Annotated in this window: 168 protein-coding genes (1 of these 168 only partly in view); 77 read left to right on the forward strand and 91 right to left on the reverse strand. The window is 59.2% G+C overall.

Features of this window, described 5'->3' with window-relative positions; genetic code table 11:
• From CKW19_RS05595 to yaaA, 18 genes are all read right to left on the reverse strand, one after another.
• Positions 1-206: the start of a hypothetical protein gene (locus CKW19_RS05595; RefSeq protein WP_095056983.1), read on the reverse strand. It extends 538 nt beyond the left edge of the window; only the first 206 of its 744 coding nucleotides appear in the window; it begins with the start codon at positions 204-206; its stop codon lies off the left edge, out of view.
• Positions 207-253: 47 nt separating this feature from the next.
• On the reverse strand, positions 254-1,537 hold the full coding sequence (locus CKW19_RS05600; protein WP_095056984.1) for a hypothetical protein: 1,284 nt from the start codon (positions 1,535-1,537) through the stop codon (positions 254-256).
• Positions 1,538-1,725: 188 nt separating this feature from the next.
• Positions 1,726-2,133, reverse strand: coding sequence for a DUF4440 domain-containing protein (locus CKW19_RS05605; RefSeq protein WP_095056985.1), 408 nt, complete (start codon positions 2,131-2,133; stop codon positions 1,726-1,728).
• 121 nt (positions 2,134-2,254) lie between these two features.
• The gene (locus CKW19_RS05610) at positions 2,255-3,079 is read right to left on the reverse strand and encodes an SDR family oxidoreductase (protein WP_095056986.1); all 825 of its coding nucleotides are present in this window, start codon (positions 3,077-3,079) and stop codon (positions 2,255-2,257) included.
• Positions 3,080-3,110: 31 nt separating this feature from the next.
• Positions 3,111-3,575, reverse strand: a complete 465-nt coding sequence (locus tag CKW19_RS05615) for a multidrug transporter (protein WP_095056987.1) — start codon at positions 3,573-3,575, stop codon at positions 3,111-3,113.
• A 290-nt stretch (positions 3,576-3,865) separates the two neighbouring features.
• Positions 3,866-5,317, reverse strand: coding sequence for a mannose-1-phosphate guanylyltransferase/mannose-6-phosphate isomerase (locus CKW19_RS05620; protein ID WP_095056988.1), 1,452 nt, complete (start codon positions 5,315-5,317; stop codon positions 3,866-3,868).
• A gap of 149 nt (positions 5,318-5,466) precedes the next feature.
• Positions 5,467-6,123, reverse strand: a complete 657-nt coding sequence (locus CKW19_RS05625; protein WP_095056989.1) for an alginate O-acetyltransferase AlgF — start codon at positions 6,121-6,123, stop codon at positions 5,467-5,469.
• Between the two features lie 17 nt (positions 6,124-6,140).
• Positions 6,141-7,316: an alginate O-acetyltransferase gene (locus CKW19_RS05630; protein ID WP_095056990.1), complete on the reverse strand. Its 1,176-nt coding sequence runs from the start codon at positions 7,314-7,316 to the stop codon at positions 6,141-6,143.
• 11 nt (positions 7,317-7,327) lie between these two features.
• A complete protein-coding gene (locus CKW19_RS05635; RefSeq protein ID WP_095056991.1) occupies positions 7,328-8,893 on the reverse strand; it encodes an MBOAT family protein in 1,566 nt (521 codons plus the stop codon).
• Positions 8,894-9,098: 205 nt separating this feature from the next.
• Entirely contained in the window at positions 9,099-10,220 is a 1,122-nt protein-coding gene (locus CKW19_RS05640) for a mannuronate-specific alginate lyase (protein ID WP_095056992.1), read from the reverse strand.
• 8 nt (positions 10,221-10,228) lie between these two features.
• Complete coding sequence (locus tag CKW19_RS05645; protein WP_095056993.1) at positions 10,229-11,680, reverse strand: alginate O-acetyltransferase; 1,452 nt, start codon at positions 11,678-11,680, stop codon at positions 10,229-10,231.
• 10 nt (positions 11,681-11,690) lie between these two features.
• On the reverse strand, positions 11,691-13,265 hold the full coding sequence (algG, locus tag CKW19_RS05650; RefSeq protein ID WP_095056994.1) for a mannuronan 5-epimerase AlgG: 1,575 nt from the start codon (positions 13,263-13,265) through the stop codon (positions 11,691-11,693).
• Between the two features lie 26 nt (positions 13,266-13,291).
• Entirely contained in the window at positions 13,292-14,776 is a 1,485-nt protein-coding gene (locus tag CKW19_RS05655; RefSeq protein ID WP_095056995.1) for an alginate export family protein, read from the reverse strand.
• The gene (gene algK / locus CKW19_RS05660; RefSeq protein ID WP_305883121.1) at positions 14,773-16,278 is read right to left on the reverse strand and encodes an alginate biosynthesis TPR repeat lipoprotein AlgK; all 1,506 of its coding nucleotides are present in this window, start codon (positions 16,276-16,278) and stop codon (positions 14,773-14,775) included. Before algK ends, CKW19_RS05655 begins: the two co-directional genes overlap by 4 nt.
• 15 nt (positions 16,279-16,293) lie before the next feature.
• Positions 16,294-17,463 carry an alginate biosynthesis protein Alg44 gene (locus CKW19_RS05665; protein ID WP_095056997.1) on the reverse strand — a complete coding sequence of 390 codons (1,170 nt, stop codon included), beginning with the start codon at positions 17,461-17,463 and terminating at the stop codon, positions 16,294-16,296.
• A gap of 37 nt (positions 17,464-17,500) precedes the next feature.
• Positions 17,501-18,982 (reverse strand): mannuronan synthase, encoded by a 1,482-nt coding sequence (gene alg8, locus CKW19_RS05670; RefSeq protein ID WP_095056998.1) that lies wholly within the window; start codon positions 18,980-18,982, stop codon positions 17,501-17,503.
• A gap of 95 nt (positions 18,983-19,077) precedes the next feature.
• Positions 19,078-20,394 carry a nucleotide sugar dehydrogenase gene (locus CKW19_RS05675; RefSeq protein WP_095056999.1) on the reverse strand — a complete coding sequence of 439 codons (1,317 nt, stop codon included), beginning with the start codon at positions 20,392-20,394 and terminating at the stop codon, positions 19,078-19,080.
• A gap of 820 nt (positions 20,395-21,214) precedes the next feature.
• Positions 21,215-21,994: a peroxide stress protein YaaA gene (gene yaaA / locus CKW19_RS05680; protein ID WP_095057000.1), complete on the reverse strand. Its 780-nt coding sequence runs from the start codon at positions 21,992-21,994 to the stop codon at positions 21,215-21,217.
• 203 nt (positions 21,995-22,197) lie between these two features.
• On the opposite strand from yaaA, the gene CKW19_RS05685 reads away from it, so the two are divergent.
• The 6 genes from CKW19_RS05685 to CKW19_RS05710 all read left to right on the forward strand — a co-directional run bounded on the left by CKW19_RS05685 (position 22,198) and on the right by CKW19_RS05710 (position 27,514).
• Entirely contained in the window at positions 22,198-23,322 is a 1,125-nt protein-coding gene (locus tag CKW19_RS05685) for a polysaccharide deacetylase family protein (protein ID WP_095057001.1), read from the forward strand.
• A 336-nt stretch (positions 23,323-23,658) separates the two neighbouring features.
• Positions 23,659-25,053 (forward strand): PhoH family protein, encoded by a 1,395-nt coding sequence (locus CKW19_RS05690; protein WP_095057002.1) that lies wholly within the window; start codon positions 23,659-23,661, stop codon positions 25,051-25,053.
• Positions 25,054-25,281: 228 nt separating this feature from the next.
• Positions 25,282-25,755: a cyclic pyranopterin monophosphate synthase MoaC gene (moaC, locus tag CKW19_RS05695; RefSeq protein WP_095057003.1), complete on the forward strand. Its 474-nt coding sequence runs from the start codon at positions 25,282-25,284 to the stop codon at positions 25,753-25,755.
• Positions 25,752-25,994: a MoaD/ThiS family protein gene (locus CKW19_RS05700; protein WP_095057004.1), complete on the forward strand. Its 243-nt coding sequence runs from the start codon at positions 25,752-25,754 to the stop codon at positions 25,992-25,994. Before moaC ends, CKW19_RS05700 begins: the two co-directional genes overlap by 4 nt.
• A 2-nt stretch (positions 25,995-25,996) precedes the next feature.
• Positions 25,997-26,449: a molybdopterin synthase catalytic subunit MoaE gene (moaE, locus tag CKW19_RS05705; protein ID WP_095057005.1), complete on the forward strand. Its 453-nt coding sequence runs from the start codon at positions 25,997-25,999 to the stop codon at positions 26,447-26,449.
• Positions 26,450-26,737: 288 nt separating this feature from the next.
• On the forward strand, positions 26,738-27,514 hold the full coding sequence (locus CKW19_RS05710) for an ABC transporter substrate-binding protein (RefSeq protein ID WP_095057006.1): 777 nt from the start codon (positions 26,738-26,740) through the stop codon (positions 27,512-27,514).
• Between the two features lie 107 nt (positions 27,515-27,621).
• Here the strand turns inward: CKW19_RS05710 and CKW19_RS05715 are convergent, their stop codons facing one another.
• The 5 genes from CKW19_RS05715 to CKW19_RS05735 form a co-directional block, all read right to left on the reverse strand.
• On the reverse strand, positions 27,622-28,263 hold the full coding sequence (locus CKW19_RS05715; protein ID WP_095057007.1) for a transcriptional regulator: 642 nt from the start codon (positions 28,261-28,263) through the stop codon (positions 27,622-27,624).
• Positions 28,264-28,353: 90 nt separating this feature from the next.
• Positions 28,354-29,481: an FAD-binding oxidoreductase gene (locus CKW19_RS05720; protein WP_095057008.1), complete on the reverse strand. Its 1,128-nt coding sequence runs from the start codon at positions 29,479-29,481 to the stop codon at positions 28,354-28,356.
• A gap of 125 nt (positions 29,482-29,606) precedes the next feature.
• Positions 29,607-30,551, reverse strand: coding sequence for an ornithine cyclodeaminase family protein (locus CKW19_RS05725; RefSeq protein ID WP_095057009.1), 945 nt, complete (start codon positions 30,549-30,551; stop codon positions 29,607-29,609).
• A gap of 140 nt (positions 30,552-30,691) precedes the next feature.
• Complete coding sequence (gene rhlB, locus CKW19_RS05730; protein ID WP_095057010.1) at positions 30,692-32,179, reverse strand: ATP-dependent RNA helicase RhlB; 1,488 nt, start codon at positions 32,177-32,179, stop codon at positions 30,692-30,694.
• A gap of 98 nt (positions 32,180-32,277) precedes the next feature.
• On the reverse strand, positions 32,278-32,934 hold the full coding sequence (locus CKW19_RS05735) for an alpha/beta hydrolase (RefSeq protein ID WP_095057011.1): 657 nt from the start codon (positions 32,932-32,934) through the stop codon (positions 32,278-32,280).
• Positions 32,935-33,402: 468 nt separating this feature from the next.
• Between CKW19_RS05735 and CKW19_RS05740 the strand changes: the two genes are divergently transcribed.
• The 9 genes from CKW19_RS05740 (at position 33,403) to CKW19_RS05785 (ending at position 41,754) form a co-directional block, all read left to right on the forward strand.
• Positions 33,403-34,434, forward strand: coding sequence for an amino acid ABC transporter substrate-binding protein (locus CKW19_RS05740; protein ID WP_046041975.1), 1,032 nt, complete (start codon positions 33,403-33,405; stop codon positions 34,432-34,434).
• A gap of 65 nt (positions 34,435-34,499) precedes the next feature.
• Entirely contained in the window at positions 34,500-35,681 is a 1,182-nt protein-coding gene (locus CKW19_RS05745; protein ID WP_095057012.1) for an amino acid ABC transporter permease, read from the forward strand.
• Between the two features lie 10 nt (positions 35,682-35,691).
• A complete protein-coding gene (locus tag CKW19_RS05750; protein ID WP_095057013.1) occupies positions 35,692-36,789 on the forward strand; it encodes an amino acid ABC transporter permease in 1,098 nt (365 codons plus the stop codon).
• A gap of 10 nt (positions 36,790-36,799) precedes the next feature.
• Positions 36,800-37,564 (forward strand): amino acid ABC transporter ATP-binding protein, encoded by a 765-nt coding sequence (locus CKW19_RS05755; RefSeq protein ID WP_003178331.1) that lies wholly within the window; start codon positions 36,800-36,802, stop codon positions 37,562-37,564.
• A gap of 280 nt (positions 37,565-37,844) precedes the next feature.
• A complete protein-coding gene (locus CKW19_RS05765) occupies positions 37,845-38,504 on the forward strand; it encodes a FadR/GntR family transcriptional regulator (protein ID WP_095057014.1) in 660 nt (219 codons plus the stop codon).
• Positions 38,494-39,798, forward strand: coding sequence for a CynX/NimT family MFS transporter (locus tag CKW19_RS05770; protein ID WP_095057015.1), 1,305 nt, complete (start codon positions 38,494-38,496; stop codon positions 39,796-39,798). The genes CKW19_RS05765 and CKW19_RS05770 overlap by 11 nt, the downstream gene beginning before the upstream one ends.
• A 112-nt stretch (positions 39,799-39,910) precedes the next feature.
• The gene (locus tag CKW19_RS05775; protein WP_095057016.1) at positions 39,911-40,381 is read left to right on the forward strand and encodes a nuclear transport factor 2 family protein; all 471 of its coding nucleotides are present in this window, start codon (positions 39,911-39,913) and stop codon (positions 40,379-40,381) included.
• Between the two features lie 39 nt (positions 40,382-40,420).
• Positions 40,421-40,735: a GIY-YIG nuclease family protein gene (locus CKW19_RS05780; protein ID WP_095057132.1), complete on the forward strand. Its 315-nt coding sequence runs from the start codon at positions 40,421-40,423 to the stop codon at positions 40,733-40,735.
• Positions 40,736-40,818: 83 nt separating this feature from the next.
• Entirely contained in the window at positions 40,819-41,754 is a 936-nt protein-coding gene (locus tag CKW19_RS05785; RefSeq protein ID WP_095057017.1) for a glutathione S-transferase family protein, read from the forward strand.
• An 84-nt stretch (positions 41,755-41,838) separates the two neighbouring features.
• Here CKW19_RS05785 and CKW19_RS05790 read toward each other — a convergent pair whose 3' ends face one another.
• Complete coding sequence (locus CKW19_RS05790; protein WP_095057018.1) at positions 41,839-42,189, reverse strand: glutaredoxin domain-containing protein; 351 nt, start codon at positions 42,187-42,189, stop codon at positions 41,839-41,841.
• Positions 42,189-43,193, reverse strand: a complete 1,005-nt coding sequence (gene yejK, locus CKW19_RS05795) for a nucleoid-associated protein YejK (RefSeq protein WP_095057019.1) — start codon at positions 43,191-43,193, stop codon at positions 42,189-42,191. The genes CKW19_RS05790 and yejK overlap by 1 nt, the downstream gene beginning before the upstream one ends.
• A 396-nt stretch (positions 43,194-43,589) precedes the next feature.
• Between yejK and CKW19_RS05800 the strand changes: the two genes are divergently transcribed.
• On the forward strand, positions 43,590-43,871 hold the full coding sequence (locus CKW19_RS05800; RefSeq protein WP_007905514.1) for an HU family DNA-binding protein: 282 nt from the start codon (positions 43,590-43,592) through the stop codon (positions 43,869-43,871).
• A gap of 169 nt (positions 43,872-44,040) precedes the next feature.
• Here CKW19_RS05800 and rlmF read toward each other — a convergent pair whose 3' ends face one another.
• The 6 genes from rlmF to CKW19_RS05830 all read right to left on the reverse strand — a co-directional run bounded on the left by rlmF (position 44,041) and on the right by CKW19_RS05830 (position 52,581).
• Complete coding sequence (gene rlmF, locus CKW19_RS05805; protein WP_095057020.1) at positions 44,041-45,054, reverse strand: 23S rRNA (adenine(1618)-N(6))-methyltransferase RlmF; 1,014 nt, start codon at positions 45,052-45,054, stop codon at positions 44,041-44,043.
• A gap of 164 nt (positions 45,055-45,218) precedes the next feature.
• Positions 45,219-45,695, reverse strand: coding sequence for a hypothetical protein (locus tag CKW19_RS05810; RefSeq protein WP_095057021.1), 477 nt, complete (start codon positions 45,693-45,695; stop codon positions 45,219-45,221).
• 166 nt (positions 45,696-45,861) lie between these two features.
• Positions 45,862-48,708, reverse strand: a complete 2,847-nt coding sequence (locus CKW19_RS05815; RefSeq protein WP_095057022.1) for a valine--tRNA ligase — start codon at positions 48,706-48,708, stop codon at positions 45,862-45,864.
• A 229-nt stretch (positions 48,709-48,937) separates the two neighbouring features.
• Entirely contained in the window at positions 48,938-50,254 is a 1,317-nt protein-coding gene (locus CKW19_RS05820; RefSeq protein WP_095057023.1) for an MFS transporter, read from the reverse strand.
• A 266-nt stretch (positions 50,255-50,520) separates the two neighbouring features.
• Complete coding sequence (locus CKW19_RS05825) at positions 50,521-51,756, reverse strand: transporter associated domain-containing protein (protein ID WP_095057024.1); 1,236 nt, start codon at positions 51,754-51,756, stop codon at positions 50,521-50,523.
• Positions 51,757-51,768: 12 nt separating this feature from the next.
• Positions 51,769-52,581 carry an inner membrane protein YpjD gene (locus tag CKW19_RS05830; RefSeq protein WP_095057025.1) on the reverse strand — a complete coding sequence of 271 codons (813 nt, stop codon included), beginning with the start codon at positions 52,579-52,581 and terminating at the stop codon, positions 51,769-51,771.
• Positions 52,582-52,791: 210 nt separating this feature from the next.
• Here CKW19_RS05830 and ffh point away from each other — a divergent pair, with 210 nt between their 5' ends.
• From ffh to rplS, 5 genes are all read left to right on the forward strand, one after another.
• Positions 52,792-54,168, forward strand: coding sequence for a signal recognition particle protein (ffh, locus tag CKW19_RS05835; protein ID WP_095057026.1), 1,377 nt, complete (start codon positions 52,792-52,794; stop codon positions 54,166-54,168).
• 250 nt (positions 54,169-54,418) lie between these two features.
• Positions 54,419-54,670: a 30S ribosomal protein S16 gene (rpsP, locus tag CKW19_RS05840; protein WP_003198088.1), complete on the forward strand. Its 252-nt coding sequence runs from the start codon at positions 54,419-54,421 to the stop codon at positions 54,668-54,670.
• A gap of 5 nt (positions 54,671-54,675) precedes the next feature.
• A complete protein-coding gene (gene rimM, locus CKW19_RS05845; RefSeq protein WP_053155094.1) occupies positions 54,676-55,212 on the forward strand; it encodes a ribosome maturation factor RimM in 537 nt (178 codons plus the stop codon).
• 2 nt (positions 55,213-55,214) lie between these two features.
• Positions 55,215-55,967, forward strand: a complete 753-nt coding sequence (trmD, locus tag CKW19_RS05850; RefSeq protein ID WP_095057027.1) for a tRNA (guanosine(37)-N1)-methyltransferase TrmD — start codon at positions 55,215-55,217, stop codon at positions 55,965-55,967.
• A 45-nt stretch (positions 55,968-56,012) separates the two neighbouring features.
• Complete coding sequence (rplS, locus tag CKW19_RS05855) at positions 56,013-56,363, forward strand: 50S ribosomal protein L19 (protein ID WP_003175895.1); 351 nt, start codon at positions 56,013-56,015, stop codon at positions 56,361-56,363.
• A gap of 142 nt (positions 56,364-56,505) precedes the next feature.
• Here the strand turns inward: rplS and CKW19_RS05860 are convergent, their stop codons facing one another.
• Positions 56,506-58,308: a sodium:proton antiporter gene (locus CKW19_RS05860; protein ID WP_095057028.1), complete on the reverse strand. Its 1,803-nt coding sequence runs from the start codon at positions 58,306-58,308 to the stop codon at positions 56,506-56,508.
• 106 nt (positions 58,309-58,414) lie between these two features.
• On the opposite strand from CKW19_RS05860, the gene xerD reads away from it, so the two are divergent.
• From xerD to CKW19_RS05890, 6 genes are all read left to right on the forward strand, one after another.
• Positions 58,415-59,311 (forward strand): site-specific tyrosine recombinase XerD, encoded by an 897-nt coding sequence (xerD, locus tag CKW19_RS05865; RefSeq protein WP_095057029.1) that lies wholly within the window; start codon positions 58,415-58,417, stop codon positions 59,309-59,311.
• Between the two features lie 185 nt (positions 59,312-59,496).
• Positions 59,497-60,228 carry a bifunctional protein-disulfide isomerase/oxidoreductase DsbC gene (dsbC, locus tag CKW19_RS05870; RefSeq protein WP_095057030.1) on the forward strand — a complete coding sequence of 244 codons (732 nt, stop codon included), beginning with the start codon at positions 59,497-59,499 and terminating at the stop codon, positions 60,226-60,228.
• Between the two features lie 132 nt (positions 60,229-60,360).
• Positions 60,361-61,665: a homoserine dehydrogenase gene (locus CKW19_RS05875; protein ID WP_095057031.1), complete on the forward strand. Its 1,305-nt coding sequence runs from the start codon at positions 60,361-60,363 to the stop codon at positions 61,663-61,665.
• 111 nt (positions 61,666-61,776) lie between these two features.
• Positions 61,777-63,186: a threonine synthase gene (gene thrC, locus CKW19_RS05880; protein WP_095057032.1), complete on the forward strand. Its 1,410-nt coding sequence runs from the start codon at positions 61,777-61,779 to the stop codon at positions 63,184-63,186.
• 118 nt (positions 63,187-63,304) lie between these two features.
• Positions 63,305-64,645 (forward strand): transporter substrate-binding domain-containing protein, encoded by a 1,341-nt coding sequence (locus tag CKW19_RS05885; RefSeq protein ID WP_095057033.1) that lies wholly within the window; start codon positions 63,305-63,307, stop codon positions 64,643-64,645.
• Between the two features lie 162 nt (positions 64,646-64,807).
• The gene (locus tag CKW19_RS05890; RefSeq protein WP_095057034.1) at positions 64,808-65,095 is read left to right on the forward strand and encodes a DUF3509 domain-containing protein; all 288 of its coding nucleotides are present in this window, start codon (positions 64,808-64,810) and stop codon (positions 65,093-65,095) included.
• Between the two features lie 179 nt (positions 65,096-65,274).
• Here the strand turns inward: CKW19_RS05890 and CKW19_RS05895 are convergent, their stop codons facing one another.
• Positions 65,275-66,243 carry a TIGR02285 family protein gene (locus tag CKW19_RS05895; protein WP_095057035.1) on the reverse strand — a complete coding sequence of 323 codons (969 nt, stop codon included), beginning with the start codon at positions 66,241-66,243 and terminating at the stop codon, positions 65,275-65,277.
• Positions 66,197-67,396 (reverse strand): CaiB/BaiF CoA-transferase family protein, encoded by a 1,200-nt coding sequence (locus CKW19_RS05900; protein ID WP_095057036.1) that lies wholly within the window; start codon positions 67,394-67,396, stop codon positions 66,197-66,199. The genes CKW19_RS05895 and CKW19_RS05900 overlap by 47 nt, the downstream gene beginning before the upstream one ends.
• 147 nt (positions 67,397-67,543) lie before the next feature.
• Here CKW19_RS05900 and CKW19_RS05905 point away from each other — a divergent pair, with 147 nt between their 5' ends.
• From CKW19_RS05905 to CKW19_RS05915, 3 genes are all read left to right on the forward strand, one after another.
• Positions 67,544-68,086 (forward strand): YaeQ family protein, encoded by a 543-nt coding sequence (locus CKW19_RS05905; RefSeq protein ID WP_095057037.1) that lies wholly within the window; start codon positions 67,544-67,546, stop codon positions 68,084-68,086.
• Between the two features lie 57 nt (positions 68,087-68,143).
• Positions 68,144-69,853 (forward strand): single-stranded-DNA-specific exonuclease RecJ, encoded by a 1,710-nt coding sequence (recJ, locus tag CKW19_RS05910; RefSeq protein ID WP_095057038.1) that lies wholly within the window; start codon positions 68,144-68,146, stop codon positions 69,851-69,853.
• A gap of 321 nt (positions 69,854-70,174) precedes the next feature.
• On the forward strand, positions 70,175-71,281 hold the full coding sequence (locus tag CKW19_RS05915; RefSeq protein WP_095057039.1) for an NADH:flavin oxidoreductase/NADH oxidase: 1,107 nt from the start codon (positions 70,175-70,177) through the stop codon (positions 71,279-71,281).
• Positions 71,282-71,347: 66 nt separating this feature from the next.
• Here the strand turns inward: CKW19_RS05915 and glpD are convergent, their stop codons facing one another.
• The 4 genes from glpD to CKW19_RS05935 all read right to left on the reverse strand — a co-directional run bounded on the left by glpD (position 71,348) and on the right by CKW19_RS05935 (position 76,430).
• Entirely contained in the window at positions 71,348-72,886 is a 1,539-nt protein-coding gene (gene glpD / locus CKW19_RS05920) for a glycerol-3-phosphate dehydrogenase (protein WP_095057040.1), read from the reverse strand.
• 260 nt (positions 72,887-73,146) lie between these two features.
• The gene (locus CKW19_RS05925) at positions 73,147-73,902 is read right to left on the reverse strand and encodes a DeoR/GlpR family transcriptional regulator (RefSeq protein ID WP_095057041.1); all 756 of its coding nucleotides are present in this window, start codon (positions 73,900-73,902) and stop codon (positions 73,147-73,149) included.
• 94 nt (positions 73,903-73,996) lie between these two features.
• The gene (gene glpK, locus CKW19_RS05930) at positions 73,997-75,502 is read right to left on the reverse strand and encodes a glycerol kinase GlpK (RefSeq protein WP_095057042.1); all 1,506 of its coding nucleotides are present in this window, start codon (positions 75,500-75,502) and stop codon (positions 73,997-73,999) included.
• 76 nt (positions 75,503-75,578) lie between these two features.
• On the reverse strand, positions 75,579-76,430 hold the full coding sequence (locus tag CKW19_RS05935) for an MIP/aquaporin family protein (RefSeq protein WP_095057133.1): 852 nt from the start codon (positions 76,428-76,430) through the stop codon (positions 75,579-75,581).
• 352 nt (positions 76,431-76,782) lie between these two features.
• Here CKW19_RS05935 and ybaK point away from each other — a divergent pair, with 352 nt between their 5' ends.
• Positions 76,783-77,253, forward strand: a complete 471-nt coding sequence (gene ybaK / locus CKW19_RS05940; RefSeq protein WP_095057043.1) for a Cys-tRNA(Pro) deacylase — start codon at positions 76,783-76,785, stop codon at positions 77,251-77,253.
• 101 nt (positions 77,254-77,354) lie between these two features.
• Positions 77,355-78,137, forward strand: a complete 783-nt coding sequence (locus CKW19_RS05945) for a PhzF family phenazine biosynthesis protein (RefSeq protein ID WP_095057044.1) — start codon at positions 77,355-77,357, stop codon at positions 78,135-78,137.
• A 115-nt stretch (positions 78,138-78,252) separates the two neighbouring features.
• Here the strand turns inward: CKW19_RS05945 and CKW19_RS05950 are convergent, their stop codons facing one another.
• Both CKW19_RS05950 and argF read right to left on the reverse strand, forming a co-directional pair.
• The gene (locus CKW19_RS05950) at positions 78,253-79,362 is read right to left on the reverse strand and encodes an ABC transporter ATP-binding protein (protein ID WP_095057045.1); all 1,110 of its coding nucleotides are present in this window, start codon (positions 79,360-79,362) and stop codon (positions 78,253-78,255) included.
• The gene (gene argF / locus CKW19_RS05955) at positions 79,359-80,279 is read right to left on the reverse strand and encodes an ornithine carbamoyltransferase (RefSeq protein WP_095057046.1); all 921 of its coding nucleotides are present in this window, start codon (positions 80,277-80,279) and stop codon (positions 79,359-79,361) included. The genes CKW19_RS05950 and argF overlap by 4 nt, the downstream gene beginning before the upstream one ends.
• 451 nt (positions 80,280-80,730) lie before the next feature.
• Here argF and CKW19_RS05960 point away from each other — a divergent pair, with 451 nt between their 5' ends.
• Both CKW19_RS05960 and grxD read left to right on the forward strand, forming a co-directional pair.
• The gene (locus tag CKW19_RS05960) at positions 80,731-82,839 is read left to right on the forward strand and encodes a molybdopterin oxidoreductase family protein (RefSeq protein WP_095057047.1); all 2,109 of its coding nucleotides are present in this window, start codon (positions 80,731-80,733) and stop codon (positions 82,837-82,839) included.
• A gap of 97 nt (positions 82,840-82,936) precedes the next feature.
• Positions 82,937-83,278 carry a Grx4 family monothiol glutaredoxin gene (grxD, locus tag CKW19_RS05965; RefSeq protein WP_034149018.1) on the forward strand — a complete coding sequence of 114 codons (342 nt, stop codon included), beginning with the start codon at positions 82,937-82,939 and terminating at the stop codon, positions 83,276-83,278.
• Between the two features lie 192 nt (positions 83,279-83,470).
• Here the strand turns inward: grxD and bfr are convergent, their stop codons facing one another.
• Complete coding sequence (gene bfr, locus CKW19_RS05970) at positions 83,471-83,947, reverse strand: bacterioferritin (RefSeq protein ID WP_008053519.1); 477 nt, start codon at positions 83,945-83,947, stop codon at positions 83,471-83,473.
• A gap of 198 nt (positions 83,948-84,145) precedes the next feature.
• Positions 84,146-84,364, reverse strand: a complete 219-nt coding sequence (locus CKW19_RS05975; protein ID WP_008053520.1) for a bacterioferritin-associated ferredoxin — start codon at positions 84,362-84,364, stop codon at positions 84,146-84,148.
• Positions 84,365-84,676: 312 nt separating this feature from the next.
• Between CKW19_RS05975 and CKW19_RS05980 the strand changes: the two genes are divergently transcribed.
• Positions 84,677-85,279, forward strand: a complete 603-nt coding sequence (locus tag CKW19_RS05980; RefSeq protein ID WP_095057048.1) for a peroxiredoxin — start codon at positions 84,677-84,679, stop codon at positions 85,277-85,279.
• A 179-nt stretch (positions 85,280-85,458) separates the two neighbouring features.
• Here CKW19_RS05980 and rnt read toward each other — a convergent pair whose 3' ends face one another.
• The gene (rnt, locus tag CKW19_RS05985; RefSeq protein ID WP_053155142.1) at positions 85,459-86,136 is read right to left on the reverse strand and encodes a ribonuclease T; all 678 of its coding nucleotides are present in this window, start codon (positions 86,134-86,136) and stop codon (positions 85,459-85,461) included.
• The gene (gene pyrC / locus CKW19_RS05990; RefSeq protein ID WP_095057049.1) at positions 86,133-87,179 is read right to left on the reverse strand and encodes a dihydroorotase; all 1,047 of its coding nucleotides are present in this window, start codon (positions 87,177-87,179) and stop codon (positions 86,133-86,135) included. The genes rnt and pyrC overlap by 4 nt, the downstream gene beginning before the upstream one ends.
• A gap of 159 nt (positions 87,180-87,338) precedes the next feature.
• Between pyrC and CKW19_RS05995 the strand changes: the two genes are divergently transcribed.
• Positions 87,339-88,244, forward strand: a complete 906-nt coding sequence (locus tag CKW19_RS05995; protein ID WP_095057050.1) for an OmpA family protein — start codon at positions 87,339-87,341, stop codon at positions 88,242-88,244.
• A 129-nt stretch (positions 88,245-88,373) separates the two neighbouring features.
• A complete protein-coding gene (locus CKW19_RS06000) occupies positions 88,374-89,591 on the forward strand; it encodes an argininosuccinate synthase (protein ID WP_095057051.1) in 1,218 nt (405 codons plus the stop codon).
• 145 nt (positions 89,592-89,736) lie between these two features.
• Here the strand turns inward: CKW19_RS06000 and CKW19_RS06005 are convergent, their stop codons facing one another.
• Positions 89,737-90,441, reverse strand: a complete 705-nt coding sequence (locus CKW19_RS06005) for a hypothetical protein (protein WP_095057052.1) — start codon at positions 90,439-90,441, stop codon at positions 89,737-89,739.
• A 527-nt stretch (positions 90,442-90,968) separates the two neighbouring features.
• On the opposite strand from CKW19_RS06005, the gene CKW19_RS06010 reads away from it, so the two are divergent.
• Positions 90,969-91,595: a response regulator transcription factor gene (locus tag CKW19_RS06010; protein WP_095057053.1), complete on the forward strand. Its 627-nt coding sequence runs from the start codon at positions 90,969-90,971 to the stop codon at positions 91,593-91,595.
• An 87-nt stretch (positions 91,596-91,682) separates the two neighbouring features.
• On the opposite strand, the gene CKW19_RS06015 is transcribed toward CKW19_RS06010, so the two are convergent.
• From CKW19_RS06015 to metG, 8 genes are all read right to left on the reverse strand, one after another.
• Positions 91,683-91,862: a PA3496 family putative envelope integrity protein gene (locus tag CKW19_RS06015; protein ID WP_095057054.1), complete on the reverse strand. Its 180-nt coding sequence runs from the start codon at positions 91,860-91,862 to the stop codon at positions 91,683-91,685.
• 106 nt (positions 91,863-91,968) lie between these two features.
• The gene (gene nth / locus CKW19_RS06020; RefSeq protein ID WP_095057055.1) at positions 91,969-92,607 is read right to left on the reverse strand and encodes an endonuclease III; all 639 of its coding nucleotides are present in this window, start codon (positions 92,605-92,607) and stop codon (positions 91,969-91,971) included.
• A 25-nt stretch (positions 92,608-92,632) separates the two neighbouring features.
• Positions 92,633-93,220, reverse strand: coding sequence for an Rnf-Nqr domain containing protein (locus tag CKW19_RS06025; RefSeq protein ID WP_095057056.1), 588 nt, complete (start codon positions 93,218-93,220; stop codon positions 92,633-92,635).
• The gene (locus CKW19_RS06030) at positions 93,213-93,824 is read right to left on the reverse strand and encodes an RnfABCDGE type electron transport complex subunit G (RefSeq protein WP_095057057.1); all 612 of its coding nucleotides are present in this window, start codon (positions 93,822-93,824) and stop codon (positions 93,213-93,215) included. The genes CKW19_RS06025 and CKW19_RS06030 overlap by 8 nt, the downstream gene beginning before the upstream one ends.
• Complete coding sequence (locus CKW19_RS06035; RefSeq protein ID WP_095057058.1) at positions 93,821-94,807, reverse strand: RnfABCDGE type electron transport complex subunit D; 987 nt, start codon at positions 94,805-94,807, stop codon at positions 93,821-93,823. The genes CKW19_RS06030 and CKW19_RS06035 overlap by 4 nt, the downstream gene beginning before the upstream one ends.
• Positions 94,794-95,801: an electron transport complex subunit RsxB gene (gene rsxB, locus CKW19_RS06040; RefSeq protein WP_095057059.1), complete on the reverse strand. Its 1,008-nt coding sequence runs from the start codon at positions 95,799-95,801 to the stop codon at positions 94,794-94,796. Before rsxB ends, CKW19_RS06035 begins: the two co-directional genes overlap by 14 nt.
• Entirely contained in the window at positions 95,798-96,367 is a 570-nt protein-coding gene (locus CKW19_RS06045; RefSeq protein WP_095057060.1) for an electron transport complex protein RnfA, read from the reverse strand. The genes rsxB and CKW19_RS06045 overlap by 4 nt, the downstream gene beginning before the upstream one ends.
• A gap of 181 nt (positions 96,368-96,548) precedes the next feature.
• Complete coding sequence (gene metG / locus CKW19_RS06050; RefSeq protein WP_053155166.1) at positions 96,549-98,600, reverse strand: methionine--tRNA ligase; 2,052 nt, start codon at positions 98,598-98,600, stop codon at positions 96,549-96,551.
• 249 nt (positions 98,601-98,849) lie between these two features.
• Between metG and apbC the strand changes: the two genes are divergently transcribed.
• Positions 98,850-99,944: an iron-sulfur cluster carrier protein ApbC gene (gene apbC / locus CKW19_RS06055; RefSeq protein ID WP_095057061.1), complete on the forward strand. Its 1,095-nt coding sequence runs from the start codon at positions 98,850-98,852 to the stop codon at positions 99,942-99,944.
• 117 nt (positions 99,945-100,061) lie between these two features.
• Here the strand turns inward: apbC and CKW19_RS06060 are convergent, their stop codons facing one another.
• Positions 100,062-100,820 carry an SDR family oxidoreductase gene (locus CKW19_RS06060; protein ID WP_095057134.1) on the reverse strand — a complete coding sequence of 253 codons (759 nt, stop codon included), beginning with the start codon at positions 100,818-100,820 and terminating at the stop codon, positions 100,062-100,064.
• 152 nt (positions 100,821-100,972) lie between these two features.
• Between CKW19_RS06060 and CKW19_RS06065 the strand changes: the two genes are divergently transcribed.
• The 4 genes from CKW19_RS06065 to groL all read left to right on the forward strand — a co-directional run bounded on the left by CKW19_RS06065 (position 100,973) and on the right by groL (position 104,484).
• Complete coding sequence (locus CKW19_RS06065; RefSeq protein ID WP_095057062.1) at positions 100,973-101,704, forward strand: HugZ family protein; 732 nt, start codon at positions 100,973-100,975, stop codon at positions 101,702-101,704.
• 66 nt (positions 101,705-101,770) lie between these two features.
• Entirely contained in the window at positions 101,771-102,247 is a 477-nt protein-coding gene (locus tag CKW19_RS06070) for an FxsA family protein (RefSeq protein WP_095057063.1), read from the forward strand.
• Between the two features lie 247 nt (positions 102,248-102,494).
• On the forward strand, positions 102,495-102,788 hold the full coding sequence (locus CKW19_RS06075) for a co-chaperone GroES (RefSeq protein WP_095057064.1): 294 nt from the start codon (positions 102,495-102,497) through the stop codon (positions 102,786-102,788).
• Between the two features lie 49 nt (positions 102,789-102,837).
• On the forward strand, positions 102,838-104,484 hold the full coding sequence (groL, locus tag CKW19_RS06080) for a chaperonin GroEL (protein ID WP_008053540.1): 1,647 nt from the start codon (positions 102,838-102,840) through the stop codon (positions 104,482-104,484).
• An 86-nt stretch (positions 104,485-104,570) separates the two neighbouring features.
• On the opposite strand, the gene CKW19_RS06085 is transcribed toward groL, so the two are convergent.
• Entirely contained in the window at positions 104,571-105,305 is a 735-nt protein-coding gene (locus CKW19_RS06085; RefSeq protein ID WP_095057065.1) for a phosphatase PAP2 family protein, read from the reverse strand.
• 218 nt (positions 105,306-105,523) lie between these two features.
• Between CKW19_RS06085 and colR the strand changes: the two genes are divergently transcribed.
• The 5 genes from colR (at position 105,524) to CKW19_RS06110 (ending at position 109,243) form a co-directional block, all read left to right on the forward strand.
• Positions 105,524-106,207 carry a two-component system response regulator ColR gene (gene colR, locus CKW19_RS06090; protein WP_095057066.1) on the forward strand — a complete coding sequence of 228 codons (684 nt, stop codon included), beginning with the start codon at positions 105,524-105,526 and terminating at the stop codon, positions 106,205-106,207.
• Positions 106,197-107,477 (forward strand): HAMP domain-containing sensor histidine kinase, encoded by a 1,281-nt coding sequence (locus CKW19_RS06095; RefSeq protein ID WP_095057067.1) that lies wholly within the window; start codon positions 106,197-106,199, stop codon positions 107,475-107,477. The genes colR and CKW19_RS06095 overlap by 11 nt, the downstream gene beginning before the upstream one ends.
• A 152-nt stretch (positions 107,478-107,629) precedes the next feature.
• Positions 107,630-108,298, forward strand: a complete 669-nt coding sequence (locus CKW19_RS06100) for a class I SAM-dependent methyltransferase (protein ID WP_095057068.1) — start codon at positions 107,630-107,632, stop codon at positions 108,296-108,298.
• Between the two features lie 4 nt (positions 108,299-108,302).
• Positions 108,303-109,016 (forward strand): lipopolysaccharide kinase InaA family protein, encoded by a 714-nt coding sequence (locus CKW19_RS06105; protein ID WP_095057069.1) that lies wholly within the window; start codon positions 108,303-108,305, stop codon positions 109,014-109,016.
• A gap of 2 nt (positions 109,017-109,018) precedes the next feature.
• Positions 109,019-109,243 carry a hypothetical protein gene (locus CKW19_RS06110; protein WP_095057070.1) on the forward strand — a complete coding sequence of 75 codons (225 nt, stop codon included), beginning with the start codon at positions 109,019-109,021 and terminating at the stop codon, positions 109,241-109,243.
• 173 nt (positions 109,244-109,416) lie between these two features.
• On the opposite strand, the gene CKW19_RS06115 is transcribed toward CKW19_RS06110, so the two are convergent.
• From CKW19_RS06115 to CKW19_RS06160, 10 genes are all read right to left on the reverse strand, one after another.
• A complete protein-coding gene (locus CKW19_RS06115) occupies positions 109,417-112,455 on the reverse strand; it encodes a multidrug efflux RND transporter permease subunit (protein WP_095057071.1) in 3,039 nt (1,012 codons plus the stop codon).
• 13 nt (positions 112,456-112,468) lie between these two features.
• A complete protein-coding gene (locus tag CKW19_RS06120; RefSeq protein WP_095057072.1) occupies positions 112,469-113,617 on the reverse strand; it encodes an efflux RND transporter periplasmic adaptor subunit in 1,149 nt (382 codons plus the stop codon).
• A 213-nt stretch (positions 113,618-113,830) separates the two neighbouring features.
• Entirely contained in the window at positions 113,831-114,931 is a 1,101-nt protein-coding gene (locus tag CKW19_RS06125) for a DUF1513 domain-containing protein (protein WP_095057073.1), read from the reverse strand.
• Positions 114,932-114,945: 14 nt separating this feature from the next.
• Positions 114,946-116,010 (reverse strand): imelysin family protein, encoded by a 1,065-nt coding sequence (locus CKW19_RS06130; protein WP_095057074.1) that lies wholly within the window; start codon positions 116,008-116,010, stop codon positions 114,946-114,948.
• A gap of 27 nt (positions 116,011-116,037) precedes the next feature.
• Positions 116,038-117,465: a di-heme oxidoredictase family protein gene (locus CKW19_RS06135; RefSeq protein WP_095057075.1), complete on the reverse strand. Its 1,428-nt coding sequence runs from the start codon at positions 117,463-117,465 to the stop codon at positions 116,038-116,040.
• A 237-nt stretch (positions 117,466-117,702) separates the two neighbouring features.
• Positions 117,703-119,043: an imelysin family protein gene (locus CKW19_RS06140; protein ID WP_095057135.1), complete on the reverse strand. Its 1,341-nt coding sequence runs from the start codon at positions 119,041-119,043 to the stop codon at positions 117,703-117,705.
• Positions 119,044-119,285: 242 nt separating this feature from the next.
• Positions 119,286-121,337, reverse strand: a complete 2,052-nt coding sequence (locus CKW19_RS06145) for a bifunctional diguanylate cyclase/phosphodiesterase (RefSeq protein WP_095057076.1) — start codon at positions 121,335-121,337, stop codon at positions 119,286-119,288.
• 331 nt (positions 121,338-121,668) lie between these two features.
• Positions 121,669-122,265 (reverse strand): superoxide dismutase, encoded by a 597-nt coding sequence (locus tag CKW19_RS06150; protein ID WP_095057077.1) that lies wholly within the window; start codon positions 122,263-122,265, stop codon positions 121,669-121,671.
• Between the two features lie 176 nt (positions 122,266-122,441).
• Positions 122,442-123,044: a LysE/ArgO family amino acid transporter gene (locus tag CKW19_RS06155; RefSeq protein WP_095057078.1), complete on the reverse strand. Its 603-nt coding sequence runs from the start codon at positions 123,042-123,044 to the stop codon at positions 122,442-122,444.
• A gap of 6 nt (positions 123,045-123,050) precedes the next feature.
• On the reverse strand, positions 123,051-123,452 hold the full coding sequence (locus CKW19_RS06160; protein ID WP_095057079.1) for an ACT domain-containing protein: 402 nt from the start codon (positions 123,450-123,452) through the stop codon (positions 123,051-123,053).
• A 95-nt stretch (positions 123,453-123,547) separates the two neighbouring features.
• Here CKW19_RS06160 and CKW19_RS06165 point away from each other — a divergent pair, with 95 nt between their 5' ends.
• From CKW19_RS06165 to CKW19_RS06180, 4 genes are all read left to right on the forward strand, one after another.
• Positions 123,548-124,441, forward strand: coding sequence for a LysR family transcriptional regulator ArgP (locus tag CKW19_RS06165; RefSeq protein WP_095057080.1), 894 nt, complete (start codon positions 123,548-123,550; stop codon positions 124,439-124,441).
• A 54-nt stretch (positions 124,442-124,495) separates the two neighbouring features.
• Positions 124,496-125,488: an NAD(P)-dependent oxidoreductase gene (locus CKW19_RS06170; protein ID WP_095057081.1), complete on the forward strand. Its 993-nt coding sequence runs from the start codon at positions 124,496-124,498 to the stop codon at positions 125,486-125,488.
• A gap of 117 nt (positions 125,489-125,605) precedes the next feature.
• Positions 125,606-126,484: an ATPase gene (locus tag CKW19_RS06175; RefSeq protein WP_095057082.1), complete on the forward strand. Its 879-nt coding sequence runs from the start codon at positions 125,606-125,608 to the stop codon at positions 126,482-126,484.
• Positions 126,485-126,621: 137 nt separating this feature from the next.
• Complete coding sequence (locus tag CKW19_RS06180) at positions 126,622-127,470, forward strand: cache domain-containing protein (RefSeq protein WP_095057083.1); 849 nt, start codon at positions 126,622-126,624, stop codon at positions 127,468-127,470.
• 113 nt (positions 127,471-127,583) lie between these two features.
• Here CKW19_RS06180 and CKW19_RS06185 read toward each other — a convergent pair whose 3' ends face one another.
• Together CKW19_RS06185 and pobA are read right to left on the reverse strand one after the other, a co-directional pair.
• The gene (locus CKW19_RS06185; protein WP_095057084.1) at positions 127,584-129,101 is read right to left on the reverse strand and encodes an MDR family MFS transporter; all 1,518 of its coding nucleotides are present in this window, start codon (positions 129,099-129,101) and stop codon (positions 127,584-127,586) included.
• A gap of 78 nt (positions 129,102-129,179) precedes the next feature.
• Positions 129,180-130,364 carry a 4-hydroxybenzoate 3-monooxygenase gene (gene pobA / locus CKW19_RS06190; protein ID WP_177408782.1) on the reverse strand — a complete coding sequence of 395 codons (1,185 nt, stop codon included), beginning with the start codon at positions 130,362-130,364 and terminating at the stop codon, positions 129,180-129,182.
• A 190-nt stretch (positions 130,365-130,554) separates the two neighbouring features.
• On the opposite strand from pobA, the gene CKW19_RS06195 reads away from it, so the two are divergent.
• Positions 130,555-131,451 (forward strand): helix-turn-helix domain-containing protein, encoded by an 897-nt coding sequence (locus CKW19_RS06195; RefSeq protein WP_095057086.1) that lies wholly within the window; start codon positions 130,555-130,557, stop codon positions 131,449-131,451.
• Between the two features lie 9 nt (positions 131,452-131,460).
• Here CKW19_RS06195 and CKW19_RS28820 read toward each other — a convergent pair whose 3' ends face one another.
• Both CKW19_RS28820 and CKW19_RS06205 read right to left on the reverse strand, forming a co-directional pair.
• The gene (locus tag CKW19_RS28820) at positions 131,461-131,637 is read right to left on the reverse strand and encodes a hypothetical protein (protein ID WP_177408776.1); all 177 of its coding nucleotides are present in this window, start codon (positions 131,635-131,637) and stop codon (positions 131,461-131,463) included.
• A gap of 202 nt (positions 131,638-131,839) precedes the next feature.
• Positions 131,840-132,745: a LysR family transcriptional regulator gene (locus CKW19_RS06205; protein ID WP_218232050.1), complete on the reverse strand. Its 906-nt coding sequence runs from the start codon at positions 132,743-132,745 to the stop codon at positions 131,840-131,842.
• A gap of 211 nt (positions 132,746-132,956) precedes the next feature.
• On the opposite strand from CKW19_RS06205, the gene CKW19_RS06210 reads away from it, so the two are divergent.
• Positions 132,957-133,841, forward strand: a complete 885-nt coding sequence (locus CKW19_RS06210) for an MBL fold metallo-hydrolase (RefSeq protein WP_095057089.1) — start codon at positions 132,957-132,959, stop codon at positions 133,839-133,841.
• 200 nt (positions 133,842-134,041) lie between these two features.
• Here CKW19_RS06210 and CKW19_RS06215 read toward each other — a convergent pair whose 3' ends face one another.
• A complete protein-coding gene (locus CKW19_RS06215) occupies positions 134,042-134,923 on the reverse strand; it encodes a LysR substrate-binding domain-containing protein (RefSeq protein WP_095057090.1) in 882 nt (293 codons plus the stop codon).
• A 161-nt stretch (positions 134,924-135,084) separates the two neighbouring features.
• On the opposite strand from CKW19_RS06215, the gene CKW19_RS06220 reads away from it, so the two are divergent.
• The 6 genes from CKW19_RS06220 (at position 135,085) to CKW19_RS06245 (ending at position 142,541) form a co-directional block, all read left to right on the forward strand.
• Positions 135,085-136,722: a 5-guanidino-2-oxopentanoate decarboxylase gene (locus tag CKW19_RS06220; protein WP_095057091.1), complete on the forward strand. Its 1,638-nt coding sequence runs from the start codon at positions 135,085-135,087 to the stop codon at positions 136,720-136,722.
• Positions 136,719-138,167, forward strand: a complete 1,449-nt coding sequence (locus CKW19_RS06225) for an aldehyde dehydrogenase family protein (protein ID WP_095057136.1) — start codon at positions 136,719-136,721, stop codon at positions 138,165-138,167. Before CKW19_RS06220 ends, CKW19_RS06225 begins: the two co-directional genes overlap by 4 nt.
• Before the next feature lie 297 nt (positions 138,168-138,464).
• A complete protein-coding gene (locus CKW19_RS06230; protein WP_095057092.1) occupies positions 138,465-139,568 on the forward strand; it encodes an extracellular solute-binding protein in 1,104 nt (367 codons plus the stop codon).
• A gap of 147 nt (positions 139,569-139,715) precedes the next feature.
• Entirely contained in the window at positions 139,716-140,624 is a 909-nt protein-coding gene (locus CKW19_RS06235; RefSeq protein WP_095057093.1) for an ABC transporter permease, read from the forward strand.
• On the forward strand, positions 140,621-141,469 hold the full coding sequence (locus tag CKW19_RS06240) for an ABC transporter permease (protein WP_095057094.1): 849 nt from the start codon (positions 140,621-140,623) through the stop codon (positions 141,467-141,469). The genes CKW19_RS06235 and CKW19_RS06240 overlap by 4 nt, the downstream gene beginning before the upstream one ends.
• A 16-nt stretch (positions 141,470-141,485) precedes the next feature.
• A complete protein-coding gene (locus CKW19_RS06245) occupies positions 141,486-142,541 on the forward strand; it encodes an ABC transporter ATP-binding protein (protein ID WP_095057095.1) in 1,056 nt (351 codons plus the stop codon).
• Positions 142,542-142,874: 333 nt separating this feature from the next.
• On the opposite strand, the gene CKW19_RS06250 is transcribed toward CKW19_RS06245, so the two are convergent.
• Positions 142,875-143,804 (reverse strand): AraC family transcriptional regulator, encoded by a 930-nt coding sequence (locus CKW19_RS06250; RefSeq protein ID WP_095057096.1) that lies wholly within the window; start codon positions 143,802-143,804, stop codon positions 142,875-142,877.
• Between the two features lie 418 nt (positions 143,805-144,222).
• Here CKW19_RS06250 and CKW19_RS06255 point away from each other — a divergent pair, with 418 nt between their 5' ends.
• Positions 144,223-144,576: an antibiotic biosynthesis monooxygenase family protein gene (locus CKW19_RS06255; protein WP_095057097.1), complete on the forward strand. Its 354-nt coding sequence runs from the start codon at positions 144,223-144,225 to the stop codon at positions 144,574-144,576.
• Between the two features lie 39 nt (positions 144,577-144,615).
• A complete protein-coding gene (locus tag CKW19_RS06260; protein ID WP_095057098.1) occupies positions 144,616-144,846 on the forward strand; it encodes a hypothetical protein in 231 nt (76 codons plus the stop codon).
• Here CKW19_RS06260 and CKW19_RS06265 read toward each other — a convergent pair whose 3' ends face one another.
• From CKW19_RS06265 to CKW19_RS06285, 5 genes are all read right to left on the reverse strand, one after another.
• Positions 144,847-145,476 (reverse strand): flavin reductase family protein, encoded by a 630-nt coding sequence (locus CKW19_RS06265; protein WP_095057099.1) that lies wholly within the window; start codon positions 145,474-145,476, stop codon positions 144,847-144,849.
• A 230-nt stretch (positions 145,477-145,706) separates the two neighbouring features.
• Positions 145,707-147,026, reverse strand: coding sequence for an MFS transporter (locus CKW19_RS06270; RefSeq protein WP_095057100.1), 1,320 nt, complete (start codon positions 147,024-147,026; stop codon positions 145,707-145,709).
• 286 nt (positions 147,027-147,312) lie between these two features.
• Complete coding sequence (locus CKW19_RS06275) at positions 147,313-148,638, reverse strand: sigma-54 dependent transcriptional regulator (protein WP_095057101.1); 1,326 nt, start codon at positions 148,636-148,638, stop codon at positions 147,313-147,315.
• Positions 148,632-150,398, reverse strand: a complete 1,767-nt coding sequence (locus CKW19_RS06280; protein ID WP_095057102.1) for an ATP-binding protein — start codon at positions 150,396-150,398, stop codon at positions 148,632-148,634. Before CKW19_RS06280 ends, CKW19_RS06275 begins: the two co-directional genes overlap by 7 nt.
• A gap of 144 nt (positions 150,399-150,542) precedes the next feature.
• Positions 150,543-152,066 carry a fumarate hydratase gene (locus tag CKW19_RS06285; protein WP_095057103.1) on the reverse strand — a complete coding sequence of 508 codons (1,524 nt, stop codon included), beginning with the start codon at positions 152,064-152,066 and terminating at the stop codon, positions 150,543-150,545.
• Positions 152,067-152,473: 407 nt separating this feature from the next.
• Between CKW19_RS06285 and CKW19_RS06290 the strand changes: the two genes are divergently transcribed.
• The 3 genes from CKW19_RS06290 to CKW19_RS06300 are packed head-to-tail and all read left to right on the forward strand — an operon-like array spanning position 152,474 to position 155,287.
• Positions 152,474-153,580, forward strand: a complete 1,107-nt coding sequence (locus CKW19_RS06290; protein WP_095057104.1) for a GGDEF domain-containing protein — start codon at positions 152,474-152,476, stop codon at positions 153,578-153,580.
• Entirely contained in the window at positions 153,573-154,508 is a 936-nt protein-coding gene (locus CKW19_RS06295) for an iron-sulfur-binding ferredoxin reductase (RefSeq protein WP_095057105.1), read from the forward strand. Before CKW19_RS06290 ends, CKW19_RS06295 begins: the two co-directional genes overlap by 8 nt.
• A 29-nt stretch (positions 154,509-154,537) precedes the next feature.
• Positions 154,538-155,287: an enoyl-CoA hydratase-related protein gene (locus tag CKW19_RS06300; RefSeq protein ID WP_095057106.1), complete on the forward strand. Its 750-nt coding sequence runs from the start codon at positions 154,538-154,540 to the stop codon at positions 155,285-155,287.
• 180 nt (positions 155,288-155,467) lie between these two features.
• Here the strand turns inward: CKW19_RS06300 and pyk are convergent, their stop codons facing one another.
• Positions 155,468-156,919, reverse strand: a complete 1,452-nt coding sequence (gene pyk, locus CKW19_RS06305) for a pyruvate kinase (protein ID WP_095057107.1) — start codon at positions 156,917-156,919, stop codon at positions 155,468-155,470.
• Between the two features lie 299 nt (positions 156,920-157,218).
• Between pyk and CKW19_RS06310 the strand changes: the two genes are divergently transcribed.
• Positions 157,219-157,605: a tol-pal system YbgF family protein gene (locus tag CKW19_RS06310; RefSeq protein ID WP_095057108.1), complete on the forward strand. Its 387-nt coding sequence runs from the start codon at positions 157,219-157,221 to the stop codon at positions 157,603-157,605.
• A 232-nt stretch (positions 157,606-157,837) separates the two neighbouring features.
• A complete protein-coding gene (locus tag CKW19_RS06315; protein WP_095057109.1) occupies positions 157,838-158,197 on the forward strand; it encodes a PilZ domain-containing protein in 360 nt (119 codons plus the stop codon).
• A gap of 29 nt (positions 158,198-158,226) precedes the next feature.
• On the opposite strand, the gene CKW19_RS06320 is transcribed toward CKW19_RS06315, so the two are convergent.
• The 6 genes from CKW19_RS06320 to CKW19_RS06345 are packed head-to-tail and all read right to left on the reverse strand — an operon-like array spanning position 158,227 to position 164,940.
• Positions 158,227-159,555, reverse strand: a complete 1,329-nt coding sequence (locus CKW19_RS06320; protein ID WP_095057110.1) for a DUF58 domain-containing protein — start codon at positions 159,553-159,555, stop codon at positions 158,227-158,229.
• A complete protein-coding gene (locus CKW19_RS06325; RefSeq protein WP_095057111.1) occupies positions 159,552-160,553 on the reverse strand; it encodes a MoxR family ATPase in 1,002 nt (333 codons plus the stop codon). Before CKW19_RS06325 ends, CKW19_RS06320 begins: the two co-directional genes overlap by 4 nt.
• Positions 160,550-161,713, reverse strand: coding sequence for a DUF4350 domain-containing protein (locus tag CKW19_RS06330; protein WP_095057112.1), 1,164 nt, complete (start codon positions 161,711-161,713; stop codon positions 160,550-160,552). Before CKW19_RS06330 ends, CKW19_RS06325 begins: the two co-directional genes overlap by 4 nt.
• Positions 161,710-163,254 (reverse strand): DUF4129 domain-containing protein, encoded by a 1,545-nt coding sequence (locus tag CKW19_RS06335; protein ID WP_095057113.1) that lies wholly within the window; start codon positions 163,252-163,254, stop codon positions 161,710-161,712. Before CKW19_RS06335 ends, CKW19_RS06330 begins: the two co-directional genes overlap by 4 nt.
• Positions 163,241-164,218 carry a stage II sporulation protein M gene (locus CKW19_RS06340; RefSeq protein ID WP_095057114.1) on the reverse strand — a complete coding sequence of 326 codons (978 nt, stop codon included), beginning with the start codon at positions 164,216-164,218 and terminating at the stop codon, positions 163,241-163,243. Before CKW19_RS06340 ends, CKW19_RS06335 begins: the two co-directional genes overlap by 14 nt.
• Complete coding sequence (locus CKW19_RS06345; protein ID WP_095057115.1) at positions 164,215-164,940, reverse strand: RDD family protein; 726 nt, start codon at positions 164,938-164,940, stop codon at positions 164,215-164,217. The genes CKW19_RS06340 and CKW19_RS06345 overlap by 4 nt, the downstream gene beginning before the upstream one ends.
• 186 nt (positions 164,941-165,126) lie before the next feature.
• On the opposite strand from CKW19_RS06345, the gene sbcB reads away from it, so the two are divergent.
• A complete protein-coding gene (gene sbcB / locus CKW19_RS06350) occupies positions 165,127-166,557 on the forward strand; it encodes an exodeoxyribonuclease I (protein WP_095057116.1) in 1,431 nt (476 codons plus the stop codon).
• Between the two features lie 99 nt (positions 166,558-166,656).
• On the opposite strand, the gene mvaT is transcribed toward sbcB, so the two are convergent.
• Complete coding sequence (gene mvaT, locus CKW19_RS06355; protein ID WP_007986150.1) at positions 166,657-167,034, reverse strand: histone-like nucleoid-structuring protein MvaT; 378 nt, start codon at positions 167,032-167,034, stop codon at positions 166,657-166,659.
• Between the two features lie 336 nt (positions 167,035-167,370).
• On the opposite strand from mvaT, the gene purU reads away from it, so the two are divergent.
• Together purU and CKW19_RS28825 are read left to right on the forward strand one after the other, a co-directional pair.
• Entirely contained in the window at positions 167,371-168,219 is an 849-nt protein-coding gene (gene purU / locus CKW19_RS06360; RefSeq protein WP_095057117.1) for a formyltetrahydrofolate deformylase, read from the forward strand.
• 86 nt (positions 168,220-168,305) lie between these two features.
• Positions 168,306-168,482 (forward strand): hypothetical protein, encoded by a 177-nt coding sequence (locus CKW19_RS28825; protein WP_177408777.1) that lies wholly within the window; start codon positions 168,306-168,308, stop codon positions 168,480-168,482.
• 15 nt (positions 168,483-168,497) lie between these two features.
• Here CKW19_RS28825 and CKW19_RS06365 read toward each other — a convergent pair whose 3' ends face one another.
• From CKW19_RS06365 to CKW19_RS06375, 3 genes are all read right to left on the reverse strand, one after another.
• Positions 168,498-169,265 (reverse strand): DUF2334 domain-containing protein, encoded by a 768-nt coding sequence (locus tag CKW19_RS06365; RefSeq protein ID WP_095057118.1) that lies wholly within the window; start codon positions 169,263-169,265, stop codon positions 168,498-168,500.
• A complete protein-coding gene (locus CKW19_RS06370) occupies positions 169,258-170,379 on the reverse strand; it encodes a glycosyltransferase family 1 protein (RefSeq protein ID WP_095057119.1) in 1,122 nt (373 codons plus the stop codon). The genes CKW19_RS06365 and CKW19_RS06370 overlap by 8 nt, the downstream gene beginning before the upstream one ends.
• Before the next feature lie 151 nt (positions 170,380-170,530).
• Entirely contained in the window at positions 170,531-172,420 is a 1,890-nt protein-coding gene (locus CKW19_RS06375) for a methyl-accepting chemotaxis protein (protein ID WP_095057120.1), read from the reverse strand.
• Between the two features lie 188 nt (positions 172,421-172,608).
• On the opposite strand from CKW19_RS06375, the gene CKW19_RS06380 reads away from it, so the two are divergent.
• Positions 172,609-174,087, forward strand: coding sequence for a helicase HerA-like domain-containing protein (locus CKW19_RS06380; RefSeq protein WP_095057137.1), 1,479 nt, complete (start codon positions 172,609-172,611; stop codon positions 174,085-174,087).
• Positions 174,088-174,167: 80 nt separating this feature from the next.
• Here the strand turns inward: CKW19_RS06380 and CKW19_RS06385 are convergent, their stop codons facing one another.
• Positions 174,168-174,623, reverse strand: coding sequence for a DUF721 domain-containing protein (locus CKW19_RS06385; protein ID WP_095057121.1), 456 nt, complete (start codon positions 174,621-174,623; stop codon positions 174,168-174,170).
• Between the two features lie 307 nt (positions 174,624-174,930).
• Here CKW19_RS06385 and secA point away from each other — a divergent pair, with 307 nt between their 5' ends.
• The 4 genes from secA (at position 174,931) to CKW19_RS06405 (ending at position 180,724) form a co-directional block, all read left to right on the forward strand.
• The gene (gene secA, locus CKW19_RS06390) at positions 174,931-177,666 is read left to right on the forward strand and encodes a preprotein translocase subunit SecA (RefSeq protein ID WP_095057122.1); all 2,736 of its coding nucleotides are present in this window, start codon (positions 174,931-174,933) and stop codon (positions 177,664-177,666) included.
• A 121-nt stretch (positions 177,667-177,787) separates the two neighbouring features.
• The gene (argJ, locus tag CKW19_RS06395) at positions 177,788-179,005 is read left to right on the forward strand and encodes a bifunctional glutamate N-acetyltransferase/amino-acid acetyltransferase ArgJ (protein WP_095057123.1); all 1,218 of its coding nucleotides are present in this window, start codon (positions 177,788-177,790) and stop codon (positions 179,003-179,005) included.
• Positions 179,006-179,150: 145 nt separating this feature from the next.
• Positions 179,151-179,783, forward strand: coding sequence for a glutathione S-transferase family protein (locus CKW19_RS06400; protein WP_095057124.1), 633 nt, complete (start codon positions 179,151-179,153; stop codon positions 179,781-179,783).
• The gene (locus CKW19_RS06405) at positions 179,780-180,724 is read left to right on the forward strand and encodes a Nudix family hydrolase (protein ID WP_095057125.1); all 945 of its coding nucleotides are present in this window, start codon (positions 179,780-179,782) and stop codon (positions 180,722-180,724) included. Before CKW19_RS06400 ends, CKW19_RS06405 begins: the two co-directional genes overlap by 4 nt.
• Positions 180,725-180,842: 118 nt before the next feature.
• Here the strand turns inward: CKW19_RS06405 and CKW19_RS06410 are convergent, their stop codons facing one another.
• Genes CKW19_RS06410 through CKW19_RS06420 form a run of 3 tightly spaced genes read right to left on the reverse strand, consistent with a single transcriptional unit; the run spans position 180,843 to position 184,426 of the window.
• Complete coding sequence (locus CKW19_RS06410; protein WP_095057126.1) at positions 180,843-181,424, reverse strand: cob(I)yrinic acid a,c-diamide adenosyltransferase; 582 nt, start codon at positions 181,422-181,424, stop codon at positions 180,843-180,845.
• A gap of 2 nt (positions 181,425-181,426) precedes the next feature.
• On the reverse strand, positions 181,427-183,463 hold the full coding sequence (locus CKW19_RS06415) for an ATP-binding protein (protein WP_095057138.1): 2,037 nt from the start codon (positions 183,461-183,463) through the stop codon (positions 181,427-181,429).
• Positions 183,464-183,508: 45 nt separating this feature from the next.
• Positions 183,509-184,426, reverse strand: coding sequence for a putative 2-dehydropantoate 2-reductase (locus tag CKW19_RS06420; RefSeq protein ID WP_095057127.1), 918 nt, complete (start codon positions 184,424-184,426; stop codon positions 183,509-183,511).
• 135 nt (positions 184,427-184,561) lie between these two features.
• Here CKW19_RS06420 and CKW19_RS06425 point away from each other — a divergent pair, with 135 nt between their 5' ends.
• Positions 184,562-185,047 carry a YajQ family cyclic di-GMP-binding protein gene (locus CKW19_RS06425; protein ID WP_095057128.1) on the forward strand — a complete coding sequence of 162 codons (486 nt, stop codon included), beginning with the start codon at positions 184,562-184,564 and terminating at the stop codon, positions 185,045-185,047.
• A 135-nt stretch (positions 185,048-185,182) separates the two neighbouring features.
• Positions 185,183-186,025 (forward strand): mechanosensitive ion channel family protein, encoded by an 843-nt coding sequence (locus CKW19_RS06430; protein WP_095057129.1) that lies wholly within the window; start codon positions 185,183-185,185, stop codon positions 186,023-186,025.
• Positions 186,026-186,260 lie beyond the last annotated feature (235 nt).

Genomic DNA, 186,260 nt, shown 5'->3' on the forward strand with positions numbered 1-186,260 from the left:
AAGTGTTCGTTTACAACTAATTGCGCGCCATTAATCGGCATGGAGGTGTGCAGCAGTGTCACATCCTCTGAAACCCTGAACTGCAAACGCGAACCCACAGGCGGCGGAGCACCATCGGTTTCAAGGGTGAAGCCGAATGTCACCGGCACCCCTTTTTTGATCTCGTTTACAAAATTATCCATTTTGATATTCAGCAGTTTGGTCATCTCAAAATCCTTTTGAAAAGCATGACATTGTGCGGGGAGTGGGCCGGTCAGTCGCTAGCCTGTTCAGGGCGCAGATAACCGTAAACATGACCCAGAGCGCCACCCAGTCCAAGTGTGTTGCCGGCCAACAGAATCCGGCCATTGGCCTGGATTTGCAGTTGAGCCGGCGTGGTGACTAATGCCGTATCTTCCTGGATGCAGCCATGTTCACCAAAACTTCGGTCAATCAAACCGTTGGCCTGATAACGCGCCGTGTATAGGCGTCGGGCTCCGCCGGCAGTGACGATCTTTCCATCCGACTGCTGATGGCCGCAGACCCATTCGTTACCATGCTCGGCATCGAATTGCGTCAGGACCGGTCGACCACCATTGAATGACGGGTGTGGGTTGCCGGTGGAGTCCAGACCTGCCAGCAGACCCCAGTTTCGGACGGCGGTGCTGGCCTGGCCAATACCAACAACCTTGCCCCCGCCTGTAGCGACCAGATCATGAATAGCCACGCTGCCATTGGGAATGTTCAGTGTGGAAAAACCGGGCATTTCCTCACCGCCAAAGTCGAGATCGAGTTCGCCGTTTTGCAAGTAACGCGCTACATATCCGAGCGTCTCTGGGACGGCATTGACAGCGCTGCCCGCGACCAGAACTTTGCCGTCGATTTGCGCGAGTAGTGCATGAACTGAAGTGGCGCTGAAGGCCGTGTGTCTTATTTCGAGCTTGCCGGTTTTATTGAAGGTTTTGTCCAGGTTGCCATGGGTGTCAATGCGAACTACCAGCCCCGTGGAAGTGTCGCCGTTTCGGTAAGTTGCGCCGATGATGATCTTTCCGCATTCGTGTAGTTGCAGCGTGCTGCTGTCATTGACAAGTTCGCCGAGGGTGCTGTTGTCAATAATGACGCAGCCTTGTCGGCCAAAACTTTCATCAACCGCACCTTCTTTTTCGAAGCGGCAGATCACGAGCCGTTTCGGGCTGTTGCTGTCTGCTTTTCGCGACCAGCCCAGCATCAGAATGCGCCCGTCCGGCTGTACGGCAAGCCTGCCGCCCGCCGAGTCGTAGCCACCAGCGAAGTTGCCATGAACCAGGCCGTTGTCGGCGAATGCAGTGTCGACACTGCCATCCGGATTGAAGCGTGCCAGACCGTACAGTCCTTTAAGATCACGGGCGAGCCAGGCACCCACAAGTAGTTTGTCGTTGGCCAGTACCTGTATACCTTTCACATGCCTGTCGAGATCAAGTGCGTGCTTCAGATTGAATAACGTAATGACACCGTCTTCACCAAAGCTTGGATCGCGTGCATCAGGGGTGGAAAAAGAGTGTTGATCAATAATGTCCATATTATTGCCTTTAGTTTGTTTTTCAGTGGATTGAAGTTTAGTTTTTTATTTGAAGTCTCAAGCCCGTTAATTGACGGGCTGTTAACAAGTTATAAGTCAGGGGGGCGTTTGGCGAGAGGGGCGGCGGCAATGTGTGTTTGAGTTTGTTTCTGCTGTGCTGTAGCGACGTCACGTACAAAAGTAACGGGTCAAGCTTTGTAAAACGTCTCCTGCAAATGCAGCCAGATCACCCGGCCATCGGCGTGCTTCTCGAACACAACCGTGGAGCGACGATCCGAGTGCTGCCCGGTCGCATCGGTCTGTTGCTCGCGATAACTCACGGTTGCGCCACCGTCGTGCAGCGCAATGCCACGCAGTTCGCTGAGTTCGATGCGGAACCCGAGTTTCTTGCCGCCCGCGAGCGAGAACAGTTCGCTCAGCGCATCAAAGTCGAGTACCCGGCCCAAGGGCGAGACCATGGAGAACCGAGGCGAAAAGCGCGACAGCAGATTGTCGAGTTCGGACGGGTCGCGTTCTTCGGCCAGCCATTGTTCGATGGCGACGTGGGCCTGGATGACTTCGTCGAAGTAGTTGGTGTAGTCGGTGTAGTCGGTCATTGTGCTGTTTCCTGAATTTTTGGCGGCGTTTGTTCTGACGACATCGCGAGCAGGCTCGCTCCTACAGGGAAACGCATTTCAATGTAGGAGCGAGCCTGCTCGCGATGGGGTCGACACGGTTTCAGAGTTGCCCACGCAACCCGAACCGCTTCATCAACCCGGATTCCAGCAAACCTTTGGGCACCAACCCCGCCAGCAACGGCAACGCCCGGCTGCCATTACCCAGGCGAATCAGTCGCGGTGGCTTGTCCTGCTGCACTGCCTTGAGCAAGCCGGCAGCAAACTCGCTGGCCGGGGTCGGGTTGTCCTGCGAGGCTTTGGCTCGGGCGCGAATGCCTTCACGCAGCGGAAACCACGGCGATTGTTCGCTGATCAGTTGTTCGGCTTCATGGCCGGCGTTCTTGGCGAAACTGGAGGCGATGGCGCCCGGCTGGACTTCCATGACCCGTATACCAAACGGCGCCAATTCCATGCGCAAGGCATCGCTCAAGGCATGCACGGCGGCTTTCGACGCGCAGTAGGCACCGGCGAAAGGTGTGACCAGAATGCCCGACACGCTGCCGATGTTGACCACGATCCCTTTGGTCCGGCGCAGCACAGGAAACATCGCGCGAGTCACGCCGACGACAGAGAACACGTTGGTTTCAAACTGACGCTGCATCGCCGGTACGCCGCCATCGAGCAACGGCCCCATCGCGCCATACCCGGCGTTGTTGATCAGCACATCGAGCCCACCGCGCTCGTGGTTGATACGTTTGCTCAGCGCTTCGAGTGCCACGCCATCGTTAACGTCCAATCGCACGGCCGTGAATCCGGCAGCGTTCAGCGCGGCAACATCTTCAGTCCTGCGCGCACTGGCCCAGACCTCGTAGCCGGCAGCCTTGAACACATCCGCGAGGGCACGGCCGATGCCGCTGGAACAACCGGTAATCAACGCAACGGGCATGGCGCATTCCTTGTGCAAAAAAAGGGGGGAATCAGTCGGAAAAACTACCCTGCAAACGCTCGGCGCGAAACTCCAGGGTTTCCGGACGGTAGCCGGGGCGCAGCGGTGGCATGGGCAGGCAGTCTTCCCAACGGCCACCGGCCTGTAATTCGCCGGGACCGCGATAGCGTGGGGCAGTGTATTGATTGTCGGCCAGATTGACCGTGTCACCGGGTGCATAAGCCGCGACTCGCCAGCGCAATTCGGTCAACGGCACGTCGTTGCCATTGTTCATGGTCAATTGCAGCGGACGGTCGGGAGGGCAGTGCTGCGGCGCATAACTGATGCGCAGCTCCAGGCGTTGCAGTTGCTTGAGCTCGCGGTGGTCCATCCAGATGACCCAAGTGGCGACGATGCCGAGCCCCACAGCAGCGGCAACCGAGACGGGCAAGGCTTTGGCTGGGTAGCGCAGTAGCAGGATCAGCCAGGTAATGACCAGCAGGATGCCGATAAACATGACGCGCCAACCTCGGGAGTAGAGGAGACCATCCTACCTAAGCGCAGGTGGGGTTGGCGATGGGCTGATTGTTATGGTGTCTGTGCCGGCCTAATCGCTGGCAAGCCAGCTCCCAGAGTGTTTGCGGGTGTTCACAAGATAGGTGTTCACCGCTGAAACCTGTGGGAGCTGGCTTGCCAGCGATGGGGTCGGTGGAGGCAATACAAAAATCTGAAAAAAAAGCCCCCACCCAAACTACTGCGGATAGGGGACGCAGTGGCCTGGATGGGGGCTTCTTTTTAACTGCAGGTTTACTGCGCGATGGTTTTCACCGACACGCCACGCTCGATTGGCGTCGAGCGACCATAGATATCCTCAAACCGCTCGATATCGTCTTCGCCCAGGTAGCTGCCCGACTGCACTTCAATAATCTCCAGCGGGATTTTGCCCGGGTTACGCAGGCGGTGCACCGAAGCGATCGGAATGTAGGTCGACTGGTTCTCGGTGAGCAGGAACACGTTCTCATCGCAGGTCACTTCAGCCGTGCCGCTGACCACGATCCAGTGTTCGGCGCGGTGGTGGTGCATCTGCAGCGACAGGCACGCGCCCGGTTTGACCGAGATGTGCTTGACCTGGAAACGGCCGCCCATGTCCACCGAGTCGTAGGAGCCCCACGGACGATAGACCTCACAATGGTTCTGGGTTTCAGTGCGGCCCAGTTCGTTGAGGGTGTTGACCATCTGTTTCACGCCTTGGACCTTGTCCTTGTGGGCGATCATCATGGCGTCCTTGGTTTCGACCACGACGATGTTTTCCAGGCCGATCACCGACACCAGTTTGCCGTTGCCGTGGATCATGCAGTTTTTGCTGTCCTGGATCACCACGTCGCCTTTGGTGACGTTGCCGTTGGCGTCTTTGGCATTCACTTCCCACAGCGACGACCAGCAACCGACATCGCTCCAGCCAGCGGTCAATGGAACGACGCAGGCGCGTTGGGTTTTTTCCATCACCGAGTAGTCGATGGAGTTGTCCGGGCAGCAGGCGAAGGTGGCTTCGTCGAAGGTGATGGTGTCGGCATCCTGATGGCTGCGCTCGAGGGTCAGCAGGCAGGTGTCGTAGATGTCCGGATCGTGTTTTTTCAGCTCTTCGAGGAAGCGGCTGGCGCGGAACAGGAACATGCCGCTGTTCCAGAAGTAACCGCCGGATTGCACGTACTCGGTGGCACGTTTCACGTCGGGTTTTTCGACGAAGTGCGAAACACGGCTGATGCCTTCAGGCAGCAGCGAATCGTTGGTCGACTTGATGTAGCCGTAACCGGTTTCCGGTTTGGTGGCCGGTACGCCGAACAGCACCATTTCGCCGTTTTCGGCTGCGACGGTGGCCAGGGCCAGGGCGCGTTGCAGGGCTTTCTGGTCTTCGAGCACGTGGTCGGCCGGCAGCACCAGCATCAGCTCGTCGCGACCTTCATTGACCAGCATCATCGCAGTCAGGGCCACGGCCGGCGCGGTGTTGCGGCCGAACGGTTCCATCAGGATGCGCTGGGTTTCGAGTTTGCGCGCGGCCAACTGCTCGTTGACGATGAAACGGTGGTCCTTGTTGCAGACCACGATTGGCGTGTCCATGCCGTCGAACACCAGGCGTTCCAGGGTTTGCTGGAACAAAGTGTGCTCGCCGGTCAGGGCCAGGAATTGTTTAGGGAACTGCTTACGCGAAAGCGGCCAAAGACGCGAACCGCTACCACCTGACAAGATCACCGGAATCATGTTGTTACTCCTTGCAAATCGTTTGGTTAGGCCTTTGTGGGAGCTAGCCTGCTAGCGATGGCGCCACCTCGGTACATCGGAAAAACCGAGTGGCCTGCATCGCCGGCAGGCCGGCTCCCACAGAGAGCCGGGTCAATTCTGAAAATGTGTTAGCGCGTCGAGACCGGGCGTTTTACCCAGACTGGCGACAGGCTGCTGCCGTTACCGGTGACGTACAGCACTGCCGCTTCACCGCGTTCCAGGGCGACGGGTTTCACGTCGCCGACTTTCGTTGCGCCATCGTATAGCGCCAGGCTGACTTTGACCGGGTTGATTTCACGCTCGCCACGGCCCTTGGGCGCAACGTTCGGTACCACGTCGGTCTTGCCGTCGGCGGTTTTCAGGGTCAGCGCCTTGTCGCTGAGGTTTTGCACGCGCACCAGGGATTTCTGCTTGTTCTTGAACGGCGGCTCTTCAATCAGTTGCGGCGCGCCGCTGGCGTTGTTGACCAGGGTGTAATAGTGATCGCCGGCCAGTTTCACCGGCAGGGTCTGGCTGCCGACCTTGGCGCTGTAGTCGCCGCCCGGCATGAAGCTGAAGTCACTGCTGGCCAACGGCGCGACATCGCTCAGGTTGGTGCTGCCGACGGTGGCGCTGACTTCGGCGTTGCTGGCGTTGAAGATACGCACGAAGGACGAGCCTTTCGGTGCGGTCGGGCCGTAGAGCGCGGAGTCGCCAGCGGCGAAGGCCTGCATCGAAAGCACACTCATACCAGCAACCAGTGCAAAGGTCTTGGCGAGACGACGAGGAGTAGTCTTGAAAGTCATGGTAGTACCTCTCTCTTTCAGTTTTGCGCCCGGTCGGGCGTCTCGGATTTAGTGTTGATGGCTACGTTTTGTTGGCGAGCGCCGGCTTGTTTAAGCTCTGCGACCCACTGCGGGTCGGCGTCGCCGATTTCGTTGTTCACAGGCAGATATCGTTCAGGGAACTCCCAGATCAGCACTTGTGGCGGGCTGTTCTTGAAAGCGTCGCTTTTGAGGTAGCTGAGCATCGGCAGAATCGGGCCGTGGCCGTCTTCGGCGTAATTGACCACGTCGCTGTTCAGCGCTTGTTTGAGCGCACCGACGAAGTTCCAGTTGGGGTTGGCGCTGTAGCTGGTGCCGATCAGGGCCACCGGCACTTCGGTGTTGGCGAACAGCGCGTCGTCGCCGGCGGGCTGATCTTCAGCCGCGACCGTATTGCGCTTCTGCAAGGGCTCTTGCTTGGGCATCAGGTTTTCGAACAGCGGGTCCAGTGGCAGGAACAGACGCAGGTCGCCCTTGTGCGTGATGGTTTCGGCAGGCTCGGTGACGAAGCGCTGCGGTTCGCCGCTCAACGGGTACGTGTCGGCAATGGTCTTGGCCAAACGGTTGGCGGCGATCTCGGCGCCTTGCGGCGTCCAGTGCGTGTCGGTGCGCAGGAACACTTGCTGGCCGTTCTGCTTGGCTTGTTGCAGCGGGCCGAGCAAGTCCGGTGCCGGAATCCGGTCAGCGGCCAGGCGCTGGTGGAAATCCGTGTAGAGGTTGGCGTGGATGCTGGCCGGTTTCACTTCACCCAGGTGTTCCGGGTACAGGCGCACCTTGGCCGGCACCACCGCCATCACCAGTTGCACGCCTTTGGCTTTCAGCGTTTGGCGCACGCCTTCGACCAGCGCGTAGTTGCCTTGCAGGTTCAGCTCTTCGTTGACCACCGGGTGGAATTCTTCATCGCTGTACAACCACTGATCGCGACCGAGCACGACGCCCGGACGACCTTCGTTGAACAGTTTGAAATCCAGCGCGGCCCAGAGGTTGGTGCCCAGGCGTTTGATCGGGAATTCGTCGTCGTAGTGGGTTTCCACAGCCTTGGTCCAGCGGCCGTTGAGCACCGTCGCATCGGCGTTGGTGCTGAAACCCATGAAGCTGCGAACCGACCACACGCCCAGGGCGAGCAGCGTCACCATGAACAGGGCGATGTAGAAGATGCGTAATGAGCGGGTCATGGTCAGATCCCTCAGAACTGGAAGTAAAGGAACGGCGAGAAACTTTGCGCCGAGAGTTTGAGAATCGAGGCGATGAACAGCAGCAACACCAGCGCACGCATGACGTAGCGCGACCAGTCAGCGGTCCAGTAGGCCGGTTGCACCTGGGCGTCAATGCCGACGGTGTAGCCAGGCTGATGGATGCTCGCCGGGTTATCCCCAGGCGCGGCTTTGATCAGACCCGGTTCGGTGGCGGCCGGGCCGTCGCTGTCGACATTCACCGCAGGCTTGGTCTTGGCAGGCGGCTGATTGCTGTAGAAGTCACGGATGCCGAAGAACGCCAGGGTCACGTAGGCCACGATCAGCGTTGCCACTTGCAGGCCGGTGAGGCTGGCCTGGTTGAGTTCCGACAGCGACCAGTCGCCGAAGCTGAACATCGCGCCGTACATGCGACCGGCAACGTGCAGGTTCTCTGCGCGGAAGATCACCCAGCCCATCACCACCAGCAGGAAGGTCAGCGCCCAGCGGATCGGGTTGATGCTGCGTGGCGAAGTGTTCAGGCCCAGCGCTTTTTCAATCGCCAGCCACATGCCGTGCCACGCACCCCAGACGATGTAGGTGATGTTCGCGCCGTGCCACAGACCACCGAGCAGCATGGTCAGGAACAGGTTGCGATAGGTCATCAGCGTGCCTTTGCGATTGCCGCCCAGCGTGATGTACAGATAGTCACGCAGCCAGGTCGACAGGCTGATGTGCCAGCGGCGCCAGAACTCGGTGATCGACTGGCTGATGTACGGCTGTTTGAAGTTTTCCATGAAACGGAAACCCATCATCAAGCCCAGGCCGATGGCCATGTCGCTATAACCGGAGAAGTCGAAATACAACTGCGCGGTGTAGGCCAGCGCGCCGAGCCAGGCATCGCCCGTGGTCGGGTTTTGCAGGGCGAAGCAATGGTCGGCCACCACCGCGAGGGTGTCGGCGATGAAGACCTTCTTGATGAAACCCTGCATGAACCGCGTGCAGCCCTCGGAGAATTTGTCGAGGGTGTGGGTGCGGTTGTTGAACTGATCGGCCAGGTCGCGGAAACGCAGCACGGGGCCGGCGATCAGGTGCGGGAAGATCGCCACGAACGCCGCGAAGTCGATCAGGTTACGGGTCGCCGGGGTGTCACCACGGTAGACGTCGATGATGTAGCTGATGGACTCGAAAATGTAGAACGAGATCCCGATCGGCAACAGCACGTGGGTCAGGATGAACGGCTCCAGGCCGACCGACGTCATCATGGCGTTGATGCTGTCGACGCCGAAGTTGGCGTACTTGAAGTAGCCAAGGATGCACAGGTCGACGACCACGCCGAGCAGCAGCCAGCGCTGCGCCGGTTTGGTCCGTACTCCAGCGGCACCGACTTTCAGGCCGATCCAGTAGTTCCACAGCGTGACGGCCGCGAACAGCGCCAAAAAGTCCACACGCCACCAGGCGTAGAACATGTAGCTGGCAATCAGCAGCAGCAAATTGCGATAGCGTTGCCCGCTCAGGTAGTACAAGCCGAGGAAGATCGGCAAGAACAGAAACAGGAACACGTTGGATGAAAATACCATCCCGATCTCTCCATGTTTGAACCAACAGTCAAGGGCCAACGGCCCCCCCAAACCCCCCACGAAAAACCGGGGGGATGTATTGCATTCAAGCCACCGCGATCCCTTGTAGGAGCCGGCTTGCTGGCGAAGGCGGCAGATCAGTCGACATCGATGGTGAATGTCATACCGCCATCGCCAGCAAGCCGACTCCTACAAAGGATTTGCGTTAAGAACCCTTGCCCTTTTCATTGGCCGGGTCGTAGACCTTGGTCAGGTCGCCGCCGAGGCGGAAGGTCTTGAACGGTTGCATGTCATGCTTCTTCTCCAGCACATCCGGCGAGCAGGTGTAGAGCGAGCAGAACGGTTCGAGCCAGGCGAATTTCGAGTCGACCTTCAGGTCGGTCATGTCCTGTTCCTTGCCGTTCTTTTCCTCGAACTCATCCGGGTCTTTCACCCCGGCGAGCACACGATCACCGAGGCGTTTCAGTGCGCCGTTGTTTTCCTGACGCAAATCCACACCGTTGACTTGGGCGAAACTGGCGATCATCGCCAGCGGCGGCAGGGCGTAGTTGTGATAGGCCAGCGCCCGTTGCTGACGCTTGAGCTCGTTGGGCAGATAACCGTCGGCGTCGACCTGGTTGGCGCCGACCTTGAATTCCTTCACCGCCCAGTCGAACAGGTCGCGGCGGTTGGTGGCGACGGACGTGGCCATCACCGACCACGCGGCCCAGTACGAGTGGTTGTTGGTCTTGTCCAGCGGCAGGTTGTCCCAATCGCTGACCACCTGATCGGCCATCTTGCTGAACCAGGCTTCGATCAACTGCGACTCTTGCTGATGATTGGCCAGCGGACGTGAGTCGGAAAATTTCAGGCGAATGTACGAAGACGCCATGCTGCCCAGCGCCCATTTGCGCATCGACTTGCCGGTGTGGTTGAAGTCCTTGGACATCAACGCATCGGCCTTGGCCCAGGCGGTGAGCCAGTTCAACGTGCACTCCAATTGTTCCGGACGACCGTCACGCATGAACTGCATCACGCGCTTGCTGGTGCCGCGTTCCATTTTGGTGATGTCGGCGGTGCTGTCGCGGAAGGCTTTTTCAGACTGCACGTTCAGAGTCGAACGGGCCTTGTCCGAGCCTTCGTACTTGCTGCGGAACTGCAACGAGCCAGTGTAGGGCGTCGGCATGGCATCGCAGCCTTCGCTCTTGTCGCCGGTTTTGACTTTCTCGATCGGTGCGAAGTAACCCTGTGGCGGGCGCAATGGCGCCGCCGCTTGGGTGGCGCCCGCAAACATCGCCAGGCTCAACAGCGTCGGTGCCAACAGATGTTTCAGTTTCGGATTTCGCATAGCAGACCTCATTGCCCGGCCGAAGCGGTACGTTGCTCAGCGCTCGGGAATACGTTGCGTTTGCAGATTTTCGCTTCGACTTTCTGTGGCGCGGTCCCGGCTTTTTCGGGGCCCTGGATTTCAACGGCCAGCAGGTTCTGCGAGGCCCAGTCTTCGTCCGTGCGCAACTCGAAGGCGAAACGCCCGTCGGTGTCGGAGGTTTCCGGTTTGTCGATCTTGATGTCCTCGTGGCGACCGTTCATGTACCAGAGGGTGGCTTGCAGGGTTTTCACCGAGGTGTCGGCGAAGCGGATGTCGACCTGGTGACTGCTGTTACGCAGGTCGAGGTTTTTGCTGTTGACCATCAGTTCGTTTTTTCCCGGCTTCAGGGTGGTGCTGCCGGCCATTTGTGCATCTTTGCCTTCGCAACCGTTGTCCAGCAGCGCCATCATCTGGCGGTAGATGGTTTCCTGGTCGAGGCGATAGAGCGGCGAGAATTCCCAGATGAGAATCTTCGGCGGGTTCTTCTGGAATTCGTCGCTGCCCAGGTACTGCAGCATCGAACCTTCCAGGCCACCGCCGGGGAACGCCACGTTGAGAATGTCGGCGCCGATGGCCTCTTCGAGGAAACCGGCGAAGTTGTAGTTCTTGCCGCTGTGGGAGGTACCGACCAGGGTGATTTGCGGATTACCGGAATCGCCGAACAGGTCGCCGTCGCCCGCTTCGCCCTTGGGCTCGGTGGTGAACTGATCCATGTACTGGATCGCGTAGCTGGTGCCACAGAGTTGACCAGCCATGTTGTGCAACGTTCCGGTCTTGCCCATGCGCCCCGACTTTTTGGTCTCGAATTCGCGCTTGGGAATGGCGGCGAACTCAGGCAATTGCTTGACCTTCTCGGCGACGACTTTCGCCGTGCGCTGAGCACCGTACGGCGTCCAGTGCTGGTCGCCACGGAAGTAGAAATCGTGGGCGGGCAGGGTGTCGGGCAACGACTCGTTGGTCAGCGGCGACAGGTCCGGCACGACGTAACCCATGGCTGCGAAACGACCGAGCATCGACTTGTAGTTCTTCAAGGCCTTGTCGAAATCGAAGCTGGCCTTTTCGGCCGGGTTGAGCTTGTTGCGGTTCACCAGGCCACGGGTCGGCTGGTACACAATCACCAGCTCCACGCCTTTGCTCTTGAACGCATCGTGCAGTTGCTTCATGCGTTTGTAGCCGGCCGGGGTGGTGTCGAATTCGGTGCGCAAGTCTTCCTGGGTACGGAACAACCAGTCACCCTGAGCCTGCACCAGCGTGGTGAAATTCTGCTGATAACGCGTGGTGTAGTTCTTCGCATCGTGGGCGGCCGGGCACAGGCTGCAGCACGGTTCTGCGCTGAACTTTGGCGCTTGAACTTCGTCGGCACGCGCGCCGGCGCTGGCCGCGAGAATGCCGGCGGTCAGGGCCGACAGGCTGAGTAATTTGATCAAGTGTGGGTGCATAAAATTATCCTCAGTCCTGCATTTCGGTCTGGCGTTCGACAGGGTCGATCAGCACGGCTTTCTGCTGGCGCACCAGCAAATCGAGAATTTCATCCTGGCGCTCGCCGAGAATCCCCGAAAAGCTGATGCCGCTGGATTTGGTCGGGGCGAGCATGGACACGCGATACAACTCGACGCTCAACGGCGAGTCGATGGACAGCGGGCCGCTGCCGTTGGCCGCCAGTTCACCGCCCACCACGATCAACGACACCTGCGCGTCGAACGGGTCGAGCTTGATGTCACGGTCGGTGTTGCTCAGGTCTTTGATGTGGCCGTAGACACCGGTCAGGCCGTTGGCCATGGCGATGTTTTCGTACAGGCGAATGTTCACGCTGTTACGAATGCGGATGCCGTGGCGACGGTTGCTCACGACTTTGTTGCCCCACAGCAAGTTGTCGGCACTCTCGTAGAGGGTGATGCCGTCGGTGTGGTTCTGGTAGATCTCGTTGTGGGCGATCAGGTTGTTGACGCTGTTACGGTCGATCACCAGGCCCGACAATTTGTTGTCGTAGCTGCGGTTGTTGAAGATGAAGCTGTCGTTGACCTCACGGGAAATAATGATCCCGTGCTTCTTCTTGGTTCCGTACACCGTGTTGTCGGCAATGATCAGACCGTGGGAACGGTCGTGCGGGTCAATGCCGTAGACGATGTTGTCTTTGTAGGTGTTGCCCTTGACCACGAAGTTGCTGGTTTCATAGCAGTAGAAGCCGTACCACATGTCCGAGAATTCGGAGCCGACGATCCAGCCGGTCGGTTCAGGACGCTTGAGCACCTTGGCCATGTTCGGCGTGTATTGGGAAATACTCACGCCGTACGACTTACTGTTGGCGTAACCGAAACTGGCCATCTTGCTGTTGGCGATGTAGGTCTCGGTGCCGCCCCAGGCCAGCAGGAACGGACGGAATTCCTTGGGCGATTTGAATGTCGCCGGGCCGTTGTCCTTCTCGCGCCAGCCAGTGATTTTGGTGTCACGCACGAACAGCTGGCCGTCGTTGACCAAGAACGAACCGGCCTCTTGCGACAGGCGCAGTTCCTGGGTCTGCTTGTCGATTTCGAGGATGCCGTGACGGCCGACCACGATCGGCAATTTGGCCAGGTACACGCCCGGCGAAGTTTCGCTGAAGTACTGCTTGGGCACCTTTTGCGCCAGGTCCTTGAGGTTCATGTAACCGTCGTCGACGAAGATCGCCTGCGGGATCCCGTGCTGACGCACCACCCACTCGGCCATCTTGTTGTCACCGCCGATGAAGTCCTTGAGCGCGTCTTCCTGCATCATCCGGCGCACGCTGATCTTGCCCGGTTTGCTGCGCACGATTTTTGCCGCGACGGCCTCGGCGGTGTAGCCGGACACGTCCGGCAGTTTCGGCGTGGCCAGTTCCAGTGGCGCGGTCGGTGCGCTGCTGACGGTGTAGGTCTTGGCCTGTTGCAGTTCCTTGGCCACGGTTGCGGGCTTCGCTGGCTCCGCATTGGCGAAGGCAGTCGCGCTGGCCAGCAGCATCGCGCCGGCCAACAGGCTGATCGAGCCTTTTCGGGCAGGATGATTCATCTGGGAGACTCCCTTCGCGATGTGCATCAGAAGCGCCAGATCACGTCGATGAATGCGCGGTGCATGTACGAATCGACTTCCTTGCCGTACGCATCGCCCGGCTTGAACACGCCGCCACGAAAACGCACCAACGCCGAAGGCTCGTCGATCGCCTGGCTCATCGATGCCGGCAACAGGCCTTGCTTGAAGTACTTGGTGACCACCAGGTCCATTTCCTGACCGAGGTCTTTCTCGCCATCGTTCAGCGGCAGGGAGGTGCTGGAGAGGATCGCGCCGGTCACGTCGTCGGTGTTGTTCTGCACCGCGTCGATGCCGTTGCTGCCAACCGGCTTGTTGCCGTCGACGCGCCAGAATTTGTGGTAGATCAGGCTGGCGTCGTATTCGTCGTTGAGCATCCACGAACCGAACAGCGTGGCCGATTGCAGGTTGTTCATTTCACCACGGAACGCTTCACCGAAACGGTGCACGCGCGAGCGGGTACCGGTGTAGTTCGAGCGGTTACTTTCCAGGCCGTTCTGCTCATAGTCTTCGCTGGCGCGGGCGTAGGCCGCACCCACTTGCCAATGCGGATCGAGGCGCAGGCGCACACCCAGGTCGGTGGCCCAGCCATCAACATCGTCGCTGCGCTTGGCTTGTGCGGGAGCTGTGCCATCGGCGTTCAGCGGGTTGACCGTGTCGCGGTCGCCGCTCATGCCGGTGATGCTGCCCCAGTAGTTGACGGTGTTGGTGTTGCGCCAGTTGTAGGCGTCGCTGTCGGCGGTGAGGCCCAGCCAGCTGATGTCGCCGTTCTGCTTCTTGTCCAGCGAATCGCTGGCTTCGCCTGGCGTCGGGTAGTCGAGCTTGCCGTCATCGTGGGTGTGATGACCGCGAATGCCGACCCAGTTGCCCGGAGTCCACTGGTACGCCGCATCGGCGTAGGCGTGCAGGCGATCCTTGTCTTCCGGTGCCAGTTCTTTCAGGTCGGTGCGGTACTCGCTGAAGCGTTCGGCGATACCGACGTTGGCGCGCAGCAGGGTAGTGTCGAAGGTCCAGTTCAGGGCTTCGATGTTGGTGTCGCGCCATTGGCCGTCGTCATTGCGCAGGCGCTGGCGACCAAACTTCAGGACCTCACCCGGGTAGGGCGTGAAACCGCTGTAGCCGACCCAGAACTCACGCATGGCCAGGTAGTTTTTCTTGGTCTCGCGATCACCGTTGTCGGTGTTCTCGGCGCCGTCGGATTGTTGCAGGGTGTCGGTCTCGATGATGTCGGTGGACGTCACCGCCTGACCCATGGCGTAGGCACTCCACGCGCCGCTTTCGCCGTAGACCCACGGACGCAGGTCGAGGCCGACGCCGTTGACGTCGCCGCCGTCGGCGGTGCCCAGGTCACGGTCGTCTTCGGACTGGCCGGTGATTTTCACGTCCAGGCCGAAGTTCTTGGTTTCTTCAGTCATCGCAGCAAGCGTCGGGCAGGACCAGATCAGCGCGAATGTCAGACCGATACCGGCCTTCATGAATGGATTAAGTTTCATAGGGATTCCTCACCGTCTTCTTCTTGCAGGGCGTGCAGTGGCAGCGTGTTCTGGCTCAAGTTGCCGCGAACGGCCTGTTCCTGTTTCAACAGGCGTTGGGCCTCGGCCAGCTGCGCAGGCGGCAGTTGGGTTTCGAGTGTTTGCGCAAGCTCGGTGGCTTGCGGGGTGTTCTGTGCCTTGGCCAATTGGCTGAAGACATAAGCGTTGAGCGGGTCAGGCTTGGTGCCTTTGCCTTGGGAGAACAGTTGGGCGATGGCGAAGTCGGCGCTGTTCTGGCCGTTGCGCGCAGCGGTCAGCAGATGGTCGAGGGCCTTCTGCGGATAGACCTTGCCCAGGTAGCCACGGCGGTAGATCTGGCCGAGGTAGTAATCGGCGGCGACTTCACGGCCGACGGCTTTCTGGAAATGTTCCTCGGCGACCTTGGCGTCGGCCGGGACCATTTTGCCTTCGTAGTAGAGTTTGCCCAGCAATAGCTCAGCGCGCGGTTGATCGGCGGCGCGGCCGTTGTCGAGGTACTGCATCATCTGGTCGACATCGCCCAGTTCGGGGAAGTCGTAGAGCAGTTGCGCGAGGGTGACCCACGACGCCGGGTAGCCCGGGGCGATCGGTTCGAGCAGCGACTGCGCGGTCTTTTCGTCGGGCGTGCCCAGGGTCGAATCCGCGAGTACGCGGGCGACGCTGTCCACACGTTGAGCGGACACAGTGCCGCGAGCATGACCGGCCTGCATCTGCTTGATCAGCTCGGCCTGTTGTTCAGGCTGGGCTTTTTTCTGATAGACCGTGGCCAGTTCGACGTAGCAGATGTCGGTGGTGTTGATCGCAGCTTTGCAGACCTTTTCCACGTCATCCAGATGCTGGTCGTAGGTGCCCTGAGTGCGATACAGCAGCACTTGTGCCAGACCCGCTTCCGGCTTGCCTTCGGCGCGCCATTGGCTGATCTGCTGCTGGGCATTCACGTTGGGGAAGCTGTGCGGGTATTGCAGGTACAGCATCGCCAGCGGAATCAGCGTGTTGCCTTCGCCCGCGGCGGCGGCTTTTTTCAGCAGGGTTTCGGCTTCGTGCTGCTCAGCTTCGGTGGAACCGGGCTTGGCCACCAGCAGGCGACCCAGACGCGCCTGGGCACGCGACGAAACGCTGGCGGCGGCGCGGTAAGTCGCCTCGGCCTGTTTCATCTGTGCCGGGTCGCGGCTGTCGACCTGAATGTCGGCCATGCCGACCTGGGCTTCGCTGTAACCCAGGCTTGCCAATTGCTGGTAATTCGCCGCAGCGGTGGCGGTGTCGCCGCGCTTGAGCGCTTCGTTGGCCAAGCGTTGGTCGGGCAGACCGGCGCAACCGGCGAGGCTGACAGCCAATGCCAGCGAGCACACCACCAATCCCCTGTGGGAGCCAGCCTGCTGGCGATTCGCTTGACGCGGTTTTTCAGTTACACCGCAGTGATCCAATCGCTGGCAAGCCAGCTCCCACAGGGAATTCGGTGTTTTCAGGAGGCTGATGATAGTCACAGGCATGTCCTCGACTTAAAGACCGGCAGCCATGGCTTTGTCGATCAGCCAGTTCAGGTTCGGGCCACGGTCGCTGCTCACTTCCACCGGACGACCGGCGAGGTTGCTGTCCAGGGCTTCGTCAGGCTGGATCAGCACGCGGATATCGGAAGAAAGATCGGCGCTTTTCAGGCTGGTGCTGCTGACGATCTTGCCGGTGCGGGTTTTGTCTTCACCGGCGATCTGGAAGCGCACTGCAGTGCCTGGCAATACGTCGCCGAACTGGCGATAGGAGAAGCGCGCTTCAACGTTGGCTTCGGTGTTGCGTGGCACCAGTTGGAAGATCACGTCGCCCTTGCTGGCGTATTGACCGTTGGCGACCATTTGCTGGGCCACGGTGCAATCGCACGGCGAAGTCAGGGTGCCGGTCATTTGCTTGCCGAACAGTTCTTCAACCTTGGCCGGGGCCAGTTGATCGTCTTGCAGATGGCCCTTGAGCACGTCGAGCATGCTGGTGCTGAACGTCGCCAGCGGGGCACCTTTGGCGGCTACGCCATCGGCTTTCACCAGACTTTGTACGGTGCCGTCACGGGGCATGGTGATGTTCACGCCCTGCACGCTGACCAGGCCGGCCTGGGCATGGCTGACGAAGTACATGCCGTACACCGACTTGAAGATGAAACCGAATGCCGCAAGACCCACGATGAAAATGCCGAGACTGAAGGTCACGGCTTTCATGCGACCGAATGCGCTCATGCCATGGCCGCCATCCTTGCTCTTGCGTGCCTTGGTGAAGTTGTCGCGCTGCAGGGTCGCCAACACTTCGCCGATGCTGACGATGTCGCCGGCCAGGTGCGAAGTGATCAAGTGACGCAGGGTCGAAATGTCCCGTTGTTCCAGGTTCTGGAACTGGCAACCGGTGCGGCCGGTCTGGCTATCGAAGGAGCGGATCTGCAATTCGACATCCATGGCCAGGCCGAGGTTGTCGATCACGAATTGCATGCGAGCCTTGTACACCTCGCCCACCTTCAGGGGCAGTTGACCGGCGTTGAATGCCAGGCCACCGGCGGACAGATCGATAAGGCGGACTTCGACCGGTGTACGGTCAGGACCGAAGAAACGCAGCTTGGCCGGAATTTTCACGCGGGCGTGTTGGCGCTGGGCTTCAGATTCATGCACTACGTTGGCGTTGACGGCGGTATTCATAGGGGCGTTTTCCTGGTTAATTCAAAAAATGGGGCGGTCAGACCATCAACAGCAGCACGGCGACAAAAATGCTGCCGGCGGAGAAGGTCATGGTCCGAGACGACCAGGTGTTGAACCAACGTTGAAAGCTGGCGAGATCACGGGTCAGAGAAGTGGGTTGGCGAGTCCAGGACTGTTGGTCGAGGCGGAAGAACACGTAGATCTTCACCAGTGCACCGACGATCTGGTTGTAATAGAGAATCGCCGGGTAGGCCGGACCGATCCGGTGGCCGGAGCAGGACAGCAACAGGGTCAGGATCAGGCGAGTGATGCCGATCCACAGCAGGTACACCAGGATGAACGCGGTGCCGTACTTGAAGCTGGCGATCAGCGCCACAGTCAGGCCCAGCAGGGAGGTCCACATCGACACGCGCTGATCGAACAGCACCACCGAGGTGAACGCACCGAGGCGTTTAACCCCAAGACCGAGGGCGCGGGAGTTCTGCCGCAGGTTGTTGCCGTACCAGCGGAACATCAGTTTGCGGCTGGCCTTGATAAAGCTCTTTTCCGGCGGATGTTCGACGGTGTTGATCGCGGCGTCGGGCACGTAGAAGGTGTCGTAGCCCAGGCGCATCAGGCTGAACCAGCTCGACTTGTCGTCGCCGGTCAGGAACTTGAAACGACCCAGGCGCCAGTGTTGCAGCGAGTCGCTTTCCACGTCGGCGATGAATTCCGGGTTGGTGACCACAGTGGCACGGAACACCGACATCCGACCGGTCATGGTCAGCACGCGCTTGGACAGGGCCATCGAGCACATGTTGATGTGACGCTGGGCGAAACGTAGCTTGTGCCATTCGCTCATGATGTAGCCGCCGCGCACTTCGCAGAACTCGTTGGTGGTCAGGCCGCCGACATTGCCGAACAGCTGGAACCACGGCACGGTCTTGCGCACGACGCCTTCGCCGAGCACGGTATCGCCGTCAATCACGGCCACCACGGCGCGGTCATCCGGCAGGTGACGGGAGATAGCGCGGAAACCGAAGGCCAGGCCATCGCGTTTGCCGGTGCCGGGAATGCGCACGAAGTCGAGCTTCACGTTGGCCGGCGGATTCATGCGTTTCCACAGGCTTTTCACCAGCAGCTCATCGGACATTTCCACGATGGAGCAGACAATAGTGGTCGGCAGCCCGCAATCGATCGCTTCGCGGATCACCGAGCTGTAGACCTGCGCGGTGGTCAGGGCGTCAATACGGAAACTGGTGACCATCAGGAATACATGGGACGGGTCCGCCGCTTTACCCAGCTTGCGCACTTTGCGCCGCAGGTGCGGGTAGACCACGTACAGAAACAGCATGCCGCGCAGGAAGTGCGTGGCACCCATCGAGTAGCGCCAGATACCGACGATACCGATCAGGAAAATGAAGTCCTTCGACTCGGAGTCGAACGTGGACACAGGCAACGCCATGGCGATGCCCATCAGTAAACTTAGATAAAACAGCCAACCGGCGGCCTGAAGTAGGCCGTGCTTTAGCCTGTGCATAATCGGAATCCTAAAGTCAGTTGCAAGCCCCAAGCTTCAAGCCCCAAGCGAGGAGCTTTGAACTTGCGGCTTGGAGCTTGAAGCTTGCGGCTGCTTTACCAGCAGATACCTTCAGTCCGGCCAGTCACGCTGGTGGCCTTGGACATGAAGCCGACCAGGTCGATCACTTGCTTGCCGTGAGGAACGTCCAGCACCAGGGCGCGGAATTTCTCGTCACGGTTGCCGAGGATGATCACGTCGGAGTTGTTGATCACCGCGTCGAAATCGGAATTGAGCAAGGACGAGACGTGCGGGATCTTCGACTCGATGTAGTCCTTGTTCGCGCCATGAACGCGGGCGTATTCGACGTTGCTGTCGTAGATGCTCAGGTCGTAGCCCTTGCCGATCAGCATTTCCGCCAGGTCCACCAGCGGGCTTTCGCGCAGGTCGTCGGTGCCGGCCTTGAAGCTCAAGCCCAACAGGGCAACTTTGCGTTTGTCGTGGCTTTCAACGATGTCGAAGGCGTTCTGCACCTGGGATTCGTTGCTAGGCATCAGCGAGTTGAGCAGCGGCGCTGCCACGTCCAGGGAACCGGCACGGTAGGTCAGGGCGCGCACATCTTTCGGCAGGCACGAACCGCCGAACGCAAAGCCTGGGCGCATGTAGTACTGGGACAGGTTGAGGGTCTTGTCCTGGCAGACCACGTCCATCACTTCGCGACCGTCGACGCCGACAGCCTTGGCGATGTTGCCGATCTCGTTGGCGAAGGTCACCTTGGTGGCGTGCCAGACGTTGCAGGTGTACTTGATCATCTCGGCGACGGCGATGTCCTTGCGGATGATCGGAGCGTCGAGTTCTTCGTACAGCGATTGCAGAACATCGCCCGAGGCCTTGTCGAACTCGCCGATGACGGTCATTGGCGGTTGGTCGTAGTCGGCGATGGCGGTGCTTTCGCGCAGGAACTCAGGGTTTACGGCGACGCCGAAATCGACGCCGGCTTTTTTGCCGGAGCAGTCTTCGAGAATCGGGATGACCACATTGGCCACGGTGCCCGGCAACACGGTGCTGCGCACCACGATGGTGTGGCGGGTGGATTTGTCACGCAGGACAAAACCGATCTCGCGGCACACGGCTTCGATGTAGTTCAGTTCCAGGTCGCCGTTCTTCTTGCTCGGCGTGCCGACGCAGATCATCGACAGGTCGGTGTCACGAATCGCCTCGGCGAAGTTGGTGGTGCCACGCAGGCGACCGGTCTGGATACCTTGCGCCAGAAGTTCACCCAGGCCTGGTTCAACGATCGGCGATTTACCGGCATTGATCATATCGATCTTGTCTTTGGCAACATCGACGCCAACGACGTCATGGCCCCGTGCAGACAGGCAACCGGCGCAGACTGCGCCAACGTAACCCAAACCAAATATGCTGATGCGCATCGCAATTACCTCTCTGTTATCAAGACTGTATTCAACGAGCCATTAGATGGCCGGAATTAATGGTATTCAGCGTTCAAAGTGCACTCACAAGTGCGGCTAACAGGCACAACAATGCCCGGTGTTGGCATATAAGTTCCGAGTGTCTAAATAAGTGCACTCAAAGTGTGCGCAACCAGGTCTTATTGTTATGGCTTGCCCTGTTATGCAGCCGTTGGTCCTTTGGAAAAGGTGCCGGCGTACAAATCTTGCGCGCTCGATGTCAGGCCGAAAGCCCGTGGATCAAGCGGTTGGGTGCTCTGGCGAGCACGTCTATAGGGGCGCTGCCTTGGCGGTGCAGGGGATAGTCATATTGCGTATCTCCTCTCCATCATGTGTTGTTCACGTCAGGTAATGATCCGCGAAAGTTGGTGTTGTAACTTCGCTATATCAATCACTTCTCTGGGTAAGTTATCTCGTACATGTTCGGCGAGAATCGTTACCGGTGGTATGAGCGGCGCATTTGGACATAGTTCCAGTCCGTCCATCGCGAAATCTGAAATTTCTTGAAATATTGAGAAAGATGGCACTGCTCTCATATTGATAGCACGTGCCGTTTCGCCCTTTATATATAGGCGGATAATGGAAGTGGATAGTTTTTTGCCACTACCGTTAGAAAATGTCAGTGCCACTACAGAAAAAAATGCTTGAAGTCGAGTGAAACTAAAGTCAGAAATCCGATCGATAGTTTATTGGCGTCAATGGGTTGGCGATCAGGAGGGGGTTGTCGGAGGGGCAATGGGTGTCGCACGAGGGGTTTGCCCCCGTGCGTCAGGTCGCTAAATCACTCCGGCGCGTGATCGCGCAGGAACACCAGATTGTCGGGTTTAGACTGTTCGGCGCTGTAGCGATAGCCTTGTACATCGAACTGCTTGAGGGCGGCCGGGTCGTTGATGCGCTCCTCGATAACGAAGCGGCTCATCAGGCCCCGGGCCTTTTTCGCGTAGAAACTGATGATCTTGTACTGGCCGTTCTTCAGGTCCTTGAATTCGGTGTTGATGATCCGCGCATTGAGAGCGCTGCGTTTGACCGCCGAGAAGTACTCGTTGGAGGCCAGGTTAAGCAGCACGTCGTCACCCTGGTCCGCCAGGGCTTCATTCAACCATTCGCTGATACGCGTGCCCCAGAACGCATACAGATCCTTGCCCCGGGCGTTGGCCAGTTTGGTGCCCATTTCCAGGCGATACGGCATCATCAGGTCCAGTGGACGCAGCAAGCCGTACAGGCCCGAGAGCATGCGCAAATGTTGCTGGGCGTAATCGAAATCGGCTTCGCTGAGGGTTTGCGCATTCATGCCGGTGTACACATCGCCCTTGAATGCCAGCAGCGCCTGCTTGGCGTTTTCCGGGGTGAACGCGGGCGTCCAGCTGCCGAAACGCGCGGCGTTGAGGCCGCCGATCTTGTCGGAGACGTGCATCAACTCGCTGATCTGCGCCGGGGTCAGCTCGCGCAATAGCAGGATCAGTTCCTGGGAATGGTCGAGGTACTGCGGCTGGGTGAAGCGCTGGGTCGCCGGCGGTGTTTCATAGTCGAGGGTCTTGGCGGGTGAAATCACCATCAGCATGAAGTCGTCTCCTTTAATCGTGGCGGCGATTCTAGGGGGTTGTTCGTGTTGACTCCAGCTATGAGCGTGATAGGTGATCGGTGGTGTCATGGGACGAGAGAAGTACGCCGATCCCCGTAGGAGCTGTCGAGCGCAGCGAGGCTGCGATCTTTTGAGCTTCCCGCGATATAGTGCCGCGCGGGTTTTGTTATGGAGACATCCCTTTGCGTATCGTTTTATTCCTCTCGGCCTGGCTGTTGAGTTTCGGCGCCCTGGCGGCACCGGGCGATGTGGCGACGCTTGATCGCAGCACCTGGCCAGAACAGCTCAACAACCCGACGCTGTTCGACGTGGCCTCGCGCGCTGAAATCCTCATGTTCGCCCGTGTGCTGCTGGCCAGCGAGTCAGTGGATGAACGGGCACTGGCCCAGCGTCTGGGCTTGCGCACGCTCAACATGGAATCGGTCAACCGTGTCCGCCAACGCCTGTGGCAACGCCTGCTCTCCAGCTACAACTTCGCCCAGCAAAGCTGCGATCAGGACGCCTCGTTCTGTTTTCTGGTCGAAGACATGCCCACCCTGCGCGAGCAGGCCGCCAAGTTTCAGCTCGGCGATGACAGCTACTACATCAAATGGGCAGAGCCGAGCCGGCTGTTCCATACCCAATACCTGGACGAGCAGTTGCGCAAGGCTGCGCTGTTTCCGCAGACCAGCAGCGAAGTCGATCGTTTTGGCGACTTTGAGCGCAACGGCGACGCGATGCATGACCGGCTGTTTTTGCTGACCTTCGACAGTGCCGCCAATGCCGTACCGGACAATACCGGTTGGGTCACCGAGTACCTGCGCAAGTCGAACATCAATGGGACATTCTTCGTCCTCGGCAAAGATGTTCAGGCCCGTTTGGCTGAGGGCTCAGTGGCCGGCCTGCAATCCACGTACTCAACGCAATGCGTGGGCGTGCAGGGCTGGGAGTTTCGCTCCCACAGCCATTGGCAGGACTGGCAGGACTCGGTACGGCGCAGCGCTGACCTTGTGAAAAGCAAATTGCCGGAGAACTTCGTACCGCTGTTTCGTCCGCCCGATGCTCAGCGTCGTGCCGATGCCGAGGTTTTTTTCAGGACTCAGGGCTTGCAGGTGGCGCTGTGGGACATCGACGCCCAGGACGGCGCCGGCAAGCTCAAGGGCAACCAGAGTGCGCAGCGGGTGCTGACCCTGATGCTGCTGTGGCGTCACGGCGTGATCAATTTCAATGTGAAGCAGGAGGGGGTGAAGACGGCCTTGCCCTGGTTGGTCGCGCAAACGGCGCCCGTCGGGATCGGTTGGGAGGATTGTCAGGACGCGTTTCGCTGAAAACGACGAAAGCCCGTAAACATTGGGTAATTGGCGATTTTGGTGGGGATTTTGTTGCAGGTTGATCTCCGACTGTAAACGGGTGATGGCAGCTCGCCAAGTGCTATTGGTCAATCTGCAAAATAAACTTCAAAAAAACGTCAAAGTACTTTTTTCTGTCACACGTTTTGGAGTATTACGAAGACAGACCGCCGAAACCTGCAACACAGGTGGCGTCTTCCAAGACCCTACTTGTGTGCAGTTCACTTGAGTCCTCGCAGGTGAATTCGGCAGTCACTTCGAGGCGCAGCACCGTCAAGGTATTGCGTCGAATGGCTCCCACAAAGGTGACCGAGTATGGATGATCACGGACGTAGCTCTTCTTCCAACCAGCCAATCCTTTATGTACTCGATACCAACGTATTGATTCACGATCCAAACGCGCTGCTTAACTTCGAAGAACACCACGTCGCCATCCCGATGACCGTGCTGGAAGAGCTGGACAAGCTCAAGAGCGGGCATCACAGCGTTGCCGCCGAATGCCGCCAGGCCATCCGCCTGATCGACAAGACTTTGGGCGATGCCTCTCCCGAGGACGTCGAGCAGGGTGTGCCGATCCAGCGTGGCAAGAGCGGACCCAAGGGTTTGCTGTCAATTCTGATGAGCAAGCACGCTGAGCCGAACCTGATACTGCCCGAGCACCTGAACGACAACAAAATCATCAACCAGCTGATCGACCTGCACGCGCGCGACCCTAAGAAGCCCGTGGTGCTGGTCACCAAAGATATCAACATGCGCCTCAAAGCGCGGGCCTGCGGGATTGCGGCCGAGGACTACAGCACCGACCAGTTGGTCGACGACGTGTCGTTGCTGCCTAACGGTTACCACAACATGACCGGCTCCTTCTGGGACCGTGTGAGCAAGGTCGAAACCCGTCAGGACCACGGCCGCACCTGGCATCAGGTGCAGTTGATCGACAACCTGCCGGCCGTGCACATCAACGAGTTCATCATCGATGAGCAGGGGTTTGTCGGCTGGATCAAGGAGATCGCGGAAGACAAGCTGCTGATTCTGGACCTGCACCAGGAGCCATTACTGCACCAGGAAGCCTGGGGCCTGAAACCGCGCGACATCTATCAAAGCCTGGCGCTGTATGCCTTGCTCGATCCGGACATTCACTTGGTCAACCTGTCCGGCGCCGCCGGTTCCGGTAAAACCATCCTGGCGTTGGCGGCTGCGATCGAGCAGACCATGGTCAGCAAACGCTATCGCAGGATTATCGCCACCCGCAGCGTGCAGGGTCTGGACCAGGAGATCGGTTTCCTGCCCGGCACCGAAGCAGAAAAAATGGAGCCTTGGCTCGGCGCCATCACCGACAACCTCGAAGCCTTGCACATGGACGACGAAAGCACCCATGGCAGCGTCGACTACATCCTCAGCAAAGTGCCGTTGCAGTTCAAATCCCTCAACTACATCCGGGGTCGCAGCTTCCAGCAAAGCCTGATTTTGATCGATGAATGCCAGAACCTCACGCCGCACCAGATGAAAACCATCATCACCCGTGCCGGCGCCGGTTCCAAAGTGGTGTGCCTGGGTAACCTCGCACAGATCGATACCCCTTACCTGTCCGCGACCAGCTCCGGGCTGACCTACCTCACTGAACGCTTCAAGGACTTCCCGAACGGGGTGCACATCACCCTGCAAGGGGTACCACGCTCGATTTTGGCCGAATACGCCGAAACGCATCTGTAATCGCTTCATCGAAACCGGGCGGCCCTCGCGGGCCGCCCGTTTTTTTTTCAGTACGCAAAACCCTGTAGGAGCTGGCTTGCCAGCGATGGGGCCATGAGCCTTGCGGTAAACTCGAGTCCGCCACCGCCGGCAAGCCAGCTCCTACAGGTTGTGGTGCGGGCGATATTCGTGCGTGCGAAAAATTGACCCGCAGGTTTACAATCGACGCTCCTGATCAGGAGTAATCCCGTGCTGACTCATCTCGATTCCCAAGGTCGCGCCAATATGGTCGACGTCACTGAAAAAGCCGTGACGTTCCGTGAGGCGACCGCCCAAGCGCTGGTGCGCATGCTGCCCGAAACCCTGCAGATGATCGTCAGCGGCGGTCACCCCAAGGGCGACGTGTTTGCCGTGGCGCGCATTGCCGGCATTCAGGCGGCGAAGAAAACCAGCGACCTGATTCCCCTGTGCCATCCGTTGATGCTGACCGGCGTGAAAGTCGAACTCAGTGCCGAAGGCGACGACCGCGTGCGCATCGTGGCGCGCTGCAAGTTGTCCGGGCAGACCGGTGTCGAGATGGAAGCCCTGACCGCGGCCAGCGTCGCGGCGCTGACCATCTATGACATGTGCAAGGCCGTGGACCGCGGCATGACCATCGAAAGCGTGCGCTTGTTGGAGAAGGTCGGCGGTAAGAGCGGGCATTTCCAGGCGGACCCGTCATGAACATCACCGTGAAGTTTTTTGCCCGTTATCGCGAAGCGCTGGGCGTGGACTCGGTGAGGGTCGATGGTGATTTCGCCACGGTTGACGACGTGCGGGTGTTGTTGGCCCAGCGTGACGGTGCCGAGGTGTTGAGCGAACAGAATTTGATGTGTGCGCGCAACGAAGACCTCTGCCAACTTGACGAGCCAGTCAGCGATGGCGATGAAGTGGCGTTTTTCCCGACCGTGACCGGGGGTTGATCATGGCGATTCGCGTGCAGTCCACGGCGTTCGACCCGGGCGCCGAAGTCAACGCGATGCACGACGCCAATGTCGGCGTGGGGGCCGTGGTGAGTTTTGTCGGATACGTGCGCGATTTCAACGACGGACTCGACGTCGCCGGGATGTTCCTTGAGCATTATCCGGGCATGACCGAAAAAGCCCTCGGCAAAATCGCTATCGAAGCCGAGCAGCGCTGGCCATTGCTGAAGCTGGAAGTGCTGCACCGCATCGGTGCCCTGGAACCGGGCGAGCCGATTGTTTTCGTCGGCGCCGCCAGTGCCCATCGCCAGGCCGCGTTCGATGCCTGCGCCTTTGTCATGGACTACCTGAAAACCCGTGCACCGTTCTGGAAGAAGGAAAACACCAGTGACGGGCCGCGTTGGGTGGAAGGGCGTGACAGTGATCATGCGGCGGCGGATCGCTGGAACAAATAACCTCTGCAGTGCACTTCAATCAGCCATCGCTAGCAGGCTAGCTCCCACAGGTTTTGTGTGCACCGCAAATCCATGTGGGAGCCAGCCTGCTGGCGATGGCGTCATCTGCACCACTAAAAAACTTGATGTGCCCACCTCCCGACCATCGGCCGGCACGGGCCGCTTTTGCCCGATTGACGATCAATACATTAAAGTCCAGTATGGAATTACAAGTACAAAAAAGGCTTTCATCCGCTCCAATTCTTTCTTCTATCTTGCCAAACCAACAACAACCGCGAGAAAACGAACATGAAGAAACTCCCCCTCATCACCGGTCTGGCCCTGAGCCTGTTGGCGTGCAGCACTGTGTTCGCCGCCGAGAAAACCCTGCGCATCGGTATCGAAGCCGCTTATCCGCCGTTCGCCTCCAAATCGGACAAAGGTGAGATCGTCGGTTTTGACTACGAGATCGGCAACGCGCTGTGCGCACAGATGAAGGTCAAGTGCGTGTGGGTCGAAGGTGAGTTCGATGGTCTGATTCCTTCCTTGAAAGTGAAGAAAATCGACATGGCCCTGTCGTCCATGACCATCAACGAAGACCGCAAGAAGTCGGTGGATTTCACCCACAAGTACTATTTCACTTCGTCGCGCCTGGTGATGAAGGACGGCGCCGTCGTTGACGACCAGTACGCGAGCCTTAAAGGCAAGAACATCGGTGTGCAGCGTGCAACCACCACTGACCGTTTTGCCACCGAGGTGTTTGAACCCAAGGGCATCAACGTCAAGCGCTACAGCAACAACGAAGAAATCTACATGGACCTGGCAGCCGGTCGCCTTGATGCGATTTTTGCCGACACCATTCCACTGAACGACTTCCTGCAGATGCCGCGTGGCAAGGGTTACGCCTTTGTCGGGCCTGAGCTGAAAGACCCGAAATACGTGGGGGAGGGCGCCGGGATCGCTGTGCGCAAAGGCAATGGTGAGTTGGTCAGTGAGCTGAACACGGCCATTGATGGTATTCGTGCCAATGGCGAGTATCAGAAAATTTCGGACAAGTATTTCAAGTCCGACATCTACGGCGACTGATCAAACGCCATCGCTAGCAGGCTAGCTCCCACAGGTTTTGTGTACACCGAAAATCCATGTGGGAGCCAGCCTGCTGGCGATGGGGCCGGAACAATCCCTGCAAATGATCAGCCCTTCAATTCCTTCAAATGCTTGTACACCGTCGCCCGGCCCATGTTCAGCACATTGGCCACGTAGTTGGAGGCGCTTTTGCCCTTGAACGCGCCTTCGGCGTGCAGCGCCAGCACCAGTTCACGTTTGTGGTCGCGGGTCAGGACGTTCAGGCTCAGCTGGCGTTCGCGCAGCCAGGCGTGGAGGAAGGTGTTGATCCGCTCCTGCCAGTCATCGCGAAACAGTGAATCCGGTTGCGGGATCAGCTTGGTCGGCGACAGGAACAGGTCCAGTGCGGCCTTGGCATTTTCGAACAGCGAAATATTCAGGTTGATGCACAGCATCGCCAGCGGATGACCTGCGCTGTCGCGTAACACAGTGCTGAGGCTACGAATCTTCTGACCATCCCAATTGAGCTTTTCGTACGGCCCGATGTTTCGGTCGCTGACGTCGTCGCTGAGCATGTCTTCCAGTGCCGAGTCGTCGCCGATTTCCCGCTTGGACAGGTTGTTGGCGATGTAGTCGACCTTTTGCGTGCGCAGGTCGTGCAGCACCACTTCGGCGTGGGGAAAGAACAGCGTGGCGATGGCATCGGCAATCGCCCGGAAGTTATCCAGCGAGGTGTGATTCAGGGCCGTGTCGGTTTCGGGGGCGTTCATACAGTGGAGCTCCAGGCAGCGTCAGCGCCCCATGGGAGGGGCGCTGAAAGTGTGCCGTAATCGTGTGGGCACGTCACCTGCGGGCAACGATCAGCCCAGGCGAGCAGGGGACAGCATTTCAGTGCTCAGGCCGAAGCGAGTAAGCGGCTCTGGCAAGGGCTCACCGCGTACCAGCGCGGCGCTGGCCTGCCCCATGGCGGGCGAGGTCTGGATGCCGTAACCGCCTTGCGCCGCGACCCAGAACAGCCCCGGTACCTGCGGATCGAACCCGGACAGCAAATCGCCGTCACTGACGAAACTGCGCAGGCCGGCCCAGGTGCGGGTTGGACGGCGGATGGTCAGGGTCGTGGCTTCTTCGATCTGGTAGATGCCCATGGCGATGTCCAGCTCTTCAGGCTGCACGTCGTGAGGTTCCACCGGGTCGGCGTTGGCCGGCGAGCCGAGGAACATGCCGGCGTCGGGTTTCATGTAGAAGGATTCGTCAAGGCTGACCAGCATCGGCCAATGATGAATGTCTACGCCTTCGGGGCCAGCAAAGATGAATGCGGCGCGGCGCTTGGGTTGCAGGCCCAGCGGCTTGGCTCCGGCAAGTTCACCGATCTTGTCGGCCCAGGCGCCGGCGGCGTTGATGATGATCGGCGCGCTGAAGGTGTGGGTGTTGGTCTGAACCTGCCAGATGCCTTCGGCATCGCGGCTCAGGCTCTGCACTTCGCAGTCGGTATGGACTTCACCTTTGTTGCGGCGGATGCCACGCAGATAACCCTGGTGCAGGGCATCGGTGTCGATGTCGCTGGCGGTCGGGTCGTAGATCGCCCCGTGGACTTTCTCGCGACGCAGGATTGGCACCCGCGCGCAGGCTTCTTCGGCGCTGAGCAACTGCATCTCAGGCACCGTGGATTTTGCGCTCTGGTATTGCTTGTTCAACTCAATCGGGTCACCGGTGAAGTCCACGGTCATTTCGCCGCGCGGGGTCAGCAGCGGGTGTTCGCAGAAGCCACTGGGCGGTGCATCGAAAAAGTCGCGGCTGGCTTGGGTCAGTGCGCGAACCTGCGGAGTGCCGTATGCGGCGGTGTACAGCGCAGCGGAGCGTCCGGTGGAGTGATAAGCCGGGTGGGATTCGCGTTCGAGCACGACCACGCGGCCGTGTTGCGACAGCCAGAAACCGGTGGAAGCGCCGGCAATCCCGCCGCCGATGATGATGAAGTCTGCCTGGCTCATGAGAATCTCCTGTTATCGGTTATCCCGGTAGGAGCCGGCTTGCTGGCGATGGCATCGCTGCGGTTTATCTGATGGACCGCGGCGTCTGGATCGCTGGCAAGCCAGCTCCTACAGGTTTCGTATTGTTAGGGCAGCAGGTGATAGATCGCATTGGCCAGTGCAATGTCTTCCAGGCCCAGGCCGATGGAGCGGAAGAGCACATGCCGCTCGTAGTCGGGACGCTGGATTTTTTCGCTGAGCAGGTCCGCCAGGTCACCGACTATCGTGCGCTTGTCCCAACCATGCTGCTCGCCGGCGATCAGCATTTCGCCTGCCGAACCCGGAGTGGTCAGGCGATAATCGCAGAACACCTGCATGTCATTGAGGCTCTGCGGTGGCACTTCATGGGCGCGTGGGGCGTTGGTGCTGATGGAGGTGATCAGCGCGGGTTTGCTCAAGCAGGCAGGATCAATGACCGGTCCGGCGGACGAGGTGCAGAGCATGATCACGTCGGCGTCTTGAACGGCAGCTTCGCGACTGTCGGCGATGCTCAGGCGCGGCTCGATGTCTTTTAGCAGGTTCATGGTTTCAGCATCTTCATGCAGGCTTGGCGAGTACAGGCTGATACTTTCCCAGTCTCGCAAGCCCTTCACATAATGCAGGTGCGCCTGGGCAACTTTGCCGCTGCCGATGATTGCCAGGCGGGTCGCGCTCAGCGGGGCGAGGGCATCGACCGCCACGGCAGTCGTCGCGGCGGTACGTGCGGTGGTCAGTTCCGCGGCATCGCAAAGCAGCAGCGGTTGGCCGGTCTGCATCGACATCAGCAGCGTCCACGCTGTCACCAGCGGACCTTGCTCGCGCACGATGTAAGGCGAGGTCTTGACCCCATAAACACCGTCTTCAGCCAGCACACCCAAGTAATTGATGAAGTCGCCCGCACCCGCTGGAAATTCAACCAGTTGCTGTGCCGGTTGCACGGCTTGCCCCGACGCCAGGTCACGAAACAGTTTGCGCAGGATCTGCGGAACGTCGACTTGCGCCAGCAACTCGCGAGCCTGGGATTGGTTGATCACGTGGGGCGTACTGGACATGGTCGGCTCCGAACACTCGAACTAAACTAATTTGTCTATTATGGACTTTTAGTTGTCGTGAGCAAGCGCCTGTTGAAAAAATCGAGACGAAAAAAAAGCGCAGACCGTTTGCGGCTGCGCCTCTTTCTGCAAGGCGCCCGTTACGGACGCTTGCGCTCAACCGCCCGCAGCAGGTGCGTCGGAGGGGTTTCACAGCTGATTTTCTTGCCCAGCAGCGCCTCGATGGACGGTAACTGGTAGGAGTCGTCTTCACCGGCAAAACTGATGGATACGCCATCGGCGCCCGCGCGACCGGTGCGGCCGATACGGTGCACGTAGTCGTCCGGGACTTCCGGCAGGGTGAAGTTGATCACGTGGCTGATGCCGTCGATGTGGATGCCGCGACCGGCCACGTCAGTGGCGACCAGCACGCGGATCTTGCCTTCGCGGAAACCTTCCAGTGTCTTGATGCGCTTGTGCTGCGGCACGTCGCCGGACAGCTGCGCGGCGTTGATGCCGTCGCGCACCAGGCGTTCTTCGATGCGCCGCACTTCATCCTTGCGGTTGGCAAACACAATCACCCGCTCCCAACCGTTGTCGTTGACCAGGTTGTAGAGCAGTTTGTATTTGTCGGCACCGGCCACCGCGTAGATGTGCTGCTCGACGTTTTCGTTGGCCACGTTCTGCGACTCGATCTCGACAATCGACGGGTCGGTGGTCCATTGCTTGGCCAGGTTCATCACGTCTTCGGTGAAGGTCGCGGAGAACAGCAGCGTCTGACGCTCGCTCTTCGGCGGGGTCTGGCGAATGATCTGGCGCACTTGCGGGATGAAGCCCATGTCGAGCATGCGATCAGCTTCGTCCAGCACCATGACTTCGACCATGTCCAGGTGCACGTCGCCGCGCTGGTTGAAGTCCAGCAAGCGACCCGGCGTAGCGACGAGGATGTCGCAGTGACGGGCTTCGAGGTGCTTGAGCTGCTTGTCGAAGTCCATGCCGCCGACGAACGTCATGACGTTGAGCCCGGTGTACTTGGTCAGGTCAGCCGCGTCTTTGGCGATCTGCACCACCAACTCACGGGTCGGGGCGATGATCAGCGCCCGTGGCTCGCCCATATAGCGCTCTTTCGGCGGCGGGGTTTGCAGCAGCTGGGTGATGATCGACACCAGGAACGCGGCGGTTTTGCCGGTACCGGTCTGGGCGCGGCCGATGGCGTCTTTGCCGGCGAGGGTAAAGCCCAGCACCTGGGCCTGGATCGGCGTGCAATACGGGAAGCCCAGGTCCTGGATGGCGTGCATCAGTTCCGGGGCGAGTTTGAAATCGTGGAAGCGGGTTTTGCCTTCCTGGGGTTCGACGACGAAGTCTTCGAGTTTCCACGGGATGACCGGCGCTTTTGGCTTTGGTTCGCGGCGTGGCTTGGCGGTTTTCGGCGCTTCGTTGTGCGGTTGCTCCGAGACGGTTGGCGCAGCAGGCTCGACGGCCGGAGCGCTCATCGGCTCATGTTTCGGTGCCGCTACAGGGGCGGTCTGGCCAGGCTGATTACCGTCGGTGCGGGGGCTGGAGTGGTGAGACGGAGCGCTGGTGACTGGCGCGAGTTGCTCAGTCTCGCTTTTACCGAACATTTTCTTGAGTGCTTTGAGCACGGTCATCTCATCAATTGGTTAAGGAATGTACGCCGGCCAGTGTAATGCAAGAATCGGGCGCGGCGTAGTGGGATGGATCAAAGGGCGCTTTTAAACATCATTGATCAACGCAAGCGCTCGGCGAGCCAGACGCCGATGTCGCGAATCTCCTCGGGTAACACTTCGTGGCCCATTGGGTATTCCTGCCATGTCACGGTGACACCACGCTCTTTCAAATGCTCATAGGCGCTGCGGCCCATCGAGTTTTGCACCACATCATCGTACTGACCGTGCAAGGACAGCACCGGAATACGCTGCTGGCTGGCGGACAATTCCAGCGCTTCATTAAAGGTGGGGGCATAAGTGGAGAGGGCAAGTACGCCACCCAAGGGGCCCTGCCATTTCAGGAAGGCGGTGTGGAATACGACCGCGCCACCCTGGGAAAAACCGGCCAGAAAAATACGCGAGGCGTCTATTCCGCTGGTCTTCTGCGTTTCGATCAGTTCGATGATCCAGTCGGCCGACGCTTCCAGTTGTTCGCGGTTGATCGCGCGCGCGGGGCTCATGGCCAATATGTCGTACCAGCTCGGCATCTCGTAACCGCCGTTGATGGTGACGGCGCGGCTCGGTGCCTGGGGCAAAACGAAGCGTGTACTCAACAGGCTTTCCTGCAGGGCTTCGGCCACCGGCAGGAAGTCGTAGCGATCGGCACCCAGGCCATGAAGCCAGACCACGCAGGCATCTGCGGTCTTGACGGGTTCAAGAATCAAGGGGTTGGTCATGGCTGCTCCAAAAATGTGCGTGCGCTCTCATTGAGGGCAAGGTGTGAGTGCGCGTCTGGTGGATCCGTTAAGAAGATGTCGCAAGGCTACAACTTTTGCTATTGACCTGTCCCTTATTGGCTTCGGCGGCCGGTGTGGTACGGGCTTTGCTATGGGGAAACGGTGCAACCCATCTCGCGTGCGGCGGTAACACTATCAGTCTACTGCCGAGCGTGGGATAGCAAAGAATCCGGTGATGGATGTTCGCCAATGGCCGATACGGGCTTCGCGAACGTGAAAGGGCTACAGCCCGTTCGGCCGATTGGTGAGAAGTGAGTAATCCATGATGTGGATTTTCTCCTACTAGACTCATAGCTAACGTCTTACGTCGGTTGACCCCAAAAACAAGCCAACACGGGTCGACTACGCCTCAAAAGGGTGCGACAGGACTCACGCTCCGACACAACAAGAGCAAAACTGGAGGTTTGAATGAAGATGTTGAAATCCACCCTGGCGATCGTGACTGCAGCCGCAGTCCTTGGTGTCAGCGGGTTTGCCCAGGCGGGCGCAACCCTGGATGCAGTGATGAAGAAAGGTTTCGTGCAGTGTGGCGTCAGCGATGGTCTGCCAGGCTTCTCGGTTCCGGATTCCACCGGCAAGATCGTCGGTATCGATGCTGACTATTGCCGCGCTGTGGCCGCTGCCGTTTTCGGTGACGCGACCAAGGTCAAATTCAGTCAGTTGAACGCCAAGGAGCGCTTCACCGCGCTGCAGTCCGGCGAAATCGACATCCTGTCGCGCAACACCACCATGACCAGCTCCCGTGACGCGGGCATGGGCCTGAAATTCCCGGGCTTCATCACCTACTACGATGGCATCGGCTTCCTGGTAAACAACAAGCTCGGCGTGAAAAGCGCCAAAGAGCTGGATGGCGCGACCATCTGCATCCAGGCCGGTACCACCACCGAGCTGAACGTTTCCGACTACTTCCGCGGCAACGGTCTGAAATACACCCCGATCACTTTCGACACCTCCGATGAAAGCGCCAAGTCGCTGGAATCCGGTCGTTGCGACGTGCTGACCTCCGACAAATCCCAGCTGTTCGCCCAGCGCAGCAAGCTGGCTTCGCCGAAGGACTACGTGGTTCTGCCGGAAACCATTTCCAAGGAACCTCTGGGCCCGGTCGTGCGTAATGGCGACGACGAGTGGCTAGCCATCGTGCGCTGGACTGGCTACGCCATGCTCAACGCTGAAGAAGCCGGTATCACTTCGAAGAACGTCGAAGCTGAAGCCAAGGGCACCAAAAACCCAGACGTTGCCCGTCTGCTGGGTACCGACGGTGAATACGGCAAAGACCTGAAAGTGAAGAAAGACTGGGTCGTGCAGATCATCAAGCAAGTCGGCAACTACGGCGAAGTGTTCGAGAAAAACCTCGGCAAGGGCACTCCGCTGGAAATCGACCGCGGGCTGAACGCTCTGTGGAACGCTGGCGGCATTCAATACGCACCACCAGTGCGCTGATGGTTCTATCACCCGGTGGGCCAACCACCGGGTGATGTTCTGTTCCATTATTTGCGGGGCACTTCATGCAAAATTCAATCGGCGCACCTAAGCAGAGGCTCAGCCTCAGCGATCCGCGAGTGCGTGCGTGGGTATTTCAGATCATCACGATTTTCGGGGTGGTTTCGCTGGGCTGGTTTCTGTTCGATAACACCCAGACCAATCTGCAACACCGGGGCATTACCTCCGGTTTCGACTTTCTGGAGCGCAGTGCCGGGTTCGGCATCGCTCAACACCTGATCGACTACACCGAAGCGGACAGCTATGCCCGGGTGTTTGTCATCGGTCTGCTCAACACCCTGCTCGTGACCTTCATCGGCGTGATCCTGGCGACGATCCTGGGCTTTATCGTCGGTGTGGCACGGCTGTCGAAGAACTGGATCATCGCCAAAGTGGCGACGGTGTATGTGGAAGTCTTCCGCAACATTCCGCCGCTGCTGCAGATCCTGTTCTGGTACTTCGCGGTATTCCTGACCATGCCGGGGCCGCGCAACAGCCATAATTTCGGCGATACCTTCTTTGTCAGCAGCCGTGGTCTGAACATGCCGGCGGCGTTGATGGCAGATGGTTTCTGGCCGTTCGTGGCGAGCATCGTGGTGGCCATCGTCGCCATCGTGCTGATGACCCGTTGGGCCAACAAGCGCTTCGAAGCGACGGGCGTGCCTTTCCACAAGTTCTGGACCGGCCTGGCATTGTTGTTGGTGATCCCGGCACTGTGCACGCTGGTTTTCGGCGCACCCGTGCAGTGGGAAATGCCTGAGCTCAAGGGTTTCAACTTTGTCGGTGGCTGGGTGCTGATCCCGGAACTGCTGGCGTTGACCCTGGCCCTGACTGTCTACACCGCAGCGTTCATCGCCGAGATCGTGCGTTCGGGCATCAAGTCGGTCAGCCACGGCCAGACCGAAGCGGCGCATTCCCTCGGCCTGCGCAACGGTCCGACCCTGCGCAAGGTCATCATCCCGCAAGCCCTGCGCGTGATCATTCCTCCGCTGACCAGCCAATACCTGAACCTGGCGAAAAACTCCTCGCTGGCGGCCGGTATCGGTTATCCGGAAATGGTTTCGCTGTTTGCCGGGACCGTGCTCAACCAGACCGGCCAGGCGATCGAGGTGATTGCCATCACCATGAGCGTGTATCTGGCGATCAGTATCAGCATTTCCCTGCTGATGAACTGGTACAACAAGCGCATTGCGCTGATCGAGCGGTAAGGAAAAGCGCATGAGCACTCATACTTTCAAACCTGACATGCCTCCACCGAGCAGCAGCATCGGTGTGGTGGCATGGATGCGCGCGAACATGTTCTCCAGCTGGCTCAACACCCTGCTGACCTTGTTTGCGTTCTACCTGATCTACCTCGTGGTCCCGCCGATCCTGCAGTGGGCAATCCTTGATGCCAACTGGGTCGGCACCAGCCAGGCCGACTGCACGAAGGAGGGCGCCTGCTGGGTGTTCATCCAACAGCGTTTCGGCCAGTTCATGTACGGCTACTATCCGCCGCTACTGCGCTGGCGCGTGGACCTGACGGTGTGGCTGGCGATTGTCGGCGTGGCACCATTGTTCATCTCGCGCTTTCACCATAAAGCGGTGTACGGCCTGAGCTTCCTGGTGCTCTACCCGATCATTGCCTGGTGCCTGTTGCATGGCGGCGTATTCGGCCTCGACACCGTGGCGACCAGCCAATGGGGCGGCCTGATGCTGACCCTGGTGATCGCCACTGTCGGTATCGCCGGCGCGCTGCCGCTGGGTATCGTCCTGGCGCTGGGGCGCCGTTCGAACATGCCGGCGATTCGTGTGGTCTGCGTGACCTTCATCGAATTCTGGCGCGGCGTGCCGTTGATCACGGTGCTGTTCATGTCCTCGGTGATGCTGCCGTTGTTCCTGCCCGAAGGGATGAACTTCGACAAGCTGCTGCGGGCACTGATCGGCGTGATCCTGTTCCAGTCGGCCTACGTGGCCGAAGTGGTGCGCGGTGGCTTGCAAGCGATCCCCAAGGGTCAGTACGAAGCCGCCGCCGCAATGGGCCTGGGTTACTGGCGCAGCATGGGCCTGGTGATTCTGCCGCAAGCCCTGAAGCTGGTGATCCCCGGCATCGTCAACACCTTCATCGCGCTGTTCAAGGACACGAGCCTGGTGATCATCATCGGCCTGTTCGACTTGCTCAACAGCGTCAAGCAAGCCGCCGCCGACCCGAAATGGCTGGGCATGGCCACTGAAGGCTATGTGTTCGCGGCCCTGGTGTTCTGGATTTTCTGTTTTGGTATGTCGCGCTACTCCATGCACTTGGAACGTAAGCTCGACACTGGCCACAAGCGTTAGGAGTTCTTTTATGAGCGAAGCAATCAAACAGCCTGTGAGCCCTGAAGGCATTATTCAGATGCAGGGCGTGAACAAGTGGTACGGCCAGTTTCACGTACTCAAAGACATCAACCTCAACGTAAAACAGGGCGAGCGTATCGTGTTGTGCGGCCCGTCCGGTTCGGGCAAGTCGACCACCATCCGCTGCCTCAACCGTCTGGAAGAGCACCAGCAGGGCCGGATCGTGGTCGATGGTGTTGAGCTGACCAACGACCTCAAGCAGATCGAAGCGATCCGCCGTGAAGTCGGCATGGTGTTCCAGCACTTCAACCTGTTTCCGCACCTGACCATCTTGCAGAACTGCACCCTGGCGCCGATGTGGGTACGCAAGATGCCCAAGCGCAAGGCCGAGGAAATCGCCATGCACTACCTGGAACGCGTACGCATTCCGGAGCAGGCGCACAAGTATCCGGGGCAACTGTCCGGTGGTCAGCAACAGCGTGTGGCGATCGCCCGTGCACTGTGCATGAAACCGAAAATCATGTTGTTCGACGAACCGACTTCGGCACTCGACCCGGAGATGGTGAAAGAGGTTCTCGACACCATGATCGGCCTGGCTGAAGACGGCATGACCATGCTCTGCGTGACCCACGAAATGGGCTTCGCCCGCACCGTGGCCAACCGCGTGATCTTCATGGACAAGGGTGAAATCGTCGAACAGGCTGCGCCAAACGACTTCTTCGACAACCCGCAGAACGACCGCACCAAGCTGTTCCTGAGCCAGATCCTGCATTGATAAAAGCCAGGCAGTGAAATAAACCCGGACCGAGTTCCGGGTTTATTTTTGCTTGGAGCTCAAGCTTTTCTGTAGCGAGGGAGCTTGCTCCCGTTTGGCTGCGTAGTGGCCCCAAGGTCTTCAAGATCATGGACGATTGTGAGTGCTGCGCACTCAAGCGGGAGCAAGCTCCCTCGCCACAGGTTGATTTATCTATTGCACCTTTGTGGTTGCCCTGCGGAAAGATGCTGACTAACATGTCAGAAAATTCATCCTATGATTGGATGAAAGGGCGAATCCTATGTCTGAAATTTCTCCACTCGTAAAGCGATCTTTGGTCGATCAGGCCCTGGAACAGTTGCGCCTGCGCATCAACCAGGGTGTGTGGGCCATCGGCCAACGCTTGCCGACCGAGCCGGAGTTGTCCGCCGAATTGGGCATCAGCCGTAACACCGTGCGTGAAGCGATGCGGGTATTGGCGTTTTCCGGCTTGATTGAAATCCGCCAGGGTGACGGCAGTTATCTGCGCGCAGTGGTCGATCCGCTCGACACCGTAAAGGCATTGTCCTGTTGCTCCCTTGAGCAGGCCCGCGAAACGCGGCACATCCTCGAAGTCGAGGCCATCGGCCTGGCGGCACTGCGCCGTACCGATGAGGATCTGCGGGCATTGCGCGAAGCACTGAGCGTCAGCGGCAACCACTATCACGGCGACCTCGACACTTACATCGCCTGCGATCTGGTCTTTCACCGCCGCTTGGTGGACGCCGCACACAACCCGACCCTCAGCGAGCTGTATCGCTACTTCTCCAGCATCATCGGCGCGCAATTGCGCCAGACCCTGAACATCGTTCCGCGACGCCAGGAAGTGTTCGACTTGCACATCGAGCTGCTCGATGCCGTCGAACAACGCGACCCGGAGCGGGCCAAAGCCCTGTCGAGGCAGTTGATCAATGAACCTTGAAACCGAGACGTCCATGCGCCGCAGTGATTTATCCACAGCCCCCAAGCGTTCGGCAGAGCTGGAAGAGTTACTGATCGATGCCGAGGCCGATGATGAGCAGGTCCAGCAAGCCCACCCGGTTTTACGCCGGCCATGGCTGTTGCTGCTGGGCCTGATCCTCGTGGCATTGAACCTGCGCCCGGCGTTGTCGAGCATGGCGCCGATGCTCAGCGAGGTGTCGAAATCCCTGGGTCTGACGGCCTCCCAGGCCGGTTTGCTGACGACGTTACCGGTGCTTTGCCTTGGTCTTTTCGCACCGCTGGCACCCGTGCTGGCGCGACGTTTTGGCGCCGAGCGGGTGGTGTTGGGCATTCTCCTGACGCTGGCCGGCGGCATCATTCTGCGCAGTTCGTTTGGCGAGATCGGGTTGTTTGCCGGCAGCGTGCTGGCCGGCGCCAGCATCGGCGTGATCGGCGTGTTGCTGCCGGGCATCGTCAAGCGTGATTTCCCGAAACAGGCCGGAACCATGACCGGCGTCTACACCATGGCGCTGTGCCTCGGTGCGGCGATGGCGGCAGGGGCAACCGTGCCGTTGAGTGAACATTTCGACCAGAGTTGGGCAATGGGCCTGGGCTTCTGGGTGATTCCGGCACTGGCCGCAGCGATGTTCTGGTTGCCGCAAGTCAGCCAGAAACACGGCGCACACAACGTGGCCTATCGCGTTCGGGGCTTACTGCGTGATCCGCTGGCCTGGCAGGTGACCTTGTACATGGGCCTGCAATCGTCCCTGGCCTACATCGTATTCGGCTGGTTGCCGTCGATTTTGATTGCTCGCGGGTTGACCCCGACCCAGGCCGGTCTGGTGTTGTCCGGTTCGGTGATTGTGCAACTGATCAGCTCCCTGGCCGCGCCATGGCTGGCCACGCGGGGCAAGGATCAGCGCCTGGCCATCGTGATCGTGATGGTGCTGACCCTCGGCGGTTTGTTCGGTTGCCTGTATGCGCCGATCGAAGGCTTGTGGGGCTGGGCGATTGTGCTCGGGCTGGGGCAGGGCGCCACGTTCAGCCTGGCGTTGACCCTGATCGTGCTGCGCTCGCGCGATTCCCACGTGGCAGCGAACCTGTCCAGCATGGCCCAGGGCTTCGGTTACACCCTGGCGTCGATGGGGCCGTTCGCGGTGGGTATCGTGCATGACTGGACTGGCGGCTGGACAGCGGTAGGCTGGATCTTCGGCGTTATCGGCCTGGGCGCGATCATCGCCGGTCTGGGCGCCGGGCGTTCGCTGTATGTGCAGGTCGAAAGCGAGAAAATCTGACACTCGCACACTGTCGGTATTCGGTTCACGAATGCCGATAGTGTTCCGCGCATTTGCAGACTATCGTGCAGGCAAACGCTCGACGCCAATTTGCACAACAGGGAGTCTGCTCATGAGTGACGCCAACAACGTCTTGATCACCCGCCTCTACGAGGCTTTTCAGCGCCTCGATGCCGAGGCCATGAGCGCCTGCTACACCGACGACGTCGTGTTCAGCGATCCGGCCTTCGGCGAACTGCGCGGGCGCGATGCCGCAGATATGTGGCGCATGCTCACCACCCGCGCCAAGGATTTCTCTCTCACGTTCGATAACGTGCGCGCTGATGAGCGTACCGGTGGCGCCCATTGGGTGGCGACGTACCTGTTCAGCCAGACGGGCAACACCGTGATCAACGACATTCAGGCGCGATTCGTTTTTCGCGATGGCAAGATTTGCGAACATCACGACAGCTTCGATCTGTGGGCCTGGTCGCGTCAGGCGTTGGGTTTCAAAGGCCTGTTGCTGGGCTGGACGCCGTTGGTGCGCAACGCTGTTCGCGCGCAGGCATTGAAGGGGCTGAAGGCATTCCAGGCCAGTCGCTGATAAGATCGCGGCTTGTTTCCTTTCAAGCCTGATCGTTACGTGACCACCCTCAGCGAAAGCCCTGTCGACGCCGACACACCCGCGAGCAAAACCTGGTTCGTCTATCTCGTACGCGCCGCCAATGGCTCGCTGTATTGCGGGATCAGCGATGATCCCGTGCGCCGGTTTGCCAAGCATCAAAGCGGCAAGGGCGCTCGGTTTTTTCTCTCCAGCCCCGCCATGGCCCTGGTCTACACCGAACGCTGCCGCGACAAAGGCGACGCGTTGCGTCAGGAGCGGTTGATCAAGAAACTGAAGAAAAGCGCCAAGGAATGCCTGGTGGCGAGTGCCGCTGTGGTTTATCAATCTGACTGATAAGTTCCCATCAGGCAGAACTGTGGGCTGCTAACCGATTGCGCGCTAAGCTGCGGATTCCTATCTTTGCGGCGGAGCCGAGCATGTCCGAGTTGATTCTTCATCATTACCCGACGTCCCCCTTCGCCGAAAAGGCCCGCCTGCTGCTGGGCTTCAAAGGGCTGTCCTGGCGTTCGGTGAAAATCTCGCCGGTGATGCCAAAACCCGATCTCACGGCCCTGACCGGTGGCTATCGCAAGACGCCGGTGTTGCAGATTGGCGCGGACATCTATTGCGACACTGCGTTGATTGCCCGTCGACTGGAGCAGGAAAAGGCCTTGCCGGCGTTCTTCCCTGAAGGTCAGGAAATGATCGCGGCGTCGTTCGCCGCCTGGGCAGATTCGGTGGTGTTTCAGCATGCGGTCAGCCTGGTGTTCCAGCCGGAATCGATCGCGGTGCGTTTCGGTACCTTGCCGCCGGAGGCGATCAAGGCGTTCATCGCCGACCGTACCGAATTGTTCAGCGGTGGCAGCTCGACCAAGTTGTCCACCGAACAGGCCAAACATCAGTGGCCGACGATCATGTCGCGGCTGGAGTTGCAGTTACAGCGCGAGCAGGGCGACTTCCTGTTCGGCGAACCGTCGATTGCCGACTTCGCCCTGGCTCACTGCTTGTGGTTCCTGAAGGCAACTCCGGTTACCGCACCGTTGGTGGATGCGTACCCGGCCGTTGCTGCATGGCATGCGCGGGTGCTTGGCTTCGGTCATGGCGCATTCAGCGAGATGACGTCCGAAGAAGCATTGGAGGTTGCGCGCACGTCCCAGCCTGCGGCATTGCCGGATGAACAGTTTGTAGATCCAAACGGGCTCAAGGCAGGTCAGCAGGTGGTGATCGCGGCGACTGATTACGGCGTTGATCCGGTCGCCGGGGAATTGCTGTTTGCCGGTAGCGAGGAGTTGATTGTGCGTCGCGAAGATGAGCGTGGCGGTGTGGTGCATGTGCACTTCCCGCGGTTTGGTTTCCGTATCGAAGCTCAGTAATCGTCACAAACGATATTGGAACTGACCCGAACCTGTGGCGAGGGGGCTTGCCCCCTCGCCACAAGGGTGTGTGAACCTGATGGGTTACTTCAACGCCGCCAGAATCGCATCCGGGTCATACCCGCGAATCAGTGTCCCGTTCACATCAATGATCGGAATCCCGCCGCCGCCCAAGGCCTCATAGTCCTTGCGCGCCACGGCATCTTTCTCGATATCGAATTCCTTGTATGGAATGCCTTTCTGATCGAGAAAGCGTCGCGTCAGCTTGCAGTAGCCACACCACTCGGTGGCGTAGAGCGCGACGTTGGCCTTGGCCTGGGTCTGCTCCGAAACCACTTGTGAGGGATTGAACACCCGCTCGATCTTGCCCCAGTTCTGGTAAGCCACGACCACCAGCAGGATCAGCAGGCATTTCTTCAGTACGCCGCCGAGCATCAGTTGCGTCGCTTGAGCTGGTCGGTGAGCGAGGTCGGCAAGCCCTTGATGATCAACGTGCCGGCTTCTTCGTCGTACTCGATCTTCGAGCCCAGCAAGTGCGCTTCAAAGCTGATCGACAGGCCTTCGGCGCGACCGGTGAAACGGCGGAACTGGTTCAGGGTGCGTTTGTCGGCCGGAATCTCGGGCGACAGGCCATAGTCCTTGTTGCGAATGTGATCGTAGAAGGCTTTCGGGCGTTCTTCATCGATCAGTCCTGAAAGTTCTTCCAGGCCCATCGGCTCGCCGAGTTTGGCCTGGCTGCTGGCGTAGTCCACCAGGGTCTTGGTCTTCTCACGGGCGTCGTCTTCGGGCAAATCTTCACTTTCGACGAAGTCACTGAAGGCCTTGAGCAGGGTGCGGGTTTCACCCGGACCGTCGACGCCTTCCTGGCAGCCGATGAAGTCGCGGAAGTATTCCGAAACTTTTTTGCCGTTCTTGCCTTTGATGAAGGAGATGTACTGCTTGGACTGCTTGTTGTTCTGCCATTCGGACACGTTGATCCGCGCCGCCAGGTGCAATTGGCCAAGGTCCAGGTGACGGGACGGCGTGACGTCCAGTTCGTCTGTCACGGCCACGCCTTCACTGTGGTGCAGCAGGGCGATGGCCAGGTAATCGGTCATGCCTTGCTGGTAGTGCGCGAACAGCACGTGGCCGCCGACCGACAGGTTCGACTCTTCCATCAGCTTTTGCAGATGTTCAACTGCCACGCGGCTGAATGCCGTGAAGTCCTTGCCGCCCTCGAAGTACTCTTTCAACCAGCCGCTGAACGGATGCGCGCCCGACTCGGCATGAAAGAATCCCCAGGCCTTGCCTTGTTTGGCGTTGTAGCTCTCGTTGAGGTCGGCAAGCATGTTCTCGATGGCGCCCGACTCGGCCAGTTCAGAGTCGCGGGCGTGAAGAACTGCAGGCGTGCCGTCGGGTTTTTTGTCGATCAGGTGGACGATGCAATGACGGATCGGCATGGGCTTCTCGGCTGAATGAAGAGAGGAGGGCGTGCTCCCCCGAAAAAGCGCCCAGTGTACCGCAACCATTGGTTTTGGCGCGGCGTGAAGGGCAATTCGGGGGCGACCGGCGGCGCTTATGCTGTTTTTTGCTGTTTTAGCACAATAAAGCTGACCAAATGGGTAGCTAAAGGCGGATATTTCCACGCCTGTGTGCTAGCTTTGCCCGGTCTTGCGCAAAGTCACTGCGTTAAGCCTGCAGTCAGCATTTGTCAGGTCGAACCAAACCCTGATTTCGGTATCTATAACCCCGAACCCGAGGTTATTTGGCCGAGGGTGCCGGATCCAAAAGATCGGGCTCGATAGCTGACATTGCACTCTGCAATCCATATGAATTTGATAGGGAAGGAACACTAAATGGCTCTTACTAAAGACCAACTGATCGCCGACATCGCTGAAGCTATCGACGCGCCGAAAACCACCGCGCGTAACGCTCTGGACCAACTGGGTCAAATCGTTGCCGATCAGCTGGAAAACGGCGGCGAAATCACTCTGCCAGGTATCGGCAAGCTGAAAGTGACTGAGCGTCCTGCCCGTACTGGCCGCAACCCTTCGACTGGCGCTGCCATCGAAATCGCTGCCAAGAAAGTGATCAAGCTGGTTGTGGCCAAAGGCCTGACCGACGCTGTTAACAAGTAAGACTTGTTAAAAAAAACCGTGCGCCGGAGCAATCCGGGCACGGTTTTTTTATGCCTGCGATTTAGCTCGCCAGACAGTGTAGGAGCGAGCCTGCTCGCGAGACCGGCGTTTCAGCGCCATCGAATTCGACTGACACACCGCTTTCGCGAGCAGGCTCGCTCCTACAGGGTTACGGGCGCGCCCAACGCTCGCGCCAGGCCTGTTGCTGCGCCTTGGTCTGGAACGTCCAGGCGACAAACCGGCTTTGTTTCTGGCCTTGAGACATTTCCACCACCTGGCTTTCCAGCGCCCCGGCCTTTTTCAGGGCGGTCTGGATGGCCGGCAGGTTCGACGCTTTAGATACCAGCGTGCTGAACCATAGAACCTGCTGCGCCACCTGAACGCTTTCGCCGATCAGTTGGTTCACAAAGCGTATCTCACCGCCCTCGCACCACAACTCGGACGCTTGACCGCCGAAGTTCAGCACCGGCAGTTTGCGTTTTGGATCGGCCTTGCCCAAGGCACGCCACTTGCGAGTGCTGCCGCGCGTGGCTTCGTCCAGCGATGCATGGAAGGGTGGATTGCACATGGTCAGGTCAAACCGTTCGGCGCTCTCCAGCAGGCCCGTGAGGATCTGCTTGGGATTCGTCTGCTGGCGCAGCTGGATCGATTTATTCAGACCGTTGGACTGCACAATGGCCTTGGCCGCGGCCAACGCTGTGGAGTCGATTTCCGATCCGAGGAACTGCCAGCGGTAATCGCTATAGCCGATCAGCGGATAGACGCAGTTGGCGCCCATGCCGATGTCCAGCACCTTCACCGCCGCGCCTCGTGGGATCACGCCCTCGTTGCCACTGGCCAGCAGGTCTGCGAGAAAGTGCACATAATCCGCACGCCCTGGAACAGGTGGGCACAGATAGTCAGCCGGAATGTCCCAATGGGCGATGCCGTAGAACGATTTGAGCAGCGCCCGGTTGAATACGCGCACGGCGTCCGGGCTGGCGAAGTCGATGCTTTCCTTGCCGTACGGATTGAGGATGACGAACTTGGCCAACTCCGGTGTGCTTTTGATCAGCGCCGGAAAGTCGTAGCGACCTTGATGGCGGTTGCGTGGGTGCAGGCTGGCTTTTTCACGCGGCGCCACAGCAGGCGTTGGAGGTTTTGGCTGCTTGCGTGGTGCTTTGGGTTTGCTGGGGGCGGTCATGGGGGCGTCGATTCAGGAGGTGGCTCAATATGGCGCCTATTCTCCCACAAAGGACAAACCACGTGGCTGATTCATCTTCACAGCACTCAACTCATGACTCTGTATTAGTAAAGTGTCAGCCGCCGTTTATTAGGGGCTGACTAATAGATTAAGTAACAGTGTTCTTAAATTTCATCGGGGTCATTCAGAAAAGGTGCGTTTCGTTCGATGATGTTAAGGTCGAGCGTTATATTAATTTGCCCATTGGCTTGGAGTCTTACGGGGGACTCGTTTGTGAATACAAATTCGGCATTAACTCGCTTGCCGCTTCGAGTGAGTAGATACACATTTTCTTTGTTGGTCTTGAGGTCATCCAGTGTGAGCGTTTTCCAATCTTTGTTGATTATTTTGAAGGTGGTAGGGTCAGATGATGTGCTGCATGAAAAATAGTTTCCGTTAAGGTCTATTGTCTTGCCGAAATGCTCTCCTTCGGCGCGTATGTAAATCGTGTACCACTCATCTGTGCATCGAAAATAAAAAACGTCTGCTACAGGTTTTTCGGCCAGAACCGGAACAGTATTGCCACGGTGTGAAATTATTCCGAAACTTTTTGTGGACCAGTTCAATGTTGCAAGAAACGATTTTTGACGATTAGTGCTCATACTGAAAATCCTTGTTCAGTGTTGTTGAAAAGTAGGCTGTTACTGTGTTTGGAGTAGGGATGTTAACGAAATAAAAAATGATAAGAAACTACTTACACGTTTGGTAATTATCAAAAAAATGCCCCGAAGATCGGGGCATTTTTATGTGCAAGCGGCGAATTAAAACTTACAGACTGGCAATCCGCGCATGCTGCTCAGCCAACTTGCCGAGAGCCTGTTCCGCTTCGGCCAATTTGGCGCGCTCTTTCTCGATGACTTCGGCCGGGGCCTTGTCAACGAAACCGGCGTTGGAAAGCTTGCCGCCAACACGCTGCACTTCGCCTTGCAGACGCTGGATTTCCTTGTCCAGACGCGCCAGCTCAGCCCCTTTGTCGATCAAACCGGCCATTGGTACCAGCACTTCCAGCTCGCCGACCAGTGCGGTGGCGGACAGCGGTGCTTCTTCGCCAGCAGCGAGTACGGTGATCGATTCGAGGCGTGCCAGTTTTTTCAGCAGGGCTTCGTTCTCGGTCAGGCGACGCTGATCCTCGGCGCTGACGTTCTTCAGGAACAGCGGCAGCGGTTTACCCGGGCCGATGTTCATTTCGCCACGGATGTTGCGCGTGCCGAGCATCAGGCCCTTGAGCCATTCGATGTCGTCTTCGGCGGCTTGATCAATGCGGGTTTCATTGGCCACTGGCCAAGGTTGCAGCATGATCGTCTTGCCTTCGATACCGGCCAGCGGCGCGATGCGCTGCCAGATTTCTTCGGTGATGAACGGCATGAACGGGTGCGCCAGGCGCAAAGCCACTTCCAGTACGCGAACCAGAGTACGGCGTGTGCCGCGCTGACGCTCGACCGGTGCGTTTTCGTCCCACAGCACAGGCTTGGACAGTTCCAGGTACCAGTCGCAATACTGGTTCCAGATGAACTCGTACAAGGCTTGTGCGGCCAGGTCGAAACGGAACTGGTCGAGTTGGCGGGTCACTTCGGCTTCGGTGCGTTGCAGCTGCGAGATGATCCAGCGGTCAGCCAGGGACAGCTCGTAGGCTTCGCCGTTCTGGCCGCAGTCTTCACCTTTGTCCAGCACGTAGCGTGCGGCGTTCCAGATCTTGTTGCAGAAGTTGCGATAGCCTTCGACGCGGCCCATGTCGAACTTGATGTCACGACCGGTGGATGCCAGCGAGCAGAAGGTGAAGCGCAGGGCGTCGGTGCCGTAGCTGGCGATGCCTTCGGCGAACTCGTCGCGAGTCTGCTTCTCGATCTTCTTCGCCAGTTTCGGCTGCATGAGGCCGGAGGTGCGTTTCTGCACCAGCTCTTCCAGCTCGATGCCGTCGATGATGTCCAGCGGGTCCAGGACGTTGCCCTTGGACTTGGACATCTTCTGGCCCTGACCGTCACGCACCAGACCGTGAACGTACACGGTCTTGAACGGAACCTGCGGTGTGCCGTCTTCGTTCTTCACCAAATGCATGGTGAGCATGATCATCCGGGCAACCCAGAAGAAAATGATGTCGAAGCCCGTCACCAGGACGTCGGTGGAGTGGAATTTCTTCAGGAATTCGGTTTGTTCCGGCCAGCCCAGCGTGGAGAACGTCCACAGGCCCGAGCTGAACCAGGTGTCGAGAACGTCGTTGTCCTGTTGCAGCGCAACGTCCGGGCCGAGGTTGTGTTTGGTACGCACTTCGGCTTCGTCGCGACCGACGTAGACCTTGCCCGACTCGTCGTACCAGGCCGGAATGCGGTGGCCCCACCACAGCTGACGGCTGATGCACCAATCCTGGATGTCACGCATCCACGAGAAGTACATGTTTTCGTACTGTTTAGGCACGAACTGGATGCGGCCGTCTTCAACGGCGGCAATCGCAGGCTCGGCCAACGGTTTGGTGGACACGTACCACTGGTCGGTCAGCCACGGCTCGATGATGGTGCCGGAACGGTCGCCTTTCGGCACTTTCAGGGCGTGATCGTCGACGCTGACCAACAGGCCTGCGGCTTCGAACGCGGCCACGATCTGCTTGCGCGCTTCGAAACGGTCGAGACCGGCGTATTCGGTCGGGATCTTGCCGTCGATGGTTTCGTTCAGCGTGCCATCGAGGTTGAACACCTGGCAGGCTGGCAGAACGGCAGCGTTTTTGTCGAAGATGTTCAGCAGCGGCAGGTTATGGCGCTTGCCGACTTCGTAGTCGTTGAAATCGTGGGCCGGGGTGATTTTCACGCAGCCGGTGCCGAATTCAGGGTCGCAGTAATCGTCGGCGATGATCGGGATGCGGCGGCCAACCAGTGGCAGCTCGACAAATTTGCCGATCAGGGCTTTGTAGCGTTCATCGTTCGGGTTAACGGCCACGGCGGAGTCGCCGAGCATGGTTTCCGGGCGAGTGGTCGCGACGATCAGGAAATCGTTGCCTTCAGCGGTCTTGGCGCCGTCGGCCAGCGGGTATTTCAGGTTCCACAGGAAACCTTTTTCGTCGTGGTTCTCCACTTCGAGGTCGGAAATCGCCGTGTGCAGCTTGGTGTCCCAGTTGACCAGACGCTTGCCGCGGTAGATCAGGCCGTCTTCATGCAGGCGGACGAAAGCTTCTTTAACGGCTTCCGAGAGACCGTCGTCCATGGTGAAGCGCTCGCGGCTCCAATCGACGGACGAACCGAGGCGACGGATCTGACGGCTGATGTTGCCACCGGATTCATCTTTCCATTCCCAGACTTTCTCGAGGAATTTCTCACGGCCCAGGTCGTGGCGGCTCTGGCCTTTGGCTTCGAGCTGACGCTCTACCAGCATCTGCGTAGCGATACCGGCGTGGTCGGTGCCTGGCTGCCAGAGGGTGGTGCGACCCTGCATGCGGCGGAAACGGATCAGGGCGTCCATGATCGCGTTGTTGAAGCCGTGACCCATGTGCAGGCTGCCGGTGACGTTCGGCGGCGGGATCATGATGGTGTAGGACTCGCCCGCGCCTTGCGGGGCGAAGTAGTTCTCTGACTCCCAGGTGTTGTACCAGGAAGTTTCAATGGCGTGCGGCTGGTAGGTCTTATCCATGCGCGGCGGGACCCTATTGGCATTTATTCAGGAAAAGCCGGGAAGTATAGCGGGGATGAGCCGATGCGCGTAGAGCGAGGTGACAGTGGGCGGGGAAAAGTTGAGGTCTGTGTTTTGTCAGTGGGACTAAATCGCTGGCAAGCCAGCTCCTACAGGTTATGTGTCGAACAGCTATTTTGTGATCGACACCAAACCCTGTGGGAGCAGGCCTGCCAGCGATGGCGGTCTGTCAGGCGACGCTATTCAAATCGTTATGCCGCGTTTCTTTCAGGCACAGCACTGCAATCAAACTCAGCACTGCCGCCACGGACACATACCCGCCGACATAACTCAATCCGCCCATCGCCACCAGTTTCTGCGCGAAGAACGGTGCAGCGGAAGCGCCGACAATGCCGCCCAGGTTGTAGGCCGCCGAAGCGCCGGTGTATCGAACATGGGTCGGAAACAGCTCTGGCAGCAGTGCGCCCATCGGCGCAAACGTCACGCCCATCAGAAACAGTTCAATGCACAGGAACAGCGCCACGCCCCAGGTCGAACCGTGGGTCAGCAGCGGTTCCATCAGGAACCCGGACAGAATTGCCAGCACGCCACCGATGATCAGCACCGGCTTACGCCCGTATCGGTCGCTGGCCCAGGCCGATAGCGGTGTGGCGGCCGCCATGAACAGCACGGCAAAGCACAGCAGCGCGAGGAACGTTTCGCGGCTATAGCCGAGCGTCGACACGCCGTAACTCAGCGAGAACACGGTGGAGATGTAAAAGAGCGCATAGCACACCACCATCGCGCCGGCCCCCAGCAAAACAGGCATCCAGTATTGGCCGAACAGCTCGAACAGCGGGATCTTCACGCGTTCCTGACGTGCCACGGCGTTGGCGAACACCGGCGTTTCATGCAGTTTGAGGCGCACGTACAGGCCAACCATCACCAGCACAGCGCTGAGCAGAAAGGGAATGCGCCAGCCCCACGAGCGGAACTGTTCGTCGTCGAGCAGCATCGCCAGTGTCAGGAACAGGCCGTTCGCCGCCAGGAAACCGATGGAGGGGCCGAGCTGCGGGAACATGCCGAACCACGCTCGCTTGCCTTTGGGGGCATTCTCGGTGGCCAGGAGTGCCGCGCCACCCCATTCACCGCCGAGCCCCAAGCCTTGGCCGAAACGCAGCACGCAAAGCAGGATCGGCGCCCAGGCGCCAATACTGTCGTAACCCGGCAGCACGCCGATCAGCGTGGTGCACACGCCCATCAGCAGGAGAGAGGCAACGAGGGTCGATTTGCGCCCGATGCGATCGCCAAAGTGGCCGAACAGGGCAGAGCCCAGGGGGCGCGCGAGGAAGGCGATGCCAAATGTAAGAAACGCCGAGAGCATCTGGGCGGTGCCGGACGTCTGCGGAAAGAACACCGGCCCGATGACCAGCGCAGCAGCGGTGGCATAAACGTAGAAATCGTAGAACTCGATGGCGGTGCCGATGAAACTCGCCGTGGCCACGCGGGTGGCGGAGTTAGTCGGTTGTGCGGGAACGGAGTCGCTGTAAGTCGTGCTGGTCGTCATGCGGTTATCCCTGACAGTCATGTGCCCCAGTGGAGCGAATTATTATGGTCGAGAACCCAGGGATGTGGGTGAGGGCGCGGTCGCTGTTTCAGGTAGGAACAGTCGTCGGCTTGCTGCGGATGTGGCTGATGGTCAGGCCGGAAGTTGCGCGGTGCAGGGGTAAGCACGGGCCCGGCGAGGCTTGGGTAAGCGTATCGATTATAGGAAGGTGGCTAACGATCGAACAAGAGGCTTGCGAGGGTATTCCACAGAGTTTGTCTCAGATCTCAGATAACTACTGGCATCGAACTGGTCTGCCAGATCAGTACTTGCGTAACGCGATTGTCCTCGGTCTCCAGGATTTCCAGGCGATAGCGGCCGATCTTCAGGCAGACGGTGCTTTCGGGAATGGTTTCCAGGGCTTCGGTCACCAGGCCGTTCAGGGTTTTCGGACCGTCGCTCGGCAGGTGCCAGCCAAGGCTCTTGTTCAACTCGCGGATTGAAGCGGCGCCATCAACCACCAGGCGTCCATCGGCTTGCGGGTGGATGTGCGGGTTGTCGAGTTGGTGCTGGCTTTCGAACTCGCCGACGATTTCCTCAAGAATGTCTTCCAGCGTGACGATGCCCAGCACTTCCCCATATTCATCGACCACCATGCCCAGGCGTCGCTGCTGTTTATGGAAATTGAGCAGTTGCAGTTGAAGCGGGGTGCTTTCCGGTACGAAATACGGTTCGCGACTGGCGGCCAGCAGGGCTTCACGGGTCAGGCTCGCATCGGGCAGCAAGTGGAGGATGTGCCGGGTGTTGAGCACGGCTTCGACCTGATTGATGTCGCTGTGGAACACCGGCAGGCGAGTGCGTCTGTTGTGTCGCAGTTGCTCGATGATTTCGTCGATGGGGTCGTCCAGGTTGATCCCGTCGACATCGCTGCGTGGGACCAGGATGTCATTGACCGTGATGTTGTCCAGGGCGTGGATGCCTGACAACGGGTGAGGGCGGCAGATGACGTTTTCGGTCGTGTCGCGCCGCTCGGTCAGGGGCTCGTCTTCACTCTGTTGCACAACTTTGGCTTTGCGGGCGAAGGGTCGCACCAGCAACTGGCTGATATTTTTAAGCAGCCAGGCGGCGGGGTAGACGATTTTCAGTGGCACGCGAAGCAGGTTGTTGCCCTGGGCCAGGATCGCCTCGGGATAGCGGGTGGCGAGGGCGCGGGGCAGGTAGTCGGCAAACATCAGCACCACTGCGCCCGCTCCCAGGCAGGCAATCCATGGACCGTTTTCGGCCCAGGTGAAAATCGCCAGGAGGGTGCTGATGACCACCACGAGTGCGCGGCAGAGAGTATTGCAGAGGATCAGGCTGTCGAGGGGGAAGCTCAGTTTCGCCAGCGGTTTATCGCTGGAACGCGTTGCCGTGCGCTGGGCCAGCAGATGCTGGTGCGCCGTCTCGATAGCCGTAAACAGCCCCGACCATAAAATCAGCAGGGCCACTACTGCGAGCATCGGCCCTATGGGCAAGTCGTCCATTAATGCCGCCCGTCAGATATGCAGGATGTATTCACGAACCAGCTTGCTGCCGAAATACGCCAGCATCAGCAGGCAAAACCCGGCCAGGGTCCAGCGAATGGCTTTGTGACCCCGCCAACCGAGACGGTTGCGGCCCCACAGCAGGACGCTGAAGACAATCCAGGCCAGGCACGCCAGCAAAGTTTTATGCACAAGGTGCTGGGCGAACAGGTTCTCGACGAACAGCCAGCCGGAAATCAGTGACAGCGACAACAGTGTCCAGCCGGCCCAGAGGAAACCGAACAGCAGGCTCTCCATGGTTTGCAGTGGCGGGAAATTCTTGATCAGCCCGGACGGGTGCTTGTGCTTGAGTTGGTGGTCTTGAATCAGCAGCAGCAAGGACTGGAACACCGCGATGGTAAACATGCCGTAGGCAAGAATCGACAGCAGGATGTGGGCGAGGATGCCCGGCTCCTCATCGATGATCTGTACCGTGCCGGCGGGTGCGAACTGCGCCAGCAGCACGGTCAGGGCACCGAGCGGGAACAGCAATACCAGCAGGTTCTCCACCGGAATCCGCGAGCAGGCCAGCAGGCTCAAGGCGATGACCGCTGCGGCAATCAGGCTGGCGGCGCTGAAGAAATCCAGGCCGAGACCGATCGGGGTCAGCAGATGGGTGAGCAGGCTGGCGCCATGGGCCAGCACGGCAAGCACGCCGAGCGAGACCAGCAGGCGCTTGTTGGCCTTGGCGCCGGTGGCCAGGCGAGTGCTCTGGTAAATGGTCGCAGCGGCATACAAGCAGGCGGCGGCGAGGGAAGTAAGCAAGCTGGGTGACAAGGGGAGCATAAATCCTGTTAGGCAAGCCCGAAAGTCGCTGAGTTTGGCATAGAACCCCCGCCACACGAAAGACCGCGCAAGCTGACAGCGAGGTGTCCGTTGGCCGCAGTCTTCGCTATAATCCGCGACCTGCCCACGCCGCAGGCTCGCCGAGCACACGTTTAGTCCGGTCCGGGCCGCCATTATCCCGGTCTACACAGGGCCTGAAAGGATCGCGCAATGTTTGAAAACTTAACCGACCGCCTCTCGCAGACGCTGCGCCATGTCACCGGCAAGGCCAAGCTGACCGAAGACAACATCAAAGACACCCTGCGCGAAGTGCGCATGGCGTTGCTCGAAGCCGACGTCGCCCTGCCGGTGGTGAAGGACTTCGTCAATTCGGTCAAGGAGCGCGCTGTCGGCACCGAGGTGTCGCGCAGCCTGACGCCGGGCCAGGCCTTTGTGAAGATCGTCCAGGCCGAACTCGAAAGCCTGATGGGCGTGGCCAACGAAGACCTGAACCTGAGCGCCGTGCCGCCGGCGGTCATCCTGATGGCCGGTTTGCAGGGCGCTGGTAAGACCACCACCGCCGGCAAGCTCGCGCGCTTCCTTAAAGAGCGCAAGAAGAAGACCGTCATGGTCGTGTCCGCCGACGTTTACCGTCCTGCGGCGATCAAGCAGCTGGAAATGCTTGCCGGTGAGGTTGGCGTTACCTTCTTCCCGTCCGACCTGAGCCAGAAGCCGGTCGAGATCGCGCAAGCGGCTATTAAGGAAGCAAAACTCAAATTCATCGACGTGGTCATCGTCGATACCGCCGGTCGTCTGCACATCGATGAAGAGATGATGGGCGAGATCAAGGCGCTGCATGCCGCGATCAACCCGGTTGAAACCCTGTTCGTGGTCGACGCCATGACCGGCCAGGATGCCGCCAACACGGCCAAGGCTTTCGGTGACGCGCTGCCGTTGACCGGTGTGATCCTGACCAAGGTCGACGGCGACGCCCGTGGCGGTGCCGCGCTGTCGGTCCGTGCCATCACCGGCAAGCCGATCAAGTTCATCGGTATGGGCGAGAAGAGCGAAGCGCTCGACCCGTTCCATCCTGAGCGTATCGCCTCCCGTATTCTCGGCATGGGCGACGTGCTCAGCCTGATCGAGCAGGCAGAAGCGACCCTCGACAAGGACAAGGCCGATAAACTGGCCAAGAAACTGAAGAAGGGCAAAGGCTTCGATCTCGAAGACTTCCGCGATCAGTTGCAACAAATGAAGAACATGGGCGGCCTCGGCGGCCTCATGGACAAGCTGCCGAACATGGGCGGCGTGAATCTGGCGCAAATGGGCAACGCTCAAGGTGCGGCAGAGAAGCAATTCAAGCAGATGGAAGCCATCATCAACTCCATGACCCCGGCCGAGCGCCGCGACCCTGATGTGATCAGCGGTTCGCGCAAACGTCGGATCGCCATGGGTTCCGGCACCCAGGTGCAGGACATCGGTCGCTTGATCAAGCAACACAAGCAGATGCAGAAGATGATGAAGAAATTCTCCGCGAAAGGCGGAATGGCCAAGATGATGCGCGGCATGGGCGGTATGTTGCCCGGCGGCGGAATGCCCAAGATGTAAAGAATTCGCGCCGGCCATCGGGTCGGCGCAGCCCCACACGGACGTGGGATACACAGCAAACCCGCACTTGGCGGGAGCTGACCGGCCGTTTTCAACGACGGCTCTATAGCAAATCTGCATGGCGACCGATAGGCCGCCGGAAAAAGACATTTGCAAAAGTCCGGATATTCCTTAGAATATGCGGCCTTTCGGGCACCTATGCCCGCTGTGCCTTTAGATTTGCAGCACCGACTACAGGAACGATGTTCACATGCTAACAATCCGTCTTGCCCTTGGCGGCTCCAAAAAGCGCCCGTTTTACCACTTGACCGTAACCGACAGCCGCAACCCGCGCGACGGTTCGCACAAGGAACAGGTTGGTTTCTTCAACCCTGTTGCTCGTGGTCAAGAAGTCCGTCTGTCCGTGAACCAAGAGCGCGTAGCCTACTGGCTGAGCGTTGGTGCACAACCTTCTGAGCGCGTTGCTCAGTTGTTGAAGGAATCTGCTAAGGCTGCGGCCTGAGCAATATGAACGCGACGCCAGCTGTTGCTGATGATTTGATCGTTATCGGCAAGATTTACTCGGTTCACGGCGTTCGCGGCGAAGTGAAGGTGTACTCCTTTACTGATCCGATTAAGAACCTGCTGGAATACAAAACCTGGACGCTCAAGCGTGACGGCAATGTAAAGCAGGTGGAGCTGGTCAGCGGACGCGGGAACGACAAGTTCCTGGTCGCAAAGCTCAAGGGTCTCGATGATCGCGAAGAAGCTCGTCTTCTGGCCGGTTATGAGATCTGCGTGCCGCGCAACCTGTTTCCTGAACTGACCGACGGCGAGTACTACTGGTACCAGCTGGAAGGTCTCAAGGTCATCGACACCCTCGGGCAACTGTTCGGGAAGATCGATCACCTGCTGGAGACCGGCTCGAATGATGTAATGGTGGTCAAGCCTTGCGCTGGCAGCCTGGATGATCGCGAACGCCTGTTGCCCTATACCGAGCAATGCGTGTTGGCCATCGACCTGGCGGCAGGCGAGATGAAGGTGGATTGGGATGCGGACTTCTAAGCGTGGCTAACTTGCGCGTAGAAGTGATCAGTTTGTTTCCCGAGATGTTCTCCGCCATCAGCGAGTACGGCATCACCAGTCGTGCGGTGAAACAGGGGCTCTTGCAGCTCACCTGTTGGAATCCGCGAGACTACACGACGGATCGACATCACACTGTGGACGATCGCCCGTTTGGCGGTGGTCCGGGCATGGTGATGAAGATCAAGCCCCTGGAAGATGCTCTGGCTCAGGCCAAGGCAGCAGCCGGGGAGGCGGCGAAGGTGATTTACCTGTCCCCCCAAGGCCGTCAACTGAATCAGTCGGCGGTACGCGAGTTGGCGAATCTGGATGCATTGATCCTGATTGCCGGCCGCTACGAAGGCATTGACGAGCGTTTTATTGATGCTCATGTCGATGAAGAGTGGTCGATTGGCGACTATGTACTGTCTGGCGGCGAGCTGCCGGCGATGGTCCTGATCGATGCGGTTACACGACTGCTGCCTGGAGCTTTAGGGCATGCGGACTCCGCCGAGGAAGATTCCTTTACGGATGGTTTGCTGGATTGCCCGCACTACACCCGACCGGAGGTGTATGCGGATCAGCGTGTTCCCGACGTATTGCTAAGTGGCAATCACGCGCACATCCGGCGTTGGCGTTTACAGCAGTCCCTTGGTCGGACCTATGAACGACGCGCCGATCTTCTGGAAAGCCGCTCGCTTTCTGGAGAAGAGAAGAAGCTGCTCGAGGAATACATCCTCGAGCGGGACGATAGTTAACAACGTATCGATGGTAGATCCGACGATTTACCTTAGGAGCACAGCATGACTAACAAAATCATCCTTGCACTCGAAGCAGAGCAGATGACCAAAGAGATCCCTACCTTTGCCCCGGGCGACACCATTGTCGTTCAGGTGAAAGTGAAGGAAGGCGACCGTTCGCGTCTGCAAGCGTTCGAAGGTGTTGTTATCGCCAAGCGTAACCGCGGCGTAAACAGTGCATTCACCGTTCGTAAAATCTCCAACGGTGTTGGCGTAGAACGTACTTTCCAGACCTACAGCCCGCAAATCGACAGCATGGCCGTTAAACGTCGCGGTGACGTACGTAAAGCCAAGCTGTACTACCTGCGTGACCTGTCTGGTAAAGCAGCTCGCATCAAGGAAAAACTGGCTTAAGTCCAGCTTCCGATGCAGAAAAAAGCAGCCTGCGGGCTGCTTTTTTGTTGCCTGCGATTTGGTGCCAGGTTGAAAAGATCGCAGCCTGCGGCAGCTCCTGCAGGTTGAATTCAGAGCTGCCGAAGGCTGCGATCTTTTGGATTTACTCCGACTCGGGCTGAATCAACGCCAGCAATGTCCAACCCGCCGAAGGCTTCAGTGTGCTGTCCGGTGTCACCACATGCACCCAGCCACTGTCGTCGCGTACGAACAGCAAGGTCGCCCGATCGCGATGCAGCGCGCGGTAATCGTCCCAGTTGAATCCCTCCTTCAATGTCGTGCTGTACAGCTCGGAGCCCTGACTCAATTGGCTCGCAAGCTTGGCGTAGGTCAGCGCCTCACTGCCCAGTTGATTGCCTCGGTGCTCCAGGCTGGTCCGGTGCTTGTCGGTGCGACGGCTTTCCTGGCCGCTGGCCAGGCCGAACATCCGCTGATGACCCAGCTCATGACGAAAGCGCATCAATGCCAGCGTGTTCATCTCACCGGACGGCGATAGCGCCAGAAGATGCCCCAGACCTACCAGGTCCAGATGGGCATCGGCGTGTTGTGAAGCCGGGTTGCCAAAGTAGGTCGGCAACCCTTCCATCCGCGCAGCCCGAATGTTTTCCCAGCTGGAGTCGGTCAACAGCACGCGACTGCCCAGTTGTTGCAGTGCTTTGCCCAGCGTGCGCGCAGGTCCGTTGGCGCCGATGATCAGAAATCCGCTCGGCGCCGGCTCCGCGACTTTCAACAAGCGCGCCAGTGGCCTCGCCGTAGCGCTTTGCAATACGACGGTGCCAATGATCACCGCGAACGTCAGCGGCACCAGCAGCAATGCACCTTGATGACCGGCCTCATGCAAGCGAATGGCGAAGATCGCCGACACGGCTGCCGCAACGATCCCCCGCGGGGCAATCCACGCCAACAGCGCACGTTCGCGCCAGTTCAGGCTCGATCCTGCGGTGCTGAGCAATACGTTCAGGGGGCGCGCAATGAACTGGATGATCAGCAGCAGTATGAGCACCAGCGGCCCGAGCCCGATCATCGCGTTCAGATCCAGTCGTGCCGCCAGCAAAATGAACAGGCCGGAGATCAGCAGGACGCTGAGGTTTTCCTTGAAGTGCAGGATGTGCCGAACATCCACGCCTTTCATGTTGGCCAGCCACATGCCCATGAGTGTCACGGCCAGCAATCCGGATTCGTGCGTGACTGCGTTGGACGCAATAAAAATCCCCAGAACAGCGGCGAGTGCTGCCAGGTTATGCAGGTATTCCGGCAGCCACTGGCGGCGTATCAGGGTACCGAGCAACCAGCCACCAAAAATCCCGAAGAGACTGCCACACAGAATCACGCCGCCGAAAGTCAGCAAGCTTTCTTTAATGCCATTACCTTCGGTGTTGGCAATGATGAAGCTATAGACGACTACCGCCAGCAGCGCGCCGATAGGATCGATGACAATCCCTTCCCAACGCAGGATGTTGGCGATCGAGGCTTTGGGTCGTACGACGCGCAACATGGGCACGATCACGGTCGGCCCGGTGACCAGCGTCAGGCTGCCGAAAAGTATCGACAGCATCCAGTCAAAACCCAGTAGCCAGTGCGTGGCGACGGCAATCACAATCCAGGTTGAGAGCGCGCCCAGTGTCACCAGTCGATGAACGACACTGCCGATCTCGCGCCATTCCGACAGATGCAGCGTCAGGCTGCCTTCAAACAGAATCAACGCCACCGCCAATGACACCAGTGGCATCAGCAGTGGGCCGAACATTTCCTGCGGGTCGAGCAAGTGCAACACCGGTCCGGCCAGAATCCCGGTCAGCAACAGAAAAAGAATTGCCGGCAGCTTCAGACGCCAGGCCAACCACTGACAGCCCAGTGCCGCCGCACCGATACCGCCAAACGCCAATAAGATTTGCTGCTCGCTCATGACTGCTCCCTGTTCCTTGAGATGCCAGCCTATGAAAGACTAGCGGCCGATTTCATGTCCATTTTAATTTTGTGCGCAGTCTGAAGGCTACGCGACTTGAGTGCCCATGCCTGCCATCGATCATCCACTGATAGATCAATTCCTTGATGCCCTGTGGCTGGAAAAAGGTCTTTCCGATAACACCCGCGATGCCTATCGCAGCGACTTGGCCCTGTTCAACGGCTGGTTGCAGGAAAAAGGCCTGGAACTGGCCAATGCGGGGCGGGAGTTGATTCTCGACCACCTGGCCTGGCGTCTCGAACAAAACTACAAGCCTCGATCCACCGCACGATTTCTCTCCGGTGTGCGTGGCTTTTATCGCTATCTATTGCGGGAAAAACTGATCTCGGTCGATCCCACCTTGCGCGTGGATATGCCGCAACTCGGTCGTCCGTTGCCCAAATCCTTGTCGGAAGCCGATGTAGAAGCACTGCTCAAAGCGCCGGATCTGAGCGAAGCCATCGGACAGCGTGATCGCGCCATGCTCGAGGTGTTGTATGCCTGCGGGCTGCGTGTGACGGAACTGATCAGCCTGACCCTGGAACAGGTCAATCTGCGCCAAGGGGTCTTGCGGGTGATGGGCAAGGGCAGCAAGGAGCGTCTGGTGCCAATGGGCGAGGAGGCGATTGTCTGGGTCGAGCGCTACATGCGTGATGCCCGTGGTGAACTGCTCGGCGGGCGTCCCAGCGATGTGTTGTTCCCCAGTCTGCGTGGCGAGCAAATGACCCGCCAGACCTTCTGGCACCGGATCAAGCACCAGGCCAAGGTGGCGGGGATCGGCAAGTCGCTGTCGCCGCACACCTTGCGCCATGCGTTTGCCACGCACTTGTTGAACCACGGTGCTGATTTGCGGGTGGTGCAGATGCTGTTGGGGCACAGCGATTTATCGACCACGCAGATTTATACCCACGTTGCCCGCGCCCGTTTGCAAGAGCTGCACGCCAAACACCATCCCCGCGGCTGACGACGTACAGGGAACATCATCCAGCTATGCGTCATGCGTCGAGCTCGTGTTGTCTGGCGACAGGTGCATTCGGCCACACCGGCCTTATGTGATAGGCTTTGCCGGTTTGCACGATGGGCGGTTATGACCCGGTGTTTCGGCACGGGTGTTCTGATCGTCCCATATGTTCGCCTTCAGGAGTTCTCATGCGTCTGACCCAGATTCTCGCTGCCGCCGCCATTGCGTTGGTCAGCACCTTTGCCGTCGCCGATGACGCGGCCGACAAAGCCATTCGTAAAAGCCTGGAAAACCTCCAGCTCGAAGTGCCGGTAGAAACCATTACACCCAGCCCGCTGCCGGGCCTGTACGAAGTCAAACTCAAGGGCAGCCGCGTTCTCTACGCCAGCGCCGACGGTCAGTACGTGGTTCAGGGCTATATGTTCCAGCTCAAGGACGGCACGCCGATCAACCTGACCGAGAAGACCGAGCGCCTGGGCATCTCCAAGCTGATCAACGCTATTCCGGTCGCTGAAACTGTGGTGTACCCGGCCATTGGCGAAACCAAATCGCACATCACCGTTTTCACCGACACCACCTGCCCGTACTGCCACAAGCTGCACGCCGAAGTGCCTGAGCTGAACAAGCGCGGCATTGAAGTGCGTTACATCGCGTTCCCGCGCCAGGGCCTGGGTTCGCCGGGTGACGAGCAGTTGCAAGCGGTGTGGTGCTCGAAAGACAAGAAAGCGGCCATGGACAAAATGGCTGAAGGCAAGGAAATCAAGGCCGCCAAGTGCGATAACCCGGTTTCCAAGCAGTTTGCCCTCGGTCAGTCGATTGGCGTGAACGGCACACCGGCCATCGTTTTGGCTGACGGTCAGGTCATTCCGGGCTACCAGCCTGCGCCACAAGTCGCCAAACTGGCGCTGGGCGCGAAGTAGATTCGCATCGTCACGGCCAGCCTTGACGAGCATGGTCCGGCAGCAACATCGCCGGGCCATTAATAGAGAGCCGCGAGCACGCGGTTGTTTCCACGGCCGGCCTTGAGTCGGTCGTTTTATGGGGAGTTCACAGTGAAACCGGTCAAAGTAGGCATCTGTGGGTTAGGAACCGTCGGTGGCGGTACCTTCAACGTACTTCAGCGCAACGCCGAGGAAATTGCTCGTCGTGCCGGGCGTGGGATCGAAGTGGCACAAATTGCCATGCGCACGCCAAAGCCTCAGTTCCAAACGACCGGTATTGCGATTACCAACGATGTCTTCGAAGTGGCCACGAACCCTGAGATCGACATCGTGATAGAGCTGATGGGCGGCTACACCGTTGCCCGCGAGCTGGTACTCAAGGCCATCGAGAATGGCAAGCATGTGGTCACCGCGAACAAGGCTCTGATTGCCGTTCACGGTAACGAAATTTTCGCCAAGGCTCGCGAGAAGGGCGTGATTGTCGCCTTCGAAGCGGCCGTGGCCGGTGGCATCCCGGTGATCAAGGCGATCCGTGAAGGCCTGTCCGCCAACCGCATCAACTGGGTGGCCGGCATCATCAACGGCACTGGCAACTTCATCCTTACGGAAATGCGCGAGAAGGGTCGCACCTTCGAAGACGTGTTGGCTGAAGCCCAGGCACTGGGTTACGCCGAGGCTGATCCGACCTTCGACGTCGAAGGCATCGACGCGGCCCACAAGCTGACGATCCTGGCTTCGATTGCGTTCGGCATTCCGCTGCAGTTCGAAAAGGCTTACACCGAAGGCATCACCAAACTGACCACCGCCGACGTGAACTACGCCGAAGCGCTGGGCTACCGCATCAAGCACCTGGGCGTGGCGCGCAGCACCGCGGCGGGTATTGAACTGCGCGTACACCCGACGCTGATTCCGGCTGATCGCCTGATCGCCAACGTCAACGGTGTGATGAACGCGGTGATGGTCAACGGCGATGCTGCCGGTTCGACCCTGTTCTACGGCGCTGGCGCCGGAATGGAGCCTACCGCTTCGTCGGTGATCGCCGACCTGGTGGACGTGGTTCGCGCCATGACGTCCGACCCGGAAAACCGCGTACCGCATCTGGCCTTCCAGCCGGATTCGCTGTCGGCTCACCCGATCCTGCCGATCGAAGCCTGCGAAAGCGCTTACTACCTGCGCATTCAGGCCAAGGACCATCCGGGCGTGTTGGCTCAGGTCGCGAGCATCCTCTCGGAGCGCGGCATCAACATTGAGTCGATCATGCAGAAGGAAGCCGAGGAACACGACGGCCTGGTGCCGATGATCCTGCTGACCCACCGCGTGCTGGAACAGCACATCAACGACGCCATCGCTGCTCTGGAAGCCCTGGCGGGTGTGGTCGGTCCGGTTGTACGGATCCGTGTCGAGCACCTGAACTAATTTAGAAGCAGCTGCAAGCCGTCAGCTGCAAGCTGCAAGCTAAAAGCCTCGGTGCTTTGAACTTGCAGCTTGAAGCTTGAAGCTTGAAGCCCAAACCGAAGGTTTGCCCCTATGCGCTACATCAGTACCCGCGGCCAGGCACCGGCCCTTAATTTCGAAGACGTCCTGCTGGCAGGTCTTGCCACCGACGGCGGTCTGTACGTCCCGGAAAACCTGCCACGTTTCACCCAGGAAGAAATCGCTTCCTGGGCCGGCCTGCCGTATCACGAGCTGGCTTTTCGCGTCATGCGCCCGTTCGTCACCGGCAGCATTCCGGACGCCGATTTCAAAAAGATTCTTGAAGAAACCTATGGCGTGTTCGCCCACAGCGCCGTTGCGCCGCTGCGTCAGCTGAACGGCAACGAATGGGTGCTGGAGCTGTTCCACGGCCCGACCCTGGCGTTCAAGGACTTCGCCCTGCAACTGCTGGGTCGTTTGCTCGATTACGTGCTGGAAAAGCGCGGCGAGCGCGTAGTGATCGTCGGTGCCACCTCCGGTGACACCGGCTCGGCCGCCATCGAAGGCTGCAAGCACTGCGAAAACGTCGACATCTTCATCCTGCACCCGCACAACCGTGTGTCTGAAGTGCAGCGTCGGCAGATGACCACCATTTTCGGTGAGAACATCCACAACATCGCCATCGAAGGTAACTTCGATGATTGCCAGGAAATGGTCAAGGCAAGCTTCGCCGACCAGAGTTTCCTCAAGGGCACGCGTCTGGTGGCGGTGAACTCGATCAACTGGGCGCGGATCATGGCCCAGATCGTTTACTACTTCCATGCATCCCTGCAGTTGGGCGGCCCGGCGCGTTCGGTGTCGTTCTCGGTGCCGACCGGCAACTTCGGCGACATCTTCGCCGGTTACCTGGCGCGCAACATGGGCCTGCCGATCAACCAGTTGATCGTCGCCACCAACCGCAACGACATCCTGCACCGCTTCATGAGCGGCAACCAGTACGTCAAGGACACCCTGCACGCCACGCTGTCGCCGTCGATGGACATCATGGTGTCGTCGAACTTCGAGCGCCTGCTGTTCGACCTGCACGGTCGCAATGGCGCGGCCATCGCCGGGCTGATGGATTCGTTCAAGCAGGGCGGTGGTTTCAGCGTTGAGCAAGAGCGCTGGACCGAAGCCCGCAAATTGTTCGACTCGTTGGCTGTGGATGACGCGCAAACGTGCGAAACCATCTCCGAAGTCTATGAGCAGACCGGTGAAGTGCTCGATCCGCACACTGCGATTGGTGTCAAAGCCGCGCGTGAATGCCGTCGCAGCCTGGACATTCCAATGGTGATCCTGGGCACTGCCCATCCGGTCAAATTCCCGGATGCCGTGGAAAAGGCCGGTGTAGGAAAAACGCTTGAACTGCCTGCACATCTTTCTGATTTGTTTGAGCGAGATGAGCGTTGCACCGTGTTGCCGAATGACCTGAAAGCCGTACAGGCCTTTGTCAGTCAGCATGGCAACCGTGGCAAGCCGTTGTAACGGTCAAAGCTGTCACATTTTGAAGCCCGTCTCCTGACGGGCTTTTTCATTTCTGCATGCACACTTGTCGTGTTGTCGCCCAGAAAGGAAGGGCGAGTCGATCACGAAGGATGTGGCAATGCTGTTTTCAAAAGGGGTCAAACCGGCCGCGTACTGGCTGTTTCTGCTCGCAATCATGGGCATCGGCCAATGGGGTATTGCGGCGCCGATGGACATGCACGAGCGCGATGCGACGATCACGCTGGATGCGCAGGAGTTGCAGTGGATCGCCACTCACCCGCGCGTCGTCGTCACGGCGCTGGATTATCCGTTGTACCTGTTCAAGGACAAGCAGGGTCAATGGAGCGGCTTGCACTTTGATGTACTCAAGCGCATCAGCGTGATGACGGGGGTGCAGTTCGTTTTCGAAGAGTCGTTCTCTACCGATCAGATGCTGGTGAAACTGGAAAATGGCGGGGCGGACTTGAGCTCAATGCTGTCGATGAACGACGAGCGCAAGACGTTGCTGGATTTCAGTCATGCGTTTGGTGGTGCCGGTTGGGTATTTGTCGGGCGAGTCGGGGCGCCACGGGTGCAATCGCTGGAAGAACTGGCGAAACGGGTGCTGGTGCTGCCGGCCCGGCATGCATTGGAAGCGGCGATCCGTCGCGACTACCCGGCCATTGAGGTGCGTACGGTGAAAACCAACGCCGAGGCACGTGCCTGGGTGGAAAGCGGTGACGCCTACGCCACCATCGAAAATGAAGTTGGAGCGCAGCTCTATCCATCCGGGCTGTTGCAGGTCGGTGCGGTGGTGCCGGGCATATGGGACGCGGATTACCTGTCGGTACGCAAGGGGCAACCGCAATTGTTGAGCATCCTGAACAAGGCCCTGAATGCGTTTCCTCCAGAAGAGTTACGTGTCATTCGCCTGAAGTGGTTCAGTGGCGTCACGCCATCCAAGGTGCCCGGTCTGTGGCAAACACTGCGCCACTGGGTCTGCGAAGGCATCGTTATCGCCAGCGTATTCGGCCTGTTGTCGCTGCTGTGGAACCGGCGTTTGACAGTGCTGGTCAGACAGCGGTTCGAGGCCGAAAAAAGCCTCAGTGATCAACTCGCCTTCCAGCACGCATTACTGGATGCCATGCCTGATCCAATGTTTGTCCGTGACCTGCAAGGGCGATTGGTGATGTGCAACAAAAGTTATGAGGAGGTGTTGTCGACCCGGTTTGATCAGGTTCAAGGTCGACAGTTGATCGAAGTCGACGTCTTGCCGAAACGCACCGCTGAACTTCTGCATGCCGAATTCATGAGCCAGCTGGAAACACGCCGGACTCGCTTTATTGAGCGTCAATTGAGGTTCAAGGACGGTATCAGGGATGTTTACCAGTGGACGGTGCCGTTTTATGGTGCAGACGGGCAGTTGCGAGGATTGCTGGGCGGTTGGGCTGAAATCGATCGACGAAGCCGACAGGCGTGACGGCAGCGTTTTTTCTCTGTCATGTTCGCCGTGCATGCTCACTTGAGCTGATTCGCGGGTGCGCCTTGCGGTCAGTCTCCAGAACTTTCTTCTCGGGTCCGTGGTCATTTATTGCAGGCACGCCCAAGGCACGTTGTTTCGGACTATTGAGTGGTGATCGGGATGGAAAGTATCAGTCTGTTGCTCGGTGAGGCGCTGAGCCCGTATCAAGTCACAATGACCCCTTCAGGCATTCATGGCGAATGCCTGGTAACCCTGAAGAATTCGATGGGCGCCACGGTCGTCAAGCGAGCGTTCAATCAGGCCCAGTTGAACGACAAGCGCTTGCTGACGGACGTGGTCGATGGATTGCATCGCGACGTGCTGATTGCGGAGGGACGCCTGGAGCCCTGTGTCATCGCAGCGTTGCGCAATGCTGCCCAGGACAAGTTGATGGCCAGCCGCAATTGACGGGATTTCGCTGGGAACCTTCCTGCGCGCAGGTCAGTCAGATCGGGTAATAGCAGGATCAAGCATTGTGCTCCGGTGCTTGTAGCTTGCTACTACGGGTCTTTATGTAGGCCACGTTTAACCCCGAGTAGTCTTCCCACTGCTCGGGGTTTCTTTTTGCCTTTTTGCCCGCGATTTATTCACTGTCCGGCCTGTTGCTCAAAAAACTCTTTGGCAGCCTTCAGGTAATCGCTGCGGCTTTCCGGATCGAGCCAGGCCGCGTACGCCTCGCTCAATGGCTCGCGGGGCAGGGCGCGTAGCAGTCGATTGATCTCGATAATCGCCTGTCGGCCCTGTGGTGTGTCGGTGCAGCCGATGTAGCCTGACAGGTACTTACCCGTGCCGCGAATCGGGTAGAACTGCAATTCATCTTCTGCGATCCCCTCCTGCTGCGCCTGGTAACGAATTTCCGGACGATAACCCAACAGCACTTGCAAGCGCCCCAGGCGTTGCATTTGCAGCAGGCTGCCCAAAGCGTCGTTGCCGTAATGCAGCGCAAGTGACTTGGTCGGTGCTTGTTTCAGGAGTGCGTCGAGGTACTCGCCGTAGTTGCGCTCGGCAACAATCCCCAGCGTGACGCTGCCGGTCGCCAAGAGGGTCGACAGGTCCACCTCGCCGTCCTTGATGAACGGGGTCAACACGTCGCGATCAGCACGCCGCACGGCCAGACCATTGCTCATGGCGCGAAAGACCGGGGTGGAAAACACGATCCAGGTTTCGCGCTCCTTGCTCCAGTTCAGCGCCGCATCACACGTGAACGTTGACTCATGGAGCATCTGCAGGCCGCGTGCGCGATTGACCCTCATCACGCTGTGTTGGTATTGAGGCATGCCGGCAATCAATTGCGTTAACAGCTGATCGATGACGCCCTGATCCTTTTTCGGTCCTTCGAAAATGAACAGCGGCGGCAAATCGCGCTTGAGCCAGATCAGGGTTTCCGTGGGTTGCGCCAGCGTCGAGGGAGGCAGGACGCTGATCAGGAGCACGCCCGCCATAGCGCACATCGCCGGTCCGTTTCGCCACCGGCAGTGCTTGATGACTCGCGCAAACAGACGCTTAAGCTCAGATGGCCCCGTCTTTGCGCAGTTGTGTGATCTGCGACGCGTCATAGCCAAGTTCCTGGAGTACCTGCGCGTTGTGCTCGCCCAGTTGTGGCCCGACCCATTCACAATCACCGGGTGTCTCAGAGAGTTTCGGCACAATTCCCGGCATCTTGAAATCTTTGCCATCCGGCAGCTTGGCTTGCAGGAACATTTCCCGGGCGAGGTACTGCGGATCGCTGAACATGTCTTCGGCACTGAAGATCCGGCTGGCGGGTACTTCGGCTTGATTCAAACGTTCGATGACAGTGTCCAGGGGCAGCGAGTTGACCCAGCGATCGATGACCCCGTAAAGCTCATCGCGGCGGTTATCACGGCCATCGTTGCTGGCAAGTAGAGGATCGTTGGCCAGGTCTTCGCGGCCAATGATCAGCATGAAGCGTTTGAAGATCGCGTCGCCGTTCGCGCCGATCTGCACGTGCTTGCCGTCAGCGCTGGTGTGGATCGAAGACGGGGTGATTCCAGGCATGATGTTGCCGGTGCGTTCGCGGATGAACCCGAACACGTCGAATTCCGGGACCATGCTTTCCATCATGGCGAAGATCGCTTCGTACAGCGCTACATCGACCACCTGGCCCTGGCCACCGTTGACCTCGCGATGACGCAGGGCCATCAGCGCGCCGATCACGCCCCAGAGCGCGGCAATCGAGTCGCCGATGGAAATCCCGGTGCGCACCGGTGGTCGGTCCTCAAAACCGGTGATGTAGCGCAGGCCGCCCATGGATTCACCCACGGCGCCGAAACCAGGCTGGTCTTTCATCGGGCCGGTCTGGCCGAAGCCCGAGAGCCGCACCATCACCAGTTTCGGGTTGAGCGCGTGCAGGACATCCCAGCCGAGACCGAGTTTTTCCAGTACGCCGGGGCGAAAGTTCTCGATCAGGATGTCCGCTTCGCTCAGGAGTTTTTTCAGGATCGCCAGGCCCTCAGGATGTTTCAGGTTCAGCGTCAGGGACTTTTTGTTGCGTGCCTGAACGAACCACCACAACGAGGTGCCTTCATACAGCTTGCGCCACTTGCGCAGCGGATCGCCGCCATCCGGGGATTCGATCTTGATCACGTCCGCACCGAATTCAGCGCAAATGCGCGACGCAAAGGGGCCGGCAATCAAAGTGCCCAATTCGATGACTTTCAGACCTGAGAGCGGTTTTGCGGTGAGCGGCATGCTGGTTCCTGTAGGACAAAGATTGAGCGAGTACAGCGTTTTAACATAGCCGACTATCAGGCGCTCAAGGTTGATCACCATCAATTCGTGGATTGCCTGCCGCATCGGTTAGACTTGCCGCCTTTCCCCGTATCAAGAAGCCCGTACATGGCCCAGCCGTCCACGACCTACAAGTTTGAACTGAACCTCACCGACCTCGACCGCAGCGTCTACGAGAGTGTCAAGCAAACCATCGCCCGCCACCCATCGGAAACCGAAGAGCGCATGACCGTGCGCCTGCTGGCCTACGCCCTCTGGTACAACGAGCATCTGTCGTTTGGTCGTGGTCTGTCGGACGTGGATGAACCGGCCTTGTGGGAAAAAAGCCTGGATGACCGTGTCCTGCACTGGATCGAAGTCGGCCAGCCCGATGCCGACCGCCTGACCTGGTGCTCGCGCCGTACCGAACGCACCAGTCTGCTGGCCTATGGCAGCCTGCGCGTCTGGGAAGGCAAGGTGATCCCGGCGATCAAGAACCTGAAAAACGTCCACATCGCGGCGGTCCCTCAGGAAGTCCTGGAGACCCTGGCCAAAGACATGCCTCGCGTCATCAAGTGGGACGTGATGATCAGCGAAGGGACGATTTTCGTCACCGACGACCGTGGTCAGCATGAAGTCCAGCTGCAATGGTTGTCGGGCGAGCGCGGCTGAGTCCTCGCCGTTCCTGCGGTTTTACCCTACTTCATCAAGAGAAGCCCCTGTCACCCCATGCGCATCGAACCCCGCCAGCTGCCCGACACCCTGCCATTCCTCGGTGATATTCCGCCGCTGCTGACCCGCCTGTATGCAGCGCGGGGCGTGCAGTCTGAAGCCGAGCTGGATAAAAGCCTGGCGCGACTGATTCCGTTCCAGAAGCTCAAAGGCATCGAAGCGGCCGTGGACTTGTTGGTGACCGCGCTCGAACAGCGTCAACGGATTCTGATCGTCGGCGACTTTGACGCTGACGGTGCGACGGCCAGTACCGTGGGGACATTGGGTTTGCGTTTGCTGGGGGCGGCACATGTCGACTACCTGGTGCCGAATCGCTTCGATTACGGCTACGGCCTGACACCGGAAATCGTTGCCGTGGCGCTGGAGCGCCAGCCGCAGTTGCTGATCACCGTGGACAACGGTATCTCCAGCGTCGAAGGCGTGGCGGCGGCGAAACAGGCCGGGCTTAACGTGCTGGTCACCGATCACCACTTGCCCGGCGACGAACTGCCGCTGGCCGATGCCATCGTCAATCCGAACCAGCCCGGTTGCGAGTTCCCGAGCAAGGCGTTGGCGGGTGTCGGGGTGATTTTCTATGTGCTGATGGCCTTGCGTGCGCGATTGCGCGAGCTCGGCTGGTACGCGAACAAGCCGCAGCCGAACATCGGCGAATTGCTTGATCTGGTGGCTTTGGGAAGCGTCGCCGACGTGGTGCCGCTGGATGCCAACAACCGGATTCTGGTGCACCAGGGCCTGGAGCGCATTCGTGCCGGACGCGCCCGACCGGGGATCAAGGCGATCCTCGAAGTGGCCAAGCGTGACCACACGCGCATCACGTCGACCGACCTGGGCTTCATCGTCGGCCCGCGCCTGAACGCGGCGGGGCGTCTGGACGACATGAGCCTGGGCATCGAATGCCTGCTGACCGACGACGCCGGGCTGGCTCGCGAAATGGCGGCTCAACTGGATGGCATGAACCAGGACCGCAAATCCATCGAGCAAGGCATGCAGCGTGAAGCGCTGGCGCAGCTCAAGGATTTGCCCGTGGAGTCGATGCCGTTCGGCTTGTGCCTGTTCGATCCCGAGTGGCATCAGGGCGTCATCGGTATCCTCGCCTCTCGCATGAAAGAGCGTTACTTCCGGCCGACCATTGCTTTCGCCGATGCGGGCGATGGTTTGCTCAAGGGGTCGGGGCGTTCGGTCCAGGGCTTTCATATCCGCGATGCCCTGAGCGTGGTGGCGGCGCAGCATCCGAACCTGATCACCAAGTACGGTGGTCATGCGATGGCCGCCGGCCTGACGCTGCCGGAAGCGAATTTTCCGCTGTTCGCCGAAGCCTTTGACGCTGAAGTGCGTCGGCAATTGCGCGAAGAAGACCTGACCGGGCGCTTGCTGTCGGACGGCACGCTGGCGGTGGAAGAGTTTCATCTGGAACTGGCCCGCGCCCTGCGCCATGCCGGTCCTTGGGGGCAGCATTTCCCGGAGCCGTTGTTTCACGGCGTGTTCCAGTTGGTCGAGCAGCGCGTCGTAGGCGAACGGCATCTTAAAGTCGTCCTCAAGAGCGAGTGCGGCTCGGTCAAGCTCGATGGCATCGCATTCGGGATCGACCGCGACATCTGGCCGAATCCGACCATCAAATGGGTGGAATTGGCCTACAAGCTCGACCTCAACGAGTTTCGCGGAAACGAGACGGTTCAACTGAAGATTGCCCACATCGAACCGCGATAGCTTTTTTGTGGCGAGGGAGCTTGCTCCCGCTGGGCGGCGCAGCCGCCCCAAAACCTGCCACTGCGATTGGGTGTGCTTTGCACACCAACGGGAGCAAGCTCCCTCGCCACAGGGGACGCATTGGACGCTGATTGGAGGTGTTTCATTCTTGAACCCTCCCTGATCTTGCGATGTCGACTAGGCTCTAAGCACTGCTTGATTATCCTTGTGACGTTTTGTCCATTTTTTGCCCGCGGGGGCGGGTGCTGTAGCTTTTTCCTGTCACTCGTCGACTTTTCAAACAGAACCCTGGAGCCTGCCCACTGATTCGAGAGGTGCCCCATGAGTCTGCTGCTTGAACCCTATACCCTTCGCCAATTGATCTTGCCCAACCGCGTCGCGGTCTCGCCGATGTGCCAATACTCAAGTGCCGACGGCCTGGCCAATGACTGGCACCTGGTCCACCTCGGCAGCCGCGCGGTCGGCGGGGCCGGGCTGGTGTTTACCGAAGCCACGGCGATCACGGCCGATGGGCGCATCACCGCACAGGACCTTGGCCTGTGGAGCGATGAACAGATCGAGCCTTTGCAACGCATCACTCGCTTCATCGCGGCGCAAGGCGCCGTGGCCGGTATTCAACTGGCCCATGCCGGTCGCAAGGCCAGTACCTACAGACCGTGGCTGGGCAAGCACGGCAGCGTCAAACCCGACGAGGGTGGCTGGGTTCCGGTCGGCCCTTCACCGATTGCTTTCGATCCCCAGCACACCCAGCCCAAGCAGCTGGATGAAGGCGAGATCGCGACGATCATTCAGGCGTTTGTCGATGCGGCCAAACGCTCGCTGACCGCGGGCTTCAAGGTGGTCGAGATCCATGCAGCCCATGGTTATCTGCTGCATCAGTTTCTTTCGCCCTTGAGCAACCAACGCCGTGATCAGTACGGCGGTTCGTTTGAAAACCGCATCCGATTGGTGTTGCAGGTCACCGAGGCGGTGCGTGCGGCGTGGCCCGAAGAGTTGCCGGTGTTTGTCCGCGTCTCGGCGACCGACTGGGTGGAGGACGGTTGGAATCCGGATGAAACCGTGGAGCTGGCCCGTCGCCTGAAAGACCTGGGTGTGGACTTGATCGATGTATCGTCGGGCGGCACGGCGGTGAACGCTGAAATCCCCACGGGGCCCGGCTATCAGACCCGATTCGCCGAGCGCGTGCGCAAAGAGTCAGGCATCGCCACCGGTACCGTCGGCATGATTACCGAGCCGGCCCAGGCCGAGCACATTCTGCGCACCTGCCAGGCGGATATCATTTTCCTGGCGCGTGAATTGTTGCGCGATCCGTACTGGGCGCTGCATGCGGATGACGATCTGGGCGGACGCAAGGCGGTCTGGCCGGCACAGTATCAACGGGCGACCCATCGCGAGCAGCCGATTCACGAGTCGGACCTGCGCGACTGAATCCATCGACATGAAAAAGCCCCTGAATCGTGAGATTCAGGGGCTTTCGTTTGTCCGGATATTTGATCAGGCGGCTTGGATCTTGCTGCGGTTCTGCTCGACCTTGTTCAGGTAGTCCTTGAGTTTTTCCTGCTCCTCCGCCGTTGTGAACAAGCCGAGTTTGCTGCGACGCCACAGAATATCGTGGGCGGTGGTGGCCCATTCTTCGCTGCACAGGTAATCGACTTCGCGGGTGTAGAGACCGCCGCCGATGTGTTCGCCCAGATCCCTCAGACTCTCAACGCCCTCGAGCATGCGCCAGGTGCGGCTGCCGTAGGTCGTGGCCCAGCGGCGTGCGATTTCACTCGGGACCCAGTCGAACTGGTCGCGAATGCGCGAGCTCAAGGCTTGTGGCGTGGTCATGTCTTCACCGCCCGGCAGCGTGGCGCTGGCGGTCCAGCTCGGCTGGATGTGCTTGAAGTACGGTGCAAGTTGCGCCAGCGCCGACTCGGCGAGTTTGCGGTAGGTGGTGAGCTTGCCGCCGAACACCGACAGCAACGGTGCCTCTTCACCGGCGCCGGACAGCGCGAGGGTGTAGTCGCGAGTCACGGCGGACGGGTTATCGGATTCGTCGTTGCACAGCGGCCGCACGCCGGAATAGCTGTGCAGGATATCGTCGCGGCCGATCTGTTTTTTGAAGTGGGCGTTGACCACGTTCAACAGGTAATCGGTCTCGCCGTCGGTGATTGCCACGTTCGCCGGATCGCCGGTGTACTCGCGGTCAGTGGTGCCGATCAGGGTGAAGTGGTTCAGGTATGGAATGGTGAACACGATACGCTGATCTTCGTTTTGCAGGATGTGCGCGTGTTCGCCTTCGTACAGCTTCGGCACGATCAGGTGGCTGCCCTGAATCAGGCGGATGCCATACGGCGATTCCATTTTCAGATCGTCGCGAATGAACTTGGCGACCCATGGGCCGGCGGCGTTCACCAGAGCCTTGGCACGGATCGAAAAAAGGCTGCCGTCGGCGCGCTCCAGGTGCAAGTGCCACAGGCCTTTGACGCGACGCGCACTGACGCAACGGGTTTGAGTGTGAACGTGGGCGCCTTTTTCCCGGGCCGCCATGGCGTTCAACACCACCAGACGTGCATCGTCGACCCAGCAATCGGAGTATTCGAAGCCTTTGGTGATCTCGCTTTTGAGCGCGCTGTCCGGGCCGAATTTCAGGCTTTTCGAACCTTGCAGTTGCTCGCGCTTGCCGAGGTTGTCATACAGGAACAAACCGGCGCGGATCATCCAGGCCGGGCGCAGGTGCGGGCGGTGTGGCAGCACGAAACGCATTTGCTTGACGATGTGCGGCGCCTTGGCCAGCAGCACTTCGCGCTCAGCCAGGGCTTCGCGCACGAGGCGGAATTCGTAATGTTCCAGGTAACGCAGTCCACCGTGGATCAGCTTGCTGCTGGCCGAGGAGGTGTGGCTGGCCAAATCATCCTTTTCGCAAAGGAACACCGACAGCCCGCGGCCGGCAGCATCCGCTGCGATCCCCACGCCATTGATCCCGCCACCGATGACGGCGATATCGTAGACCTCGGAAAGAGGGGGCGTAGGCAAGGTGGAAGTGGGCATCGGCTCGGGCCTCGGAATTCTTGATGTTCTGTATTTGAATTCGAACATTAATGTTCATTTGCGAAAATACTAGCCCATAAAGACGCGCGCAGCCAGCCGGCTTCGATTGAAAATACTCATCGAAGGGCCGTTAAAGGAAAATTTACGAACATTGTATGGCGGGGGGATTGATTGTAGGAGCCGGCTTGCTGGCGATGGCGCCCTTGAGTACGCCATCGCCAGCAAGCCGGCTCCTACAGGTTGTTTAACTGCCTTCGGCGTTAAACAACTTCCAGCCGAACCTTGTGCTGGTTCAACAACTGCGCAAGCGCCGGAGAAGGCTGCTGATCGGTCACCAGGCAATCGACCAGGCTGATCGGCCCCAGGCGAATCATGGCGTTGCGCCCGAATTTGCTGGAGTCGGCCGCCAGGATCACTTGGCGAGCGTTGGCGATGATCGCCTGGGACACCCGCACTTCCTGATAATCGAAGTCCAGCAGACTGCCGTCTTCATCGATGCCGCTGATCCCGACCAAGGCGAAGTCGACTTTGAACTGGTTGATGAAGTCGACGCTGGCCTGGCCCACGACACCTCCGTCGCGGCGCACGTTGCCACCGGTCAACAGCACGTCAAAGTCGTCTTTGGCGCTGAGCATCGAGGCGACATGCAGGTTGTTGGTGATGATCTTCAGGTGATTGTGATCGAGCAGTGCGCGGGCAATGGATTCGGTGGTCGTGCCGATGTTGATGAACAACGAGGCATGGTCGGGAATCTGCGCGGCAATGGCTTCGGCAATACGTTGCTTTTCATCGCGCATTTGATCGGCGCGCATGGCATAGGCAGTGTTTTCGACACTGGAGTCGTACGCCGCGCCGCCGTGGTAGCGACGCAACAAATTGGCTTCCGCGAGCTGATTGATATCGCGGCGGATAGTCTGCGGAGTAACAACGAACAGCGTGGCCATTTCCTCGATGCTGACATAGCCGCGTTCGCGGACCAGTTCGAGGATTTGTTGCTGACGGGGAGGCAGATTCATGGGGCGTCCTTTGGGCTGCCGTGCAAAATTTTCCCATGATGCCGCAGGAATCCGCTCCCTGCCAGTTACTACAGAGACGAGTCAGCGTCTTTGCTTATTCAGCCTCGTCTTCAGCTGCCCAATCGCGGGTTCGGCTGACGGCTTTTTTCCAGCCAGCGTAGAGTTTTTCCTTCGCTTTTTCGTCAAGGGTTGGCTCGAACTGACGTTCGATCACAGCCTTGCCGCGCAACTCTTCCAGGCTGCCCCAGAAGCCACACGCCAGACCCGCCAGGTAAGCGGCGCCCAATGCTGTGGTTTCGCGCATTTGCGGGCGCTCGACTTGGGTGCCAAGGATATCGGCCTGGAACTGCATCAGGAAATTGTTCGCCACTGCACCGCCGTCCACGCGCAGGGCCTTGAGGCGTTCGCCGGAGTCTTGCTGCATGGCATCGAGCACGTCGCGGGTCTGGTAGGCGATCGATTCCAGAGCTGCACGGATGATGTGATCCACACGCACGCCGCGGGTCAGGCCGAACAATGCGCCACGGGCATACGGGTCCCAGTACGGAGCACCCAGACCGGTGAAGGCCGGCACCAGGTACACGCCATTGCTGTCCTTGACCTTGTTGGCAAAGTATTCGGTGTCGTGGGCGTCGTTGATGATCTTCAACTCATCGCGCAGCCACTGCACCGTGGAACCACCGTTGAACACCGCGCCTTCCAGCGCGTAGGCCACTTCGCCGCGTGGGCCGCAGGCGATGGTGGTCAGCATGCCGTGTCGGGATTTCACCGCTTTGTCACCGGTGTTCATCAACAGGAAGCAACCGGTGCCATAGGTGTTTTTCGCCTGGCCGGGCTCGACGCACATCTGGCCGAACAGGGCGGCCTGCTGGTCGCCGGCGATGCCGCCGATGGCGATGCCGCTTTTGGTACGGCCGTAAATTTCCGAGGACGATTTAACTTCCGGCAGCATTTCCCGCGGGATATCCAGCACCTCCAGCATCTTCGCATCCCATTCCAGGGTGTGGATGTTGAAGAGCATGGTGCGCGAAGCGTTGGTGTAGTCGGTGACGTGCACCTTACCGCCAGTAAATTTCCAGATCAGCCAGCTGTCGACGGTGCCGAACAGCAACTCGCCGTTGCGCGCACGCTCACGGCTGCCTTCGACGTTGTCGAGAATCCACTTGAGTTTGGTGCCGGAGAAGTACGGGTCGGTGACCAGGCCGGTCGTGTCGCTGATGTATTGCTCGTGGCCATCGCGCTTGAGTTGCTGGCAGATCTCCGTGCTGCGACGGCACTGCCAGACGATGGCGTTGTAGATCGGGCGGCCGGTGTTCTTGTCCCACACCACCGTGGTTTCGCGCTGGTTGGTGATGCCGATGGCAGCCACCTGGTCATGGTGCAAGCCGGCTTGAGCCAGGGCCTCGACCATCACGGCGCTTTGGGTGGCGAAGATTTCCATCGGGTCATGTTCGACCCAGCCGGCTTGCGGGTAATGCTGTGCGAACTCCCGTTGGGCGGTGCAGACCACGTTCGCATCGCGGTCGAAAATAATCGCGCGGGAGCTGGTCGTACCCTGATCGAGGGCAATGATGTAGTTCTTATTCTGAATGTCGGTCATGTCGATTGCCTTGGACGAAATAAGGGAGTGAAGTCTGGCGCGCAATCAAAAGGGCAGGTGTTGCGCGCCAACGGTATCAAGAAGTTCTTGGTTTGCCGTCAATGGCCGTTGTTACATCCTTTGTAGCAGGTATGGCGTTCGGCAAATGGCGGGCAATCAACCCGCGATAGGCGGCGGCGCCCAGGCAGGCACCGACAATCGGCGCAAATACCGGAATCAGGAAGTACGGAATATCGCGTCCGCCAGTGAAGGAAATTTCACCCCAGCCAGCGAAGAAAGTCATCAGCTTTGGTCCGAAGTCGCGTGCCGGGTTCATCGCGAAACCGGTCAGCGGCCCCATCGAACTGCCGATCACGGCAATCAGCAGGCCGATCAGCAGCGGCGCCATTGGGCCCTTTGGCAGGCCGTTGTTGTCGTCGGTCAGGGACATGATCACGCCCATCAGGATGGCAGTGATGATCACCTCGACCAGAAACGCCTGGGTGGTGGTCAGCGCAGGGTTCGGGAAAGTGGAAAATACCGACGCCAGTTCAAGGCTGGCCTGGCTGCCGCGAATCATGTGATGGGTTTGTTCGAAATCGAAGAACAGATTGCTGTAAAGCGTGTAAACCAACAAGGCGCCACAGAATGCCCCGGCGACTTGGGCAAGAATGTAGAAAGGCAATTTGCGCTTTTCAAAGTCAGCGAAAAGGCTCAGCGCGATGCTGACGGCGGGGTTCAAATGCGCGCCGGAAACCCCGGCGGTCAGGTAGATCGCCATGCTGACACCGATGCCCCAAATGATGCTGATTTCCCACAAGCCAAAGCTGGCGCCCGCGACCTTGAGGGCGGCAACGCAACCCGTACCGAAAAATATCAGCAACGCCGTACCCAGGAATTCGGCCATGCATTGGCTCGAGAGCGACGGTTGTTGTAAAGCAGTAGTCATTGAAACCTCGTTGTTTTTGTTGTCTGGCGCTTTTTTGCCATCGTGGTCGAAGCGCATTTTTCACCGAGGCAGGATCCCCATCCTGGTCGCGGTTCACTGCCGGGTATTGCTGTAGGACGTTTCGCTTAGTTTCAGAAACGAAAAAATATAGACAAGAAACACTGCTGTCAAAGGTCGAAAGTGAACTATTGGTCACAAAAAAACTATTCGTCGCATGAATGAACGAATGACTGGATGGCCGTGAGTGCGAAGTAGACAAGCTGAAACAAGGCCGCCATAGAGCCTTTTGTGGACCAATGTCCTAGAATCCGGCGCAGTGTTTTTCATCTGCCGACCCGTCTGGAGCTGTCTCATGACCCCTGCATTGGATTTGTTGAAAAAGGTTCGGGCCGAACACCGTGTGCACAGTTACGAACATGACCCGAAGGCTGCGTCCTATGGCCTGGAAGCTGCGGAAAAACTGGGTCTCGACCCGGCTCAGGTGTTCAAGACACTGTTGGCAGCCAGTGAAAAAGGGGAGTTGTTGGTGGCGGTTGTCCCGGTGGTAGGAACGCTGGATTTGAAGGGGTTGGCTCAGGCGGCTGGCGTGAAAAAAGTTGAAATGGCCGACCCGGCGGCGGCACAGCGATCCACCGGCTACCTGCTGGGCGGCATCAGTCCGCTGGGGCAAAAGAAGCGCCTGCGCACGTTTATCGACAATTCGGCCCAGCCGTTTGCCAGCATTTATGTCAGTGCAGGCCGGCGCGGTCTGGAAGTTGAATTGGCCCCCGCGGTGCTCGCCGAGCATACCCAGGCGAAGTTCGCGGAAATTGGCCGGGTTTGAAGGGCTTCGTTGCCGCTGTATGGTGGAAATAAGTGTGCTCTGTCACTGGTGCCATCTTTAGAGCGGCTTCATGCTCGGTTGCCTGACAAAGGGAGAAGGTTATGCAGCTTGAGTTCCATCAGATCGACGCGTTCAGCGATCAACCTTTCAGTGGTAACCCGGCAATGGTCTATCGGCTCGACACCTGGCTCGCCGATGACTTGATGCAAAAAATTGCCGCCGAGCACAACCTCGCTGAAACGGCGTTTGTGGTGCGCGAGGGGCAGGTCTGGCACATCCGCTGGTTTACGCCGACTACCGAAGTGCCGCTGTGTGGTCACGCGACCCTGGCGAGCGCCCACGTGCTGTTCGAGATCTATCAAGAGCCGGTCGAGCGTCTGGATTTCATCTGCAAGTCCGGTCCATTGAGTGTGACGCGGGAGGGTGGCCGCCTGTGGCTGGATTTTCCGGCCATCCTGCCGTCGCCAGTGGCCGAGACCCTGGAGGTCGAGCGTGCTTTGGGCGTGGAAGCCATCGAAGTGCTGGCTTCGAATGAATTGTTCGTGGTGCTGGAATCCGAACAAGCCGTGCTCGACTGTAAACCGGACATAGTTGCTCTGGCGAAACTGCCGTGGTTGGGCGCCATCGTGACGGCGCGGGGCAGCCAGCACGATTTCGTCTCACGCTATTTCGCACCGGCGATTGGCATCAATGAAGATCCCGTGACGGGTTCAACCCATTGCCTGCTGATTCCGTATTGGTCGAAGCGTTTGGGCAAGTCGAGTCTGACGGCTTTCCAGTGTTCGGCCCGGGGCGGGGAGCTGTTCTGTCAACTGGGAGGCGATCGGGTGAGTATTGGCGGGAATGCGACGTTGGTGGCCAGCGGAACCCTGATGTTGGGCTGACACAGGTCCATTGTAGGAGCGAGCTTGCTCGCGATAGCGGTGGGTCAGTCAACATCGCTGTTGAATCTGATGCCGCGATCGCGAGCAAGCTCGCTCCTACAGGGATTGGGTGTGTTCAGTTGGTGGTGCTGTACCGCCGGACACCGGATTCGATTGCCGGAATCTGCGCCGCCGTGCTGCCGGACGCCTGGAACAACACCAGATGTTCTGCTACGACACGAATGCCCACTTGCGCCCCAACCTGACGATCGACATGGCTCGGGAAGATAGATTCCAGCTGCGCGCCGGTTGGCAGCTGCAAGCGATACAGGGTCGATGCACCCTGGAACGATTTGCCAACAATCAGCGCCTTCAGTGCGCTGTCTGGCGCATAAACGATGTCGTCCGGACGCAATAACACGTCCACGGCGCCACCAACGGGCCAGGTGTAGGCGCGATTTCCGCGCAGTTCACCCAACTCGGTCTGCACCGACTCCGGGCTGCTCAACTGGCCGCGAATGAAGTAACCCTGGCCGATGAAGCTGGCGACAAATGGCGTCAGCGGTTCGTGATACAGGTTGTAGGGCGTATCCCATTGCTCCAGGCGACCTTCCTTGAACACACCGACATGATCGCTGACGGCAAAGGCTTCTTCCTGGTCGTGAGTCACCAGAATCGCACTGGTGCCACGGGCCTTGAGAATGTCGCGAACCTCGTGACTTAGCTTGCGGCGCAACTCGCCATCGAGGTTGGAAAACGGCTCGTCGAGCAACAGCAATTGTGGCTCCGGCGCCAGAGCGCGGGCCAGGGCGACGCGTTGCTGCTGACCACCGGAAAGCTCATGGGGGAAGCGCTTGCCGAGGCCCTTGAGGTTGACCAGTTCCAGCAACTCTTCGGTCACGCGATCCTTTTGCGGATGTTTGCGGATGCCGAAGGCAATGTTGTCGGCCACGCTCAGGTGTGGAAACAGCGCGTAGTCCTGGAACACCATGCCGATCCGACGTTTCTCCGGCGCGAGGGTGAAACCGGCGCTGGAAATGGTCTCGCCGGCGAGCTGGATGTCACCTTCGTGCACCGGTTCGAAGCCGGCAATCGCCCGCAGGGTGGTGGTCTTGCCGCAGCCCGAAGAGCCGAGCAGGCAACCGATGTCACCGGCGTTCAAATGCAAGTTGAGGTTCTGCACCACGCGCTGGTCTTGATAGCCGCAGGCGAGGTTTCGCAGGTTCAACAGTAATGGCTGGCTCATGCGTGGTGATACGCCGGCTCGACGAGAAATTCGAGCAGGGCCTTTTGTGCGTGAAGACGGTTTTCTGCCTGATCCCAAGCCACCGAGCGTTTGTCATCGAGCAGGTCGACGCTGATCTCTTCGCCTCGGTGTGCGGGCAGGCAATGCATGAACAGAACGTCCGGCGCGGCCAGGTCGAGCAGGGCGCGGTTCACCTGGTACGGTGCAAACAGCTGAAGGCGCTTGGCGGTTTCTTCTTCCTGGCCCATGGAGGTCCAGACGTCAGTACTCACCAGATGGGCGCCGCGCACGGCGTCCTTCGGATCGCGCACGATGGTGACCCGGTCACCGGCCTTGGCCACGAATTCAGGATTGGGCTCGTAGCCTTCCGGGCAGGCAACGCGCAGCTGGAAGTCGAACTGGATCGCCGCTTCTATATAGCTGTTGCACATGTTGTTGCCGTCGCCGATCCAGGCCACGGTCTTGCCCTGGATGGAGCCGCGGTGTTCGAGGAAGGTCTGCATGTCGGCCAGCAGCTGGCACGGATGCAGGTCATCGGACAGGCCGTTGATCACGGGCACACGGGAGTTTGCCGCGAACTCGGTCAGGTTGCTGTGGGCAAAGGTACGGATCATCACCGCGTCGAGCATGCTCGACATGACGATGGCGCAGTCGCCGATAGGCTCGCCACGGCCCAGTTGGGTGTCACGGGGCGACAGGAAAATCGCCTGGCCGCCGAGCTGGATCATGCCGGCTTCGAACGAGATGCGGGTGCGGGTCGAGGACTTCTCGAAAATCATCCCGAGCACGCGGTTTTTCAGGGGCTCGAACAGTACGCCGCGGTTACGCAGGTCCTTGAGCTCAACGCCTCGACGGATCACGCTGACCAGCTCTTCGGGCGTGCAATCCATCAGGGAGAGAAAGTGCCTTGCGCTCATCATTGACTACCTTTTTGCTACAAACCGCAGATGCTCAAAGCCTTGTTTAACGGAACAACGGGCGAGACCTGCGGCGTAAGCCGCACGGGGCGACGAAATAGGGGAAGGCGCGATCTTATAATTAAATGTCGCGTCTTACCAATAGGGCTACAGTTTTAGGGGATTTCAGAGGGGCTAAGGGATCACCGCAGTAGCGCTTTTGAAGCCTGTTTCCTGACAGCAGCGGCTCATTTGTACACTGGCCTCTCGGGGCTTGGCAATCAAACGAGGCGGGGAGGGTGCAATTGGCGGTTGTTTTCTGACCTTTGGTCCGACGCTTACCAACGGTCATCGGCTGTCCTGATAGCCGCCGATTCACAAGACGAACGTCGCTGGCGCGGTGGCAGGTCTGGCGCCATAGTTTTGCTCCCGAGGCAAACATTGCCCGCCCAGAACAAGACAGAGACTGGCCATGACCAAGACTCTCCATCACCGTGCGTGTCACCTGTGTGAAGCCATCTGTGGCCTGACCATCGAAACCACCCAGGCCGAAGACGGCAAAGTGCAGATCACTTCGATCAAGGGTGATCCGCTTGACACCTTCAGTCGCGGGCACATTTGCCCCAAGGCTGTCGCACTGCAAGACATCCAGAACGATCCGGACCGCCTGCATCAGCCCATGCAGCGGGTGGGCAACGAATGGCAGCCCATCGAGTGGGAAGCGGCGTTCAACCTGGTCGCCGAGCGCCTGGCGGTCATTCAGGAACATCACGGGCAGAACGCTGTGGCGGTCTATCAGGGCAATCCGAGCGTGCATAACTACGGGTTGATGACCCACAGCAATTATTTTCTCGGCCTGCTGAAAACCCGTAACCGGTTTTCCGCCACTTCGGTCGACCAATTGCCCCATCATTTGACCAGTCATTTGATGTACGGCCACGGCTTGCTGTTGCCGATCCCCGATATCGATCACACCGACTTCATGCTGATTCTCGGCGGCAACCCGCTGGCCTCGAACGGCAGCATCATGACGGTGCCGGATGTGGAAAAACGCTTGAAAGCGATTCAGGCCCGGGGTGGCAAAGTGGTGGTGGTCGACCCGCGTCGCAGCGAAACCGCTGCCATTGCCGATCAGCATTTGTTCGTACGCCCCGGTGGCGATGCGGCTTTGTTGTTCGGTGTTCTCAACACCCTGTTCGCAGAAGGGCTAACCCGCGACAGCCATTTGCCGGTGGACGGTCTGGATGACGTGCGTGGGGCTATCGCCACCTTCACCGCTGAAGCCATGAGCCCACTGTGCGCCGTGCCGGCCGTGCAAATCCGCCAGTTGGCGCGAGACTTCGCTGCAGCGCCGAGCGCGGTTTGCTACGGCCGCATGGGGGTTTCGACCCAAGCCTTCGGCACGCTGTGCCATTGGCTGGTGCAGTTGATCAACCTGGTCACCGGCAACCTCGACCGCGTTGGCGGTGCGTTGTGCACCGAGCCGGCGGTGGACCTGGTGGCCTCGACATCGGGCGGGCATTTCAATCTGTGGCAGAGTCGGGTGTCAGGTCGCCCGGAATATGCGGGTGAATTGCCGGTGTCGGCGCTGGCCGAGGAAATGCTTACTGAAGGGGAAGGGCAGGTCCGCGCGCTGATCACCGTGGCGGGCAACCCGGTGCTGTCCACACCCAACGGCCGAAAACTCGAACAGGCGCTCGATGGTCTGGAATTCATGGTCAGTATCGATCTGTACATCAATGAAACCACGCGTTATGCCGACCTGATCCTGCCGTCCACCTCGGCGCTGGAAAACGATCATTACGACACGACGTTCAATATGTTTGCGGTGCGTAACGTCAGCCGCTTCAACCGCGCAATCCTCGCCAAACCTGAAGGCGCGCTGCACGACTGGGAAATCTTCGTCGGGCTGGCCAAGGCGTTCGCCGCTCGAACCAACAAGGAGCTGAAACCTACCATTGCTCCGGCGCAAATGATCGATCGTGGACTGCGCATGGGGATGTATGGAGACGCGTCGGCGCACAAGCTGTCGTTGGATACTTTGTTCGATCATCCCCATGGTGTCGATCTGGGTGCGCTCAAGCCCAACCTTGTGTCACGCCTGAAAACCGCCAATCAGCGAGTCCAGGCCGCTCCTGCCGCGATCCTTGCCGACCTGGCACGCTTCGCCGCCTTGCAGGCACCGGCTGCCGATGAGTTGCTGATGATCGGTCGACGCCACGTACGCAGCAACAATTCGTGGATGCACAACTATCATCGCCTCGTGAAGGGCAAGCCGCGTCATCAGTTGCTGATGCATCCGGACGATCTGGCCAGTCGCGGGCTTAATGACGGGCAGCGGGTGCGGATCAGTTCGCGGGTTGGCGTGATCGAGGTCGAAGTGCTCGGTAGTCTGGACATGATGAAAGGTGTGGTCAGCCTGCCGCACGGTTGGGGTCATGCCCGACCTGGCGTGCAAATGGCGATTGCCAGCAGTCAGCCGGGTTCCAGCGCCAATGACCTCACGGACGAATGCCAACTGGACGAGTTGTCCGGGAACGCGGCGCTCAACGGTGTGCCGGTGACAGTGGTCGCGGCGTGATTTAGTCTGACGGAGAGACCGAGCAGGGGGCTCGGCTTTCCGTTACAATGCGCCACCGTGCCGACCCGTGAGTCGGAAAGTTCAGCCGAGGTGCTCCATGGATATCATCGAAACGATTAAAGAGCAGATTGCCAATAACACCATTCTGCTTTACATGAAAGGCTCGCCGAATGCCCCGCAGTGTGGCTTCTCCGCGAAAGCTGCGCAGGCCGTGATGGCGTGTGGCGAGAAGTTTGCGTACGTGGACATCCTGCAGAACCCGGAAATCCGCGCCAACCTGCCAAAATACGCCAACTGGCCAACCTTCCCGCAACTGTGGGTTGGCGGTGAGCTGGTCGGCGGTAGCGACATCATGACCGAGATGGCTGCAGACGGTTCGCTGCAAACCACCATCAAGGCCGCTGTTGAAGCCGCTGCTGCCAACAAGTCCGAAGCCTGATTTGGCTTTATGTAGGAGCGAGCTTGCTCGCGATGGACTCAAGAACACCGCGGGGAATCAGACTCCCCGCGTTATCGTTGACCACCATCGTGAGCAAGCTCGCTCCTACAGTAAAAGCAGCAGGCACAAAAAAGCCCCGTCTCTTCAAAAGAGTGCGGGGCTTTTTATTGCATCGAGATTAGCGGTACGACGTTATTCGTCTTCGCCCATCTGCGATTGCAGATAGTTTTCAAGACCTACTTTATCGATCAGGCCCAGTTGGGTTTCCAGCCAGTCGATATGTTCTTCCTCTGACTCAAGGATATCTTCAAGCAGTTCACGGCTACCGAAGTCGCCGACGGTTTCGCAATGAGCGATGGCGACTTTCAGGTCAGCGTGGCCGGTTTTCTCGATGCGCAGGTCGCACTCAAGCATTTCCTTGGTGTGTTCACCGATGTGCAGCTTGCCCAGGTCCTGGACGTTCGGCAGGCCTTCAAGGAACAGAATGCGCTTGATCAGCTTGTCCGCGTGCTTCATCTCGTCGATGGATTCGTGGTACTCGTGTTTGCCGAGCTTGTTCAGACCCCAATCTTCGTACATGCGCGCATGCAGGAAATATTGATTGATCGCGACCAGTTCATTGGCAAGGATCTTGTTGAGATGCTGGATGACTGTAACGTCGCCTTTCATGATGGGGTCCTGCCCTGTATTAACTGTCTAATTGTCAGAGTTTGGGCCGCGCATTTAATAGTGTCAAACCTAAGTTATTGAAACTTATATGAAAATTAATCGGAATAAGAATGTTTTTGTTCCGCGTCTAGCGCATAACTGATTGATTTTCGGGCATAAAAAAACCGGACATGAGTCCGGTTCTTTGGAATTCGGTATTTAGGCGGCTGTAAATTCTGCAGGAAAGGGAATCGCTGCTTGAGCCGTTTGCAGTTTGGTCAGCGTTTCGCGAACCACTTCCTTGGCGAGGCAGGCACATTTACCGCATTGACTGGCAACGCCGGTGGCCACGCGGACTTCCTTGTAGCTGCAGCATCCTTCATAGATCGCATCGCGGATTTGACCGTCGGTGACACCAGTGCAGAGGCAAACATACATAAGAGAAGACCGTCGCTTGTTTATGTCTCGATTGCGATGGATCTTAATGTTAACGAGAATGATTGTCAAAGTGGTTTCTGAGCACTTATGGTCATAAGGGCAGGTGACTGACGAACGGTTTGTTTCTGAAAAATGGTGACGAGCCGTCTGTGTGGATTTTAGCGTCGAGGACAAAAACAGCTAAGACAGGTCAAACACGCGGTGTATGATGGCCGGTCTTTGCGACTCGGGTTCGTGTCACAGGGCTGTCGCCTGAGGGTGGCAGGCTGGTGCGAACCTTGTTCTTCACGCTATTACACCAGGAGATATCCAATGAGCGTACTCGTAGGCAAACAAGCCCCTGACTTCACCGTACCGGCCGTACTCGGCAATGGCGAGATCGTTGACAGCTTCACCCTGTCCTCGGCCATCAAAGGCAAATACGGCCTGGTGTTCTTCTACCCGCTGGACTTCACCTTCGTTTGCCCGTCCGAGCTGATTGCTCTGGACAACCGCATGGCTGATTTCAAGGCCCGCAACGTTGAAGTGATCGCTGTTTCGATCGATTCGCACTTCACCCACAACGCATGGCGCAACACTCCAGTGAACAATGGCGGTATCGGCCAGGTTCGCTACACCATGGCTGCTGACATCAAGCAGGACATCATGAAGGCCTACGACGTTCAGTCCGCTGACGGCGTTGCTTTCCGTGGCGCGTTCCTGATCGACGACAAAGGCGTTGTCCGTTCGCAGATCATCAACGACCTGCCGCTGGGCCGTAACATGGAAGAGCTGATCCGTCTGGTCGACGCTCTGCAATTCCACGAAGAGCACGGCGAAGTCTGCCCTGCCAACTGGAAGAAAGGCGACAAAGGCATGAACGCTTCGCCAGAAGGCGTTGCGGCTTACCTGACCGAGCACGCTGCCGCTCTGTAAGGCACGCTCCAGGTACAAAAAAACCGGCCTTCGAGGCCGGTTTTTTTATGGGCGTTTTTTGTGTTCTCTGTAGGAGCAAGCTTGCTCGCGATGGGCTTGAGAGCGCCGCTGGGTATCAGGCTCCCAGCGTCATCGTTGACGACCATCGCGAGCGGGCTCGCTCCTACAGACAAGCCAGATCAATCGTCGAAGTCTTCCCAGCCGCCCATCTGTTTCCAGCGATTGACGATGCCGCAGAACAGCTCGGCGGTCTTCTCGGTGTCATAGCGAGCTGAGTGAGCCTCGCGACCGTCGAAGTCAATGTCCGCTGCCTGGCAGGCCTTGGCCAGTACGGTCTGGCCGTAAGCGAGGCCGGCGAGCGTTGCGGTATCGAAGCTGGAGAACGGATGAAACGGGTTGCGTTTCATGTCCAGGCGCGCAACGGCGGCGTTCAGGAAGCCCAGGTCGAAGCTGCTGTTGTGCCCGACCAGGATCGCCCGTTTGCAGCCGTTGGCTTTCAGCGCTTTACGCACGCCACGGAAGATATCGTTCAGCGCCGATTCTTCACTCACCGCCATGCGCAGCGGGTGGTCGAGTTTGATCCCGGTGAACTCAAGCGCTGCCGCTTCGATGTTCGCGCCTTCGAACGGCTCGACACGGAAGAAGTAGGTGTGATCAGGGTAAACGAAGCCCTTTTCATCCATCGCGATGGTGGTCGCGGCGATTTCCAGCAGGGCGTCGGTGGCCGAGTTGAAACCACCGGTTTCTACGTCGACGACAACTGGCAGGTAGCCACGAAACCGTGCGGCCATCGGGTGACGGGAACCGCCGCCACCGCCTTGACCTTCCTGTTCGTCGTCGAAATGGTCTTCACTCACGCGTGTTCCTCCAGCAGGCGCCAGCGCAGTTTTTCACCGGCGCGCAGCGGGATAACGGTCAGCTCGCCAAATGGCAGGCTGGTTGGGGCGGTCCATTCTTCGCGGACCAGTGTAATGCGGTCGGTGTTCGCCGGCAGACCATAGAAGCGCGGGCCGTTGAGGCTGGCGAACGCTTCGAGCTTGTCCAGCGCATTGCGCTGTTCGAAGGCTTCGGCATACATCTCGATTGCTGCGTAGGCGGTGTAGCAACCGGCGCAACCGCAAGCGGCTTCTTTGGCGTGCTGGGCGTGGGGCGCCGAGTCGGTACCGAGGAAGAACTTCTCGCTACCGCTGGTGGCGGCGTTGAGCAGGGCTTCCTGGTGCGTGTTGCGCTTGAGGATCGGCAGGCAATAGAAGTGCGGCCGAATCCCGCCCACCAGCATGTGGTTGCGGTTGTACAGCAAGTGATGCGCGGTGATGGTTGCGCCAACGTTGGCCGAAGCCGAATTGACGAACTGCACGGCGTCAGCGGTGGTGATGTGTTCGAACACGACTTTGAGGGTCGGGAAACGCTCGACCACACGACGCATGTGTTCATCGATGAAGATTTTTTCGCGGTCGAACACGTCGACGTCGCCACGGGTGACTTCACCGTGGATCAACAACGGCATCCCGACTTCGGCCATGGCCTCGATCGCAGGGAAAATCTTGTCGATGCTGGTGACGCCAGAATCCGAGTTGGTGGTTGCGCCGGCCGGGTACAGCTTGGCGGCGTGAACGAAACCGCTGGCCTTGGCCTCGCGAATTTCTTCGGGCTGGGTGCGGTCGGTGAGGTACAGGACCATCAGTGGTTCAAACGGGCTGCCAGCCGGGCGGGCAGCGAGAATCCGCTGGCGATAGCCGTCGGCTTCAGCCGCGTTGCGGACCGGAGGGACCAGGTTGGGCATGATAATGGCGCGACCAAAGGTGCGCGCGACATCCGCGACAGTATTGGTCAACACGGCACCATCGCGAAGATGAATGTGCCAGTCGTCGGGACGCAGCAGGGTCAGGCGGTCGGACATGAGGGGATTCCAGGCGGGTCAAACTGAAGGGAATGCTACCGGAAAAGACTCTTGCAGGCACTCGCTATCAAGTTTTGCTGGAAGCTTCCGATATCCAACAGGTATGCCGTAAACATCTGTGTGTCGGTCTTTTTGTTGTAGAAGCCAGTGGAGCCTCCCGTGCGCCAGCGTTATTTAGCCTTGCTCAGCGTATTTGCCAGCCTTCCCGCGATGGCGCTCACTTTCCAGACGCGTATGGAGAGCATCGAGTGGACGGTCGAAGGCGACAAGTTCGAGTGCCGACTGACTCAGCCGATCACCGATTTCGGCTCGGGACAGTTCGTGCGCCGCGCTGGCGAGCAGGCAACGTTTCGTCTGAATGCCTATAACGCAATGTTGGGCGGTGGCTCGGCCACCCTGCTGGCCGCCGCAGCGCCGTGGCAGCCGGGTCGTGGAGACATCAACCTCGGCTCCGTCAGAATCGGCAGCGGCAATGTGCTGTTCAACAGTTCGCAGGTTCAGGCCGGACGGCTGATCAGCGGCCTGATTGATGGTCGCAGTCCGGTAGTACGGCATTCTGCAGGTGATGGCCGCGTGTCTGAAGTGCGCCTGTTACCAGTCAAGTTCAACAAGGCGTTCGTCGACTACCAAGGGTGTGTGGCGAAGCTATTGCCGCAGAATTTTGATCAAGTGAAACGGTCCGAAATCGGCTTTCCCGGTGGCGGTGTCGATCTGGATGCAGCCGCCAAGGCCAGATTGCTGGTGATGCTGGAGTACATGAAGGCCGATCCGACGGTCAATCACATCGAACTCGATGGCCACTCCGACAACAGCGGCAACCGCCTGACCAATCGGGACCTGTCACGACGCCGGGCACTGGCGGTCATGGATTTCTTCAAGGCCAACGGTATCCAGGAGTCGCAGATCACCCTGCGTTTCCATGGTGAGCGTTATCCGGTGGCACCGAACAGCAACAACGCCAACCGCTCGAAAAACCGTCGGGTAGCGATTCGACTGGAGCGAGGAGCACCACCGGAACAGGTAGCCCCGCAAACTACGAAAGCGAGCACTTCGGCAACTTCCTGACCGATTGGTCATGGTCGCGCTCTCGACATGTTCTGTCGCTTCGTCGTCATAAGCTGTCGCGCCACTGTAAATTATTCTGCATGAGCGGTAGACTTCACGGCTTTCCGTAGAACCCCGTGGAGTGATGGCATGGCGGACATAAACAAGGTCGTTCTGGCGTATTCCGGCGGCCTGGACACTTCGGTGATCCTCAAGTGGCTGCAGGATACTTATAACTGTGAAGTAGTGACCTTCACCGCTGACCTGGGTCAGGGCGAAGAGGTCGAGCCGGCCCGCGCCAAGGCACAGGCCATGGGCGTAAAAGAAATCTACATCGACGATCTGCGCGAAGAATTCGTGCGTGATTTCGTGTTCCCGATGTTCCGCGCCAACACCGTTTACGAAGGCGAGTACCTGCTGGGTACTTCCATCGCTCGTCCGTTGATCGCCAAGCGCCTGATCGAAATCGCGAACGAAACCGGCGCTGACGCCATTTCCCACGGTGCCACCGGTAAAGGCAACGACCAGGTTCGTTTCGAACTGGGCGCATACGCCTTGAAACCAGGTGTGAAAGTGATCGCTCCTTGGCGCGAGTGGGACCTGCTGTCCCGCGAGAAGCTGATGGACTACGCCGAAAAGCATGCGATCCCGATCGAGCGCCACGGCAAGAAAAAATCCCCGTACTCGATGGATGCCAACCTGCTGCACATCTCCTATGAAGGCGGCGTGCTGGAAGACACCTGGACCGAGCACGAAGAAGACATGTGGCGCTGGACCGTCTCCCCGGAGAACGCTCCCGACAAGCCGCAGTACCTGGAACTGACCTACCGCAACGGCGACATCGTCGCGCTGGACGGCGTCGAAATGACTCCGGCCACCGTATTGGCGACCCTGAACCGTATCGGTGGCGAACACGGTATCGGTCGTCTGGACATCGTCGAGAACCGTTACGTGGGCATGAAGTCCCGTGGCTGCTACGAAACCCCAGGCGGCACTATCATGCTGCGCGCCCACCGTGCAATCGAATCGATCACTCTGGACCGCGAAGTCGCTCACCTCAAAGACGAGTTGATGCCTAAGTACGCCAGCCTGATCTACACCGGTTACTGGTGGAGCCCCGAGCGTCTGATGCTGCAACAGATGATCGATGCGTCCCAGGCCCACGTGAACGGCGTTGTGCGCCTGAAACTGTACAAGGGCAACGTGATCGTCACCGGTCGCAAGTCCGAAGAGTCGTTGTTCGACGCCAACATTGCCACCTTCGAAGAAGATGGCGGCGCCTACAACCAGGCCGATGCGGCGGGCTTTATCAAGCTCAACGCCTTGCGCATGCGCATTGCTGCAAACAAAGGCCGGAAGCTTTTCTGAGACCTTTGAGATCGTGATGGGATATGCGGCCTCGTCCACGACGGGGCCGCATCTCCGAAAGAGGGGCGTTTGGTCCTGAATTGCGATACCACGTTTTTCTGTTGAATCCTTCCTGTTGTTCTCCTCGCCGCGGTGAAATATCCCGTCAAGGCTTGCTGCCGTGAGCCTGTGGTCCCTCTTGATCCATGATCGTCAATCCATGAGAGCTCAAGTCGTAAGCAACATAGAATGTTGCGTTGCGTTTTTTTGCCTGTCTTGAATGTTTAAGCGCGACAGCTTTCAGTAGAGCCTCCGGTTCGTTACACGTGATAAACAACACCATGCTTGTCAGGTTTTCCTGTGAATTCTGGACATTTTCCAATAAAGCGCAGAGCTCATTTTTTCTGTTCGCGTAACGTGCATCGATGATGTAAAGGTCTTTTACATGCTCGGGAAGCTGTATGTGGTGCTGAACAGAAAAGAGCGTTTGCAAACCCACCCGAGGTCTTGAAGCGGGTGCAAGGTCGGGCGACCTAACGCATTGGCCGCCACTCGACGTGTTCGGAATACTTTGATGATTCGACCCTTTTGCTGACGTTTTTCCCGAGTGCTCCGTGTCCACCATGGCTTTCATGAAGTGCTTTCCTTTTTCAAAATCGGACGGGGCATAGAGCGATCGATAGTTAAAGTTGAGTGTGGCGAAAAACAATAAAAGTAAATAAAACGGAAAGCTGATTAAAAACCAGACATAGAGCTCTTTTTCCTCCTGCTCGAGGAAAGGCAAGGAGACCGCTGCGGAGCTTTCTGACAGAACTGCGAATATCGCAATAATAGTCATTGGGTTGGTGATTTTTTTTTGAGGTTTTATCATGTTCTTTTCTCATGTTTGAATATCTGTTCTCGTAATTTATTAAGGTTGGTTTTTGCAGAATGACTGAAATATTGAAGTGTGAGGAGTGCTTTGTGTTTGATGGTGTTTTTATAGTGCTTGATGCGGTTGGGTCGTTATATTAATAATCGGTCATTGGCGATTTTTTGCTGTAAGAGTAAACGGGCAATTGATGTATGATATTTCTGGTGAGAATGTTGATTGTGCAAATAGCCGTTACTTTTGACCTGGCGATAGAAAGCGTAGCGTTCGAATAACGGCTGTTGGATCTTGTTGCTGGGTGAATCCTGTTATAGGGCGATACAAAAAACTATTGAAAGGTGCGTTGCCACCTCCCGGATACAGTTTTCATTTCATTCTGTTCGAGGTTTATTTGTAAGAAAAATCCGTGATGTTTGTAGGGAATGTCTCTTGGTGCAGGTGCCCGGGAAGGCCGACATGCCATGGGTGAAACGACTAGGCTATTGTGCGGGCTCTAAAAATTCGAACAGCGAAAATTGGACTTGCCCATGAATAAAGTGCTGATCGTGGATGATCACCCCGTCATTCGTCTTGCGGTGCGTATGCTGATGGAACGTCATGGTTACGAAGTTATTGGGGAAACCGATAACGGCGTGGATGCATTGCAACTCGCTCGTGAACTTATGCCGGACATCGTCATTCTGGATATTGGAATTCCAAAGTTGGATGGCCTGGAAGTTATTGCACGTTTATCGTCGACAGCGATGCCGATGAAAGTGCTGATACTGACGTCTCAGGCGCCGGGTCACTTTTCCATGCGCTGCATGCAGTCGGGCGCTGCGGGATATGTATGCAAACAACAGGACCTGACCGAGTTGCTTAGTGCAATCAAAGCTGTACTGTCAGGCTACAGTTATTTTCCCAATCAAGCCTTGCATACCGTACGGTCCAGTTTGGGGAACGCCAGCGAAGCCGATATGGTGGATCGTTTGTCGGGGCGGGAAATGATGGTCTTGCAGCAATTGGCCCGAGGCAAGACCAACAAAGAGATTGCTGACGGGATGTTCCTCAGCAATAAAACCGTCAGCACTTACAAGACTCGCCTGCTGTTGAAGCTCAATGCTCGTTCTTTGGTTGATCTTATTGAGTTGGCGCAGCGCAATGGCCTGGTGTGACGGCAGCATCGCATGACGGGCGAGAAGGTGCGGGCTATCAAGGGGGCGCTCAGTAAAAAGCCTCCGTTTCGGGAGGCTTTTCAGGTGTCATAAGTCAAAATCGTAATCGGCCAATTGCTTTTGCAGTCGGCGCTCCTCCAGCAGATTGTCGATGGTGCGGCGTTTGCTCAGATTGGTTTTCGCTACTTCAACCACCGGTTCAACGTCATCAGTCTCGGCGGCGGTGAAGTCTTCTTCGACGTCCAATTGCTCTTTGCCATTACTCATTTAGCTACTCCAGGCTAAGAAGGCCTTTGGCGCTCCTTATATCGACAATCCTCCGGCGGGTAAAAAAGATTTTTTCAATCGACAATCAGATAATCCCAATAGCGCCTCAATCGTCCGAGGTTTTGTGCTTGTATTCGCACAAGTCCTCGATCCGGCAACTGCCACAGCGGGGCTTGCGAGCAAGGCAAACGTAGCGGCCGTGGAGGATCAGCCAGTGATGGGAGTCCAGCAGATATTCCTTGGGTACGAACTTCATCAGTTTTTTCTCGACCTCCACGACATTCTTGCCCGGTGCAATGCCGGTGCGATTGCTGACCCGGAAGATGTGCGTGTCGACGGCCATGGTCAACTGGCGGAATGCGGTGTTGAGCACCACGTTGGCAGTTTTGCGACCGACACCGGGTAACGCTTCCAGCTCCTCACGGGTTTGTGGCACTTCGCCGGCGTGAAGCTCGACCAACATGCGACAGGTTTCGATCACGTTTTTCGCTTTGCTGTTGTACAACCCGATGGTCTTGATGTAGTCCGACAACCCCTCGACCCCCAAGGCATGGATGGCTGCCGGGGTATTGGCAACCGGGAACAGTTTGGCGGTGGCCTTGTTGACGCCGACATCGGTCGATTGCGCCGAAAGAATCACTGCGATCAGCAATTCAAACGGTGACGAATACGCCAGTTCGGTCTTCGGTTCCGGATTGTCTTCATGCAATCTGCGGAAAATTTCCAGGCGTTTTGCGGCATTCATGGGCAGTGCGTTTCCTCGAAAACGGTCAGAGTGAGGGCTGCGGGCGGTGCCAGGCCTGCCAAGCGGCCAGCAGCAACCCCAACAGAATGAAACCGCCGGGGGCGAGGGTTGCCAGGTGTAAGCCACCGTCGGCGATCAGTAGCCAACCTTGCCAGTCCGGTTGACCCGCGCCAGCCAGCCACGATAGATGGCGGCCGAGTGTCCCGTTGCCGATGAGTTCGCGCAACAGGCCAACACTCACCAGCAAGCCGCCGAACAGGGCACATAACTTCAGACGTTCCACACGGGCGCGGCGGAAAAAGCCAGCGTGCTCCAGCACAACGCATTGCAAGGCGAGCAAGCCTGCATAGATTCCCAAATGCTGATGCCATGGCAGCGACCAGATTTGCGCAACGAGTTCCGCACAACTGGTCCACGTGGCGGCGAGCAGCACGCCCGCCAGCAAATGGGTCGACGGCAGTATTCGTGGTCGCAGTAAGGACATGCTCAGACTAAAAGCGCTGATCACCAGAATGAACAATAGCCACAGACCCAAAGCGCTCACCAGCGTGTCGGTGGTCCCTATGAGCGGTGTGAGCATCAACGTGCTCAGCAGGACGGATGATTTATTCATGGGAAGGTTTCCCGAGCAGCGATTGTCGGTATTCATCGAAATAGCGCAGCGCGTCATGGGTCGCGTTGATCACTGCTCTGGATGTGGTGGTCGCTCCAGCGATCTGGTCGAATTGCCCCTGGTCCTTTTTCAAGGCCCAACCCGCATCGGCGGGATCGGTGCTGGATTTACCGGAAAACCCCTGGAGCCAGGCATTCGGCCAGTCAGCGATTCGTGCCCCGAGTCCTGGTGTTTCCGATTGCTTGAGGGTTTTGACGCCTATCAGCCTGCCACTTGTGTCGATCGCAATCAGCAGTTCAATGGTGCCGGTGTAACCCAGAACCTGATTGCGCAACAACACGGCAGAAGCTTGGCCGGATTTGGAAGCCCGGTAGCCCATCAGCAACGTGCTGTTTTCGAGTTTGGGATTTTCGAGCGTCAACGGTTGTTCAAGTGGCTGATTGTCATAGCTGTCCGCTGGTAGCAAATCCAGCAGATTACGACTGTCGATCAGGCGTTGTTCGGCGGCAATGCGCGGCGCGCTGTTGTGCTGCATGAGCCAGGTCAGGCCGATGCCCAAACCTGCCAGTAATACCAGTATGGCAATGCTCGTCGCTCGGCTCATGGCGATGTCGGCTCCTGTCTTGATGCGACAAATCGCTCCAGTGCAGGCACACAAAGATTCATCAAGAGGACGGCAAACGCCACACCGTCCGGATAACCACCCCAGGTGCGGATCAAGTACGTCAGCAGCCCGACACCCACGCCAAACAGCAGCCGCGCGCCAGGTCTTTTGGCGCCGGACACCGGTTCCGTCACAATGAAAAACGCCCCCAACATGCTGGCGCCGGTGAGGAGATGAAACAGCGGTGAACCATGGGAGTCGGAGCCCGAACCGTTCCAGCACAACAGGCTGATGATGAAAAGGCTGGCAAGCATGCCGACCGGCGCATGCCAGCTGAAAACGCGTCGTTGCAGCAGAAACAGACCGCCTGCCAGAAACGCCAGGCTCACCCATTCCACGCCACGTCCACCGAAGTGACCAAACGCGGGGTTCATCGAGAACAGTTCGTCCAGGGTCAGGCTTTTGTTGATGCGCAGGCTGTCCAGCGCAGTGGCCTGGACCCAGGCGTCCGGCGCCTGGCCGAAGCCGAAGGCCTGTTGCACGCCGCTCAACAGGTCCATGCCGTGAGACGACGGCCAATGGGTCATTTGCTGGGGAAACGTGACCAGCGCAAAAGCAACGCCAAGCATGGCCGGATTGAAAGGATTCGAACCGACTCCGCCATACAGGTGCTTGCCGAATACCATCGCGAACGCGGCAGCACTGATCGTCAACCACCAAGGGCAATAGGGGGGCAGGGCCAGGGCCAGCAATGTCGCACTGACCAGGGCGCTACCATCGCTCAAGTTCGGTGTGAGTGGCCACTTGCGCAATTGCAGCACAGCCGCCTCAACAGCGAGCGCCGCTGCAACCGCCAGAATCAGATTGATCAACACACCCCAGCCATACAACCAGAAGGACGCCAGCAGTCCCGGCAGGACGGCCAGCAGCACCAGTTTCATGGCTTGCTGCAGACGATCGTCAACCGATTCAAGGGGCGGCATAGGCGTCCACCTGGCGTTCGGCTTCGCTGACCGCGCGTAGAAGGGCATCGATCTGTTCGGCAGGCGCTTCGCTACCCTGAGCCTTCTTGAGTTCGGCGCGGCGCATGGCCAGCTGAATTTTTGCCCGTTTCAGTTCGGCATCCTTCGCTGGGGGCGGGGCGGGTGTCGGCGCCGCAGGTGCGGTGCTTTCCAACTGCGCCAAACCTCGCTCGGCGGCCTCGTGCTGCTGTTGCAGGATGATCAGTTGCGATTGCTGCTCGAAGGTCGGTGGATGCCCGAAAGCTTTCAGCGATTTGTGCAGTTGTGCGCGGCTCATCGCCACATCGATCTTGGCTTTTTTCAGCGCCGCATCGGCATTCGCGGCTTTCTGGGCGCGGACGCGTTCGAGGGCCGCCTGCACCGGATCGAGCGTCGCCTCCACGGGTTGGGTAGTACGCTGACGGGCTTGTCGTTCGGCGATTTTCTGTTGCTCTTCCCGCATCAGGCGCGCATTGCGTTGCTCAAAGCGGCGCCGGGCGTGATTGCGTTTGGCGGTGCGCGCCTGTTGTTCTTCAAGCGTGAATGCCAGGCCACCGACAACCGGTACCACCGCGGCGGGCGACAGCGGACGCATCTCGATGCAATCCACCGGGCACGGCGCCACGCAGAGATCGCAACCGGTGCACTCGTCGATGATGATGGTGTGCATCAGTTTGGCCGCGCCGACGATGGCATCGACCGGGCACGCCTGAATGCACTTGGTGCAACCGATGCATTCGGCTTCGCGAATGTAGGCGATTTGCGCAGGTGCCGAGCCGCGGCTGACATCCAGTTCCAGCACCGGCACTTTCAACAGATCGGCCATAGCCGCAATGGTTTCGCTACCGCCGGGTGGGCACTTGTTGATCGGCTCACCGGCGGCGATGCCTTCGGCGTAGGGCTTGCATCCGGGATGGCCGCACTTGCCGCACTGGGTCTGCGGCAGGAGGGCGTCGATGCGTTGAATCAGACTCATGTTTTGATCAGTCCGCTGAATCCTAGAAAGGCCACGGCCATCAATCCGGCGCCGATCAGATCGATCGGCAAGCCGCGAAAGGGCCGGGGAACATCGTTTTCGAGTGTACGTTCGCGCAAATCGCTGAACAGGCTCAGCACCAGCCAGAAACCCAGCCCGGCACCAAGGCTCAGGGCCGTGGCATGAAAGAAACCTTTGTCCGCCTGGGCGTTGAGCTGCGTTACCCCAAGCACACCCGCGTTCCCTAGCAGCAACGGCCAGAGGCCTTCAAATGACCACTTTGGAAGCGCAGTAGAAAGAACCTTCAGCAGTGGGCTGATCAGCAAAACGCTCAGCGGCAGAAACACGAACAGCCGCAGGGCCGTCAGTTCCAGCGGCACCAGCAGCCAGTGGTAGAGCACATAACCGAGCATGCCAACGATCAGCGTCAGGCACGTCGTCGCAATTCCCAGCGCGTGAACCTGGCGCCGTTCGCTGGCCAGCAGCGGATCGACGCCCAGCGGCCAGTGCAACACGAGGTTGTTGATCAGGGCGGTGCTGATAAGCGTTAGCAGGGTTTCGGTCATGATCGTCCGTATCCGCTACTGGATCACTGCGTAGGAGCTGCCGCAGGCTGCGATCTTTTGATCTTTAAAAGCAAAGTCAAAAGATCGCAGCCTGCGGCAGCTCCTACGGACATTATGGGCCAGACATGAAAATCCCACAGTCGCGCCAGGCACGGCTGTGGGATCGGATTGCCGCACAAATTTACTTGATGCGCTGACCCGGCTTGGCGCCGCTGTCAGGGCTGAGCAGGTAGATTTCTTCACCGCCAGGGCCGGCGGCCATCACCATGCCTTCGGAGATGCCGAACTTCATTTTCCGTGGCTTGAGGTTGGCGATCATCATGGTCAGGCGACCATCGAGCTTCGACGGGTCCGGATAAGCACTTTTGATCCCGGAGAATACGTTGCGCGTCTCGTCACCGATGTCCAGGGTCAGGCGCAATAGCTTGTCGGCGCCTTCCACGTGCTCAGCCTTGACGATCAGCGCAACACGCAGGTCGACGGCGGCAAAGGTGTCGAACTCGATTTCCGGCGACAGCGGATCTTTGGCCAGTTCGCCATTGCCCGCTGGTGCCGCTTCGCCGGTGTCGGTCTGGCTGGCGGTCAGGTCTTCTTTCGAAGCGTCGGTCATGGCTTGCACCTTGACCGGGTCGATGCGGGTCATCAACGGCTTGAACTCGTTCAACTGATGGTTGCTGAGCAAGGTCGCGTGGTCGTTCCAGGTCAGCGGCGCGACGTTCAGGAACGCCTCGGCGTCGGCGGCCAGCAGCGGCAGCACAGGCTTGAGGAAGATCACCAGTTGGCGGAACAGATTGACGCCCGTGGCGCAGATGGCCTGGACTTCATCCTGCTTGCCTTCCTGTTTGTTCAGCGACCATGGTGCCTTGTCGGCGATCCAGGCGTTGGCGCGGTCGGCCAGGCCCATGATCTCGCGCATGGCGCGGGCGAAGTCACGGGCTTCATAGGCGTCGGCGATGCTTGGCGCGGCGGCCAGGAAGGCATCAGTCAGTTCAGGCGCGGCGTTGGTGTCGACCATGACGCCGGCATTGCCCTTGTTGATGAAACCGGCACAGCGGCTGGCGATGTTGACGACTTTGCCCACCAGGTCGGAGTTGACCTTCTGCACGAAGTCTTCGAGGTTCAGGTCCAGATCGTCGACGCCACGGCCGAGCTTGGCCGCGTAGTAGTAACGCAGGTATTCCGGCGACAGGTGATCCAGGTAGGTCCGGGCCTTGATGAAGGTGCCGCGGGACTTGGACATTTTCTGACCGTTGACGGTCAGGTAGCCGTGGACGTTGATGCCGGTCGGCTTGCGGTAGCCCGCGCCTTCCAGCATGGCTGGCCAGAACAGGGCGTGGAAGTTGACGATGTCCTTGCCGATGAAGTGGTACAGCTCGGCGGTGGAGTCCTTGCCCCAGAACGCGTCGAAGTCCAGCTCCGGCGTGCGGTCGCACAGGTTCTTGAAGCTCGCCATGTAGCCGATCGGTGCATCCAGCCACACGTAGAAATACTTGCCCGGCTCGTCAGGGATTTCAAAGCCGAAGTACGGCGCATCGCGGGAGATGTCCCACTGTTGCAGGCCAGCATCCAGCCATTCGGCGATCTTGTTGGCGACGGCGTCTTGCAGGGTGCCGCTGCGGGTCCAGGTTTGCAGCATTTGCTGGAAGTCTGGCAGCTTGAAGAAGAAGTGCTGGGAATCCTTGAGCACCGGGGTGGCGCCGGAGATTGCCGATTTCGGATCCTTCAGGTCGGTCGGTGCGTAAGTCGCGCCGCATTTTTCGCAGTTGTCGCCGTACTGGTCTTCGGTGCCGCATTTCGGGCAGGTGCCCTTGATGAAGCGGTCGGCCAGGAACATTTTCTTTTCCGGGTCGAAATACTGCGTGATCGAGCGCGTGGCGATGTGCCCGGCGTCGCGCAGCTTCAGGTAGATCTGGCTCGACAGCTCACGGTTTTCTTCGGCGTGAGTGGAGTGGAAGTTGTCGAAGTCCACCAGGAACTCGGCAAAGTCGGCGCTGTGTTCAGCCTGGACGTTGGCGATCAGTTGTTCCGGGGTGATGCCTTCCTTTTCCGCACGCAGCATGATGGCCGAACCGTGGGCGTCGTCGGCGCAGACGTAGATGCATTGGTTGCCGCGGTGCTTCTGGAAGCGCACCCACATATCGGTCTGGATGTATTCCAGCATATGGCCAAGGTGAATCGAACCATTGGCATAGGGCAGGGCGCTGGTGACGAGGATCTTGCGTGGCTCGGACATGGGGCTCGGCTACTTGATGAAACGGAGGTCGGCCACTATAAAGCGCCGGCGCATATTTTTCACCCTGTGAGCCTGTTTCATTGGATGATCGACCTGTAGGAGCCCGGCTTGCCGGCGATAGCGGTCTTGGGTGTGCCATCGCCGGCAAGCCAGGCTCCTACAAAAGCGCGATCTTTTGAGCATCCCGTCGAACGCCTAGAACAGGTACGATACCCGTCATCTTTTCCAGTCCTGTTTTCGGAGTTGCCCATGAGCGCCGTCAATCGCGCAGCGGTGGAAGCCGTCCTTCGCCAATACACCGACCCTTACCTGAACCAGGACCCTGTCAGCGCCGGGTGCGTGCGCAACATCGATATCCAGGGCGACCGCGTCAGCGTTCAGCTCGAATTGGGTTATGCCGCCGGTCTGTTCAAGAGTGGCTGGGCGCAGATGCTGCAAATGGCCATCGAGGGGCTCGACGGCGTAACGACCGCTCGCGTGGACATCACCAGCGTGATCGCCGCACACAAGGCTCAGGCGCAGATTCCGGGCCTGGCGAACGTTAAAAACGTGGTGGCCGTCGCCTCCGGCAAGGGCGGCGTGGGGAAATCCACCACCGCCGCCAACCTGGCATTGGCCTTGGCCCGTGAAGGCGCCAAGGTCGGCATTCTCGACGCAGATATCTACGGTCCGAGCCAGGGCATCATGTTTGGTATCCCTGAGCGCACACGACCTGAAGTCAAGGATCAGAAGTGGTTCGTACCGCTCAAGGCCCACGGCGTCGAGGTGATGTCCATGGCGTTCCTGACCGACGACAACACGCCGATGGTCTGGCGCGGGCCGATGGTTTCCGGCGCCCTGTTGCAACTGGTCACGCAAACTGCCTGGGGCGACCTCGATTACCTGGTCATCGACATGCCGCCTGGCACAGGTGATATCCAGCTGACCCTGGCACAGAAAGTCCCGGTGGCTGGTGCCGTCATTGTCACCACGCCACAGGACCTGGCGCTGCTGGACGCGCGCAAGGGTGTGGAAATGTTCCGCAAGGTCAACATTCCGGTGCTGGGCGTGGTGGAAAACATGGCCGTGCACATCTGCTCGAATTGTGGACATGCCGAGCATCTGTTCGGTGAGGGTGGTGGTGAGAAGCTGGCGACCCAGTATGGTGTCGAACTGCTTGCTTCGTTGCCGTTGGCGATGGAAATCCGCGAGCAGGCCGATGGTGGCAAGCCAACTGTGATCGCCGAGCCAGATTGCCCGATCGCCATGGTTTACCAGGAACTGGCCCGCCATGTCGGTGCGCGGATCGTGTTGCAGGAAGCGTTGACGCCGGCGATGCCGAATATCAGCATCAGCGACGATTGATTTGCGGCGCCTATAAACAGATCGCAGCCTCGCTTCGCTCGACAGCTCCTACATTGGATTGGCTTACACCTGTAGGAGCTGTCGAGCGAAGCGAGGCTGCGATCTTTTGATCTCGCTTTAGATCCGCAAACCGCCATCCATCTCCAGAATCCGACCGGTGTAGTAGTCGTTCTCGAAGATGTACGCCGCCGAATGGGCGATTTCTTCAGGCTTGCCCATGCGCTTGAGCGGTATCCCGGCAGTCATCTTGTCGAGCGCTTCAGGCTTCATGCCCAAGGTCATTTCGGTTTCGATGAAGCCCGGTGCAATGCCGGCTACACGGATGCCGTAGCGCGCCAGTTCCTTGGCCCAGGTCACGGTCGCGGCAGCGACACCGGCCTTGGCGGCGGAGTAGTTGGTCTGGCCCACATTGCCTGCGCGGGAAATCGACGAGATATTAATGATCGCGCCGCTGTTATCCAGCTCGATCATTTTTGCCGCGACTTCACGGGTGCACAGGAACACGCCGGTCAGGTTGACATCGATCACCGCCTGCCACTGGGCCAGGGTCATCTTGGTCATTTCGCCGTCCTTGACCTTGAGCAGCAGGCCGTCGCGCAGGATCCCGGCGTTGTTGATCAGGCCATGGATCGCGCCAAAGTCTTCGGCGACCTGGGCGACCATGTGGGTCACTTGCTCTTCATTGGCAACGTTGCACAGATAAGCGCGGGCTTCGGCACCCTTGGCCTTGCAGGCCGCGACGGCGTCGTCGAGTTTTTCCTGGTTCAAGTCCACCAGCGCCAGTTTCGCGCCTTTACTTGCGAAATACTCGGCCATGGAACGGCCTAAACCCTGGCAACCGCCAGTGATAATGATTACTTTGTCAGTGAGTTGCATTCGCATGCCCCGGTAAATGGTCTGGGTGTTTTCATAGGCATCTTCTCCATCACGCCTACCTTGGCACATGAGAACTGCCCCTATTGGCGGGCTGGAACTTTCACCAGTCGCCGTCCGTTTTTTTTGACGGATTCTAATTAAGGAGTCATAAATTGAGCGTAGAAGCGGCTAAGCATGCACGAGAATTGCTTCTCAAGGAATACCGTGGAGTGCTCTCCACGCACTCCAAATCAATGCCCGGCTTTCCGTTCGGCTCCGTCGTTCCATACTGCCTGGACGAGCAGGGTCGGCCCCTGATCCTTATCAGCCGCATCGCTCAGCACACTCATAACCTGCAAAAAGATCCCAAATGTTCGCTGTTTGTCGGCGAGCGCGGCGCTGAAGATGTACAAGCCGTTGGTCGCCTGACTTACCTCGCCGAGGCGCAGCAGCTGGAAGGCGAGGACGCTATCGCCGCGGCGGCCGAACGTTACTACCGCTACTTCCCGGAATCCCAGAGCTACCACACGGCACATGATTTTGATTTCTGGGTGCTCAAACCTGTACGCCACCGCTACATCGGCGGTTTCGGCGCGATTCACTGGGTCAACGACCTGACCCTGGCCAACCCGTTCGCCGGCAAAGCCGAAGTGAGCATGGTCGAGCACATGAATGCCGATCACGCCAAGGCCATTGCCCATTACGTCGATCTGGCCGGTTTGCCGAAAACCGCTGCGGCGCAAATGGTCGGTATCGATACCGAAGGCATGCACCTGCGCATCGGTCAAAGCTTGTACTGGTTGCCGTTTCAAGCGCCTTGTAATACGCCGACACAAGTCCGGGAAGCCTTGGTTTCTCTGGCTCATGCTGAACATTGGCCAAAAAATGAAGTGGCCGACGCTTGAATTCACGAAACGGCGACGTCATCTAAGGTGAACTGGCAAGGCATTCTTGCGTTGAGGAAACATTTGATGCGCCCTTTTTTGTTGCTCTTTCTGCTGTTCCCGGTGTTGGAGCTGTTCGTATTCGTCAAAGTGGCAGGGTCTATCGGGTTTTTCCCGGCTCTGCTGCTGGTCATTCTCGGCTCGATGTTCGGTGTGTTCGTGCTGCGCATCGCGGGGCTGGCCACGGCACTGCGTGCCCGTGAAAGCCTGAGCCGCGGCGAACTGCCAGCCCAGACCATGCTCGAAGGCCTGATGCTGGCGTTGGCCGGTGGCCTGTTGATCTTGCCGGGTTTCATCAGCGACGTGATCGGCTTGATCATGTTGCTGCCGGTCAGCCGTCGCCTGCTGGCCAACAAAATGCGCCAGCGTGCCGAGGAGCAGGCCATTCGCCAACGTGCGTTTGCCGATGACCTTCAAGCCCGGGGCGGACCTGCGCCGCGCGAGCCGCTGGGGCGTGAGCCCAACGTGATCGAAGGCGAGTTCGAACACCGCGACACCAAGTAACACATTCGACACACGGCACCTTCGGGTGCCGTGTTCGTTTGCGGGGCAACGAACAGAAAAATTTTCAATCCTCGCCCTTGTAATAAGCTTATGCGCCCTTATGTAACGGTCACCGCAAGGTTTCTGGCGAACACGCCAGACAGACTTCCGCGGTTCGCTTGACGAACCGCAACCGGCACCGCCGGACTTTGTTTAACCCGCCGGGACTACACCGGCCGATGAAAACCACAATTGGGAGAGATCGACAATGAAGCTTCGTCCTCTGCATGACCGCGTCGTTATCCGTCGCAGCGAAGAAGAAAAGAAAACCGCTGGCGGTATCGTCCTGCCAGGTTCGGCTGCTGAAAAAGCCAACAGCGGCGAAATCCTCGCTGTAGGCCCAGGCAAAGCACTGGAAAGCGGTGAAGTGCGTGCACTGTCCGTGAAAGTGGGCGACAAGGTTGTGTTCGGTCCTTACTCCGGCAGCAACACTGTGAAAGTCGACGGCGAAGACCTGCTGGTAATGAGCGAGAACGAAATTCTCGCTGTTATCGAAGGCTGATTACCCGCTCATTTTCCCGCTACTACAAAGTATTTAAGGAATATCGATCATGGCTGCTAAAGAAGTTCTGTTTGGCGATTCCGCCCGCAAGAAAATGCTCAAAGGCGTCAACGTCCTGGCTGACGCGGTAAAAGCGACCCTGGGCCCGAAAGGCCGTAACGTGATCATCGAGAAGAGCTTCGGCGCTCCGACCATCACCAAGGACGGCGTTTCCGTCGCCAAAGAAATCGAACTCGAAGACCGTTTCGAAAACATGGGCGCGCAGCTGGTCAAAGACGTTGCCTCCCGTGCCAACGATGACGCCGGCGACGGTACTACCACCGCTACCGTTCTGGCTCAGTCGATCGTCAACGAAGGCCTGAAAGCCGTCGCTGCCGGCATGAACCCGATGGATCTGAAGCGCGGCATCGACAAGGCGACCATCGCCATCGTCAAAGAGCTGAAAAACCTGTCCAAGCCATGCGCTGACACCAAGGCAATCGCTCAGGTGGGTACCATCTCCGCCAACTCCGACAACTCCATCGGCGACATCATTGCCGAAGCCATGGAAAAAGTCGGTAAAGAAGGCGTGATCACCGTTGAAGAAGGCACTGGCCTGGAAAACGAACTGTCGGTTGTAGAAGGCATGCAGTTCGACCGTGGCTACCTGTCCCCGTACTTCGTCAACAAGCCGGAAACCATGGTTGCCGAGCTGGACAACCCGCTGGTTCTGCTGGTCGACAAAAAGATCTCGAACATCCGCGAAATGCTGCCAGTGCTGGAAGCCGTTGCCAAAGCCGGCCGTCCACTGCTGATCGTTTCCGAAGACGTTGAAGGCGAAGCCCTGGCGACTCTGGTCGTGAACAACATGCGTGGCATCGTTAAAGTCGCAGCCGTCAAGGCTCCAGGCTTCGGCGACCGCCGCAAGGCCATGCTGCAGGACATCGCTGTTCTGACCGGCGGTACCGTTATCTCCGAAGAGATCGGCCTGAGCCTGGAAGCAGCCACCCTGGAAAACCTGGGTAGCGCCAAGCGCGTGACCATCTCCAAGGAAAACACCATCATCGTTGACGGTGCTGGCGTAGCAGGCGACATCGAGTCGCGCATTGCTCAGATCCGTGCCCAGGTTGCCGAAACTTCCTCGGACTACGACCGTGAAAAACTGCAAGAGCGTCTGGCCAAGTTGTCCGGCGGCGTTGCAGTGATCAAGGTTGGCGCTGGTTCCGAAGTAGAAATGAAAGAGAAGAAAGCCCGCGTTGAAGACGCCCTGCACGCTACCCGTGCAGCCGTTGAAGAAGGCGTGGTACCTGGCGGTGGCGTTGCGTTGATCCGCGCTCTGCAAACCTTGAACGATCTGAAAGGCGACAACGCTGATCAGGACGTAGGTATCGCTGTTCTGCGCCGTGCCGTTGAAGCACCGCTGCGTCAGATCGCTGCCAACAGCGGTGACGAGCCAAGCGTTGTGGTCAACGAAGTCAAGAACGGCAAAGGTAACTTCGGTTACAACGCTGCGACTGGCGAATACGGCGACATGATCGAAATGGGTATCCTGGACCCAACCAAGGTCACCCGTTCCGCGCTGCAAGCTGCATCGTCGATTGGCGGTCTGATCCTGACCACCGAAGCTGCAGTTGCTGATGCACCGAAGAAAGACGGCGGTGCTGGCGGCGGTATGCCAGACATGGGCGGTATGGGCGGCATGGGCGGCATGATGTAAGCCAGCCTTACCCCTGTACTGAAAACCCCGCCTGCGAAAGCAGGCGGGGTTTTTTATTGCCCATCGCAAAGTCAAAAGAACTTCTATCAAGCGCTGACAGGTTCTGCGTGCACCAAACTGCTCGAAGGCCGGTACAGAATCCAGTAATACGATCCCAGACAAATCAGCCAGCAGAAAATCGCCGTCCAAACGTTGTGCGAGAAAAAGTGCGCCCCCTGCATCATCCGGCCGATGGAGAACACGCTGCCCAGGGCAAAGGCGAACACAAATGCTGAGCGAGCCAAACGTGGGCGGCGGTCACGCAAGACGAAAAACAGGGCAAACAATGTGAATCCGGTCGCCGCATGGCCGCCCGGCCAGCAGCGTCCGGGTTTTTCGGTAGCAGGGCGCGGGCTCAGCAGTTCGCTATAGGTCTCATGACCACCGAATTGTTCAAGGCTCCACGGACATTGCACCGCCGTCACCGCTTTTATCGGTGTGACAAAAGAGGTCGCCAGCCCCAGAGACAGCACCAGACAACCCAATTCCCGTTTGAACGGCTTGAGCCTTGCGATGAAAAACGAGCCGATGAAACCGAGGATGGCAAACACCGAGAAGGCGATGACCACTTGTTTAGCGCGGTCGTGCAGGATGTCTTCCAGGAAATAACTGTGGCGCCCGATGAATTGCCCGGCGACCGGGTCGTAGAACAGCTTGGCCAGGTCCATGTCCAGGTTGGTCAATTCAAGCAATACCAAAATGATCGCCGCAATGACGGGGACCCCAAGGCACACCCAGAAATTGAGCGGGCGAGAGGCGGGGCGTGCAAGGGTCGAAACCATGCGAGTTCCTTGGTCAGTGAAATGTTCTGAAATGCGCAACCGCGCGGAGTTTGTGCCCGATTCTGTCGCCAGCGTGTGAATCGACAGTGAAAAACTTGTTAAGGCCGTAGCCGGTCAGTTTCCACATTTTTGAGCTTCACTCAGTCCTAGCCGTGAGCCGAACTTGGCCTTAAGCTGCGCGGGCCAAGACGGCCGTTACTGTGTACGGAGAGATGCCCATGCGAATTCTATTGGTTGAAGACAACCGCGATATCCTCGCCAACCTGGCCGATTATCTGGGGCTCAAAGGCTACACCGTGGATTGCGCGCAGGACGGACTGTCGGGCTTGCATCTGGCGGCTACCGAGCACTACGACTTGATCGTGCTCGACATCATGTTGCCCGGCATCGACGGTTACACCTTGTGCAAACGCCTGCGAGAGGATGCCCGTCGTGACACGCCGGTGATCATGCTCACGGCTCGCGATCAACTGAACGACCGTCTGCAAGGCTTCAAGTCCGGTGCAGACGATTACCTGATCAAACCCTTCGCCCTGTCTGAACTGGCGGCGCGGGTCGAAGCGGTCATGCGCCGAGCCCAAGGGGGCGGGCGTCGCACCTTGCAGGTCGGCGATTTGAGCTACGACCTCGACACATTGGAGGTCACCCGCGAAGGGCGTCTACTGAAACTCAACCCCGTGGGCCTGAAGTTGCTGGCCGTGCTGATGCAGAAAAGCCCCCACGTGCTGCGCCGTGAAATTCTCGAAGAAGCGTTGTGGGGCGATGACTGCCCGGACAGCGACAGCTTGCGCAGCCACGTCCATCAACTGCGCCAGGTGATCGACAAGCCGTTCGCCAAACCGCTGCTGCAAACCGTACACGGTGTGGGTTACCGCTTGGCCGAGGGCCGTGATGGAGTTTAGACAGAGCCTTTCCCAGCGGATCATCATTGCTTTTGCACTGATGAGCGCTCTGGTAGCAGGCGCCTTTGCCATGGGCATCATCGCGACGGTGCACCTGGTTGAAGAAAAACTGATTTCGGCTGGTCTGGGCGGCGATTTGCAGCGGTTGTTGCTGATGGACAGCGTCTCGGACTGGAGCCATCGTCCCGAGCCGGATCAACTGTTCTATTTCAGCGGCGGGCCGGGTGACTTTGACCTGCCAAAGGATTTGCGGCATCTGGTCCCGGGCTTTCATGAAGTTTTTCGCGACCATCTGTCGTACCACGCGATGGTCGAAATTGTCGATGGTCGGCATTACGTGCTGTTGCAGGATCAAAGCGACTTCGAAGAGCGCGAGCGGGTGCTGTTTGCGATTGTGTTGGTAGGTTTCGTGTTGAGCCTGGCGCTGGCCGTGTTTCTCGGCTGGGTTTTGGCGCGCAAAGTGATGGCGCCGGTGGTGCGTCTGGCTCGTCAAGTGCGCCATCGCGATCAGCTGTTAGGTCTGGCGCCTCCACTGGCACCGGATTACGCCGCCGACGAAGTCGGCGAATTGGCCGTGGCATTTGACGCGACCCTCGGGCGTCTGCGCCAGGCATTGTCTCGCGAGCGCCTGTTTACCAGTGATGTCAGCCATGAACTGCGCACCCCGTTGATGGTTCTGGCCAGTTCCTGCGAATTGTTGCTGGAAAATCCCGGTCTCGATCTACGCGGCCGTGCTCAAGTCGAGCGGATCGCTCGGGCGTGCGAAGAGATGCGCGAGCTGGTGCAAACCTTTCTGATGCTGGCTCGCGCTCAGCGTGAAGATGCCAGTATGTCGCCTCAGCAGACACTGAGCGAAGTGGCGGACGGCCTGCTCGGTCTATGGCGTGAGCCGATCGAAGCCAAGGGGTTGAAGCTGCTTTTTGAATCCGCAGACCCGCCGCCGATTTGTTACAACGCGACGCTGTTGCAAGCGGTGATGGGCAACCTGCTACGTAATGCATTGCATTACACAGAGAGCGGATTCATCCAACTGACCCTGACCGCCACCGGGTTTTTGGTGGAAGACAGCGGTGTTGGCATTCCTGAGGAAAAACGTGAAGCGATGTTCGAGCCTTTTGTGCGCGGAAGCGAGAAGCGCGGGGAAGGTTTGGGGCTTGGTCTGTCGCTCGTGCAGCGGATCTGTGAAAACCAGGGCTGGAGCGTCAGCCTGGCAAATATGGAACCCCATGGCTGTCGTTTTGAAGTGGAATTGATTCGAATTGAGGCCTAATCTCAATGGGTTCAGGCCATGAATTGATTTTTCTCTGAAAAACCTTGTAATGAATTGAGGTTTTCCTAACATTTTTTTCACAAACGCATGACCTGACGCTGACACGCCTCTACCTACTGTGGTTGTCATCAGAATTTCAGGAGACTGTGATAATGGATGGCCCGATCAAACTCGATTTTTCGGAGAAGTACGACGATCAGCACGCGCAACGCTATTTGCTCAAGCATAAGGATGGACTCGGTCGTCGCTTGTCTCACTGGCGTGACGTTCAAATGGGTCGCAAAGCTTTGTCTTTGGTCGGCGAGCCGGGCCTTGTCCTCGATTTACCCTGCGGTGCGGGACGGTTCTGGCCCATGCTGGCGGAAAAGCCCAACCGTGTGATCATCGGCGCCGACAATTCAGAGTCCATGTTGAAGATCGCCACCCAGTCTCAACCTGCCGATGTCGTGAAACGGGTACAACCCTTGCACACTTCTGCGTTTGACATCGGCTTGCCGGATAACGCCGTCGACAGCATCTTTTGCATGCGTTTGCTCCACCACATCGGTGAAGCCGAGCATCGACTGACCATTTTGCGCGAGTTCGAGCGTGTTTCCCGGGATAGCGTGATCCTTTCGTTGTGGGTCGATGGCAATTTCAAAGCATGGAAACGCAAGCGCGCCGAGAAATCCCGTGCTCAGGCAGGTTACCAAAACCGTTTTGTGTTACCAGCCGCTACCGTAGAAAAGGAATTTGAGCAGGCGGGCTTCCGGATCCAGGAACAACTGGACTTCATACCGCTCTATGCCATGTGGCGAGTTTACGTATTGCGCAAGAGGTAACACGATGGCAGTGCAGTGTGCAGCAGAAACGGAAGTCCCCTCCCTGGATCGCTTCGATTACTTTTGGAATCAGCGCGGTGAATGGGTGGAAGAACCCAACGTCCGTCGCGGTGGGGAGAGTGGTGTTCAGCGAGTCACAGACCAAGACGGTCAGTTGCTCTACGTCAAGCGTCAGACCGGGCACGTCCATCGTAGCTGGCTGTATCCGTTTGGTCGGCCCACGGTGTTGCGTGAGCGTGATGCACTCACTGGTGTGAGCGCACTGGGTGTTCGCGTTCCACACATCGTCTTTTGCGGCGCACAGCGCGATCCGGTCCATAAATGGCGCGCGCTGTTGGTGACCAAGTCGCTGGACGGCTTCGAGGAAGTCCAGCACTGGTACGCTGGCGGTGGTCGCGAGCGTCACGGTGAAGCGGTGCATGATCGAGTGCTGAAGGACTTGGCCGAGAATCTGGCGCGCATGCACAAGGGCCGTTGGCAACACAGCTGCATTTACATCAAGCACGTATTCGTTCGTGTGACCGGTGAGGGCGATTCGGCCAACGTCGAGGTTGCCCTGATCGATCTGGAGAAGTGCCGACAGCGCTTGACCGCCTATCGCGCTGCTGCCCATGACATGAAGCAACTGCGTCGCCACTCGTCGTTCAGTGCGACGGACTGGGAAAAACTCGTCTATTTTTATGAGACGGCGTTTGGCAGCGCTATCAAAGGTTTATAGCAATGAAACTCGAAATTGCACGAGGTTTGTTTTTGGTAGGAGCCTTGGCAGTTGCGTCGATTGCGCTGGCAGCCTGGGAGCAACCACGCACCCAGATTCTCAGCTCAGCCCATGCAGATGAGCATCGTATGCCACGGATTGCCAAGGCATCTGTGGCCACCCGGCCCGATCATGATTTGTTGCTGTTCATGTTCGGACTTTCTCAAGGAATGAGGCCGGAAAGTTGACCAGATTGAAGCCCAAGTAAAAGGCCTCGCTAATGCGAGGCCTTTTTTGTTGGCGCAGTTTTTCGTCCTGCACATCCCCTGTAGGAGCGAGTTTGCTCGCGATGACGGCATCACATTCAATAAAAACATTGACTTGATACACCACTATCGCGAACAAGCTTGCTCCCACGAGGCTATGTGTTCGTCTCAGGTTTATCGGGCTTGGCCAGTAACGTGTACACGCACGGCAATACAAACAAAGTGAAGAGCGTGCCAATCGACATGCCAGTGGCGATCACCGTGCCAATGTCGAACCGACTGACCGCACCCGCGCCCGTGGCGATGATCAACGGCACCATGCCGAATACCATCGCGGCAGTGGTCATCAACACCGGACGCAGACGAATGGCTGCGGCTTCCTCTACTGCTTCTCGGGCAGTCAGCCCCTTGTCCTTGCGCAACTGGTTGGCGAACTCAACAATCAGAATCCCGTGCTTGCTGATCAGTCCGATCAACGTGACCAGACCGACCTGCGTGTAGATGTTCATGCTCGACCAGCCCAGGAACAGCGGAATCAATGCGCCGCAAATTGACAGCGGCACGGTCACCAGGATGACCAATGGGTCGCGGAAGCTTTCGAACTGGGCCGCCAACACGAGGAAGATGATCGCCAATGCCAGGCCAAACGTGACCCACAAGGCGCTACCCTCCTGAACGTACTGCCTCGATGCACCGGCGTAGTCGAAGGCGAAGCCGGCGGGCGCTTCTTCACTGGCGATCTGGCGCACGGTGTCGATGGCTTCCCCCATGCTCACCAGCGGCACCCCGGACAGGATGGCCGAGTTGAGTTGCTGGAACTGATTCAGCTGTCGTGGACGTGCGCGGTCGGTGACGGTGATCAGGGTGGACAAGGCCAGCAACTCGCCTTTTGTGTTCTTGACGTAATAGTTGTTCAACCATTCAGGGTTATCGCGAAAGGGTCGTTCGACCTGGGCGATGACTTTGTAGCTACGACCTTCAATGGTGAATCGGTTGATTTCGGCTTCACCGAGCAGCGTGGCCAGCGTTCCCCCCAGGTCCTGCATCGATACACCCATCTGCGCAGCCTTGGCGCGGTCGATGTCTACTACTACTTCAGGTTTGTCGAACGCGAGGTCGACGTCGACGAACGCGAACTTGCCGGACTCCATCGCCCGTTTCTTCACCCGGTCGACCACTTGCAGCAATAACTCGTAGTCGTTGGCGGAGTTGATGACGAACTGGAAGGGCAACCCTTCGCCGGTGCCCGGCAGCGAGGGCAGGTTGAAACCGAATACTTGCAGGCCTGGAATGCTTTCGAGTTTGGCCTGGACCTCCGGCAGGATCGCCATCTGCGTGCGGCTGCGGTCGTTCCACGGTTTGAGCAGGAAGCCGCCAATCCCCGACTGCACACCGTTGAAACCATTGATCTGAAACGATGAGTAGTACTCGGGAAACGATTTGAAGATGTTGATGAAGTCGTCGGTGTAGGTGTTCAGGTAGTCGAGGTTGGTGGGTTGTGGCGCATTGGCCAGCATGAAAATGATGCCCTGGTCTTCGTCCGGTGCCAGTTCCGACTTGGTGAACTTGAGCAGTACGGGGATCAGGCACAACACGATGACTGCGAACACCAACACCACTGGTCGGGTGTTCAGGGTGCCATGCAGCATGCTTTGGTAGCGGCGCTTGAGACTTTCGAAAATCACATCGAGGCGATGAGCCAGCCCGCTGGGGTTTTCATCGTGGCGCAGCAGCAGGGCGCACATCATCGGTGACAGTGTCAGTGCGACGATGCCGGAGATCACCACCGCTCCGGCCAGGGTCAGGGCGAACTCCTTGAACAATGCACCGGTGAGACCGGTCAGGAAGCCGATGGGGGCATACACCGCCGCCAGGGTGATGGTCATCGAAACCACCGGCATGGCGATTTCCCGGGCACCCTCGATGGCTGCATCCAGCGGTGTCTTGCCTTCTTCGATGTGGCGGTGGATGTTTTCCACGACCACGATGGCATCGTCCACCACAAGACCAATGGCCAACACCATCGCCAGCAAGGTCAGCAGGTTGATCGAGTAGCCCATCATCTGCATGAAGAACATCACGCCGATCATCGACAAGGGGATGGTGACCACCGGAATCACCACCGAACGCAGGGCTCCGAGGAACAGGAACACCACCACGATCACGATCAGTACCGCTTCGAACAGGGTTTTCACCACTTCGTCGATCGAGGCCTGGATGAACAGAGTGGCGTCGTAGGCGATTTCACCCTTGAGGTTCGGCGGTAACTGCGCCTCAAGGTCCGGCATGATCTTGCGTACTTCCTTGATCACTTCCAGCGGGTTGGCGCCAGGTGTGGCCTTGATGCCGATGTACACCGAGGGAGTGCCACCAAAGGAGCTGATGGTGTCGTAGTTTTCTGCGCCCATCTCCACTCGTGCTACATCGCGCAGCAGCACACGGCTGTCGCCATCGACCTTGAGCGCAATCGCCCCGAAAGCTTCGGCGGACTTGAGCTCGGTATTGGCGTTGATGCTGGTGACCACATACTGGCCTTTCACTTCACCGGCGGCGGAGAGGAAGTTGTATTGGCGTACGGCGTTGGTCACGTCGCTGGCACTCAGGCCGAATCCGGCCAGTTTTACCGGATCCAGCCACAGCCGCATGGCAAACACCTGGTTGCCGAGGATCTCGGCTTCGGCCATGCCGGGCAGGGTTGCCAGCTTCGGCTGGATCACCCGTGACAGGTAATCGGTGATCTGCGGGTTGCTCAGTTCCTTGCTGAAGAAACTGATGTACATCAGCGCCGAGGCGTCTGCCGCTTCTTTACTCAGGACCGGGTCTTCGGCGTCTTGGGGCAGCTGATTCTTCACCTCATTGGCTTTGGCCAACAGTTCGGTGAACAGTCGGTCGCTGTTGGCGCCGATGCGGGCATAGATCGATATCACCGAAAAGTTCTGTCGGCTGACCGAGGTCATGTAGTCGATGCCTTCGGCGCTCGCCAGGCTCTGTTGCATCGGCTGGGTGATGTAGCCCTGAATGGTCTCGGCGTTGGCCCCGGGGTAAGCGGTGGTCACCGTGATCAGGGCGTTTTCCATCTGCGGGTACTGACGCAGCGGCAGCTTGCTCCAGGCTTGAAAGCCCAGCAGCACAATCAACAGGCTGACCACGGTAGCGAGAACCGGGCGGCGGATGAACGGGTCGGTAAAGGCCATGGGGATTCCTTGATCAGTCCGCGCGTGGCGGGCTGTTCTTCTCGCCTAGAGTCTTGTCATCGCTGATGGCAATGTGCGCACCGTTGTCCAGTTTGATCTGGCCAGCCGTCACCACTTTTTCGCCGTTCTGCACGCCTTTGGTGATCATCACCTGGCCATCACGGCGCTCGCCGGTTTCGACAAATCGCCGTTCGGCGATCAGTACCGGCTGGCCTTTGTCGTCTTTTTCAAGGCTGCCGTCTTCGGCCTTCTTCTGGGTGGCGACATACACCGAGTTGCCATAGAGCGTGTAGGTGATGGCGCTTTCCGGGACAACGATGCGAAGCTGCGGGGCGGGCAGCAACACCTGGAGGCTGGCGAACATCCCCGGCAACAACTTGCCATCAGGGTTGGCCAGTTTCGCGCGCACTTGCACGTTACGGGTGCTGTTCTCGACTTTCGGGTTGATTGCGCTGATGGTGCCGGGGAACACCTGCGTCGGATAGGACGCGACAATGATCTGCACCGCTTGCCCCACGGCAATCCTCGGCACTGACTGCTCGGGAATGAAAAAGTCGACATACAGGCTGCTGAGATCTTGCAGCGTGGCAATCATGGTGCCACTGGCCACGTAGTCGCCGACGTCCACCTGACGGATGCCGATGGTGCCGCTGAAGGGCGCGAGGATGCTCTTTTTGCCCAGTGCGGCCTTGAGTTGATTGACCGAAGCCTTGCTCTTTTTATAGACCGCGGAGAGCCGGTCGAACTCGCCCTTGGAAATGGCCTCGCTGCCCACCAGTTGACTGCCGCGATTGTAATCCACCTGGGCCAGTCCAAGATCGGCCAGGGCGGTTTCCAGCAGGGCGCTTTCCACGGCGCTGTCGAGCCGGATGATGGGTTGACCGGCCTTTACTTTCTGTCCTGACTCGAATTGCACATCAATGACGGTGCCATCGGTTTCCAGACTCAGGTCAACACCTTGCAGCGCCTTCAGGGTACCAACCGTGGGCAGCCGGGCTTGCCACGGACGTTCGATAGCCGTGGCCACGGCGACACTGATAGGCGGTTTCGGTGCGGAGAAGCCCTGGATCATCGTGTAGATCGAGAAGGCTTTGTAAGCGGCCAGCACCAGCACAATCAGCAGAACAACACCCAACATGATCAGCATGCGGCGACGCAGCATATTTCCAGTTCCTTGGAGAAAATCAGGTGAGACAGTGGGGCACATTACCGCGACTGGGAGGGGGAATCCAATCGATGTTTTTCCGGTTTTCCTCGATCTGTAGGAGCCGGCTTGCTGGCGAAGAAGCCCTTGAGCGCGGTGCAGTTCTCAAGATAGCCATCGCTGGCAAGCCAGCTCCTACTGAGCGTATTTAGGTAAGGCGTTGCAGCAGGTTCAGGTCATCAGGTGAAGATGGTTGTCCCAGAGCCCTGCCGGCAGTTCCAGGGGTTTGGCGACGAGGTTTTCCTGACGGCAATCGTAGTAGCGGCAACGTCCCTGACCCGAGGTCACGACAAAGCCATCGGCCACTGCGCCGACCCCGGCGCAATCGGGAAGCGGCGCATCCAGGCGCACTTCGCCGCTGTCCAGGTCCCAGATAAAAAAGCGATTGCCCCGTGGCGCGGTCAACGCCACCAGGCGCAAGTCACTGTGCACCGCGACGCTGGCGGTGTAATGCCCCATGGCCTGCAACTGGTGCTCAGGCACCGGGAACGCCACGAACGGCTGGCCGGGGCGCTTGATCGCCAGCAGCTCCGACGATTCGTGGGCCGCGCCCATGAATTGCTGCCCGGCGACGATGGTGCCGTCACTGGCAATCCCCAGGTGACGCACGCTGTTCATCTGCTGGGCGAGGGTTTCCTTGCTCAGCAGGGTGCCGTCGCGTTGCATCAGGACCAGGCTCGGTTCCATGGCGTTGAGATTCATCTCGACCCGGCTTTCGGCCTCGGTACGAATCCCGCCGTTGGCCACCACCAGGGTTTCGCCGTCGGGCATCCACGACACCTGATGCGGGCCGATGCCATGGGTAGAAATCTCGCCGCTGTGCACCAGCCGTTCGCCTTCGAATTTGTACACCCCGAGCAGACCGCGACCCGGATCGGTGGTGTCGTTTTCGGTGGCGTACAGCCAGTCGCCGCTCTGGTGAATCACCGCGTGACCGTAGAAGTGCCGGTTCGGTTGCGACGTTACGGTTTGCAGCAGCGCACCGTCGCGCAGGTCGACCAGGTAGCTCTCGGTGCCAGGGCGACGGGCGACAAACAGCGCAATCGGCAGCGTCGGGTGGTTGATGATGTCGTGGCAACGCTGGCCGACCCGGGTGGCAAACACCTGGGTGCCGTCCAGCCGATAACCCACGGCGTAATGCTTGCCGTCGGTATCGTCCCGCGCTGAAAGCAGCAGCGGGCTTTGGTCCTTTTGCCGGAACAGCTTCCAGCCGCCCAGCGTCATCGCACCCAGCAGCAAACTACCTAATGTCAGAGCCTGGCGTCGCAGCATGGCAGTCGCCCTCATCAGTCACCGTCGTTGGCGTTGAAGCCCAGTTGGATGCCCAGCGCCTTGGCCAGTTCGCCTTCGTGCAGACGATGGACAACGTTGAGGCTGTCGTAGAGCTCGTTGAGCTGCTGGCGACCGGCCTCGTCATTGAGCAAGTCGGTCAGCGAGCGCTTGTTGCTGGCGAACAGTTTCAGTGCGGCGGCGTAGGCAGCGTCGATTTTGTCGGCCAATGGCTTCTGCTCGCTCGGCAACAGACCACGCAGGCCTTTGTTGTCCACACCTTCCCAGACGGTTTTGGCGGCCGCAAGGCTGGCTTCGAGGCCCGCGAGGGACGATTGACTGCGCCAGGCATCGGCCTGGAACGGCTGCGGGACGCCCTTGGTCTGACGACCCATTGGGGTGCCGAGCTTTTTCTTCAGGGTGTCGAGGGCGGTCACTTGTACGCGCAGCAGATCAGCGATGGCTTCGTGGGAGTCGGCGTAGCGCTGGTTCGGGAACTTGCTCATCTGCGCGAGCATGCCGTCGGTGTTGTTCCAGCCTTTCAGGATTTCTTCAGCCAATTGCTTTTGACGTTCGCCAATCGCGATCAGCAGCGGGCAGTATTTGGCTTTCTGCTCAGCGTTGGCCACATCAGGCTTGCTGTCGAACAGGATGTATTCGTAGGCCGACAGACCCTGCACCACGACACTGGATTTGGCCAGTGCAGCCGCATCGATCTGCGGTTGCGCGGTGACCAGTTGTTCGACCTGACGGCCGACGAGGTTTTTCTTGTCCGGCCAGAACTGTACTTGCCATGCACGGTTGCCTTCAGCCAGTGGCCCGATCAACAGCGGTTGCAATTCGGCCCAGGCCTTTTGTGCGTGCAGGAAGTCGGCGCGGGCGGTGTCCAGGGTTTCCTTGCCTTCGCAATAGGCGAGGGCGCTGACGGCCAGTTGGCGGTCGGCTTCAACCCAGCGGGTGTAGGTCGGCAGGATCACCGATTTGGCGATGGCTGCCGACGTGACCGCTTGCGGGTCCTGGGGCGAACAGGCGCCCAGCGCAAGGGCGGCAAGGCTGGTGAATAGCAGTTTGGGACGGAACATGTCGGGCTCCCGCTGAAGGAATGCGTGTTAAAGGGAATTCAAAAACGCCAGCAACGCAGCGCGCTGCTCGGCATTGAAAGACAAAACCTGTTGCTGCGCCGCTGCCGCCTCACCGCCATGCCAGAGCACGGCCTCGAGCAGATTACGGGCGCGGCCGTCGTGCAGGAACTGCGTGTGACCGCTGACCGCCTGAGTCAGGCCAATGCCCCACAACGGCGGGGTGCGCCAGTCGCGGCCACTGGCCTGGAATTCGGTACGGTTGTCGGCCAGGCCGTCGCCCATGTCATGCAGCAGCAGATCGCTGTACGGACGAATCACTTGATTGGCCAGTTCAGGTTCGGCAGCGTTGGTTGCGGTGGTGTATTTCGGTGTGTGGCAGGACTGGCAACCGGCCTGATAGAACAGGCTCTTGCCGGCCAACACTTGCGGTGCACTGACATCACGGCGGGCGGGTACGGCGAGGTTACGGCTGTAGAACAGCACCAGGCGCAGGATGTTGTCACTGACTTCCGGCTCGCCATCCGGGCCGTTGCCATTGGGTGCCTGTTTGCAGGCGATTTGCGTGTCGGTGCAGTCATCAACGGGTTTCAGGCTGGTCGTGAGGCCCATATCACCCGAAAACGCGTGAACATTTTGTTGATTGAGATTGGGTTGCCCGGCTTTCCAGCCGAATCGTCCGAGAACGGTTTTTTGCTGTGCATCGTCCCAGACCCGGTTCGGGCGCCCGGCGATGCCGTTGTTCGCCTTGGCCTGAGCCTGCGCGTTGGCCAGGATCGCCTCGTCGGGGATTGCTTCAAGGAGGCCGAGGCCAATCATCGGTGGGGCTACGCGGGCGGAGAATCGGGTGTCCGGGTGCATCGGTCCGTAGTTTAACCGGGTGATGTTCAGGCTCGGTTTGCGCAATTCGACCTCGGTGCCGTCCTTGAAGCGAATCGGTACGGGCGTGTAGTCAACCCGCACTTTGCCTTCCGGTTCCACGCCGGGTACGGCCATGTCCTGGAACTGACCGCCGTAGACGGGCTCGGGCACGACGCCGATTTGTTCGATGACCTTGGCGTAGGCCGGTGCATCGGGGATCGACAGGCGCACCAGCATCGATACCGCGTTCTGTGCGCCGGGCTCGGGTGGATGACCCCGGCCATCCTTGATGTGGCAACCCTGGCAGGCGTTGGTGTTGAACAGCGGGCCGAGGCCATCGCGTGCAGTGGTGGTCGACGGAGCGATCACCCACGGGTTACGGAAAAAGCTGTTGCCGACGCTGAAATCCACGCGCCGTGACGGCGGGAGGTTGGCGGAGGGCAGGGAAAACGAATTTTGATCGGTCTTGCGCACGGTCGCGCTGCCACCGGAGCGGGCTTCGCCGGGTTCGGCCTGGGTGAATTTCGGGGCGTCATCGCAGGCACTCAGGCCCAAGGCCAGAAACAGTGCGGACAAGCGAAGCAGCAGCGAGGGCATCAGACATCCTGCAGACGAGCAAAACAAGGGCGCAAAGTCTAACAGGGCAGGGGAATTTGAATAAGAGGAATTATCGTTTGCTTGGATTTGTAGGCGGTGGCGCAGGTTGAGATCTGTTGGTCTTGCCGTTGAGAAGATCGCAGCCTCGTTTCACTCGACAGCTCCTACAGGATTAGTGGTGTTCCGGCGAACAAAAAAGGCGACCCGAAGGTCGCCTTTTTATTCAGTCAGCGTTGATCAGAATTCGTGATCAGCGTTGTCCGGGTTCAGGTCGCTGATGCCCAGTTTGCCTGCGGCAGCTTCGATCGAGCCGGTCTGCTTGACCAGGGAAGCGATGGCGTCGCGAACGATCTGGTTGCCGGCGGTGTTACCGGCGGCGATCAGTTGGTCGTAGTGCTCACCCTTGTTGGCGTGGTCGACGATCACTTGCATCTTCGCTTCGGTCGCTGCGAGGTCGGCTTTCAGCGCCGTGTCGGCAGCCGGGTCGGCTTTGGCCACCAGGGACGACAGGCTGGCGCCGGTCATTTTGGTGCCATCGACGCGAGTGTATTCACCCAGGTAGACGTTCCGGATGCCTTTGGCATCGTAGAACTGCGAGTTGTGGGTGTTGTCGCTGAAGCAATCGTGTTCGTCTTCAGGGGAGTTGGCTTCCAGGGAAACCTTCATGCGCTCGCCTGCCAGTTCGCCCAGGGACAGGCTGCCCATGCCGAACAGCATTTTGCGCAGACCGGTTTCCACCGGTTCGGCTTGCAGAGTGGCGCGGTAGTTGTCAGCCACGTTTGGCTTCCAGTTACCGACCATTTCTTCCAGGTCGCTGACCAGCAGCTGAGTGACAGACTTCAGGTAAGCGCGACGACGATCGTTGTGACCACCGGTGGCGCCTTTGCCTTCCAGGTAGTCGGAAGCTGGACGGTTGCCGGCGCCTGGGCCGGTACCGTTCAGGTCCTGGCCCCAGAGCAGGAATTCAATGGCGTGGTAGCCGGTGGCAACGTTGGCCTCGGAACCACCCAGCTCGTTCAGGCTGGCGAGTTTTTCCGGGGTGATGTCTTTTACGTCAACCTTGTCTTCGCCGACCTGGATTTGCGTGTTGGCGATGATGTTGGCGGTAGCGCCAGGGTTGCCCAGCGCGTGTTCATAGGACTTGTCGACGTAGTCGATCAGGCCTTCGTCCAATGGCCAGGCGTTCAGCTGACCTTCCCAGTCGTCGATGATGGTGTTGCCGAAGCGGAACACTTCACTCTGCAGGTACGGAACGCGTGCTGCGATCCAGGCAGCCTTGGCGGCTTTCAGCGTGTCGGCGTTCGGCTTGGCGAGGAATGCGTCGACGGCTGTTTGCAGGGTCTTCGCAGTGGATTCGGCATCGCTGTAAACGGCGAAGACGATGTCGGCGTAATGGGCGACAACGGCTTTGCCGGCGGCTTCGTCGACTTTGCCGGCAGCGGCAGGTGCAGCGGCTGGAGCAGCAGCAGTGCTGGCAGCTGGTGCAGGAGCGGCAGCTTTGTCTTTGCCTTCACCGCAACCGGCGAGGGAAATAGCGATGGCCAACAGACTGGCGGTAGCCAGAGGCATACGAATCATGGCGAACATCCTGCTTCGATAAGGGGTGGTATGGCGCTGTCTAAGCGCAAAACTGCGACATAATGCAAATCTTTCGCATTATGTGTAAAGGGTTGCAGGTGGAAATATTTCTTATTCATGGGGCTGCAAGCTCACTCTGTAGGAGCGAGCTTGCTCGCGATGAACGTGGGGACAGCGCGTTTTTTCAGGCTAAACGCATCATCATTCACGACCATCGCGAGCAAGCTCGCTCCTACAGGGGGTTACAAGATAGCGGCGTTGGTGCGCTGGGCCTGCTTCAAGTAAGCGCTCAGTTCCCTTGATGGCAGGGGCTTGCTGTAAAAGTAACCCTGACCTTCATGGCAACCTTCCGAGATGATGTAGGCCTCTTGCTCAGCGGTTTCCACGCCTTCGGCAATCACCTGCATGCCCAGGCTCTTGCCCAACTGGATGATGGCCCGAACGATGGTTGCATCGTCGTCGTCATCGAGCAGATCCTGAACGAAGCCCTTGTCGATCTTGATCTTGTCCAGCGGCAGGCTTTTCAGATAGCTCAAGGACGAGTAGCCCGTACCGAAGTCGTCGATGGCAATCAGCGCGCCGGAGCGACGCAGGCTGAGCAAATGCTGGGCTGCGGTGCTGATGTCTTCCATCAGGCCGGTTTCGGTGACTTCGAGCTCGAGGCTGCGTGGCGGCAGGCGGTACATCTGCATCAGGTTGTTGACCACCCGTGGCAGCTCGGCGTGGTGCAACTGTACGGTAGACAAATTGACCGCCATGCGCAGGTCGCTGAAGCCCAGGTCGTGCCACTCGCGCAATTGCTTGCAGGCCTGATCCAGCACCCATTCCCCAATGGCAATGATGGTGCCGTTCTGTTCGGCCAGCGGGATGAATTGGTCGGGTGGCACCAGCCCGTGGTCGGGGTGCTGCCAGCGAATCAACGCTTCGACACCGACCACCCGGTGATCGCGATAACTGATTTGTGGTTGATAGACGAGGTAGAACTGGTTGCGGGTCAGCGCATCACGCAGGTCTTTTTCCAGTTCGCGGCGTCGCCGCATTTCGGTGTCGACGCTGGCGATATAGAACTGATAACGGTTGCGCGAGCGGGTCTTGGCCAGGGTCATGGTCTGCTCGGCTTTCTGCAACAGCTTCTCGGTGCTGTCGCCGTCCTCCGGGAACAGGGTGATGCCGATGGTGGCGCGCAGGCGGATCTCCTGATGATCGAGGGCAAACGCCGCTTCCAGGTCATCGAGAATGCTTTGCGCCAGTTCGGCAGCCTCGTAGGGCTGCTCGATATCGGCCTGCACCAGGGCGAACTGGTCGCCACCGAGGCGGGCGAGGGCGCCTAGACGCCCGCTATGACCACGCAGCCGATCGGCCAGGGCCAGCAGCAACTGGTCACCGGTCTGGTAGCTGAATTGTTCGTTGATGCCTTTGAAGTCATCGAGCCCGACACACAACACAGCGACCCGCCGTTGCAGTTTGCCAGCGTCAATGAGGATCCTGTCCAGTTGCGTTTGCAATTGCTGACGGTTCGGCAGGCCGGTGAGGAAGTCATACTGGGCCATGCGCAACAGGCTGTTTTCTGCTTCATGGCGCAGGTGGGTGTTGCGCTCGATGGATTCGAGCAACTGGTTGGCGGTGTTGATCCAGATCCCCAGTTCGTTTTTCTCATGTCCCTTGAGTTGCGGGATTTTGTGTTCGCTGGGGCGGTCCGGGTTGATTTCCGTCAGGTGCTCGATGATCCGCGACAGTGGTTTGGTCAGCAGCCAGTGGTAGACCAGATACAGCACTAACCCCATCGCCAGGGCGCGCAATACGCCGGAAATGAAGATGATCACCGAGCTGACAATGAACCCCTGGCCATAGGTGGCGGTATCGAGGGTAATGCTCAGGTCACCGTAGTACTCGCTGTACGGACCGCGTCCTACCAGTTGGGTGGTGAACGTGCGCTCCTTGCCCAGGATCAGGTCGGTCAGCCAACGAGTATTGGACTGCTGCAACTCGCGGGACTTTTGCGCGAGCATGGCTTCATTGGGATGGCCGATGGAGGCCTGGCGCACGGCATCGTCCTGAAACAGACCTTCGATAACCTGCATGCCCATTTCCCTGTCCAGGCTGTAAACGGCCTGGGTCGAGGGATCGCGAAACATGTCGAGGATGCGGTCGGCGTCGCCGGCGACGGCCTGGCGTGTGTTATAGGCATCGAAAACAATCTGCGCGCAGCTCAAGACCACGCCGACGATCAATGCCGACAGGAGCACGACCCGGAGCAACTTCACCGACAAGCTGTTCTTGAGTTCCAGCTTCAAAGGGTTATTCCTTGTTCCGTGCGGGTAGCATCAAGTTGCCATGAGTATTGGCAATCCCGTGATGCCAGTCAAAGGGACAATCATCCATGGGAAATTTTGCCTGCAGCTTGGCCGATATGCAGCATCTGAAACCATTAGCCTATCGCACTGTGTCGGTTGTCGAGTCCTTCAACTTGAGGGGGAGGTGCAGATATTTTCCATGTGTTTGATGTTAGCCCCCTGTGGCGTGGGGGCAAGGGCGATAACGCCTGTTTCAATGTCGGAAAATGTCCGTGGCATCAGGCGAAAAAAAACCCGGCATGAAAGCCGGGTTTTTTGACTGGCGTCGAGCTTAAGCGGTGAAGGTTTTGCCTTCGAACTGCTCAGCCACGAACTTCCAGTTGACCAGGTTCCAGAACGCCTCGACATACTTCGGACGAACGTTGCGGTAGTCGATGTAGTAAGCGTGTTCCCAGACGTCGCAGGTCAGCAGCGGGGTGTCGCCGTTGGTCAGCGGGTTGCCGGCGCCGATGGTGCTGGCCAGGGCCAGGGAACCGTCAGCCTTTTTCACCAGCCAGCCCCAGCCGGAACCGAAGGTGCCGATGGAGGTTTTGCTGAACTCTTCCTTGAACTTGTCGAACGAACCGAAAGCCGCGTTGATGGCTTCAGCCAGCGCGCCGGTTGGTTGACCGCCAGCGTTTGGCGCCAGGCAGTTCCAGTAGAAAGTGTGGTTCCAGACCTGAGCGGCGTTGTTGAAGATGCCACCCGAGGAAGTCTTGACGATTTCTTCCAGGGTCTTGCCTTCGAACTCGGTGCCTGGCACCAGGTTGTTCAGGTTCACGACGTAGGTGTTGTGGTGCTTGTCGTGGTGAAATTCCAGAGTTTCCTCGGAAATGTGCGGCTGCAGAGCATCGTGTGCGTAAGGCAGTGGCGGCAATTCGAAAGCCATGGTGAATCTCCTAATCAGGTCAGGTGCGGTGAGCGCAAGGCCGATCACGGGCGGCCAGACAAGCGCCGGGGAGTTTGTACTCTTTGCGGCGCAGGTGTCGGATCATAGCACCGGGGTTGCGGCATAACCACGCAACAACTGTGTGGAATAGAGGTTCCAGAGCCTTTTGGAATAACTTATCCGGCGCTGATCAGCTGGAACGCTACCGCGAACATCATCACCGCGACCAACAGGTCGAGAATTCGCCAGGTGCTCGGGCGGGCGAGCCAAGGGGCCAGCCATGCCGCGCCGAGTGCCAGGGTGAAAAACCACAGCAGCGATGCACTGGCGGCGCCCACCACGTAGGCACCGGGTTCTGTTTGCTGGGCACCGAGGGAGCCGATCAGCAGAACGGTGTCCAGATAGACATGTGGATTGAGCAACGTCACCGCCAGGGCGCTGAGCATGACGGCGCGCAATGAACGCACGGTCTGATTTTCACCCTGTTGCAGGCTCTGACTGGAAAAGGCCCGACGCAGCGCCTGGCTGCCGTACCAGATCAGGAATGCCGCACCGCCCCAGCGGGCAATCGCCAGCAACGTCGGATTCTGCGCCAGCACCGTCGCCAGCCCGAACACGCCGGCGGCCACGAGCAGGGCGTCACAGGCTACGCACAGTGCTGCGACCGGCAGGTGATGCTCACGCCGCAAACTTTGCGCCAGCACAAACGCATTTTGGGTCCCGATCGCCATGATCAGGCCGAAGGCCACCAACAGGCCGTTCACATAACTTTGCCACATTGCGTTTTACTCCCCGTTGGCCGCCAGGTCCCGCAGCACTTGCACGGCGCGCTCGGCGTCGGCCTGGCCGACAAACAAATGGTCGTGGAAGTAGCCGGCAATCACGTTGCAGCTGATACCGGCCTTGCCCAATGCCGTGGCGAACGCGGCAGTCAGTCCAACGGCTTCGAGGGCCGAGTGCACGTTGAGGGTGATCCAGGCCGCGATGTAGTCGAAGCTGAATCCGGCCTTTTCGGCGTGGGAGCGTTCCAGAATGACGGTCAGGCCTTCCTGTTCGCGAAAACTGCCGATGATGTCCAGACCCGCAGGCAATGTCCCGTCACGCAGGGTGCAGAACACATACTCGCCGGCGTTGAGTTGCGGGCTCATGCTGCGCAGCAGCGTTGCCAATGAAGTTTCGCCAGCCATGGGGGGATCCTTGTTCAAGAGTTCTTGTCGGGCATTCTCCGTGCGAAAGCTGTATAAGAAAAACCAATCATGCTGATCGCTCATTAGGAAAACTGATGTTCGACTATAAATTGCTTTCCGCGCTGGCAGCGGTGGTAGAACAGGCCGGTTTTGAACGGGCAGCCCAAGTGCTGGGGTTGTCGCAGTCGGCGATTTCCCAGCGCATCAAATTGCTGGAGGCACGGGTCGGCCAGCCGGTGCTGATACGCGCCACGCCGCCCACCCCGACTGAAATCGGGCGCCGACTGCTCAATCATGTGCAGCAGGTGCGGTTGCTTGAACGGGATTTGCAAAGCTTGGTGCCGGCGCTCGATGAAGAGGGCTTGCCGGAACGCCTGCGGATCGCCTTGAACGCCGACAGCCTGGCGACTTGGTGGGCGCAGGCCGTGGGGGATTTCTGCGCGCAGGAGAAGGTATTGATGGATCTGGTGGTCGAGGACCAGACCGTCGGCCTCAAGCGCATGCGTGCCGGTGAAGTGGCAGCCTGCCTTTGTGCCAGTGAACGCCCGGTTGCCGGGGCGCGCAGCGTGCTGTTGGGGGCCATGCGCTATCGCGCATTGGCCAGTCCGGCGTTCATTGCCCGGCACTTTCCTGACGGCGTACGCGCCGATCAGTTGGCCCGAACCCCGGCGCTGGTGTTTGGCCCGGACGATTTCCTGCAGCATCGATATCTCGCTTCGCTTGGCGTCGATGGCGGCTTCGAACACCACTTGTGCCCGTCGTCTGAAGGATTCATTCGCCTGACTGAAGCCGGGCTCGGCTGGGGACTGGTTCCGGAATTACAGGTGCGCGAACAACTGGAACGCGGTGTTTTGCTGGAGCTTTTGCCAGATAAGCCGATCGATGTGCCGCTGTACTGGCATCATTGGCGCAACGGCGGTCAACTGCTGGGTTTACTCACGGATCAATTGGTGCGCGCGTCGAAGCAATGGCTGGTGCCGTTGGACTGACGGGCAGCGTCAAGACCTCACGCAATACGCAAAACGAAATATTCGGAGCACTACATGAAAATTCTGGTTACCGGCGCAAGCGGCTTCATCGGCGGGCGCTTTGCGCGTTTCGCCCTGGAGCAGGGCCTGGACGTGCGGGTCAACGGTCGCCGGGCCGAGAGTGTGGAGCATCTGGTGCGCCGCGGCGCCGAGTTCATCCCGGGTGACTTGAGCGACCCGGAACTGGCGCGCGAACTGTGTTCTGACGTCGAGGCCGTGGTGCACTGCGCTGGCGCCGTCGGTTTGTGGGGGCGTTATCAGGACTTTCATCAAGGTAACGTCCAGGTCACCGAAAACGTGGTCGAAGCGTGTCTGAAGCAGCGGGTTCGGCGGTTGGTGCACTTGTCGTCACCGTCGATCTACTTTGATGGCCGCGACCACGTGGGCCTGACCGAAGAACAGGTGCCCAAGCGCTTCAAACACCACTATGCCGCGACCAAGTATCTGGCTGAGCAAAAGGTCTTCGGTGCCCAGGAGTTCGGCCTCGAAACCCTGGCCTTGCGTCCGCGTTTCGTCACCGGCGCCGGCGATATGAGCATATTCCCGCGCCTGCTGAAGATGCAGCGCAAGGGCCGCCTGGCGATCATCGGCAACGGCCTGAACAAGGTCGATTTCACCAGCGTGCACAACCTAAACGAAGCGTTGCTCAGCAGTTTGCTGGCCACCGGCTCTGCCCTGGGCAAGGCCTACAACATCAGCAACGGCACGCCGATCCCCTTGTGGGACGTGGTCAACTACGTCATGCGCCAGATGGACGTCCCACAGGTCACGCGTCACCGTTCCTTCGGCCTGGCTTACTCGGTTGCCGCACTCAACGAGGGCGCGTGCAAGCTGTGGCCGGGGCGTCCCGAGCCGACGCTGTCGCGCTTGGGCATGCAGGTCATGAACAAAAACTTCACCCTGGACATCAGCCGCGCCCGGCATTATCTGGATTACGATCCGAAGGTCAGTCTGTGGACGGCATTGGATGAATTCTGCGGCTGGTGGAAGGCCCAGGACATTCGCTGACGAACAGCTGCCGGTCGCCTGTTGAACCGAGGACCGGGGATCAGGGTCAATGGTTGCGGTCGTGAGGGTTATACTGCACGGCACAAAGCCATCATCTGTTTCACAAAGGTTGATTCAATGTCCATGCGTAACGATGCCAACGACGACTTCGACGACGTACCGAGCCTGCGTGCAGACGTCCTCGATGACGATGATTTTCCACCGACCACTCGCAAGGTCGTGCACTCGCGTACGGCGCCGGTGGTCAAGGTCAAGGCCGCGAGCACCGGGCCGCTGTGGGCATTGGTCGGCGCGTTGTTCTTTGCGTTCGCGGGCCTTGCCTGGTGGAGTTTTCAGCAGATTTCGCTGATGGAGCAGCAATTGGTGGCGACCCAGGAAAGCTTCGCGCGAATCAGTGAGGAAGCGGCGGGTCGTTTGCAGGACATTTCCGGCAAGGTGGTCGCCAGCCAGACAAACGTCACCACCGACAGTGAAGCCCTGAAGCTGCAAATCAAGCAACTGGAAAGCAGGCTGCTGGAGCAGACCACGCAACAGCAGGGCGTTGCAGGCCAGGCATCGGACCTCGACAAGCGTCTGGCGCAGATGACGGCACAAACCGCCGAACTGGATAAGCGCCTGGCACAAATGGCAGCCCAGAACACCGAGCAACAGACCGCCAACACGCAATTGCAGGCGCAGGTCAAAGCACTCGGCAGTGAATTGACCACGCTGAAAAATGCTCCGGCGGATGCCGAAAAATTCGATGCGCAATTGAAAAGCCTGGGCGCCGATATCGTCGCACTGAAAAAACAAGGCAACCCAAGCGCCGCCATCGAGCGACTGGAGCAGGACATCCTGATACTCAAAAGCCAGCAGGACAATCGCCCGGCAGCGCCACAAGGCGGGTCCAGCACCGCCGAGTTCGATGCGTTCCGCGGCCAGGTCACCCGCAACATCAATACCCTTCAGGCGCAGATCCAGAACCTGCAACAGCAATTGCGCGCCCGGCAACAGTAATCGTCTGTTCAGTGAGTTTTTGTGCCGAGCGAGCTTGCTCCCTCGGCACAAAAACCATCCTCATGTTTCCTGAATATCCATACATCCCCCATTGCCGTCTACGCTCTTGAAACACCAACAGGAACGAGGGACACGCAATGGGGTTTCTGCAAAAGTTGACCTGGCTCTGCGGCATGCTTGTGCTGTGCCTGGGCCAGGCGCAGGCCGCCGGTACCGAGAAGGAAGACAGCAAGGCTGCCATCGCCTTGCTGGAAAAGGCCTTGGCGTACTATCACGAGAATGGCGACAAGGCCTTTGCGGCCTTCAGCCGTCAAGGCGAGTTCGTCGACAAGGACCGGTATGTCTTCGTGCTCGACACCAAGGGCGTCATGCTCGCCAGCGGCGGGCCGTCCGCCGCGTTGATTGGCCGGGATGTGTCGGAAACCCTTGGGCCGGATTTGCAGAAAACCTTCAAGGATGCCTTGAAAGTACCGGAGGGCAATGGCATTCAGCAGGCGGAGTATCGCTGGCAGAACTGGGGCGACGGCAAGGTCGAGCGCAAACACGTGTACTACCAGCGCGTCGGTCAACGGATTCTCGCGGTCGGTTACTACCTGCCACGGGCGTCAGCCGAGCAAGCCATGGCTTTGTTGAACAAAGCGGCAACCGATCTGGCCAAGGACGAAAAGGGCACGCTGACGGCGATCAATTCCCTCAAGGGCGGGTATTTGCAGGACGACCTCTATGTGTTTGTTGTCGACCTGGACACCCAGCGGTATGTGGCCCATGGCACCAACTTGCGGCTGATCAACACCGATTTCAACAAGGTTGAAGATCCGGAAGGCAAACCGGTCGGCGAGCCGATTCTGGCGCTGATGGCTAAACAGGATTACGGCGATTACGAGTACCGCTGGAAAAACCCGGTGACCGGCAAGGTCGAGAACAAGCATGCGTACCTGAAGAAGGTCGGGCACTTCCTGGTGGCGGTCGGGTATTACAGCCCTTGAATCGTGGTGCCTGTCAGACCGCCTTCGCTGGCAAGCCAGCTCCTACAGGGAATCAGGCGTCCCTCGCACTTCGTAGGAGCTGGCTTGCCAGCGAACGCCGCAACGCGGTCTGTCTAGCGCGCCTTGTCCTCACGCCCACGTAACAACAGGTTCGGCATCGCAATTGCCGCCGCCAACCCCAACAGCGACACGACCGCGCTGACGATCAGCAAGTGCCGGAACGTCAGCAGCAGTTCCGCGCGCAGGGCGTCTTGCGCATCCCCCGGTGCAGCGTTCAAACCATCCAGCAACACATTCCCTGAATGCCCTTCGGCAATCAGTGTCGAGCCGGCCAGATGGGCGAAGCTCGAATCCTGCAACAACGCCAGCAGCAGCGCCGACATCAACGCCACACCCACCGCGCCGCCCAGTGAACGGAACAGGTTGGTGGTGCTGGTGGCCACACCGATATCACGCTGTTCCACCGAATTCTGTGTGCCCACCAATGAAGTCGGGAACTGCATGCCCGAGGCAATCCCGCAGAGCAACATGAACAGGCTGCTCAGCACAAACGCCTGGGGCGGACTGAAAGCCATGCCCAGAATCGAGATCGGCATCAGCACAGCGCCGGTGAGGATCATGGGTTTGTAGCGCCCGGTCACAGACGTGCGGCGCCCGGCGAAATAGGCACCGATCGGCAAGCCCATGGCCAGCGGCAGCAAGTGCAGGGCCGCGCTGTCGGCACCAGCACCGGTCACGCTCTGAAAGCGCAGCGGCATCAACACGATCAACGAAATCGCCTGGAAACTGGTGAAGAAAATCGTGCACCAGCACAGGATCGCATTGCGGTTGGCGAACAGATGCATGGGCAACAATGGCTCTCGCGCCCGACGTTCGTGGACCACGAACAGCCCCAGTACCAGCACTGCACTCGTCAGCAGCGCCAGCACTTCGGCGCTGCGCCACGAATGGCCCTGGCCGACTTGAGTGATGCCGAGTAGCAACGCGGTCAGGCCGATGATCATCAGCAGGGTGCCGAGGTAATCGATGATCGGTTTGCGTTGCGGGACCGGCAGGCCGACCAGCGTGCGATGGGCCACCCACCATGCGCCCAGGCCCAGCGGCAGGTTGATCAGGAACACCCAGCGCCACGACAGGTACTCGGTCATGTAGCCGCCGAGCACCGGGCCGGCCACACTCGCCACCGCATACATGCTACTGAAGTAGCCCTGATAGCGGCCACGTTCCCGGGGCGGCACGATGTCGCCGATGATTGCCTGACTCACGGAAATCATCCCGCCAGCGCCGATACCCTGAAGAATCCGCGCCAGCACCAATTGCTCCATGCTCTGGGCCATGCCGCAGAACACCGACGCCAGGGTGAACAGGCCCATGCCGAACAGCATCAACTTGCGCCGGCCGTACAGGTCACCCAATTTGCCGTAGATCGGCACGGCCACCGTCATCGCTACCATGTAGCCGGAAATCACCCAGGCCAACAGGCTGACGTCTTTGAATTGCGCAGAAATGGCCGGCATCGACACGGCGACGATGGTCTGGTCCAGGGCGCCCAGAAAGATCGCCAGCATCAGCGCGATCAGCACGCTGCGGATGGCCGGTTTGGGCGTTTCAGGCTGGTGGAGATTGGTCACGGGAAAACCTGCGGGCAGAGATTGACCCGCAAGCCGCAAGGCGAGCGGGGATGCTCGCCAGTGTAAGTCGATAGCAGGCTATTCGATAGCCTCGTACGGAAGGCCGACGTAATTTTCTGCAATGGTTTTGCGACCCGCTTCAGAACCGACAAAGTATTCCAGCTCCGATTCGGCAATGCGTTGGCTGAACGCATCGTGGTCGTCGAAACGGTGCAGCATCGACGTCATCCACCAGGAAAACCGTTCGGCCTTCCACACGCGACGCAGGCAGATTTCCGAGTACTTCTCCAGCAAATCGAGGCGATCTTCGCGGTAAACCTTGACCAGGATGTTGAACAGCGTGCTGACGTCGCTGGCCGCCAGGTTCAGACCCTTGGCCCCGGTGGGCGGGACAATGTGCGCGGCGTCACCGACCAGGAACATCCGCCCGTACTGCATGGGTTCGACGACGAAACTGCGCAGCGGCGCGATGCTTTTTTCGATGGACGGGCCGGTCACCAGTTTTTGCGCAAGCTCGACCGGCAGGCGGCTTTTGAGTTCGTCCCAGAAGCGTTGATCGGACCAATCCTCGACATTTTCGTCTGCGGGCACTTGCACGTAGTAACGGGTGCGCGTCGACGAGCGCATGCTGCACAGGGCAAAACCGCGCTCGTGGCGGGCGTAGACCAATTCTTCGTGGACCGGCGGCGTGTCGGCCAGAATCCCCAGCCAGCCAAACGGGTAGACGCGTTCGAACACCTTCAGGCATTCGGCGGGAATCGATTGCCGAGCCACGCCGTGGAAGCCGTCGCAACCGGCGATGTAGTCGCAATCGACCCGATAGGTTTCGCCATCCTTCTCAAAAGTGACAAACGCCTCATCGGTTTTCATGCCGTGGGGAACGACGTTGCTGGCCTGGTAAATCGTCTGCGCGCCCACCTCCCGACGAGCATCCATCAGGTCGCGGGTGACCTCGGTCTGGCCGTAGATCATCACGGTCTTGCCGCCGGTCAACGCTTGCAGATCAATGTGCACCTGGCGCCCGTCGAGGGCCAGTTCAAAACCGCCGTGGACCAGGCCTTCGGCGTCCATGCGCTGACTTACACCCGCCTGGCGCAGCAGCTCTACCATGCCTTGTTCGAGCACACCGGCGCGGATTCGGCCGAGCACGTAATCGGGGGTTTGACGTTCGAGAACGATGGTGTCGATGCCGGCGTTGTGGAGCAATTGGCCGAGAAGCAAGCCGGAGGGGCCAGCACCGATAATGGCAACTTGGGTTTTCAGTGTTTTCATTGTTCTTATGACTCGCAAGCTCCACGCGACCAAGGCCGGTGAATTATTTTTATGGATCGAGTGTTTGCATTTTTCACTTGCGAGTCTGTCAATTGAAGGTGAAAACTGAGCCGATAGCTGTACATTCTGCCAATCGGTGCGATTATCGCCCCAGATCAACCCCGAGGCCTGGATTGAAGTGATGAACAAGCCTGACCTGCCTTCGATTCCGGTGTTCAAGCTCTACGGTGAAAGCCTGGATTGGCCCACCCCGGACTTGCTGCACTGTGAAACCATTTCCAAACGCAGCCGCGAACATCATTGGGAAATCAAACCCCATCGCCATGCCGATCTGTGTCAGCTGCTTTTCGTCTTCAAAGGCCAGGCAGAACTTGAAATCGAAGGCCAACGCACGCAACTGAGCGAACCGGCGATCCAGATCCTGCCGCCGCTTTCGGTGCACGGCTTTCGTTTTTCCGAGGATGTGGAAGGTTTCGTGGTCACGTTGGCGGCGCCACTGATCGCCCATTTGCAGGTGCAACTGGGGCATTCGGTGAATGCCCTGGCCCAGTCTGAAAGTTACCCGGCCGGCAAAGATGCCGAGTACCTTAATAGCCTGTTCAGTGCGTTGCAGAACGAATACACCAGCCACCAACCGGCGCGGGAAATGCTCATGCATTCGCTGGTCAGCGTGATCATGGTGTGGGTCAGCCGTCAGGTGATCCAGCGACGCACTGCCATGGCGCGACCGCAGCGGGCACGGGAATACCTCAACGGGTTTATTCAGCTGGTGGAAGAGACTTATCGCCAGCACGTCAAGGTCGAGGACCTGGCGCATCGGCTGGGGATTTCCGTCTCCCACCTCAATGGCACGTGCCGTGAACTGGCGGGGCAACCGGCATTGCAGATCATGCACGAGCGGCAATTGCTGGAGGCCAAGCGTTTGCTGACCTACACCAGCATGACCATTTACGAAATGTCCGATGTGTTGGGGTTTTCTGATCCGACCAACTTCACACGCCTGTTCCGACGTCGAGTGGGGATCTCGCCAAAGGCGTTCCGCGACCGCTTGAAGGCCGATCAGGGCAACGAGACCTGATCCCCTTCGTTATCGGAGGGCGTTGAGGGTCGCGTTGTGAGGAATGCAGTGCTCGTAATTGCAGCTCGCGGCCTCACGGGGCAGATTACGCAACTGCTCGACACGCCAGGCAGCAGCGCCATACAGCCCGAGGGTGACGGCGCAGGTGACGAAAATCGCGAGGTATCTTCTTGTTCTGATGTTCACGGCATTAACCTCTGAACGAATACCTTTCGGTATTACTTTGAGCATAGGTCAACGCGGGTGAGTTACCAGCCATGGCGCGGCATTCAGAGCGCTGATGCCCCTTGTGGGAGCTGGCTTGCCAGCGAAGAGGGCGTGTCAGTCACCGTTGATGTTGTTTGATACGCCGCTATCGCTGGCAAGCCAGCTCCTACAAGGTCGGTGTTTACAAATACGCGTCCCATTGCGGTTCTTCCGGAAATCTGATCACCAGAAAATCCAGCAGACTGCGCAGCGCCGTCGGCATGTGTTTGCGTGAGGCATACACGGCGTACACGCTCATCTCTCGAGGTTCGGCTGTGGATAACAGTCGCACCAGTTCACCGCTGTGGATGTGCACCCCCGCCTGATACGTCGGCAACATCGCCACCCCGGCACCGGCCATCGCAGCGCGCAGCAACGTGCTGGCTTCATTGGCGCTGATGTTGCCGTGCACCGGTACCGAAACCTGCTCGCCGTCCTGCTCGAAATGCCACAGGCTTTTGCCGAAATAGGAATGGGTGAGGCAGTTGTGCTGGCTCAGGTCTTCTACCCGCTGCGGTGCCGGGTGCTCGCGCAGATAAGCCGGAGAAGCGCAGATCACTGAGCGACAGACTGTCAGGCGGCGGGCGATCAGGTTCGGGTCCAGGTCATTGCTGGTGCGGATCGCCAGGTCGATGCGCTCATCCACCAGGTTCACCGTGCGGTCGAGCATCTGCATGTCGATGCTGACGCCGGGGTAACGCTTGACGTAAGCGGCCATGGCATCGGCCAGTTGTGCCTGGCCGAACGAAGTGCTGACGCTGATCCGCAACAATCCACGTGGGGCATCGTCCGGGACGCTGACGGCGGCCTGCATGTCGGTGGACAAGTCGAGCATCTGCCGACAACGCGGCAGCATTTCGCTACCGGCGGCGGTCAGGCTCAGCTTGCGCGTGGTGCGGTGCATCAGGCGTGCGCCGACCCAGTCTTCCAGTTCTGCCAGATACCGCGAAACCACTGGCCTCGACAGCTCCAGATGATCGGCGGCAGCCGACTGACTGCCGAGGTCGACCACCGTGACGAACACACGCATTGCTTGTAGACGATCCATGATTTGCCCGATTTCAGAAACAAACTATGTCCAAGGATCGCATTTTTTGTACTGAGTCAGGCAACTAAGCTCCCTCCATCTTCTGTAGGAGCCGGCTTGCTGGCGATGCTGTCCCAGGCGCCGCGCTTTCCAGGTCAGCATGGGTTTTCGTTAAAGACCATCGCCAGCAAGCCGGCTCCTACAAAGGCGTATTTCAACCAAGGAGCAACAGATGATCGTTTTCACCACGTTTAAGCGTATTTTACTGGCCAGCGCCGCTCTCGGCTTTGCCGCCCACGCCAGTGCATCGACGCTGACGCTGGATGTCTACAACCCTGGAGAAAAAGCGATTTTCCCGGTGACGTCCGTACTCGTCAGCGGCGAAAAAGACGCGATCCTGGTAGACGCGCAGTTCGGCAAATCCCAGGCCGAACACGTGGTCGAAAAGATCCGCGCCAGCGGCAAGCAACTGACCACCATCTACATCAGCCACGGCGACCCGGATTACTACTTCGGCCTCGACACCCTGACCGCTGCATTCCCCAAGGCCAAGGTGCTTGCATCGCAGCCCACCGTGGACCACATCAAGAAAACCGTCGACGGCAAACTGGCCTTCTGGGGGCCGAAGATGGGCGCGGACGTACCGGCCAAAACCATCGTGCCGGACGTACTCAAGGGCGACAGCCTGATCCTCGAAGGGCAGAAGTTGCAGGTGGTGGGCCTGAAAGGCAAACAGCCAGATCGCAGCTTTGTGTGGATTCCATCGATCAAGGCAGTGGTCGGTGGCGTGGTCGTGGCAGAAAACATCCACGTGTGGATGGCCGATACCCAAACTGCGCAGTCCCATACTGATTGGTTGGCTACGCTGCATGCCATTGAAACCCTGAAACCGAAAACCATTGTGCCGGGCCACTACCTCGGCGAGAGCGCCCGTTCGCTGGCCGCCGTGCAGTTCACCGCTGATTACATCAAGGCTTTCGACGAAGAAACCGCCAAGGCCAAGGACGCTGCCGCACTGATCGCCGCCATGAAAAAGCGCTTCCCGACCCTGGGCGAAGACAGCTCCCTGGAACTGAGCGCCAAAGTCGCCAAGGGCGAGATGAAGTGGGGTGAGTGAGCTGATGCGGTGAGGCGTTGATGGTGCTTTTTGTGGCGAGGGAGCTTGCTCCCGCTGGAGTGCGAAGCGCTCCCCTGCAATGTGTCAAGTACACCGCGTTTTCAGGTCTTACGACTGCTGCTCAGCCGCGCGGGACGGTGCGGCGATCCGACAAGCCCCCTCGCCATATTCGCCAGCAAGCCGGCTCCTACAAGGGCGGCTCAGCGTGACTGAGCCTGCTCCACCAACCACCCCATCAACTCACGCAACTTCGGCGAAGGCGTGGGTTTTTCGGGGAATACCAGGTAATACGCCAGCCCGGTTTTTACCTTCAATTCAAAGGGCATGACCAGCCGCCCGGCGTTCAGGTCATCGCCGATCAGCGACCAGTCGCCAATCGCCACCCCCGTTCCCTGGGACGCCATCGACATCGCCAGGTCCAGTGTTTCGAAATGCTGGCCCTTGCCGACATTGGTCAAGTGCACATCCGCCGCTTTCAACCACGCCTTCCAGTCCCGCTCATCCCGGGTCGGGTGCAGCAGCAAATGTTGTTGCAGATCGGCCGGTGTTTGCAGCGTCATCGGCCCTTCGAGCATGGGTCTGGAACACACCGGTGTCAGTTGCTCATCGAACAGTTTTTGCGCCATCAACGCACTGTCCGGCGGCGGTCCGTACATCACTGCCGCATCGAATTGTTCGCGATGAAAATCCACGCCGTGCTTGACCGTGGTGGTCAGTTCCACCGGCACGTCCGGGCGTTCCTTTTGCCATTGCAGCAGGCGTGGCAGCAACCAGCGCATGACGCAGGTCGGCGCCTTGAGTTGCAAGGTTTCGCGCTTCTCACCGATCTGTTCAACGGCCTCGTCGATCAAGCCGAAAATCTGTTGCACCCGTGGCAGCCATTCCCGTCCCTCGGCCGTGAGACCCAGACCCCGGGCCTGGCGGATGAACAGCTCATAACCCAGATGATCTTCCAGCCCGGCGATCTGTCGGCTCACTGCGCCTTGGGTGATGTGCAGTTGCTCGGCGGCCCGGGTGAAGTTGCAGCACTGCGCGGTAATCAGAAAAGTGTGCAGCGCCGGCAGGGGAGGCAGTCGTTTCATTGGGATCCAAGGTATGACGTGAGGACATGGCTAGTATGACTTTTTATCCATTGTTGCGGCTATGTGTCGCCCGTTCCAATGAGGCCATCCCTGGACCTGCGAATCCATCATAAACACTGCGCAGGCCCGGCGTCTCAAATCGAACAAGAAGGGCAATTCACATGGCGACGTGCGGCGAAGTATTGGTCAAGTTACTCGAAGGCTACGGGGTCGAGCAGGTGTTCGGCATTCCCGGGGTGCACACCGTGGAGCTGTATCGCGGGCTGGCCCGTTCGAGCATCAACCACGTCACGCCGCGCCATGAACAGGGCGCCGGCTTCATGGCCGACGGCTATGCCCGCACCAGCGGCAAACCGGGTGTGTGCTTCATCATCACCGGCCCTGGCATGACCAACATCACCACCGCGATGGGTCAGGCTTATGCCGACTCGATTCCGATGCTGGTGATCTCCAGCGTGCAATCGCGCAGCCAGTTGGGTGGCGGTCGCGGCAAACTGCACGAGCTGCCGAACCAGGGCGCGCTGTGTGCCGGTGTCGCGGCGTTCTCCCACACCCTGATGTCGGCGTCGGAATTGCCGGGCGTATTGGCCCGTGCCTTTGCGCTGTTCCAGGCCGGTCGTCCGCGTCCGGTGCACATCGAAATTCCGTTGGACGTCTTGGTTGAAGACGCCGACGAACTGCTCAACAGCCTGCCGGTCAACATCGACCGCGCCGGTGCTTCGCCATCCGCCGTTTCGCGCATGACGGAATTGCTGGCCGGCGCCAAGCGTCCGCTGATCCTCGCCGGTGGCGGTGCCATTGATGCCGCTGCCGAGCTGACCGAACTGGCCGAGTTGCTCGACGCGCCGGTCGCGTTGACCATCAATGCCAAGGGCATGCTTGAGTCCGCTCACCCGTTGCTGATCGGTTCGACCCAGAGCCTGGTCGCCACTCGCGCATTGGTCGCCGAGGCCGACGTCGTTCTGGCCATCGGTACTGAACTGGCCGAGACCGACTACGACGTGACCTTTGCCGGTGGTTTCGAGATTCCTGGCAAGCTGCTGCGTGTCGACATCGACCCGGACCAGACCGTGCGCAACTACCCGCCGCACGTGGCGCTGGTGTCCGACTCGCGCAACGCTGCCCAAGCCTTGCTCAGTGCGCTGTCGCACAAATCCTTGGCCGAGCGTCGCAATGATTGGGGTCAGGTTCGCGCCGCACGCCTGCGTGAAGACCTGGCCGCGACCTGGGATGGGCCGACCCTGGCCCAGACCCGTTTCCTCGAAACCGTGTTGCACGAACTGCCGGACGCCGTGTTCGTCGGCGATTCGACCCAACCGGTGTACACCGGCAACCTGACCTTCAACCCTGAGCGTCCGCGTCGCTGGTTCAACTCGTCCACCGGTTACGGCACCCTCGGTTACGCCTTGCCGGCAGCGATTGGCGCCTGGCTCGGTGGCAGCGTTGAAAGCGGCACTCGTCCGCCAGTGGTGTGCCTGATCGGCGACGGCGGCCTGCAATTCACCCTGCCGGAACTGGCCAGCGCCGTTGAAGCGCGCACCCCGGTGATCGTGCTGTTGTGGAACAACCAGGGTTACGAAGAGATCAAGAAATACATGGTCAACCGCGCCATCGAACCGGTGGGCGTCGACATCTACACCCCGGATTTCATCGGTGTGGCCAAGGCCCTGGGTTGCGCCGCCGAAGCGGTCAGTGGCGTCGAACAACTGCGCGGTGCGCTGCGTACGGCGAGTGATCGTCAGGGCCCGACCCTGATTGAAGTCGATCAGACCGAATGGATGCAGGCGGTGTCGAAATGACTTTTCCAACCAACCTGGATGGCCTGTACATCAACGGTCAATGGTCGGCGGGCAACGAACACTTGCGCGTGATCAACCCGGCGACCGAAGCGCTGTTGACCACCGCCAATGGCGGCGATGAACGCGCTGTTGATCAAGCCGTGAGCGCGGCCACCCTGGCTTTTACCGACTGGTCGAAAACCACCGGCGCCGAGCGCGGCGCGATCCTGCGCAAGATCGCCAATGGCGTGCAGGCCCATCGCGAAAAGCTGATGCACTTGCAGTCGAGCAACAACGGCAAGCCACAGTTCGAAGCCGCGATTGATGTCGATGACGTGATCGCCACGTTCGAGTATTACGCCGGTCTGGCCGAGGGACTGGACGCCAAACAAGACAGCAATGTCGAATTGCCGACCGACGACTTCAGCGCGCGTTTGCGTCGCGAACCCTGCGGTGTGGTGGGCCTGATCGTGCCGTGGAATTTCCCGATGGTCACCACGGCGTGGAAACTCGCGCCAGCCTTGGCCGCCGGTTGCTGCGTGGTACTCAAGCCTTCGGAAGTCACGCCGCTGCCGGAGCTGGAACTGGCCGCGATCATTGCGGATGCCGGGTTGCCAGCGGGCGTGTTCAACCTGGTGTGCGGCACCGGCCTGGCCGTTGGCGCTCCGTTGTCGGCTGACTCGCGCATCGCGAAAATCTCCTTCACCGGCAGCAACGCGGTCGGCGTGCAGGTCATGCAACGGGCGGCAGAAACCGTCAAAGGCGTGAGCCTGGAACTGGGCGGCAAATCTTCGCTGCTGGTGCTCGCCGATGCCGATCTCGACCTGGCGGTGGAAGTGGCCTGCGGTGGTGGTTTCTTCAACGCCGGGCAGATGTGTTCCGCCACCAGCCGCGTGCTGGTCGCTGAAGAACTGGCCGATGAATTCCTGAACCGAGTGAAGACCCGTGCCGAAGCGATCCGCGTGGCCGACCCGTTCGACCCGGACGTGGAAATGGGCGCACTGGTCAATCAGGCGCAGTACCAGCGTGTGCTCGGCCACATCGATCGTGGTTTGAGCGCTGGCGCCAAGTTGATTTGCGGCGGTAATCGTCCGGCAGATCTGCCGCGCGGATATTTTTTGCAGCCGACGGTGTTCACCGAAGTGCCCCTCGATAGTGCGCTGTGGTGTGAAGAGATTTTTGGTCCGGTGATTTGCGTACGCCGTTTCGCCTCCGAAGCCGAGGCGATTGCCCTGGCCAACGACAGCCAGTTCGGTCTGGTCGCCAGTGTCGTATCGCGCAATGCACAGACTGCTGACCGCGTCGCCAACGCCTTGCAGGCGGGGCTGGTGTGGATCAATGCGCCGCAGGTGATCTTTCCGCAGACCGCTTGGGGCGGCTACAAGCAGAGCAGTATCGGCCGCGAATTGGGGCCGTGGGGCTTGCAGGCTTTCCAGGAAATCAAACATGTGATTCGGGCCATCTGAAGGCTCTTTCCTGTAGGAGCGAGCCTGATCGCGATGGACGTCAACGATGACGTGGGGTGCCTGAATGTACGTGGCGCCTTTGCACCCATCGCGAGCAAGCTCGCTCCTACATGAGGCATGCGCCGACGTCATGGCTTCAATGAGTTTTTATCGATAGTCAGGTGTTTTACACGACCTCAGGATGAACTCACTGGTTCAACCAAACCCCCGAAAACAGAGGGGCCAAGGCTGATCCAGTCGCGCGGATGCAACAGTTTCGACCTGCCTTATACCTACAAAAACAAAGGGAGTCCGTAAATGGGCGAGCATGATCTGAACAGACGTCAATTCATCAAGACCGTGGGCGTAGCCTCGGTTGCAGCGGCCGCCATGAGCATGCCGTTCATCAAGGCCAATGCCAGCGATACACGCTTTGCCGGCAAGACCTTGCGATTGCTGACCTGGTCCGATGACACCGGCCTGGCCGCACTGCGCAACATCGCCGCGACCTTCGAAGACAAGTACGGCTGCAAGGTCATCGCCGATCGCACCGGCAGTACCTCGGAAATGGTCGCCAAACTCAAGGCCGGCGGTGATCGTCCGCAGTACGACATCATCACCCTGGCGGGCGTCGGCGCCGAAGGTCTGGCCGCCGCCAACCTGCTGGAAAAACCCGACCTCAACCGCATTCCCAACCTCGTCGATGTGCCGGAGAAATACCGCACCGGCGCCAACGGTCACGGCATCGGTTACCTGTTGTGGTGCAACAGCCTGGTCTACAGCACCCGCACCCAGAAAGAAGCCCCGACCAGTTACGCCTCCCTGTGGGACGCCGACGCGGCGCCGAACATCTTCCTGCCTCCGCCGAACTGGACCGAGGCCATGGACCTGATCATCATCGCCGCCAAACTGGCCGGTGGTGACGAGCACAACATCGAGCCGGGCTTCAAGAAACTCGCCGAGCTGAAAGACCGCGTGGTGACCCTGGGCGAAAACCCGAACCAGATCGCCGAACTGTTCCGCACCGGTTCCCTGGACATGGGCGGCCTGTACGCGCCGGCGTTCTTCCCGAAACAGATCCGCGACCCGGCCTACGGCCTGGGTGCCACCTTTGGCATGAAGGAAGGTTTCTACACCGACCTGATGCTGTCGGTGATGCCGAAGAATCGTCCGGGCGATACCGATATGGCCTACGCCTTCATCAACCACTCTCTGGACCCGCTGGTGCAGGGCAAGATGGCGGAAGACATCTACAACGGCCCGGTCAACGCCAAGGCGATCATCTCCGCCGAAGCACGCAAGAGCCCGTACATCCTTACGCCGGAGCAGATTGCCGAGAAGGCGATCATGCACGACAACGCCTTCCTGGCCAGCGTGCATGACCAATGGATTCGTCGTTACACGGAAATCTTTTCTTCCTGATCTGAATGACAGGGAGGCTCTTCGAGCCTCATCGCCAGCAAGCCCGCTCCTACAAGAACAGCGCATGACCTGTAGGAGCTGGCTTGCCAGCGATCGAGTGCGCAGCACTCGCCATGCGCCTGATCTTCCATTGACGAGACCTTTGCTATGGAACACCAACCTTTGACTCATTCGGTCAGCGTCGCTGAGTCGCGCCCGCGTCGGGGTGTTTCACCGACCGCGCGCGCCTGGCTTTTCCTCACGCCGTCGATGCTGTTTCTCGGCGTGCTGATCGCCGCCAGCCTGCTGGTCCTGCGCATGAGCGTTGGCACCAAGGGCGCGGAATGGTCCGGGTTCAGCCTGGCCAGTTACGCCCAGTTGCTGGAACCCTATTACCTCAAATCGCTGATGCTGACCCTGCGCCTGGCGCTGATCAGCGCGGTGATCGCTGTGATCCTGGCGATCCCGGTGGCCTACACCATGTCGCGTCTGACTTCGCCGTTCGTACGGCGGATTTTCCTCGCCGCGGTGTTGCTGCCGTTGCTGGTCAACCTGCTGCTGCAAAGCTACGGCTGGCTGGTGATTCTCGGGCCGGGCGGCATGCTCAACCAGGCGCTGATGGGCCTGGGCCTGATCAAGCGTCCGATCATGTTGCTGTACAACCAGAACGGCGTGTTGATGGGCCTGGTGCAGACCGCTTTCCCGTTGGCCGTGTTGCCGATTGCCAGCGCCATGCGCGGCGTCGCTCGCAGTTACGAAGAAGCTGCCGCCACCCTCGGTGCCAGTCGCTTGCAGGTGTTTCGCCAGGTGGTGCTGCCGATGAGCATGCCGGGGATCATCACTGGCGCGACGCTGGTGTTCGCCTACAACGCCAGCAGTTTCGTGGTGCCCTTGCTGCTCGGTGGCCGGCGTGTGCCGATGCTGGCGGTGATGGTGCATGACCAGATCGCCCCGCTGATGAACTGGCCCGCCGCATCCGCCGCCGGTGTGGTGCTGATCGTCACCACGCTCGCGATCATGACCCTGTCCGAATACATCACCGGCCGTCGTCGGCGCATGCTGGAGGCTTCGCAATGAGTACCCTGACCAAGAAGCGCCACTCGCTGTTGCCGGGTGATACCGGCAAGTTTGCCGGCATCCTTTCCGGCTTCATCCTGCTGCTGGCGGTGCTGCCGATTTTGACCATGATCGTCATGTCGTTCAGCGGCGCGTCGAACCTCGACTTCCCGCCGAGCAGCTACAGCCTGCAATGGTACAAAGCCGCCTGGAATACCTTCGTCTCACCGGATTCCAGCGACGTGTTGAGCCTCGGCCAGGCCATGACCACCAGCCTGATGGTGTCGTGCCTGACCATGATCTTCGCCACGATCATCGCGGTGCCGGCCGCCTACGCGCTGACCCGTTGCGAGTTCCGTGGCAAGGCCGTGGCGCTGCAACTGATGTCGTTGCCGCTGGTGTTCCCGATGGTGGTGTTGGGCCTGGCGTTGCTGCTGGTGTTCGACAGCCTGCCGTTCCACATGACCACCTCGCGCCTGGTGATTGCCCACGTGATCCTCGCCTTGCCGTTCGTGGTGAAGAACTGCACGGCGGCGATGCTCTCCATCGGCAGCGAAGTCGAAGAGGCCGCGCAAATGCTCGGTGCTTCACCGCTGCGGGCGATTGTCGATGTGGTGGTGCCGTTGATGAAGTCGGGGATTCTGGCGGGCATGCTGCTGGCGTTCATCGTCTCGTTCAACGAATTCACCGTGACCTATTTCCTCTACACCATCGACGTGATGACCGTGCCGATCTGGATGTACAGCCGCACCGTGTCTTCGCTCGACCCAACCGTATTTTCGTTTGCCGTGCTGATCGTGTTGATCGACTTCGTCCTGATCTGGGCGCTCGAAAAACTGGTGGGTGAAGGTGGCGTTTCGTTCTGATTTCTTGAGGTGATTTATGTCTGGTCTGATTCTGGAAAACGTCGAGAAACATTACGGCTCGGCCTGCGCGGTAAAAGATGTAAACCTGCATTTGCCCGAAGGCAAACTGGTGTGTTTCCTCGGCCCGTCGGGCTGCGGTAAAACCACTTTGCTACGGATGATCGCGGGGCTCGAAACCCTGACCGGCGGCGAGATCCGCCTGGACGGTGAAGATATCGGCAACACCCCGGCGCATCTGCGCAACTTCGGCATGGTGTTCCAGTCCCTGGCGCTGTTCCCGCACATGACCGTGGGCGAGAACATCGCCTACCCGCTGAAACTGCGCGGGGTCAGCAAGGCTGACCAGCAGGCGCGGGTGGTGGAGTTGCTGGAGCTGATCCAGCTGCAACCGATGATCAATCGTCCGGTGGCCAAGCTGTCTGGCGGCCAGCGCCAGCGCGTGGCGATTGCCCGGGCGATTGCCTCGCGCCCGAAAATCCTCCTGCTCGACGAACCGCTGTCGGCGCTGGACGCCAAGCTGCGCGAGTCGATGCAGGTGGAAATCCGTCAGCTGCAACAACGCCTCAACATCACCACCATCATGGTGACCCACGACCAGCGCGAAGCCATGACCATGGCCGATATCGTTGTGGTGTTGGGGGAGCACAAAGTGCAGCAGGTGGGCACGCCGATCGAAATCTATCGCCATCCGGCGAACGAATTCGTTGCGGACTTCATCGGCTCAGGCAACATTTTTCCGGCCACGGTGCTGGGCAATGGGAAGGTCAGCTTGCCGGGCGGCGATGCACTGCAAGTGCCGATCTGCAGCAGCATTGTGGTGGGTGAAAAAGTGAAGATGCTGATTCGCCCGGAAGACCTGCAACTGTCGGCGCCACAGGCGACGGCGGGGAATCGGTTGTTGGGCAAGGTGACGTTCGTGCGGGATATCGGGGCGACCATCGAGACGACGGTGGAGTGTTCCGGGGTGTCGTTTACCGCGCTGAGCACGCCGTGTCAGGGCTTTGGTTTAAGTATCGGGCATCCGGTGTCGGTGACCTTGCCGGTGGAGGCTTGCCGAGTATTGGGAGCTTGATCCGGATTTGATGTTGGCCTTTCTGGCCCCATCGCTGGCAAGCCAGCTCCTACAGGTTCTGTGAACGCCGCAGATCACTGTTGGCCTTTCTGGCCCCATCGCTGGCAAGCCAGCTCCTACAGGTTCTGTGAACGCCACAGATCACTGTTGGCCTTTCTGGCCCCATCGCTGGCAAGCCAGCTCCTACAGGTTCTGTGAACGCCGCAGATCACTGTGGGCCTTTCTGGCCCCATCGCTGGCAGGCCAGCTCCTACAGGATCTGTGAACGCCGCAGATCACTGTAGGAGCTGGCTTGCCAGCGATAGCGTCATCCGCAACACCACAATCTCTTGATCAAACCGACAACCGCAACCGCGCCAAATCCCTTAACGGCGGAGCCCCGAACAATCGGCTGTACTCCCGGCTGAACTGCGAAGGGCTTTCATAGCCGACTCGATACCCCGCCGCCGAAGCCTCAAGCCCCTCGGCCAGCATCAACCGCCGCGCCTCCTGCAAGCGCAGCTGCTTCTGATACTGCAACGGACTCATCGCCGTCATCGCCTTGAAACGGTGATGCAGTGTCGACACGCTCAGGTTCACTTCCTTCGCCAGATCATCAATGCGCAGCGGCTGTTCAAAATTGCCGTTGAGCCATTTGATCGCCTGGCTGATGCGATGGCTCTGGCTGTTGGCGATGGCGATTTCGTACAGCCGATGGCCCTGTTGACTGCGCAACAGCCGATAGAGAATCTCCCGGCGAATCAGCGGCGCGAGCATGGCGATATCTTTCGGGGTCTCAAGCAAACGTGCCAGGCGCAGCACAGCGTCGAGCATCGCGCTGTCGAGTTTTTCGACATACAACCCGCGCCCGGTCGGACGGGTGGGTACGCCCATGGGCCCGGCGTCGGCGATCAGCGCGGTGATTTCCGCCGGATCGATGTCCAGACGCAGGGCGAGGATCGGTTCTTCGGCCGAGACATTCACCACCCGACCACTCAGCGGCATCGAAACCGAGACCACCAGATAATTCAGCGGGTCGTAGTTGAAGTATTCATTGGCCAGCTGAACTTCCTTGCGGCCCTGGGCCATGATGCACAGCGCCGGTTGCGCCAGCACCGGGGCGAACTCGTGGGACTGGCTGTGGCGCGACATGAACAACGAACCGATGGCCGTGGCGTAGCTGCCATCTTCGGCGGTGTTGCGGCGAATGATCGCCGCCAGCTCCGCGCGCTGGTGCTCCATGTCGGTGTCCAGCGGGGTTTCAGAGTGATCGAGTGACGACATGCAAGGCATCCTCGGCAAGGCATGGGGAATGGGCAAAGCATAAGTTTGTGCAAGCCGCAGCGGTAGACACATCCTGCCCGATGCTTGCCTGATTCTGCACGGGGAGGGTTTCGTCCCCAAACACGGCCAACCCGCCGACAACTCCGATAACCCCGTAGGAGCTGCCGAAGGCTGCGATCTGTTGATGTTTACTTTCAACATCAAAAGATCGCAGCCTTCGGCAGCTCCTACACAAAACGCGTATGACAGAACCGTGACAGGGTTTTGCTCGTTGTTACAGGCGACTCATGCAGTCTCGCAGGATTGTGCAACGCACCGGCAGGAATCGACTAACGACTCACCCATCGCGGCCCTTAACCTTTGATCCTGTCGCAGCCCGTCCCCCGGCTGCCACGCGACTCCCCGGGAGGGTTGAACCATGTCCACGCAAATCCCAGTCAGTCATATGGCCTTCGTTCGAGCGTGCGCCGGGCGTTCGGCGGAACTCGGCGTGCGCCTCAGTGCCCTGATTGAGCCGTCCCGCGCGGCGCCAGGTTGCCTGAATTTTGCCTTGCAGCATTCGCAGTGCGACCCGCAGTTGTGGTTGGTGTCCGGTTTCTGGAGCAATCAACAAGCCATGACTGCGTACTTCAGTACCCCGGCGATGGAGGTTTTTGCCGAGCTGGTGCAGGAACTGGTGGTCAACAGCCTGGATTTTCATACGTTCAAGGACGTGTCGGCGGCGCAGGCCCTGCGTCAGTCGGGGGCAGCGGTACACAAACTGGCCGGTTGAGGGTTTAATGCAGCATCTCAATCAGCCAGGATTCGCGACATGGCACGTAAAGCCTTTGAACACTTCGAAGCCGTTTCCGCCGTAGTACCGGGCGAGGGTGGTTATCATGCCGCCATCGCCGTCAAAGCGCTGGGTGGTTCCGGTGCCCCGCGCTTTCACAAGGTTCTGGAAGAGCAGACCTTCAAGACCGCCCATGACGCCGATCTCGCGGCCGCGAAAGAGTTGACCCGCCTCAAGGACGTCAAAGAAGACGCTGACCTGCTCTGGTGATTACTTCACCGCCCCCGGGCGGTGCATCTTGAACAAGGCTTCAGGTCCCAGCTGGAAATAATCCGCGGGCCCACCGCCGCGCAGAATCGGCTCTGCCGCGGCGGTGTCGTACACCCCATCCTTCAACAGCCACTTGGCGATATGCACGGCGACCACTTCGCCGAGAATCAGCCAGCTCGGCACCACATTCCCGTCCGCGCGCTGCAACTGAATGATCTGCGTGACCTTGCACTCGAACGACACCGGGCTTTCGGCGACGCGCGGCACCTGGATGATGTTCGACGCCACTTTGGTCAGCCCGGACAGTTCGAACTCATCCACTTCCGGCCCGACCATCGCGCAGCTTTGGTTCATCTGCTCGGCCAACGGCCGGGTCGCCAGGTTCCAGGCAAACTCGCCGGTCTGCTCGATGTTGTTCAGGCTGTCTTTACGCCCGACGCTGGAGAACCCGATGATCGGCGGAATGTAGTTGAAGGCGTTGAAGAAACTGTAAGGCGCCAGGTTCAAGCGACCTTCGGCATCCTGTGAAGAAATCCAGCCGATAGGCCGCGGGCCGACGATGGCGTTGAACGGATCGTGGGGCAGGCCGTGGCCGTTGGCGGGTTCGTAATAGTGGATGTCGTCGGGCATGAAGGGATTCCGGGGCATTGTTCGGGAGGCGTTCATAGTGCAAGGATGAACAGCTGATTTCCAGTCGACTCTACCTCTGTAGGAGCGAGCTTGCTCGCGATGGAGTGTCAGTCGACAACCACTGATCTGATACACCATCGCCGGCAAGCCGGCTCCTACAGGGGGGATGTTGATTCAATGAAAAAGGGGCAGATCCCGGTGAGGTCTGCCCCTTTTCTTTGCCGCTTGATTTAGTCCGTAACGATCCGCGAATGCTTGCGGGTGTCTTTCATGGTGATGTACACCAGCAACGACACGGCGATGCACGCGGTGACATACCAGTAGTAACCGGATTCCATGCCGATGCTCTTGAACCACAGCGCGATGTATTCAGCGGTGCCGCCGAAGATCGAGACGGTCAGCGCGTACGGCAGGCCGACGCCCAGGGCGCGGATTTCAGTCGGGAACAGTTCGGCTTTCACCACGGCGTTGATCGAGGTGTAGCCACTGACGATGATCAGCGCCGCCATGATCAGGAAGAACGCGCCCCACCAGGTCGTGATGGTGTGCAGGGTGGTGAGGATCGGCACGGTGAACAGCGTACCCAGAATGCCGAAGGCAATCAGGATCGGCCGGCGACCGATTTTGTCCGACAGCCCGCCGATGATCGGTTGCAGGCACATAAACAGGAACAGCGTGGCGGCGGAAATGGTGGTGGAGTCGGAGATGCTCATGCCGACGGTGTTCACCAGGTATTTCTGCATGTACGTGGTGTAGGTGTAGAACGCCAGCGTACCGCCCATGGTCAGGCCGACCACGGTCATCAGTTCCTTCGGGTGGCGCATCAAGGTGCGCATCGCGCTTTCCTTGGCCTTTTCTTTCTTGGTGAAAGACTCGGTTTCTTCCATGCCACGACGCAGGTACAGCGCGACCACGGCACACAGCGCGCCAATGGCGAACGGGATGCGCCAGCCCCAGGCGTACAGCTCCTCGGTGGTCAGGAAGTTCTGCAGGACAATCAGTACCGCCAAAGCGATGAGCTGACCGGAAATCAGGGTCACGTACTGGAAGCTGGAGTAGAACCCGCGACGTTCCTTGGTTGCCATCTCACTGAGGTAAGTGGCCGAGGTGCCGTATTCGCCACCGACCGACAGGCCTTGCAGCAAGCGCGCGAACACCAGCAGGATCGGTGCGCCGATGCCGATGACTTCGTAGCTCGGGCTCAGGGCGATCAGCAGCGAGCCGAAGCACATCAGGTACACCGAGGCCATCAACGCTTTCTTGCGTCCGACTTTGTCGGCATACAGGCCCATCAACCAGCCACCGATCGGGCGCATCAGGAAGCCCACGGCGAAGATGGCGGCGGTGTTCAGCAGTTGTGCGGTGGTGTCGCCTTTAGGGAAAAAGGTCTTGGCGAAGTACAAAGAGAAGGCGGCATAGACGTACCAGTCGTACCACTCGACCATGTTGCCGACAGAACCGCTGAAAATCGATTTGATGCGACTGGCGGTGGTTCTTTCTTTAGCCGGCGTGGCAGCCGACCCAAGGGGCAGGGCGTTGGAGTTATCCATTGAAGGATCCTTCATTTAATTGTTTTTGTGGAGCGCGATTAAACGCAGCCTGTCAGGGCTATAGCAGGAGCTGTGCCAACGGGGAGAGGGCCGGTTTAGAGGGGGTAGGTCGTTTCGGTGAGCGGAAATCCGCTTATGTTTGGCTGGGGGTGAGCGGAAAACTGCTGATTGGGTTCGTGAATTTGCAGTGCCTGCTCTGGCCTCTTCGCTGGCAAGCCAGCTCCTACAGTGGATCTGTGCGCACATTGTAGGAGCTGGCTTGCCAGCGATGAGGCCCGTCCAAACGCTACAAAAACATCTCTCGGCTCAACCCATGCCGCTGCATCTTTTCATTGAAGGTCCGACGCGGCAGTTGCAGTTCTTCAAGCACCGCTTTGATGTCGCCCTTGTGTCGGGTCAGCGCCGCGCGCAGGCATTGCGCTTCGAACGCTTCCTGCTGCGCTGCCAATGATTGACCCGATTCAATGCCGGCCGGTTCCGGCTCGCCCAGCCCCAATACCTGACGCTCGGCCACGTTCGCCAGTTCGCGCACGTTGCCGGGCCAGTCGTGACTCAACAAATGGCTCAGCTGCGGCCCGCTCAACGGTGCAAAGGTTCGACCCAGGCGCTCGGCAGCGCTTTGGGCAAACGACTCGAACAACAACGGAATGTCTTCGCGGCGCTCGCGCAATGGCGGCAAACGCAGTTCGGCAACGTTCAGTCGATAGGCCAGGTCTTCGCGAAAACGCCCGGCCCGCGCTTCGTCGAGCAGGTCCGGTTTGGTCGCGGCAATGATGCGCAAATCCACGCGGATGCTTTGATTGGAACCCAGTCGCTCCAGTTTCTGCTCCTGCAATACCCGCAGTAATTTCACCTGTTGGGCCAACGGCATGCTTTCGATTTCATCGAGGAACAGCGTGCCGCCGTCCGCGTATTCGAGTTTGCCGATGCGCTTGCCCTGCGCGCCGGTGAACGCGCCGCTTTCGTGGCCGAACAGTTCGGCTTCGAACAGTTGTTCCGGAATCGCCGCACAGTTGAGCGCAACAAAGGGTTTATCGGCCCGCGGCCCGAAGTCGTGCAGGCAACGGGCGACCAGTTCCTTGCCGCTGCCGGTCTCGCCGCGGATCAGCACATTGACCGGCAACGTCGCCAGGTCGAGCACCTGGCGCCGCAAAGTCTGCAAGCCCCGGGAGACGCCCAGCAGCGTGGCGTCGAGCTTGGCTCGGTTGTCGGCTTGTTCGTGCAGTGCGCGGTTTTCCAGAATCAGACGGCGCTTGTCGAGGGCGCGCCGCAGGCTGGCGAGCAGGGTCTCGGGGCTGAAGGGTTTTTCGAGAAAGTCGTAGGCGCCATCGCGCATGGCCTCGACGGCCATCGGCACATCGCCGTGGCCGGTCAGCAGGATCACCGGCAAGTCGGCGTCACGACGTTGCACTTCGGCCAGCAGTTCCAGGCCGGTCATGCCGGGCATGCGCACGTCGCTGAGAATCACCCCGGCAAAATGCTTCGGCAGCTGCGCCAGGCATTCATCGGCACGGCTGAACAGTTGCACCTCGAAACCCGACAGGCTCAACCACTGTTCGACGGCGCTGCGGATGCTGCTTTCGTCGTCGACGACCATCACTGAGTTCAGCATGGTTCTTGAACCTCCTGATCGATGGGCAGCGTCATGGTAAATACCGCGCCGTTATCGTGGTTGTCCGCGCTCAGGCGGCCGCCCGATTCGTGAACGATAGCGAAGGACACCGCCAGCCCGATACCCAGGCCATCGCCCACCGGTTTGGTGGTGAAGAACGGATCGAACACCTTTGGCAGGTTCTCTTCGGTAATGCCGCCGCCGTTGTCGATGACGCTCAGACGCCACAGTTGTTCGTCAGCTTCGAGGCGGATTTCCAGGCGTTTGCAGGGTTTGTCCTGCATCGCATCCAGCGCATTACGCAGCAGGTTGATCAGCACTTGTTCCAGACGAATCGCATCGCCGCGCACCCACGCCGGGCGGGTCAGGTGCAACACGGTACTGACCTGTTCGTCGCGCAACCGTGTATCGAGCAATTGCAGAGACTGATCCACCACGCTGGCCAGGTCCAGGCGTTCACGCAATCCGCTGGGGCTTTTGCGGGCGAAAGTTTTCAGGTGGCCGGTGAGGGCCGCCATGCGCGTGAGCATTTCATCCACAGGCTTGAGCGCCTTGTAGGCGTCATCAACCCGGCCATGGTCGAGCAGCAGGCGCAAGGTCGCCAGCTGCATGCGCTGGGCGGTCAGCGGTTGATTGATTTCGTGGGCCAGCGCCGCCGACATCTGCCCGAGGGCCGCGAGTTTGGCCGATTGCACCAGGCCTTCCTGAGCTGTGCGCAGGTCGCGGGTGCGTTCTTCCACCAGCTGTTCGAGTTCTTCGCGACTGCGCTGGCGCAGTTTGGCCAGGCGCCAGCGCTGGTTGAGAAACAGCAACAGGAACACCACCGTCAGCCACAGACCGGCGGCGGCGAGGGCGGCGTTGCGACGGTCTTCGAAGGCGACCTGCGGGCGACGCAGCAGGTGCAGCGTCCAGCCGTCGGTACTTAGCGGCAGGGATTCCCACAGGTAGTCCGCCTTGCCGTCGGGGCCATCGACCCGCGCCAGATCACTGTTGTCGTCGAAGCGTCGCAGCGACTCAAACGCCAACGGGGTCAGGGTTTGTTTGTCGTATTGGCGGGTGGTCTTGAGTTCGGCGTGATCGTTGTCGCTCAACGGTTTCAGGAAGCGATAGCGCCAGCCTGGCTGATTGGCGATGAAGATGATCCCGCGTGCGTCGCTGACCAACAGCGTGTCGTTGCCCTGGCTCCACTCCCGCTCCAGCTCCGGAAACTCGAGTTTCACCACCATGGCGCCGAGGAACCGCTCTTCGTCATCCGTGACGGCGCTGGACAGGAAATAGCCGGGAATCCCGCTGGTCACGCCCACGGCGTAAAAGCGCCCGGTGCCCTGGGTGCGGGTCTGATTGAAATAAGGACGGAAGCCGTAATTGTGGCCGACGTAACTGCTGGGCAGTCGCCAGTTGCTCGCCGCCACGGCCAGACCGGTGCGGTCGAGCAGCTCCAGGGTCGAGGACTCGGCGGCGCCGTTGATCTTCTCCAATTTGCGGTTCAGCGCATCTTGCTGCTCGGCACTCACCGCTCCCTTGAGGGCCGAACGCAGTTCCGGGTCCAGGGCCAACACGGCGGGCAGGGCGCGATAACGTTCGATCAGGGTGTGCAGGGAGTTGGCATACAGCGCCAATTGCTGATTGGCGCGGGATGCGTCTTCGACCATTGACTGGCGCACGGTCTGACGCATGGCCAGGGTCGCGGCAAGGGCAGCGCCGGCGATGATCAGCAGGGTGTAGAGCGCCAGGCGCAAGGGGCGGGAAGTCAGAAGCATGCGGTCGGCAACAGGCGAAAATAAGGGCGAGCACCATAGCATGCGAATCGCGTTCTTCTCTCCTGAGGGAGCCATTGTCGAGGCGAAAAAAAACCGGTCTGTCGTTGCCGACAAACCGGTTTTTTCAACGGACCTGAGTGCCGTTTACTGCACTTCTACCGCCAGGCTTTCACTGATCTTTTTCTGCCAGATGGCAGGACCGGTGATGTGGACCGACTCGCCATTGCTGTCGACCGCAACGGTCACAGGCATGTCCTTGACGTCGAACTCGTAGATCGCTTCCATGCCCAGTTCGGCGAAAGCGACAACGCGGGATTTCTTGATCGCTTGCGCCACCAGGTAAGCCGCACCGCCGACAGCCATCAGGTAGACGGCTTTGTGGTCCTTGATCGCTTCGATCGCGGTAGGGCCGCGCTCGGATTTGCCGATCATGCCCAGCAAGCCAGTCTGCTCGAGGATCTGACGGGTGAACTTGTCCATCCGCGTTGCGGTGGTCGGGCCAGCCGGGCCAACCACTTCTTCGCGCACCGGATCAACCGGGCCGACGTAGTAGATGAAGCGACCCTTGAGGTCGACCGGCAGGGTTTCGCCCTTGTTCAGCATCTCGACCATGCGCTTGTGCGCGGCGTCGCGACCGGTGAGCATCTTGCCGTTGAGCAGGACGGTTTCGCCCGGCTTCCAGCTCTGCACGTCTTCCGGGGTCAGGGTGTCGAGGTTGACACGGCGGGCCGACGGGCCTGCTTCCCAGACGATTTCCGGGTAGGCGTCCAACGGTGGCGCTTCCTGGGCAACCGGGCCGGAGCCGTCGAGCACGAAGTGCGTGTGACGGGTGGCGGCGCAGTTCGGGATCATGCACACCGGCAGCGAAGCCGCGTGAGTCGGGTAGTCCATGATCTTCACGTCGAGCACGGTGGTCAGGCCACCGAGGCCCTGGGCGCCGATGCCCAACTGGTTGACCTTCTCGAACAGCTCCAGACGCATTTCTTCAATGCGGTTCTGTGGGCCGCGGGCCTTCAGCTCGTGAATGTCGATGGATTCCATCAACACTTCTTTAGCCATGACAGCGGCTTTCTCGGCGGTGCCGCCGATGCCGATGCCGAGCATGCCCGGTGGGCACCAGCCGGCGCCCATTTCCGGAACGGTCTTCAGAACCCAGTCGACGATCGAGTCGGACGGGTTGAGCATGGCCATTTTCGACTTGTTCTCGGAACCGCCGCCCTTGGCTGCCACGTCCACTTCCACGGTGTTACCCGGAACGATGGAGTAGTGGATAACGGCCGGAGTGTTGTCCTTGGTGTTCTTGCGAGCGCCCGCCGGGTCGGCGAGGATCGAAGCGCGCAGGACGTTTTCCGGCAGGTTGTAGGCGCGACGTACGCCCTCGTTGATCATGTCGTCCAGGCTCATGGTGGCGCCATCCCAACGCACGTCCATGCCCACGCGGACAAACACGGTCACGATGCCGGTGTCCTGGCAGATAGGACGGTGGCCGGTGGCGCACATGCGCGAGTTGATCAGGATCTGTGCCATCGAGTCGCGGGCCGCTGGCGATTCTTCGCGCAGGTAGGCCTCGTGCATCGCCTGGATGAAATCCACGGGGTGGTAATAGGAAATGAACTGCAGGGCGTCGGCAACGCTCTGAATCAGGTCGTCTTGCTTGATCACGGTCATGAGTCGCGCTCCTCTAAAAGACGGGAACATTCAATAAGGTGCTTGCAGCTTGGGTGCATCGGTCGGTTGCAAGCACCTTTCAAGGCACGCCGGGGCTGCTGGCGCGACGCTAAAAAGGCGCGGCAGTATACCGCGCATCAAAGGCCGGCACACGCGCCGCCAGTCAATCGTTGGTCGCATATCGCACAGACTCGCAGGCGTTGGCGCAGGCTGCGATCTTGCGCGCCTAAGTAAAGTCAAAGGATCGCAGCCTTCGGCAGCTCCAACGGTGGGATGTCAGTCATGCTTTTGACGCCATTTTTTCGCCCCTGAAATGAATGGTCATTTAACGGCTACGACACTAAAGTGACACCTGGTCTGTAGAGTAGGACGCTCCGTCAGCCTCCATTTATTTGGTGAGTCAACGATTGACCCATAACGCCATCCAGCGACTGTTACTCAAACGTTTTGCCCTCGCGGCCGGCACTTATGCCTTGGCATTGCTGTTGCTGTGGCTGGCGTATTTCACCGGTCATTATGAGGAGTCACTGCTCGCTGTGGCCGTCGGCAGCTCGCTGGTGGTCATCAGCCAGGCCACGCTGTTCGCGATGTTTTATTGCGGATGGAACCAGCGTTTCAGCGATCCGAGCCTCACCGAAGCACAAGTGTTGCTGGGGCTGGGCTGGCAAACCTGGCTGATCGCCCATCTGGATGAAGCCCGGGGCGCGTTCCTGGTGTTTTATGTCCTGATCCTGCTCTTCGGTCTGTTCCATCTGTCGCGGCGCGCGTTTGTGCGTTGTGCGTTGCTGGTGTTCTTCAGCTTTTGCGCGATTACGCTCTGGGAGGGGTATCACTTCCAGTTGCAGGATCCGGCCATGGCGGTGTTGCAGGTGTGCGTGTTGTTGATCGTGCTGTTGTGGCTGGTGCTGTACGCCCGCTATGTTCAGGCCTCGCGACAACTGATGCGCCAACGGCGATTTGCCTTGCAGGCGCACCAGGACACCCTGCGCGGCATGATGCGTCAGCTCGAGGATCTGGTGGCCACCGACGAACTGACCGGTCTGTTCAATCGTCGACATTTCCTGCGCCTGGCGTCCCGCGAGTTGAACGCCATGGACGCCGGTGTCGTGCATGGCCTGGCGCTGATCGATCTCGATCACTTCAAACGCATCAATGATGTACACGGCCATGCGGCCGGCGATCAGGTGTTGCAGGCTTTTGCCAGCGTGGCCACGGCCTGCCTGCGCGACGGCGACGTGCTGGCCCGCTACGGCGGTGAAGAGTTCGTGGTGCTGCTGCCCGATTGTGATGCCGAGCGGTTGACGGCTTGTTGCGAACGGCTGCGTATCGCCTTCACCGATGTCGAGATGGTGGGCCTGAATGTGCGCAATCTCAGCCTGTCGGCCGGCATGACCCTGCTGGAACTCGGCGATGACCTCGACGATGCCTTGCAACGGGCCGATCAGGCGCTCTATCGCGCCAAGCGTGACGGTCGCAATCGTTGCGCGGCGGCGTGGGAGAATGCCGATGCCTGAGCTACGGGTCGGTGATCGCCAATGGTCGGTGGCGGCGGGCAGCAATCTGCTCGATGCGCTGAATCAGAACGGTGTGGCGGTACCTTATAGCTGTCGCGCCGGCAGTTGCCATGCGTGCCTGGTGCAGTGCGTGCAAGGGTTGCCGAGCGACAGTCGCCCTGATGCCTTGAGTGCGCAGCAGCGTGAGCAAGGCTGGCGCCTGGCGTGCCAGTGCCAGGTGAGCGAAGACTTGCAGGTGCATGCCTTTGATCCGGTGGTTGATGGTCGCCCGGCCGAGATTTCAGCCGTCGACTGGTTGAGCGCCACGGTGCTGCGCTTGCGTGTGATCCCGCAACGGCCGTTGCGCTACAGCGCTGGACAGCATCTGGTGTTGTGGGCCGGTCATGTTGCGCGCCCGTACTCGCTGGCGAGCTTGCCGCAAGACGAACGTTTTCTGGAGTTTCATCTCGATTGCCGTCTTCCGGGGCAATTCAGTGATGCGGCCCGCCAATTCAAAATCGGCGATCCGATCCGCCTCGGCGAGCTGCGCGGTGGCGCCTTGCATTATGACCCTGACTGGCACACTCGGCCGCTGTGGCTGATGGCGGCAGGCACGGGGTTGGGGCCGTTGTTCGGTGTTTTGCGCGAAGCCCTGCGCCACAATCACGAAGGGCCAATCCGCGTTATTCACCTGGCCCATGATGCTGCTGAGCATTACCTGGCCAAACCCCTGCAAGCCATGGCGGCCAGCCGCCCGAACCTGAGTGTCGAGCTGTGGACGCCGGCCGAGTTGCCAGCGGCTTTGGCGCAACTGCGGCTTGTTTCACGGCAAACCCTGGCCTTACTCTGCGGAGGCCCCGACAGCGTCGACGCCTTTGCCCGGCGCCTTTACCTGGCGGGATTGCCGCGCAATCAACTGCTGGCCGATGTCTTCCTGCCCCGTGGTTGAGCGCTGACTTCTCAGACGCGAGACCTGCCATGACCGATGCCATCCAAGTTGAACGCGAACGCGGCCTGCTGACCCTGCGCCTGAATCGCCCCGACAAGAAAAACGCCCTGACCCGCGCCATGTACAGCCAATTGGCCGAAGCGCTGAAACAGGCCGACAGCGATCCTGCCATCAACGCGGTGCTGATCACCGGTTCCGCCGAGTGCTTCACTGCCGGCAACGACATCGCTGACTTTATTCAGCAACCGCCGAGCAACCTCGACAGCCCGGTGTTCCACTTCATGCTCAACCTGCTCGAATGCCGCAAACCGGTGATCGCCGCCGTGGCCGGTGCGGCAGTGGGCATTGGTACGACGATGTTGCTGCACTGCGATCTGGTTTACGTCAGCCGCGATGCACGCTTGCGCATGCCGTTCGTCAATCTCGGTTTATGCCCGGAGTTCGGTTCCAGCCTGATCCTGCCGCGGCTGCTTGGGCAGGCCAAAGCGGCGGAACTGTTGTTGCTGGGAGAAGGCTTTAATGGTGAACAAGCTGCGGCGTGGGGCATTGCGTCCGAAGCGCTGGGCAGTGGCGAAGAAGCCTTGGCCAGGGCGCGGGAGATGGCCTTGCGATTCGAATCGCTGCCACCGGAAGCGGTACGCATCAGCAAGCAATTGATGAAAGCGCCGGATCGGGAACTGCTGCGCAGAGTGATCGAGGAGGAGGGCGCGTTGTTTACCCAGCGGCTGCGATCGCCGGAAGCATTGGCGGCGCTGACCGGGTTTATCAAGCGGCATTGAGTTGGTAGCCTTCATCGCTGGCAAGCCAGCTCCTACAGTTGATTTGCGGTGTTCATACGATCCCTGTAGGAGCTGGCTTGCCAGCGATGAGGCCAGATCAGAAGACTCACCTTCAGGATCAGAATGCAAAAAGCCCCGCCATTCACATGGCGGGGCTTTTGTTTTTCAGCGACCGGTCAATCAGACCATCGGGTCGCCAACGTGCAGGATCTTCATGCCGTTGGTGCCGCCGGTGGCGTGGTAGCTGTCGCCCTTGGTCAGGATGACCCAGTCGCCTTTCTCCACGACGCCGCGCTTGACCAGCTCGTCGATCGCCTTCTGGCTGACTTCGTTCGGTGCCAGCGAAGCCGGGTCGAACGGGATGGTGTACACGCCACGGAACATCGCCGCGCGGGCCTGGGCTTCGCGGTGCGGGGTGAACGCGTAGATCGGCACCGAGGAACGGATACGCGACATGATCAGCGGGGTGTAACCGCTTTCAGTCAGTGCGATGATCGCTTTCACGCCCGGGAAGTGGTTGGCGGTGTACATGGTCGCCAGCGCAATGCTTTCATCGCAACGCTCGAACTCTTTGCCGATGCGGTGGCTGGAGGTCTTGCTGGTCGGGTGCTTTTCGGCACCGACGCAGATACGCGCCATGGCCTGAACGGCTTCCAGCGGGTACAGACCGGCAGCACTTTCGGCCGAGAGCATCACGGCGTCGGTGTAGTCGAGCACGGCGTTGGCCACGTCGGACACTTCGGCGCGGGTCGGCATCGGGTTCTGGATCATCGACTCCATCATCTGGGTCGCAACGATCACAGCCTTGTTGTGGCGGCGTGCGTGCAGAATGATTTTCTTCTGAATGCCCACCAGCTCGGCGTCACCGATTTCCACGCCCAGGTCACCACGGGCAACCATCACCGCGTCGGACGCCTTGATCAGACCGTCGAGGGTTTCGTCATCGGCCACGGCTTCGGCACGTTCGATCTTCGCCACCAGCCAAGCGGTGCCGCCGGCCTCGTCGCGCAGTTGGCGGGCGTATTCCATGTCGGCAGCGTCACGCGGGAAAGAGACCGCGAGGTAGTCGACTTCCATTTCCGCCGCGAGCTTGATGTCGGCCTTGTCTTTTTCAGTCAGGGCTGGTGCGGTCAGGCCGCCACCGCGACGGTTGATGCCTTTATGGTCCGACAGCGGGCCGCCGATGGTCACGGTGCAATGCAGTTCGGTGGCGGTAGCGGTGTCGACGCGCATGACCACGCGACCGTCGTCGAGCAGCAGCTCGTCGCCGACGCCGCAGTCCTTTACCAGGTCCGGGTAGTCGATACCGACCACTTGCTGGTTGCCTTCGGTCAGAGGATGGCTGGTGGAGAAGGTGAATTGATCACCGATCTTCAGCTCGATCTTCTTGTTGGCAAATTTGGCGATACGGATTTTCGGGCCTTGCAGGTCACCCAGCAGGGCGACGAAGCGACCGTGCTTGGCCGCGAGGTCACGCACCAGCTTGGCGCGAGCCTTGTGCTCGTCCGGGGTGCCGTGGGAAAAGTTCAGGCGGGCGACGTCCAGGCCAGCCAGAATCAGCTGTTCGAGAACTTCCGGCGAGTTACTGGCCGGGCCAAGGGTAGCGACGATTTTGGTACGACGGACGGACATGCAAAGACTCCTGAGTTCAAGCGCTGAGTGAGGCTACTATGCTCCGAATGTGTAGTCATTGTTCGTGTGCACTACTTTTCAGGAAGAGTTTGGTTTTAATGAAAAACCAGATGTTGCCCCGATCTCTGTAGGCGCGAGCCTGCTCGCGATGAACTCAAGTGCGATGCGTTTCTTCAGTAAATACGCATTATCGTTAACCTCCATCGCGAGCAAGCTTGCTCCTACAGTGGTCTGTGGTGTCTGAGGGTTGAAGATTTTCGTCCGCGGGTCGATACAGCGTTCAAGACAGGAGATCCCCCATGCGATTCGTGCTCATTGCCGCCCTTGCCATCAGCGTCCTCAGCGTCACGGGCTGCACCCGTTGGTCGATGAACCATCACTTGAACAATGCCTACAAAGCCTATGACCGGGGCAATTGCGAGCAAGTCATGCTTGAACTGTCCAAGGTCGAGCGCGAAAGCCGGGCGCGACCTTATGTGTGGCCCGAAGCATCGATGATGCGCGGCCTGTGCCTGGAACGGCAGAAGATGTTCGTCGATGCGGCGCAGACGTATCAGTTCATCATCGCCTCGTATCCCCAGAGCGAATACGCCTACCGCGCCCGCGCCCGTCTGGAAACCCTGCAAAGCCTGGGGCACTACCCGTTGCGCAGTGCGGCAGCGGCGGTACGCCCGACGCAGTTCTGATGGCGGCTGTCATTCAATGACTGGCTCACCGGCGGTGGTGAGCTATAGTCGAATAAACCGGTTTGGAGCCTGGTCTCCAATCCGGGGCAACACCTGCAACCGGCATTGGCAAGACACAGCACTCCGAGAACTGGCGCACCGGGAGCGGGGAGAGCGGGCACTTATTTAAGGCAGTCCCGTTCCGAAGCAGTAGTGCGGCTCTGCTTAAGAGCCTGGCATAGTGAATGTCCACATGTTTACCGACCGCCGAATCGAGCGGCACCAACTGCCGTACTTTTTGAGAGTCTTCAACAGCCACACGGACAAGCCCATTGGCTATCTGGGCAATGTGTCCGAAGACGGGTTGATGTTGATCAGTCAGCTGCCGATGATGATCGGCGCCGAATTCATTTTGCGCCTCAAGATCCCCGTCAGTGAGGGCAGCCCGCAAGTTATCGACCTGCGGGCGTGTTGCCTGTGGTGCCATGAAGACGCAACACCTCACCACTATGACGCCGGATTTTGCCTGCAACGGGCGCCGCCGGAATATGGGCAACTGGTCGAGGCGTTGAAGCAGTATTTCAGTTTTCAGTCGTTGCCAGCTTCGGCCTGATATCAACCGAGCCTGCGCCGGGGGCATCGTCAGCTTCCGGCCTTCTTCCAGGCCAGGTACTGAGTCACCAAATCCGCACCCAGCTCAGCAGGTCGCGCTTCCAGTACCCATACGCCATGGGCACGCAACCGCTCATGGAGTTCTGCACGCGCATTCAGGTAATCCACCGTGCCGCAGTAATCCAGTGCCTCGGACAAGGTCTGCACCGGCCGATGTCTCAGACTGTCGAGCAAATCTTCCCGCAGGCTGGCCACCACTACCTGATGCTGTTGGCTCAGGCGTTTGACGGCGACCAGCAGTTGCTCGTCGTCTTCGTCTCGCAGATTGGTGACCAGCATCACCAGTGCCCGGCGTTTTTGTCGGGTCAGCAATTGATTGGCGGCAGCCTGGTAATCCGCGGGGCGCTGGGTGCTGTCGAGGTCGTAGACGCTGTTGAGCAGGACGTTGAGCTGCGCAACGCCTTTGACCGGTGCGAGGTAATGCGGTCGCTCGCTGGCAAAGGTGCTCAAGCCCACCGCATCGCCTTGGCGCAGCGCCACGTAACTCAGTAGTAAACAGGCATTGAGTGCATGGTCAAAATGCGCCAGTTCTCCGTCCTGACTGCGCATGTGCCGGCCGCAGTCGAGCATGAAGACAATCTGCTGATCACGCTCGTCCTGATACTCCCGGGCAATCGGCGTGCGTTGGCGGGCGGTGGCTTTCCAGTCGATCTGGCGCAGGCTGTCGCCTTCACGGAATTCCCTGAGTTGATGGAACTCCAGGCCCAGGCCGCGACGTTGTTTTTGGCGCACGCCGAGCTGGCTGAGCCAGTTATCCACAGCCAGCAGTTGACCGCCATAAAGGCGGGCAAAGTCGGGGTAGACGCGGGTGTGGTCCGGCGCGTCGAGCAAGCGTTTGTCGGTCCACAACCCCAAGGGGCTTGGCAGGTTGATTTCGCACCGCTCAAAACCAAAGTGACCGCGCTTGAGCGGTCGTAGCCGATAAGCCATGTTGCTGTGCTGGCCGGGTTGCAGTTCGACTTTCAAGGGCAGGTTTTCGAAGTTCAGGCCCTGGGGCACATGATCAAAAATCTGTACGTTCAGTGGTCGTGAATAATCATGCTCGAGCGTCAGGTGGACATCGCTCCAGCGACCCAGCGCGAGGCTGCCGGGCAGTTGGCGTTTCAGTCGGGGTGAGGGCAGGCGCTTCAAACGCACCGCGTCGAGAATGGCCAGGGCCAGCAACGCCAGCAACAACCCCCAGTTGATCGCACTGAGGTTCGGCGACACCGCGAATTCCAGTGCCCGCAAGGTGCCCAGCACAATGCCACAGGCGAGCAGGATCACCAGCCAGCTCAGCATCAGCCGTGAGGGTTTCACTGGCGCGGCGCCGGCACTTGATCAAGCAATTGCTGGAGCACCTGGTCGACGTCCAGCCCTTCGATATCCAGCTCCGGTGCAACGCGAACGCGATGGCGTAACACGGCGAGGGCGCAGCCCTTGATGTCATCCGGAATCACGAAATCGCCACCGCGCAGCAACGCCCGCGCCCGGGCGCAACGCACCAAAGCGATGGAGGCGCGCGGTCCGGCGCCGAGGATCAAGCCTGGCCAACTGCGGGTGGAACGGGCCAGGCGCACGGCGTAATCCAATACCTGATCGTCCAGCGGCAAATCGCTGGCGATGCGTTGCAGGGCCAGCACATCCTTGGCTTGCAGCAGCGTGCGCAACGGTTGCACATCGAGCATGTCGGCCCGGGTCGAACGGCTGACCTGGCGCACCATGTTCAGCTCTTGTTCGGCGTCGGGGTAGTCCATGCGCACCTTGAGCATGAAGCGGTCCAGTTCGGCTTCCGGGAGTGGATAAGTGCCTTCCTGTTCGATCGGGTTTTGCGTGGCGAGCACCATGAACGGTTGCGCGATGGGCAGGGCGCGACCTTCGAGGGTGACCTGGCGTTCCTGCATGGCTTCGAGCAGCGCGGCCTGGGTTTTCGCCGGGGCGCGGTTGATTTCGTCGGCCAGCAGCAGGTTGGTGAAAATCGGGCCTTTGCGCAGCTTGAACTGCTCGGTCTGCAAGTCGTACACCGCATGACCGGTGACGTCGCTGGGCATCAGGTCCGGGGTGAACTGGATGCGCGCGAATTCACCGCCGAAGCAGCGGGCGAGGGCGCGTACCAACAAGGTCTTGCCTAGCCCGGGCACACCTTCAAGCAACACGTGGCCGCCAGCAATCAGCGCGGTGAGGACGTCGTCGATCACCGTGTCCTGACCGATCAGGGCTTTTTGCAATTCCTGGCGCAACGCCTGGGCCAACTGGCTGGCGCGCTGGCGTTGTTGAGCGGCATGGCTCGGTAGATTGGGCTCGATCGCTTCACTCATAAGGCGTTCCTCAAGGTTTGCAGGTGGGCGACCTGGCGGCTGAATTCAACGCTGGAAAGTCGTTGTTTCGGGCTCGGGGTCATGGCCTGGCTGATAGCGTGTGTGGGTTGGCCGGTCAGGCGTGCAAGCACCCGCCATTGCTCGGCAACGCCGAGTTGTTCAAAACCTGGGTGGCGACGGCGCACGCGGCGCAGGATGTCTTTTTGCAAAGCCTGCATCAGGCTGGCCTGTCCGTTGCGGCGCAGGATGAAATCGGCACTGGCGCGCAGGTGTTCCTGAAGTTGCCGACGTGCCTTCGGTGCCGGTTCCAGCAGTGGCCCCTGACGCACACCGAAGTGCCAGAAACCCAGACCGACCAGCGCGAGCAATGCCACCAGCGCCTGCGGGAAGTAGCGCATCAGCAAGAGGGGCAGGCTGTCGTGATCGGTGTTGAACACCAGCGTCACGTGTGTGTCTGCGGTCAGGTACCAAAGCAGCCAGGCGTTGTCGTATCGGTCGATGGCCGGAGTTTTCCACAGGTCGGCGTCGGTGACCACGATGACTGAACCGAGCCCGTGATCGAGCTGCATCATGTGCGTGGCTTTGCCACTGTTGGCCCAGGACTGGGCGAGGTTGTTCGGGTCTTCAAGATGGAACGCGGTGTCGAAACCGGCGTAGGCCGGTGCGTCTTCGTCTTCCAGGTAAAGTTTGGTCAGAAAGGGGTAAGGCTCTTTGTCGAGATCGGGCGGCGGGTCTTTGAGGTCTTTGCTCAGCGACTGGTGCACTTGAACCCGGTCGAGCAGCAGGTCATCGCTCTGTTGCAGCTTCTCATCCCATAGCGATTGGGCGACGAACAACAGTCGGCCACCGGCCTGGGCCCAGTTCATCAGTTGATCAATCTGACGTGGTGTCATGTTGTCGCGCTCCCCGAGCACCAGCAGGCTGTGCTGATGCGGCTCCAGGGTCGGCAGGAAGTCGAGGCCATTGGCGTGATTGACGGTCAGGCCCTGCTTGCGCAGGAAGTGTTCTGCTGCCAGGTAAGGATTGGCTTGAGCTTCGGGGGACGGGCCGTGATCGATTTCTATCTGATAGGGCATGGCCTTGAAGTACAGATAAGCAGCCAACGCTCCGACCAGAGCGAGGCTGATCGCACCGATCGCCAGCCACCCGCGCCGGTTCAATGGGCGGCTCTCGGTCCGAACAAGCCGCGCCAGGCTTCACACAGTTCCTGTTGCGCTTGGGCCGGTGGCAGGCGATGACCGTAGGCCATGTTTTGCCAGTGCCCGGTCAGGGTTTGGCTGAAGGTCAGCAGGGCCGGTTGTTGCAGCTGTTCAACGCGTTTGAGCACCTGACCTTCGGTGTCGGCGGCTTTCAGCGTCATGTTGAAATCATGCAGCAAGCGACTGAGCAAGGCGCGGTAAAGCAACCCGAGGGCCTCGCGTGGATTGGATTGCCAGAGGTGTTCGGCACTGGCGGCAACATCGTCGGGCAAGGATTCGGGTTTGAGGTCCAGACCGAACGCCTGCTGCGGCAAAGGTCGGGGGAGCTTTTGTTTCCGCGTCGGACGGCGGCTGACGAACGCTTGCAGCCAGTCGCGATAGTGCCAGATCAACACAACGAGGCCGCTGATGACCACTCCCCACAGGACGACTTCAATGACCGCCGCCACCGAACCGAAACGCTGGCCGTCAAACAGTCTGAACAGGGCCTTCAGCCATGCCGGTGTTTTGTCGTCGTCCGGGGTTTTGACGTCCGGTTTGCCCTCGCCAAATCGGTAGCGTGTCACCGCTTCCTTGTTCTTGAAGGGCGGTTGATCGAGCAGGGCCTTGATACTGTCCCTGGACGCCTGGCTGGTGAGGGGCTGATCCAGCAAGCGCGGGCTGTTGGGGGAAGCGTCCGGTTCGGCGGCCCACACCGTCTGCGCTGTCGGCAGCAGCAGGAACACCGCCAGTAACAACACGCCACTTGCACTGACGACACGTTGGCGCAGGCGACGGAACACCAGTTCGATATCCCAGGCTTCGAGCACGGTGCGTCGGTTCAGGTACAGGCTGAAGCCGCAGGCGACATAAACCGGTTCCCAGACGATCAGCACCCCCACGTAGAAAACGTTGGTCAGGTGTTCCAGCCAACGCCAGTCCCGGGTCATCGCGCCGATCAGCGACTGCCAGCTCCAGTCAATCGCGACCTGTTGTGGCAGGAGCAGATAAAACAGCACCATCAAGCCGATCCATAAGGCGCCTTCCAGATGGGCACCGATGATCGTCAGCCATCGCGCGGCACCGGCGTCGCTCTGCAACAGCACTTGTAATCGTTGTTGGCGCAGCTTCCCGTCCAGACCTTCAAGTTGCAACACCGGCATCACAAAGCTGCGGGTCAGGCTCAAACGGCGCCAGGTCAAACTGGCGATCAATTGTGGCCTGAGCAACCGCGGCCATTGGAGCAACGCTTGTTTCAGCGTGGGTGTTTCGCCGAACATGGCGCTGGACAGGATGTACAGCGGCAGGCGTTCGAATGCCGGTTTCAGCCACCAGAACATGAAGACGGCAAGGGTCGGGGAATCCCACAGCCCCCAGCTCAGCAGCGCGAAAACCGGCAAGGTCACGATTGCCCAACTGGTCATCAACAAGCGCCGGTGACGCTGGCTCAGGAGGACGCCGAGGTCCATGGCTTCCCAGGTGGTTCGGGGGCGGATGACCACGGTGGCGTCACTCAGGCGCATGACGTTGGCGTCCGGCAAACAGCAGGTAGGTCAGCACCAGCAACCACAGCGCGGCACCGACCAGATACTTGGTCATGGCCGTAGGGCTGGTCATTGATGACCAATAGGCCTCGATGAATGCGGCAATCAGCAAAAACAGCATGACCCCGCAAATCAGCAGGACGCTTTTGCGCGCCGCCAGCTGCAAGGCCTGCGCACGAGGAAGGCGCCCCGGTGCGATCAGTGCCCAACCCAGTTGCAGGCCTGCGGCACCGGCCAGGGCGATGGCGGTGAGTTCAAAAGCGCCGTGACCGATCACGAATGGCCAAAAGGTTTGCCCGTAACCAATATAAGTCAGGTGTCCGGCGACTGCGCCGATCATCAAGCCGTTGAAGATCAGGTAAAACACACTGCCCAGCCCCAGCAGCAGTCCGCTGGCGAAGGTCTGAAAAGCGATGCCGATGTTGTGCATGATGTAGTAGCCGAACATCATCCAGTTTTCACTGGAGGCACGGTCCGCCGTGCGCCCGAGGTGACCAGCGCCGGGGTCGTACATGCTTTGCATTTCGCTGACTTGCGGGGCGGGGATCAGGTTATAGATCAGCTCTGGAAACCCGTATACCAGCAGCGCGAACCCGAACAGGCTGCCGAAAAACATCAGGCTGGCAGCCAGTACGAAGCGCCACTGTTCACGCACCAGTCGCGGGAAGTCTGCGAGGATGAATGCCACAACATTGGCGCCCAACTGGCTGCGATGGCGATACAGTTGTTGATGGCCGCGCAGCACCTGTTGCTGTAACGAATCCACCAGAAAACTGCTATAGCCACGTTCCCTGGCGATCGCCAAGTGATTGCAAAGGCGTCGGTAGTCACTCGGGAAACTGTCGAGGTCCTGGGTTTTGCGGTCCTGTTCCAGGCGTTCCAGATGAAGGGAAAACTGCGCCCATTCGGCTTTGTGCCGGTTCTCGAATAGACGTTGCTTCATGCTGGCCCCAACAAGCCGCGGGCGATGCCGTTGAGCGCTTCCACCGCTCGTGGGGCGGGAATCTGCAAAGGTTGGGCGAGGATGGATGCCAGTTCATGGGCTCGCGCTCGAGAGAGTTCCCCCTGGCGTTCGGCAAACCCGAGAATGGCGCGCTGTTCGGCGAGTGTCAGGGCGAATGGCGGTCGACTGGGCAGGGCCTCGGGCAGCTCGGGGCGGGTGAGTGGCCGGTCGCGGTAAATCACCAGTGTGCCGGCGGCAATGTCGCCGAGGCGCTTGAAGTTGGGGTGTTGCAGGCAACTGATGGCGCCGAGGAAGTAACCGAATGGCAGCAGGTCGATAAACCGCAACAGGTTGCGCAGCAGCGAAGCGGACCAGCCTATGGGCGTGCCATCGTCCTGTACAACGCGCAATCCCATCCATTGCTTGCCTGGCGAGCGGCCCTGATTGAGCACTTCGAACAGCACCATGTACCACCAGCTGACGACGAACAGCAGGATCGAACTCAGGCCTGCCCCCAGTTTGCCGAGCATCGCCAGGACGATGAACAGCAGGCCCATAATCAAACCGCGCAAGCCAAGATCGATGGCGAATGCGAGGGCACGCACCATCAGCCCGGCCGGGCGCAGTGGCAAGTCGATGCCCTCGGGCGTTTCGACCTGGTGCCGCGTATCCAGTGGCGGTGACAGCGTCGCATTCCTTGGCAGTGCTGTGGTCTCGAGCATGGGCATCCTGATGATGTGGCCTGGATCGGGATTCGATGTCTATCCGATGCTAGCAGTCTCGCCGGGAAAAAAGACATAACTATGTATTGCACATCAAGCGGCCCCCTCTGCTTGAATGACAAGACTACTGGCCGGGGCGGGACATGAACGCCTAGACTTCGCCGATCTTCAGTTCAGGAATCGCCTGTGACCTCCATCTTCTGGTACGACTACGAAACCACTGGCATCAATCCCCGCTGCGACCGCCCGTTGCAGATGGCCGGGCTGCGTACCGATTTCGATCTCAATGAAATAGACGAACCGGTCAACCTCTATTGCCAACCCAGTGAAGACATCCTGCCGCACCCGGCCGCTTGTGCAATCACCGGAATTACTCCGACACAACTGGCCGAGCACGGTTTGAGCGAAGCCGATTTCATGACGCGTGTTCATGCCCAGCTCGCGGCGCCGGGCACCTGCGGGGCGGGTTACAACACCTTGCGTTTCGACGACGAGATGACCCGCTACAGCCTGTACCGAAACTTCTTCGACCCCTACGCCCGTGAGTGGCAGGGCGGCAACAGCCGCTGGGACCTGATCGACGTCGTTCGTGCCGCTTACGCCCTGCGTCCGGATGGCATCGTCTGGCCGACGGATGACGAGGGGCGGATAACGCTCAAGCTTGAACGCCTGACCGCTGCCAACGGCATTGATCATGGCCATGCCCACGAAGCGCTGTCGGACGTTCGCGCGACGATTGCCCTGGCGCGCCTGATCCGGGAAAAACAGCCCAAGTTGTATGACTGGTTGTTTCAGTTGCGCAGCAAACAGAAAGTCATGGACCAGATTCGCCTGCTGCAACCGATGGTGCATGTCTCCGGGCGATTTTCGGCGGCGCGCAATTACGTGGGCGTCGTATTGCCTTTGGCCTGGCATCCTCGTAACAAGAACGCCCTGATCGTCTGCGACCTGCACCTTGATCCTCAAGGCTTGCTCGATCTGGATGCCGAGGCCTTGCGTCAACGTTTGTATACACGGCGTGATGACCTGGCCGAGGGTGAATTGCCGGTACCGCTCAAACTTATCCACATCAACAAATGCCCGGTGGTTGCACCGTTGGCGGTACTTCGTCCTGAAGATCAGCAACGTCTGGGGCTGGACATGCCGCTTTATCAGCAGCGCGCACTGCGGCTAAGTGACGCGCAGGAAGTTTGGCGGGATAAAGTGCTGGCGACTTATGCCAAGGAAGATTTCGCCCAGAGTCAGGATCCGGAGCAACAGTTATACGATGGCTTTATTGGTGATCGGGATCGGCGTCTGTGCGAGCAAGTCAGAAGCGTCGACCCAGCACAATTAGCGCAAGAACCGTGGCCTTTCGATGATGAACGTTTGCCGGAATTATTGTTTCGATATCGCGCCCGTAACTTTCCCGACACGCTGAGTATCGAAGAGCAAGAGCGTTGGCGAATGTTCTGTCAGAAACGTTTGTCAGACCCGGAGTGGGGGGCGCCAAATACCCTGGAAAGTTTTGTAGAGGCAGCGGCCCAGTTGAGTGTTACTGCTCTGCCGCTTCAGCAGAAGGTATTGAATGAGTGGCAGGATTATGTTCAGGCATTACGCAAACGTTTGAATCTTTGAAATCGAACATGTCAGGTGTTGAGTTTTGCCCATAAAAAAACGCCAGCATTAGCTGGCGTTCTTTTTTGTCACGGATCCATCTGCGACAAGCTCTGTGGCTTAGCCCAGCAGGGTAGCCCAGCCTTCAACCACGTCACCGCCCCACTTGGCTTTCCACTCTTTCAGAGTTTTGTGGTTGCCACCTTTGGTTTCGATGACTTCGCCGTTGTGCGGGTTTTTGTATTGTTTAACTTTGCGAGCACGCTTGGTGCCAGTCGTTTTGACGGCAGCGCCACGTGGTGCTTTGGTTTTGGACTCTGGATCCAACAGCGCGATGATGTCACGCAGGGACTTGGAGTATTCGCCCATCAGGGTGCGCAGTTTGCCTTCGAATTCCAGCTCGGTTTGCAGTTTGTCGTCTTGGGACAGATTCTTCAAACGGGCTTGCAGCTCTTTGATAGCTTCTTCGGTGGCGCGATATTCGTTGATCAAGGACATGGTGACTACCTTATGTGTACGCTGGATGGCAGGGTGACAGTGCGGCAATAATAGTCAGGGTGTTTCATCAAGTAAACATTTAAACCAAGTTTATTTACTTTAGTTGTAGGGATTTTTTGCACACGGCTAATGCAATTAATAGTGTCATCCAGCCCTCACACAAAAATACAAAAAATAACAATTGAGAGATGTCACAAGAGCGCCTGCGTGTTTGAGCCAGGGTGATGCTCACCCCATTGCACCTGCCTTCTGGCAGGGCAGGCGTCATCGATACTGCAGTTTTGCTGCGCAATCGTTAGAATGGCGGCCTTTGCGAAGTTCTGGAGTTTCCCCCTCATGCGCACTTTTCGCCTGGTGATTTCTTGCCCGGACCGTGTCGGCATCGTTGCCAAAGTCAGTAACTTTCTGGCATCACACAACGGCTGGATCACTGAAGCGAGCCATCACTCGGACAATCTCAGTGGCTGGTTCTTCATGCGTCACGAAATTCGTGCCGACTCGCTGCCCTTTGGTATCGACGCGTTGCGCGAAGCCTTTGCCCCGATCGCCGAAGAGTTCTCGATGGACTGGCGCATCACGGATACCGAGCAGAAAAAGCGCGTAGTCCTGATGGCCAGCCGCGAGTCGCACTGCCTGGCGGACTTGCTGCACCGCTGGCACAGCGATGAACTGGACTGCGAAATTTCCTGTGTGATTTCCAACCATGATGACTTGCGCAGCATGGTGGAGTGGCACGGTATTCCGTACTACCACGTCCCGGTCAATCCGCAGGACAAACAACCGGCATTCGCCGAAGTATCGCGCCTGGTCAAACAGCACGATGCCGAAGTCGTGGTACTTGCCCGTTACATGCAGATTCTGCCGCCGGAGTTGTGCCGCGAGTACGCACACAAAGTCATCAACATTCACCACAGCTTCCTGCCGTCGTTCGTTGGCGCCAAGCCGTACCACCAGGCATCGATGCGTGGTGTGAAGCTGATCGGCGCGACCTGCCATTATGTGACCGAAGAGCTGGATGCCGGCCCGATCATTGAGCAGGACGTGGTACGCGTCAGCCACAGCGACAGCATTGAAGACATGGTGCGTTTCGGTCGTGACGTCGAGAAGATGGTGCTGGCCCGCGGCCTGCGTTATCACCTGGAAGACCGGGTGCTGGTGCATGGCAATAAAACCGTGGTGTTCTGATAGCCGCACGACACGGTTGATATTCGAAGGGCCTGGGCGTTCAATCGCTTCAGGCCCTTCGCCGTTTCTGCACTGAGGACTTGACCATGGCCGATCCACTGGATAAAGCCACTTCACAGGCACCTGCCACCTTGGGTGAGGGCTGTTTGAGTCGCTATGACCCGGATGACATGGGCCCTGAAACCGGAACGGACTTTCCTGACGCCGCGCAGTTGTGGGAAGAGCTGTACAAGCCTAACGCCGATAAATCCAAGCCTGCCTGAGACTCATCAACGTTTTCAACCGATGCGGTCGAGTTGCAGCGTCAACCAATGGCTCTTGGTCATCGGCAAGCGCCCCTGCCCAAGCAGGCGTTCAAGGGTGTTCAGCCAGTAACGCCGCGAGAAGTCATGGCGCATGTCCACCGGGTGCACGCCAAGGCGAATCACCGGGGCCTGTCGCCAGCGTTGTTCGCACAGGTCGCTGACGAGTTTGGAAACGCCGCGCCGCCAGGCACTTCGGGCGCTCCAGACCAGTCCTGGGGCATCGATGGCGGTGAAGTCCGGCAGGCGGTAAAGATGCTGCGGACCACTGGTGTAGCTCAAGGGCAATTGGCGCAAGGCCTGCCGGGTGCCATCGCTCATCAGCCAGGCCGGGGCGACGAAACCCTGCAACGGCCAGTCATTGCGGCGGAACAAGTCGATGCCCGAGTGCAGGCGGGCGAGGGCGGCTTCGCGGGACAGCTGATAAAACTCGCCTTCGTGGGTATAGATCCGGCGCATGAACCAGTCCCGGGGAGTGCTTGCCCTCGGCCCGTCATCGCAATGGAAGTAACCGTGCAGTACCAATTCATCCCCGCAGGCGACCCTGGCACTGAGAAAACGGCGAAAGTCCGGGTGGGCGTCGAGATCGTTGTGCTTGTGAAAGTTCGGCACCACCAGCCAGGTCATTGGCACACCACCCAACGCATCGACGGCTTCGACGAAGGGTTGATAGTCCGCCCAGGTTGGCGGGGCGACGTCATGCAACACCAATAGCAAACCTGAGCCGCTCATGGACTCAACCATTGGCCGTCTGCGGCCATTGAGCACCGAGCACGGCGTGGTAGTGCCCCAACAGGCTGTTGACCACCGAATCCCAGGCGTAAAACCGTTCGACGTGTTTTCGCGCCAGTCTGCCCAGCGCGACGCTGTCCGAATTGAACAGCTCCCGAACGGCGTTGGCCATCGCCAGGGGATTGTTCGGCGCGCACAGCAAGCCACCTTCCTCGGTAACAAGCTCCTCAAAGGCACCGGCCGCTACCGCCACTACCGGAATACCGCACGCCATCGCTTCGAGGATCACCAGACCGAAGGTTTCCTGGTCACCGGCGTGCAGCAACGCATCGGCACTGGCCATCAGGCGGGCGACTTGCGCGGCGCAGCAGAACTGATCGATCACGGTGACGTTGGGCGGCACTGCGCCGGGCATCGACGAGCCGACCAACAGCAGGTGAAAGCGCCGGCCCAGGCGTTTCATGCAGTCGAGCAGCACCGGCAGATTCTTTTCCTTGGAGCCACGACCGGCAAAAATCAGCAGATGGGTGTTTTCATCGATCCCCAATGCAGCCCGCAACCCAGGATCTCTGGCACCCGGATTGAACGTCTGCAGATCGACGCCCAGAGGCTGTACAAAAACATTCCTGACCCCCAGACCGGTCAGTTTGTTGGCCATGACCCGGCTCGGCGCCAGGACCCGGTCGAAGTTGCCGTAGAGTTTGCTGACATAAGCCTCGACATTGTTGGTCACCCAGTTGCCCATGCGGTTGCTGACCAGCAGCGGCAGGTCGGAATGATAGAAACCGATGACAGGTACATCGAGTTGACGCCGGGCATCCAGCGCCGCCCAGGCCGTGAGGTAGGGGTCGCCGACTTCGATCAGATCGGGCTGTAAATCCTGTAGGACATTGCGCCAAGGTGCGAGACGAAGAGGGAATCGATAACCCTTGCCGAAGGGCAGGGCGGGAGCAGGAACCTTGAAGATGCCGTCGTGTTCGCTGAAGGAGGATCCGGGGATCAGCAAACTGTGGCGAATGCCCGGCTTGATGCCCAGGCGACGATGCTTGGCATCCAGATAAGTGCGAACGCCACCGCTGGCAGGGGCGTAGAACATGGTTATGTCAGCGATATGCACGATGAACATCCCTCCGGTCCTGTACTCCCTTGGTTGACCTTTATGAAGGATAGTTGTTCGGTTGGGAGTTGGCGGGAGGGGGGCGCTCCTACAGTAGATCTCCTGTGCGATGGAGATCCCTGTAGGAGCGAGCTTGCTCGCGATGGGGCCAGATCAGACGCTAGATACGGAAACTACCTACCAATTGCTTCAGGCGCGCTGCCTGCTGTTCAAGATCCGAACACGCACGCAACGTCGATTGCAGGTTTTCCACGCCTTCCTGGTTCAGGGTATTGATCTCGGTGATGTCGACGTTGATCGACTCCACCACGGCGGTCTGTTCCTCGGTCGCGGTGGCCACCGACTGGTTCATGCCGTCGATTTCACCGATACGCAGTGTCACGCTGTTGAGGCGCTCACCCGCCAGATTGGCGATTTCCACACTGTCCTGGCTGTGGCGCTGACTGTCGCTCATGGTGCTGACCGATTCCCGGGCCCCGACTTGCAGCTCCTCGATCATGGCTTGCACCTGTTGCGCCGATTCCTGGGTGCGGTGCGCCAGATTGCGAACTTCGTCAGCCACGACGGCAAAACCACGCCCGGCTTCACCGGCGCGCGCGGCTTCAATCGCGGCGTTGAGCGCCAACAGGTTGGTTTGCTGGGAAATGCTGGTGATGACCTCGAGAATCTGCCCGATATTCACGGTTTTGCTGTTCAGCGATTCGATGTTGCTGCTCGACGCGCTGAGCATGCTCGACAGTTGATTCATCGCGGCAATGCTGCGATCGACCACTTGCTGGCCGTCTTCGGCGAGGCTGCGGGCGTCGCTGGCCTGGGTCGAGGCCTGCGCGGCGTTGCGGGCGATTTCCTGGGCGGCGGCGCCGAGCTGGTTGATGGCGGCGGCCACGCTGCTGGTGCGCGAAGCTTGCTGGTCAGAATTGAACATCGAGGAATTGGAAGCGGCGACCACACGCAACGCCACTTCGTTGACCTGGCCGGTAGCGGAAGACACTTCGCGGATCGAGCCGTGAATACGTTCCACGAAACGGTTGAACGCAGTGCCGAGGGTGCCGAATTCGTCGTTGTTCTGAATGGTCAGGCGCTTGGTCAGGTCGCCTTCGCCGTCGGCGATGTCGGCCATGGCGCGGGTCATGACGTGCAGCGGCTGGATCAGGATGCGGATCAACATGCTCAGCAGAGCGATGATGATCGCCACGGCAATCACCGTCGCAACCACCGCTGAGGTGCGGAATTCGCTGAGCATCGAGAAGGCTTTTTCCTTGTCGACCGACAGACCGATGTACCAGTTGACCGAAGGCAGGCCCTTGATCGGGGTGAAGGAGACGATGCGGGTCTTGCCGTCGACATCGACTTCACTGAAGCCGCTGCCGATACGCGGAGTGTCTTTTGGAAACGCCTCGCTCAGGGACTTCATCACCAGGGTTTTGTCCGGGTGAACCAGGATCTTGCCATCGGCGCTGATCAGAAATGCGTAACCCATGCCATCGAAGTCGCGGGCGCTGAGGGTGTCGATCAGCGTTTGCAGGCTCAGGTCGCCACCCACCACACCAACGCTTTGTCCGGACTTCTTCGAGGCAGCGGCCATGGAGATGATCAACTGGCCGGTCGCTGCATCGATGTACGGTTCGGTCAGGGTTGGCGTGCTGCTGTTTTCGGCACCTTTGTACCAGGGACGAACGCGCGGGTCGAAACCGTCAGGCATCTTTGCATCAGGACGAATAGTGAAGTGCCCGGTGGCGTCGCCCAGGTAGGACGCCATGAAAGTCGACGTCAGGGCTTTCTGCTCAAGCAGGTTGGCGACGTTGGATTGTTCCGGATTGATGGCAATATTTTGCGAAAGGTTTTCGATCAGCAAAATACGACCGGCCAGCCAGGTCTGAATATTGTTGGCGGTGACGTCGCCCATTTCGTTGAGGTAGTTGTCCAGGTCTTCGCGAATCGCGTTGCGCTGCAAATAGTCGTTGTACAGCGTGAACGAGGCGAAAGCGGCAATAACAACGAGCGCGGCGGCAAGCAGGATTTTATGGCTGAAACGCAGATTTTTATTCATGGCTTGGGTTTCCGCTAAGGTCTTAATGTCCAACGCGTGCTTTTATAAAGGGACGCACTGTGGGCAAAGTTGAAAGCAACTGATATTTCCGCCTCTCCTTTGGGAAATTTCCGATCAGATCGTGTCTGATTGCTTTGTCGTAATCTCTATCGGCCGTGTAGGACTAAAGATTAACCATGGGTGACCAAATGCCTGACTCATTGCAACTCGTAATCGGCGCCGATCTCACGGGGCAACCGATCGCCCAGGCCTTTCGACTGGCAAACCGCCACGGATTGATCGCGGGCGCAACCGGTACCGGTAAAACCGTGACCTTGCAGCGCATGGCCGAAGCCTTCAGCGATGCCGGTGTGGCCGTGTTCGCCGCCGACATCAAGGGTGACCTGTGCGGTTTGGGCGCCGCCGGCAACCCCCAGGGCAAGATCGCCGAGCGGATTGCCGGGATGCCCTGGCTGAACCACAAGCCTCAGGCGTATCCGGTGACCTTGTGGGACATTCATGGTCAGTCCGGTCATCCATTGCGCACTACCTTGAGTGAAATGGGGCCGTTGCTCTTGGGAAGTCTGCTGGAGCTGACCGACAGTCAGCAGTCTGCGCTGTATGCCGCGTTCAAGGTGGCGGACCGCGAAGGCCTGTTGCTGCTGGATCTGAAAGATCTGAAGGCGTTGCTTAACCACCTCAAGGACAACCCGGCACTGCTGGGGGATGACGCGGCACTGATGACCACGGGCTCCAGTCAGGCGCTGTTACGCCGGCTGGCCACCCTTGAGCAACAGGGCGCCGAAGCGTTGTTCGGTGAACCGGCGCTGCAACTGGAGGACATTCTGCAACCGGGCGCTGATGGGCGCGGGCGCATTCACTTGCTCGATGCCAGCCGCCTGGTGCATGAAGCGCCGAAGGTCTACGCGACATTCCTGTTGTGGCTGTTGGCCGAACTGTTCGAACAACTGCCCGAGCGCGGCGATGCCGACAAACCGCTGCTGGCGCTGTTTTTCGACGAAGCGCACTTGTTGTTCAACGGCACTCCGCAGGCATTGCGCGATCGCCTGGAGCAGGTTGTACGACTGATTCGTTCGAAAGGCGTGGGCGTGTACTTCGTCACTCAGTCTCCGGGGGATTTGCCGGACGACGTGCTGGCGCAGCTGGGCTTGCGTGTGCAACACGGTTTGCGCGCCTTCACCGCCAAGGAGCAGAAATCCCTGCGGGCGGTCGCCGAGGGTTTCCGGCCGAACCCGGCGTTCGATACCTTGTCGGTGCTGACCGAGCTGGGCATCGGCGAGGCGCTGGTCGGCACGCTTCAAGAGAAAGGTACGCCGGAAATGGTCCAGCGGGTGCTGGTGGCGCCACCGCAATCGCGGATCGGGCCATTGACCGAAACCGAGCGCACGATGTTGATCGCCGGCTCACCGTTCAAAGGGCGTTATGACAAACCGATCGATCGCGAATCAGCCTACGAAGTGCTGGTGGGACGCAAGGGACTGGCACCTGAGCCCGAAGCGGAGCAGGGCAAGCAGGAACCGAGTTTCACCGAACAGGCCGGAGAGTTTCTCGGCACGGCGGCAGGGAAGGCGTTGAAATCGGCGATGCAACAGGCCGCGAACCAGATTGGCCGACAGTTGGTGCGGGGTTTGATGGGCTCGTTGCTGGGCAGCAAAAAACGCCGCTGAACGCAAAAGATCGCAGCCTTCGGGGTACTCGCAATCCCAATGCAGGAGCTGCCGAAGGCTGCGATTTTTTGATCTTGTCTTTAATCTTTGGATTTGGCGTGCGCCGCCAATCGCTCCAGCGCCGCCCGCAAATTCGGATCGCTGATGCCATCGGCCGTGGCCTGAATGGTCGCTGCCGCGTCGTTGGACAAATCCATGGTATGCCCGGTCGCACCTTGTTGAACGGTCGGCGGCTGAACTTTGAACAGAATCCGGGTCAGATTGGCGAACTCATCGAACATCTGCAATTGCCGTTGCAGGCGTTTTTGCTGGTAGCGCAAGCGAGTCGCCCAATGCCCATCGGTGACAATCAGCAACAAACTGCCTTCGCGCCACGAAGCCACATGGCAATGCTCGCGAGCGGCGGGTTGCAATTGGCTTTCGAGCAGACGCTGGAGATGGCCCAGGCGCTGAGCGTGGCCAAGAATGGCTTTCAGCGGTTTGGCTTCGCGTAGTAGAACGGCAGGTACTTTGGCCGTAAGTGGGCGAAATGCCATGATCAGACACCTGAGGTAACAGAGACGTCATGGTAGCAGAAAGCGCCGGATGAACTCGCCCATTGCTTTTGTGTACGCTTTACCCATTAAATCAACGACTAACTTGTTCCTTGAACGGGTTGAAATTAAGCAAAACGCCCTTATTTTAAGTGAGCCCCGTCAAAGCGCAGTGCCAGCATCGTGGAATAACGCCACTTTCCTCACCACCGTTTCCGGGTAGAATGCTCGTTCGCATGCGGCCATGAGGGCTGCACGGGCGACTCACGGGGCCGCCCTCCATCCCTTTAGTGTGGAAGATCCTGCCGATATGTTTGCGCCTTTGTTAAAGAAACTTTTTGGAAGCAAGAACGAGCGTGAAGTCAAACGCATGCTCAAGACGGTGCAACTCGTCAATGCCTTCGAAGAGCAAATGGTGGCCCTTTCGGACGATCAATTGCGTGCCAAGACAGACGAGTTCAAGGCCCGCATCGCCAAAGGGGAAACCCTCGACAAACTGCTGCCAGAAGCCTTTGCGGTTGCCCGTGAAGCCGGTAAGCGTGTCATGGGCATGCGTCACTTCGACGTCCAGCTGATCGGCGGCATGACCTTGCATGAAGGCATGATCGCGGAAATGCGTACCGGTGAAGGCAAGACCCTGGTGGCAACACTGGGCGTTTACCTCAACGCGCTGTCCGGCAAGGGCGTGCACGTAGTGACGGTGAACGACTACCTGGCCCGTCGTGACGCCAACTGGATGCGTCCGTTGTACGAATTCCTCGGCCTGACGGTCGGCGTGGTCACGCCGTTCCAGCCGCCGGAAGAGAAACGCGCCGCCTACGCCTCCGACATCACCTACGGCACCAACAACGAATTCGGTTTCGATTACCTGCGCGACAACATGGCGTTCAGCATGGAAGAAAAATTCCAGCGCGAACTCAATTTTGCCGTGATCGACGAAGTCGACTCCATCCTCATCGACGAAGCCCGTACTCCGCTGATCATCTCCGGTCAGGCCGAGGACAGCTCCAAGCTGTACATCGAGATCAACAAACTGATCCCGCAGCTGGAACTGCACGTCGAGGAAGTCGAAGGCGAAGTCACCAAAGCCGGCCACTACACCGTTGACGAGAAGACCCGTCAGGTCGAGCTCAACGAAGCCGGTCACCAGTTCGTCGAAGAAACATTGACCCGCATCGGCCTGCTGGCTGAAGGCGAGAGCCTGTACTCGGCGCACAACCTGAGCCTGCTGACTCACGTCTACGCCGGTCTGCGTGCGCACAAGCTGTTCCATCGCAACGTCGAATACATCGTGCAGGACGGTCAGGTTGTCCTGGTCGACGAACACACCGGTCGTACCATGCCGGGCCGTCGTTTGTCCGAGGGCCTGCACCAGGCCATCGAAGCCAAGGAAAACCTGAACATCCAGGCCGAGAGCCAGACCCTGGCTTCAACCACGTTCCAGAACTACTTCCGTCTGTACAACAAACTGTCCGGCATGACCGGTACGGCCGACACCGAAGCGTTCGAGTTCCACCAGATCTATGGCCTGCAGGTCATGGTCATCCCGCCGAACAAGCCGTTGGCCCGTAAGGACTACAACGACCTGGTATTCCTGACCGCCGACGAGAAATACGCGGCAATCGTGGCGGACATCAAGGAAAGCATGGCCGCTGGCCGTCCGGTGCTGGTGGGTACTGCGACCATCGAAACCTCCGAGCACATGTCCAGCCTGCTCGTGAAGGAAGGCATCGAACACAAGGTTCTGAACGCCAAGTTCCACGAAAAAGAAGCCGAAATCATCGCCCAGGCCGGTCGCCCAGGCGCACTGACCATCGCCACCAACATGGCCGGTCGTGGTACCGACATCCTGTTGGGCGGTAACTGGGAAGTGGAAGTCGCTTCGCTGGAAGATCCGACCCCTGAGCAGATTGCCCAGATCAAGGCCGACTGGCAGAAGCGTCACCAGCAAGTGCTCGAATCGGGTGGTTTGCAGGTGATTGCCTCCGAGCGTCACGAATCACGCCGTATCGACAACCAGCTGCGTGGTCGTGCCGGTCGTCAGGGCGACGCCGGTTCCAGCCGCTTCTACCTGTCCCTGGAAGACAGCCTGATGCGCATCTTTGCCTCTGACCGGGTGAAGAACTTCATGAAAGCCCTGGGCATGCAGCCTGGCGAAGCGATCGAGCACCGCATGGTGACCAACGCCATCGAAAAGGCTCAGCGCAAGGTTGAAGGTCGCAACTTCGACATTCGTAAGCAACTGCTCGAGTTTGACGACGTCAACAACGAACAGCGTAAAGTGATCTATCACATGCGTAACACGTTGCTGGCCGCCGACAACATCGGTGAAACCATCGCCGACTTCCGTCAGGACGTGCTCAACGCCACCGTCAGCGCGCACATTCCTCCGCAATCGCTGCCTGAGCAGTGGGATGTGGTCGGTCTGGAAGCCGCGTTGCAGAGCGACTTCGGCGTTTCGCTGCCGATCCAGCAATGGCTCGACGAAGACGATCACCTGTACGAAGAAACCCTGCGCGAAAAACTGATGCAGGAACTGATTGCAGCGTACAACGAGAAAGAAGACCAGGCGGGTGCCGAAGCGCTGCGCTCCTTCGAGAAGCAAATCGTTCTGCGTGTGCTGGACGACCTGTGGAAAGACCACCTGTCGACCATGGATCACCTGCGCCACGGTATCCACTTGCGTGGCTACGCCCAGAAGAACCCGAAGCAGGAATACAAGCGCGAGTCGTTCACGCTGTTCTCCGAGCTGCTGGATTCGATCAAGCGCGACTCGATCCGTGTGCTGTCCCACGTTCAGGTTCGCCGCGAAGATCCGATCGAAGAAGAACAGCGCCTGCGCGAGGAAGCCGAAGCTTTGGCGGCCCGCATGCAGTTCCTGCATGAAGAAGCCCCAGGTCTGGAGCAACCGGAAGTGTTGGGCGAAGAGATCGATGTGGCCCTGGCCGCCGCTCCGGTTCGCGCTGAACACAAGCTGGGTCGCAACGAGCTGTGCTACTGCGGTTCGGGCAAGAAGTTCAAGCATTGCCACGGGCAGATCCAGTAAAACCCGTTTCAACCGCTGAAATACCCGCGCCGCGACCGGCTTCTGCCGTCGCGGCGTTTTGCCATTCAAATCACCGTTCATCCTGAAACGGTGCTGACATCATTTAGTTAGGAGCGCATTCATGGCTGTTGGTCTTGGTCCTTTGCCAACGTTGCACCCGGTTGCCGGATTTGAACTCGGTATCGCTTCGGCCGGCATCAAGCGCCCGGGGCGCAAGGATGTCGTGGTCATGCGCTGCGCCGAAGGCTCCACGGTGGCTGGCGTCTTCACCCTGAACGCCTTTTGCGCCGCGCCGGTGATCCTGGCCAAGCAGCGTGTGCAAGGCCCGGTGCGCTACCTGCTGACCAACACCGGCAATGCCAACGCCGGCACCGGCGAGCCAGGCCTGGCCGCGGCCGAGCGCACTTGCGCGAAACTGGCCGAGTTGACCGGCGTCGATGCCAGCCTGGTGCTGCCGTACTCCACCGGTGTGATCGGCGAGCCACTGCCGGTCGAAAAAATCGAAGGCGCACTGCAAGCGGCCCTCGATGACCTGTCGGTCAATAACTGGGAAGCGGCGGCCACCGGCATCATGACCACCGACACTTTGCCGAAGGGCGCCAGCCGCCAGTTCCAGCATGACGGCGTGACCATCACCGTCACCGGCATCAGCAAAGGCGCGGGCATGATCCGTCCGAACATGGCGACCATGCTCGGCTACATCGCCACCGACGCCAAAGTCGCTCGCGACGTGCTGCAAAACCTGATGCTGGACGGCGCCAACAAGTCGTTCAACCGCATCACCATCGATGGCGACACCTCGACCAACGACTGCTGCATGCTGATCGCCACCGGTCAGGCTGCACTGCCGGAAATCACCCGTGCCGAAGGCGAGCTGTTCGCCAAACTCAAGCAAGCAGTGTTTGAAGTGTGCATGGACGTGGCTCAGGCCATCGTGCGTGACGGCGAAGGCGCGACCAAGTTCGTGACTGTCGAAGTCAACGGCGGCGGCAATCACCAGGAATGCCTGGACGTCGGTTACACCGTGGCCCACTCGCCGCTGATCAAGACTGCGTTGTTCGCGTCCGACCCAAACTGGGGCCGTATCCTGGCGGCTGTCGGCCGTGCCGGTGTACCGAACCTGGACGTGAGCAAGATCGACGTATTCCTCGGTGAAGTGTGCATCGCCAGCCGTGGTGCGCGTGCTGCGACCTATACCGAAGCCCAGGGCTCGGCGGTCATGCAGCGGGAAGAGATCACCATCCGTATCGAGCTGGGCCGCGGCGATTGCAGCGAAACCATCTGGACTACGGACCTGTCCCACGAATACGTGAAGATCAACGCCGAGTACCGTACTTAAGATCGCGTCGATCCCATCGCTAGCAGGCTAGCTCCCACATTGGATTTGTGTACACCCGAACCACTGTAGGAGCGAGCCTGCTCGCGATGACGGTTTACCGGTCAGCCACTAAACTGGCTTGTCCCTAAATCTAAAGGTCCCGAACATGAGCCTGCACCTGATCATCGGCGACAAACTGCTTTCTTCCTGGTCCCTGCGCGGCGCCCTGGCTCTGGATTTGACCGGTGCTGCCTACACCGAAGAACTGATCAAGCTGAACCAGCCGGACACCCGCGAGCGTCTGCTCAAGCATTCGCCGACCGGTAAAGTCCCGCTGCTGAAAACCGAACACGGCACCGTCGCCGATTCCCTGGCCATTGCTGAGTACCTGGCAGAACAATTTCCGGATTCCGGCCTGTGGCCAAAAGACACCGGCGCCCGTGCCCAGGCGCGTTCGGCGTGCGCGCAAATGCATGCCGGTTTCTTTGCCATGCGCGGCAACATGCCGTTCAACCTGAGCCACGATGCGCCGCTCTCGCCGCTTCCGGCTGATGTGCAGGCGGACATCGAGCGCATCTCTGCGTTGTGGGCTGAATGCCGTGCCGCCTCAACCGAGACCGGGCCCTACCTGTTTGGCCGTATCAGTCTGGCTGACGCGTTTTTCGCCCCGATTGCCGTGCGCCTGCGCACCTACCAGGTGAAACTGTCCCCGATTGACGAAGCCTACGTCGAAACCCTCTACCAATGGCCCGCCTTCAAGGCCTGGCAGAAGGCTGGACTGGAGGAGTTGCAAAGGTGAAACGAGTCCATGTCGCCGCCGCCGTCATCCGTGATGGCAGCGGCAATATCCTGATTGCCCGACGTGCCGATTCCCAGCACCAGGGCGGCCTGTGGGAGTTTCCCGGTGGCAAGGTCGAGGCCGACGAGTCGGTTGAAGCCGCGCTCTCCCGTGAGCTCCATGAAGAGTTGGGGATTGTGGTCGGCGCGGCTCGCCCGTTGATCAAGGTCCGTCATGACTATCCGGACAAACAGGTGTTGCTGGATGTCTGGGAAGTGTCGACGTTCACCGGTGAGCCCCACGGCGCCGAAGGTCAACCGCTGGCCTGGGTGTCTGCGCGTGATCTGTCGAGTTATGAGTTCCCGGCGGCCAATCAGCCGATTGTGGCGGCTGCCCGGTTGTCTTCGCAGTACCTGATTACCCCGGAAGACCTGGAAACCCCGGCCCTGCTGCGCGGTATTCAGAAAGCCGTTGCCGGCGGCATCAAGCTGATCCAGTTGCGGGCGCCGAACGGTTACGATCCGCAGTATCGCGATCTGGCGGTGGATGCCGTGGGCCTGTGCGCCGGCAAGGCACAGTTGATGATCAAGGGACCGTTCGAGTGGCTGGGCGATTTCCCGTCAGCTGGCTGGCACATTACCTCGGCTCAATTGCGCAAATACGCAGCGGCCGGTCGACCCTTGCCAGCTTCGCTCTGGTTGGCGGCATCCTGCCATAACGCTGAAGAGCTGGCGCTGGCTGAACAGATGGGCGTGGATTTCGTCACCTTGTCGCCCGTGCAGCCAACCCTGACTCACCCTGATGCGCAGCCGTTGGGCTGGGAGCAGGCGTCGAGCCTGATCGATGGATTCAGCAAACCGGTGTTCCTGCTCGGTGGCGTGGGTCCGGCAGAGTTGCAAAAAGCCTGGGCGGCGGGAGCCCAAGGTGTGGCGGGGATTCGGGCGTTTTGGCCTGATTCTTGATTTTCCAGTGATGCAGATGGCCTCATCGCTAGCAGGCTAGCTCCCACAGGTTTTGTTTGCACCAACAAATCCACGGTGGGAGCTAGCCTGCTAGCGATGAGGGCCTTACAAACGCCGACTAGACCCCAGGCTTCTGCGCAGGCTGCCAAAGAATCTCGGCAATCCCTTGGCGCTTGGCAATCAGCCGCGCCACGACAAACAACAAATCCGACAGCCGATTGATGTACGCCAGGCCAACCCCGGCCAACGGCTCGATCGCATTCAATTGCTGGCATCTTCGCTCGGCACTGCGGGCAAGGCTGCGGCAGACATGGGCTTGGGCAATCAGCGCCGAGCCTCCCGGCAAGATGAAATTCTCAAGCGGCCCCAGCTCTTCGTTCCATACATCGATCGCCGCTTCCAGACGCTCGATTTCCGCTGCGTTCAGCGCTTGATAAACCGGCATCGCCAGCTCGCCACCCAGATCGAACAATCGGTGCTGACAAGGTGCCAACACCTCTATCACTTCGTGCAAACCTGGACATGTGCCTGTTTCTGCCGCCAATCCGGCCAGCAGCACGCCGACCTGACTGTTGAGTGTGTCGACCTCGCCAATCGCCTCGATCCGTGGGTGATCCTTGGGCACACGGCGGCCGTCGCCCAAACCGGTTTCACCTTTGTCGCCGGTGCGGGTGTAAATCTTCGACAGGCGAAAGCCCATGGTTACCTCGATAGCTGATTGAGTTCTTGAGAAACAAGCGGGGTGCTTGCCAGCGGCAGGCGCAAGGTGAAACAAGTGCCTTGGCCAGGGGTCGATTGCACTTCCATCTGACCCTTGTGGTTGTTGGTGATGATGAAATACGACACCGACAGGCCAAGGCCGGTGCCCTGACCGATTTCCTTGGTGGTGAAGAATGGCTCGAAAGTGCGTTTGCGCACGCTTTCGCTCATGCCGATGCCGTTGTCCTCGACCTGGATTTCCGCCCACGGCGGATTGAGCTTGGTGCGCAGAATAATGCGCCCCGGCTCGTGGTCGTCTTCGCGCTGGTGAATGGCTTGCGCGGCGTTTTTCAGCAGGTTGAGCAGAACTTGCTCGAGTTCGTTGGCCGTGCCGGGAACCGGACCCAGCGCCGGGTCGAACTGACGGATGATCGCCTGACCCTTGAAGTCGAAGCCGATGGCCAGGTCAAAATCGTTGCCGGCAATTTCCACCGCCTGATCAATCAGCGCCGGCAAATCGCACGGGGCCATTTGCCGGGTGCTGCGCCGGCTGAAACTGAGCATGTGGGTAACGATTTTCGCCGCCCTGGCACCGGCCTGCTGAATACCGTCGAGCAACTGCGGCACTTCGCGGATTTGCAGGTACTGGTTGACCGTCGACAGTTCGATGCCGGCTTGCTCGGCCACTTCGATGTTCTTCGGCAGTTCGGCTGACAGGCGTCGACGAATGTTTTGCACGTTGTGCAGGATCGCGCCCAGCGGGTTGTTGATCTCATGGGCCATGCCCGCGGCGAGGCCACCGACCGAGAGCATTTTCTCCGACTGCACCATCATTTCTTCCAGGGACAGGCGCTGGGTGATGTCATCGATCCGGATCACCACGCCACGCCCCGCGCCGCCCATGAGCGGATAGAACGTCAAGGCATAGTGCCGGGGCTCCTCGTCTTTGAGCCAGGTGACCCGTTCGATCTTGGCCACGGTGTGTTGCTCAACGGTTTGCTTGAGCTGCGGCAAAAACGGCTTGAGCGGTTCGAAGGCCAGGAAGATCGGCTGGTTCAAGGCTTCGTCCAGCCGCGTGCCGGACAGGGCGCTGGCTTCCTGATTCCACTGCGTCACATAAAGCTGTTCGTCGAGTGCAATCAATGCCGACGGCATGGAGTCGATGATGCTGTTGAGGTAATTCTGGAAACCGGTGAGCTTCTTTTCGATCTTGCTGCGCACCTGGACTTCGAGTTCCAGCTTGCGGTTGGTATGCCGGGTTTCTTCGGCCAAGCCCTGGGCCTGGTCGTAGGCCGCCTGTGAGTCGTCCCGCGCCCGTTTAAGTTGCTGCTCCCGGGCTTCGATACGCGAAAGCATGGTGTTGAAAGCTTCGGCGAGGCTGCCGATTTCGTCGTGGTTACCGCGGGAGGCGCGCAGGGCGTAGTTCTCTTCACGGGTCACTTGCCGGGACAGTTCTTCGAGCTGATGGATCGGCCGGGTGATCAGGCGCTTGATCTGGCGGGCGATCACCAGCCACAGCAGCACGCTGAAGATCAGGATGCCGAGGCTGGCGGTCAGGGTCCCGGTGTAGAAGGCGACGGGCAGTTCGCTGCTGGCGACCAGCAACAAATGCCCGGGCGCGGTGCCGGGGCGGGACAGGGTGATGATTTGATTGCTGCGAAATTCGGTGGCCTGCCAGGCTTCGATGTGCCGGTAGCGTTTCGGCAGCTCCAGTACTTCGCCATGCTGCAATTGCGCGAGCTGTTCGCCCTTGCCGTCATAGAGGGCGGCCGCGCGCAGCGGGGCATAGGCATTGAGTTCATTGAGCAGGCGCTCGGCACTCTGCTTCGACTCCAGCGCCTCGGACACCAGGCTCGGGTTGGAAATCAGGCGGCCGATCGTCTGCAAGGCCTGAGGCGCCATGCTTTCCTGAGAGATGTAATACGCGGCGCTGATAAAAGTCAGGTTGGCCACCAGCAGGACGGTGGTCAACAGCACCAGCAGAGCGGCCAGGAGTTTCTGGCCGACAGGCAGGTTTTCAAGACGCTGGCGCAATGGCATCAGGTTCATCGCTGAAAAGGAACAAGTGGCCAGCGTAGCCGCTGCTCAGTCGCTGGGCAATCCAAGGCTGTGCAGATGGGTGATCAGCCGTTGTTGCAGCTGAGTCAAGTGAGGCAGATTCAGCTGATGACGCTCCGCGACTTTGCAGGCGTAACCCAACAGGTAACTGATTTCAGTGCGTCGCAGGCTCGCAACGTCCTGGTGCATCGAGGAGAAATTGGCAGCGGTTGCGTGAATCACTCGTTCGACTTCCTGCTGCAGGTTCTCGGCGGCTGCCGGCTGGCCGCAACGCTCAAGCAGCTCCGTCAGTTCGCCGCACAGTGTGGCGACTTCGCAGTGATGGTTCTGCAAGCCGCCATTGCGGCAATCGTGCAGCACCGTCAGCGGATTGATCGCGCAGTTGAGCGCGAGTTTTCTCCACAGCCTCGTCAGAATCTCCGTGCTCCACTCATGGGGGATGCCGGCGGCGTCCAGGTCTTCCAGCCAGATGGGCGCGACCGGGTGGCTGGCATCCCCGAGCCAGGTGAAGCCATGGCCCGCAAACACCACCCGCCAGTCGCCGTCGCGAAAGGCACCCTCGGTACTGGATGCATAAATGCAGCGCGCCTGTGGAACCTGCGTGGCGACGGCGTCCTGGCTGCCCAAACCGTTTTGCAGCAGGATCAACTCGGCTCCGGGCGCCAGGCGCGGCGCCAGGCGCGCTACCGCCGCTTGGGCGTCGTAAGCTTTGCAGGCCACCAACAGACGGTGGATCGGCTCGCTGCTGTCGGGTGTTTCGGCGGCGACTGCATAGCATTGTGCAACGCCATGCTCCACCAGCGTCAGTCCGCCAGCGGCCTCGTAGGCCTGCAATCGCGCAGCGTCACGCAGAATCAGCCTGACCGGCGCACCGGCCCGTGCCAGACGTGTCGCCCATAAGGTGCCGAGGCTGCCGGCGCCCAGAACATGCCAAGTGGTGGACATCAACTTTTTGCTCTGTTTGAAGCGCGCATCGGAGGCTCGCAGTGAATGATGGGAAAGACCCGTTATAATCAGCGCGGATTTTAACCGCAAGCCACGCGTGCTTCCTCGGCGCGCCTTTTATTTTGGAGAGATTACATGCCGTCGTTCGACGTGGTATCCGAACTGGACAAACACGAACTCACCAACGCGGTCGAGAACGCCGTCAAGGAACTCGATCGTCGCTATGACCTGAAAGGCAAAGGCAGCTTCGAGTTCAAGGAAAAGGACCTGACCGTCAACCTGACCGCTGAAGCGGATTTCCAGCTTGAAGCGATGATCGAGATCCTCAAGCTGGCGCTGGTCAAGCGCAAGATCGATGTGCAGTGCCTTGAGGTCAAGGATGCGTATGCGTCGGGTAAATTGATGAAGCAGGACGCCGTGCTCAAGGAAGGTATCGACAAAGAGCTGGCGAAGAAGATTGTTGCTCACGTCAAGGACGCCAAGCTCAAGGTCCAGGCCGCCATTCAGGGCGAGCAGGTGCGCATTACCGGCAAGAAGCGTGACGACTTGCAGGACGCTATTGCAGCGCTGCGGGCCAAGGAATTCGGCATGCCGCTGCAGTTCAACAACTTCCGCGACTGATCTTTAAAACGGGAACCTCTTGACGTTTTCGGCGTCCGAGGCCCAGCAGCGGCAGAAATGATCGAGCCCGTGGCGGCTCGGTCTTTCTGCCGCAATTTTTCGCGTGCCGGATAGCCGCAAAACAGGAGAAAGCAGATGGACTTAAATGCTGAGGTAGACAATCTGGTCAAGGCTTCCCAAGCCTGGATCCCGATGATCATGGAGTACGGCAGTCGCGTACTGTTGGCGGTGCTTACCCTGGCCGTCGGCTGGTGGTTGATCAACAAGGTCACGCAAAAACTCGGCGGCCTGTTGGCGCTGCGTAATGCCGATCTGGCGCTGCAAGGGTTCATCAGCAGCCTGGCGAACATCATTCTCAAGGTTTTGCTGATTGTCAGCGTGGCCTCGATGATCGGTGTGGAAACCACCTCGTTCGTTGCGGCGATCGGTGCAGCGGGTCTGGCCATTGGTCTGGCTTTGCAGGGCAGCCTGGCGAACTTCGCCGGTGGCGTGCTGATTCTGTTGTTCCGTCCGTTCCGTATCGGTGACTGGATCGAAGCCCAGGGTGTTGCCGGCACCGTCGACAGCATTCAGATTTTCCACACCGTGCTGCGCACTGGTGACAACAAAACCATCATTGTGCCTAACGGCAACTTGTCGAACGGCATCATCACCAACACCAACCGTCAGCCAACCCGCAAGGTTGTCTTCGATGTGGGCGTTGATTACGAAGCGGATCTGCAAAAGGCCCGTCAAGTATTGCTCGAACTGGCCAAGGATCCACGCGTACTGGCCGATCCGGAGCCTCAGGCAGTCATTTCTACCCTGGGCGACAGTTCGATCACTGTTTCCCTGCGTGTTTGGGTCAAGACGGCTGATTACTGGGATGTACTGTTCATGTTCAATGAATTGTCCCGTGACCGTCTCAGAGAGGCGGGCATTGATATTCCATTTCCACAGCGGGTAATTCGTGTGGTTCAGGAATCTGCGGTGCAGTGAGTAGCCGTTTAATGCAGGTCTGACTCTTTGGTCACGTCTGTATTGGTCAACCAGCTTCTAGCGCAACAAAAAAAGGCCCATCCGAAGATGGGCCTTTTTATTTGTTACTGTCCCGTCCTGAATAAGGTTTACACCTTCTGACCTATTTTCAGGAGGGAGCAATGGATTCGGGGAAAAGGCGCAGTCAGCGCGATTACACGCTGGCTTTTAAATTGTCGGTGGTCGATCAGGTCGA

The sequence above is a fragment of the Pseudomonas sp. Irchel s3f7 genome (genome assembly GCF_900187615.1).
Lineage (GTDB): Bacteria > Pseudomonadota > Gammaproteobacteria > Pseudomonadales > Pseudomonadaceae > Aquipseudomonas.

Bases quoted from the DNA above. Each gene is read 5' to 3' on its own strand.
- rimM (WP_053155094.1), top strand. From the start codon at position 54,676: ATGAACGCGACGCCAGCTGTTGCTGATGATTTGATCGTTATCGGCAAG.
- CKW19_RS05700 (WP_095057004.1), top strand. From the start codon at position 25,752: ATGAACATCACCGTGAAGTTTTTTGCCCGTTATCGCGAAGCGCTGGGC.
- CKW19_RS28825 (WP_177408777.1), top strand. From the start codon at position 168,306: ATGGCCGATCCACTGGATAAAGCCACTTCACAGGCACCTGCCACCTTG.
- CKW19_RS06235 (WP_095057093.1), top strand. From the start codon at position 139,716: ATGGAACACCAACCTTTGACTCATTCGGTCAGCGTCGCTGAGTCGCGC.
- yaaA (WP_095057000.1), bottom strand. From the start codon at position 21,994: ATGCTGATGGTGATTTCACCCGCCAAGACCCTCGACTATGAAACACCG.
- CKW19_RS06180 (WP_095057083.1), top strand. From the start codon at position 126,622: ATGGGGTTTCTGCAAAAGTTGACCTGGCTCTGCGGCATGCTTGTGCTG.
- CKW19_RS06375 (WP_095057120.1), bottom strand. From the start codon at position 172,420: ATGAATAAAAATCTGCGTTTCAGCCATAAAATCCTGCTTGCCGCCGCG.
- CKW19_RS05770 (WP_095057015.1), top strand. From the start codon at position 38,494: ATGAACCTTGAAACCGAGACGTCCATGCGCCGCAGTGATTTATCCACA.
- CKW19_RS05765 (WP_095057014.1), top strand. From the start codon at position 37,845: ATGTCTGAAATTTCTCCACTCGTAAAGCGATCTTTGGTCGATCAGGCC.
- xerD (WP_095057029.1), top strand. From the start codon at position 58,415: ATGCCTGCCATCGATCATCCACTGATAGATCAATTCCTTGATGCCCTG.
- CKW19_RS06340 (WP_095057114.1), bottom strand. From the start codon at position 164,218: ATGAAGCAACGTCTATTCGAGAACCGGCACAAAGCCGAATGGGCGCAG.
- CKW19_RS05950 (WP_095057045.1), bottom strand. From the start codon at position 79,362: ATGAGCCAGCCATTACTGTTGAACCTGCGAAACCTCGCCTGCGGCTAT.
- CKW19_RS06310 (WP_095057108.1), top strand. From the start codon at position 157,219: ATGCGATTCGTGCTCATTGCCGCCCTTGCCATCAGCGTCCTCAGCGTC.
- CKW19_RS06115 (WP_095057071.1), bottom strand. From the start codon at position 112,455: ATGGCCTTTACCGACCCGTTCATCCGCCGCCCGGTTCTCGCTACCGTG.
- apbC (WP_095057061.1), top strand. From the start codon at position 98,850: ATGAGCGCCGTCAATCGCGCAGCGGTGGAAGCCGTCCTTCGCCAATAC.
- CKW19_RS06300 (WP_095057106.1), top strand. From the start codon at position 154,538: ATGACCGATGCCATCCAAGTTGAACGCGAACGCGGCCTGCTGACCCTG.
- CKW19_RS05665 (WP_095056997.1), bottom strand. From the start codon at position 17,463: ATGAATACCGCCGTCAACGCCAACGTAGTGCATGAATCTGAAGCCCAG.
- CKW19_RS05900 (WP_095057036.1), bottom strand. From the start codon at position 67,396: ATGCCGCTCACCGCAAAACCGCTCTCAGGTCTGAAAGTCATCGAATTG.
- CKW19_RS05790 (WP_095057018.1), bottom strand. From the start codon at position 42,189: ATGCTCGGCGGCGTACTGAAGAAATGCCTGCTGATCCTGCTGGTGGTC.
- CKW19_RS06275 (WP_095057101.1), bottom strand. From the start codon at position 148,638: ATGCTGAACTCAGTGATGGTCGTCGACGACGAAAGCAGCATCCGCAGC.
- CKW19_RS05905 (WP_095057037.1), top strand. From the start codon at position 67,544: ATGGCCCAGCCGTCCACGACCTACAAGTTTGAACTGAACCTCACCGAC.
- CKW19_RS06285 (WP_095057103.1), bottom strand. From the start codon at position 152,066: ATGACCGTGATCAAGCAAGACGACCTGATTCAGAGCGTTGCCGACGCC.
- CKW19_RS06060 (WP_095057134.1), bottom strand. From the start codon at position 100,820: ATGCAACTCACTGACAAAGTAATCATTATCACTGGCGGTTGCCAGGGT.
- CKW19_RS06260 (WP_095057098.1), top strand. From the start codon at position 144,616: ATGGCACGTAAAGCCTTTGAACACTTCGAAGCCGTTTCCGCCGTAGTA.
- CKW19_RS06025 (WP_095057056.1), bottom strand. From the start codon at position 93,220: ATGAATAAATCATCCGTCCTGCTGAGCACGTTGATGCTCACACCGCTC.
- CKW19_RS06155 (WP_095057078.1), bottom strand. From the start codon at position 123,044: ATGTGGCAAAGTTATGTGAACGGCCTGTTGGTGGCCTTCGGCCTGATC.
- CKW19_RS05720 (WP_095057008.1), bottom strand. From the start codon at position 29,481: ATGAGCCAGGCAGACTTCATCATCATCGGCGGCGGGATTGCCGGCGCT.
- CKW19_RS06420 (WP_095057127.1), bottom strand. From the start codon at position 184,426: ATGTCCACCACTTGGCATGTTCTGGGCGCCGGCAGCCTCGGCACCTTA.
- CKW19_RS05610 (WP_095056986.1), bottom strand. From the start codon at position 3,079: ATGCCCGTTGCGTTGATTACCGGTTGTTCCAGCGGCATCGGCCGTGCC.
- CKW19_RS06380 (WP_095057137.1), top strand. From the start codon at position 172,609: ATGCCTGACTCATTGCAACTCGTAATCGGCGCCGATCTCACGGGGCAA.
- CKW19_RS05750 (WP_095057013.1), top strand. From the start codon at position 35,692: ATGAGCACTCATACTTTCAAACCTGACATGCCTCCACCGAGCAGCAGC.
- CKW19_RS06175 (WP_095057082.1), top strand. From the start codon at position 125,606: ATGTCCATGCGTAACGATGCCAACGACGACTTCGACGACGTACCGAGC.
- CKW19_RS06280 (WP_095057102.1), bottom strand. From the start codon at position 150,398: ATGCTTCTGACTTCCCGCCCCTTGCGCCTGGCGCTCTACACCCTGCTG.
- CKW19_RS06100 (WP_095057068.1), top strand. From the start codon at position 107,630: ATGGATGGCCCGATCAAACTCGATTTTTCGGAGAAGTACGACGATCAG.
- CKW19_RS05715 (WP_095057007.1), bottom strand. From the start codon at position 28,263: ATGAACGCCCCCGAAACCGACACGGCCCTGAATCACACCTCGCTGGAT.
- CKW19_RS06265 (WP_095057099.1), bottom strand. From the start codon at position 145,476: ATGCCCGACGACATCCACTATTACGAACCCGCCAACGGCCACGGCCTG.
- CKW19_RS06000 (WP_095057051.1), top strand. From the start codon at position 88,374: ATGGCGGACATAAACAAGGTCGTTCTGGCGTATTCCGGCGGCCTGGAC.
- CKW19_RS06385 (WP_095057121.1), bottom strand. From the start codon at position 174,623: ATGGCATTTCGCCCACTTACGGCCAAAGTACCTGCCGTTCTACTACGC.
- pyrC (WP_095057049.1), bottom strand. From the start codon at position 87,179: ATGTCCGACCGCCTGACCCTGCTGCGTCCCGACGACTGGCACATTCAT.
- CKW19_RS05735 (WP_095057011.1), bottom strand. From the start codon at position 32,934: ATGACCAACCCCTTGATTCTTGAACCCGTCAAGACCGCAGATGCCTGC.
- groL (WP_008053540.1), top strand. From the start codon at position 102,838: ATGGCTGCTAAAGAAGTTCTGTTTGGCGATTCCGCCCGCAAGAAAATG.
- CKW19_RS06335 (WP_095057113.1), bottom strand. From the start codon at position 163,254: ATGCGCCTGAGTGACGCCACCGTGGTCATCCGCCCCCGAACCACCTGG.
- CKW19_RS06410 (WP_095057126.1), bottom strand. From the start codon at position 181,424: ATGGGCTTTCGCCTGTCGAAGATTTACACCCGCACCGGCGACAAAGGT.
- CKW19_RS06015 (WP_095057054.1), bottom strand. From the start codon at position 91,862: ATGAGTAATGGCAAAGAGCAATTGGACGTCGAAGAAGACTTCACCGCC.
- CKW19_RS05630 (WP_095056990.1), bottom strand. From the start codon at position 7,316: ATGACCCGCTCATTACGCATCTTCTACATCGCCCTGTTCATGGTGACG.
- CKW19_RS06220 (WP_095057091.1), top strand. From the start codon at position 135,085: ATGGCGACGTGCGGCGAAGTATTGGTCAAGTTACTCGAAGGCTACGGG.
- CKW19_RS05830 (WP_095057025.1), bottom strand. From the start codon at position 52,581: ATGCTCCCCTTGTCACCCAGCTTGCTTACTTCCCTCGCCGCCGCCTGC.
- CKW19_RS06240 (WP_095057094.1), top strand. From the start codon at position 140,621: ATGAGTACCCTGACCAAGAAGCGCCACTCGCTGTTGCCGGGTGATACC.
- glpK (WP_095057042.1), bottom strand. From the start codon at position 75,502: ATGACCGACATTCAGAATAAGAACTACATCATTGCCCTCGATCAGGGT.
- CKW19_RS06370 (WP_095057119.1), bottom strand. From the start codon at position 170,379: ATGTTCATCGTGCATATCGCTGACATAACCATGTTCTACGCCCCTGCC.
- CKW19_RS05785 (WP_095057017.1), top strand. From the start codon at position 40,819: ATGTCCGAGTTGATTCTTCATCATTACCCGACGTCCCCCTTCGCCGAA.
- CKW19_RS06140 (WP_095057135.1), bottom strand. From the start codon at position 119,043: ATGATTCGTATGCCTCTGGCTACCGCCAGTCTGTTGGCCATCGCTATT.
- secA (WP_095057122.1), top strand. From the start codon at position 174,931: ATGTTTGCGCCTTTGTTAAAGAAACTTTTTGGAAGCAAGAACGAGCGT.
- CKW19_RS05710 (WP_095057006.1), top strand. From the start codon at position 26,738: ATGAAGAAACTCCCCCTCATCACCGGTCTGGCCCTGAGCCTGTTGGCG.
- CKW19_RS06270 (WP_095057100.1), bottom strand. From the start codon at position 147,026: ATGGATAACTCCAACGCCCTGCCCCTTGGGTCGGCTGCCACGCCGGCT.
- CKW19_RS06230 (WP_095057092.1), top strand. From the start codon at position 138,465: ATGGGCGAGCATGATCTGAACAGACGTCAATTCATCAAGACCGTGGGC.
- ybaK (WP_095057043.1), top strand. From the start codon at position 76,783: ATGACCCCTGCATTGGATTTGTTGAAAAAGGTTCGGGCCGAACACCGT.
- CKW19_RS06365 (WP_095057118.1), bottom strand. From the start codon at position 169,265: ATGGTTGAGTCCATGAGCGGCTCAGGTTTGCTATTGGTGTTGCATGAC.
- thrC (WP_095057032.1), top strand. From the start codon at position 61,777: ATGCGCTACATCAGTACCCGCGGCCAGGCACCGGCCCTTAATTTCGAA.
- CKW19_RS05815 (WP_095057022.1), bottom strand. From the start codon at position 48,708: ATGGATAAGACCTACCAGCCGCACGCCATTGAAACTTCCTGGTACAAC.
- CKW19_RS05605 (WP_095056985.1), bottom strand. From the start codon at position 2,133: ATGACCGACTACACCGACTACACCAACTACTTCGACGAAGTCATCCAG.
- CKW19_RS06130 (WP_095057074.1), bottom strand. From the start codon at position 116,010: ATGTTCCGTCCCAAACTGCTATTCACCAGCCTTGCCGCCCTTGCGCTG.
- CKW19_RS05960 (WP_095057047.1), top strand. From the start codon at position 80,731: ATGACCAAGACTCTCCATCACCGTGCGTGTCACCTGTGTGAAGCCATC.
- rsxB (WP_095057059.1), bottom strand. From the start codon at position 95,801: ATGAGTCTGATTCAACGCATCGACGCCCTCCTGCCGCAGACCCAGTGC.
- dsbC (WP_095057030.1), top strand. From the start codon at position 59,497: ATGCGTCTGACCCAGATTCTCGCTGCCGCCGCCATTGCGTTGGTCAGC.
- moaE (WP_095057005.1), top strand. From the start codon at position 25,997: ATGGCGATTCGCGTGCAGTCCACGGCGTTCGACCCGGGCGCCGAAGTC.
- recJ (WP_095057038.1), top strand. From the start codon at position 68,144: ATGCGCATCGAACCCCGCCAGCTGCCCGACACCCTGCCATTCCTCGGT.
- rplS (WP_003175895.1), top strand. From the start codon at position 56,013: ATGACTAACAAAATCATCCTTGCACTCGAAGCAGAGCAGATGACCAAA.
- rhlB (WP_095057010.1), bottom strand. From the start codon at position 32,179: ATGACCGTGCTCAAAGCACTCAAGAAAATGTTCGGTAAAAGCGAGACT.
- yejK (WP_095057019.1), bottom strand. From the start codon at position 43,193: ATGCCGATCCGTCATTGCATCGTCCACCTGATCGACAAAAAACCCGAC.
- glpD (WP_095057040.1), bottom strand. From the start codon at position 72,886: ATGCCCACTTCCACCTTGCCTACGCCCCCTCTTTCCGAGGTCTACGAT.
- CKW19_RS06010 (WP_095057053.1), top strand. From the start codon at position 90,969: ATGAATAAAGTGCTGATCGTGGATGATCACCCCGTCATTCGTCTTGCG.
- CKW19_RS06250 (WP_095057096.1), bottom strand. From the start codon at position 143,804: ATGTCGTCACTCGATCACTCTGAAACCCCGCTGGACACCGACATGGAG.
- CKW19_RS05935 (WP_095057133.1), bottom strand. From the start codon at position 76,430: ATGACTACTGCTTTACAACAACCGTCGCTCTCGAGCCAATGCATGGCC.
- CKW19_RS05945 (WP_095057044.1), top strand. From the start codon at position 77,355: ATGCAGCTTGAGTTCCATCAGATCGACGCGTTCAGCGATCAACCTTTC.
- CKW19_RS06295 (WP_095057105.1), top strand. From the start codon at position 153,573: ATGCCTGAGCTACGGGTCGGTGATCGCCAATGGTCGGTGGCGGCGGGC.
- CKW19_RS05745 (WP_095057012.1), top strand. From the start codon at position 34,500: ATGCAAAATTCAATCGGCGCACCTAAGCAGAGGCTCAGCCTCAGCGAT.
- CKW19_RS05620 (WP_095056988.1), bottom strand. From the start codon at position 5,317: ATGATTCCGGTGATCTTGTCAGGTGGTAGCGGTTCGCGTCTTTGGCCG.
- CKW19_RS06400 (WP_095057124.1), top strand. From the start codon at position 179,151: ATGAGCCTGCACCTGATCATCGGCGACAAACTGCTTTCTTCCTGGTCC.
- CKW19_RS06205 (WP_218232050.1), bottom strand. From the start codon at position 132,745: ATGGATCGTCTACAAGCAATGCGTGTGTTCGTCACGGTGGTCGACCTC.
- CKW19_RS05690 (WP_095057002.1), top strand. From the start codon at position 23,659: ATGGATGATCACGGACGTAGCTCTTCTTCCAACCAGCCAATCCTTTAT.
- argF (WP_095057046.1), bottom strand. From the start codon at position 80,279: ATGAGCGCAAGGCACTTTCTCTCCCTGATGGATTGCACGCCCGAAGAG.
- CKW19_RS06105 (WP_095057069.1), top strand. From the start codon at position 108,303: ATGGCAGTGCAGTGTGCAGCAGAAACGGAAGTCCCCTCCCTGGATCGC.
- CKW19_RS06005 (WP_095057052.1), bottom strand. From the start codon at position 90,441: ATGATAAAACCTCAAAAAAAAATCACCAACCCAATGACTATTATTGCG.
- mvaT (WP_007986150.1), bottom strand. From the start codon at position 167,034: ATGTCCTTGATCAACGAATATCGCGCCACCGAAGAAGCTATCAAAGAG.
- CKW19_RS05885 (WP_095057033.1), top strand. From the start codon at position 63,305: ATGCTGTTTTCAAAAGGGGTCAAACCGGCCGCGTACTGGCTGTTTCTG.
- CKW19_RS06425 (WP_095057128.1), top strand. From the start codon at position 184,562: ATGCCGTCGTTCGACGTGGTATCCGAACTGGACAAACACGAACTCACC.
- CKW19_RS05890 (WP_095057034.1), top strand. From the start codon at position 64,808: ATGGAAAGTATCAGTCTGTTGCTCGGTGAGGCGCTGAGCCCGTATCAA.
- CKW19_RS05635 (WP_095056991.1), bottom strand. From the start codon at position 8,893: ATGGTATTTTCATCCAACGTGTTCCTGTTTCTGTTCTTGCCGATCTTC.
- CKW19_RS05895 (WP_095057035.1), bottom strand. From the start codon at position 66,243: ATGACGCGTCGCAGATCACACAACTGCGCAAAGACGGGGCCATCTGAG.
- CKW19_RS06315 (WP_095057109.1), top strand. From the start codon at position 157,838: ATGTTTACCGACCGCCGAATCGAGCGGCACCAACTGCCGTACTTTTTG.
- rlmF (WP_095057020.1), bottom strand. From the start codon at position 45,054: ATGACCGCCCCCAGCAAACCCAAAGCACCACGCAAGCAGCCAAAACCT.
- CKW19_RS05655 (WP_095056995.1), bottom strand. From the start codon at position 14,776: ATGAAACTTAATCCATTCATGAAGGCCGGTATCGGTCTGACATTCGCG.
- CKW19_RS06085 (WP_095057065.1), bottom strand. From the start codon at position 105,305: ATGGTTTCGACCCTTGCACGCCCCGCCTCTCGCCCGCTCAATTTCTGG.
- colR (WP_095057066.1), top strand. From the start codon at position 105,524: ATGCGAATTCTATTGGTTGAAGACAACCGCGATATCCTCGCCAACCTG.
- CKW19_RS05860 (WP_095057028.1), bottom strand. From the start codon at position 58,308: ATGAGCGAGCAGCAAATCTTATTGGCGTTTGGCGGTATCGGTGCGGCG.
- CKW19_RS05810 (WP_095057021.1), bottom strand. From the start codon at position 45,695: ATGAGCACTAATCGTCAAAAATCGTTTCTTGCAACATTGAACTGGTCC.
- CKW19_RS06345 (WP_095057115.1), bottom strand. From the start codon at position 164,940: ATGCTCGAGACCACAGCACTGCCAAGGAATGCGACGCTGTCACCGCCA.
- CKW19_RS05825 (WP_095057024.1), bottom strand. From the start codon at position 51,756: ATGGACGACTTGCCCATAGGGCCGATGCTCGCAGTAGTGGCCCTGCTG.
- pyk (WP_095057107.1), bottom strand. From the start codon at position 156,919: ATGTCCGTCCGTCGTACCAAAATCGTCGCTACCCTTGGCCCGGCCAGT.
- CKW19_RS05915 (WP_095057039.1), top strand. From the start codon at position 70,175: ATGAGTCTGCTGCTTGAACCCTATACCCTTCGCCAATTGATCTTGCCC.
- alg8 (WP_095056998.1), bottom strand. From the start codon at position 18,982: ATGCACAGGCTAAAGCACGGCCTACTTCAGGCCGCCGGTTGGCTGTTT.
- CKW19_RS05980 (WP_095057048.1), top strand. From the start codon at position 84,677: ATGAGCGTACTCGTAGGCAAACAAGCCCCTGACTTCACCGTACCGGCC.
- CKW19_RS06245 (WP_095057095.1), top strand. From the start codon at position 141,486: ATGTCTGGTCTGATTCTGGAAAACGTCGAGAAACATTACGGCTCGGCC.
- CKW19_RS05755 (WP_003178331.1), top strand. From the start codon at position 36,800: ATGAGCGAAGCAATCAAACAGCCTGTGAGCCCTGAAGGCATTATTCAG.
- CKW19_RS06160 (WP_095057079.1), bottom strand. From the start codon at position 123,452: ATGGCTGGCGAAACTTCATTGGCAACGCTGCTGCGCAGCATGAGCCCG.
- CKW19_RS06150 (WP_095057077.1), bottom strand. From the start codon at position 122,265: ATGGCTTTCGAATTGCCGCCACTGCCTTACGCACACGATGCTCTGCAG.
- CKW19_RS06430 (WP_095057129.1), top strand. From the start codon at position 185,183: ATGGACTTAAATGCTGAGGTAGACAATCTGGTCAAGGCTTCCCAAGCC.
- CKW19_RS05675 (WP_095056999.1), bottom strand. From the start codon at position 20,394: ATGCGCATCAGCATATTTGGTTTGGGTTACGTTGGCGCAGTCTGCGCC.
- CKW19_RS06070 (WP_095057063.1), top strand. From the start codon at position 101,771: ATGCGCCCTTTTTTGTTGCTCTTTCTGCTGTTCCCGGTGTTGGAGCTG.
- argJ (WP_095057123.1), top strand. From the start codon at position 177,788: ATGGCTGTTGGTCTTGGTCCTTTGCCAACGTTGCACCCGGTTGCCGGA.
- CKW19_RS05615 (WP_095056987.1), bottom strand. From the start codon at position 3,575: ATGTTTATCGGCATCCTGCTGGTCATTACCTGGCTGATCCTGCTACTG.
- CKW19_RS06195 (WP_095057086.1), top strand. From the start codon at position 130,555: ATGAACAAGCCTGACCTGCCTTCGATTCCGGTGTTCAAGCTCTACGGT.
- CKW19_RS06255 (WP_095057097.1), top strand. From the start codon at position 144,223: ATGTCCACGCAAATCCCAGTCAGTCATATGGCCTTCGTTCGAGCGTGC.
- CKW19_RS05820 (WP_095057023.1), bottom strand. From the start codon at position 50,254: ATGACGACCAGCACGACTTACAGCGACTCCGTTCCCGCACAACCGACT.
- CKW19_RS05740 (WP_046041975.1), top strand. From the start codon at position 33,403: ATGAAGATGTTGAAATCCACCCTGGCGATCGTGACTGCAGCCGCAGTC.
- CKW19_RS06135 (WP_095057075.1), bottom strand. From the start codon at position 117,465: ATGCCCTCGCTGCTGCTTCGCTTGTCCGCACTGTTTCTGGCCTTGGGC.
- nth (WP_095057055.1), bottom strand. From the start codon at position 92,607: ATGAATGCCGCAAAACGCCTGGAAATTTTCCGCAGATTGCATGAAGAC.
- algG (WP_095056994.1), bottom strand. From the start codon at position 13,265: ATGAATCATCCTGCCCGAAAAGGCTCGATCAGCCTGTTGGCCGGCGCG.
- CKW19_RS06120 (WP_095057072.1), bottom strand. From the start codon at position 113,617: ATGCTGCGTCGCCGCATGCTGATCATGTTGGGTGTTGTTCTGCTGATT.
- metG (WP_053155166.1), bottom strand. From the start codon at position 98,600: ATGTCCGAGCCACGCAAGATCCTCGTCACCAGCGCCCTGCCCTATGCC.
- CKW19_RS06215 (WP_095057090.1), bottom strand. From the start codon at position 134,923: ATGAAACGACTGCCTCCCCTGCCGGCGCTGCACACTTTTCTGATTACC.
- CKW19_RS06035 (WP_095057058.1), bottom strand. From the start codon at position 94,807: ATGCCGCCCCTTGAATCGGTTGACGATCGTCTGCAGCAAGCCATGAAA.
- CKW19_RS06125 (WP_095057073.1), bottom strand. From the start codon at position 114,931: ATGCTGCGACGCCAGGCTCTGACATTAGGTAGTTTGCTGCTGGGTGCG.
- CKW19_RS06030 (WP_095057057.1), bottom strand. From the start codon at position 93,824: ATGAGCCGAGCGACGAGCATTGCCATACTGGTATTACTGGCAGGTTTG.
- CKW19_RS05975 (WP_008053520.1), bottom strand. From the start codon at position 84,364: ATGTATGTTTGCCTCTGCACTGGTGTCACCGACGGTCAAATCCGCGAT.
- CKW19_RS06095 (WP_095057067.1), top strand. From the start codon at position 106,197: ATGGAGTTTAGACAGAGCCTTTCCCAGCGGATCATCATTGCTTTTGCA.
- purU (WP_095057117.1), top strand. From the start codon at position 167,371: ATGCGCACTTTTCGCCTGGTGATTTCTTGCCCGGACCGTGTCGGCATC.
- CKW19_RS06075 (WP_095057064.1), top strand. From the start codon at position 102,495: ATGAAGCTTCGTCCTCTGCATGACCGCGTCGTTATCCGTCGCAGCGAA.
- CKW19_RS06415 (WP_095057138.1), bottom strand. From the start codon at position 183,463: ATGCCATTGCGCCAGCGTCTTGAAAACCTGCCTGTCGGCCAGAAACTC.
- CKW19_RS05600 (WP_095056984.1), bottom strand. From the start codon at position 1,537: ATGGACATTATTGATCAACACTCTTTTTCCACCCCTGATGCACGCGAT.
- CKW19_RS05925 (WP_095057041.1), bottom strand. From the start codon at position 73,902: ATGAATCTGCCTCCCCGTCAGCAACAAATCCTCGAACTGGTCCGCGAA.
- CKW19_RS06225 (WP_095057136.1), top strand. From the start codon at position 136,719: ATGACTTTTCCAACCAACCTGGATGGCCTGTACATCAACGGTCAATGG.
- CKW19_RS06210 (WP_095057089.1), top strand. From the start codon at position 132,957: ATGATCGTTTTCACCACGTTTAAGCGTATTTTACTGGCCAGCGCCGCT.
- rpsP (WP_003198088.1), top strand. From the start codon at position 54,419: ATGCTAACAATCCGTCTTGCCCTTGGCGGCTCCAAAAAGCGCCCGTTT.
- grxD (WP_034149018.1), top strand. From the start codon at position 82,937: ATGGATATCATCGAAACGATTAAAGAGCAGATTGCCAATAACACCATT.
- bfr (WP_008053519.1), bottom strand. From the start codon at position 83,947: ATGAAAGGCGACGTTACAGTCATCCAGCATCTCAACAAGATCCTTGCC.
- CKW19_RS06045 (WP_095057060.1), bottom strand. From the start codon at position 96,367: ATGACCGAAACCCTGCTAACGCTTATCAGCACCGCCCTGATCAACAAC.
- CKW19_RS06170 (WP_095057081.1), top strand. From the start codon at position 124,496: ATGAAAATTCTGGTTACCGGCGCAAGCGGCTTCATCGGCGGGCGCTTT.
- ffh (WP_095057026.1), top strand. From the start codon at position 52,792: ATGTTTGAAAACTTAACCGACCGCCTCTCGCAGACGCTGCGCCATGTC.
- CKW19_RS05775 (WP_095057016.1), top strand. From the start codon at position 39,911: ATGAGTGACGCCAACAACGTCTTGATCACCCGCCTCTACGAGGCTTTT.
- CKW19_RS06165 (WP_095057080.1), top strand. From the start codon at position 123,548: ATGTTCGACTATAAATTGCTTTCCGCGCTGGCAGCGGTGGTAGAACAG.
- CKW19_RS05645 (WP_095056993.1), bottom strand. From the start codon at position 11,680: ATGCACCCACACTTGATCAAATTACTCAGCCTGTCGGCCCTGACCGCC.
- CKW19_RS06110 (WP_095057070.1), top strand. From the start codon at position 109,019: ATGAAACTCGAAATTGCACGAGGTTTGTTTTTGGTAGGAGCCTTGGCA.
- CKW19_RS05625 (WP_095056989.1), bottom strand. From the start codon at position 6,123: ATGACTTTCAAGACTACTCCTCGTCGTCTCGCCAAGACCTTTGCACTG.
- CKW19_RS05725 (WP_095057009.1), bottom strand. From the start codon at position 30,551: ATGTCCAGTACGCCCCACGTGATCAACCAATCCCAGGCTCGCGAGTTG.
- CKW19_RS05800 (WP_007905514.1), top strand. From the start codon at position 43,590: ATGGCTCTTACTAAAGACCAACTGATCGCCGACATCGCTGAAGCTATC.
- CKW19_RS05640 (WP_095056992.1), bottom strand. From the start codon at position 10,220: ATGCGAAATCCGAAACTGAAACATCTGTTGGCACCGACGCTGTTGAGC.
- CKW19_RS06325 (WP_095057111.1), bottom strand. From the start codon at position 160,553: ATGAGTGAAGCGATCGAGCCCAATCTACCGAGCCATGCCGCTCAACAA.